This window comes from Hydrogenophaga sp. L76 (genome assembly GCF_057654755.1).
The window spans coordinates 1434254-1660552 of the sequence record NZ_CM172807.1 but is presented as its reverse complement, the minus strand read 5'-3'; the positions used below and the strand labels follow the sequence as shown (position 1 = coordinate 1660552).

The following is a 226299-nucleotide window of genomic DNA, read 5'->3' as shown; positions in this document are numbered from 1 at the left end:
CTGCCCTGGCGATGATGGTCACCCTGGTGTACGGGCGCGCTTATGCCGGTGCGCGCGACATGCTGCGCGGTGGCGAGATGTTCACGCTGGCGCTGTTTGCGCTGCTGGGCATGTTCGTCATGATTTCCGGCCACAACTTCCTGGTCATCTACCTCGGCCTGGAACTGCTCACGCTCTCCAGCTACGCCCTGGTGGCGCTGCGCCGCGATGATGCACAGGCGATCGAAGCCGCCATGAAGTATTTCGTGCTCGGCGCGCTGGCCAGCGGTTTCCTGCTCTACGGCATGTCCATGGTCTACGGGGCCACCGGTTCTCTCGACCTGGCCGAAGTGCTCAAGGCCATCGCCGGTGGAGAAGCCACGCTCAAGGGCTCGGCCCAGGTGCTGGTGCTCGGTCTGGTGTTCGTGGTGGCCGGTCTCGCGTTCAAGCTGGGTGTCGTGCCGTTCCACATGTGGGTGCCCGACGTGTACCACGGCGCTCCGACGGCCATCACGCTGATGATCGGTGGCGCGCCCAAGCTGGCGGCGTTTGCCATCGTGATCCGTCTGCTGGTCGAGGGCCTGCTGCCGCTGGCGGTGGACTGGCAACAGATGCTGGCGGTGTTGTCGGTGGTTTCGCTGCTGGTCGGCAACCTCGCCGCCATCGCACAGACCAACCTCAAGCGCATGCTGGCGTTTTCCACCATCTCGCAGATGGGCTTCATGCTGCTGGGCCTGCTCGCGGGTGTGGTCGCGGGTGACAACGGCAACATGGCCAACGCCTACAGCTCGTCGATGTTCTACGTCATCACCTATGTGCTGACCACGCTGGGCACCTTCGGTGTGATCCTGCTGCTCTCGCGCAATGGCTTCGAATCGGAAAACATCAGCGACCTGGCCGGCCTGAACCAGCGCAGCCCGCTGTACGCCGGTGTCATGGCGGTGTGCATGTTCTCATTGGCCGGCGTGCCGCCGCTGGTGGGCTTCTATGCCAAGCTCTCGGTGCTGCAGGCCTTGCTCGCCTCGTCCCATCCGCTCTACATCGGCCTGGCCGTGTTTGCGGTGATGATGTCGCTGGTGGGTGCCTTCTACTACCTGCGCCTGGTCAAGGTGATGTACTTTGACGCACCGACACAGACCGCTGACATCGAGGCCGGGGCAGACGCCCGTTCGGTGCTTTCTCTTAACGGCGCGCTGGTGCTGGTCCTGGGCATCGTGCCCGGTGGCCTCATGACCCTGTGTGCCCAGGCCATTACCGCCTTGCTGGCCTGAACCGCCTGATGCGGGTGGCGGGTCGTTGAACCGGCCGCCCCCCATCGGGTCCAATTGCACCTTATGACCCATTCAATGTCTGTCTGGCTGGTTTTGCTGGCCGCCCTGGTGGGTGCCAACCTGCCGTTTCTCAACAACCGCTGGCTGGCTGTCATTCCGCGCAAACAGCCCAAGACCCTGGGGATGCGCGTCGGAGAGCTGGTGGTGTGTTACCTGCTGGTCGGGGCGCTGGGGCTGGCACTTGAGCAGTCGGCCGGGCAGATCTACCCGCAGGGCTGGGAGTTCTACGCCACGACGGCGGCGCTGTTCCTCACGCTGGCCTTTCCAGGTTTTGTGTACCGCTATCTGTTCCACCGTCGAGGCTGACGGTGGCCCATCTGCCGGCTCAGATGCCCACCGCTGATGGCCATTTGCGCGAGACGCCGGTCTCTCGTACCGAGCTGCTCAAAGGGCATTTCCTGCACGTGGTGCGCGACACCGTTCGGCTGCCCAGCGGCGGTGAGGCCACGCGGGAATATGTATTGCACCCCGGGGCCGTCATGGTCATTGGTCTGCTCGACGATGGCCGGGTGGTGCTGGAGCGCCAGTTCCGGCATCCGATGCAGGCCGTGGTGATCGAATTCCCGGCGGGCAAGCTCGATGCGGGTGAGGGCAGCCTGACTTGCGCGCAACGCGAACTGCGCGAGGAAACCGGCTACAGCGCCCGTGAATGGGCCTTTGCCGGCCGGCTGGCGCCGACCATCGCCTATTCGGACGAGATCATCGACATCTGGTTTGCGCGCGGGCTCTCCCTGGGCGAGCGCCGTCTGGATGAAGGCGAGTTTCTGGATGTGTTCACGGCCACGCCCACCGAGTTGCAGGCCTGGTGCCGCAGTGGCGAGGTGTTCGACTCCAAGACCCTGGTCGGCATGCTCTGGTTGCAGAACGTCCAGCGCGGTGAATGGGTGCTTGACTGGTCGGGTCGCGTGCCCGCGGGCATTGCCAGATAATCCACTGCATGAAGGTCCTCAACCTGCAATGCGCCCACCAGCACGAATTTGAAGGCTGGTTCGGTTCCGAAGACGACTTCACCAGCCAGCTCGGGCGTGGCCTGGTGAGCTGTCCGCTGTGCGGCGATACGCAGATCCAGAAAATGCTCTCGGCCCCGCGCCTGAACCTGCGCACGGGGCGCGAAGACAAGGCGCCCGCTGCACCGACAGAAGCCGGCGGCGGTGTGGAACTGGGCCTTCCGGCGTCTGGCTCGGCACTGCATGCCCAGCTGCTCAAGGCCATGCGGCAGGTGCTGGCCCATACCGAAGACGTGGGTGAGCGTTTTGCCGATCAGGCCCGGGCCATGCACCACGGCGAGATGGACCAGCGCAACATCCGCGGCCGCACCAGCCCCGAGGTGGCCCTGGAGTTGATCGAAGAAGGCATCGAGGTGATGCCACTCCCGTCGCTGCCCGCGCTCAAGGAAACCCTGCAGTAGTTGGCTCCCCCTGCGCAGCCTGCGGCGTGCCTTGCAGGCCGCAGTCGGCGCGGGGGTGATTACGGATACAGACCGCGCAGGTCGCGCGCGTGCAGGATGCGCTTGCAGGCGACGATGAAGGTCGCGGTGCGCAGGCTGACTTTGTTCTCTTCGGCCACCTGCCACACGGCGGCAAACGCACCTTTCATGATTTTCACCAGCCGCTCGTTGATTTCGTCCTCGCTCCAGAAGAAGCTGGAGAAGTCCTGCACCCACTCGAAGTAGCTCACCGTCACGCCGCCGGCGTTGGCGATCACGTCGGGCACCACGAGCACACCGCGGTCGTGCAGGATGTCATCGGCCTGCGGCGTGGTCGGACCGTTGGCGCCTTCGATGACCATCTTCGCCTGGATGCGACCGGCGTTGGCTTCGGTGATCTGTTGTTCCAGCGCGGCCGGAATCAGGATGTCACAGGGCACATCCCAGAAGGCGTCGTTGCTGATGATTTCGGCCTGCGGGAAGCCCGCCACCGAGCCCACGCGCGACACATGCGCCAGCAGCGAGGGCACGTCCAGGCCCGCTTCGCGGTAGATGGTGCCGCCGTGGTCCTGCACCGCCACCACCTTCGCACCCGCTTCCGAAAACAGCTTGCCGGCCACGCCACCGACGTTGCCGAAACCCTGCACCGCCACGCGCGCGGTGCTGATGTCCATGCCCGTGTGTTTGGCCGCTTCAGCACCCACGGTGAACACGCCGCGGCCGGTCGCTTCGCGGCGGCCGAGTGATCCGCCGAGATCCACCGGCTTGCCGGTGACCACACCGGTGGCGGTGGAGCCTTCGTTCATGGAGTACGTGTCCATCATCCAGGCCATCACCTGCTCGTTGGTGTTCACGTCGGGCGCGGGGATGTCCTTGGTCGGGCCGATGATGATGCCGATCTCGCTGGTGTAGCGGCGTGTGATGCGCTCCAGCTCACCGATCGACAGTTGGCGCGGATCGACGCGGATGCCGCCTTTGGCACCGCCGTAGGGCACGTTCACCGCGGCGTTCTTGATCGACATCCAGGCCGACAGCGCCATCACTTCGGACAGCGTCACGTTCTGGTGGAAGCGCACGCCGCCCTTGCCCGGCCCACGGCTGGTGTTGTGTTGCACGCGGTAGCCCTCGAAGTGGGCGATGGTGCCGTCGTCCAGGTGGATCGGCACGTCCACGATCAGCGAGCGCTTGGGCCGCTTGAGGGTGTCCACCCAGCGGGCCAGGTTGCCCAGGTAGGGTGCCACGCGGTCCACCTGCTGCAGGTAGATGCCCCAGGGGCCGAGGTTGGTGGGGTCGAGGTAGGAAGGCAGGGCGCTGGTGAAGGCGGCCGGGCTGTTGGCCGCGGCGCCTGTGGAATGCGGTGCTTGTGACATGCTGAAAGTCTCCTGTTGGTTGGCGTTGTCCTTTGTGGAGTCAACGGTTCGCCAGCTTACGGAGAGCACAAGCCCCTGTCCAACGCCAGGTTGGCTGGTGGTTATGCGTTAAACGCATAACAGGACTGATGGCATCGATTCGATCCCACGGGGTGCTCTGACGGTTACCGTCAGGCGTTGAATTGAAGCGCCGCCAAGCCCGCGTACACGCCGCCGTGCGCCACCAGCTCCGTGTGAGTGCCTTGCTCCACCAGGTGCCCGTGGTCCAGCACCACGATGTGGTCGGCCTGCTGCACGGTGGCCAGGCGGTGGGCGATGACCAGCGTGGTGCGGTCTTTCATGGCCGATTCCAGCGCGGCCTGCACCATGCGCTCGCTCTGCGCGTCCAGCGCGCTGGTGGCTTCGTCCAGCAACAGGAGTGGCGGGTTTTTCAGCATGGCGCGCGCGATGGCGATGCGCTGGCGCTGTCCGCCGGAGAGGCGCACACCGCGTTCGCCCAGAAAGGTGTGGTAGCCCTCGGGCAGCTGGGTGATGAACTCGTCGGCAAAAGCGGCCTGGGCCGCAGCGCGCACCGCGTCATCGCTGGCGCCGGGCTTGCCGTAGCGGATGTTTTCCATGGCACTGGACGAGAAGATCACCGGGTCCTGCGGCACGATGCCGATGCGGCTGCGCAACTCGTGCAGGCTCAGCTGGTGGATCGGCACGCCGTCCAGTGCGATCGAGCCCGAAGCCGGGTCGTAGTAGCGCAGCAGCAGACCAAACACCGTGCTCTTGCCCGCACCGCTCGGCCCGACCAGCGCCACCGTCTGGCCGGGTTTCACCGTCAGGCTGAAACCGGAGAGAGCGGCTTGCGCGGGTCGGGAAGGGTAGTGGAAGGTGATGTCTTCAAACCGAAGCGCACTGCCACCCTGCGGGGTGACCGCGGCCACCGGAACGGCGGGCGACTGCACCGGTGACTCCAGCTTCAGCAACTCCATGAGTCGCTCGCTCGCGCCGGCGGCGCGCAGCAGGTCGCCGTAGACCTCGCCCAGCACCGCCACCGCACCGGCGAGGATGATGATGTAAACGACCGTCTGCCCCAGGTGGCCGGCCGTGATCTCGCCGGCAATGACGGCCTGCGTGCCCTGGTACAGGCCCCACAGCAGCAGGGCCGCCGTGCTGATGATGATGAACGCCACCAGCCCGGCGCGCGCCCGGCTGCGCTTGACCGCGGTGCCAAAGGCCTGTTCGGTCGAGTCCGAGAAGCGTTGCGCCTCGCGGTCTTCGGCGGTGTAGCTCTGCACGATGGGGATCGCGTTCAGCACCTCGGCGGCGATCGCGCTGGAGTCGGCCACGCGGTCCTGGCTGGCGCGCGACAGTTTGCGCACGCGCCGGCCGAACCACATGCTCGGCAGCACCACCAGCACGATGATCAGCGACACCTGCAGCATCACATACGGGTTGGTCCAGACCAGCATCACCACCGCGCCCACGCCCATGAAGGCGTTGCGCAGGCCCATGGAGAGTGACGAGCCCACCACGGTCTGCACCAGCGTGGTGTCGGTTGTCAGGCGGCTCAGCACCTCGCCGGTCTGCGTGGTTTCAAAAAACTGCGGACTCTGGCGCAGCACGTGGCTGTACACCGCGTTGCGCAGGTCGGCGGTGATGCGTTCGCCCAGCCAGCTCACCAGGTAGAAGCGGGCCGCCGAAAACAGGCCCAGCGCCACCGCCACGCCAAAGAGTTGCAGGAAATGGCCGCGCAGCGCCACCGCCTGCGCACCGCGGTCGCCCGACACCAGACCACCATCAATGAGGTGGCGCAGTGCCACCGGGAACAGCAGCGTCGCCGCTGCGGCCCCGATCAGGAACAGGACCGCCAGCCCGATCTGCAACCGGTACGGCCGCATGAACGGCCGCAGGCCGCCGAGCGCGGTGGGGGTGGTGGATCTGGGGCGTTCGGTGGGGGAGGGGGCACTCATGACGATGAGTGTGCCGGGTTTTCAACGGGGGCGTTGGTGCATCGGCATGCGTCCGCCGCACGGCCGGAGAGCGGTGTTCAGTGCAGGGGGGGCTGCTGACTCACGACGCGCGAGTGCACCTGCTCCAGGTCGGAGATCAGCACGTCCACCTGCGCCATGAAGGCTGCTCGGCTGGCAGGCGGGCTCTGGGTGATCAGTTCGGTGGATCGTTCGGCCAGCGCCTGCTCCCCGGCCTGACGGGCCCAGCGCCGCACTTCACAATAGGCCAGCAAAGCCAGGCGGCTCAGGTCGCCACTGCGGCGAGCGTGTTGCAGGTCGCCAAGCAGATCCTCAAGACTGTGCTGGATGGGCGCGGTGGAAGCGTTCATGTTGCACTGCAGCATATCCCTGTTTGTGCAAGCTTGCTGGTCCATTCGTCGGTTGATGGGTATTCAGCACCCGCGGTCGGGCCTGCGGGGCCGTTGGCGGCGGGATGCTCCGGCGTGCCCGGACCCGGGTTGGCCCTCTGGCCGGCTTCAGGATGCCGGTCGCGAATTCCCCTGAATCCGCTTTTCGATCTCACCCACGTCGAGTGCCGTGAAATCGATGTCCTGAGCCAACTCGACCCGTCGGTCCACGGTGCTGCTGAGCGCTGCCTTCAGTTCGCCCAGCAGCGGACTGGAGACGCACAGCCACAGCCTGTCGAACTGGCCCGTCGACAGACCTTCGTCGAAGCGGGCGGCCGCCGTGCTGGTGTCGCTGCGCTCATGCCCCGGCCGATCACGCGCCAGTTTGCTGCGCTGGAGCCGGCCTTCCGGGTGGTGGATGGTTTCCAGCACCTCCAGCGGTTCGCTGCGCGAGTTTCTGACAAAGATGCGGGCGATGGAGCTGTTGGCAACCAGAATCCATTGTTTCGTCATGTCGGCTCCAAGGGCACCACGCCAGGCGGCTTGTTGCCCCCGGCGTTGAGCAGGCTCAATGCCGGCTCCCCAGACGCGGCTTCAACACCCGTTTCACAAGCGTTGACCGCAACCGCGTTGATCACCCGGCAGGCTGGGCGCTTTGCCCGGCTCGGCCTTCGGCGTGTGCATCGCAAATTCCCGGTCCATGCCGTTGCGGATGATCGCTGCCAGTCCACCCACCTGCTCCGCGCAGGCTTCGATCACATCGTCCAGTGAAACGATGCCACTCAGGCGACGCTCACCATCGGTCACCAGAAGGCGGCGCACGCCACTGTCCTGCATGGTGGCAACCGCCTGGTCCAGGCTGGCGTTCTCGGCAATCAGCGTGAGGTCCACGTGGGCCAGATCGCCCACTTCCACATCCAGCTCCAGCGGCATGCGGGCCAGTGCGTCAACGACCAGATCGCGGTCGGTCACGATGCCGCACACCTGCTCGCCTCTGGCATCGGTGCAGGTGACGACCAGCATTCCCACATGGTGATCGCGCATCATGCGCGCAGCCTCCATGAGCGAGCACTGCGCGTCGATGGTGACAATGTCTCGGTTGCAGATGGTGCTGACTTGCATGGGGCCCTCCTTGGTGAGCCGTTTCGAGCGGAGTGATCAAGTGTTTCATCGTGCTCCTTTAGGCGGTTGTGAAATTGCGTTCAATCAACGGATGGCGCTGGCAGGGTCAGCTGTCTGAGCGGTGTGTTGTCGGCAACATCGGGAACGCTGCGTATCAGGGGCGGTTGCGGTGTTCACGAAGGGTTTCGGCTTCAATGGTGGCGGCCAAGTCGCGCAGCTGTTCTGCCATCAGCGGGAGCAGGTCTTCGGCCTTCAACAGATCCAGGCGATGGCAAAGCGCGCCGTAGCGGAAACTGCCTTGCGCCATGACCCCGTAGAGATCCATCTCCGGCCAGCTGTGTGCCGATGGCGCGGTGCGGCCGTGACTGGCCTCCGCGCACAGAGGCCTCGCCCAAGGTGCCGATTCAGTCTGACAGCGCGGTCATGGCCTGGTGCCCGTGGCATCAAGCCGCGAGACCGCGGGAGGGTGCGTGCCTGCGCTGAGTGGGCGTGCGGTCGGCCGGTGTGCGGGTGCGCACAAGCATCGGTGCATCCATTTGCCGCCGGGTGCTGCGTGCAAAGGCGCCGAGCCGGTCCATGTCCAGGATTTCGACCTCGCGGGCGCTCACCTGGATCAGATCCAGCGCCGAGAGGGCGGTGAAGCTGCGACTGACGGTCTCGTGCGCCACGCCAAGCAGGCTGGATAGCTCGCGCCGACCCATCCGCAGGAGAAAACGGTGGGGCGACTGGCCACAGTCCGCCATGCGTCTGGAATGCTGAATCAGAAAGCGTGCCAGCCGCACCTCGGACGCGACCGCCGCCATGATGTCCACCAGTTCACGGCTGCGCGCCAGGGTGATGCTTCCGGAGCGCTGCAGCATCAGACCAAAGGCCGGGAGCGCTTCACACAGGCGCGGTATGTCGCACCTCGGGATCACATAGACGGCGGACTCCTCCAGGGCGGTAATGGCCACCGGGTAAGACGTCATGCAAAGCGCGTCAAATCCCAGTACCTCGCTGCGCAGGGCAAAGGCCAGCACCTGCTCGTAGCCGTCCTCGTCAGTCCGGAAGACCTTGAAGGTGCCTGCGCACACAAAGAAGATGGCATTGGCCGGTGCACCTTCGTGCACCAGGCGCTCGCCGGCGTGCACCTTGCGGAGGGTCAATGGTGTGCGTGCAGCAGTGCCCGAAGGATCGACGGGAACGCCTGACATCTGCAACAAATCGGCGAAGGTGGCCCCCACAGGCTTGGTGGGTATCGGACCACGCGACGTTCGCTGGGTGGCGATCTGGATCGGGTCCGTACGGCTCATCGGGAGACTCCTGAAGGGGACTTTTTGGTGCGCTCAGCAAACCTTCAGCATGCTGCAAGTCGCACATCCCGGCTATCAGACTCGGTATTCAGATAAACCCGGAAACAGAGCCACTGGTCGGTGGTTTTTGGCTGATACGGGGTAGGAGTATTCTGGCGAGCTACCACCGGGCGGCGCTGTCCTGGCGCCAGGGCCGTTGCTGCAACATGCCCATGACCCCCCGCAAATGGCGACGAAAGGGCAGCGAGATGAGCAACACCCTGTGCGCCATGGTGCTGGATCAGCCCGGTGCCCGCCTGCGAACGCAAACACGTTCTGAGCGGCCGCGTGCTTCAGGCCCTGAGCTGTTCGATCACCTCGTCATCCTCCACCTGGGGAAAGTGAAGGTAGAACTGGCCGACGGCCTGGAAGTCTTCGGGGGCGTGCAGGCAGACCACCTCGTCGGCCAGGGAACGGACCTTCTCCAGCGCTTCGGGCGACGACACGGGCACGGCGCAGACCAGCCGCTTCGGCTGGCGCTGCCGCACGCTGTGCAGCGCGGCGATCATGGTCGCGCCGGTGGCCAGGCCATCGTCCACCACGATCACCACCCGACCGGCCGGGTCGATGGGGGTGCGCAGCGGCGAGTACATCGCGCGGCGCGCATCGAGTGCCCGGAGCTGCTGGCGCTTTTCTTCGGCGATGTAGTCCGGATCGGCGCCGACCTCGGCCGCATACGGCGCGAGGGTGCTCCAGCCGCTCTCGTCGATGGCGCCGATGGCCAGCTCGGGCTGGAATGGCGCGTGCAGCTTGCGCACCAGCACCACGTCGAAGTCGCCCTGGAGCAGACCGGCCAGGGTCTTGCCCATGGGCGCGGCGCCACGGGGAATGGCGAGCACCAGCGGCTTCTGGCTCCGGTAGGCGTCCAGGCGGGTCGCCAGCTGGCGGGCGGCGTCTTCGCGGTCGTGGAACATGGCGGTTCCTTTCAATCGGCCCGGCCTGCGGGCGCCGGCTGCAGCAACGGGATGCTGAAGTCGGGGTGGCAGGCTGGCGCTGTGGTGGAGACCGGTTCGGGTAGCTTGGGGTGCGTTCGTGGGCGTTTCCGCGGCGCTGGCCTGGCGGCCATCGTTGGATCTGCGCAGTGCATCAGGTTCCCTTCAGGTGTCTTGCCGGCAAGGACAGTCATCGTTCAGCATGAGACAAACCGCCCATCCTGGCTATCGGACTCGGCATTCAGGTGAACCCCGAAACCGATGCATGGGCCGGGGAATTCTTCCGATACCGGGTAGGCGTATTCTGGAACAATGGCCTGGGGCCTGCCTTGGGTTCTGGCCTCCCGTGACTTTGATCATCCCGTTTGCAGTTCGGCGGGCCCGAAAAGGCGAGGCCCCACTATGATGAAAAGATCCGAAGGAGGCGCAGGCATGTACAACCCCCGTTCGTCAGCAGATCCCATGGAGATGGATGCGGTTGTCCAGTCCGGTGCGATCCATGCGGCACTGGAAGGCATCGTCACCATCGACGAGGCGATGCACATCGTGATGATCAACCCGGCCGCGCAGCGCATGTTTGGCCGGCCGGCCGCGCAGTTGCTGGGGCAAGACCTGTCGGTCCTGATTCCGGGTGCCTTGCGCGAACGGCACACGGCGCATGTGCAGGAATTCATGGCCTCTGGGGTCGTCGAACGTCCGATGAGCGAGCGGGGACAACTGATGGGCTTGCGCGCGGACGGCTCCGAGTTCCCGCTGGAGGCCGCGATCTGCCAGGTGGAAGCCTCCAGCAAGCTGGGCGGCCACAGCTACTTCACGGCGATGCTGCGCGATCTGAGCAACGAGCACAAACTCGCGGCCCAGGTCGACCAGCTCAATCGCCGGATGCGCACGCTGTTTGACTTGCTGCCCGTGGCGATCTGGATCACCGAAGGCGAGTCGGTGGTCTATGCCAACAGCGCCTGTGCCCGGCTGTTCGGCGTGGCGCAGCGCGAAAGCCTGACCGGGCAGTCGATCTATACGCTGCTGCACCCCGCGACCCACGAGCGGGTGCGCGAAATGGTGGCCCATGCGCTGGCCTCGGCGGAAGAGGTGCTGCCCATGCACGGGAAGATCGCCCGCCGCGATGGCTCGTCCCGGGATGTCGAGATGGTGGTTGCGGCGCTGCCGGACCACTCGCGCACCCTGGTTCAGATGGTGCTCTCCGACATCACGAAGCAGTCGCAGGAACGGCGGGCGCTGCTGGAGTCGCGGCGAACCCTGCGGAACCTCGCGGCGAGCCTGGTGGACACGCGCGAAGAGGACCAGCGGCGTATTGCCCGCGAGCTGCACGACGAGCTCGGTCAGCGGCTCACGGCCCTGAAGCTGGAGTTGTCGGCGCTGGAGGGCATCGAAACGCCAGGCATCCCTTCGGCGCGAACCCAATTCATGATCCAGATGGTTGACGACACGATGGCCGCCACGCGCCGGATTTCCCTGGGTCTGCGCCCGTTGATGCTGGACGACCTGGGCCTGAACGCGGCCATCGAATGGCTGGCCCAGGAATATGAACGACGGTCAGGGTTGCAGGTGGCGCTGCGCTGCGACCAGCTGCCGGACCTGATGTCGCAGAAGGTCCTGACGGCGCTCTACCGCATCGTGCAGGAGGCCTTGACCAACATCGTGCGCCACGCAAAGGCCACCCGCGTGGCGATTTCCATGGTCCACGCGGACTCGCTCATCGAGCTGCGCATCGAAGACAACGGCACCGGGTTTCCCGACCCGTCGCTGCGGGTGCCGGGAAAATCATTTGGCCTGATCGGCATCCGCGAGCGCGTGCTCATGCTGGGCGGAGACCTGAGCCTGGGCAACCTGCCGGGTGGCGGCGCGAGCATGGTCGTGAGGTTGCCCATGTCCGGTCAGGATGCCACCGGGTACCCGCTGGAGAGCGCGGCGAGCCTGTCCCAGCTGGTTGCTGGCGCCACCCCCTCTGACACCAGGACCTGAGCCATGCCATCCCAACGCCAGACCCCGGGCGGGCTCGCCGACAAACTGGCCCACGAACTGCATGTCCACCAGATCGAGCTGGCATCGCAGAACGATGAGTTGCGGCGCACACAGACCGACCTGTCTGTCGCGCGTGACCGTTACCGGGACCTGTTCGACTTCGCGCCGGTGGGTTATTTCACGCTCGACCGGGGTGGTGTCATCCTGGAGTGCAACCTGGCCGGCGCAACGTTGCTGGGAGAGCGCCGCGCCGCGTTGGAGGGCTGCAGTTTCTCGCGCTTTGTGTCGCCCGCCGACGGCGATCGCTGGCACCTGTTCACCCGGAAGGTGCTGGGTGCTGAGGGGCCGCACCGCATTGAGCTGGCGCTGCAGAGAGCGGACAGTCCAGATGCTTGGCATGGCCAGATCGACTGCCAGCAGATGGCCCTGCCGGGCCAGGAGTCGACGCTTTGGGTCATGCTGACCGACGTCACCGCGCGGGTCCTCGCCGACTTTGACCAACGTGTCGCGGCCCTGGACACGGAAGCGCGCGAGCTGGAGCGGCAGCGGGTGGCGCTGGCGCTGCACGAAGACCTGGGGCAGCGGCTGAGCGCGCTGAAGATGGAGCTGGCGAGCCTGTCGCACAGCGAAGACATCGCCGCCTGCCGCGAACGGATCGGTGCCCTGATGGCATCGCTCGACGATGCGATGTCCACCGTGCGCCGCATCACGCAGGACCTCCGGCCGCCCATGCTCAACGATCTGGGGCTGGCTGCTGCCATTGAATGGCTCGCGCACGACACCGCCCGCCGCGTGGAGCTGTCTTTCACGCTGTCGCTGGACACTGTGGCTCCGGACATGGGCGAGCAGACCCGGCTGGCGCTCTACCGCTTCGTCCAGCAGGCCATTGCCCTGCTGGTGTTCGACGCAGGCAGCACCGAACTTCACATCGGAACCCACTGTGCGCCTGGCCGTTTTGTGCTGGTGCTGCGTTCCCGGTGGCCATGCCAGGCGACGTCCAGCACCCCGTCGCTGGACCCGGATGCCGCCCGCATCCTGGAGCACCGGGCACGGATCCTGGGAGGTCGCCTGATGATCAACCTGCCGCGCGACCCTCAGGGGTGGATCCATCTGGAACTGGTCATGCCCCTGGCGGAGCGGCCAGGCACCGGTGCACTGCTCGGAGATTGCCGATGAACGAACCTTCGATGAAGACCTTGCTCAGCCTGCTGCTGGTCGATGACCACACCGTGGTGCGCGAAGGGCTCAAGCGGCTGATCGACCCGCAAGCCAACCAGTGGAGCATCACCGAGGCCGGCACCGGCTTTCAGGCGATCGAATATCTGCGCCGCCAGCCCTTCGACCTGGCCATCGTCGATCTGTCCATGCCCGGCATGAGCGGGCTGGATCTGACGCGCCGCATCAAGAGCGAGTTCCCATCGGTGGCGGTGCTGGTGCTCACGATGCACAGCGAGGAGCAATACGCCATCCGCGCACTGCAGGCCGGCGCCAATGGCTATGTGACCAAAGACAGCGCGGCCACCGAGCTGGTGGCCGCCGTGCGCAAGGTGGTGTCGGGCGGCGTGTTCCTCTCGGCACAGCTGGCCGAGCGGGTGGTGCTGCAGCTCAATGGCCAGAGCCAGGTACCCGACCTCCAGATGCTCACCAACCGGGAACTCGACATCCTGCAGCGCATCGTCAGCGGCCAGCGCCCGGTGGACATTGCCGATGCGCTGCACCTGTCGATCAAGACCGTGAGCACGCACAAGAAGCGCATCCAGGAAAAGCTCAAGCTGGACAGCACGGCTGCCCTGATCCGCTTTGGTCTGGAACACCGGCTGGGCAACGAACTCATCGACCCCTCTGTCGACGACAATTGAGACCCCGGGCGCCGGCTTGGGGCATTCGATGGCTTTGAGAGGTGCGATGACAACCCACAATAAACCGACCGCGAGCCCATCCGGCGACACAGATCCGGGGGCAGCTCGCGATGCCAGCGGGCCCGTCCACCCCGCCTTCAGCGCCTTTCCCGTGGTGGCGATCGGCGCTTCCGCTGGCGGGCTGGAGGCTTTCGAGCAGTTCTTCCGCGCCATGCCTCCCGACAGTGGCATGGGTTTTGTGCTGGTGCAGCACCTGGACCCCACGCACACCAGCATCCTGTCGGAAATTCTCCAGCGCAGCACGTCCATGCCGGTGGTCGAGGCGAGCCACCAGTTGCCGATCGAACGCAACCACGTGTATGTGATCCCGCCCAACCGCGACATGGTCGTTGAGCGCGGCGCGCTGAGCCTGAGCGTGTCGTCGCGCCAACGCGGCGGGCAGATGCCGATTGACCGCTTCTTCCGTTCGCTGGCCGAGGACCAGGGCGAGTCCGCGGTGGGCATCGTGTTGTCCGGCACCGGCACCGACGGCACCCTGGGAATGCGGGCGATCCACGGCGCCGGCGGCCTGTGCCTGGTGCAGGACCCGGCCAGCGCCAAATACGACGGCATGCCCGCCAGCGCCATCCAGGCGGGTTTCGCCACCCAGGTGCTGGCGGTGCAGGACATGCCCAAGGCACTGGACGCCGACGCGCGGTTGCGCCGCCTCATCTTGCAGAACCAGAGCGCCGCTGCCGCCGACAAGCGCCTGACGCGTGTGCTGATGCGTCTGCGCACGGCCACTGGCCACGATTTTTCCCAGTACAAGAGAAGCACGCTGGGGCGCCGCATCGCACGGCGCATGGCCCAGCATGGGCTGGTGGACATCCCGGACTACGAGCGCTACCTCGCCGAGCACCCGGACGAGGTCCAGGCCCTGTTTCAAGAGATGCTGATCAACGTCACCAGCTTCTTCCGCGATCCCGAGATCTTCGGGTATTTGAAAGCCAACGTGCTGCCAGGCCTGCTGGCGGACCGGGCAATGGGCGACCCACTGCGCATCTGGGTGGCCGGCTGCGCCACCGGCGAAGAGGCCTATTCCCTGGCGATACTGCTGCGCGAACTGGCGGACGAGCAGCACCTGGACCTGCCGGTGCAGATCTACAGCACCGACATCGATGCCGAGGCCATCGCCATCGGCCGCGCCGGCCTCTACCCGCCCAACATTGCCGAGGATGTGTCGCCCGAGCGCTTGCGCCGGTTCTTCCTGAAGGAAGACAAGGGCTACCGCGTGCGCAAGGAGATCCGCGAGATGGTGGTGTTTGCGCTGCAAAGCGTGATCAAGGACCCGCCGTTCACCCGGCTCGATGTGCTCTCGTGCCGCAACCTGCTGATCTACCTGGAGCCCGATCTGCAGGACCGGCTGATGCCGATATTTCACTACGCGCTCAAGCCCGGTGGCGTGTTGTGCCTGTCGCCGTCGGAGAGCATCGGCAGCCACCAGGACCTGTTTGAAACGGTCGAGCGCAAGTTCAACATCTACCGCGCCAAGACCACCCTGGCCTCGCGCCGGACCCTGCTCAACAGCCGCATCGCCTGGACCCCCGAGGGCATCCCGTCAGAGCCGGGCGCGGCTGGCCCGCGCCTGCTGCGCGAAACTTCGGTGACCGAGCTGGCGCGGCGCGCGCTGCTGCAGGCTTTCGCGCCGGCTTCGGTGCTCACCGAGCTCAACGGCGACATCCTCTACGTGCACGGCGAAACGGGCAAATACCTGCGCCTGGCGCCGGGCCAGCCGTCGAACAACATCCTCGACATGGCGCGCGAAGGCCTGGCGCTGGAGCTTCGCGAGGCCATGCACCAGGCGCAGGCCGAAGGCCGGCCGACGGTGGACCGCGAGATCGCCGTGCACAGCCCCGACGAGACCCAGCCGGTGGGTCTGAGCGTGCGCGTGCTGAACGGGCCTGGCCCTGGCCACAAGCTGCTGCTGGTGAGCTTTCGCGAAATTCAGAGGCCGGTGGCCCGCCGCGGCGTGCGCAAAAGCAAATCGGGCCTCTCAGCCGAAGCCTTGCGCATTGAGGAACTCGAACGCGAGTCGATGCTGAGCAAGCAGAGCATGGGCGCGATGGTCGAGGAGCAGCAGGCGTCCAATGAGGAACTGCAGAGCACCAACGAAGAGCTGCAATCCACCAACGAAGAGCTGCAGTCCACCAACGAAGAGCTGGAAACCTCCAAGGAAGAACTGCAGTCGGTCAACGAGGAACTGGTCACGGTCAACTCCGAGCTGCACAGCAAGGTGGAGCAGCTGACCAGCATGCAGGACGACATGAAGAACCTGCTGGACAACATCAGTGTCGGCGCCATCTTCCTGGACCGCGAGCTGCTGATCCGCCGCTTCACGCACGACGCCACCAGCGTGTACCGCCTGGTGGCCACCGACCTGGGCCGCCCGCTGGCCGACATCCGCAGCGAACTCAAGGACGTGGACCTGCTGGCGGACGCGCGCACCGTGCTGGACACCTTGACGCCCATTGAGCGCGAGGTGCAGGCGGGTCGCGTCTGGTACCTAGCGCGCATCCAGCCCTACCGCACCATGGACAACGTGATCGACGGCGTGGTGATCACCTTCAACGACGTGACCGAGCGGGTGCAGGCCATCGCCGCGCGCCGCGCCCGCGATCTGGCGGAAGCCATCGTGGACACGGTGCGCGAACCGCTGGTGGTGCTGGACCAGCAGCTGCAGATCGTGACCGCCAACCGCGCCTACTGGAGTCGCTTCGGTGGTGATCCGGCGGGCGATGTGGGCCACAGCCTCTACCAAACCGGCGCCGGGCAGTGGGATTTCGACACCATGCACCAGTGGCTCGATGCGATGGGGTCACCCGAGCGCACGATCAAGACCCTCGAACTGGTGCATGACTTCCCTGCGCTGGGACAACAGAACCTGAAGATTTCCCTGCGTCGGGTGAGCGAAAAGGGCGGCCACACCGATCTGGTGCTGCTGAGCATCCAGGTGCTCTGACCTCTGGGTTCAGCCGACTCGGATGTTCTCGAACTGCCCGGGGTCGTCCAGGTCCAGATCCTCGGCAAACAGGGTGTCGCGGCAAGGGATGGCTTCGCCGTTCAGGAACTGGCCGGCGCGCGCAGGTGTGCCAGGAACCAGTCGGCCGCGAGCGCGGCCACACTCTCCAGCGCGCCGGGCTCTTCGAACAGGTGGGAGGCCCCCGGCACCACTTCCAGCCGTTTGGCGCAGCGCAGCTGGCGCAGCGCCCGGTGGTTGAGCTCCAGCACGTCCACGTCGTCGCCGCCCACGATCAACAGCGTTGGCGCCTGCACCAGAGGCAGGTGCCCCTGGGCGAGATCGGGGCGCCCGCCGCGGGAGACCACCGCGGCGATGTCCTGGGGCCGATCCGCCGCGGCCACCAGCGCGGCTGCCGCACCTGTGCTGGCGCCGAAAAGGCACACCGGCAAGCCCGAGATGTCTGCGCGTTGCCTGGCCCACCGCAAGGCAACTTGCACTCGCTGGCCCAGCAGCGCGATGTCGAACACCTTGCGCCGGTCGTGCGCTTCGTCCGGCGTCAGCAGGTCGAACAGCAGGGTGGCCAGGCCCTGCCGTTGCAGCGCGCGGGCCACCCAGCGGTTGCGCTCGCTCAGGCGGCTGCTGCCGCTGCCGTGCGCGAACAGCACCAGTGCTCGGGCCTGGGGCGGCACCGCCAGATCGCCCTGCAGCGCCAGGCGGGTGCCCGAGTCGTGGTCCAGCGAGGTGCCGTGCAGGTGCGCCAGCACGCGCCGCGCGCGCAGCAACGCCACACCGCCACCGGGAACGATGCCTTCCTCGGTGGCCGCGCGGGTGGCGTACAGCGCGTCCTGTTTGGCACTCATGCGAAAGTCGTTTTGTGAATCCAGCGGGTGGCGTGCTGTGACAGCAATGTGCACATTGTTTCGCCGCGTGGCGGCCCGGGATTGAGCGCACTCAACGGCGCTGCAGTTCGCGGCCGGATCCGTCTGGCGAGGGGGCCGGTTGCAGCGAATGGGGGTGGCGCTTGAAGTCGCGCCCGGTTGGTCCCGCATGCACCGTTCAGTGGCTGACCTGCTCAATGCCGGTGCCGGAATCCGCACCGCCGTTCGCCTGCTGCACCTGGGCCTCGGCCGTCAGCCAGTCATCGAGTTCGTGCCCGGGCTCACAGCCGCGTGCTTCGAAGCACGCATAGGCGGCCTCGCGTATGGCCTGCTCACGATCCAACGACCCCTGCGCCAGAGGCGCCTCGGATCCTTCGTTCAGTTCCGGCGAAGGGGTCGTGTTCGTGGACTTCGCTGCGCGTGCAGTGGTCCTGGTGGTTGCCGGTTGTCGTGCCATCTCGTGTCTCCTGTGAAGGGGGTTGATGAACGCACAGGCATTGCCACGCAATGACTGCACCGGGCAAACATAAGACGCTGTCAATGCCGGTCCATTGCGTTGACTCAATGCACGGGCCCCTGCGGGGCGCTCGGGCGATGAGCGGCGGCAGTGGTTCTCCACGCTGTCCACCGACCGGCCAACCTCCTGCGCTGGGGTCTTCTTGCTGGCAGGGTGCGGGTCGGCTTCGGGGCTGGGTGGATCACACTCAATGCCATGAAGGTCCCTCGCGCCCAATTCCGCAATTTCCTGCGCCCCTGGGTGTCCCGTGGTGGCGAGACGGCACCGGACATCAAGGTCGAGCGGGTCGAAAGCAACGGTGACCACAAGCTCAAAGCGGCAACACGGTTATGCCAGCCGCAGCCTCTGGCTGGATCAGCCGGTGGACCAGGCCAAGTCCCAGGCCAGGCACGAAAACGGTGTGCTCGAACTGACCTTGCCCAAGAAGGCCACCTCCACCACCAAGCGCCTCACCGTTTCTTCAGAACCGGGGCCGGAAGCGGGTGCGACCAACCGCCGGCCCGTATTCGGGATGCCTGAACTTCGGGTGTCGGCAACCTAGCGACGGGTGGGCTGATCAAAGTGCGCAGTGCGTCTGCATCGGGTGTTTCCTGCTGCAGCAGCACACGGGCGCAACGTTCCAGCACCTCACGCCGGTCCTGCAGCAGGTGGGTGGCCTGCTCAAAGGCCTGCATCCCGGTGCTTCGCACCGCTTCATCGATGCGCTGCCGGGTCTCGGGTCCTGGCTGCCAGCCGTTCTGCGCCCGGCCGGGAACGTCCAGAAACGCCGGGCGCTGGGGTTCGCGGGCCACGTGGCCCAGCGTCTCGACCATGCCGTAGCGCGTGGCCATGTCGTTCGCGATCTGAACCGGCTCTGCGCTGCGCCACGACGGACCTTCATCACATCCACGGCTGTCAGGGTCTCCGCGGCGCCGCCGCGGCATTTGAGCGCCTTCCTGTAAGGTTCTGTTCTTCCCCCCGACTCATCCCTACCCAACCCGAGGACACCGAGATGAAGAAGGAACGCAGAACCTTGTTGAAGCAACTGGGCGCCGTGCTGGCCGCGGTCGGCTTGCCGGCCGCAACCCCGCACGCCGCCGAACCCCCATTTCCGTTGAAGAAAACCGCCCCCGAGTGGAAGGCGATCGTGTCGCCAGCGGCCTACGACGTGCTGTTCGAACACGGCACCGAACGCGCCGGCAGCAGCCCGCTCAACGCCGAGAAGCGTCCGGGTCGTTATGTCTGCGCCGCCTGCAACCTGCCGCTGTTCGACGCCGCCCACAAGTACGAGAGCGGCACCGGCTGGCCGAGCTTCTGGCAACCGCTGCCCGGCGCGCTCGGCACCTCCACCGACTTCAAGCTGATCTACCCGCGCACCGAATACCACTGCAGCCGCTGCGGCGGACACCAGGGCCATGTCTTCAACGACGGCCCCAAACCCACTGGCAAACGCTACTGCAACAACGGCGTGGCGCTGGCTTTTGTGCCCCAGGGCGCCGCGCTGCCGGCGCTGCGCAGCTGAACCTTCCGGAGAACCCCATCATGAACATAACTATCCGTGCGCTGGCCCTTGCGGCCTGGCTGGGCGCCCTGGCCGCGACGGCCCAGGCGGCCACCGCCACGGCGGTCTTCGCCGGCGGCTGCTTCTGGTGCATCGAGGCGGACTTCGAGAAACTCGCCGGCGTGACCGGGGTGGAGTCGGGCTACACCGCGGGGAAGACCGCCAACCCGACCTACGAGCAGGTGAGCAATGGTCACACGGGCCACACCGAGGCGGTGCGCGTCATCTACGACCCGGCGAAGGTGAGCTACGCCGAGCTGGTCGAGTATTTCTGGCGTCACATCGACCCCACCGTGAAAGACCGCCAGTTCTGCGACATCGGCAGCCAGTACCGCAGCGGCATCTACTGGGGCAACCCGGCCGAGCGCCAGGTGGTGGAAGCCAGCCGTGACGCCCTGCTCAAGAGCGGCCGGTTCAAGGCCATCCACACCGAGCTCGCGCCCGCCAGCACCTTCTACCTGGCCGAGGACTACCACCAAGACTATTACAAGAAGAACGCAGTGCGCTACAACTACTACCGCTACAGCTGCGGGCGTGACGCGCGCGTGAAGTCGCTCTGGCAGTAGCCCCGTCTGGGGGCCTCCCGAACGCCCGGAGTGGCCCGGACCCGGTGGTAGCATTCCTGCTACTTTTCACTACAAGGGGCGGGGAATGAGGGATTCGGACAATTTCGCCGAAACGGTGATGATGGACGCCCAGCCACCGGCGCCGGCGCACCGGCCGCAGACGCTGGACATCCGTTTCACCGGCTCGGGCAGCGAATACTTCCGGATCTGGATCGTCAACCTGCTGCTGACCCTCGTCACGCTCACGCTCTACCTGCCCTTCGCCCGCGCGCGGCGCATGGCCTATTTCCAGAACAACACGCTCGTCGGTGGCGACCCGCTGGGTTTCCATGCCGATCCCTGGAAGATGTTCCGCGGCTACCTGCTGGTGCTCGTGCTCGGCCTGGGCTACTGGGCGGTGTCGAACTTCATGCCGACGTTTTCCTGGGTTGCGCTGGTGGTGTTCATGGGGCTGTGGCCGCTGCTGTGGCGGTCTTCACTGCAGTTCCGCCTGCGCAACACCAGCTGGCGCGGTGTGCGCCTGAGTTTCGTGGGCGACATCCCATCGGCCTACCTGAGCATGCTGCCGATGTTCCTGCCCGCGCTGGCCTTTGTCGTGCTCCTGCCCGAACCCGTCGAGGGCGAGGCGGTCGCAGAAGAGAGCGCGCGCTACGCCGCTGCCGTGGTGGGGGCCGTGGTGCTGGTGTTTGTGTTGTTGCTGCCCTGGCTCTGGGCACGCATCAAGCGCTACCAGCACGGGGGCTACACCTTCGCCCAGGAGCGGACCGAGCTCACCGTCGGCGTGGGCCGGTTCTACGGCCTGTTCTTCAAGATCCTGGGCGTGGCGCTGGTGGTGATGCTGGTGGTGGGCAGCGTCATGGGTGCGGCCTTCGGGGTGATGATGCTCATGGGCATGACCAACTGGGCCGAGCTGGGCAGAGGGGGCGGGGCGGTCGCCGGCCTGCTGGCCGCGGTGGTTTTTGGCGTCATCGTGTTGATGGCCTATGTGCTGATGCCGCTGACCGTGGGCTCGTACACGACCTCGCGCCTGCAAAACCTGCTCTGGTCCCACACCCGCAGCCCGAAGATCCAGTTCCGGAGCGACCTGCGCCTGGGCCCGCTGTTTCGCGTCGGCCTGGTCAACTGGCTGCTGATCGCGCTCACCCTCGGCCTCTACTGGCCGTTTGCCAAGGTGCGCCTGGCGCGCGTCAAGCTCGAAGCGATGGCGCTGGTGGTGCAGGGTGATGTGGACGAATGGGTGGCCGATGCGCAGCCGGCGGGCAGGGGTGTGCTGGGCGATGCGGCGGGCGACTTCTTCGGCGTCGACATGGGGCTGTGATGGAGGCGGGCGCATCCGGGGTGATCCGGACCCAGTGGTTTGACGGGCGCAGCCCGCGTGGGCGCTCGGTGACCCTGCGGGTGCAGGGCGACGAGCTGCTGCTGCGCACGCACGATGGCCTCGTCGAACACCACTACCCGCTGAGCGGCGTGCGCTGGCCCGAGCGCCGCAGCCACGGCCAGCGCCAGACCGGGCTGCCCGATGGTGGCCTGATCCAGCACGCCAGCGCCGCCGAGTGGGATGCCTGGTTTCAGGCCAGCGGTCTGCGCGAGGGCGCCGTGGTGGGCTGGATGCAGAGCTGGCGCGCCACCTTCGCCGCCATGGCCGGCACGGTGGTGTTTCTCGCCGCGGCCTGGGTCTGGGGCGTGCCCTGGCTCAGCACCACGCTGGCCCGACTGGTGCCGCAGTCGCTGGAGAACCAGATCGGCGAGCAGAGCCTGGCGCAGCTCGACCGCCTGTTCCTCGAACCCAGCCAACTGCCGGCCGCGCGGCAGGAAGCGCTGCGCCAGCGCTTTGCCCGGGTGGTTGAAACCGCCCATCCCGAGGGCGATGCACCGGCCTGGCAACTCGCCTTTCACCAGAGCGGGGTCCTGGGCGCCAACGCCTTTGCCCTGCCCGGTGGCAGCATCGTCCTGACCGACGAGCTGGTGGAATTGCTGGACGACCAGCCCGATGCGCTCGTGGGCGTGCTCGCGCACGAGCTGGGCCACGTGCAGCACCGCCACGGGCTGGACCTGATGGTGCGCGCCAGCCTGGTCAGCGCACTGGTGGGTGTGGTGCTGGGCGACGCCAGCGGCTTCCTCGCCACCGTGCCCGCCACCCTGGCCACGCAGTCGTATTCGCGCGATGCCGAGCGCGAAGCCGACGCCCACGCGGCGCAGATGCTGCACGCGAGCGGCATTCATCCGGCGGTGATGGCGATCTTCTTCGAGCGCATGCTGATGGAGGCCAATGGCCCGGACAAGGTTTCGGGCCAGCCGGTGGATGCGCGCGATGACGAGACCGGAGCGGGCGTGTCACTGCCCATCGCCATCTCCAGCCATCCGGACCATGCCGAGCGCATCCGCTTCTTCCGCGAGTGGCAGGCGCCCGGCCCGCGTTGAGATTTTCCCCCCGGGCCGCAGCGCCTGTTGCGGTGACCGCACAGCGGGTGTGTGTCGTCGGGCGTATGCTGAGCTCAACTTGTTTTCTGCACCCCATGGACGCCTTGACCCAGCCCTCTGCCGAACCCGTTTTCACCGCCCGTGGCCTGACCAAGGTCTACGGCGAAGGCGACACGGCCGTCCATGCCTTGCGCGGTGTGGACCTGAACATCGTGCGTGGTGAGTTCGTGGTGCTGCTGGGCGCCTCGGGCAGCGGCAAGTCCACCCTGCTCAACATCCTGGGCGGGCTGGACACGGCCACCGCCGGCTCGGCGCGCTGGACGCACGCGGGCGAAACGCACGAACTCATCGGCGCGGGCGACGCCGAACTCACGCGCTACCGGCGCGAACACGTGGGCTTCGTGTTCCAGTTCTACAACCTGATCCCCAGCCTGACCGCGCGCGAAAACGTGGCGCTGGTGACCGACCTGGCCGAAGACCCCATGAAGCCCGAGGACGCACTCGCGCTGGTGGGCCTGGGCGGGCGCCTGGACCACTTCGTGTCGCAGCTCTCGGGCGGTGAGCAGCAGCGCGTGGCGATTGCGCGCGCCATCGCCAAGAATCCCGAAGTGCTGCTGTGCGATGAGCCGACCGGCGCGCTCGATTGCGCCACCGGCGTGATGGTGCTGCAGGCGATCGAACACGTGAACCGCGAACTCGGCACCACCACCGTCGTCATCACGCACAACGCGCCGATCGCCGAGATGGCCGACCGCGTGCTGCGCCTGGCCGACGGCCGCATCGTCGAGACCCGCGTCAACCCGCACAAGGTGCCGGCGTCCACGCTGAGCTGGTGAGCAGCGCATGAAGGCGATCCACATCAAGCTCTGGCGCGACCTGAAGCGCCTGCGCGCGCAGGTGGCCACCATCGCCATGGTGGTGGCCATCGGTGTGGCCGGGTTTGTGGGCATGTTCTCGGTGCACCAGTCGCTGCAGGGTTCGCGAGATGACTTCTACCGCGACAACCGGCTGGCCGATGTGTTTGCCAACGTGAAGCGCGCGCCGGTGCATCTGCGCGAGCGCCTCGCCGCGCTGCCCGGTGTCGCCGAGGTCAAGCTCGACGTGCTGTTCGACGCGCAGATCGACCTGCCGGGCGTGCTGCCGCCGGTCACCGGGCGCTTCATCGGCCTGGACCTGGCGCGCGCCCACGCCGGCCGCCAGGGCATCAACACACTCACGCTCAAGCGCGGGCGCTGGCCCGAGCGCGAGGGCGCGCTGGAAGCGCTGGTGAGCGACCGCTTTGCCGCCGCGCGCGGGCTGAACCCTGGCGACACGGTGCACGCGATCCTGAACGGCAAGCGCGAGCGCGTGCACCTGGTGGGCACCGCCGCGTCGCCCGAGTACGTGTTCGCCTCGCAGGGCGGCGCGCCCGACGACCAGTCCTTCGGTATCTGGTGGATCGACGGCGCACGCATGACCCAGGCCTTCGACATGCAGGGCGCGTTCAACCAGGTGTCGCTGCGGCTCGACGCGGGCCAGGCCACGGCGCCGGTGCTGGCGCAGGTGGACCGCTTGCTGGAGCCCTACGGCGCTTTCGGCGCGGTCGGGCGCGACAAGCAGCTCTCGGCCAAGATCGTGGGCGATGAGCTGGACCAGCTCCAGGTCATGGGCACGGTGCTGCCCGCCATCTTCCTGGCGGTGGCGATGTTCATCCTCAACGTGGTGCTGAGCCGCCAGGTGGCCACGCAGCGCAGCCAGATCGCGGCGCTCAAGGCGCTGGGCTACAGCGACGGCGCCATCGCGTGGCACTACATCCAGCTCGCGCTGGCCATCGCCGGACTCGGCGTGGCGGTGGGGCTGGGCCTGAGCCAGCTCATTGGCCGCGGCATGCTCGGGCTGTACGACGAGGTGTTCCGCTTCAACGGACTCACCTACGAGACCAGTGCCTGGCTGGTGGTGGTGTCGGCGCTGCTCGCCGCGGCCGCTGCGGCGGCGGGCACCTGGAACGCGATCCGCGCCGTGGTGCGGCTCAAGCCCGCGCAGGCCATGCAGCCGCCCGCGCCGCCGGCCTACCAGCCCACGCTGGTGGAGCGGCTGGGGCTGCGCCGTTTTGTCAGCACCGGCGCGATGATGGTGATCCGCAATTTCGAACGCCGCCCGATGCGCGCGGCCTTCACCGTGACCGGGATCGCACTTGCGGTGGCGTTGCAGATTTCCGGTGCCTTCTGGATCGACGCGATCGCGCACATCGTCGACGTGCAGTTCCGCCAGGTGCAGCAGGGCGATGTGCTGGTCAACTTCCACCGCCCGGTGCCCGTGAGCGTGGTGCAGGACCTCAAGCGCCTGCCCGGCGTGATCGACGCCGAGCCCTACCGCACCGAGCCGGTCCGCGTGCGCCTGCGCGGGCGCAGCGAAGACACGGCGCTTACCGGCTACCGCAGCGACGCGCAGCTGATGCGCGTGGTGGATGAAACGCGCGGCGCGGTGGCCATGCCGGCGCACGGCGTGGTGCTGTCCTCGCTGCTGGCGCGCGCGCTCGATGCACGCGTGGGCGACCGCATCGAGCTGGAGTTCCGGCTCTGGAACCAGCAGCGGGTCGAGGTGCCGGTGGTGGACATCGTGCACACCATGTTCGGCCAGCTGCTCTACATGAACCTGGACGCGATGAACGCGCTGGCGCGCGACGGCAACGGCGTGGCCGACGCGGCGCTGCAGGTCGATCCGATGGCGATGGACGCGTTCTGGGGCGCGGTGAAGGCCGCGCCGGTGATCAGCTCGGTGTTCGACAAGGCCGGTACCATGGCCGCCTTCAACAAGACCACCTCGCGCAACATGGGCGTGTTCAGCGGCATCCTCACGCTGTTTGCGGTCGCCATGGCCGTGGGCATCATCTACAACGCGGCGCGCATCGCGCTCTCCGAGCGCGCCTGGGAGCTCGCCAGCCTGCGCGTGCTGGGCATGACGCGGGCCGAGGTCTCGGTGCTGCTGCTGGCCGAGCTCGGCGCCGAGCTGCTGGTGGCCCTGCCCATCGGGGCGCTCACCGGCTGGGGGCTGGCCTCGCTGATGATGCGGCTGATGGCGTCGGACAGCATCGATTTCCCGGTGGTGATCGAGCCGTCCACCTACGCTTCGGCCGCGCTGATCGTGCTGGCGGCGGGCATTGTCAGCGCGCTGCTGGTGCGCCGGCAGATCGACCGGCTGGACCTGGTTTCTGTCTTGAAGGTACGCGAATGAATCAACAAAAGAGTCCCTGGAAAACCCCCCGGCGCTGGGCCATCGTCGGACTGGCCTTGGTGGCCGCCGCCGCGCTGCTCTACGCGGTCTACCGGCCCCGGCCGATCACCGTGGAGGTGGCCACGGTGACCACCGGCAGCTTCGAACAGGTGATCGAGGAGGACGGCCAGTTGCGCCTGAAAAACCGCTACGTGATCACCGCGCCCACCCTGGCCCAGTTGCAGCGGCCCACGCTCAAGGTGGGCGATCCGGTGCGCGCGGGCGACGTGGTGGCCCGGCTCGCGCCCACAGCGCCCCAGTTGATTGACGCACGCACGCGCACCGTGCTGCAGCAGCGCGTGGGCAGTGCCGACGCAGCGCGCCGCGCGGCCGCGGCGCAGGTGCAGCGGGCGCAGACCGCGCTCGCGCAGGCCTCGCTGGAAGCGGGCCGGGCCGAACAGCTGGCCCAGCAGGGCTTCATCGCCCCCTCGGCCCGTGACCAGGCCGATCTGGCCCGGCGTTCGGCGCAGCAGGCCCTGGCCGCGGCCCAGGCCGAGCAGGCCATGGCCAGCTTCGCGGTGGCCGAAGCCCGCGCCGCGCTCAGCCAGGCCGATCCCGCTGCGGGCGAACGGCCCACCGGCCTGTGGGAGATCAGGAGCCCGGTGAACGGCCAGGTGCTCAAGCTGCACCTGGACAGCGCAGCCCCTGTCACCGCAGGCCTGCCGCTGCTGGAGATCGGCGACATTGCGTCCATGGAAGCGGTGATCGATGTGCTCTCGGGCGAGGTGCGGCAGGTGTTGCCCGGTGCGCCGGTGCAACTCTCCACCGGCAGCGGCGCACCCCCGCTGCCCGGCACGGTCACGCGGGTCGAGCCGGTGGCCTTCACCAAGGTCTCGGCCCTCGGCATCGAAGAGCAGCGCGTGAACGTGGTCGTGGGGCTGGCGGCGCTGCCCACGGACGCCGCGCGCCTGGGCGACGGTTTCCGCGTGGACGCGCGCATCACCGTGTCGTCGCAGGCCGATGCCGTGCTCGTGCCCAGCGCGGCGCTGGTGCGCGATGGCGAGCATTGGCGCGTGTACGTTGTCGAAGCCGGCAAGGCGCGCGCGCGCGCGGTGGTGTTCAACGACCGCAACGCCGACATGGCCTGGATCAAGGACGGTCTGCGCGAGGGCGAGACCGTGCTGCTCTATCCGGGCAGCATCGTCACCGACGGACAGCCGGTGAAGGAGCGGTAACCCCCGCAGCCCCCAGGGGGCGGCACTGGCCGTCCGGCAAGCCGGCCCGGCGGGGTGCCCTGGGCTGGGTCCGTTCGCGCATTGGCAGGTGGCCAGCGGACGTCCGTTCAGCTCACCAGAGCAAGGGTGCGGCAGCGCACAGACGTGCCGCGGGCCCGGCTTTACCGTGTCAGCAATGGCACTGGACATGAACCCGGTCTGCCATGCGGTGCAGCCTCCGGTTGCGCAGCCCGTTCAACCTCTGCACAGAAAGTACCCCATGATCACCAAACAACGCTTCTCCGTTCTTCTTCTGGCTGCTGCGGCCTTCACCACCATGGTGGGTTGCGCTGCGACCGGCAAACAAGAGAGCACTGGCCAGTATGTCGACGACACCGTCATCACCACCCGCGTGAAGGCCGCCATCTTCAAGGAAGAAACCCTGAAGTCGGCCGAGATCAACGTCGAGACCTTCAAGGGCGCCGTCCAGCTCAGCGGCTTTGTGAATTCCCAGGCCGATATCAACCGCGCCGTTCAGGTCACGCAGGGCGTGCCCGGCGTCAAGTCGATCAAGAACGACATGCGCATGAAGAAATGACCGGCGGGCTTCGGCCCGGCATTGCCTCTCCAATCTGATGAGGTCACCCCCATGAACACACACATTCCTTTTGAATCCCGCTGGCTGACGCTGGCCGCTTCGCTGACCCTGGTCGCGGGCCTGAGTGCCTGCGCCGGCATGTCGCGCCAGGATCAGAACACCGCCATCGGAGCGGGCGTCGGTGCCGTGGGCGGCGCCGTGCTCACCGACGGCAGCGCGCTGGGCACCCTGGGTGGCGCTGCCATCGGCGGTGTCATCGGCAACCAGATCGAAACCGACGACGACCGCTATCGCCGTGACCGCCGCTACCGCAGATGAATGGCCTGTTGCCCTTCACTTCAACCCACCGAAAGAAATCCATGAGCAATCCCATCAGCACTTTGGGCGATGACGCCTCTTCCCTGGCCAGCTCGGTCGCCAACTCCACCGAGCACGCCATACGGAACACCCAGCGCGCGGCCCAGCAGGGCATCAACCAGCTCGCCAGCAACCTGGACGGCGCGCGCAGCCAGACCAGCAACGCGCTCCATCATCTGGTGAGCGACACCGAAGCGCTGGCGCACCGCGGCATGGACGCCGTGCGCGACGGCGCCGGCCAACTGCGCGAAAAATCGCTGCATGTGAAAGACGCCACCACCAGCTACATCCAGCATGAGCCGGTCAAGTCGATGCTGATGGCCGCTGCCGTGGGCGCAGCGCTCATGGGCCTGGTGGCCCTGTTCAGCCGCCATCACAGCGGTCACAACGGTCGTTGAACCCGGAGCGCTTGCCATGATCCACCCCGTGTTCCGCCTGGCGGCTTCGCAGCCCCTGTTGCTCGCGGAGCACGCGGCGGCTTATGCGAGCCTGCTCGGTGAAGAGCTGGTGATCGGCAGCGCGCGCCTGAAGCGGCGCCTGGCGTTCCAGCTGGCGGGCGCTGCCTGCCTGGTGGTGGCCACCATCCTGCTGGGCGTGGCCCTGCTCCTGTGGGCTTCGCTGCCCTCGGCCGGCTGGCGTTTCCCCTGGCTGTTTGTGCTCACGCCGGTGTTGCCGGCGGTGCTCGGCCTGTGGGCGCTGTGGCAGGCGCAGGACCGTGAGGCTGTCGAACCGTTTGCCAGCCTCCGCCTTCAACTGGCCGAGGACGCTGCCCTGTTGCGCAACCCGGGCACCCCATGAACGACACCCCTGTACCTTTGCCACCGGCCTCCCCACCCACAGCGGCCGGGCACGCACACACCAGCTCGGCCAGCGCCCGGCTGGAAAGCAACCGCCAGCGCTTGTCCGGCTGGCTGGAACAGGATCGCCGTGCCCATGCCTCGTATGGCTGGGTGGCGGCCGCGGCGCTGCCCGTGCTCAAAAGCCTGGGCACGCACCCCGTGGCTTCGCTGGCGCTCGGCGCGCTGGCCCAGGGCTGGATGCGGGATTCACCCGCCACGCTCCCCGGCCCGCCGCTGAAAACCCACGCGCTGGGTGCGGCACTGGCCGTGGTGCGCCGCCATCCCAAGACCAGCCTGGCGGTCGTGGTCATCGCTGGCGCTGCCCTGCTGTGGAGCGGTCGACGCCGCAGCAGCCCTTCCTGATCCCGACCCCAACCCGAACCCAAGGAACCACCATGCTTTACACCATCGCCGTCGTCCTGCTCATCCTCTGGTTGCTGGGCCTCGTCACCGCCACCACGATGGGCGGTTTCATCCACGTCCTGCTGGTTATCGCCGTCGTCATGGTGCTGCTGCGCGTGATCAGCGGGCGCAGTCCGCTCTGAATCGGCATCATCCGGTGTGCTGGCTGCGTGTGTCAGCGCACAGACGCCGCCCGCGAAGGCGGCTAGGGCGTGTTAACACTAATTGCGACGGAAGTCACCGGATGTGAAACTGCAGGCATGGAGATCACACCCGAGCAATTCAAACGCATCGAACACTGCTTGCCCGTGCAGCGCGGCAACGTCAGCCTGAGCAATCTGCAGGTGGTCAACGCCATGTTGTATGTTGCCGAACACGGCTGCAAGTGGCGCGGACTGCCCAAGCGGTTCGGTAACTGGCACACGATCTACACGCGCATGCGGCGCTGGACCAAGGCGGGTGTGCTGGACAAAATGTTCGAGGAGCTGCAGCGCGAGCAGCTGGTGCGCGTGAAGATCGAGGCGGTTTCGCTGGACTCCACGAGCATCAAGGTGCACCCCGATGGAACAGGTGCTCTAAAAAAACGGCCCACAGGCCATTGGCAAGTCCCGAGGCGGATGGAACACCAAGATTCATATGGTTGCCGCGGATGCTCGAACGGCCGTGACGTTCTGCCTGTCGCCTGGACAGGCCCACGATGCGCCCGAGGGCAGACGCCTGCTGCAAAGCCTGGGGCCTGCGAGCCGTCCAATTCACTTGCTCATGGATCGCGCCTATGAAGGCAACGAGACTCGCCAGCTTGCCCTTGATCTGGGATTTATCCCGGTCGTGCCTCCGCTGAGGACCCGGATCGAGCCTTGGGAATACGACCGGGCGATGTACAAGCGCCGCAACGAGGTCGAGAGACTGTTTCGGCGCTTGAAGGGTTACCGTCGCATCTTCTCGCGGTTCGAAAAGCTCGATTCGATGTTCCTGGGCTTTCTCAGCTTCGTTCTGGTGGCCGACGGCCTTCGTGGTTTGTGTTAACAGGCCCTAGTGTTTGCCCATGTCGCCACGGGCGGCACCCACCCGAGATCCTGATGTCCGAGACCCTTCCACGCCCCGGCGTCCCTGAAATTCCGGGCAAGCCGGGTGAACCCACCGAGTCCAGCCGGCGCAGCGCCCTGCTCAAGGCCGGTGCGCTGCAGAACGCCATCCTGAACAGCGCCAATTTCTCGATCATCGCGACCGATGAAAAAGGCATCATCCAGCTCTTCAACGTGGGTGCCGAGCGCATGCTGGGCTACCGCGCCGACGAGGTGGTCAACCGCGTGCGCCCGAGCGACATGCACGACCCGCACGAGGTGCATGCGCGCGCCACGGCCTTGAGCCTGGAGCTCGACACACCGATTGCGCCGGGCTTCGAAGCCCTGGCCTTCAAGGCCTCGCGCGGCATCGAAGACATCTACGAGCTCACCTACATCTGCAAGGACGGCAGCTGGTTCCCGGCCATCGTGTCGATCACCGCGCTGCGCGACGACTACGGCGACATCATCGGCTACCTGCTGATCGGCACCGACAACTCGGTGCGCAAGCGGGTGGAGCAGCAGCTCAACGAGGCTGTGGACGCGGCCGAAAAAGCCAACCAGGCCAAGACCGATTTCATCTCCAGCATGAGCCACGAGCTGCGCACGCCGCTCAACGCCATCCTGGGCTTTGCGCAGCTGGTCGAAACGGGTACGCCTGCGCCCACGCCGACGCAGCAGCGCAGCATCGGGCAGATCCTGAAGGCCGGCTGGTACCTGCTGGAGCTGATCAACGAGATCCTCGACCTCGCGCTGATCGAGTCCGGCAAGCTCACGCTCTCGGGTGAGCCGGTCTCGCTCACCGAGGTGCTCGCCGAGTGCCGCGCCATGGTCGAGCAGCAGGCGCAGCAGCGCGGCATCGGCATGGTGTTTGCGCGGCTGGAGTCGCCGCGCTACGTGAAGGCCGACCGAACCCGGCTCAAGCAGGTGCTGATCAACCTGCTGTTCAACGCCATCAAATACAACCAGCCCGGCGGCCATGTGACGGTGGCCTGCACGCTGAGCCCGCCCGATGCGGTCCGCATCAGCGTGCGCGACACCGGTCCTGGCTTGGTACCCGCCCAGCTGGCCCAGCTGTTCCAGCCCTTCAACCGGCTGGGTCAGGAGTCCGGCACCGAAGAGGGCACCGGCATCGGTCTGGTGGTGACGCAGCGGCTGGTGCACCTGATGGGTGGCCAGATCGGTGTCGACAGCACGCCCGGCGTGGGCAGCGTGTTCTGGGTCGAGATGGCTCTGACCGCGGCGCCGCAGCAGGCCGAGCTGGACGCGCTGCCCATTGGCCCACCGCGTCCCGAAGCGGCGCCAGGGACGCCACAACACACCGTGCTGTATGTGGAAGACAACCCGGCCAACCTGGAGCTGGTCGAACAGATCATCGAGCGCCGCGAGGGCATGCGCCTGCTGGGCGCGGCCGATGCCAGTCTGGGCATCGAGTTCGCCCGCGTGTACCAGCCCGAGGTGATCCTGATGGACATCAACCTGCCCGGCATCAGCGGCATCGAAGCACTGAAGATCCTGCGCGCCGACCCGGCCACCGCCCACATTCCGGTGATCGCGCTGAGCGCCAACGCCGTGCTGCGCGACATCCAGAAAGGGCTGGAGGCGGGTTTCTTCAACTACCTCACCAAACCCCTCAAGGTCGCCCAGCTCATGGATGCGGTCGATGCGGCCCTGCACGTTGCTGTAACCACCAGCGGCCCCGCCGCGCACCAGGATTCCGCATGAACCTCACCCCGCAAGAGCGGCTCAATGCCCGCATCCTGATCGTGGACGACCAGCCGGCCAACGTGAGCCTGCTCGAGGAAATGCTGCAGGGAGCCGGCTACAGCCGGGTGTCCAGCACCATGGAGCCCGAACAGGTCTGCGCGATGCACCGCAACGCGCCGTTCGACCTGATCCTGCTCGACCTGCAGATGCCGGGCATGGACGGCTTCCAGGTGATGGAAGGGCTCAAGGCCAGCACCGCCGAAGACGACTACCTGCCGGTGCTGGTGATCACCGCCCAGCCAGGCCACAAGCTGCGCGCGCTGCAGGCCGGCGCGAAGGACTTTGTCAGCAAACCGTTTGACCTGGTCGAGGTCAAGGCGCGCATCCACAACCTGATCGAGGTGCGCCTGCTGTACCGGCAACTGTCACGGCACAACCACTTCCTGGAACAGCTGGTGCAGGAGCGCACCGCTGAGCTGCGCGAGAGCGAGGCGCGCTACCGTGCCCTGACCGAGCTGGCCACCGACTGGTACTGGGAGCAGGACGGCGAGGGCCGTTTTACCAAGGTCTCGGGGCCGGTGCTGGAGATGCTGGGTCTGCAGGTGGATGCCCTGAACGCCGAGAACAGCGGGGACCTCATCGACAGTGGATGGAACCCGGTTGAACGCGAGGCGCTGCGAGCCCGCATCGCGGCGCGCAGCCCGTTCCTCGACATGGTGCTGAGCCGTGTGATGCCCGGCGGTGTGGTCCGGCAGTACCGCGTGAGTGGCACGCCGATGTTCGACGCCAGTTGCACGCTGATCGGCTACCGCGGGTTTGGCGTCGAGATCCTGGGGTCAACCAAGTAAATCCGCACCGGCTTTTCATGGTGCCGGAGCACGATCCGGACGCCTGAAGCAGCCCCCAACCCAGCGCACCGCCGGGCCGGCTTGCCGGACGGCCAGTGCGCCTTGCAGGTCGGCCGCAGCCTCGCCAGAGGCGAGGCTTCTTCGGGCTGTCCAAGCCTGCGCAGGCAGGCTCGGAGCCGCGGCCCTCAGCCCCCCAGGGGGGGTAGCGCGAAGCGCTGCAGGGGGGACCCTTTACTCGCGCGGCTCGCCGTCGCGGTTCACAGTGATACTGCGGCCGGGAGGAGAGAGCATCTGGGCGCGGTGCGTGTTGCCGCGGAAGCGGTAGGTCACGTCATAGTAGGCGGGCTCGCTGCTGACGTTGTTGTTGGTGCAGCGTTGCACGTCCTGCGTGCTCACCGGGTTGCCGTAGCGGTCGCGACCGACCTGGGACCCGATCGCCGCACCGGCCACCACACCACCCGCCGTGGCGATGTCGCGACCACTGCCGCCACCGATCTGGTGACCGATCACGCCGCCGATGACGGCGCCCACGAGCGCACCACCGACATTCGGTGCCTGACGCTGCTGCACCTGTTCGCGTTCGATCCAGCAACGCTGCTGGGACTGCCCCATCACGGCGCGGACCGACAGCACCTCGGCCTCAAACAGGGGCTCGTTCTGGCGGCGGCGGAAGTCGCGTCGTTCCTCGCGGCGCTCTTCACGGGTCATCTCGCGCTGGCTCGGGTAGGGCTGAACCTGCACCGGGGCCTGGGTCATCGGCTGCTGTTCGTAAACCGGGTAGGGCACGGCGCAGCCGGCCAGGCCCAGTGTGGCGACGGCGGCCAGCGAAAAGGCTGTCTGCCGGAGGGAGAAACGGTGTGAAGGGTGTGTCATGGGGAGTCCTTTGTGTGAAGGGAAGCGTCGCGGATCGCCATTCACGGTAATCCCCGAAAAGCGCCCGGTCTGTGCGCTGACGAACACCCGGATGACCGTGCAAAGGATCGATCTGTTCGGCTCCGTACAGACCGGCGAGCCGCCTGCGCTTACAAAGGTTGACCCGGAAGCCGCAGCAAGGCTTCCCCTCACCCGCTCACGGAGAAGACCATGTCCAAGATTCCTTCCATGTCCCCCAGCTGGGATACCTCTTCGTTTGGCCACCCGGCGGACATTTCGTTGCGGGAGCGCTCGGCGCTGGGCGATCACCTGGCCCATTGCGGCGCCCAGCGTGGGCCCTTGCAGACCTTGCGCAACGGCGCCGACGAACTCCAGGGCCTGCTGGCCGGGCGCGTGATCACGTCGGCGGTGGTGCTCACCCTGCTGTTCGGCGGCTCCTGGCTCATGCTGTAAGTGGCCGCAGCGAGCCTGCAAGCGCAATGGGCCTGGGTACCGCAGAAAATCGAGCGCATGCTGGACGCCGCCCGCGGCGTCGCGCTCGAACCGATCCGCTCGGAGCTTTTTGGTGTTGCACGTTTTGAACAACACGGTCGCAGCCTGGGCGTGTCGCACCGGGCCGGGCGTGCGGGCTTTGGCCAGGCCACGTTCTACCCGCGCCTGCAGAGCAACATCCGCAGCCTGCGGGCGGCCTACCAGTACATCGCGGTCGAGGCCCACGATGGCCACGACATCAGCCCCGCGGCCGAATGGCTGTTTGACAACTTCCACCTGATCGAAAGCCAGCTGCGGGAAATCCGCGAAGGTCTGCCGGCGCGTTATTACCGTTCGCTGCCGGTGCTGCAGGAGCCGCCGCTGGTGGGGTTGCCGCGCATCTACGGCGTGGCCTGGGCCTATGTCGCGCACACCGACAGCGCCTTTGACGAAAGCCTGCTGGTCCACTTTCTCGACGCCTACCAGGACGCGCGTGAACTCAGCCAGGGCGAACTGTGGGCATTGCCCACCACGCTGCGCGTGGTGCTGGTGGAAAACCTGCGCCGCCTGGCCGACCGCATCGCCAGCCACAAGGCCGCGCACGACTTCGCCAGCCTGTGTGCCAGCCGCATCGAAGAACTGTCGCTGGACGCGGTCACGTCGATGCACGGGCTCATGGAGCAGCGCGGGGTGGGCGATGTCTTCCTGTCGCACCTGGCGCAAAGCCTGGTGGGACACACCACCGCTGGCGACTCGCCCGTGGCGCAGGTGCGCCGGTGGTTGCTGGACGTGGTGCCCGACCTGGCCGTGCTGCAGGCCCAGCACCACGCGGCCCAGGCCGCCGATCACCTGAGCGTGGGCAACGCCGTGACCGCGCTGCGCCTGATTGGCGCGGCCGACTGGCCCGGCATCGTGGCGCGCACCAGCCGCGTGGTCCGCGTGATGCTGCGTTCGCCGGTGTTCGAAGCCGAAGACGACGCCACGCGCGACACCACGCTGCACGGCATCGAGCGCCTGTCCACCCAGAGCGGGCAGGGTGAGGCCGCCGTGGCCCAGGTGCTGCTGGTGCTGATGGACGGCGCCAGCGGCCCCGCCGCGCTGGCCGGCCACTGGCTGCGCGGCGAAGGCCGCGCCACGCTGGAGCAGGCGCTCGGCCTGAAACACCGCGTGGCGGGTCTGTGGCGCTCGTTCGCCGGGTTCTCGCGCACGCCCGCTTACCTCGGCGCCATGCTGGCCGGCACGCTGCTGCTGGTGGCGGTGCTGCTGCACCGGCCCGACTGGCTGGCCGCGGGCTGGCCGGTCCAGCTCGGCAGCGTGCTGGTGGGTCTGGTGATGCTGCTGCCCGCGTCCGAAGCCGTGGTGGCGGTGGTCAACCGCCTGATCGGCGAGTCGGTGAAACCCGCGCACCTGCCGCGCCTGCTGCTGGCCGACGGCATTCCGCCGCAGGCGCGGGTGATGGTGGTGGTGCCGGCCCTGCTGAACCACCCGGCCGGTATCGCGCAGACGGTGCACCGGCTGCACCTGCACCACCTCGCCAACCCCGAAGCCCACGCCCAGTTCGCCCTGCTCAGCGACTGGTCCGATGCCGACACCGAACACCGACCCGAAGACCAGGCCCTGTTGTCCCACGCCCAGAGCCTCCTGACGGCGCTCAACGCGCGCTACCCGGTGGCGCCGGGCAGCCCGCCGCGTTTCCTGCTGCTGCACCGCGAGCGCAGCCCGAGCACCACGCAGGGCCAGTGGCTGGGCTGGGAGCGCAAGCGCGGCAAGCTGGAGCAGCTCGTCGCCGCGCTGGCCACCGGCACAGCGGGACCGTTTCTGGAACTGGGTCCGCTCTCGCGCATGGCGCCGCACACGCGCTACGTCTTCACGCTCGACAGCGACACCCAGCTGCCACCCGGGCGCCTGCGCAACCTGGTGGGCGTGGCCGAACATCCGGACAACCAGCCCCGGCTGGACGAGACCGGGCGGCGCGTGCTGCAGGGCTACGGCATCCTGCAGCCGCGCGTGGTGCCGCCGCTGGCGGGGGAGGGCAGGCGCACCGCCTGGCAGTGGCTGTTCGACGGCCAGGCCGGCATCGACCCCTACAGCGCCATGAGCTCGGACGTGTACCAGGACCTGTTTGCCGAAGGCAGCTTCACCGGCAAGGGCCTGCTGCACGTGGCCACGCTGCACGCCGTGCTGGGCGAGCGCCTGCCGACCGACCAGGTGCTCAGCCACGACCTGCTCGAAGGCGCCCTGGTGCGCTGCGCCGTGGTGACCGACGTGACCCTGATCGAGCCCGACCCCGACCACGCGGACGCCGCCGCCTCGCGCGGGCACCGCTGGACCCGCGGCGACTGGCAACTGCTGCCCTTCCTGCTGCGGCCCCGGTTGTGGCCACTGGGCGCCATCAACCGCTGGAAACTCCTGGACAACCTGCGCCGCTCGCTGGTGGCACCGGCCTGCCTGCTGCTCATCGGCCTGGCCATGGCGGGCCTGGGCCTGTCGCTGCCCGCGGCGCTGGCGCTCACGCTGGCCGCTTACGCCGCCGGTCCGCTCATGGGCGCGCTGGCGGGCTGTGTGCCGCGCCGCTGGCAGTTGCTGGGCCAGCGCTACCTGGCCGCCGCGTCGCTGGACCTGCTGCGCGCGCTGGGCGGCGGACTCTGGCACCTGGCGCTGCTGCCACAGCAGGCGCTGCTCGCGCTCGATGCCGTGCTGCGCACCCTGCACCGGCTGCTGGTGAGCCGGCGCCATCTGCTCGAATGGACCACCGCCGAGGCGGCCCAGGCCGGGCTGGGCACCGGCCTGCCGGCCACGCTGTGGCGGCACCGCGCCGAGCCGCTGGTCGCGTTCGCCCTGGCGGGCGGCCTGTGGCTGCTCACGCCGGCCCCCGGCGCACTGGCGCTCGCCGTGCTCGGGCTGTGGGCGCTGGCGCCGCTGCTGGTGTGGCTGGGCAACACCCCCTGGCAGCGCCGCCGTGCTGCGCTGGTGGCGGCCGACCGCGAACTGCTTGAAGGTGTGGCGCGCGACACCTGGCGACTCTTCGAGCGCTGCGTCGATGCCGACAACCATTACCTGCCGCCCGACAACCTGCAGACCACGCCCTACGAGATGGTGGCGCACCGCACCTCGCCCACCAACATCGGCCTGTATCTGCTGAGCACCGCCTGCGCGCGCCAGTTCGGCTGGATCGGCACGCAGGACCTGCTGACGCGGCTGGAAGCCACGCTCGCCACCCTGCAGCAGATGGAGCGCCACCGCGGCCATTTCCTGAACTGGTACGACACCCGGACACTGCAGCCGCTGCTGCCGCGTTACGTGTCCACGGTGGACAGCGGCAACCTCTGTGCGCACCTGCTCGCCGTGGCCCAGGCCTGCACCGAGCTGGCCCGCGATCCACACGCCGCGCTGGCCGGTGCCGACGCGCTGCGCCGGTCCCGCCAGCGGTTGCAGCCGCGCCTGGACCTGCTGCAGACCCTGCTGCACCGGCCCCTGCCGCAGACCGCCATTGGCCGGCTGCTGGAGACCGCCGCACCCGAACCCTGCGAGCCCGTGGCCTGCGCCGCCTTTCACACCCTGCTGCAGGAGGCCCGCCGCGAACTGGGTGGCCTGACCCAGGCGCGCCACCCGGCCATCGTCAGCCATGTCACCACACCGCAGGACGAACTGGTCTGGATGCTGGGCGACCACCTCGCCACGCTGCACTCCACCTGCCAGGACGCTGCCGTTGTGGGCGCGGGCAGTTGCGGGCGCGCCACGGGGCGCCTGCTGGACCTCGCCGCTGCGCTGGAGGCGCTGGCCTGGGCACCGGACTTCCGCTTTCTCTACAACCCCAAACGCCACCTGCTGCACATCGGTTACCGCCTTGAAGAGCAGCAGCTCGACACCAGCTTCTACGACCTGCTGGCTTCCGAGTCGCGCAGCACCAGCCTGCTCGCCATCGCCAAGGGCGACCTGCCGGTGCGCCACTGGGCGGCGCTGGGCCGGCCGTTTTTCGCCAGCGGAAGGCGCGCCGTGCTGCGTTCCTGGTCGGGCTCGATGTTCGAGTACCTGATGCCCTCGCTGGTGGCCGCCGAGCCGCGCGGCAGTGCCCTGCGCGAAGCCGGGCGCTCGGCCCTGCAGGAGCAGATGGCCTTCGTGCACGGCACGGCCATGCCCTGGGGCATCTCCGAAAGCGCCTACGCCGGTCAGGACCACACCCTGGCCTACCAGTACGCGCCCCAGGGCGTGCCGCGCCTGGCCCTGCGCCGCACGCCGTTGGACGAACGCGTGATCGCGCCCTACGCCACCGTGCTCGCGACCCAGGTGGACCCGGGGCTGGCCTGCGACAACCTGCGGCGCCTCGGCGCGCTGTCGGCGCGCGGGCGCTACGGTTTCTTCGAGGCGCTGGACTACACCCCCGCGCGGCAGACCCACGGCGGGCGCTGCACCGTGGTCCACACCTTCATGGCGCACCACCAGGGCATGAGCCTGGTGGCGCTGGCCAACGTGCTGCGCGGTGGCGTGGCGCAGCGCTGGGGCATGGCGCATCCGCGCATGGAGGCGGTGGCTTCGCTGCTGCACGAGCGCGCGCCGCGCGAACTGCCCACCTTGCAGGCGCCGCTGCGACTGCCGCTGCAGGCCTGGCAACGCCGCGCGCCGGACCACATCCGCACGCTCACCCCCGGCGCGCAGGCGCTGGAGCCCACACACCTGCTGGGCAACGGGCGCTACAGCGTCACGCTGCGCGCCAACGGCGCCGGCTGGAGCCGCTGGGGCCAGACCGGCATCACGCGCTGGCGCGACGACGCGCTGCGTGATGCCTGCGGCAGCTTCGTCTACCTGCGCCTGGATCAGTCCGACCCACCGGTGTCGGTCACCCGCCACCCCGCGCCCGACCCCCACGCCACCTACAGCTGCCGCTTCCACACCGACCGCGTGTGTTTCGATGCGGTCTGGCACGAACTGCGGATCAACACCACGGTCTGGGTCAGCCCGGAAGACGATGTCGAGCTGCGCAAGGTGGTGCTGTTCAACCTGAGCGATCAGCCCATCGAGCTGGAGCTGATCTCGGCCTTCGATGTGACCCTGGCCAGCCACGCCGCCGACGAGGCGCATCCGGCGTTCTCCAACCTGTTCGTCAAGACCGACTGGCTGCCCGAGCAGCAGGCGCTGCGCTGCGTGCGCGCGCCGCGCCTGCAGACCGAAAAATCGATGCAGGCGGCACATTTTGTCGCCGACACCGAGGGCGAGGTGCTGGGGCTGCGCTGCCAGACCGACCGCCTGCGCTGGCTCGGCCGCCACCACACGCCGGCCCAGCCGCTGGCGCAGATGGACCCGGTGCCGCTGGAGCCCTGCGCGCTGGCCACCGGCCTGGACCCGGTGGCCGCGCTCGGCGTGCGCCTGCTGATCGCGCCGGGCGGGCAGGCCACGGTCACCTTCGCCACCGCCGCCAGCGACGATGCGGACACGCTGCGCGCCGTGATCGACAAGTACCGCCAGCCCAGCTATGTGGCGCGTTCCTCGGTGATGTCGGCCACGCTGGCCGGCATTTCGGCGGTGCCGCACCGCCCGCGCACCGACTACCTGCCCGCGCTGCACGCCCTGACCACCGCCCTGGTGCTGACGCTGCCCAGGCCGGACATGCCGCCGGCCGGTCCCACGAACCCATCATCGCACCGCAGCGACCGGCGCCTGCTCTGGCCGCTGGCGATCTCCGGCGACCGCCCGCTGCTTCTGGTGCACGCCGGGGCGTCACAGGGCCTGGGTCTGCTGCGCGTGCTGGCGCTGGTGTTGCGCGAGTGGTTGCGCGCCGGCGTGGCCTGCGATGTGGTGGTGCTCAGCCACGAGGCGCACTCGTACCACATGCCGCTGCAGCGCGAGCTCACCCTGCTGATCGAGCAGCACGCGGCCGACCTGCAGGCCCACCCCGGGCCCGCCGTGACCGGCCTGCACCTGTTGCGGGCCGACGAGCTGACGCCCGGACAGGTCACCACGCTGCGACAGCTGGCGCGCGTGCAGCTGCAGGCGGACGGCCAGGCCCTGCTGCACCAGGTGCGCGGCTGGTGCGACCGCCACGAAACGCCGGTGGCGGGGCAGTGGGGCAGCGCGCGGGCGCTGTCCGACCCGGTGCCGCTGCGCCTGGGCGAGACCGCGGCCGCGCCGGCCGAAGGTGTGTTTTCGGACGACAGCGGCGCGTTCGCCTTTGAGGCGGGCGCTGCGCAGACGCCGCAGCGGCCCTGGTGCAACGTGCTGGCCAACCCCGGCTTCGGTGCGCTGGTGTCCGAGAGCGGCGGCGGCAACACCTGGGCGGGCAACAGCCGCCTGAACCAGCTCACCGCCTGGGCCAACGACCCCGTGGGCGATCCGCCGCCCGAATGTTTCCTGCTGCAGGACCGCCGCACGCGCGAGGTCTGGAGCCTGACCCCGTCGGCCTGGGCCGCCCAGGGCATCAGCTACCAGGTGGTGCATGGCCAGGGCGTTACCACCATCAGCCACCGGCACGGCTCGCTGGCCGTGTCGGTGAGCTGGTGCGTCGATGCCGACACCGCGGTCAAGCAGGTGCGCATCCGGCTGGTGAACCACGGCAGCGGCAAGGCCCACCTGCGCATCACCGGCCTGGTGGAGTGGATGATGGGCGAGAAGCGCAGCGACCGCGCCAGCCTGCTGTGCCAGCCGGATTTCGAGAGCCCGCCCGGCGCCGGCCTGATCGGGCTGCTCTGCACCCAGACCGAGGCCGCGGGTGGTTTTGGCGAGGGCACCGCCTTCTTCTGCGAGTCGCAAGAGGGCGTGCACGACCCCGAAGGCCTGGACTGGACCTGCGACCGCCGCGCCTTCTTTGACCGGCAGGGCCAGCTGGTGCTGCCGAAGCGCCTGGGGCAGCGCAGCGGTCACGGGCTGGACCCGTGTGCCGCGATCTCCCGGCCGGTCACGCTGCGCCCCCGCGCGGCGCTCGACCAGGTCTTCCTGCTCGGCTACGCGCCCAGCCCGGAGGCGGCGCGTGCGCTCATGCGCCAGGCCACTGCCAGCAACGCCCGAGAGCGCGAACGCCGCACCCTGGCGCGCTGGGACACGCTGCTGGGCAGCACCCAGGTGAAGACGCCCGACCCGCTCTTTGACACGCTCGTCAACCGCTGGCTGCTCTACCAGACTGTGTCCTCGCGCCTGTGGGCCAAGGCCGGTTTCTACCAAGCCGGCGGCGCCACCGGCTACCGCGACCAGCTGCAGGACGCGATGGCGCTGGTGGGGGCCGACCCGGCGATCCTGCGCGCGCAGATCGTGCTCTGTGCCTCGCGCCAGTTCGAGGCCGGCGACGTGCAGCACTGGTGGCACGCACCGGGGGGCGCTGGCGTGCGCACGCATTTCTCCGACGATCTGCTGTGGCTGCCCTACGCCACCACGCACTACCTGAACGCGACCGGCGACAAGGCCCTGCTGGAAGAGCCTGTGCACTTTCTCGATGGCCCGCCGGTGCCCGAGGGCGCGGAAGACCGCTATGACACGCCCGGCATCAGCAACGAGGCCGCCAGCGTCTACGAACACGGCGCGCGTGCCATCGACCGCAGCCTGCCGGTGGGCGCCCACGGCCTGCCGCTGATGGGCACCGGCGACTGGAACGACGGCATGAACCGCGTCGGCAGCGAAGGGCGCGGCGAGTCGGTCTGGCTGGCGTGGTTCCTCTGTGTCATCGTGAGCGACTGGCTGCCGCTGGCGCGGGCTCGCGGCGAACGCGACCGGGCGCGCGCCTGGGAAGCCGCGCTGACCGGCTGGCGCGTTGCGCTGGGCAGCGAAGCCTGGGACGGCGCCTGGTTCAAGCGCGCCTTCTTTGACGACGGCAGCGCGCTGGGTTCGGCCACGCAGGCCGAGGCCCGCATCGACCTGATCGCGCAGGCCTGGAGCGTGCTGTCGGACCAGACCTCGCCCGAGCGCCAGCGCCTGGCGATGGACGCGGTGGAGGCCCATCTGGTGGACCCGGTGCATGGCCTGATCCGCCTGCTCGACCCGCCACTGCAACACGCCAGCCCCAGCGCCGGTTACATCCAGGCTTACCCGCCCGGGGTGCGCGAAAACGGCGGGCAGTACGCCCATGCCGGCGTCTGGGCCCTGATGGCCGCGGCGAAGCTGGCGCTGCGGGAGCCGGGCAACATCTACGCCCGCAACACACCCTACCGCTACTTCACCTACCTGAGCCCGGCGCACCGCGCGGCGCACCCGCAGTGGGGCGCGTCTTATGGCGTGGAGCCCTATGTGATGGCGGCCGATGTCTACAGCGCGCCGCCCTTTGAAGGCCGCGGCGGCTGGAGCTGGTACACCGGCGCCGCGGGCTGGCTGCACCGCGCCGCGCTGGGCTCCATCCTGGGTCTGCAGATGGGCGCCGAAGACCTGTGCTTCACCCCTTGCCTGCCCACGCACTGGCCCCGCGCCGAGTTGACACTGGTGCGCAACGGGCACAGCATGCGTTTCGTGCTGGTGCGTGGCGAACCGCTGGCGGCACTGTCCGCCTGCGCCGACCCCCATGCCCAGTTGCTGCGCGTGGGTGAGTCCCTGCGCTGGACCGATCTGCCGCAAAACAGCTGTTTTGTCGTGCCGCTGCTGCCCGCCGCCTGACCGGCGAGCCGGGTCATCGGGTCCTGTCCGTGACAGGACCGGCTTTTGTGCGTCAGCAAACGGACACAGCCCCTTTCAGGGTGTACGCTATCGCACACACCCAGTTGCCGGGTTGACGTTCCGCGCAAGCTTTCACAACGGCCCGTACCGCGGCCGAAAGAGCATCCACAAGAGGGAGATGAACGATGGATATTGAGCCGGACCAGTCCGCCAACCAACTGCTGGCTTCGTTGCCCGCATCCGAATGGCAGCGCATGGGTCCGCTGCTGGAGGCGGTGGAATTGCCGCTGGGGCAGGTGCTCTACGAGTCCGGCAGCAAGATGAGCCACGTCTACTTCCCGATCAACGCCATCGTCTCGCTGCTGTACGTGATGGAAGATGGCGCCTCGGCCGAGATTGCCGTGGTGGGCAAAGAGGGTCTGGTGGGCATCGCGCTCTTCATGGGTGGCGAGACCACTCCGAGCCGCGCCGTGGTGCAGAGCGCCGGCAAAGGCTACCGCCTGCGCGCGGCCGACATCAAGACCGAGTTCAACCGCTCCGGGCCGGTGCTGCACCTGCTGCTGCGCTACACCCAGGCGCTCATCACCCAGATGGCGCAGACGGCGGTGTGCAACCGCCACCATTCGCTGGACCAGCAGCTCTGCCGCTGGCTGCTGTTGAGCCTGGACCGCCTGGACGGCAACGAGCTGGTGATGACGCAGGAACTCATCGCCAACATGCTCGGCGTGCGGCGTGAAGGCGTCACCGAGGCCGCGCTCAATCTGCAGAAGATGGGCCTCATCCGCTACGCGCGGGGTCACATCACCGTGATGGACCGCGACGGGCTGGAAGGTCGCGTCTGCGAGTGTTATGCCGTGGTCAAGAAAGAGTACGACCGGCTGCTGCCCCTGCGCCTCGCGGACTGAGCAGGGCGCTCGATCTGGGTGCGGTATCGCACAGACGCCGCCGGGTACCTGCCGTTACAAAGCCAGACGGATGGGCGCGTTTTGCGCGGATCCTGCACCAGGGCACCTGCCATGATCGAACTCGCGAACAAAGCCAAGCCTCCGGCGCCGAAGCCTCTTACGCTGGAGCCGCAGCAAGACGCCACGACCAGCGAAGGCGCACCCCCAGTGGGGGCGAAGCGTCCATCGCAACCGCCAGCGCCGGTGCGACCCACCTGGAGCCTGCCGCAGGCCGCCCCGGGCACGCCTGTGACACGGTACCGCTGAAACGCAGCAGCCGGAGAGCGCACCGATGCAACACAAAGCTCGCTTGCGCACGCGCGATGCACTGGAACAGTTGCGGCTGGATCACGAGGTGATCCGCAAGCTGCTGCGCGAGTACGACAGCGTGCGTCTGGTCGAGGGCTGCGGCCCCGAGCAGAAAGCCGAGATCGTGGACCGGCTGTGCGAGGCGCTGAGCCTGAACGCGCAGATCGAGGAAGAAGTCTTTTACCCGGGGGTGCGCCCGGTGCTGGACTGCGACGCCCGCGCCCAGGCGGTCTTGTGGGACCGCACGGCGCTGCGCGGCCTGATCGCGCGGCTCGACGAAATGGACCCCGCCGATCCCGGCTACGACGCCATGGTCAACGACATCGGCGACTGTGTGCTGCCGCGCATGGACGAGGTGCGGGCGATCCTGTTTGTGGCGGTGCGCGGGGTGGGGGTGGACACCGCCTTGCTGGGCGAACAGATGGCCCGCTGGCGCCGTGCGCAGCAACAGGATGTCACCCTGGTGGGCTTGCCGCCACCGCGGAAGTTGCCGGTGTCCGGCTGGCCGGCGGACTGCCATCTGACGCTGGCCTGAACCCCACGCAAAAAGCCCGCCAGCCGTGTTGCCACGGTGGCGGGCTTTTGTTCGCCTGGAACAGGGCTCAGCGGGTGCCGGTGACTTCCACCTCGACGCGGCGATCGGGCTGCAGGCAGCTGATCAGCGCGCTGCGCGCCTGGCTGTCCGGACAATCACCCGCCGCGGTCACGGGCTGGGTTTCGCTCTTGCCGACGGCGCTGATGCGGGTCGGGTCGATGTTGCCGTTGGTCACGAGGTAGTTCTTGACGGATTCGGCGCGCTCTTCGGACAGCGCCTGGTTGTAGGCCGTGGAACCCAGGCGGTCGGTGTGGCCTTCGACGCGGATCGACTGGTAGCTGGTGCCACTCAGCTGGTTGCTGAACTTGTCGAGTTCGGCCCGGCCTTCAGGGCGCACGGTGGACTTGTCAAAGCCGAACAGCGTGTCGGCGGAGAAGCTCACGCGCTGGGGCACGGGCGCCATCACCACCGGTGCGGGCATCGGTGCCACGGCGACGGGCGCCGGCATCGGGGCGGGTGTCACATAGACCGGCGCCGCGGCCACGCGCTCGGGCGCACGGCCGAAGGGGAACACCAGGCTGACCGAGGCCACGTCCACGTTGGCACGGCGGCCGACGGCGTCCTTGATGCGGTAGCGCTCCACATCGCCGCGGATCCAGAACGCGGGCGTCATTTCGTATTGCACGCCCAGGCCGACCTTGTAGTTCGAATCGTTGTGCTTGCTGCTCGACGGGATGCCGGCACCGGCGCCGGTGCCGCTGAAGCGGTCCTTGGACCAGGCGTGCTGCGCGCCCACACGGGCCAGCGCGGAGAAGCGTTCGGTCAGCGGCAGGGTGCCGACCAGATCGAAGTTGAGGCCCTGGACCCGGGTCTCGCCGGACAGCGTGCCCGAGGGCGCGGTGGAGGCGCTGAAGCGGTTCTTGCCCAGATCGAAGAAGCCCGCTTCGAGGGCGATGTTGCGGTTGATCTGGTAGCCACCGAAGATCTTGAAGGCATTGCCTGTGTTGTCGGTGGCGACACCGGTGGTGTTGACGCCGGGCAGCAGCACACCGGTGGTGTGTGCGGGGTCCATCTCGGTGCGGGACTGGCCGACCGAGCCGCCGCCGTAGAAGTGGCTGGTGCTCTGCGCGTACGCAGAAGACGCCAGGAAGGTGGCCATGCCGGCGACGCCGAGCAGGTGGATAACAGTCAGTTTTTTCATGGGTTCTTTCTTGCGCCAGAGACGCATTGCGCGGATTGCACCCCCTGTTTTTAGGGGACTGCACGAACAGCGTCGGTACGCTGACGAACATGTGCAGGTCCGCCACACCGCCGGTTCTTTTCCCCTTGTGTGCGCTGCCAGACAGTCAACAGCCCCATGGGCTCGCACACTGTTTTTCAATGCGCCGAGGACACACCGCGCCTTTCATGACACCGCCTTTCCCGGGTGGTGCTGAGCCACCAGGAACACCCCAAGCCCATGGCCCACGCCGACAACCTCCTGCTCCAGCAACTGCCGAAAGCCGACCGACGGCATCTGCTGGACCAGTGCGAACCTTTTGACCTGCTGCTGTCGGCCGAACTCAGCGTGCGCGGCGAGCCCTTGAGCCACGCGCACTTTCCGATCTCGGGCTTCATCTCGCTGGTGATCGATGTGGACGACTACCCGGCGCTTGAAGTGGGCATGGTCGGGCGTGAGTCCATGCTCGGTTCGGAGCTGGTGCTGGGGCTGGCGAAGACGCCCTGGCGGGCCCTGGTGCAGGGGGAGGGCAAGAGCTGGCGCATCGGCGCCGAGGCCTTGCGCGCGGAGATCGCGAGCAGCCAGCCGCTGCAGGAGGTGATGCAGTCCAGCCTGATGGTGCGGCTGCACCAGCAGACCCTGGCCTCGGCCTGCGAGCGTTTTCACGAGATCGGGCCGCGCCTGGCGCGCTGGCTGCTGATGAGCCAGGACCGCGCGCAGTCCGACAACTTTCACGTCACACAGGAGTTCATGGCGCTGATGCTGGGTGTGCGGCGCGTCGGGGTGACGGAGGCGGCCGGGTCGTTCCAGCAGAGTGGTTTCATCGCCTACCACCGCGGCGAGCTGCAGGTGCTCAACCGGGCAGGGCTGGAGGCCGAGGCCTGCAGCTGCTACGCCGCCGACAAACAGTTCCATGTGGAGCTGACGGGACGAAAGCCGTGAACCACGGCACCGGGCTGCTGCCCGGGCCGGTGGTCTGCCGCAGGCGGGCAGCGTGTCGAGCGGGTTATTTCAACCAGCTGTCGTCAGCCCGGTCTTCCCAGTCCTTGAGCTGCTTTTCGGCTTCGTCCTTGGCGATGCCGTAACGCTCCTGGATCTTGCCAGCCAGCTGGTCGCGATGACCGGCCACGACCTGCAGGTCGTCGTCGGTCAGCTTGCCCCATTGCTGCTGGGCCTTGCCGGTGAGTTGTTTCCAGTTGCCTTGAATGGTGTCCCAGTTCATGCGGTGTCCTCCGTTTGCGGGTGAACAGGAACGTCCACCACAGCTCCCTTTTTAGGTCGGACAGGGGTCAGCGTCTGTGCGCTGGCGAACGGTTCTGGATACGCCAGCGCAGAGCCTCGCAGACCGGGGCAGGGGCTCACAACACCAGCCGCTGCGCGTAGCCCGTCATTTCCAGATAACCGCGGCCGACGTGGTTGCCGTTGCTGTCGAACAGGTCGGACAGGCCTTCCCAGTAGACCGTGCCGGTGCTGGCGCGGCTGTCGAGTTCCTGTGGGTCGATGACGGCCTTGACGGTGTAGAAGTCCGCCGGGGTGCGGATCATCCATTCGACGGGATAGCGCGCACGGGTGCGCGGGCTGGTCCAGTAGCGCTGGGCCACCCATTCCACCTCGCCGGGCCGGAAGCGGTAGATGTCGGTGGGGCTTTGCGCGCTGCCCGCTGCGCGGAACGAGCCGCCGGCCCAGACCATGCTGCCGTCTTTGCGGCGCAGCTGGAAGGCGGTGACGCAGTGGCCGTCGAACAGGTTCATGCCGATCCAGTCCCAGCCCACGGCCTCAGGGTGCAGCAGGGCCTCGCTCCACTCGTGGTCGAGCCACGCCTTGCCCCGTGCGAGCGCGAAAGCCTGGCCCTTGAACGCCAGCGTGCCGCGCACATCCAGCTGGGGATGGCTGACGTAAAAGCTGGACTGCGCCGGGTCGGGCCCCTTGCGCGAAAAGCCCCGCTCGCCCTGCAGCAGGATGGCCTGGGTGGGCGCCGCGTCGATCTCGATGCGCAGGTCTTCGCTGTGCACACGGGTGGTGTAGCCGCCGTCGGGCCGGCGCCGGATGAACCAGTCGCCCAGCGCCACGTGGGTGTCGGCTTCCAGCGCGTACACGCCGCGCCCGGTGGCGGCGGGCGGCTCGCCGTTCCAGCGCGCGATGCGGTCGCTGTGCCAGAGCTGCTGGCCCTGCACATCGGTGATGGCGGCGTGGGCAAACACGAGCTGCCTGGCCGCCAGCCGGCTCTTGAGGGTCTGCGTGCCATCGACGCGGCTGCGGAAGAACGTGACCTGGAAACCGAAGGCCCGGCCCTGCGCATCCTGCGCGTGGCCGGTGAGGTACCACCACTCGGTGCGGGCGTCGTTGTGCGTGCCGTGGTCGCGCGGAAACACCAGCTCGCGCGGCATGAGCACGCCAGGCGACTCGGTGGCCTGCGCCTGCACGCGGGGCAGGGCGAGGCTGGCGGCGGTGCCGAGCAGCAGCGAGCGGCGTTGCGGGTTGGGTACGGGTTTCACCAGTCTTCCTTTACGGCCTGCACGGCATCGCGGCTGGCGGCGGCGCGCCCGGCCAGCCAGGCGGTGGCGGTGCCGGCGATCACCACGGCCACACACAGCGCCAGCAGCCGCGCCCAGGGCAGCACGAGGTCCATGGTCCAGTGAAAGCTCTGCGGGTTGACCACGTGCACCAGCACCAGGCTCACGCCCAGGCCGAGCGCCAGCCCGGCGAGCGCGCCGAGCACCGTCCAGGCCAGGCCTTCGAGCGCGACCACACCGAGGATCTGCCGCCGCGTCAGGCCCAGGTGCGCCAGCAGGCCAAACTCCTTGCGCCGCGCCAGCACCTGCGCGCTGAAGCTGGCCGCCACGCCGAACAGGCCGATGGCTATGGCCACCGCCTGCAGCCAGTAGGTGACGGCGAAACTGCGGTCAAAAATGCGCAGCGAGGTGGCGCGGATCTGCCCGGCCGACGCAAACTCGATCAGGCCCGCGGCGCCCTGTCGCCCGGCCAGCGCGCGGATGGATTCGCGCACCGCATCTTCGTCGGCGCCGGGCGCGAGGTGCAGGGCCAGGTCGTTCACGCGGGCGTCGCCGGAGAGGCGCACGTAGTCGGCGCGGTCCATCACCACGCTGCCGTGCTGGCGCGCGTAGTCGCGCCAGACACCGGCGACGAAGAAACGCGTGTTGCCGCCCGCCGGAAACGCCTGCGCCAAGGCCGGCAACCAGCCGCCGGGCACCGCGCCGTGCAGGTCCAGCATGGCCTCGCTCACGTACACCGCCACCACACGCTCGCCCGCCGCGGCCGGCGGCAGCGGCAGCGGCAGGCCCACCAGCGGCAGCGTCTGGCCGGCGGGTGCGTCGCCGCCCAGGGCCAGCGGTCGCGCGAGCAGGGTCACGGCGGGCAGGGTGGGCTTGAGCTGCAGCGAGGTGGCGCGCAGCGGGTCCACGCGCGCCACGCCCGGCAGGGCGGTCACGGCCATCACGAAGTCGGGCGGCAGGCTGTTGCCGTCGCCCAGACCGCTGCTACCGGAGCGCACATAGAGCTGCGCCGGCAACACGCCGTCGAGCCACTGCGTGACCGAGTCGCGAAAGCTTGCCACCATCACCGTGAGCGCGACCGAGAGCGCCAGGCTGGCGACCACACCGCTGGTGGCCACGGCGGCGGTCTCGCGCAGGCGGCGCGAGCGCTCGACCGCGAGCAGCGGCAGGGCGTGGCGCGCCACCAGCGGCGCCAGGAAGTGCAGCAGCGCCCCCACGGCCAGCGGCAGCGCGGCGATGCCCCCGACCAGCAGCAGCCCGACCGAAACATAGGCCGCCAGCGGGATGCCACCCACCGGCGGCGCCCAGGCCAGCGCGGCGGCCAGCAGCATGAGCGCCAGCGCCCAGCCGTGGTGCCGGGTTGCACTGCGCCCGCTACCCAACCCCTTGAGCGCCAGCGCCGGCGCCATGGCGGCCGTGGCGCGCGCCGGCCACCAGCCGCCCGCCAGCGCAGCGGCCACGCCCAGCGCACCGTACAGCAGCGCGGCCGCGGCGCTCCATTGCAGCGGCGGCGCGGCGCCCGAAAAATAACCACCGCCCAGATCGCCACCGAGCACGCGCAGCGCGAGCGCGGCCAGCGCCGTGCCCAGTGCGATGCCGAGCGCGCTGCCGACAAGACCCAGCAGCGCCGACTCGGCCAGCACCAGACGCAGCCGCTCCGGCGCCGACAGGCCGAGCACGCCCAGCAGCGCGAACTGCTGCTGGCGCCGCGCCACCGACAACGAGAGCATGGAGAACACCAGAAAGGCACCGGTGAACAGCGCCACCAGCGCCAGCACGGTGAGGTTCACGCGGTAGGCGCGCGACAGGTTGCTGGCGCGTTCACCCACCTGGTCGGGGCGCTGCGCGACCACGCTGGGCGGCAGGTCCAGCGCGGCGAGCACCGCATCCGGCCGGGCGCCCGGGGTCAGGCGCAGGTCGATGCGGCTGAGCGTGCCCACGCGGTCCGTCAGCGCCTGCGCGGCGGCGACGTCCATCACCAGCAGCGCCGCACCCGGGGCGTTCACCGTGCCGGCCACACGCACGCTCTGCAGGCGCAGGCCGGTCTGCACCTGCAGCCGGTCGGATGCTGCGCCTTCCCGGTCCAGCGCTTCGCGGGCAGCCGGGTTGAGGAACACCGCGTCGGGGGCAAAGATGTCCAGCCGCCGGGCCGCACCGCCGTCGTCCTGGCGCGCCAGCACCGGCATGAGCGCGGGCGAAATCCGGGCCACCACCAGCGCGTCCACACCGATGATCTTCACCGGCAGCTTGCGGTCGCCGGGCAGCAGCACGGCGGTGGGCCACTCCAGCACCGGGCTGGCCAGCGCCACATCGGGGTGCGCCGCCACACGCTCCAGCAGCGCGTCGTCCAGCGCGCCCTGGCGCGCACGCAGCTCCAGGTCGGGCTGGCCATTGACAGCGCTCACCGCGCTGGAGAACTCGGCCAGCGCCGAGGCGTTGATCAGCTGCACCGCAAACGCCAGCGCCACACCCAGCATCACCGCCACCACGGCCGAGGCGGTGCGCCACGGATGGTGGCGCAGTTCTTGCAACGAAAAAGTTGTCAGCAGCGCACGCATGGTTTGAGCTTAAGCCCATCCGTGCGACGGGCAGACCCGCAGGGGCAAGCGCAGACTGCCAAGGTGCGCCAACGCACCGAAGCCTGCGCGCCGTGCGCGTAAGATTCTTTTCCCTGTCAACAGGAGAGTTCACCGTTCAGCCAGCGCACAGCGGCGCTGCCCGTGCTGCACCAGCAGCTCAACCCTTTTTTACGGTGACCCCCATGGTTCGCATCCACCTCGCCATCGACCTCAACTACACGGTCAACCCGCCCTCGGCGGACTTCATTTTCAATATCCAGGCGGCGCTCTCGCCGCAGCAGATCGTGGTCTGGGAAGAGCTGCAGGTCAGCCAGCCGGTGCCGCTGGTCATGCACACCGACGCCGCCACACGCAACCGCACCCTGCGCCTGACCGCCGGCGTGGGCCCGCTGCGGGTGCGCTACCGCGCCACGCTGGACATCCGGCACCACGAAGCGGCGCCCGAAACCGTGTTCGAAACCCCGGTGGCCCAGTTGCCCACCGACGCGCTGCTCTACATCTACCCCAGCCGCTACTGCCAGTCGGACTGCGTGACCGCGCTCGCCAACTCGCTGTTCGGGCAGATGCCGCACGGTTATGGCCGCGTGAAGGCGATCCAGGAGTGGGTGCAGAGCCAGGTCACGTTCCAGTCCAACACCAGCAACTCCATGACCTCGGCGCTGGACACCCTGAACGATCACAAGGGCGTCTGCCGCGATTTTGCCCACCTGATGATCACGATGTGCCGCGCGCTCAACATCCCGGCGCGTTTCACCACCGCGATCGACTTCGGCGCCGACCCGGCCCTGGGACCGACCGACTTCCACGCCTACGTCGAGGTCTACCTCGGCCACCGCTGGTACCTGTTCGATCCGTCCGGCACCGCCATTCCCATGGGCTTCGTGCGCATCGGCACCGGCCGCGATGCCGCCGATGCCTCGTTCGCCACCATCTTTGGCGGCGTGCAGGCGCAGGCGCCGGTCATCGACATTTCGGCCCAGGTGAACCCGCAGAACGGCTGGCAGATGCCGGTGCACCGCACCGAGGCGCTGTCCACCGACAGCGGCTGGCACACCGGCTTCTGACCGTTCCCGGGGGCTGGCGGGCCGGCGAAGCCGATCCGCCCGTCCGCCGGCGCCAGGCCCGGGCCGCGCCTGTGGCCTAATAAGGGGTTTTCAACTTCTCTCTCTGGAACCGACATGGGCAACAAAATCGTCACCGAAGCCGACCGCAAAGCCACCCCCCGCCCCACTCCCGTCCCCGGCATGACGCTGGTCAGCCCGGGCCGTGGTCAGCGCGTGAGCCTGGAGCGTGGCGTGGCCACCCGCTCGAAGAAGAACCCGGGCAAGCGCTCCGGCAAGGGCGGCTGATCGCCTGTCCTGCCGGCCTTCGGGCCGGCGCCTGAAAAAGGTCCGTTGCGGACCTTTTTTGTTTTCCGGAAGTGCTTTCGGGCTCCGTGCTCTCAGCGCCGGAACGTGAGGAAGCGGCCCTTGTACGCCTCGCCGCCCTCCAGTGTCTTGTCGGCCGTGCGCATGGTCAGGCGGTAGCCCAGCGCCGCCATCTCGCGGCAGAAGGCGCTGCGGTTGCTGCGGTCCGGGTCCACGATGATGATCTCGGCGTGCAGGGTCGCGTGCTGGTCGATGAAGCGCGCGAGCTGGGCGGGCTGCTGGCGTTCGTAGAGCAAGTCGCTGCCGATGATGAGGTCGAAGCGGCCCAGGCCGCTGGCGCCGCTGGCGTCGTCCAGCGCCCAGTTGCCGGGCTTGCAGGGCAGTGGGCCCAGACCGTTGGCGAGCAGGTTTTCCCGCAGGAAGGTCTCGGTCAGCGGATGCCAGTCGGTCACGGTCACATTGCCGGCCCGGCGGTGGATCACCAGGCTGGCCAGCGCCAGGCCGGCGCCGATTTCCAGGATGCGTTTGCCTTCGATGGGGTGGCTGTGCATGGCCAGCGCGAGCACGCGCGCCGAGGGCCAGACCTGGCCAAACAGCGGCCAGCCCGAGGCGCCCATGCCTGCGTCTTCGGCGCTGCCAAACGGGTCAGCGTATTGCTGGTTGTCGAGCAGGGAGCGGACGTCGTAGTCCAGTCCACCGATGTTGACGGTCTGTTGACGGACCTCGTAGCCGGGCATGTGCGGTTCTTTTCATGGTGCGTGTGCGGTGTGAAACGGTTCTGGTCGAACGGGCACAGCGCTTCCATGGGGACCATGGGCAGGGGCATGCGGGGCCGAGGAGGCAATCTCGCGGATGGCCGCGCAGAGGCTGCGGGCGCGGACCACGGTAACACAGGGGCACGTGGCGGGCTGAGGTGGGGTCTACAATCCGCAGCTTCACCGGGGGTGCCGGGCCCGCAATCACGCGGGCAGCGGCTGAGAAATACCCCTCTCACCTGATCTGGATCGTGCCAGCGTAGGGAGCGTGAGCAGCCGGCCGCCGATGCATGCGAGCCGCCCTGTCAGACGTTCCCCATGGCGTTTTTTTCGACAAGGCGGCTCCACATGCAACGGCGGTTTTTTTCTGCGGCACTGGTTTCGGTTTCCCTCGCGGCCCTGGGCGCAGCGCCCGCGGCCTGGGCACAGGCGGTGCCGCTGCGCGTGCTGACCCACGGTTCGTTCGACCTGCCCAAGGAGCTGCTGGCGCAGTTCGAGAAAAACGCGGGCGTCAAGCTGCAGATCGTCAAGGCGGGTGACGCTGGCGAGATGGTCAACAAGCTCATTCTCACCAAGGCCAAGCCCATCGCCGACGTGGTCTACGGCATCGACAACACCTTGCTGCCGCGCGCCACGGCCGCGAAGGTCCTCGACGCCTACACCGGCCCCGCCGCGCAACGCGCCTCGGCCGCTGCCATGGCCGAGGGCGCCGACAAGACCGGTGTGGTCTCGGGCGTGGTCCCGGTGGACTACGGCTTCGTGAACCTCAACGTCGACAAGGCCTGGTTCGCCAGCAAGGGCCTGGCGCTGCCGACTTTGCTGGAAGACCTCACCAAGCCCGCCTACGCCAAGCTGCTGGTGGTGCAGAACCCGGCCACCTCCAGCCCCGGCCAGGCCTTCGTGTTCGCCACCATCGCCGGCCTGGGCGAAGAGGCGGCGTTCCAGTGGTGGGCGAAGATGCGCGCCAACGGCGTGAAGGTGGTCAAGGGCTGGACCGAGGCCTACTACACCGAGTTCACGCGCAACGGCGGCACGCGGCCCATCGTGGTCAGTTACGCCAGCAGCCCGGCGGCCGAGGTGTTCTACGCCAAGGAAAAGCTGAGCGAGTCGCCCACCGCCAACCTGTTCCTTCAGGGCGGCGTGTTCCGCCAGGTCGAGGGTGTGGCGCTGGTCAAGGGCGGCAACCCGGCCGCGCGCGATGCCGCCGCCAGGTTCATCGAGTTCCTGCGCTCGGCCCCGGCCCAGCAGGCGCTGCAGACCACGATGTGGATGTTCCCGGCCGAAGCGGGCGCCGCGCAAGTGGACGTGTTGAAACAGCACGCCAGCGAGCCGGCGGCGTTTGACAACCCCAGCGCCGCAGAGGCCTCTGCCAAAGGCAAGGCCTGGCTGCAGCGCTGGACCAAGACCGTCCTCAAATAAACCCCATGCCGCGCCTGCCAGCCCGCTGGCTGCTGCCCGCGTTGCCGCTGGCCTTTCTGGCGCTGCTGCTGGTGGCGCCGGTCGTCCGGCTGCTGGCCGAGGGGCTGGGCGCAGGGGCGTGGTCGGGTGGCGAACCGCTGCGCTGGCTCGATGTCTGGCAGGACGACTTCCTGCGCTGGCGCGTGTTGTGGTCCCTGGCCCAGGCGGCGATCACCTGCGCACTGGCCCTGGTGCTGGGCCTGCCCGTGGCCTGGGTGCTGGCTCGGCTGGAGTTCCCGGGCCGTTCGCTGGTGCTGCGCCTGCTGATGCTGCCCTTCGTGGTGCCCACGCTGGTGGCCGCGCTCGGCGTGCTGGCGCTCTGGGGTCCGCGTGGCCTGCTCGGCGCGCCGCTGGCGGGGGCCGGCATCGAGCTGGTGGACACGCCCTGGCTGCTGCTCTACGGCAACCTGTTCTTCAACCTCTGTGTGGTGGTGCGTGCGGGTGTGGACGCGCTGGAACAGGTGAGCGCGCCGCGCGTGGCTGCCGCGCGCACGCTGGGCGCCACGCCCTGGCGCGCCTTCTGGCGTGTGGAGTGGCCGGCGATCGCGCCCTGGCTCGCGTCGGCACTGTGCCTGGTGTTCCTTTACTGCTTCGCCGGCTTCGGCCTCGCGCTGATCCTGGGCGGGCAGCGCTACGCCACGGTGGAGGTCGAGATCTACACCCTGGTGGCGCACGAGCTGGAACTGGGCCAAGCGGGTGTGCTCGCGGTCTGGATGCTGCTGCTGACCGGCGCCGTGGCGCTGGCCTACGCCTGGTTGGAGAAGCGCCTCGCGGCGCCGGGCCGCGTGTCGCCGGTGCTGCGCCAGCGTCCCCGCAGCGGGGCGCAGTGGTCGGCGGTGGGCGCCGCGTTGATGGTGTTGTTCGTCGTGTGCGCGGCGCCGCTGCTGGCCATCGTGTGGCGCGCGGCGCAGGCGCTGTGGACCGGGCAGGGCGCGGCCGTGCTGTTCGAAGCCGACACGCGCGTGGCCCTCTGGAACACGCTGCGCTTCACCGCCATGGCGCTGACCCTGACCACCGCGCTCGGCCTCACGCACGCCCTCGCGGTGCGCGCGCTGGACGTGGCGAGCCTGCAGCGCAACGCCAGCGAAGCGCGCGGTGTGCTCGCGCTGGCCTGGCGCGCCGCAGCCTTTCTGCCCTTCGTGGTCTCGCCCGTCACGGTGGCGTTCGGCCTGCTGCTGCTCTACCCGGACTGGACCGCGAGCCTGGCCCTGCTGGTGGCGGCCTACGCGCTGCTGGCCTATCCCTTCGTGGCCAAGTCGCTCACCGCCGCACTCGACAGCCTGCCAGCGAGCTACGCGCAGGCAGCGGCCACGCTGGGCGCCCGGCCATGGCGCGTGTTGTGGCGGGTCACGCTGCCGCTGGTGGCGCCCGCGTTGCGCCGCGGCATGGCCTTTGCCGCCGCCACCGCGCTGGGCGAGTTCGCCGTCACGCTGTTTCTCTCGCGCCCCGAATGGACCACGCTCACGACGCTGATCTACCAGCATCTGGGCCGCCCCGGCGCCGCCAACCTCGACGCGGCGCTGGTGCTCGCTTGCGTGCTGATGGGGCTGGCGCTGGCGGCGTTCACGCTGATCGAAGGCCCTGCGCAGAAGGACAATGACGCCCATGCTTGAACTGCGCGACATCAGCAAACAATGGGACCACCGCCCGCTGCTTGACGGCGTGAGCCTGAGCGTGGCCGCGGGCGAAACCGTGGCCCTGCTCGGTGCTTCGGGCAGCGGCAAGAGCACCCTGCTCAAGATCGTGGCCGGGCTGGACGCGCCGGAGGCGGGCAGCGTGTGGTTCGACGGCGAAGACATCACCACGCTGCCGCCCGAGCAGCGCGGCTTCGCGCTCATGTTCCAGGACTTCGCGCTGTTCCCGCACCTCAACCTGCAGGACAACGTGGCCTTCGGTCTGGTGGAGCAGGGCGTGCGCCGCAGCGAGGCGCGGGAGCGGGCGCGCATCGTGCTCGCACGCTTCGGCCTCGCCGGTCAGGCGCTGGGCAAGGTCTGGACGCTCTCGGGCGGCGAGCAGCAGCGTGTGGCGCTGGCGCGTGCGCTCATCACGCAGCCGCGCGCCCTGCTGCTGGACGAACCCTTCAGCGCGCTCGACGCCACCCTGCGCGAGCAGTTGCGCACCGAGTTCCGCGAGCGCATCACCGAAGCCGGCATGACCGCCATCCTCGTCACCCACGACGAACAGGAAGCCCGCGCCATGGCACAGCGTGCGTGGGCGCTGCAGGGCGGGAAGCTGGTCTCGCTCTGGTGACTATTCTTGCCCCCTCTCCCACTCGCGGGAAAGGGGGGGTGAGGGCGGGCCGTGGCCACTGGCACAATGAATCCGCAGGCACCCGCGGGTGCATCCCACTCAAACAACCAACGGGAGTTCACATGGGCTGGTTTTCGAAATCCACCGACGGTTTTTTCCTCAGCACCACCAACCCGCCGGGCATCGAGCTGAAGCAGTACCTGGGCGTGGTCAACGGCGAAGCCATCATTGGCGCCAACATCTTCCGAGACATGTTCTCTTCGGTGCGCGACGTCGTGGGCGGACGCGCCGGTGGCTACGAGCGCGCGCTCGCCGGTGCACGCGACGCGGCGATGGACGAACTGATCGATGCCGCGAAACAGATGGGCGCCAACGGCGTGATCGGCATCGACTTCGACTACGAAGTCATGGGCGAGACCAACGGCATGATGATGGTCGCGGTCAGCGGCACGGCGGTCAAGCTGGGCTGAGGACCACCGCATGACCATGGACGCCTACGTCCTCATCGGCAACGCCAACACCCGCAAGACCTCGGTGGTGCGCAGCCTCACGGGTTGTTTCAACCGCAGCGTGCGCGACATCCAGCTGCAGGGCAACAAGCGCCCGCAGCGTTTCTACGCCCGCGTTGGCACCCTGCAGAACACCCGCACCTCGATCGAAGACTTCCTCCAGGAAGTGAGCCGTTCGCGCTGCGAAGCGGTGTTGTTCTGCCTCTCGCCCACGGCCTACAGGACGGACCTGGAAACCTTTCCGGATGCCCAGGCCTATGTGGCCGCGCTGCGCGAACGTGGGTGGCACATCAAGGGCGTGGCGGTGCTCGGACAGGACGGTGGTGGCGTGCGCGCGCCCAACCTGCGGCAGTACGTGCAGGCGCCCACCGCGCCGGTCAATGTGACGGCGCGCGATGTGAGGGCGCAGTTTGGGTGGCTGTGACGGGGCGCTGACCCATGCCCTGGTCGTGACTCACCCCCCGCGCAAGGCTCGCAACAGCTTCAGCCCGCCGCGCCCGTTCACTTCCTGCCCCAGCCGCGCCTGCTCGGCGCGGATCGCCACGCGGCTGCGTTCGCCCAGCATGCCATCCACTTCGCCGATGTCGTGCCCGCGCAGGATCAGCAGGCCTTGCAGCTCACGGCGTTCGGCGCGCGAGATGCCCGGGTCGTCGGTGGGCCAGGGGGTGGTGAAGGGGCCGGCGCCGCGCAGGCGGTCGCTGAGGTGGGCGATGGCCAGGCCATAGCTTTCGGCGGCGTTGTAGCTGTAGACCGCATCGAAGTTCTTGAACACGAGGAAGGCCGGGCCTTGTGCGCCCGCGGGCGTCATCAGGCCGGCTGAGCCAAGACCTGCCGGCAGCGGAGAACCGTCCACGCGGCGCACACCGCGCGCGGCCCACTCGCTGATCGGCCGCTTGCTGCGGCGGCCTTCCTGCGTGGTGTTGAAGCCGCTCGGCAGCCTCACTTCGAAACCCCAGGGCTGGCCGGTCTGCCAGCCGGCCTTGGCCAGGAAGTTCGCGGTGGAGGCGAGCGCGTCGGCCGTGCTGTCCATCAGGTCGCGGCGGCCGTCGCCGTCGAAGTCGACGGCGAGGCGCTCGAAGGTGGTGGGCATGAACTGCGTGTGGCCGAAGGCGCCGGCCCAGGAGCCCACCAGCCGCTCGGGCGCGATGTGGCCACCTTGCAGGATGCGCAGCGCGGCATAGAACTCGCCGCGGAAGAAGGTCTGGCGCCGGCCGTTGCACGACAGCGTGCCCAGCGCCTGCACCAGCGGGTATTTGCCGAAGGTCTGGCCGAAGTTGCTCTCCACCCCCCAGACCGCCACCACGGTGGCCGGGTCGACGCCGTAGCGTTGCTGTACGCGCGCCAGCGTCTCGGCGTGCGCCGTGAGCATGGAGCGCCCTTCGGCCACACGTTCCTCGTCGACCAGGCCGCTGAGGTAGTCCCAGATCGGCATGCGGAACTCGGGCTGGTAGTCCAGTTTTTCGATCACGCTCATGTCGGGCTGCAGGTCCTGGGTGAAGCGGCGGTAGGTCGATTCGGAGACCCCGGCGGCGCGGGCAGCGCCCTGCAGGCTGTCGATGCAGCGGGTGAATTCGGGCGGCGCGGTCTGGGCGAACGCGGGCAGGGAGAACGTCAATGTGGCCAGTGCGGCCCGTCGCAGGAGGTGTTTCATTTCTTCATGCCGCCCATGTCGAACCGTGTTCCGGCACCATGGCCTGCCAGCGCAACTCGGTCTCGATGCGGTGGCGCAGCGCGTCGGAGGCGCCCATGTCGCCGTGCGTCACGAACACGCGGCGTGGAGGTGCGGGTATGGCGCGCAGCCAGTCCATGAGCTGGCTGGCGTCGGCGTGGGCCGAAGCCGATTGCATCTGCACCACCTCGGCGCGCACGGGGACGTCCTGGCCGTGGATGCGCAGCTTGGTCGCGCCGTCCGACAGGCTGGCGCCGCGCGTGCCGGGAGCCTGGTAGCCGGTCAGCACGACCATGTTGCGGTGGTGGCCGAGGTACTGCACCAGGTGGTGCAGCACGCGCCCGCCCGTGGCCATGCCGGCCGCGGCCAGCACGATCTTGGGGCCGTGTTGCATCGCAATGGCCTTGGACTCATCGGCGCTGCGCGTCATCTTGGCCACGTGCTCCATGTCGCGGCATTGCGCGGCGTTCAACCGGTGTTCGCCGATGTGGCGGTCGTACAGGTCGGTGGTGTGGATGGCCATGGGGCTGTCCAGGTACACCGGCAGGCTGTGCGGCAGAACGCCGTTGGCCTTGAGCAGCACGATGGCGTGCAGGATCTCCTGCGCGCGGCCCACGGCAAACACCGGCACCACGGCCGTGCCGCCGCGCGCGGCCACGCGCGCCAGCGCCGGGCCGAGTTCGGCGAGCACATCTTCCTCCGGGTGCTCGCGATCGCCGTAGGTGGACTCGACCACCACCACGTCCGCCGCGGGCGGCTTGTCGGGCGGGTTCATGAGCGAATCGTCGGGCCGGCCCAGGTCGCCCGAGAACAGGATGCGCTTGCCACCCACTTCCAGCAGCAGGCTGGCCGCGCCGAGGATGTGGCCCGCGCTGGTGAAGCTCGCCTTCCAGCCGTGCAGCGGTTCAAAGACCTGGTGCATGGGCACGGTGCGGATCAGTTTCAGACTGTCCAGAGCATCGCTTTCGGTGTAGAGCGGCAGCGCGGGCGCGTGTTTGCTGAAACCTTTGCGGTTGGCGAAATTGGCGTCTTCTTCCTGGATGTGGCCGCTGTCGGGCAGCAGGATCTGCGCGAGGTCGCGCGTGGCGGGTGTGGCCCAGACCTTGCCGCGAAAACCCTCCTTGGCCAGCAGCGGCAGGTACCCGCTGTGGTCCAGGTGCGCGTGCGTCAGGATCACGGCGCCGATGTGGTTGGGCATCACCGGTAGCGGGTCGCGGTTGCGCAGGCGCAGCTGTTTATAGCCCTGGAACAGGCCGCAGTCCACGAGCACGCTCTGACCGTTGAATTCAACGAGGTACTTGGAGCCGGTGACGGTGCCGGCCGCGCCGAGGAATCGGATGTGTACATTCATGCGAACCATCTTACCCCTCGGGTGCGGGGAACCCCTGCATGCGCAGGGCACCAACAGGGCTTTGGCATTCCGGGTCGCACCGCTCAGAATGCGGGATCACGTGGCCCGATTCCGCTGAATCGGCGCACCTCGAAACACCCCACACCGGAGCCCGATTCATGCCCATTCAGGCGGTTGTTTTTGATGCCTACGGCACCCTGTTCGACGTGTATTCGATCGGCGCACTGGCCGAGCGCCTGTACCCCGGCCAGGGTGCGGCGATCTCGACCCTGTGGCGCGACAAGCAGATCGAATACACGCGCCTGATTTCGCTGTCGGACCCCGACGGCGAAAACGGCAGCCGCCACTACCGGCCGTTCTGGGACCTGACCCGCCAGGCCTTGCGCTACGCCCTGCAGCGGCTGGGCCTGCCGCTGTCGGACGCGCACGAAGATGCGCTGATGGCGCAGTACGCACAGCTCACCGCCTTTCCGGAAAACCACGGTGTCCTGCAGACCCTGCGCGAGCGCGGCATGACGACCGCGATCCTCTCCAACGGCAACCCCGAGATGCTGGCCTCGGCCGTGCAGAGCGCGGGCATGACCGATCTGCTGGACCATGTGATCTCGGTTGACGGCGTGCGCCAGTTCAAGACCATGCCGGTGGCGTATGCCGAGGTGGCCCGCCACATCGCGGCGGAGAAGGCGGATGTGCTGTTCGTCTCCAGCAACGCGTGGGACGTGCTCGGCGCCACCTGGTTCGGCTTCACCACCCTGTGGATCAACCGCCAGGGCCTGCCTTTCGAGACCATCGGACGGCGGCCCGACCACACCGGCGCTGACCTGACGGCGGTGCTGGACGTGCTGGGCCCCGCGCCTTGAGGTTTTGACCCGGCGGCCAACGGTCAGCCCAGGCTGGCGTCCAGCATCAGCATGAAGATGAAGCCCGCCATCAACGTGATGGAGGCCATGCCTTCGAAGCCGTTGCGGTGCGTCTCGGGAATGATCTCGTGGCTCACGACGAAGATCATCGCGCCCGCGGCCACCGCGAGACCGATGGGGTAGAAGGCCGGCAGGCTGCCGAGCAGGGCCAGGCCCGTGATCGCGCCGAAGGGCTCGGCCAGGCCCGAGAGCGCGGCCACCGCCCACGACCTGCCCGCGCTCTGGCCCAGCGTGCGCAAGGCCATCGCCACGATCAGGCCTTCGGGCATGTTCTGCAGGCCGATCGCCAAGGCCACCGAGGCGCCCGCGTTCACCGGATCGCCGCCGTCCACGCCGAGCGCCGTGCCTGCGTAGGCCGCGCCCACCGCCAGGCCCTCGGGCACGTTGTGGATCAGGATGGCCAGCACCATGAGCCAGGCGCGCTGGGTGGCGCCCGGGTCGCGGCCGTCGGCCGTGGTCCATTGCGCGGCGTGGCCGGTGGCGGCCGGGGGCAACACCGCGTGTTCGTGCGGCAGGGCGCGGTCGATGCCGATCATCAGCAACATGCCCAGCGATAGGCCGATGGCGGTGAGCCCGGCGGCGCCGGTGCGCGCCGAGCCGGTGGCGGCGAGCAGGGCCTGCCCCGCATCGATGGACGGCAGGAGCAGGGCAAAGATGGCGGCGGCCAGCATCACACCCGCGACGAACGACATGAGTGCCGACTCCTGGCGTTTGCTCACGCGTTGCACCAGGAACACCGGCAAGGCGCCCACCGCGGTGGCCAGCGCAGCGAGCAGCGACGCCTGCACGCCCGCCGTCATGGCGCTGCTGGCGCCGGTGGCGTCCCACCAGACGCGGGTGGGTGCCCAGAAGGTGCTGCCTGCCGCCAGCCCGGCCATCAGCAGCAGGCCGGCAGACAGAGCGAACAGGGCGTTGCGCAGCGCATGCGGTGGCACCGGCAGCTCCAGGCGCTGCATCTGGAACCACACGGGCTGGATCTGGCGGATGAGGGCGGTCATGGCGGGCTCCTGGGGTCGGACAATCGGGGTTGATGGATAGTTTGACAAAAACTATCAAAGAGAGCCATTCGATTGTCTTGATGGAGGCCATAGCCGCCGCGTGGTGAGCGGGCATGAGCGAAAGACTCTCAGCCTTTCACGCCATGGTCACCGCGACGAAGGCCAGCATGAAGATCAGCAAGGCCGCCATGCCGGGCAGGATGAGCGGCATGTAGTGGATGACTCCCTCAAGGATGTCTTCCGCCTGCTCTTCGGCGTACGCGCGCAACTCCGGGTCTGAATATTCCAGCGGGTGGTTGGACATCGCCTGGTCTGGGGGTGGGTGGATGTGTTGCATGGCAATCTCCTTGAAAAGGTTCACCGGCCATGCGGCTGTCGCTGCCTGTTTGAGCCAACGGCGATGTCGCAATCGCAGCCTGATCCGAGCGCGGGCCCGCGTCAACCGCGTCGGCGTTGTGGCCTTTTTCTTTTCAGATGGCGCAGCGGTCCAGCCAGCCCCAGCCAGATCCAGCCGCTGGCCAGCGCGGGGGCCTTGTGTATCAGACCCGTTGCGCGCTCAGGCAGAATATCCAGCGCGGCTGCGCGTTTGCATCCGCATTGATGCTGGGCCGCACGATGAACATGGATGACGCTATCTCCGAAGAGGAACTGGCCGCCCTCGAAGTGACGCTGCCCACCGCGCTGGAGCTTTGCCGGCTGGGACTGGCCTCGATGATCGACATTCGTCAGACCTTCGAGATCGAGATGAAAGGCGCCATCCCGGACAGCGTGCACATCCCGTTGTTCGAGGTCAAGCGCATGCTCGGCCACACCTTGACCGAGGACGAGCAGGACATCCTGGACGCGGGCAAGCCGAAGGACATGGATGCCATGTCGTTCTTTTCAATGATCAATCAGTTGCACCACGCGCGCGATCACTTGCTGCTGTGTGTCTGCAACAGCGGGCGGAGAAGCCTCGCCGCCGCATCGCTGCTTCGCTCACTGGGCTATCCGAAGGCCTTGTCGGTGGCCGGTGGCTTCCAGGCTTGGAAAAAGCTGAATGATGTGGCGCTGAAAACGGCACCGCCATCCTCTGCAAGCTGAGTGGCGAAGCCGCCGGGATACGCCCCTCAAAATCCCACCGCCTGCCCGTCGCGCCGCGGGTCGCTCGCCGCCACGTAGCCTTCGCTCGCCGGGTCGCCAAGGCGCCAGATGAACTGCCCCGCGCCGAAGTCCTGGTAGGGGTCGTCGATCAGGCGCGTCTGGTGGCCCAGGTCTTTCAGGCCCTGCACCGTGGCCGGGTCCATGGCGGATTCGACGTTGATGTGCAGTCCGGCGTCGAAGCGCCAGCGCGGCGCATCGCACGCTGACTGGAGGCTCTGGCCGTGGTCGAGCAAACGCACGAGCGTCTGCACGTGGCCCTGCGGCTGCATGTTGGCGCCCATGACGCCGTAGCTCATCACCGGTTGCCCGTCTTTCGTGAGGAAGGCCGGCACGATGGTGTGGAAGGGACGCTTGCCCGGTGCCACCAGGTTGGCCGTGTTGCGACCCGGGCTGGCCTGCAGGTTGAAGCCGTGACCGCGGTTCTGCAGGCTGATGCCATACAACGGCTCCACCGCGCCGGAGCCGAAGCCCATGTAATTGCTCTGGATGAAACTGACCATCATGCCGCGCTCGTCGGCGGCGCTCAGGTACACCGTGCCGCCCTGGGCGGGGTTGCCGGCGCCGAAGTCCTGCGCGCGCTGCGGGTCGATCAGCCTGGCGCGTTCGCGCAGGTAGGCGGGGTCGAGCATCTGTTCGCTGCTCACGGCCATCGCGCCGGGCTCGGCCACGTAGCGGTAGACGTCGGCGAAGGCGAGCTTCATGGCATCGATCTGCAGGTGTTGCGCGGCCACGCTGTCGACCCTCGTCGCCGCGAGGTCGAAGTTCGAGAGGATGCCCAGCGCGATCAGCGCGGCGATGCCCTGGCCGTTGGGCGGGATCTCGTGCAGCGTGTGGCCGCGGTAGTCCTGGCCGATGGGCGCGACCCACTCGGGGTGGAAGGCCGCCAGGTCGGCCTCGGTGAGCGCGCCGCCGTGCTGTGCCGAAAAGCGCGCCAGCGCCTGCGCGATGGGGCCGCGGTAGAAGGCCTCGCCTCTGGATTCGGCGATGGCGCGCAGGCCGCGCGCGGCGGCCGGGAAGCGGAACAGTTCGCCCACCTGGGGCGCGCGGCCCCAGGGCAAAAAGTGCTCGGCAAAGCCGGGCTGGCCCTGCAGCTCGGGCGTGGCCGCGGCCCATTTCTGCCGCACCACCACCGGCACCGCATAGCCTCGCTCGGCCAGTTCGATCGCCGGTTGCATCAGGTCGGCGAACGGCAGTTTTCCGAAGCGTTCGCTCAGGGCCGCCCAGCCGGCCACGGCGCCGGGCACGGTGACCGAATCGATCCCGCGCTTCGGGGGCGTGAGTGCGTCGCTGCCGTGCTTGCGGTGGAAGTAGCCCGGCGTCCAGGCCGTCGGCGCGGTGCCGGAGGCGTTGAGGCCGTGCAGTTGCTGCCCGTCCCAGAGGATGCAGAACGCGTCCGACCCCAGCCCGTTGCTCACCGGCTCGGTGATGGTGAGCGCGGCCGCCGCGGCGATGGCCGCGTCCACCGCGTTGCCGCCTTGCAGCAGCATGCGCAACCCGGCCTGCGCGGCCAACGGGTGCGAGGTGCTGACGATGTTGCGCGCGAACAGCGGCAGGCGGGTGCTGGGGTAGCCGTGGGTGTTCTGCAGGTTCATGGGCTTGGGTCGATGCGGGGCAGCTCCCACGCGCGGGTGCCACCGAAGTGTGGAAGCGGTGCGCCGGCCCAATGGACGCTGGCGCAGGGTTCTTGGCGCGGAGCGTTCAAGCGTTGACCCTGGGGTGTGTTTCAGGCGTAGTCGTATTCGCCGCCTTTTTCCAGCGCGCGCTGGTAAGCGGGGCGGGCATGGATCTTCTTGAGCCAAGCCATGGTGGCCGGCCGCGAGGAGCCCAGGCCGGCCCGTGACACGGCCGCCTCAAGGGGGAAGCTCATCATGATGTCGGCCGCGCTGATGGCTTTGCCCGCAAACCAGGGCCGCGAGGCCAGTTCCTGTTCGATGTAGTCCAGGTGCACGTCCACCATGGGCTGGATGCGCTTGAGCGCGATCTTGCCCATCAGCGGCACCTTGCCCATGGCCAGCATCAGCAGCAGCATGGGCATGACCGAACCTTCGGCGTAGTGCAGGAACTGGCGGTAGCGGCGCAGGCCTTCACCGCTGTCGCCGGGGCCGAGGCGGGCGGTCTTCTCGACCAGGTACTCGCAGATCGCGCCGGTTTCCACCAGCTTGATCCGACCGTCTTCCAGCACCGGCGACTTGCCCAGCGGGTGCACCTGCCTGAGCTCGGGTGGTGCGAGCATGGTGCGAGGGTCGCGCTGGTAGGCGCGGATTTCGTAGGGCAGTTCCAGCTCTTCGAGCATCCAGAGCAGGCGCTGCGAGCGGGAATTGTTCAGGTGGTGGACGATGAGGCTCATGGCGGGGCGTTGACGATGGGGAACACACATTGTGGAGCTATCGCTCAGCCCCCGCTGCGCAGCAGCATGGCCGGGTTCAGCCGCATCTGCCGCAGCAGGTAGCGCGCGCCCAGACCGAGGCTGACAACGCTCACGCCCAGCGCCGTGAGCGCGCCGGCCCAGTAGAGGCCGGCCGGGTCCAGGTCCAGGCGCCAGCGCAGCAGGCCGGTGGCGAGTGCGCTGCCGGCGAGCAGGGCGAAGGCGGCGGTGACCGCGGCGAGCACCGCGTATTCCCACACCAGCACGCGCCGCAGGCTGGAGAGCCGCGCGCCCAGCGCGTGCATCACCGTGGCGTCGAACACTTGGCGGCTGCGGCTGGCCGCGACCACGCTGGCGAGCACCAGCAGGCTGGCCGCCAGGCAGACCCCGGCCACCACCGCCAGCCCGGTGCTGGCGCGGCCCATGAGCGCGCGGGTTTCGCGCAGCATGGACTCGGTGCGCACGCTGACGATGTTGGGCGCCGCCGCGGCCAGCCGGTCCTGGGCGGCCAGGGCTTCGCCGGCCGGCAGCCAGGCCGCGCCCACATGGCGCGTGATGAAGGGGTCGAGCACGCCGTCGCTGAAGATGGCTTCGAGCCACAGGCGCGACTGCATGCGCCGCTGGCTGTAGATGGCGGCGACCGTGGCCTCCACCGGTGTGCCCATGATGTCGAAACGCAGCCGGTCGCCGACCTTCAGGCCCAGCTGGTCGGCCTCGCGGTCTTCCATCGCCACCAGCGGTTCGCCGGTGTGGCCCTCGGGCCACCAGGCACCGCGCTGGACCACGACGTCGTCGATGTTGCCGCTGCGGTTGCTGAGCTTCTGTTCGTCGCGCGCTTCGCGCATCCGTTCGCCGTCGCCGCTCTCGCGCAGCGCCTCACCGTTCACCGCCGCCAGCCGGCCCAGCACCAGCGGCGCGGTCAGCACGCGCTGCAGACCGGGCGCGGCCTGCAGCGTCGCGCGCAGGGTGTCGATCTGTTCGGTCTGCACGTCGTAGAACACCAGCGCCGGCGCGTTCGCCGGCACGGTGTCGTTCACGGTGCGCAGCAGCGTGGCCACCACCAGGGTGCAGGCCACCAGCAGGGTGAGCGCCGAGCCGAGCGAGAGCAAGGCGGCGCGCAGCGGCGAGGCCGGTTGCTGCAGGCCGGCCAGCGCGAGCTGCAGTTCCAGCGGCAGCCGACCGGCCTGCAGCCGCGCGGCCCAGCGCTTGAGCCCGCGCGTGATGGCTTCCAGCAGCACCAGCAGCACCGCCGTGGCGAGCACGAAGGCGAGCCCGAAGCGCGGATCGGGCAGGGTGAGCACCAGCGCCGCCACCAGCAGCAGCGCCACGCCCGCGGTGAGCCACCAGGTGCGGCGCGGCGTCTGCAGCGTGATGCCGCTCACGCCGCGGAACAGCGCCGCCGGCGTGACCGACAGCGCCCGCCCCAGCGCCGGCAGCGCAAAGGCCACCGCCGTCAGCACACCAAAGCCCAGCGCCACCAGCGAGGGCATCCACAGCCCGGCCAGCAGCACCGACATCGGCAGGCGATCGGCCGTGGCGTAGGCGCCGGCCAGCGCCAGCGCGTTGCCCAGCAACACACCCGCGCCACTGGCCAGCAGCGCCAGCATCACGATCTGCAGCAGCACCATCGCCGCCAGCCGGCCGTCGCGCAGGCCCAGCGCGCGCAGCGTGGCCAGCGATGTGAGCTTGCCCTGCAGGTAGGCCTGCACGCTGTTGAACACGCCCAGGCCGCCGATGAACAGTGCCGAGAACCCGATCAGCAGCAGGCCCGAGCCGATCTGCCCCAGCACCTCGGCCATGCGCGCGCTGCGCTCGTCGAAGGTCTGCACCTCGGCGTCCAGCGCCGGGAAGGCGGCCATGAAACGGTCGCGCCACAACGCCGGAGGCTCGTCGCTGCGCACGCGGTAGTGGTATTCGACGCGGCTGAGCGGCTGCACCAGGCCGGTGGCCAACAGCGCGCCGTCGGCCACCAGCACCGGGGCGCCGCCCCAGTCGGCGCGCAGGCTGCGGTCGGGCTGGCGCGTGATGAGGGCGCGCACTTCGAGGTTGAGGTCGCCGATGTGAATGCGGTCGCCGGGCGCCAGGCCCAGGCGCTGCGCCAGCGCGCCGTCGATCGCAGCGCCCCAGTCGGGGCCGCGCAGCGCATCCGCCAGCGTGCCGGCGGGTGAGAGCGTCACCGTGCCGTAGAGCGGGTAAGCGCTGTCGGTGCTCTGCAGTTCGATCAGTTGCGAGCGGCCGTCGGCGGTGCGCAGCATGGTGCGCAGTTCCACCAGCCGCGAGACCGTGGCACCCTGCTGCATCCAGGCCAGCGCGTCGGCGGGCAGCGGTTGCGTGTGTTCCACTTCCACGTCGCCGCCGAAGAGCAGGCGCGCGTCGTTGCGCAGCGCGTCGGCCACCTGGCGGTAGAGCCCGCCGCCCGCGGCCACCAGCGACACGCCAAGCACCAGGCAGGCGACAAAGATCCACAGGCTGCGTCCGCTGGCGCGCAGGTCGCGCCAGGCGAGTTCAAGCAGGAAGCGCATGGACATCGCGGGCCTCCCCGGTGGCCGGTGCCGGCGTTTCGTGCAGCTTCCCGTCGTGCAGGCGCAGCACGCGGTCGCAGCGGGCGGCGAACTCCAGGTCGTGCGTGACGAGCACCAGCGTCGTGCCGAGGTCGTGGTTCAGTTCGAACAGCAGCTCGCGCACCGACTCGGCGGTCTGGTCGTCCAGGTTGCCGGTGGGTTCGTCGGCCAGCAGCAGGCGCGGGCGGTGCACCAGTGCGCGCGCAATCGCCACGCGTTGTTGCTCGCCGCCGGAGAGCTGGCTCGGGTAGTGCGTCAGCCGGTCGGCCAGGCCCACGCGGGCGAGCATGGCGCGGGCCGCGTCGCGCGCATCGCGCCGCCCGGCCATCTGCAGCGGCAGGGCCACGTTGTCGAGCGCGCTCAGGCTGGCGAGCAGGTGAAAACTCTGGAACACGATGCCGATGCGGTCGCGCCGCAGATCGGCCAGGCCGTCGGCGTCCAGCGTGGCGAGGTCCACCCCGTCGATCACCACCCGCCCGCCGCTCGGCCGCTCCAGCCCGGAGAAGAGCAACAGCAGCGAGGTCTTGCCCGAACCCGAAGGCCCGGCGATCGCCACCCGCGTGCCGGCCTCGATGCGGAGATTGACCCCGCGCAGCACGTCGACCCGCGTGTGCGCCAGGGGGTAGGACATGCTGAGGTCGTGGGTTTCGATGAGGGGGGGCGGTGTGGGCATGGGCGGTGTGAGCGTGGGGTGCGGGTTAGGTTCCCAGGCTCAGTCTCGCAGCCGCCCGGGTGAGAGCATCGCCGCGGTCAAGCCACAGGCGCTGATGTGCGCCGGCAGTGGCCACCCGCGCGCCAGCGCCGCGCAGGCCTCGCCCATCGCCGCACTGGTCTGGATGCCGTAGCCGCCTTGCGCCGCACACCAGAAGAAGCCGGGCGCGCTCGCATCGAAGCCACCCACCAGCTCGCCATCGGCCACGAAGGAGCGCAGGCCGGCCCAGGTGTGCGTGGGGCGCGGCGTGAGCGTGGTCCAGGTCTCGATGGCATGCAGGCCGAGCGCGATGTCCAGCTCTTCGGGCTGCACGTCCTGCGGCACGGTCGGGTCGGCGTTGACGGGCGAGGCGAGCAGGGCGCCCGCGTCGGGCTTCATGTAGAAGCTCTCGTCGGCGGCGAGCAGCAGCGGCCAGTGCGCCGTGTCCACGCCGGCCGGGGGCGCGAAGGTGAAGGCCGTGCGGCGTTTGGGCACCAGGCCGATGGGCGCCACACCGGCCAGACCGGCGATGGCGTCGCACCACGCGCCGGCGGCGTTGATCAGCACCGGCGCTGTGTATTCGGCACCGGCTGCGGTGCGCACGCGCCAGAGATCGCCTGTTCGATCAATGAACACCACTTCCGCATCCGTTACCAGCTCGCCACCCGCGCGCTGGAAGCCGCGCAGGTAACCCTGGTGGATGGCGTGCACGTCCATGTCGAAGCTGTCGGGCTCGTAGATCGCCGCGCTCACCTTCCCGGGCCGCAGCGCCGGCACCATGGTCAGCGCTTCGTCGGCGCCCAGCCAGCGGCCCCGGGGGCTGATGGCCTTGAGCACGTCCCAGGCTTCTTGCAGATGGGGCAGCTCGGCCTCGCCGGCCACCGTGAGCAGACCGCGCGGCGTGAGCAGCGGCGCGCTGGCAAAGCCATCGGGCGGGTGCTGGAAGAAAGGTTCGCTCGCCCGGGAGAGCGCACGCACCTGGGGCGGCCCGTAGCTGGCGATGAACTGTGCCGCCGAACGCCCGGTGCTGTGGTAGCCCGGCTGGCTCTCGCGTTCCAGCATGGCGCAGCGGCCGTGCGGTGCGAGGAAGTGGCCGGTGGAGGCGCCCGCGATGCCGGCGCCGAGGATGATGAAGTCGTGCGTTGGGGTGCTCATGCCCGGCATGTTACGGCGCGCCGGATTGGCCTGGTGCTGGTGTGGACCCACTGCGCAGGCGGTCGGGCGAAGTGCTTGGGGTGTTCGTTGTCATGGGCGGGTGGGTGGTCTGGATGAACCACCGAGAGGACCCTGCCGAGCAGCGCCCGTCGTTGGCTACACTGGCCTCTCCGGCGCCGGGAGAAACCGCTCCAGGTCACCTTGAATCCTGCAACGCCTTCGTCAACCACCACCGGCATGCACGATCCGTTCAACCTCCAGCGTTTCATCGACGCCCAGTCCGGCGTCCATGAAGCCGCGCTCGCCGAGCTGAACCAGGGTCGCAAGCAGACCCACTGGATCTGGTTCGTGCTGCCCCAGCTCCGCGGTCTGGGGAACAGCCACCACGCCCAGTTCTACGGCATCAGCGGCAAGGCCGAAGCGGCGGCCTATCTGGCCCATCCGATGCTGGGCCCACGGCTGATCGAATGCATCCGCGCGATCAGCCACCACGTTGGGCAGAGCGCCGAGTCCATCCTCGGCCCCATTGACGCTCTCAAGTTACGCAGCTGCCTGACGCTGTTCGAGGCGGTCTCACCGGAAACACCCGAGTTCTCCGCCGCGTTGCGGCAGTTCTTCAGTGGTACCCGCTGCCCGAAGACGCTGGGGTTGCTGGCTGATGGGTAGAAGGAGTCGGTGAGCAGGTCCGCGGGTTGATCGGATGAAAACAAAAAAAAGGGGCGACGGTCACCCGTCGCCCCTTTGTTTTTCTGAACCGCTCAGCCGAAATCAGGCGAAGAAGCTCTTCGCCTTTTCAAACCAGCCCTTGTCGTTCGGGCTGTGCTTGTGGCCGCCCTTCTTGAACGACTCGTCGAGTTCCTTGAGCAGCTTGCGCTGGTGCTCGGTCAGCTTGACCGGCGTCTCGACCGCCACGTGGCAGTACAGGTCGCCGGGGTAGCTGCTGCGCACGCCCTTGACGCCCTTGCCGCGCAGGCGGAAGGTCTTGCCGCTCTGTGTGCCTTCGGGCAGGTCGATGGTGGCTTTGCCTTGCAGCGTGGGCACGTCGATCTCGCCGCCGAGGGAGGCGGTGGTCATGGGGACGGGCACCTGGCAGTGCAGGTCGTCGCCCTCGCGCTCGAAGATGTCGTGCTTGCGCAGGCGGATCTCGATGTAGAGGTCACCCGACGGGCCGCCGTTCTGGCCCGGCTCGCCGTTGCCGCTGCTGCGGATGCGCTGGCCGTCGTCGATGCCGGCGGGGATCTTGATCTCCAGCGTCTTCTGCTTCTTGATCTTGCCCTGGCCGTGGCAGCTGGTGCAGGGCTCGGGAATGATCTTGCCGCTGCCGTGGCAGTGCGGGCAGGTCTGCTGCACGCTGAAGAAGCCCTGGCGCATCTGCACGACACCCTGGCCGTGGCAGGTGGTGCAGGTCTTGACGCTGGTGCCGGGCTTGGCGCCGGTGCCCTTGCAGCTTTCGCAGTCGTCCCACGAAGGTATCTTGATCTGGGCCTCCTTGCCGGTGGCGGCCTCTTCGAGGCTGATTTCCATGGCGTAGGACAGGTCCGAACCGCGGTAGACCTGGCGGCCGTTGCGCTGGCCGCGGGCACCGCCAAAAATGTCACCAAAGATGTCGCCGAACGCGCCCGAGAAGCCGTCGAAGCCCTCGGCGCCCGGGCCGCCGCGCATGTTGGGGTCCACGCCGGCGTGGCCGTGCTGGTCGTAGGCCGCCTTCTTTTGCGGGTCCGACAGCATTTCGTAGGCCTCTTTGGCCTCCTTGAACCGTTCTTCGGCGGCCTTGGCCGCATCACCCTGGTTGCGGTCCGGGTGGTGCTTCATCGCCAGCTTGCGATACGCCTTCTTGATTTCGTCGTCCGAGGCGTTCTTGGGCACGCCCAGCACTTCGTAAAAATCGCGTTTAGCCATGGTCTTTTGCAGATCTGTTTGAACACAAACGCCGCGTCGGGTTGCCCGGACGCGGCGGCGGCTTGAAAGCCATCGAAATGGCGATCAGCCCTTCTTCACTTCTTTCACTTCGGCGTCAACGATGTCGTCGTCGGCCGCGGCCTTGCTGGCGCTCTCCTGGCTGGCGCCTTCGCTGGCGCCCGCTGCGGCGGCCTCAGCCTGCGATGCGGCGTAGACCTTTTCGCCCAGCTTCTGGCTGGCGCTCATGAGCGTTTCGGTCTTGGACTCGATGGCTTCCTTGTCTTCGCCCTTGAGCGCCTCTTCCACGTCCTTGATCGCGGCTTCGATGGCGTCTTTTTCGCCGCTGTCGAGCTTGTCACCGTGTTCGCCCAGCGACTTCTTCACGCTGTGCACCATGGCTTCGCCCTGGTTGCGGGCCTGCACGAGTTCGACCTTTTTCTTGTCGTCGGCGGCGTTGAGCTCGGCGTCTTTCACCATCTGCTGGATCTCGGCTTCGGACAGGCCCGAGTTCGCCTTGATGGTGATCTTGTTTTCCTTGCCGGTGCCCTTGTCCTTGGCGCCCACGTGCAGGATGCCGTTGGCGTCGATGTCGAACGACACTTCGATCTGCGGCATGCCGCGCGGCGAGGCCGGAATGCCTTCGAGGTTGAACTCGCCCAGCGCCTTGTTGCCGGAAGCGATCTCGCGCTCGCCCTGGTACACCTTGATGGTCACGGCCGGCTGGTTGTCTTCGGCGGTGGAGAACACCTGGCTGAACTTGGTCGGGATCGTGGTGTTCTTCTGGATCATCTTGGTCATGACACCGCCCATGGTCTCGATGCCCAGGGAGAGCGGGGTCACGTCCAGCAGCAGCACGTCCTTGCGGTCACCCGAGAGCACCTGGCCCTGGATGGCAGCACCCACGGCCACGGCTTCGTCGGGGTTCACGTCCTTGCGCGGCTCCTTGCCGAAAAACTCTTTCACCTTTTCCTGCACCTTGGGCATGCGGGTCATGCCGCCGACCAGGATCACGTCGTGGATGTCACCCACGCTGATGCCGGCGTCCTTGATCGCCATGCGGCAAGGGGCGATGGTGCGCTCGACCAGCTCTTCCACCAGGGCTTCGAGCTTGGCGCGCGTGAGCTTGATGTTGAGGTGCTTCGGGCCCGATGCGTCGGCCGTGATGTAGGGCAGGTTCAGGTCGGTCGCGGCCGAGCTGGACAGTTCGATCTTGGCTTTTTCAGCGGCTTCCTTCAGGCGCTGCAGGGCCAGCACGTCTTTGGTCAGGTCAACGCCCTGTTCTTTCTTGAACTCGGTGACGATGTAATCGATGATGCGCTGGTCGAAGTCTTCGCCGCCCAGGAAGGTGTCGCCGTTGGTGGACAGCACTTCGAACTGCTTCTCGCCATCGACGTCGGCGATTTCGATGATGGACACGTCGAAGGTGCCGCCACCCAGGTCGTACACAGCGATCTTGCGGTCGCCCTTTTCCTGCTTGTCCAGGCCGAAGGCCAGGGCCGCAGCGGTGGGCTCGTTGATGATGCGCTTGACGTCGAGGCCGGCGATGCGACCGGCGTCCTTGGTGGCCTGGCGCTGGGCGTCGTTGAAGTAGGCCGGCACCGTGATCACGGCTTCGGTCACGGGCTCACCCAGGTAGTCCTCGGCGGTCTTCTTCATCTTGCGCAGGATGTCGGCGCTGACCTGCTGGGCCGAGATCTGCTTGCCGCGCACTTCCACCCAGGCGTCGCCGTTGTCGGCGGCCACGATGGAGTAGGGCATGAGGTCGATGTCCTTCTGGACTTCTTTCTCGGTGAACTTGCGGCCGATCAGGCGCTTGATCGCGTAGAGCGTGTTCTTGGGGTTGGTCACGGCCTGGCGCTTGGCGGACGCGCCGACCAGCACCTCACCGTCTTCCTGGTAGGCCACGATCGACGGCGTGGTGCGCGCACCTTCCGAGTTCTCGATCACCTTGGTGGTGTTGCCTTCCATGATGGACACGCACGAGTTGGTGGTGCCCAGGTCGATGCCGATGATTTTTCCCATTTGTGTGCTCCGGTTCTAAAAAGTGAATGTTGAAAAGGGTGTGGATGCGGCGTGCATCCCTTGTGGAAGATGTGTGGATAACTCAGCCGTTTTTCAAGGGCAGGGCCGCACAAATGCCGTTATTTGGGTGCGGCCACGGTGACCAGGGCCGGGCGCAGCACGCGGTCGGCGATCAGGTAGCCCTTTTGGAGCACGGCGACCACGGTGTTGGCCTCCTGCTCGGCGGGCACCATGCTGATGGCCTGGTGCTGGTGCGGGTCGAACTTGCTGCCGCCGGCGGGCGCGATCTGCACCACCTTGTGCCGCTCCAGCGCGCTCTGGAGCTGTTTGAGCGTGGCTTCTGAGCCTTCGCGCAGCTGTTCGCGGGTGGCTTCCTGGATGGCCAGGCCGGCTTCCAGGCTGTCGGCCACGGCCAGCAGGCTCTCGGCAAAACTTTCCACCGCGAACTTGCGGGCCTTGCTGATGTCGTCCTCGGCCCGGCGGCGCGCGTTTTCGGCCTCGGCCTTGGCGCGCAGGAACTGGTCGGCCAGGTCAGCGTTCTTGGCCTTGAGTTCGGTGACTTCGTTGGTCAGGGCGGCCAGCGCATCGGCTTCGGCCACGGCCGCCGCGGCGAGGGCTTCTTCCGCGTTGAGGGGGGAGGTGTGCTCGGGGGCGGTGGCGGGGTTCGGTGGTTGGATCATGTCGATGAAGAATGGTCGTGAAATCGATGGCAAAGCTGGCCGTGCGCGGTAATTCGGGGCGGTCTGGCCGGATTCAAGGGGGCTGGCGGCAAAAGGGCCCGATGCGGGTGAGAATCGACGTTTTTTCACGGAGACAAGCCCATGAAACTTTTTCGCCACGGCCCGCAGGGCACGGAACAACCCGGTCTGATCGATGCCAGCGGTGCGCTGCGCGACCTCTCGGGCGTGGTGCCGGACATCGGCCCGGCCACCCTGGGGCGTGATTCTATGTCCCGGCTCGCCGCACTGGACCCGGCGTCGCTGCCCCTGCTGCCCGCCGACACCCGCCTGGGTGCCTGCGTGGGCGCCGTGGGCAACGTGGTGTGCATCGGCCTGAACTACGCCGACCACGCCGCCGAATCCGGCCTGAAGGTGCCCGGTCAGCCCATCGTGTTCAACAAGCACAACGGCGCCATCAGCGGCCCGAACGACAGTGTGTGGCTCGCGCCCGGCTCGCAGAAGCTGGACTGGGAGGTGGAGCTGGGCATCGTGATCGGCGAGCGCGCCTTCCATGTGAGCGAAGCGGATGCGCTGAACCATGTGGCCGGGTTCTGTCTGGTGAACGACGTGTCGGAACGGGCCTACCAGACCGAATACGAGGGCCAGTGGACCAAGGGCAAGAGCTACCCGACCCACTGCCCCATCGGTCCCTGGCTGGTGACACCCGACGAACTGGGTGACGAGCAGGATGTGGACCTGTGGCTGGACGTGAACGGCGTGCGCCGCCAGACCGGCAATACGCGCACCATGATCTTCGGCGTGAAGACCATCGTGAGCTACCTGAGCCGCTTCATGGCGCTGATGCCCGGTGACGTGATCCCGACCGGCACGCCGCCCGGGGTGGGCATGGGCCAGAAGCCGCCGGTTTACCTGAAGGCGGGTGACGTGATCACGCTGGGCGGGCGCGGGCTGGGCGAGCAGCGCCAGGTGGTCAGGGACGCCCCCTGAGCCGCTGACGCGACTTCCCCCCGAGGGGGACCACACCAGTGGCCCGGCAAAGCCGGTTCCCCGGTGTGTGCTGGAAGGGTGCCCCTTCTCCGGCTGAAGGTTCAGGCTGCGTGTGCCGCCGCACGCGCCTGCTGGTGCGACCACTTGCTGGCGAACTGCTGCACGTCGTTCATGCGGCGGGCGAGATCGGCGCCCTGGCTGGTGAGCCGGTAGCCGTCGCCACCGTGGTCCACCAGATGGGCGGCGCGCAGTTCTTTCAGGCGGGTGTTGAGGGTGTTGGGGGTGACGCCGCCCACGCTGTCCTGCAGCAGGCGGAAGGTCTGGGGGTGGCCATCGCTCAGTGCCCAGATCACACGCATGGCATAGCGGGATTCCAGCAGATCAAAGAGCTGGATCACGGCGGTATGGTGGTCTTTGGCGCCCATGTTGTGTCTCCTGGTGCAGCCCTCTGTGTCGGGGCTTGAGAAACACTATACGGCGCCTGCTAGCAGTTTGCTAGCTGTGTGCACTGCAGCAATGTGGCGCAATGTCCAACGCTCCGGATATACCCGGATTGCGCGTGTGGGGACTACCGCTGATACACCTTGCGCAGCAGGGCGTTGAGTGTGTCCAGCTCGGCGGGGGTCAGGGTATCGGAGACGTCGTGTTCCAGCCGGGTGGCGGTGAGCTGTGCCTGCTTTTGCAGTTGCTTGCCTTCGGCTGAGAGATGCAGCCCCTGCGCGCGGCGGTCGGACGGGTGGGGCTTGCGTTCGATCAGGCCGCGCTTGTCGAGGTTTTTGATCATGCCCACCAGGTTGGGCGGCAGGATGTCGAGTTCCGCACACAGCTGGCGTGAGGTCACGCCCGGGTTGTGGGCGATGAGCGTGAGCACCGAAAAGTCCACCGGGCGCAGGCCAAAGGGCGCCATGCGCCGCAGGAACACGGTGATCACCGCCAGCGCGGCGCGCCGGGCGTTGTAGCCGAGCAGGGTTTCCAGGTAGCTGGTGTCCAGACCCGAGGAGGCCTCGGGCCCACCGGCGGACGGGCTCGCCGGAGCGGTCCCGGCGGTTTTGCGGGGCGCCCGGGGACGGCGCAGGGTGTTGGCAACGGATGGTTCAGGCATGGCACACAAGCATAGCGCGGGTGGCCGGCGCCCCTTTGACGGGGGTCATGCTCCGTCCAGGCTGGCGTCGAGCATCGCCAGGCGCATGTCGAATTCGGGCCAGACCCAGCGCCAGAAGCCAGTCTGCGCGGCTTGCCAGCGCGACGCCTCGGCCCCGGCGGTGACACCGATGCGGGCCCAGGCCCAGGCCATGAGCAGCATGGCGACGGCGCGCAGGAAGTCGTCGGCCAGCCAGTGGGCGAGGTCGGCGGGGGTGTCCTGGGCGGTGGCGCGCGGCAGCAGGCGCTCCCGCAGGAAGGCGCTGAAACGGTCCAGCTGTGCCCGCACACGCTGGCCCTGGTCGTCGTCGCCCAGATCGTCCGACAGCTCGGCCAGCAGTTGCAGCAAGCCCGCGCCGCCGTCGGGCAGGGTCTTGCGCAGCAGCAGGTCGATCGCCTGGATCTCGTTCGTGCCTTCGTAGATCATGGCCACGCGTGCGTCGCGCACCACCTGCTCGATGCCCCATTCGCGCACGTAACCGTGGCCGCCGAACACCTGCAGGCAGGCGCTCGCGCCGTGAAAGGCCTGGTCGGTCCAGGCGGACTTGAGCACCGGCGTGACCAGGCTGCACCAGCGGCTGGCGCTTTCGCGCCGGGCGGCGTCTTCGTGGTGTTTCAGGATGTCCAGCTCCAGCGCGGTGCGGTAGGCGATCACGCGTCCGGCATCGATCCAGGCCCGCTGGGCGTCGAGGATGCGGCGCATGGCCGGGTGCTGCTCGATCAAATCAGCTTCGCCCGCTTTCGCGCTGCCGCCGGGTGCGCGCATCTGGCGGCGTTCCTTCGAATAGGCGTCGGCCTTCTGCCAGGCGGCGTCGAGCAGGCCGATGCCCTGCAGACCCACGTGCAGGCGGGCGGCGTTCATCATCACGAACATCGCGTTCAGGCCCTTGCCGGGCTCGCCCACGATCCAGCCCGGGGCTTCGTCGAAGCGCATCACGCAGGTGGGGCTGCCGTGCAGGCCCATCTTTTCTTCGATGCGTTCGCACACGACCGCGCTTCTGGACCCGTCCTCGTGGAACTTCGGCACCAGGAACAGCGACAGGCCTTTCGGGCCGGGTGGGCTGTCGGGCAGGCGCGCGAGCACCAGGTGCACGATGTTGTCGGTGAGGTCGTGCTCGCCGCCGGAGATGAAGATCTTGGTGCCCGAGAGCGCGTAGCGGCCGTCGGGCAGCGGCACGGCCTTCGTGCGCGCCAGGCCGAGATCGGAGCCGGCGTGGGGTTCGGTCAGGCACATGGTGGCCAGCCATTCGCCGGTGGCCACTTTCTCCAGGTACTTCGTCTTGAGTTCGTCCGAGGCGTGGTGCTTGATGCACTCGTAGGCGCCGTGCAGCAGGCCGGGCGCCATGGTCCAGCCGTGGTTGGCCGCGCTGAGCATTTCGTAGAGCATGGCCTCCAGCGCGGCCGGCAGACCCTGGCCGCCGTCTTCCACCGCGCAGGCCAGCGAAGGCCAGCCGGCCTGCCAGAAGGCCTGGTAGGCGTCGCGAAAGCCCGGCGGCATGGTGACCGCGCCGGCCTTCCACCGGGCGCCGATCTCGTCGCCGTCGCGATTCAGCGGGGCCACCACTTCGCCGACGAACTTGCCGGCTTCCTCCTCCACCTGGCGCAGCAGGTCGGGGTCGGCGTGTTCAGCCAGTGCGGGCAGCGCGGCCAGGGTCTGCGGCGCGCGCAGCACGTCGAGCAGGATGAAGTGGTGGTCGGCCAGGCGGGGCTGGTAGGCGTTCATGGCGGGGCGGTTCCGGTCGGGCGTGAGTGAAAAAGAGCGGGAGGGTCAGGCGGCCTGGCGCGCGGTGCCCAGGTAGGTTTCGATCACGCGCGGGTCGCTGGCCAGTTCGCTGGCCGGGCCCTGCGCACTGAGCTCGCCCATCTCCAGCACGTAGCCGTGGTCGGCCACCTGCAGGGCGGCGCGCGCGTTCTGCTCCACCAGCACGATGGTCACGCCGGTCTGGCGCAGCGTCTCGATGATGGTGAAGATCTCGCGCACGATCAGCGGCGCCAGTCCCAGGCTGGGCTCGTCGAGCATGAGCAGGTCGGGGCGCGACATGAGCGCGCGGCCCACGGCCAGCATCTGGCGTTCGCCGCCCGAGAGCGTGCCGGCCAGCTGGATGCGGCGTTCCTGCAGGCGCGGGAACAGGCTGTACACGTCGTCGAGCCGGTTGCGCCATTGCGCGTTGCCCAGCCGCATCTGGCGAAAGCCGCCGAGCAGCAGGTTGTCTTCCACCGGCATGGTGCCGAAGAGCTCGCGCTTCTCGGGCACCAGCGACATGCCGTTCATCACACGCTCTTCCAGCGTGAGCGCGCCGATGTCCTGGCCACGGAATTCGATCAGGCCCTTGCCGGGCAGGATGCCCATGAGGGTGTTGAGCAGGGTGGACTTGCCCGCGCCGTTGGGGCCGATCACGGTGATGACGCTGCCCGGCTCGGCCTGGATGTCGATGCCGTGCAGCACCTCGGCGCGGCCGTAGCCGGCGCGCAGGCCCTTGACTTGAAGAATGGGGTTGCTCATTTCAATGCTCCGTGCCGAGATAGGCCGCGCGGACTTTCGGGTCTTGCTGGATCTGCGCGGGCGGACCCTGTGTGAGCAGGGTGCCGAACTCCATCACCACCAGGTGGTCGCAGATCTGCATCACCAGGTCCATGTCGTGCTCCACCAGCAGGATGCTCATGCCTTCGCCCTTCAGCTGGCGCAGCACACCGGCCAGGGCCTGCTTCTCCTGGTGGCGCAGACCGGCCGCGGGCTCGTCGAGCAGCAGCAGGGTCGGGTCGGCGCAGAGGGCGCGCGCGATCTCCATCAGGCGCTGCGGGCCCATGGCGAGGTTGCCGGCCTGCTCGTGCAGGTACTCGCCCATGCCGATGCGTTCGAGCTGGCGCTGCGCTTCCCGGAACAGCTGCTTTTCTTCCGCGCGGTTGGCGCGCAGCATGGCCGGCAGCACGCCTTTGCGCCCGCGGGTGTGCGCGCCCAGCGCCACGTTTTCCAGCACCGTCATGTCGGGGATCATCTTGACGTGCTGGAAGGTGCGTGCCATGCCCAGGCGCGCGATCTCGCGCGAGGGCTTGCCACTGATGTTGCCGCCCTGGAACACCACCTCGCCGCGCGTGGCTGGCAGCACGCCGGTGATGAGGTTGAAGGTGGTGGACTTGCCCGCGCCGTTGGGACCGATCAGGCCCACGATCTGGCCGGCCCGGATCTGGAAGCTGATGTCGTTGACCGCCACCAGACCCCCGAACTGCATGCGCGCCTTCTTCACGTCGAGCACCAGCTCGCCGGCCGTGGGCTTGGCGCGTTCGGGCAGGGCGGCGGCGTCCTGCCAGTCCACCGCGCGCGGCTTCTGTGGCACGCGCTTGCCCACCATGGACCACAGGCCATCGGGCAGGTACTTCAGCACCACCACCAGGGCGATGCCGAACACGATCACCTCGTAGCTGCCGCTGGTGCCGATCAGCTTGGGCAGCAGCACCTGCAACTGGTCTTCGAGCACACGGATCAGGCCGGCGCCGACGATCGCGCCCCACACATGGCCCACGCCACCGACCACCGCCATGAACAGGTACTCGATGCCCATCTTCAGGCCGAAGGCCGAGGGGTTGACCGTGCGCTGGAAGTGCGCGAGCAGCCAGCCCGCCACCGAAGCAAACAGCGCGGCCAGCACGAAGATCGTGACCTTGTAGCGGAAGGTGCTGATGCCCATGGCCTCGGCCATCTGCGAGCCGCCCTTGAGCGAGCGGATGGCGCGGCCCGCGCGCGAGTCCAGCAGGTGGAGCAGGGCCGCGGCGAACGCCAGCAGCAGGGCCCAGGTGAGCACGAAAAAGGCACGGCCCTGGCCAATGTCGAAGCCCGCGATGGACAGGCTCTGGATACCCAGCAACCCGTCGTACTTGCCCAGCGCGTCCAGGTTGCCCATGAGGTAGTAGAGCGAGAGGCCCCAGGCAATGGTGGCCAGGGGCAGGTAGTGGCCCGACATGCGCAGCGTGATCAGCCCCACCAGCAGCGCGCTGGCGGCCGTCAGGCTCATGCCGATGAACAGCGTGAGCCAGGGCGAGATGCCGAGGTTGAGCGTGAGCCAGGCTGTGGTGTAGGCCCCGATGCCGACGAACGCCGCCTGGCCGAACGAGGTGAGCCCACCCACGCCGGTGAGCAGCACCAGGCCCATCACCGTCATGCTGTACATGCCGATGTAGTTGAGCTGCGTGATCCAGAAGTCCGGCAGGGGCAGGACCGCGATCAGAGGAACGGCCGCCGCGAGGATCAGCAGGCCCATGTTTTGAATGTTCTTCATGATCTCAGTGGTCTTCGTCCGAGTGGCCGCTGCGCAGGGAGCGCACCAGCAGTACGGGAAGGATCAGCGTGAACACGATCACTTCCTTGAAGGCGCTGGCCCAGAACGATCCGAACGCCTCGATCACGCCCACGAAGAGCGCCGCGACCAGCGCGCCGGGGTAGCTGGAGAGGCCCGCGGCCACCGCGGCCACGAAGCCCTTGAGGCCGATGAGGAAACCCGAGTCGTAGAACACCGTGGTGGTCGGGCCGATCAGCAGGCCCGAGAGCGCGCCGATGAAGGCCGCCATGGTGAAGGTGAGCTGGCCCGAGGCGTGCGAGGAAATGCCCATGAGGCGTGCACCGGTGCGGTTGACCGCGGTGGCGCGCAGCGCCTTGCCGCGCAGCGAGCGTTCGAAGTACAGCCACAGCAACACGATCAGGGCGATCGTGGCCAGCGCGGTGATGATGGCCTGGCCCGACAGCATGACCGGCCCGATGTTCAGGCGCAGGTCCCAGAAGCTGGGGTTGCGAAAGCCCTCGGCGCCAAAGAACAACAGGCCCAGGCCGGTCATGGCGAAGTGCACGCCCACCGACACGATCAGCAGCACCAGCGGGGTGGCGCTTTCCAGCGACTGGTAGGCCACACGGTAGACCAGCGGGCCATAGACGGTGACGATGGCCACGCTCAGCGCGGCCTGCACGGCCAGCGGAAACTGCTGCGGCGCGGCCCAGATGGCGATGCCCGAGACCACCAGCGGCACGATGAGCATGCGGCCCGCTGCCTTGAACGCCGTGAGCGCGTTGCGGTGGTGCTGCCAGCGGCTGGAAAGCTCCATGAGCGCGGCCACGCCGGCGAGCAGGATCAGCAGCCACACGGTGCCCGGCACCTGGCCGGTCTGGAAGATGGCCAGGGTGAGCGCGCCATAGGCCACGAACTCGCCCTGGGGAATGAAGATGACGCGGGTGACGGTGAACACCAGCACGGTGGCGAGCCCGAGCAGGGCGTACACCGCACCGTTGGTCAAACCGTCCAGCAGAAGAATGCTGGCAATGGAGAAATCCATAAAAGCCCTTAGCGAAAAAAGAAGCGCTCTTGAGACCAGGGACACCGAGGGTCCGGCTACGCCGGCCCCAGGTGTCGCCCCCCTCCCGCCATCAGGCGAGAGAGGGGGGAGCGCCGAAGGCGCGCGGGGGGTGCCCTCCCATACCTGCAGGCCCGAGATGCCGTCCCTCCTCCAAGCGCCGAAGGCGCGCCAGAGAGGGGGGAAGCCGCGTCAGCGGCGCAGGGGGGTGATCCGAATCATTCGACTTTGAACTTGCCGTTCACCACCTTGAGCATCACGCCGGTTTCAAGCGTGTAACCCCAGTGGTCGGTGGGCGTCCAGTTCATCACGCCGTGCGAAAAGATCGTGCGGCCCATGTTTTCCATGCTGTCGCGGATGGCGGCGCGAAACTCGGGCGTGCCCGGTTTGGCCTTCTTGAGTGCCATCGGGATCACTTTCTCCAGTGTGATCTGTGCGTCGTAGGCGTGGCCTGCGAACTGGTTGCGCAGGCCCGCGCCCACGGCCTTTTCATACTTCTGCACGAAATCCACGGCGACCGCCTTGGACGGGTGGCTGTCGGGCAACTGCTCGGCAATCACGGCCGGGCCGGAGACCACGAAAGCACCTTCCACGGCCTTGCCCCCCACGCGCATCAGGTCTTGCGTGGCCGCGGCGTGGGTCTGATAGATCTTGCCCTTGAAACCACGGTCCACCATGGCCATGTGGGGCATGGCTGCGCCGCTGCCCGAAGCCACGATCAGCACCGCGTCGGGGTTGGCGGCGTTGATCTTGAGGGCTTGCGGGGTCACGCTGGTGTCGGTGCGGGCGAAGCGCTCGGTGGCCACCAGCTTGATGCCGGCTTTCTCCAGCAGCGGTGCGGTTTCCTTGAGCCACTGTTCGCCGTAGGCGTCGGTGTAGCCCAGGAAGCCCAGGGTCTTCACGCCCTGCTTCTTCATGTGCTCGACCACCGCATGGCCCATCACGGTGTTGGACTGCGGCAGGCGGAACACCCACTTGTCCTTGCCAGGTGGCAGGCCCACGGGCGAGCCGGTCAGCTGCACGGTGCCGGCTTCGGTGGCGATGTCGCTCATGGCCGCGGCCACGGCGGTGATGCACGAACCGATGATCATGTCCACCTTGTCTTCGGTGACGAAGCGGCGCGCGTTGGCCGCGCCCTTGCCCGGGTCGGTGGCGTCGTCCAGGACGATCAGGTTGATCTTTTCACCCGCGATGGTCTTGGGGAACAGCTTGAACTGGTTCTGCATCGGGATGCCCAGGCCGGAGCCCGGTCCGGTGAGCGCCAGGCTCACACCGATGTTGATGTCTGCTTGCGCCGCGCCGGTGGCGAGCAGGGCGACGGCGGTCGCAATCAGGGTCTTGATGTTTGTCATGGCTTGTCTCCAGGGGGTTGAGGAACGGGGGGACGGGAAAACGGGATACGGTGGGTGCCGGGCTCAGGAGCAGAGCGCCCGGATGTCGGCGGGAACGGGAATGGCCTTGATGCGGCTCGGGTCGTCGGGGTGCCTGATGCAGAAGGCACGGGTTTCGGTACCCTCGCACAATACCTCGTCGCCGCGCATCACGACATGTTTGTGGACCAGCACTTTGTCGCGCCATTCGGTGACGCTGGTGTGGATCTGCAGGCGCTCGCCGTAGGTGGCGGGACGCATGAACCTGGTGTTGATCTCCAGCAGCGGGGTGCCGATGATGCCGGTCGTCTTGACCAGTTCGCGCCACGGCGGCACGCCGCACTTCACGAAAAAGTTCAGCGACGAGGCGTCCATCCACTTCGAGAAGTTGGGAAAGAACACGATGCCGGCGGGATCGCAGTCGCCGAACATCACGTCGACTTCGTACACAACGGTTTTTGACATAGGAGTTTCTGGAAAGTGGGGCTTGAACCGAGGGCGCCGCGGAACCGGCTTTGCCGGGCCGCCAGCGCCGCCCCCTGGGGGGTGACGCCGCGCAGCGGCGGCGCGGGGGGGACTTACCTTGGGGCCATCCTCAGCGCGCCGTCGAGGCGGATCGTTTCGCCGTTCAGGTGGCCGTTCGTCACGATGTGGGTGGCGAGTTGCGCGAACTCTTCGGGCCTGCCCAGGCGCTGCGGGAACGGAATGCTCGCGGCCAGCGATTGCTGCACCGGCTCGGGCAGGGTCTTCATCAGGGGCGTGAGGAACAGGCCGGGGGCGATGGTGCAGACGCGGATGCCGTGCTGCGCCAGGTCGCGTGCCATCGGCAGCGTCATGCCGGCCACGCCGGCCTTGGAGGCGCTGTAGGCCTGCTGGCCCACCTGGCCGTCGAACGCGGCGACGCTGGCGGTGAACACCATCACGCCGCGCTCGCCGTCTTCCATCGGGTCCAGCTTGGCGCAGGCCGCCGCGAACAGGCGCGCGGCGTTGTAGGTGCCGATCAGGTTGACGTTGATGACGCGCGCGAAGTCTTCCAGCGGGGCGGCGTTGCCGTCCTTGCCGACCACGCGCTTGGCGCTGCCGATGCCGGCGATCTGCATCAGGATGCGCGCCGGGCCGTGGGCAGCTGCGGCGCTTTCGATGGCGGCCTGCATGCTCTCCGGGTTGCTCACGTCGCACGGGCAGGCCACGCCGCCGATCTCGGCCGCGACGCGTTGTGCGTTCTCCAGATTCAGATCGAGCACCGCGACCCTGGCGCCCAGGCGGGCGAGTTCGCGGGCGGTGGCTTCACCGAGGCCGGAGCCTCCGCCGGTGACGAGGGCGGCTTGTCCTTGAATGTTCATTTCAGTTTCCTTCCAGGTTCTCAATGAGGAGGGCAATGCCCTGGCCACCGCCCACACAGGCGCTGGAGATGCCGTACTTCTTGCCGCTGCGCTGCAGTTCGCGCGCCAGCGTGAGCGTCAGGCGCACGCCGGTGGCGGCCAGCGGATGGCCGAGTGCGATGGCGCCGCCGTTGACGTTCAGCTTGGTGAGGTCCAGGCCGAGTTCACGGCCCACAGCCAGCGTCTGCGCACCCTGGGCTTCGTTGATCTCGAAGCGGGCGATGTCGTCGAGCTTCAGGCCGGTGCGCTCCAGCAGCAGGCGGATGGCCGGCGCCGGGCCGATGCCCATGATCTCGGGCGGCACGCCCACGGCCGCCGCGGCGACCACGCGCGCCAGCGGCGTTTTGCCCTGGGCCTTGGCGTAGGCACCCGAAGCGACCACACAGGCGGCCGCCGCGTCCACCAGGGCCGCGCTGTTGCCACCGGTCTGCACGCCACCCTCGTACACAGGTTTGAGTTTGGCCAGCACCTCGGGCGGTGAGATGCGCGGGTGGGTGTCGGTCGCCACTTCGGTGACTTTGCCCTGCAGCCGGATGCCGCGCGGCTTGTAGCCGTCGAGCTCGAACTTCTCGCTGATCACCGCCACGATTTCACCGGCCAGGAAGCCGCTTTCCTGCGCGGCCACCGCCTTGGCGAACGAGGACGAAGCGAAGGCATCGACCTCTTCGCGCGTGATGCCGTATTTCTTCGCCAGGTTCTCGGCGGTCTGGATCATGTTGATGCCGGCCGCCGGGTCTTTCAGCGCTTCCCACATGTAGTCCTTGAAGCCCACCGGTGCACCCAGCTTGAAGCCGGTGCGGTGGTCAAACGCCGCGATGGGGTTGCGCGTCATGCTCTCGGTGCCCACCACCAGCGCGGCCTCGCAGGCACCGCCCTGGATGTGTTCGCCCGCCTGGCGGAACAGCTCGAAGCCGGTGCCGCAGATGCGCTGCGCCATGATCGCCGGCACCTCCACCGGCACGCCGGCGTAGAGGCCGATGTGGCGCGGCAGGAAGAACTGGTCAAAGTCGCCGGGCGCCATGTTGCCGGTGACCACCGAGCCGATGTGATCGCCCGGCACGCCCGCTCGCGCCAGCGCTTCGCGGGCGGCCTTGATGCCCAGGTCGGTGGGCGAGATGTGGCCGAGCGCGCCACAGTAGTCGACCATCGGCGTGCGCACGCCGTCGAGGATGAACACGTCGGCAAACGCGTTGAAGAAGCCTTTTTGTGCCATGGTGGGTGTCTCCTCAGACTTGAGGTTTGATGATGTAGCGCAAGCCGTCAGAGTGCAGTTTGGCCACGGTGTCGGCGCGGTGCGTCAGCACGGCGCGCTGGTTGATCGATCCCTTGTCGGTGACTTCGCCGCGGTCGATGGTGGGCGGGTCGGCCAGCAGGCACATGCGGGCGATGCGGTTGGCGCTGCCGGTGGCGGTCTTGGCCAGTTCGTTCACGATCGACTGGAACTGCGCCAGCACGGCGGGGTGGTCGAGCACGTCGTGCATCGAGGCATCGGCGGGCAGGTCGCTCAGGTTGCGCACGGCCGTGGTGGGGAACACCATGGCTCCGACTTCCTTGAGGTTGATGCCGGTGAGCACCACGTCCTGGATGTAGGGTGCGCCAGCCGCGATGATCTTGCCGCGCAGCGGGCCGACGCTCACGAAGGTGCCGGTGGCGAGCTTGAAGTCCTCGGCGATGCGGCCGTCGAACTTCAGGCCCATGTGCACGTCGGTTTCGTCGATCCACTTCACCGCGTCGCCGGTCTTGAAGAAACCTTCTTCGTCGAAGGCCTCGGCCGTCTCCTCGGGCTGGCGCCAGTAGCCTGGCGTGATGTTGGGGCCGCGGTAACGCACCTCGGTCTTGCCCTGCATGTCCACCAGCTTGAGCTCCAGGCCGGGCGTGGGCAAGCCAAGGTCGCCGGCCTTCACGTTGGGGTTGGTCACGAAGATGCCAAAGGGGCCGGACTCGGTCATGCCCAGGCCCGTGGTCATGACGATGCGTTCGCCGATCTCGCGCTCCTGGCTTTCGAACAGGCTGTCCCAGATCGGCTGCGCCAGCGCCGCACCTGCGTAGAAGAACATGTTCACCTTGGACAGCAGCGTCTTGCGCAACAGGTCGTCGGTCTTCATCGCGTTGGCGATGGCCTCGAAGCCGGTCGGCACGTTGAAGTACACCGTGGGCGCGATCTCGCGCAGGTTGCGCAGGGTCTCGTTCATCAGCGCGGGCGTCGGCTTGCCGTCGTCGATGTACAGCGTGCCGCCGTGGTAGATCACCATGCCGAAGTTGTGGTTGCCGCCGAAGGTGTGGTTCCAGGGCAGCCAGTCCACCAGCACCAGCGGCTTCTCGGCCAGCACGGGCATGGACTGTGTCATCTGCTGCTGGTTGGCGCACCACAGGCGCTGCGTGTTGATCACGGCCTTGGGCATCTTGGTCGAGCCCGAGGTGAAGAGGAACTTGGCGATGGTGTCCGGTCCGGTGGCGGCCATGGCGGCGTCCACCGCGGGCGTGGGCTCGGTGGCCAGCAGCGCGGCGAACGAGGTGGTGTCGCGGCCCGGCACGGTGCCTTTGGTGGTGACCAGTTCCACGGCGTCACCCAGCGTGGCGAGCATGGCGCGGCTGTAGCGCAGCGCGTCGCTGGCAAACACCAGACCCGGCGTCAGCGTCTTCACCACGTGGTGCAGCTTGTCGAAGTCCTGGCTGATCAGCGAGTAGGCCGGCGAGGTCGGGCAGTAAGCCACGCCGGCGTACAGGCAGCCCAGCGCCAGCAGCGCGTGTTCCAGATCGTTTTCGCTCAGGATCAGCACCGGTCGCTCGGAGCTCAGGCCGCGGTTCAGCAGGCCCTGGCCGATGCGACGCGCCGCGTCCAGCGCCTGCGCGAACGTGATGTGTTGCCAGTCGCCGGTGCTGCCGTCGGTGTTCTTCACGCGGCGCGCAAACAGGGTCTGGTCCGGGCGTTCTTTCGCCCAGTGCACCAGCCGGTCGGTCAGGCGATCGGGGATGGGCAACAACGCCTGGTCAGCGGCCAGGTAGTGCACACCGGTGTCACCGTCGCGCAGGGTGGCGCGGGTGACGCCGAATTTCAGGGGGCGGTATTTCGCTGCGGTCATGTCTTGTCTCCAGGAAATCTTTGTACGTCTTCGAGGCCTGGCTGTCGCACGAGAGGCTGCGTTGCCGAGGTCGGCGCGGAACCGGCTTTGCCGGGCCTTTGCTGGCGCCCCTTGAGGGGGTGACGCCGCAGGCGGCGCAGGGGTGGTCTGTTCCCCGCGCAGGGGGTTATCCCTTCGTCACCTTCGCTGCTTTCCCTTCGAGGAAAGCGCGCACACGTTCTTTGGCTTCGGGCGCACTCTGGGCAATGGACGCCATCAGCGCCTCGGTGAACAGGCCGTGGTCGGCAGGCTGTTCGGCAATGCGGGGCAGGGCGTGCATGAGCGCGTAGTTGGTCATGGGCGCGTTGGTGGCGATGCGGGTGGCCAGCTCGATGGCTTTGTCCAGCGCGGTGCCGGTGGGCACGAGGTACTGCGCCAGGCCGATGCGCTCGCCGTCGGCGGCGTTGTAGACGCGGCCGGTGAGCATCATGTCGGTCATGCGCGCCGCGCCGATCAGCTTGGGGACACGCACCGCGCCACCACCGCCCACGAAGATGCCGCGTGTGCCTTCGGGCAAGGCGTAGAAGGTGGTTTCGTCGGCCACGCGGATGTGGCAGGCGCTGGCCAGTTCCAGGCCACCGCCGACCACCGCGCCGTGCAGCGCGGCGATCACGGGCACGCTGCCTTTTTCGACGCAGTCGAGCGCGGCGTGCCACATGCGCGAGTGCATCACGCCTTCGCCCGCATCGCGTTCGCTCAGTTCCGACAGGTCCAGGCCGGCGCAGAAGTGTTCACCGCTGCCGTCGATGACCGCGGCACGCACGCTCCTGGGCAGGTTCTGGAACAGATCGCGGATCGCGAGGATCAGACCGTCGTTCAGTGCGTTGCGCTTGGCCGCGCGGTTGAGCGTGACAACGGCGACTTCGGACTGTTCGCCACGCAGGTTCAGGGTCAGATCGGGGTGGGTGATGGCGTTCATGATGAAGGAGGTTTAACCTGCTTGTTGAGTGGTGTGATTATTGTTATAACCAATAACTAAATCAAGAAAAACCCGTCGGTTTCACCCCCGTGTTTACCCTTAGGAAAGAACCACCATGGACCACCACAACCTCATCGCCATCGACATCCACACCCACGCCGAAGTGAGCTGTCGCAACCCTTTTGACAACTACGGCGAGGAGTACGACCGCGCGGCGGACAAGTACTTCGGCAGCAACCGCCGGCCGACCATCGCCGAGACGGTGGCGTATTACCGCGAGAAGAAAATCGGTCTGGTGATGTTCACGGTGGACAGCGAGAGCCAACTGGGCCGCCGCCGCATTCCGAACGAAGAAATCGCCCAGGCCGCTCGCGAGAACAGCGACATGATGGTGGCCTTCGCCAGCATCGATCCACACAAGGGCAAGATGGGCGCACGCGAGGCCGAGCGCCTGATCAAGGAAGAGGGCATCAAGGGCTTCAAGTTCCACCCCACGGTGCAGGGCTACCACCCCTACGACAAGATGGCCTGGCCGATCTACGAGGTGATCAACGCCCACAAGCTGCCCGCGATCTTCCACACCGGCCACAGCGGCATCGGTTCGGGCATGCGCTGCGGCGGCGGCCTGCGGCTGGAGTACAGCAATCCCATGCACCTGGACGACGTGGCGATCGACTTCCCCGACATGCAGATCGTCATGGCGCACCCCAGCTTCCCCTGGCAGGACGAGGCGCTGTCGGTCGCCACGCACAAGCCCAACGTGTGGATCGACCTCTCGGGCTGGAGCCCGAAGTACTTCCCCAAGCAGCTGGTGCAGTACGCCAACACGCTGCTGAAAGACCGCATCCTGTTCGGCAGCGACTACCCGCTGATCACCCCCGAGCGCTGGATGAAGGATTTTGAAGTCGCCGGCTTCAAGCCCGAGGTGATGCCCGGCATCCTGAAAGGCAACGCCGTGCGCCTGCTGGGACTGGCCTGAACCGGCCCCGAACCCCGGTGTGCGTCACCCTGGCTAGGGAAAACACCCATGCAATCCGGTGTGTTTATGGTTATAAATAATAACCAACAGGGATCGGTCGACTGAAACGCACGCCGCCGCTCCCTGTTTGGGTCCCACCACCGGAGAAACGCATGACTGCATGGAAATTCAAGATCGCCACGTTGGCGCTGGCCGCCTCGACCAGCCTGTCCGCTTTCGCGCAGGAAGTGACCCTGCGCCTGCACCAGTTCCTGCCGCCGCAGGGCACGGTGCCGGCCAAGGCGCTGGCCCCCTGGGCGAAGAAGATCGAGGCCGATTCGAACGGTCGCATCAAGATCCAGATGTTCAGCTCGATGCAGCTGGGCGGCACCCCACCGCAGCTGTACGACCAGGCGCGTGACGGCGTGGTCGACATCGTCTGGACGCTGCCGGGCTACACGCCGGGCCGCTTCCCCAAGTCGGAGGTGTTCGAGCTGCCGTTCATCGCGGGACTGTCGGCCGAGAAGACCTCTCGTGCGCTGTGGGAGTACGTGCAGAAGAACGCCCTGGATGAGTACAAGGATGTCCACGTGCTGGCTGTGCACACCCACGGCCCCGGCCTGTTTCACACCAAGCAGCCGGTGGTTGGCCTGGAAAGCCTGCGCGGCATGAAGATCCGGGGAGGCACCCGTGTGGTCAACGACATGCTGGTCAAGCTGGGCGCCACGCCGGTGGGCATGCCGGTGCCGGCCGTGACCGAAGCCTTGTCCAAAGGTGTGCTGGACGGCACCACGATCCCCTGGGAAGTGGCGCCAGCCCTGAAAGTGCATGAACTGGTCAAGCACCACACCACCTTTGCCGGTGACCGGGCTCTGTACGTGACGACCTTTGTGGTCGCCATGAACAAGGGCGCCTACAACAAGCTGCCGGCCGATCTGAAGAAGGTCATCGACGACAACTCGGGTCTCGAATTCAGCGCCATGATCGCCCGCACCCAGGATGTGGGTGACAACGTGGGTCGCGACCTGGCTGTGAAGGCCGGCAACAAGATCACCGAACTCGATGCGGCCGAAGTGCAGCGCTGGAAGCGCACCGCTGGCGTGGTCGAAAGCGATTGGGTCAACGACATGAAGGCCAAAAACATCGACGGCGCCAAGCTGGCTTCCGAAGCGCGTGCACTGATCGCGAAACACGCGAAATAAGCACCGGTTCGGGATGCAGAAAAGGCCGGGCTGTCCAGACCCGGCCTTTTCATGTCATGCCGATCTGACATTGAACCAGTTGGTACATGCCAACCCGGAATAACTGAAAGAAGCGATCCGATCTGGTCAACCACCCCGATCTGGTTCAAAGTTCCAAGGCTTGCCATACGATGGCTGTGCCATGACGCGGCCGCCTGCGCCGCTGATCAGCGGACCGTTTTTTTCATCCTCCGGAGAACCCCATGAGTTTCATGAAACGCCGTACCACCCTGGCCGCGCTCGGCGCTGCCCTGACCACCCTGATGGCTGGCAGCGCGCTGGCCCAGCAGACCGTGACACTGCGCCTGCATCAGTTCCTGCCGCCCCAGGCACCCATCCCTTCGAAAGCACTGGTGCCCTGGGCCAAGAAGGTCGAGGCCGAGTCGGGTGGCCGCATCAAGGTGCAGCTGTTCCATGCCATGGCCATGGGCGGCACGCCGCCGCAGCTGTTTGACCAGGCACGCGACGGCGTGGCCGACATCACCTGGACCGTGCTGGGTTACACCCCGGGCCGTTTCAACAAATCCGAGGTTTTCGAGCTGCCCTTCATGGGCGGTGTGTCCGAACAGTCCTCGCGCGCCTTCCAGGAATACGTTGAAAAGTTCGCGGCCGACGAATTCCGCAGTGTCAAGCTGCTGGCGGTGCACACCCATGGCCCCGGCCTGTTCCACACCAAGCAGCCGGTGACGGGGCTGGAGAGCCTGCGCGGCATGAAGATCCGTGGTGGCTCGCGCATCATCAACAACATGTTGGGCAAGCTCGGCGCCACGCCGGTGGGCATGCCGGTGCCGGCGGTGACCGAGGCCCTGTCAAAGGGTGTGATCGACGGCACGACCATCCCCTGGGAGGTGACGCCTTCGCTCAAGATCACCGAGCTGGTGAAGAACCACACCACGTTCGCGGGCAAGGAAGGCCTGTTCACCCAGACCTTTGCCTTCACCATGAACCGTGCCGCCTACGACAAGCTGCCGGCCGATCTGAAGCAGGTGATCGACAACAACTCGGGCGTCGAAACCGCGGCCATGTTCGGCCGCGTGATGGACGAGGCCGACAAGGTGGGCCGCGACATCGCCGTCAAGGCCGGCAACAACATCGTGGCACTCGACGCGGCCGAGACCCAGCGCTGGCGCCGCACGGCGGGGGCCGTGGAAGCCGACTGGGTCAAGGAGATGAAGGGCAAGAACATCGACGGCGCCAAGCTGGCGTCGGAGGCCCGTGCGTTGATTGCCAAGCACTCGAAGTAAGTGTCTGGTGTGGCCGCCCTTGGGGGCCCCGTCTTCTGACGGGGTCTGCCGGAGGCATTTTCTGCCGGGGCCGGTGGTCGAAAAAATTTCGATAAGGTTAATCGATTCAACAATAAGAAATTTTCGGCTATAGTCCGCCGCTGCGCGAAGGGCGGCGACGGAAGAAAAACCATGGGAGACAATTGGCGATCGCCAAATCCCGAAACAAGGACCAGAAATGATTGACTGGATTTACCGGCTTGCCCGGTGGACCGCCCTGTTTGGCGGCATCATGCTCGTGGCACTGACCCTCATGGTCGTGGCCAGCGTCGCCGGACGTGCGCTGATCGGCATCGGGCTCGGGCCCGTGCCGGGCGACTTTGAGCTGGTGGAAGTGGGTGTCGGCATCGCCATTTTCTTCTTCATGCCCTGGTGCTACCTGCGCGGTGGCCACGCCACGGTGGACCTGCTCTACATGCACACGCCGAGGTGGGCGCAGAAGGCCGTGGACACCGGCAGCGACGTGCTGATGACCCTGGTCTGGCTGGTGCTGACCTGGAAGCTCTGGGAGGGCATGCTGGAGAAGCGGGAGTACCAGGAGACGACCTTCATCCTGCAGATGCCGGTGTGGTGGGCCTATGCCCTGTGCCTGGTGGGTGCCGTGATCGGCTGCGTCTGTTATGTCACCAAAACCCTGACCCGTTTTGGCCTGGGGTCCGAGCCCAAGGGCTGGACCGTTGAATCCAACGCGGGGCACTGAACATGTCAACTGTCGAACTCGCGCTCTGGTCGTTCCCGCTCCTGCTGCTGATGATCTTCATCCGCGTGCCCATCGGTCTGTCCATGCTGGTGTGTGGACTGGGTGGTGCCTGGATGGTCTACGGATCCGTGGATCCCATCCTCAACCAGCTCAAGCAGGTGACTTACAGCACCTTCTCGAACTACAACCTGTCGGTCATTCCGCTGTTCCTGCTCATGGGGCAGTTCGCTGCGCTGGGCGGCCTGTCGCAGGCGCTGTTCAAGGCGGCCGAGGCCTGGATCGGTCACCGCAAGGGCGGTGTGGCCATGGCCGCAGTGGGGGCCTGCGCCGGCTTCGGCGCCATCTGCGGCTCCTCGCTGGCGACCGCCGCGACGATGGGTCAGGTAGCCTTGCCCGAACTCAAACGCGCGGGTTACGCCGGTGGCATCTCCACCGCCTGCCTGGCCGCGGGCGGCACGCTGGGCATCCTGATCCCGCCGTCGGTGGTGCTGGTGATCTACGCCATCCTGACCGAGCAGAACATCGCCAAGCTGTTCCTGGCCGCGTTCGTGCCCGGCATCCTGGCGGCCGTGGGCTACATGATCGTGATCGCGATCTATGCGCGCCTCAAACCGCATGAAGTGGGCTCCATGGCGCCCATGCCCATGAAGGACCGCTGGATCGCCACCGTCAAGGTCTGGCCGGTGATGGTGATCTTCATCGCCGTGGTCGGCGGTATCTACACCGGCCTGTTCACGCCCACCGAGGGTGCGGCCATCGGCGCGTTCGGCACCGGCCTCTCGGCCTGGTTCAGCGGTGGCCTCAACCGCAAGACCTTGCTGGGTGCGGTGCTGGGCACGGCCATCGCCACCGGCATGATCTTCATGATCGTGCTGGGCGCCGGCCTGTACAACACTTTCCTGGCCCTGTCGCAGTTGCCGCAGGAAGCCGCGAGCATGGTGTCGGGCTGGGGCGTGAGTCCCACCCTGGTGCTGATCGCTATTTTGTTGCTGTATGTGGTGCTGGGCTGCTTCATGGACTCGCTGTCCATGATCCTGCTGACGATCCCCGTGTTCTTCCCCATCGTGACCGCGCTCGACTTCGGCCTGCCGCCCGAGGAGTTCGCCATCTGGTTCGGCATCCTGGTGCTGATCGTGGTGGAGGTGGGGCTGATCACGCCACCGGTGGGCATGAACCTGTTCGTCATCAACTCGATGGCGCGCGACACCCCGATCACGCAAACCTACCGCGCCATCATGCCCTTCGTCACCAGCGACTTCATCCGCACCGCGATCCTGGTGGCCTTCCCTGGCATCACGCTGTTTGTGCTGCGTCTGTGAAGGCCGGTTATTGAAAGCCTGCATAGCTGAAAGGGCCTGCAAGCAATTGCAGGCCCTTTTTCTGGGCGCACCATTGGGGCGGCTTTGGCGAGCGACACCCCGGAACAGGAGACCTGCATGAACCTCAAGACTTTGTTTTCACGGCGCACCGTGGTGGTTTCCGCCATCGCCCTGGGTGCTTTTGGCCTGGCCACACCCGCGATGGCACAGGCCTTTCCCAGCAAGCCGCTGCGCATCGTGGTGCCGTTCGCCGCCGGGGGTGCCGGTGACCTCACGGCCCGCATCGTGGGCGCAGCGTTGAGCCAGTCGCTGGGCCAGCCGGTCACCATTGAAAACCGCCCCGGCGCCGGTGGTGTGGTGGCCGCCAGAACGGTGGCGCGTGCCGAGTCCGACGGCCACACCCTGTTCCTCATGTCCAACGGCACCGCCGTGACCGCCAGCCTGTACAAGAGCCTGCCCTACGACACGCTCAAGGACTTCACACCCGTCTCCACGCTCGGTACTTTTGATCTGGTGGTGCTGGTGCCGGCCGACTCGCCTCACAAGACCCTGGGCGATCTGGTTGCGTTCGCCAAGGCCAACCCCAACCAGCTCAACATCGGCAGCATCAACATCGGCAGCACGCAGAACCTGGCGGCCGAGCTGTTCAAGTCCAGCGCCGACATGGACGCCCAGATCGTGCCTTTCAACGGCACGCCGAACCTGGTTGGTGCCTTGCGTGGCCAGCAGGTGGATGCCGCCGTCGAGATCCTCGGTCCGGCGCTGACGCAGATCCAGGCCGGCGCCTTCCGCGCCCTGGCGGTCACCGGCCAGAAGCGTTCCACTGTGCTGCCCGAGGTGCCGACCGCCGTCGAGCAGGGCGTGAAGGGTTTTGTGGCCTCGTCCTGGAACGCGTTGGCCGTGCCCTCGAAGACACCGCGTGACGTGGTCGCGCGCCTGAACAAGGACATCAACGCCGCACTCGCGAAACCCGACGTCCGAAAAAAGCTGGCCGACCTGAACATCGACCCCGATGGCAGCACGCCCGAGCAGGCGGCTGAACTGCTGGCCACCGACATCAAACGCTGGGGCGCGGTGATCGAGCGCGCAAACATCCCGAAACAATGAGAGAGGATTGATCATGGACATCCTGCCTGTGGATCCGCTGCGTATTGGTCTGATCGGCTTTGGAGAGGTGGGCCGCATCTTCGGCGCCGGCCTCAACGCTGCCGCAGCCTGGGATCTCAAGTTTGCCGATCCTGCACAGCGCGACGAGGCGCTGGCCCATGCCGTTGCGCAGGACATGGAGGCCTGCGACGGTGTGGCGAGCCTGTGTGCCCGGTCCACACTGTTGATCTCGGCCGTGACCGCGTCGAACACGCTGGCCGTGGCGCAGGCCGCAGCCGCCCACATCCGGCCCGGCAGTTTTTTCCTCGATCTCAACTCCGCCTCGCCCGGCACCAAGCAGCGGGCAGCCGCGCTGATCGAGGCTGCGGGTGGGTTCTACGTCGAAGCCGGCGTCATGACCTCGGTGCCGCCCTACGGTATCCGCGTGCCCATGTTGCTGGGGGGGCCGCACGCGGCGCGCCTGCAGCCGGTGCTGGCCGCGCTGGGCATGGACGCCAAGGTGGCCAGTGAAAAACTGGGCATCGCATCGGCCACCAAGATGTGCCGCAGCGTGATGATCAAGGGCCTGGAGGCGCTGGTGATCGAGAGCTACACCACGGCGCGGCACCACGGCGTCGAAGACGCCATGATCGCCACGCTGCAGGAGACCTTTCCTTCGATCGACTGGCAGAAGCAGGGCAGCTATTTCTTCAGCCGCGTGGCGCAGCACGGCAAGCGCCGCGCCGAAGAGATGCGAGAGGTGGCCAACACCGTGCGCGAGGCCGGCTTCGAGCCCTTCATGGCCGCGGCCATCGCCGAGAAACACGACTGGATGGCCGCGCAGTCGCGCGCCGGGCACTTCGCCGACCTGGGCCAGAACCCACCGTGGCAGGCCTTTGCCGACCGCCTGCTGGCGGCGCGTCCCGCCGCCAACGACGCATAAGGCCGCTTTCACACATGCTCGACATCCTGGCCATCACCGGCCCGATCTACCTCTGCATCGCGGCCGGTTACGCCAGCGTGCGCTGGAACCTGTTCACCAAGGCCGACATGCGCGTGTTTGGCAAGTTCGTGATCCAGATCGCTCTGCCCGCGCTGCTGTTCAACGCGCTGGCTTCACGCCCGCTCGGCGAGGTGGTGCACACGGGGTACCTGCTGGCGTTCACCGCCGGGTCGCTGGCGCTGATCGGGGGCGCGCTGTGGTTCGCGCGCAGTGTGCAACGCAAGAGCCTGACCGAGAGCGCCTATGTGGCCATGGGCATGACCTGTTCCAACAGCGGCTATGTGGGCTACCCCGTGATGCTGCTGCTGTTCGGGCCCCTGGGCGGTGTGATCCTGGCGCTCAACCTGATCGTGGAAAACCTCATCAAGCTGCCGCTGCTGTTCACGCTGGCCGACGCGGGCGCGCACGAAGGCGAGCGGCCTTCGCTGCTGCAGGCGCTGAAACAGACCGGCGAGCGCCTGGTGCGCAACCCGATGATCGTGGCCATCTTTGCCGGCTTCGTGGTGGCCCTGCTGGGCTGGCAGCTGCCCGCGGTGATCACGCGCACCGTGACCCTGTTTTCCGCCGCGAGCAGCGGCATGGCGCTGTTCATCATCGGCGGCACGCTGGTGGGCTTGCAGGTCAAGGGCATGCGCCGCCAGGTGTCGCTGATCGCGGTGGGCAAGCTGCTGCTGCACCCGCTGGCGGTGTTCGCCGCCGTCTCGCTGTTGCCGCTGCTGGGGCTGCCCGCCGTTGACGGCGATCTGCGCACCGCGGCCGTGCTCTCGGCCGCCATGCCCATGCTGGGCATCTATTCCATCCTCGCTCAGCGCCACGGCTTTGAGGGCTTCACGGCGGCGGCGCTGCTGGCGACCACGGCGGCATCGTTTTTCACCCTCAGCGCGATCCTCTGGTTGATGCGCCACAGCGCCGGCTGGCTAGCTTGATGCGTTGATGGCGTCCAGCGTCTGGCGGATCAGGGCCAGTGTGGTCTGTTGCGTGAGCGTGGCGGGGCGCAACGAGCTGGTGGCCAGGCACAGGCGGGTGCGCAGCGGTGGCTGGATGGAGCGCGTGCGGTAGGCCGACGGTCGGATCGAGCTGGCCACCGCGTTGCGTGAAAGCAGGGCGGCGCCCGCGCCGTCGGCCACGAGGTCCAGGATGGCCGAAACCCCGTCGATCTCCAGCGCCACCCGTGGCCTGCAGCCGATGTTGGCCATCTCGGTTTCCACATGCATGCGCAACGCGTTGGGCCGGCTCGGGATCACCAGCGGCAGTTGTGCCACCTCGGCCAGTGGAACGGGCGGGGGCGGCGGATCTTCGGCCAGTCCGGCCGGGCGCAGCTGCACCAGCAGCAACTCTTCGTCCTGCAGTGGCGAGATGTCGATGTCCGGCGCGGGCTGGGCGTTGTAGAGCACGGCGATGTCCAGCCGGCCGGTGATCAGCCATTCCTGCATGGTGGCCGACAGGCCTTCGCTGACGGACAGGCTGGCCTCCGGCAACTGGGTGCGAAAAGCGCGCGTGAGCGGCACGGTGAGCACGCGCGCCAGGCTGGGCGGCAGACCGATCGCGACCCGCCCGGCGAGCGCACCGCGCACCCGGCCGAGCTCCTCGCGAGCCCGCTCCACCTGGTGCAGGATGCCGCGGCCGTGCTCCAGCAACAGCTTGCCGGCTTCGGTGGGTGTGGCGCCGCGGCCGTTGCGCACCAGCAGGTTCTGGCGCAGCTCCACCTCGAGCAGCCGCACCTGGCGCGACAGCGCGGGCTGGGCCACGTCCAGCGCGAGCGAGGCCTTGGTGAAACTGCCCAGCTCGGCGACGCGCACAAAGTATTCGAGTTGTTTGAGGTCCATGGCCTGCGATTTTGGGGAATAGCTCCATCATAGGTATAGTTTTTTGTTCTAGCTGTTAGCGCGCCGGGGGACTGGTTTGACGGTGTGGTGAAGTTCACAATCCGCCATCGACAGCCCCTGTTCGGCAAGGGCCGCAACCGCACCAGGAGATCTTCCGCATGAGCCAGCAAAAACCCCTCATCATCGACTGCCACGGCCACTACACCACGGCCCCCAAGGCGCTGGAGAACTGGCGCAACGCGCAGATCGCCGGCATCAAGGACCCGGCTTCGATGCCGAAAGTGAGTGACCTGAAGATCAGCGACGACGAACTGATCGAGACCATCGAGGCCAACCAGCTGCGCCTGATGAAAGAGCGGGGCTCCGACCTCACCATCTTCTCGCCACGCGCCAGTTTCATGGCGCACCACATCGGCGATTTCAACATCAGCGCCACCTGGGCCGCGATCTGCAACGAACTCTGCTACCGCGTGAGCCAGTTGTTTCCGGACCACTTCATTCCCGCCGCCATGCTGCCGCAGAGCCCGGGCGTGGACCCTGCGACCTGCATCCCCGAGCTGGAGAAGTGCGTCAAGGAATACGGCAACGTCGGCATCAACCTCAACCCCGATCCGTCGGGCGGCCACTGGACCAGCCCGCCGCTGACCGACAAGGCCTGGTACCCCATCTACGAAAAGATGGTCGAGCACGACATCCCCGCGATGATCCACGTCAGCACCAGCTGCAACGCCTGCTTCCACACCACCGGTGCGCACTACATCAACGCCGACACCACGGCCTTCATGCAGCTGATCCAGGGCGACTTGTTCAAGGACTTCCCCACGCTCAAGTTCGTCATCCCGCACGGCGGCGGCGCGGCGCCTTACCACTGGGGCCGATACCGGGGTCTGGCGCAGGAACTGAAGAAGCCATTGCTCAAGGACCACCTGCTGAACAACGTGTTCTTCGACACCTGCGTCTACCACCAGCCCGGCATCGATCTGCTGACCAAGGTGATCCCGGTGGACAACATCCTGTTTGCCTCGGAAATGATTGGCGCCGTGCGCGGCATCGACCCCGAGACCGGTTATTACTACGACGACACCAAGCGCTACATCGAAGCCTCGACCATTGTCATGGGCGACGACCGCTACAAGGTCTACGAAGGCAATGCGCGGCGCGTGTTCCCGCGCCTGGACGCGGCTTTGAAACAGAAAGGAATCTGACCATGTATCAACTCGGCGTCGTTTACCGCAACATCACCCGTGCCGACCGCGCTGCGGCCGACGGCCTGGCCGCGCTCGGCTCGGCCACCGTGCACGAAGCCATGGGCCGCGTCGGCCTGCTCAAGCCCTACATGCGCCCGATCCAGACCGGCGTGCAGGTCTCGGGCACGGCGATCACCGTGCTGCTGCAGCCCGGTGACAACTGGATGATGCACGTGGCCGCCGAGCAGATCCAGCCTGGCGACATCGTGGTCGCGGCCGTCACGGCGGAATGCAGCGACGGTTATTTCGGTGACCTGCTGGCGACCAGTTTCCAGGCGCGCGGCGCCCGCGGCCTGATCATCGACGCCGGCGTGCGCGACGTGAAGACGCTCAAGGAAATGAACTTCCCGGTATGGTCCAAGGCCATCTCTTCCAAGGGCACCATCAAGGCCACGCTGGGTTCGGTGAACATCCCCATCGTCTGCGCCGGCATGCTGGTGACGCCCGGTGACGTGATCGTGGCCGACGACGACGGCGTGGTCTGCGTGCCGGCGGCGCGTGCGGCGGAAACGCTGGCTGCGGCGATCAAGCGCGAGAGCTTCGAAGGCGAGAAGCGCGACAAGCTGGCCTCGGGTGTGCTGGGGCTGGACATGTACAAGATGCGCGAGCCGCTGGCCGCTGCCGGTCTGAAATATATCGATTGAGGAAGTCCCCATGAGCAAACCGACTTCGGGTGACTTCACCAAAACCGCTGGCTGGATGGACTGGTACACAGGTCCGTCCAGGCCGAAATTCCAGCTGCCAGCCGGCGCGGTGGACGCGCACTGCCACGTGTTCGGCCCGGGCGCCGAGTTCCCCTACGCGCCCGAGCGCAAGTACACACCCTGCGACGCCAGCAAGCACGAGCTGTACGCGCTGCGCGACCACCTGGGCTTTGCCCGCAACGTGGTGGTGCAGGCCACCTGCCACGGCGCCGACAACCGCGCCATGGTGGACGCACTGGTGAACAGCGGCGGCAAGGCGCGTGGCGTCGCCACGGTCAAGCGCAGCGTGAGCGATGCCGAGATCCAGGCCATGCACGACGCCGGTGTGCGCGGCGTGCGCTTCAACTTCGTCAAACGTCTGGTGGACTTCACGCCCAAGGACGAGCTGCTGGAGATCGCCGGCCGCATCGCGAAGTGGGGCTGGCATGTGGTGATTTACTTCGAGGCGGTGGACCTGCCCGAGCTGTGGGACTTCTTCACCGCGCTGCCCACCACCGTGGTGGTGGACCACATGGGTCGGCCCGATGTGTCGCTGCCGGTCGATGGCCCGCAGTTCGAGCTGTTCGAGAAGTTCATGCGCGAGCACCCCAACGTGTGGAGCAAGGTGAGCTGCCCGGAGCGCCTGTCCGTCACCGGCCCCAAGGCCCTGAACGGCGAGCAGAATGCTTACCAGGACGTGATCCCTTTTGCCAGGCGCATCGTCGAGCAGTTCCCCGACCGCGTGCTCTGGGGCACCGACTGGCCGCACCCGAACCTGAAGGACCACATGCCCGACGACGGCCTGCTGGTGGACTTCATCCCGCACATCGCGCCGAACGCCGAGCTGCAGAAGAAGCTGCTGGTGGACAACCCGATGCGCCTCTATTGGCCCGAGGAGGTTTGAACATGGCACTCGACAAGCCCTACAAAGACGTGCCCGGCACGATCATCTTCGACGCCGAGCAGTCTCGCAAAGGCTTCTGGCTCAACCAGTTCTGCATGTCGCTCATGAAAGCCGAGAACCGCGAGAAGTTCAAGGCCGACGAGCGCGCCTACCTCGATCAGTGGGCCATGACCGAAGAGCAGAAGCAGGCCGTGCTGGCGCGCGACCTCAACTGGTGCATGCGCACCGGCGGCAACATCTACTTCCTGGCCAAGATCGGCGCCACCGACGGCAAGAGCTTTCAGCAGATGGCGGGCTCCATGACCGGGATGACCGAGGCCGAATACCGCGACATGATGATCAAGGGCGGCCGCAGCGCCGAAGGCAACCGCTACGTCGGCGAAGACGGCGACGCGCAGGCACATCGCCAGCCCCAGGGCGCCGCAGGAAAGAAGGTCTGAACATGGCAAAAATCACCGCATCCGTTTTCACCTCGCACGTGCCCGCCATCGGCGCGGCCCTGGACTTGGGCAAGACCCAGGAGGACTACTGGAAGCCCGTGTTCGCGGGCTACGACTTCTCCAAACAATGGATGAAGGACAACAAGCCCGACGTCATCTTCCTCGTCTTCAACGACCACGCCACGGCCTTCAGCCTGGAGATGATCCCCACGTTTGCCATCGGCACCGCGGCCGAGTTCCAGCCGGCCGACGAAGGCTGGGGCCCGCGCCCGGTGCCCAAGGTCATCGGCCACCCGGACCTGGCCTCGCACATCGCGCAGAGCGTGATCCAGCAGGACTTCGACCTCACCATCGTCAACAAGATGGACGTGGACCACGGCCTCACCGTGCCGCTGTCGCTGATGTGCGGCGAGCTGGACCCGAAGAAGGACGCCTGGCCCTGCCCGGTGATCCCGTTCGCAGTCAACGTGGTGCAGTACCCGGTGCCCTCGGGCAAGCGCTGCTTCATGCTCGGCCAGGCCATCCGCAAGGCGGTGGAAAGTTACGACGAAGATTTGAACGTGCACATCTGGGGCACGGGCGGCATGAGCCACCAGCTGCAGGGCGCACGCGCCGGCCTGATCAACCGCGAGTGGGACAACGCCTGGCTCGACCAGATGATCGCCGACCCGGTGGGCTGCGCCAACACGCCGCACATCGACTACGTGCGCGAAGCCGGCAGCGAAGGCATTGAACTCGTGATGTGGCTGATCGCCCGCGGCGCCATGTCCGACATCGTCGATGGCAAGGTGCAGGGGCCTGCCCCAACCGTGAAACACCGCTTCTACCATGTGCCCGCATCCAACACGGCCGTGGGCCACCTCATCCTGGAGAACAACTGACATGACCATCAAAGTAGCCCTCGCCGGCGCCGGCGCCTTCGGTATCAAACACCTGGACGGCATCCAGAACATCGACGGCGTTGAAGTGGTTTCGCTGATCAGCCGCGACCTCGGAAAAACCCAGGAAGTCGCCGACAAGTACGGTATCGGTCACGTCACCACCGACCTCGCCGACAGCCTGGCGATGAAGGAAGTGGACGCCGTCATCCTCTGCACTCCGACGCAGATGCACGCAGAGCAGACGCTGGCCTGCCTGAAGGCCGGCAAACACGTGCAGGTGGAGATTCCCCTGGCCGACAACCTGAAGGGCGCCGAAGAAGTCGTGGCGCTGCAGAAGCAGACCGGCCTGGTGGCGATGTGCGGCCACACCCGCCGCTTCAACCCCAGCCACCAGTACGTGAACCAGGAAATCACGGCGGGCCGGTTCAACATCCAGCAGATGGATGTGCAGACCTACTTCTTCCGCCGCACCAACACCAACGCGCTGGGCCAGGCCCGCAGCTGGACCGACCACCTGCTGTGGCACCACGCCGCCCACACCGTGGACCTGTTCGCCTACCAGTGCGGCAGCCCTATCGTGATGGCCAACGCCATCCAGGGCCCGATCCACCCGGTGCTGGGCATCGCCATGGACATGAGCATCCAGCTCAAAGCCGCCAACGGCGCCATCTGCACGCTGAGCCTCTCGTTCAACAACGACGGCCCGCTCGGAACCTTCTTCCGCTACATCGGCGACACCGCGACCTACATCGCGCGCTACGACGACCTGTTCACCGGCAAGGAAGAAAAGATCGACGTGAGCCAGGTGGCGGTGTCCATGAACGGCATCGAGCTGCAGGACCGCGAGTTCTTCGCTGCGATCCAGGAAGGCCGCGAGCCGAACTCCAGCGTGGCGCAGGTGTTCAACTGCTACCAGGTGCTGCACAACCTGGAACAGCAACTCAACGCGAACTGAAGTGCCTTCCTCCCTCTCCCTCCGGGGGAGGGAGGGGGTGAGGGCTCTGTGCGCCCCAAGCACAATGGGGTCAGACCACTCTCCGCACAGCGTTGAACGGTCTGGCCTTTTTTTCTTGATGCGAGGAACCCAGCATGCAACAACGCCAACTCGGCCCCTTCAAAGTCTCAGCCATCGGCCTGGGCTGCATGAACATCTGCCACGCCTACGGCGCCCCCGTTTCCGAGCAGCAGGCCGAGCGTGTGCTGCTCGGCGCGCTGGACGCGGGCGTGACCCACTTCGACACCGCGGCGCTCTACGGCTTTGGCGCCAGCGAGACGCTGGTGGGCAAGGTGTTGTCAAAGCACCGCGCGAAATTCACGCTTGCCAGCAAATGCGGCATGCAGGGCGTGCCCAATGCCGATGGCGTGAAGGTGCGCGTGATCGACGGACGGCCCGAGACCATCAAGGCCACCTGCGAAGCGGCACTCAAGCGCCTGCAGACCGACGTGATCGACCTCTATTACCTGCACCGCTGGGACAAGCAGGTGCCCATCGAAGAGAGCGTGGGCGCGCTGGGTGACCTGGTGCGCGCCGGAAAGATCCGAAGCATCGGCCTCTCCGAGGTTTCGGCCCCCACCTTGCGCAAGGCCCACGCCGAACACCCCGTCGCCGCGCTGCAGACCGAGTACTCGCTGTGGACGCGAAACCCCGAGATCGCCGTGCTGCAGGCCTGCCGCGAACTGGGCGTCAGCTTTGTGGCCTTCAGCCCGGTGGCGCGTGGCTTCCTGTGCGGCGAGCTGGACGTGAAGGCCTTCGATGCGAAAGACATCCGGCGCACGATGCCGCGCTTCCTGCCCGACAACTACGCTGCCAATGTGGCCCTGCTGCCGGCTTACAACCAGATCGCCGCCGAGGTGGGGTGCACCCCGGCGCAGCTCGCCATCGCCTGGCTGCTGCACCAGGGCGATGACATCCTGCCCATCCCCGGCACCACCAGCGTGGAGCACCTGCAGGACGACCTGGGTGCGGTGAACGTCAAGCTCGACGCTTCCGTGATGGCGCGGCTCGGCGACCACATCAACCAGCACACCGTGAAGGGCGATCGCTACAACGCGCAGGGCAACAGCGAGGTGGACACCGAGGTGTTCTGAGGCGCGGTGGTGCAGCGGGGAAACCCCGGTCGCCACGGTGTAAGCTGGGCACGGACACAACAACCAGAGCAACGGGATAGGGAGCGCCATGCAGCACATCAAGCGGTTTTTCTGGGCCTATCTGCTGGTTCTGGCGGGTCTCTGGTGGTTCACCGATCAGACCGTCTGGGCCGAGCTTCCCCACTTTTTTGCCTGGCGCAGCGTCCTGATGCAGGGCAGCGGCGTGCTGGCCATCGGGGTGATGAGTGCGGCGATGGTGCTGGCCGTGCGGCCCGTGGTGTTCGAGCCCTGGCTGGGTGGGCTGGACAAGATGTACCGGCTGCACAAGTGGCTGGGCATCTCGGGCCTGGTGCTGTCCATCGGCCACTGGCTGTTGTCCGAGGCGGCCAAATGGATGGTCGGCCTGGGCTGGCTGACCCGCCCCGAGCGCGGACCCCGTCCGACCCTGGTGGATGAACCGGTCCGACAGTTTTTCATGAACCAGCGCGGACTGGCCGAGGGCCTGGGTGAGTGGGCGTTTTATGCGGCCGTGGCGCTGATGGCGCTGGCACTGATCAAACGCTTCCCGTACCGGTATTTCTTTCGCACCCACCGCCTGCTCGCCGTGGCCTATCTGGTGCTGGTTTGGCACTCGGTGGTGCTGCTGCAGTTCGACTACTGGAGCGGCGTGCTGGGGCCGGTGATGGCGCTGCTGATGGCTGCGGGCAGCGTTGCTGCCGTGATGGTGCTGTTCGGCCGCGTGGCCGTTCATCGGCAACTGGTGGGTGAGGTGACGGCCGTGCGGCTTCACCCCGCGCTGAATGTCATCGAGGTCAATATCGGGTTCCAGGGCCGCTGGGCAGGCCACGAGGCGGGCCAGTTCGCCTTTGTGACCTTGCACGAAAAGGAGGGCGCGCATCCCTACACCATCACGTCCGCGTGGGCCGACGATGGCCGCCTGACCTTCATCATCAAGGCCCTGGGCGACTAGGGCCTGTTAACACAAACTTCGAAGGCCATCGACCACCAGCACAAAGCTAAGAAACCCCAGGAACATCGCATCGAGTTTCTCGAAGCGGCTGAAGATGCGCCTGTAGCCCTTGAGTCGGCGGAACAGGCGTTCAACTTCATTGCGGCGCTTGTACATCTCACGGTCGTACTCCCATGGTTCGATTCGCGTCCTCAGCGGCGGCACTACCGGGATGAATCCCAGGTCAAGCGCCAACTGTCGCGTCTCGTTTCCTTCGTAGGCTCGGTCCATGAGCAGATGTACCGGCCGACTCGCTGCGCCCAGGCTCTGAAGCAACCGCCGACCTTCGGGTGCGTCATGCGCCTGGCCCGGTGAGAGGCTGAACGTTACGGCCGTTCGAGCATCCGCGGCAACCATATGAATCTTGGTGTTCCATCCGCCTCGGGACTTGCCGATGGACTGAGGTCCGTTTTTTTTAGAGCGCCTGTGCCGTCGGGATGCACCTTAATGCTGGTGGAGTCCAGGGACACCGCTTCAATCTTGATGCGCACGATCTGCTCGCGCTGCAGCGCATCAAACATCTTGTCCAGCACACCGGCCTTGGTCCAGCGACGCATGCGCGTGTAGATGGTGTGCCAGTTGCCAAACCGCTTGGGAAGTCCGCGCCACTTGCAACCGTGCTCGGCCACATACAGCATGGCGTTGATGACCTCCAAATTGCTCATGCTGACGTTGCCGCGCTGCAAGGGCAGGCAGTGTTCAATGCGCGCGAATTGCTCTTTTGTGATCTCCATGGCCGATAGTTTCGCAGCCGAGATGTCCAAAAGCAATTAGTGTTAACACGCCCTACACCAGCACCCTGGCCGAAACGGTCAAGGTCGGGGACGTGGTCAAGGTGGAGGGGCCCTACGGGCGCTTCAATTTCGCGGGCCAGCAGCCGCGCCAGATCTGGGTGGGCGCGGGCATTGGCATCACGCCCTTCATCGGGCGCATGAAGGCCCTGGCCCAGGCGCCCGATGGCAAGACCATCGACCTGTTCCACACCACCGCCGTCTACGATGACCATGCCATCGGTCTGATCGAGGCGGACGCGAAAGCCGCGGGTGTCCGCCTGCACGTGTCGTGGGACGAACGCGACGGCTGGCTGACCGCGGCACGCATCGCGGAGCAGGTTCCCGAATGGCGCGATGCGGACTTCTGGTTCTGCGGACCGGCCGCGTTCGGGCGCACGCTGAAGAAGGATTTCGTGGCCCTGGGGCTGGACGAGACACGCTTCCACCAGGAACTGTTCGAGATGCGGTGACGCAAGCCGGCAGGGATCTCCCCCCAACGCCGATACAAAACGAAAAGAACCGAAACCGCGCTGACACCCTGGGATGGCCTGGCCCCGGCACCATGACGGACATGTTCAACAAGGTTCTGAAAGGACCCCCGTCATGAAAACCTGGATCAAACGCACCCTCATCGGGCTGACTACCGCCACCGTGGTGCTGGGCGGCCTCACCGCCTGCGGCTCGCGCGGTGACCACGCCCGTGGCTGGAGCGAAGAGCGCGTCACCGAAATGCGCGGCAAGGCGATCGAGCGCATCAGCAGCAAGCTCGAACTCAACGTCGAACAGAAGCAGAAGCTCGGTGTTCTGGCCGATCAGATGATCGCCTCGCGCAAGGCCTTCCGGGGTGAAGGGGCCGATCCGCGCGCCGACTTCAAGGCCCTGGTCGCAGGCGAGAAGTTTGACCGTGCCAAGGCGCAGAGCCTGCTCGACCAGAAAACCGCCGCCGTGCAAGGCAACGCGCCCAAGGTGCTGACCGCACTGGCCGACTTCTACGACAGCCTCAACCCGGAGCAGCAACGCCAGGTGCGCGAAAAGCTGGACAAGCGCGGCCACGGCCGGTGGGGCCGGGGCTGATCGGGCGAGCGAAGCACACGTTCTGAATGCACAGACCATGTCGCCCGCCTTCGAACCCATCCACCACCTGGCTCAGCAGAGCCGGGCCCATGCCCCGGCTCTGCTGGCCGGGGCCGACGATCCGCACGCCGAGCTGCTGGCCATGGTCTGGGGCCCGCGTTTCGACCGCCAGCACGCGCTTGATCTCTGGGCCCGGCTCTCGCAGCAACAACCCGCCGAGGCCTTGCCGCTGCTGCCCGCGCTGATCTCGGCGGCCGACCGCTTCGACACCCTGGGTGTTCCGGTGCAGCACCGGCTGCGCCGCCTGATCGTGCGACACCGTGCCCTGTCAGAATGAGTTCATGCACCGCATCCTGCTCATCGACGACGACGAACAGCTCGGCCCTCCGCTGGCGACGTACTTCCAGCGTTTCGAGCTGCAACTCACCCACGCTTTTCGACCCAGTGATGGACTGGCCCGTTTGCGCGCAGGGAGCTTCGACGCCGCCATCCTCGACGTGATGTTGCCCGAGATGGACGGCTTCGAACTCTGCCGCACCATCCGCAAGGAGAGCGACATCCCCATCGTCATGCTCACCGCGCGCGGCGAGGTGATGGACCGCGTGGTCGGCCTGGAAATCGGCGCCGACGACTACCTGCCCAAACCCTTCGAGCCGCGTGAACTCGTGGCGCGCCTGCAGACCGTGCTGCGCCGCCGCCGGGCCAGCCTGGCGCCGCTGCACACCGCGCCGGACCCCACCAACGGTGAACTCCGCTTCGAGGGCCTCACGCTCGACCCCGCGCGCCGCAGCGTCGTGCGCGAAGGGCAAGACATCGAACTCACCGGCACCGAATTCGAACTGCTGCTGTTGCTCGCGCGGGAACCGGGCAAGGTGTTCAGCCGCGACGACATCCTCAACCAGCTGCGCGGCCACGAGGCCGAGCTGTACACCCGCGCGGTGGACATCGTGGTCAGCCGCCTGCGCAAGAAGCTGGAGCCGCTGGACTGCATCAAGACCCTGCGCAACGCCGGCTACTCGCTCGCGCTGCGCCGCGTTCAGCCATGAGCGCCGCGCGGCCGCTCCGAAGGCGCTCAGCCCCGCAGTGCGCAGCACGGAGGGTCGTCCAGTGAGCGCCACCACGCCCCCGGCCCATCGCTCATCGTGGAAGCGCGCCAAGCACCGGCTGGCGCATTCCATCAAGCTGCGCATGGTGCTGGTCTTCCTGCTGCTGGCCGCAGCGATGACCTTTGTCTTCATCACCGGTGCGCAGAAGGCTTTTTCCATTGGCTGGCGCGAAGCCGCGCGCCCGCTGCTCATGGACTATGTGGACCACCTGGTGGCCGACATCACCGTGGGTGGCGGTGCACCGGACCTGGAGCGCGCCCGCGCCATCACCGGGCGCCTGCCGCTGACCGTGCGCATCGCCGGCCCACAGGTGAACTGGGCCTCCCACCCCGATCAGGGCCCGCCCGACTGGCTGCGCGACAACCCCGACGACCCGGACCGGCGCGACCGCGAAGACGGGGGTGGCGGCAAGGACTGGCAGCGCATCCTGAAGCGCAGCACCGCCGACGGCCACAGCATCGAGTTCGGCATCAACGGCGAGGCTTTCGAGCGCCGCCCGCGCATGGTGGGCTACGCGCTCACCTCGCTGCTGGTGCTCACGCTGCTGGCGTTTCTCTACGTGCGCCGTCTGCTGCGCCCGCTGGACGCGATCCAGGCTGGCGCGCGGCGCTTTGGCGCCGGTGATTTCAGCCAGCCCATTCCCGAGCGCTGCCTGCACGGCCCCGACGAACTGGGTGAACTCGCAGCCACCATCAACACCATGGGCCAGGACATCCAGCAGATGCTCGATGCCAAGCGCGCGCTGCTGCTTGCCATCAGCCACGAACTGCGCAGCCCGCTCACCCGCGCGCGGCTCAACACCGAACTGCTGCCCGAAACGGCCGAGGTCAACCCGCAGCGCGAAGCCCTGTTGCGCGACCTGCAGGAAATGGCCCGCCTCATCACCGACCTGCTGGAGAGCGAGCGCCTGGCCACGAAGCACGCCGCGCTGCAGCGCGAACCGGTGGCGCTCGAAGCGCTGGCGCGCGAGGTCATCGGCGAGCTGCAGGCCCGCCACCCCGAGGCCGCACGCACCGCACTGCACGCCGGGCCCGACCTGCCGACCTTGCAGCTCGATCCGGCGCGCATGCGCCTGCTGCTGCGCAACCTGCTCGACAACGCCCTGCGCCACAGCGCGGGGGCGCCGCTGCCTCCCGAACTGCACCTGAGCACCGAAGGGCAGGGCATCCGGATCGAGGTGCGCGACCACGGTCCGGGTGTGCCCGAAGAGCAGATCCCCCACCTGGCCGAACCCTTTTTCCGCCCGGACACCGCCCGCACCCGCGCGCAAGGTGGCGTGGGCCTGGGGCTGTATCTGTGCAAGCTGGTGGCGCAGGCGCACGGCGGCACGTTTGAGGTGCGCAATGCGCGGCCCGGGCTGGCTGTGCGGGTGGTGCTGCCGCCGCGCTGACGGCTGGAAGCCCTACTTCTGCGCCACCCGGGTGTCTTCGCTGCCCGGGTGGCGGCTGAGCCCCACGAAGAACGCGAGCATGCGATCCCGGCTGTCGTCGGCGGCCTGGGGGTTCCGGCCCACCAGCTTGCCCAGGTAGCGCTGGGGCACGATGTCCAGATCAAAGGAATGGGCCGCTTCGGGGTAGACGATCAGCTGCAGGTCGGCACCGGTGGAGCGAACGCCTTTGCATTCGCTGGCGGGCACCCAGTCGTCCTGACCACCACCAAACACCAGCAGCGGTGTTTTCAGTTGCACCGAGCGGCGCTCGAAAGCGCCGCACCAGGGGTAGAAAGCCACCACTCCGCGAAAACCATCGGTGGCACCGGCCTGGCCATGCGGACCATCGCCCTTGGCCACCTTGATCGCCACGCTGCCGCCGTTGCTCTGGCCCATGAGGAACACGCTGCCACGGTCGACAAAGGGTTGGGCCTGCAGGTAACGCAGCGCATCGTGGGCGTCGTAGGTGCGGTAGTCGCGGGCATCCGCCAGCCGGTCGAAGCTCTCGCACACCTTGCCTCCACCCTGGTTGCGGGGACCGAAGCTGTCAAGGTTGAGCACCACGAACCCCTTGCTCACCAGGTGCTCGGCGTAGCGGTTCATGGTGTAGCGAACCGGCGGTTGCCAGCCACCGCAGCCATGCATCAGCACCACCGCCGGAAAGGGGCCATCGCCTTCGGGCCGCGAGAGCTCGGCACGCAGGCTGACCTTGTCTGCACTGTGACCCAGTGTGGCCTCGAATGTCACCCGTTCGCTGGCGTGGACCGAGTGGGACAGCAGCACGCCGAGGATCAGCTGGCCCAGCCACAGTGGCAACTTGCGTGGCGGGGCGTGTTCAGCGAGACTGCTTTCTTGTTTCAACTCGTTCGACCCTCTGGCGTTGTGTGACCGGTTGGCCGCCATCGGGCGATCCATGACCCGGATTTTCGGATACCCCCGTCAGCACGCGCAAGGTGCAACCGGCCAGAAGGCGCTCATTCCAGCGCGAACGGTGTGCCCGGTTCGTCGGCCGCCGGCCGCGGCGAAATTAGAGGTTGGAGCCAACAGAACATTGCGCCTGCTCAATGATTGCGGAGGAAGTATTTGCTAACATAAATTACAAATAAAAAGGCGCTCTGGAAGCTGGAAAAGGCGAGGTATTTCGTACTCAGGGGTGAGCGTGTACGCGCTTTGAGCTTTTACAAGAAGGTGCTTTCATGAATAAAAAAAACGGGCCGGCGACGGATGCCGCGGACCCCGGTTCAACCCTGTCAAAGGGCTCACGGCGGTTGCAGTTCTTCGGCGAAGAATTCGTGCTCGACACGGTGTCGGGCCTGTTCTACCGGCTCACACCGGCGGCCCATCTCGTGCTGCAGGCGCATGAACAGGGTGTGCAGAGTCAACAGTTTCCCGGGCTTCTGCGGCAGCACTACGGCATTGACCCTGCGAGCGCAGCGCGCGATGTCGAGTTGCTGCTCAACCAGATGGTCTCACTGGGGTTGCTGGACCCGCAGCCTGAGCGGCTCCAGAAGGGCAGGGCATGAGCGCAGCGCCGGCCCGTTCCCAAGCAAGCTCGCACCGCAGCCCGCAGGGTGAAGGTACGCCAATGAGCCCGCTGAGCGAAGGTAAGCCCATGAGTGCAACCCAGCGCAGCGTGGCGGTCACCGGCATGCACCGTGGTGAGAACCCCCAGCCAGGGGCCTCCGTGGTGGCCAGTTTGCGCCGCCAGTTTCCCGGATTGCGCACGGTCGGTCTTTCCTACGATCCGCTGGAGAGCAGCCTGTACGGGCAGGGCGACGATCACCCCGATGCGGCCTATCTGATCCCCTTTCCCGGGGCGGGCGCGCGGGCCTTGCTCGACCGGCTGGACATGATCCGCCAGCGCGAAGACATCGGCTACATCATTCCCTGTCTCGACTCCGAGATCGAAAACTACCTGCAGATCGAAGAGCCGCTGAAGGAGCGTGGCATCCGCTGCATCCTGCCCACCCGGCGGTCGTTCGAGGACCGGCACAAGGCGTCGCTCTACGATTTCTGTCTGCGCCACGACATCCCGAGTCCGGTCACGCTCATCGCCCACGATGCGCTGGCGGTGGAGCGTTGTGCGGCCGAGGTCGGTTACCCGGTCTATGTGAAGGGTCGGCTCTACCACGCCGAGCTGGTTCACTCGCGTGAGGGGCTGGTGGCCGGGTACGACGAGATCGTGCAGACCTGGGGCTGGCCCGTGATGGTGCAGGAAACCCTCAGTGGCGAGGAGTACGACGTGACGGGCGTGGGCGATGGCGAGGGCGGCATCGTGCAGAGCTGTTCCATCCGCAAGCTGCTGCGCACCTCTCACGGCAAGGGGTTCGCCGGCATCGTCGTGCAGGACCCGGACATGGATGCACTGTCCGAAAAAATCATCCGCGCGCTGCGCTGGAACGGCCCCTTCGAACTCGAGTTCATCAAGGTGCCGGGCCGCCCGCACGCGCTGATGGAGATCAACCCGCGCTTTCCGGCCTGGATCGATTTTCCCTCGCAGATCGGGTGCAACCTGCCCGCGCTGCTGTTCGAGCGGCTGCTCGGGCACCCCGTCAAGCCACCACCGGCCTGCCGGCCGGGCCAGATGTTCGTGCGCCACAGCGTGGATCTTGCGGGGGATTTCGCCGACTTTGCGGCCATGGCCAGCAGCGGCGAACGCATCTTCCGGCCCCTTCAGAAAACAGAGCAAGTCACCCCATGAGCAACGACTACCTTCCGCCTTCCATCAGCGCCGAGCTGGGCCGCCATGCGCTGGATGCCGCCGCTGATCGCAATATCTACGCGCGTGGCACGCGTGCGCCCACCCTGTTCGAGATCGATGGCATTCCTGTGGCGGCGCTGGTGCAGCAGTTCGGCTCGCCGTTGTTCGTGTTCTCCGAGCACGACCTGCGTGAAAAGGCGCGCCACTTTCGCGCGGCCTTCACCAGCCGCTACGAAAACACCCGTTTTGCCTGGTCGTACAAGACGAACTACCTCTCGGCCATCTGCCAGGTGTTCCACGATGAAGGCTGGATGGCCGAGGTGGTTTCGGACTTCGAATACCAGAAGGCCCGCAAGCTCGGCAAGACGGGCAAGGACATCGTCTTCAACGGGCCGTTCAAGCCGCGTCCGATCCTGGAACAGGCCATTCGTGAGGGGGCCCTGATCCAGATCGACAACTGGGACGAACTCGGCCTCATCGAAGAGCTGACCCGGGATCTCGATGAACCGCTGGAGGTGGGCATGCGCGTCTGGCTCGATGCCGGTATCCGCCCGATCTGGTCGAAGTTCGGGTTCGCGTTGGAAAACGGCGAAGCGGCGCGCGCAGCCCATCGCATCCAGGCGAACCCGAAGCTCTCATTGCACACGCTGCACACGCACATTGGCACCTTCATCCTCGATCCCAATGCCTACCGCGTGGCCGTCACCAAGCTCCAGGCCCTGCGCGAGCAACTCCATGCCGAAGAAAAGCACTGGGTGCCCTGCGTCAACCTGGGTGGGGGCTTTCCCTCGCGCAGCCTGTTGCACGGCATGACCGGGCCTGCCGAACTGGTGATACCGCCCATCGATGCTTATGCCGAAGCCATCACCGAGGTGCTCAACCGCCTGCCCCCCGAGCAGCGGCCGCAGTTGCGCTTCGAGAGCGGGCGCCACCTGGTGGATGAAGCTGGCTACCTGCTCACCTCCGTGGTGGCCATCAAGGGCCTCCGGCACCCCATGACCGAGCCGGCCGGTCTGCGCGACTACAAGGAACAACTGCTCGTGGGCGAGACCGCTCGCACCAGCTACGTCATGGACGCCGGCATCAACCTGCTCTACACCGCTGCCTGGTACCAGATGGATGTGCTGCCCTCGCGCACCATCGAAGCGCCGCCAGCGCCGTCGCGTCTGTACGGCCCGCTGTGCATGGCGATCGATGTGCTGCGCTACAGCATTGATCTGCCGCCGTTGAAGGTGGGCGACATCCTCACCCTGCACCCGGTGGGTGCCTACAACGTGCCGCAGGCCATGCAGTTCATCGACTACCGCCCGGCGGTGGTGCTCATCGGCATGGATGGCAAGCCCGAACTCATCCGTGCACACGAGGTGCTGCACGATGTGGACGGCCCCGAGCGCATGCCCGCTCACCTGGTTCATCCGTGACCAAAGTGCAATCAACCCCGGTTGCCGGACGCCCCGACGGCCCCGAAGCTGCCGCGTATCTGGGCACCACGTTTGGGACCCGGGTTGTCTCCGTGCGGGATCTGGCCGAGGCTTTCGGGCAGTCGCTGGGCAGCGTCTTTTTCATCGGGCAGCCCTGGTTGGGCTTGCTGCTCTGGGGCGCGCTGCTGAGCCGACCGGTGCTGGCGCTGTTTGCGTTGTGCGGGCTGCTGTCGGGTGTGCTGGTCCAGGGGGTCCTGCGGGTCCTGGATGAGCCTGGCCTGGGCGGAGGCATCAAGGCCAATGCGCTATTGACGGCGGTGGTCACCGGCTGGATGAACGGTCCCATGGGCATGCCCTGGGCGCAGCAACTGCTGCTGGCCGTCGCCGCCGCGATCGCCGCAGCGCTGGTGACCGCGGCCCTCATGCGGGTGCTGGCCCGCAGCATCCTGCCCGTGCTGCTCTGGGGCTACTGCCTGGTTGCGGCGATGTTGTTCAGTGTCTGCCCGGATTGCACCGTGCGCGCCGCCTACACCATGCCCGTCTGGCCAATGCCGACCGACGCCATGGGCTGGCTGGGCAGCTTCCTGCGTTCCATGGCGTCGCTCATGTACTCGCCGCATGCCGTGGCCGGTGTGCTGGTGTGCATCGCCGTGGTGCTGTGGTCGCGCGCCATGTTCCTGGCCGGGTTGGCGGGCTGGCTGGGGGGCGTGCTGCTGTCAATGGGGTTCCAGCGGATGGGGCTGAGCTTTGTCTGGCTGCCGCTGTCGTACAACTATTTCATTGCCGGCATGGCGCTGGGCGCGGTGATTTTCCTGCCGGGGCGGCTGAGCCTGCCGGTGGCCGCCGTGGCCGGTGCGCTCACCGCGTTCTTCGGGCTGGTGCTGCAATACGCGCTGGGCTGGTCGGCCACCAGCTACCTGCCGGTGTCCTCGGCGCTGGTCATCTGGGTCGGCATGGGCGCGCTCACGCTCGCGGGCGATCGGGCGATCGTGGTGCGCAACGCCACGCCGGGCGAGCCGCCCGAGCAGCGCTGGTGGTTGGACGCCTACTGGCGCGCGCGCTACGGCCGCATGGTGCCGCTGTTTGCCGTGCCCGTGACCGGCGAGCTGCAGATTGCCCAGGGCTTTGACGGGCGCATCAGCCACACCGGCATCTACCGCCATGCGCTGGACTTCCAGCGTTCCCCCGCGGCCGAGGCTGTTGGCGGTTCGATCTGGGGGGCCGCTGTCACGGCGCCGGCACCCGGCATGATCGAGCGGGCTCGCGACGGCGTGGCAGACAACCCGCTGGGCGTCTGCAACTACGCTGAGAAGTGGGGCAACCATGTGGTGATCCGCCTCGACGCAGGCGGCTGGGCCATGCTTGCGCACCTGCAGCAGGGCACGGTGGCGGTAGCGCCGGGCGCCCGGGTCGAGACCGGCAGTTACCTCGGCCGCGTCGGCAATTCCGGTCGCTCACCGGTGCCGCACCTGCACCTGCAGTTGCAGAGCTCTCCCGAACCGGGTGCGGCCACACTCCCGTTCCGGCTCGCCAACTATTTCACTGCCGAGAAGTCCACCGCCGTCTTTGCGCGCTGGCACGCTTCGGCCGTTCCCCTTGAAGGCGAAGTTCTGGCGCAGGCACAGGCCAATCCGGTGGTCTACAACACCCTGGTCGGCATGGCGCCGGGCACCGCGGTGTGGACCAGCGAGGTGCAAGGCGACATACCGCGCGCATTCAACCCCGGCCAGGCCCACGTGCAGCAGCTCCAGGTACGCATCGACAGCCTGGGCGAGCAGGTGCTGGACGCCGGCAAACAGGGGCGCCTGGTGCTGGCGCTCGATCCCGATGCGTTGCGCGTCGTGGCGCTGGAAGACACGAGCGCACCGTTGCTGCGCTTGCTGGCGATGGGGGCCATTTCCATGCCGTATGCGGCGCGCGTGGGCACCCGCTGGATTGATGTCGCACCGGTGGTGCCCGGTGGTGGCTGGTGGCGGCCCTGGTCGCTGCTGCTGGCGCCTTACCGGCTTCATCCGTTTCCCGTCGTCCACTGCAGCTGCACTGCCATCGCAGAGCCTGGTCTGAACGGTCCGACGCTGGAGTGGGTGAGCACGTTGCAGACGTTCGGTGCGTCCGGGCCGCACAAGCTCACGTGCCAGTTTTCGCCCCTGCGGGGGCCTGTGAAGCTTCAGGCCGAATTTGCCGCCGGGGTTCTCACGTTCCGCTTGTTGTCCTTTGAGCCTGCGCCCCCCGGTTGAGGGTGTAGGCGGGGCGGGGAATTTCTGCTTTTTGTGTCAACCCTGATGGAGAAGATGATGATGAAACTGGGAAAAAAAACCGCATTGACGCTGGCCGCTCTGACCATGCCCCTGGTGCTCACGGGCTGCGCCAACGTGCTGCGTGTGGCACCCCACGCCGAACTCAAGGTCTTTGATCCGGTGTGGACCACCGCGTACATCACGCGCAACCACGGGTACCTGATCTACGACACCCTGTTTGCGATGGACGAAAACTTCGAGCCGAAGCCGCAGATGGTGGACACGTGGACCGTGTCGCCCGACGGCAAGACCTGGACCTTCACACTGCGAGGGGGTCTGAAGTGGCACGACGGCACCGACGTGACCGCCGAGGACTGTGTGGCCTCGTTGCAGCGCTGGAGCAAGCGCGACGGCGCGGGGCAGCAGCTGTTCCGCGACGTCGAAAGCCTCACCGCCCAGGACGCCCGCAGCTTCACGTTGAAACTGCGCGAGCCCAACGGCCAGGTGCTGCAGACCCTGGCAAAGGTGTCGGCCAATGTGCCGTTCATGATGCCCAAGAAGGTGGCTGAAACCGACCCCTTCACGCCGATCAAAAGCAAGATCGGGTCGGGCCCCTACCGCTACAGCTGGGCGCAGTCGACGCCCTTCGTCAAGACGGTCTACCTCAAGAACAAGCACTACGTGCCGCGTGCGGAACCGCTGTCGATGGCGGCGGGCGGCAAGGCGGGCCAGGCAGACCGCATCGAGTGGATCTACCACGACACGCAGGAAGACATGGCCCGTTCGCTGATCCGGGGCGATGTGGACTACATCGAGTCGCCCTCGGCCCGGGTGTTGCCCATGTTCGAAGGCAAGAAGAAGATCGTGGTGAACACCACCGATCCGCTGGGCAACATCGCCATGGCGCGCTTCAACATGCTGCAGCCCCCGTTTGACAACGTGGCCGTGCGCCGGGCAGCCCTCATGGTGATGCAGCAGGAGGACTACATGCGCGCGGCGCTGGGGGACCCCAGATACTGGCGCACCTGCTATTCGATCTTCCCCTGCGGCACCCCTTTGTCCAACGACGCGGGCAGTGCCACGATGAAGGCCCCGGGCCTGGACGCGGCCCGCAAGGCCTTGCAGGACGCCAAGTACGACGGCACGCCGGTGGTGATCCTCAACCCGGTGGACAGCCCGGTGATCTCGGCCCTCACGCAGGTCACGGCCGACAAGCTGCGTGCCATCGGCATGACGGTGCAGGTACAGGACATGCCGTGGGCCGAACTCACCCAGCGCCGCGTGAACCGAGGACCTGTGAGCGACGGTGGCTGGAGCATGTTCCACACCTGGTGGCTCGCCGGTGACCTGCTCGATCCCTCGGCCATCGCCTATTCCGGTGATCCCGAGACCGGCTGGTTCGGCTGGCTCAAGGACGCCGAGCTCGAAGCCCAGCGTGCCGCCTTCAGCCGGGCCATGACGCCCGCCGACCGCAAGGCCGCGGCCGAGAAAGTGCAGCAGCGCATCGTCGACAACGCGGCCGTGGGCATCCTCGGGCAGTTCTTCGAGCCCGTGGCCTACAGCAGCAAGATCAGCGGCATCACCTCGCCCATCCAGTTCTACTGGCAGATGTGGACCGAGTCGCCTTTCATGCGCTCGCCCAAGCAGCCCGCCCGCTGAAGAGGACCGGGCGGCGCCAACCGCCCGCAAGCGGGTCACGGTGCCCCTGCCGTGGCCTGCACGCCAGGTCATGCGTTTTTGCTGCGTGCCATGGCCGGCGGGTCGGGGGTGTGCGATGCTGTTGACATGAACACTGCTGTCCTCCCCGGCTTCGCCACCGCGCCCACGCGCTTCCTGTTTTTCACCGGCAAGGGGGGCGTGGGCAAGACCTCGCTCTCCACCGCCACCGCCATCGCGCTGGCCGACGCGGGCCAGCGTGTGCTGCTGGTCAGCACCGACGCGGCGTCGAACCTCGACGAAATGCTCGGCGTGCCGCTGTCCAACCGGCCGGTGCCCGTGCCCGGTGTGCCGGGCCTGCAGATGCTCAACATCGACCCCGACACCGCCGCCGAGGCCTACCGGCAGCGCGTGCTCGCGCAGCTCGAAGCCGGCGCCAGCGACGACGAGCGCCAGACCGTGCGCGAACAGCTCTCGGGCGCCTGCACCACCGAGATCGCCGCCTTCGACGAATTCGCCGCGTTGCTGGCGGGCGAGGGCATCGACGGCGGCTACGACCACGTGGTCTTCGACACCGCGCCCACCGGCCACACCTTGCGCCTCTTGAGCCTGCCCAAGGCCTGGACCGGCTTCCTCGCCGGCAACGACCGCGGCGCCTCCTGCCTGGGCCCGCACTCCGGCCTGAAGATGCAGGAAGCCCGCTTCAACGCCGCGCTGCAGGCGCTGAGCGACCCCGCGCTCACCACCGTGGTGCTCGTCACCCGGCCCGACCCGCGCCCCATGCAGGAAGCCGCGCGCACCGCCGAAGAACTGAGCCAGCTCGGCCTGGCCAACCAGCGCCTCGCCGTCAACGGCGTGTTCCACGCCATCAGCGCCAGCGACCCGATCGCCAACGCCATCGAAGCCCTCGGCCACCAGGCTTTGCGCGAGATGCCCGACGCGCTCGCCCGCCTGCCGCGCGACGAGGTGCCGCTGCGCGCCTTCGACACCGTGGGCCTGCCCGCGTTGCGTGCGCTGCTGCAAGGCGGCGACGTGACCGCCCCGGCGCCTGCGTCGGCAAAGCCCGCGCTGCCCGCCGAACCGCTCAGCCGCATGGTCGACGAACTCGCCGCGGTGGGCCACGGCCTCATCATGGTCATGGGCAAAGGCGGCGTGGGCAAGACCACCATCGCCGCCGCACTCGCCGTCGGCCTGGTGCAGCGCGGCCACAGCGTGCACCTCACCACCACCGACCCGGCCGCCCACGTGGCCGATGCGCTGAACGGCAGCCTGGAAGGTCTCAAGGTCGGCCGCATCGACCCCAAGGCCGAGACCGCCGCCTACATCGCCAAGATCATGGCCACGCGCGGCAAGGACCTGGACGAACCCGGCAAAGCCCTGCTGCTCGAAGACCTGCAATCGCCCTGCACCGAAGAAGTGGCCGTGTTCCACGCCTTCAGCCGCGTGGTCAACGAAGCGCGCAGCGCCTTCGTGGTGCTCGACACCGCGCCCACCGGCCACAGCCTGCTGCTCATGGACGCCACCGGCGCCTACCACCGGCAGATGGTGCAGCAGTACGAAGGCAAGACCGAAGGCAAGGGCCTGCACATCATCACGCCGCTCATGCGCCTGCAAGACGGCAGCATGACGCGCGTGATCATCGTCACCCTGCCCGAAGTCACCCCGGTCAGCCAGGCCGCTGCGCTGCAAGACGACCTGCGCCGCGCGAAGATCGAACCCTGGGCCTGGGTCATCAACAAAAGCATCGCCGCCACCGGCACGACCGATCCGCTGTTGCAGGCGCGGCTGGCGGGCGAAATACGGCAGACGGAGCGGATTGCGGGCGGACTGGCGAAACGCACGTTTGTGCTGCCTTGGTTGCCGGAGCCACCGGTGGGTGTAGGAGCGCTAGGGGCACTGGTCACGCAGGGCGCTCGCCTAGAATGACCCGATGAACCACGATCTGGATACATTGACCCAACAATTGCGAGACTTTGCCAAAGCGCGGGATTGGGGGCAGTTTCATTCGCCGAAGAACCTGGCCTCAGCGTTGACGGTCGAGGCAGCGGAGTTGTTGGAGCATTTCCAATGGATGACTGAGGATCAGAGTCGCCACCTGTCGGAAGTAAAAAGGGGTGAAATATCCGCTGAGGTTGCAGACGTTTTTTTGTACATCTTGCAACTGTGTGACGGCTTGGGCATTGATCTGGTTGAGGCAGCTAGGACCAAGATCGCATCAAACGCAGCAAAGTATCCAGTTGAGCTGGCACGTGGTAACAGCAAAAAATACTCGGAGTTTTAGGCCAGTCCGCCGCAAGCTTGGCAAGCGGTTCCCGTGACTCATCAGGGATTCATGTGATTGTTTATCAGGCAACGAAATCCAGGTTCTTGGAACAGGTCCACAGCACAGATATTGAGGAGATCGTCCGCGAAGCATTCATCAAGAAGCTAGGGCACAAGGTCGGCGCTGCGGAAGTCAGATCTTGGCAAGCTTCTCTGCGATCCATGGCCATTGTGCTCACGGATGACGATATTCCTGCGGATGCGGGCGTGGCCATTGAATACAACATTCCGCAGACAGGCAAGCGTGTGGATTTCATCCTGACTGGTTTGGATCAGGACAGGGCCCCTAAGGTCATCATCGTTGAACTTAAGCAGTGGGAAAAATCGCAGCGAACCGATAAGGACGGGATCGTGTCGACCTATGTTGGAGGTTCGAACAGGGAAGTCAGTCACCCGTCGTATCAGGCATGGTCTTACGCTGCGCTTCTCGAAGGTTTCAATGAGACCGTGTACTCAGGTAGCGTGGCTTTGCACCCCTGCGTATACCTTCACAACTACATCCCTGACAACGTCATTGCGCACGATTTTTATCACCCATACATAGAGCGGGCACCGGTCTTCCTGAAGGGACCTTCTGAGCGTACCAAGCTACGTGACTTCATCAAGCGCCATGTCAAGCACGGTGACAACGTCAATCTTTTGTACAAGATTGAAAACGGTCGTATTCGACCTTCAAAAATGTTAGCTGACAGCTTGCTTGGGATGCTCAGGGGACAAGCAGAGTTTGTTTTGCTTGACGACCAGAAGGTGGTGTATGAGAGCGCGATGGCGCAGGCTCGACAGGCCATCGCGAGTGACAAGAGGGTCCTTGTCGTTGAGGGCGGTCCAGGTACCGGGAAGTCCGTTTTGGCCATCAATTTGTTGGCAGCCTTGACCAAGGCCGGTCAAAACTGTCGCTATGTTTCGAAGAATGCTGCGCCGCGTGCGGTCTACGAAAGCAAATTGACCGGACATTTCCGTAAGACTCACATTTCCAATCTCTTTTCAGGTTCCGGTGCTTTCCTTGAAGCAGAGGAAAACGCTTTCGATACCTTGATCGTGGACGAGGCACACCGTCTCAATGAGAAGTCCGGACTATATGAGAATCGGGGTGAGAATCAGATCAAGGAAATCATCAATGCTACCAAGTGTGCAATATTTTTCGTGGACGAAGATCAGCGTGTCACCTTCAAGGACATAGGAGGCAAACAAGCCATTGAGCAGTGGTCAATAAAAGCGGGAGCGAAAGTTTCCAAAATGGAAATTGCCTCCCAGTTTCGATGCAATGGATCGGACGGGTATCTGGCTTGGCTCGACCATACGCTTGGAGTGCGCGTCACGGCCAACCCCTTGCTGGAGGCCAACTCCTTCGATTTCCAAGTCTTTGATTCCCCAGTTGAATTGCATGCTCGGATTGCTGAAAAAAACAAGACAAACAACAAGGCTAGGGTGGTGGCAGGCTACTGCTGGAATTGGGCTAGCAAGAAGGACCCATCCGCGTTTGACGTGATGATACCACAGCATGGCTTCAACAAACGTTGGAATCTGACCAAGGACGGAAGCCTGTGGATCGTAGCTCCAGAGTCGGTAGAAGAAATCGGTTGCATCCACACCTGCCAAGGGCTTGAGGTTGACTATATCGGCGTGATTGTTGGCGATGACTTTGTGGTCCGGGACGGACAAGTACGTTGCCAGCCCGAGAAACGATCGACTTCGGATAGATCGATCCGGGGTTGGAGGAGGATGATGAAGGAGGACGCTCAGAAGACCCGGAAGCATCTGGACTTGATCATCAAAAATACCTACCGGACTTTGATGACACGTGGAATGAAAGGCTGTTACGTCTACTGCACGGACCGGGAGACGACCGAATACTTTCGGTCTCGCATCTCTGCCGAAGCACACACTTCAGCAGTCGTACTTCAGCAATCGGTTCCCGCAGCCGACTCTAGATACTCGACCAATGTGCTGCCATTCAAACGACTGGAGCCCGGGCTGGTCAATCAGTACAAGAACGCAGTACCACTGGTGGATCTAAAACTGGCAGCAGGCATGTTCAGCGAAATGCAGTCATTTGACTCCCATGAGACTGCATGGGTAGAGTTGCCGAATATCTTCAGACCACAGCCGGGCTTGTTTGTAGCTCAAGTCGTTGGTGAATCCATGAATCGACGCATTCCAAATGGTGCTTGGTGTCTGTTTCGATTGAATCCACAAGGCAGTAGAGTGGGAAAAGTGGTGGTGGCACAGCACCGATCCATTGAAGATCCTGATCTGAGTGGCGCTTATACAGTCAAGGTGTATTCAAGCGAGAAGCGAGCGAGTGACGAGGGTGGGTGGACACATACGCGCGTGTCCTTAAGGCCGGATAGCGATGACCCCAGCTATCAAATCTTGGAAATTGATGAGAATACAAACGGCGAAGTAAGGATCGTTGCTGAGCTCATCGCCATCCTCTAAAAACAAGCCGATCAATATTCAAGGCATTCCCGAACAGTGAATGCAGCGCAGAACCTGTGTCCCGGCCTTGACCAAATTCATGTACTGCGGTTGTTCCAGTTTGCAAATGACCGATGCCAACCGGGCTGCGCCCGTGCCGATATACATTGAGCAAATGAAAACCCTCCCCCTCCGCCTCACCCCCGGCCAGGACTTGCGCGAAGCGCTCGAAGCCGCCGTGCGCGCACAAGGCTGCAAAGCTGCGTTCGTGCTCTCGGGCATCGGCAGTCTGGTGGATGCGCGCATCCGCTTCGCCGGGGCGGACGAGCCGCTGTGCATCTGCGGGGACTCGGAAATCCTGAGCCTGTCGGGCACGGTGGGTGTGGGGGCCGCGGGCGATGCCGGGCGAGGGCATTCGCATTTGTACATGGCCGTGGCGGCCGCCACGGGCGAGGTGTTCGGCGGCCACGTGGCGCCGGGTTGCCGGGTGCGAACCACGGTCGAAGTGTTGCTGGCCCTGCTGCCCGAATGGGCGTTCACGCGCGAGCCGGATGTCGCCACCGGCTACGCGGAGCTGGTGGTGAAGGCGCGCGAGGGTTGATCCTCGCGCGTTGGATCACTTCACCAGCAGACTCGCCAGATCAAATCCCACATCGCCCGCCTGCTCGCGCGTGGGTGAGACGCCGGCGTCGAGCAGCTTGCGCACCAGCAGGTGGTCTTTGCTGGCGTTGACACTGTCGGCGGCGATGAGTTGGTCGCCCTTGAAGTGGTAGACGGTGAACGTGCCGCCGGCCATGTCGCCGCGCACGGCCCAGCCGTCGGCGCCCATGGAGAGGCCGGCCATTTGCAGCTTCTTGTCGTACTGGTCGCTCCAGAACCAGGGCGTGGCGGTGAAGGGGCGCTCTTGCCCGAGCAGCGCGGCGGCGGCGCTCTTGCCCTGTTCGGTGGCGTTCTGCACCGGTAATCCCCCCGAAAAACCAAAGTTCCCAGAAGTAGAATTTTCCAAGAAGGAAGTTCTACGTGAAGAAGTCGAGATTTACCGACAGCCAGATCATGGCTGCCTTGAAGCGAGTTGAGGCCGGTCTGGCGGTGCCAGAGATCTGCCGGGAGGTGGGGATCAGTACCGCTACTTTTTACAAGTGGCGTGCCAAGTTCGGCGGTATGGACACCTCCATGATGGCCCGCATGAAGGAGCTTGAAGACGAGAACCGGCGCCTCAGGAAGATGTATCTGGAGGAGAAGCTCAAGGCTGAAATCGCCAACGAGTACCTCGCAAAAAAGTAACACGGCCATCTCGTCGGCGCGAGATGGCCAAGGAAGTCGTGCAGCAGCGTGCCGTCGCCATACGAGTCGCCTGTGCGGTGTTCTCGATCAGTGAATCCTGCTACCGCTACGAGTGCAAACAAAACGCCGAGAACGAGGAGATTGCCAACTGGCTGATGCGCCTGACGGACAACCACCGCAACTGGGGATTCGGCCTGTGCTACCTGTACCTGCGCAACGTGAAGAATTTTGGCTGGAACCACAAACGGGTCTACCGCATTTACCGCGAGCTGGAGCTCAACCTGCGCATCAAGCCACGCAAGCGGCTGATGCGGGAGAAGCCGCAACCATTGGCCGTGCCGCAGGCTATCAATCAGGTCTGGTCCATGGACTTCATGCACGACAGGCTGGAGGACGGCAGGAATCTGCGCTTGTTCAACGTGATCGACGACTTCAACCGTGAGGCGCTTGGCATTGAGGTGGACTTCTCGCTGCCCAGTGAGCGGGTGATCCGGGCGCTGAAGCAGATCATTGCCTGGCGAGGCAAGCCGCTGGTGATTCGTTGCGACAACGGGCCGGAGAACATCAGCGGCACCATTCAGAACTGGGCCAGTGAATGGGGCATCCAGATCGAATACATCCAGCCTGGTAAGCCGCAGCAAAACGCCTACGTTGAGCGGTTCAACCGGACGGTGCGATACGAATGGTTATCCCAGTATCACTGGTCAAGCCTTGAAGAGGTTCAGGACTTCGCCACGCAATGGATGTGGTCCTACAATCACGACCGCCCGAACATGGCCCTGGGCGGATTCACCCCAAAGCAGCATCTGGCCATGGCTGCATAACCGTTCTACTTCTGCGGACTGTGGAAATTGGGGGGATTACCCACCGATTCGAGCCGCAGCAGGTTGCCGTCGGCCAGACGGCGCGCGGTGCAGTCGCCGGCGGCCACGATGAGCGGGTCGCTGGTGCGGCCGCAGGCGTCGACCACGATGCCGCGGTCGCAGGCGAGCCCGGCGGCCTGGGCCAGCTGGTCGTTGGCGCTGACGCCGATGCCGACCACCACGAGGCCTGCGGGCATGACGCTGCCGTCGGCCAGCTTCACCCCGCTGACCGCGCCGTCGGCGCCGGTCTCGAGGGCTGCGACCTGCGCGCCCAGCAGCAGCTGCACGCCGTGGCCGCGGTGCAGCTCGGCGTACCAGTCGCTCAGCACCGGTGCGAGCACGCGGCCGAGCAGGCGCGGCGCGGCTTCGAGCACGGTGACTTCCAGTCCCTTCTTGCGCGCGGTGGCCGCCACTTCGAGGCCGATGAAACCGCCGCCGATGACAACCACCGGGCGCTGCTGCGTAATGCACGCGGCCAGGCGGTCGGCGATGGCGCTGGCGTCGTCGCGTGTGCGCAGGGGCAGCAAACCGGGCGCGTCGCCGCCGGGCAGGGGCAGGGCGCGCGGCGTGCTGCCGGTGGCGAGCACGAGGCCGGTGTAGGGCAGGGCGCTGCCGTCGCCGAGGATCACGGTCTGGTCGCTGCGGTCGATGGCCTTGACGGTGACGCCGGTGCGCAGCGCGATGTTCTTGCGCGCCAGCATCTCGGGCGCGCGCATCACCAACTGGGCCGCTTCGATCTCGCCGGCCATCCAGGCTTTGGAGAGCGGCGGGCGGTGGTAGGGTCCGTGGGGTTCGTCGCCCAGCAGGGTGATGGGGCCTTCGAAGCCACCGGTGCGCAGGGCTTCGGCGGTCATCACGCCGGCCTGGCCCGCGCCGATGATGACGATGCCGGCCGCGCTGGTTTCGGCGCTCATTCCTGGCACTCCGGCAGGTGCACCACGGCGCCTTCCAGCGCGGGGCCGGCCTTGATCTGGCAGGCCAGGCGGCTGTTGGGGCGGCGCTCGGCCACCACGTTCTCCAGCATGTCCAGCTCGCCCTGCGAAGGCGCGGGCAGCACGCCGGCCAGCAGCTCGTCCACGTAGCAATGGCAGGTGGCGCAGGCGCAGGAGCCACCGCATTCGCCGACGATGCCGTCCACGCCGTTGGCGGTCGCGCCCTGCATCAGGCTCCAGCCGTCGGCGAGGTTGAGGGTGGTGGTCTGGCCGCTGGCCTCGATGAAGGTGATGTTTGCCATGGTGTCTCCAGAATGTAAAAAGCGCTGCCCGGTTGCAGGCAGCGCGATGGTAGTGGCAACGCCTTAAGCGGCTCTGAGTTCGAGCACCAGCGGGCTGCGGAAGGTGCTGGAGGGCATCCACGGCAACTGGTCGGCCACGCGGCTGTAGTCGGGCACCACCTTGTGGAACTCGTCGAAGGCGATCTTCACCGCCAGGCGCGCGATGGCCGTGCCCAAGCAGGCGTGCACGCCGCCGCCAAAGCCGAGGTGGCCACGCGGCTTGCGGGTGATGTCGTACACGTCGGGGTTGGGGTACTGGCGTTCGTCGCGGTTGCCGCTGCCGTAGGCCAGGCAGACGAAGTCGCCTTCCTTCATGGTCTGGCCGTGGATGTTCACGTCTTTCATCAGGCGTCGGCGGAAGCGTTGGGCCGAGGTGTTGAAGCGCAGGCTTTCTTCGATCGCGTCGGGCAGCAGCTCGGGGTTGGCCACCACGGCTTTGCGGGCTTCGTCGTAGGTGGCGAGGTTGTAGGCGAACATCATCATGAAGCCGCCGAGCGATTCGACGCCGGCCATGATCAGCGTGGTGGTGGTCAGCAACACCTCGCGGTCGTCCAGCCGGTCGCCGTCGATCTCGGCCAGCGCGAAGTTGCTGATCAGGTCGTTGCGCGGTTCGGCGCGGCGCATCGCGATCACCTTGCTGGCGTACTCCTGCATCCAGTTGTAGGCGGCGATGTGCTCCGGGCCCTTGGCGCGGGTGCGGGCGTCGCTCTGCACCATCAACACAGCGTTGTCGCGCACGATCTGTTCGTCCACGATGGCCTCGTCGCCCATGGGCAGGCCAAGCGCTGCCATCAGCACCTTGACGGTGAACTGCGACGAAACTTCCTTGAAGTCGAACTGCTTCGTGCCTTTCAACTGGCCGAACACCTGCTTCGCCACATCGCGGATGGGCTCTTCCAGCGCGAGCAGGTTGCGCTTCATGAACGCGTGCTGGATCAGGCCGCGCAGGCGGTCGTGCTTGGGTGGGTCGGAGCTGCCGAGCGTGGCGCCGGCGCGGCCGGGCAGCTCGGTCATGAGGTTGCCGCTGGCGCTGGAGTAGGTCTGCCAGTCCTGGCCGGCGGAGACGATGTCGGCGTAGCGCGAGAGGATCCACATCTGGGCTTCTTCGCTCCAGAAGCAGGGCGCCTCGTCGCGCAGTTGCTTGTAATAAGGGAAGGGGTCGGCGTCAACGGCCGGCGAATAAGGGTCGAAATGGAAGCTCATGGCGCTGTCTCCTGTGGGTGGAATCCGGTACGGACTGTAGGCCTCCCGGCTCGTATTGGCACTGCACTTAGCAGGGATAATTCTTGTACTTTTGAATCAAGGTGTTCCGCCATGCCTCAAACGAACGACACCCCGCCACGCACCCGGCCCTCGCGCGGCCAGCCCGTGGCCATCCCGCGTTTTGCGCTCTACGGCGAGGCCGCGGCGCCCGGCCAGGACATGCTGCACATCGAGTCGGTGGCGTCGCGCAGCCGGCTCTACCACTGGGAGATCGAGCCCCATGTGCACCAGGGCCTGTACCAGATCCTCTGGCTGCAAGGAGGTTCGGCCGAGGTGGTGCTGGATGAATGGCGCGCCTCGGTGGCCGGGCCGGCCGCCATCGTGGTGCCGCCGGGGGTGGTGCACGGCTTCGTTTTTGCACCCGAAACCGATGGCTGCGTGCTCACGCTCAGCGCGCGTTTTCTGGTGGAGGGTGAGTTCCAGGCCGTGGGGGAGGCGTTCCAGGCACTTTTCTCGGCGCCGGGGGTCTTGCATTTTTCGCCCGACGATGGCGAGGTCCAGCGCCTGAGCGTGCAGCTCGGGGAGCTGGCTGCCGAGTTCGCCTTGCCCGGCTCGGCCGACGCGCCGGTGGTGCAGTGGCTGGCGCGGGCCGTGGTCTGGCGCCTGGCCCGCGCGAGCGAGCAGGGCCAGCGCGAGGGCGGCGAGCGCGCCCACCAGCACCAGGCGCTGTTCACGCGCTTCCTGCTGCTGGTGGAGCAGCATTTTCTGGAGCACTGGCCGCTGGAGCGCTACGCCTCGCGCCTGGGGCTGTCCACACAGCGGCTCAACCGCCTGGCGCGCGCGGGCAGCGGGCGCAGCGCGCTGGAGCTGGTGCACGAGCGCCTCACGCGCGAGGCCTGCCGGCGGCTGGTGTACATCGCCGCGCCCGCGGCCAGCCTGGCGCTGGAACTGGGCTTTGAGGACCCGGCCTACTTTTCCCGTTTTTTCAAGCGCCGCACCGGTCTGAGCCCACAGCGCTGGCGCGAGGCGCAGCGCCCGCCAGTGACGTGATCAGCGCGCATTGTTTTGTGACCTGGCCGCCGCGCCTGGCGCCAGCGCGTCGAGCCGTTCGCGCAGCCAGCGGTGGGCGGCGTCGTCCTGGTGTCGCCGGTGCCAGATCATGTACATCGGCAGCGTGGGGCAGGGCGTCGGCACTTCTGCCCGGGCGAATTCGCGCATGAAACTGTCGTGCAGCAGGGCCGGCGCCGTGGCCAGCAGCGGGCTGCCGCGCAGGAACGCGGGCAGGCCGCCGAAGCCCGGCACCATGACGACAAAACGCCGGTGGATACCCTGCGCGGCGAGCGTGCGGTCCAGGTAGATCGTGCGTTTCGGTTCGTAGACCACGGTGACGTGATCGGCGGCGAGGTATTCGGCCAGCGTGGCCGGCGCCTCGCGCACCGTCGCATCAAAGTAGACGCAGTAGCGGTCTTCAAAGATGCGTTTCTGCACGATGTCGCTGCCTTCGGGTGGGCGCGGACTGATGGCGATGTCGCACACGCCGTCGCGCAGCATCTCCAGGCTGGGGATGTCCGACGGGATGATGCGCAGCACCACGCCGGGCGCCTGTTCGCGCAGCACCTGCGCCAGTGCGGGCAGCAGCACGTCGCGCTGGAAGTCGTTGGCGGCGATGGTGACCGTGCTCTGCCAGCGCGCGGGGTCGAACGCGCCCGTGTGGGCAAAGCCCTGCAACTGGCGCAGCAGTTCACGCGCCTGCACGGCCAGATCGCCTGCACGCGCGGTGGCCACGATGCCGCGCCCGCTCTTCACGAACAGCGCGTCGCCGGTGATGCTGCGCAGCTTGTCGAGCTGGTGGCTGACGGCCGACTGCGTGACCCCCAGCGACTGCGCTGCGCGGGTGACGCTACCGGCCTCCACCACCGTCACCAGCAGTTGCAGCAGGCGGGCATCCAGGTCCGACCAATCGAATTTGCTCATCGGTCATATGATCATTCATCGGTTTATCTTTGGCAATGGGTTGGGAATACTGGCGGCTTGACCCAAGTCAATCCACCCCACGCAGGAGACGAATGTGAGCAAAACGATTCCCGGCACCACACCGTTTGACGGCAGTGCGGCACAGAAGGGCTATGCCCTGAACAAGATGTGCTTCTCGTTCAATGACAAGGCCAACCGCGACGCCTTCGTGGCCGATCCCGAGGCTTTCATGCAGCAGTACGGCCTGAACGAGGAACAGGCCGGGGCCATCCGCTCCAAGCAGGTGCTGGCCCTGATCGCGGCCGGCGGCAACGCCTACTACCTGGCCAAGTTCGCCGGCATCTTCGGCCTGGACATGCAGGACATCGGCGCGCAGCAGACCGGCATGAGCAAGGACGAGTTCAAGGCCAAGCTCGTCGCGGCCAACGAGCAGTGTTGAACACAGGAGAACAGACATGGCACAACTCATCGGTGGCCTGGCCACATCGCACATCCCCGCCATCGGCGGCGCCATCCACAAGGGCCTGCAGAACGAGCCCTACTGGAAACCTTTCTTCGACGGCTTCCCGCCGATTCACGACTGGCTGGGCAAGGTCAAGCCCGATGTGGTGGTGGTGTTCTACAACGACCACGGCCTGAACTTTTTCCTCGACAAGATGCCGACCTTCGCGGTGGGCGCCGCTGCCACCTACAGCAACGCCGACGAAGGCTGGGGCATTCCCACGAGCAAACCCGTGGCAGGTTGCCCGGAGCTGTCGTGGCACATCATCAACCAGCTGATCGCGAAAGAGTTCGACATCGTGACCTGCCAGGAGATGCTGGTGGACCACGCCTGCACGCTGCCGCTCAAGCTGTTCTGGCCCGAGCACGAGGTGGCGCCGGTGCAGATCGTGCCGATCGACATCAACACGGTGCAGTTCCCGTTGCCGACGGCCAAGCGGGTCTACAAGCTGGGCAAGGCGGTGGGTGAGGCGATCCAGAGCTGGGACAGCGACAAGCGCGTGGCGGTGATGGCCACGGGCGGTCTGTCGCACCAGCTGGACGGTGAGCGCGCGGGCTTCATCAACAAGAAGTTCGACCTGCAGTTCCTGGACAGCATGGAAACGAACCCCGAGTGGGCAACGCAGTTCAGCGATCTGGAGTTGGTGGAGAAGGCGGGCACGCAGGGCGTGGAGCTGCTGATGTGGCTGGCGATGCGCGCGGCGCTGACGGCCGGTGGTTCGGGTGTGCGCAAGGTGCACAGCAATTACCACATCCCGATTTCGAACACCGCTACCGGGGTGTTGGCGCTGGAGACGGTTTGAAGTTGTTCTTGTCGTGATTCGAGGGAGGGAGCCTTTGGCTCCCTTTTTTTCGTGCCTGCATGGTTGGTGGGTTCGAAACAGCCGGGCGCTCTGCGCCGCTCATGTCCCCCGGCGGCGTTCCGCCGCCTCCTCCTTTACTTCGCTATGCAGAACACCCGACTGCTTCGAACCAGACACGTTGCTGGCTCGCCACCGCAGGCGCGCCCACACGGCATCAGTGCATGGAGCGTCGGGTGCTTGACGCAGCGAAGTAAAGGAGGAGGAACGGGCGCAGCCCGTTCCGGGGGACATGAGCGGAGTTAAGTACCCGGCGCTCCATGCACCCGCCAACCAGGCAGGCAAAAAAAAAGGGAGCCAAAGGCTCCCTCTACAGGCAAGTCAGAAAGACCGCCGATTACATCGAATCGATGAAGCTGCGCAGCTTGTCCGAGCGGCTCGGGTGCTTGAGCTTGCGCACCGCCTTGGACTCGATCTGACGGATGCGCTCGCGCGTCACGTCGAACTGCTTGCCCACTTCTTCCAGCGTGTGGTCGGTCGACATCTCGATGCCGAAACGCATGCGCAACACCTTGGCTTCGCGCGGTGTCAGGCTGTCGAGGATTTCCTTGACCACGTCGCGCAGACCGGCCTGCATCGCAGCCTCGATCGGCGCGGTGTTCGCCTGGTCTTCGATGAAATCGCCCAGGTGCGAATCGTCGTCGTCACCGATGGGTGTTTCCATCGAGATCGGCTCTTTCGCGATCTTCATGATCTTGCGGATCTTGTCTTCCGGCATCTCCATCTTCTCGGCCAGGATGGACGCATCGGGTTCAAAACCGTGCTCCTGCAAATGCTGGCGGCTGATGCGGTTCATCTTGTTGATCGTCTCGATCATGTGCACCGGGATGCGGATCGTGCGCGCCTGGTCGGCGATCGAGCGCGTGATCGCCTGGCGGATCCACCAGGTGGCATACGTCGAGAACTTGTAGCCGCGGCGGTATTCGAATTTGTCCACCGCCTTCATCAGGCCGATGTTGCCTTCCTGGATCAGGTCCAGGAATTGCAGGCCACGGTTGGTGTACTTCTTCGCGATCGAGATCACGAGACGCAGGTTGGCCTCGATCATTTCCTTCTTCGCGTCGCGCGAGGTCGATTCGCCCGAGTTCATCCGCTTGTGGATGTCTTTCAGGTGCGCCAGCGGCACGACCACGCTGCTCTGGATGTTCATCAAACCGGTCTGCAGTTCCTGCACCGGCGGGATGTTGCGCTGCATGATCACGCTCCAGGGCTTGCCGGCAGCGGCCTGCTTTTCAACCCACTTCAGGTTCAGCAGGTTGGCCGGGAAGTCGGCGATGAATTTGTCCTGCGGCATGCCGCACTTGTCCACGATGATGCGGCGCAGTTCGCGCTCTTTCTTGCGCACTTCATCGACCTGGTTGCGCATCGTGCTGCACAGCTTTTCGATCGCCTTGGCGGTGAAGCGGATCGACATCAGCGTCTCGGTGATGGCGAGCTGCGTCTTCAGGTAGGTCGGCGTGCCGTAACCTTCCTTGTCGTAGGTCTTGTGCAGTTTCTCGAACTGGCCGCGCAGGGTGTCGAAGCGGGTCAGCGCTTCGCGCTTGAGTTCTTCGAGCTTGCGGGTGAGGGCCTTGGAGCCGCCCTTGCCGTCGTCGTCATCGGCTTCATCGTAGTCGTCGAAGTCCTCTTCGGCCACGTAATCGTCGGCCGCATCGGCGTCGGCAAAACCGTCGACCACGGTGGAGATCACGACCTTGCCTTCGCGGATGTCCTCGGCCATGGCCAGGATGTCGGCGATGGTGGCGGGCGATTCGGAAATCGCGGCCATCATGTCGTTCAGGCCACCCTCGATGCGCTTGGCGATTTCAATTTCGCCTTCGCGCGTCAGCAGCTCGACCGTGCCCATTTCACGCATGTACATGCGCACCGGGTCGGTGGTGCGGCCGAACTCGCTGTCCACCGTGGACAGGGCGGCTTCGGCTTCTTCTTCGGCTTCTTCTTCGGTCGCGGCGGTGGGGCCGGTGTTGTTCAGCAGCAGGGTTTCGGCGTCGGGCGTCTGTTCGTAGACGGCCACACCCATGTCGTTGAGCAGCGAGACCACGACTTCCAGCGTCTCGGCCTCGACCAGCTTGTCGGGCAGGTGGTCGTTGATTTCGCCGTGCGTCAGATAGCCGCGGGTCTTGCCCAGCTTGATCAGGGTCTTCAGGCGCTCGCGGCGGTTCTTGGCTTCTTCTTCGGACAGGACGGTTTCATCCAGACCGAATTCCTTCATCAGCGCGCGCTCCTTGGCCTTGCTGATCTTCATGCGCAGCGGCTTGACCTTCTCGACCGGCTGAGCGGTGGCGTCGACCACTTCGGTCTCGGCTTCGACTTCACCGGTCAGGTCGTCTTCGATGTCGCTCAGGTCGGCGTCATCCAGATCGGCGCCTTCTTTGGCCCCCGCCTTGGGCTTGCGGCCCCGCTTGGCAGCGGGTTTGCCGGCCGGAGCGGCTTTGGCCGGTCGGCCCGCCTTTTTCTTCGACTCGGCGCTCGCGTCGACAACGTCGAGCTCGTCGTCGGCGGTCTTGCGGGCGGGGGGTTTGGCAGCGGGTTTTACAGGCATCTTGGCGGTCACTGAGGGTTTCTTGGGCGCTTCGGGAGCGGCTGGGCCGGCTTTGGCCTTGGTGGCTGTTTTTGTGCTGGACTGGACAGGCGTACTGGACTTCTTCGCAGGCATGAGGACCTCAAAAAAAATGGCAGAGACAGGACCGGCAGAACTCACAAAAATCGCCAAAAGGTCGCCGCAGGCGGTCACTCCGGTGGTTTTTGTCGGGCACTACGCCCACCTTTCGCCGGAAAGGGCGGGCCTGCAAGCTGTGTGGGCGAACATTTGGTGTGCAGCCCTTGCGGGTTTCCGTCAGGACCGTGGGGTCGCTGTGGTGGCCAGGAAAAGGTTCCGAGTCGCCCCTGTGCTGGGGTCAGGCCTGTGCCGGAGGTGCTGCTGTCGCGCTTGCGGTGCAAAACCCTAGATTATACCGGTGGGCCGCTTTTCAAGGCCTTGATGCGCTCGTTGACCCTTTTGTAGTCTTCATACGCCGTGGCATCGCCCTGCTGTACCCGGGCCGCCAGCAGGCCTGCCAAGGCCTCCAGTGCGTCACCGCGCAGGCGGTCCATCACGTCGGCCAACTCGGCCAGCTCCAGCGCCGAGTCGGCGCCCATGGTGGCCTGCTCCACCTGGCCGCAGGCAAAAGCTTCGTGTTCACCACCCCGCAGGGCCTCGCGCAGGGCCGCCCAGGGCTGGGGACCGTGTTCGTGCAACTGCGCTTCGAGCCAGGCGAACACCGGCCCATGGGGCGCCGGCAGGTGCGCGAGCATGGCGTGGTCGTCCGCGGACAGCGTGTCCCAGGCCTGGGCATTGGCCAGCAGCAGGCCCACGGCCCGGTCGGCCCGGCTGCCGCCCGCGCGGCGCTGGCCGAGCATGCGCGGCGGCGGGGGCGGACCTTTGCGCCACTTGCCATAGCCCTTGTTGCCGTAGGTGCCTTTGCCGTAGCCGCTGCTCGCGCCGCCGCCGTAAGTGCCTCCGCCTGATGGGCTGAATGACTGGGTGTAGCCGCCTCCCGTGTGGTCCCCGTGGTCCTGGGTGTGGCTGCCACCGTCATAGGCGTGCGCTGGGGACGCCAAGGACTCGTGGTTCGACGGGCGCTGGGCGCGCGCGCCGCCACCGGTCTGTTGCCAGAGCTGCAGCAGGTCGGCACTGCCGATGCCGATGCTGTTGGCCAGCTCGGTGATCAGCTGGCGCTTGAGTGCGCCGTCGGGCAGGGCGCTCCACAGCGGGCGCGCCTGACTCGCCATGCGGGCGCGGCCTTCGGCGCTGGTCAGGTCGCAGTCGGCGCTCGCGGCGTCGATGAGGAAGCGCGAGAGCGGTACGGCGTCCTTCACGCATTGTGCAAACGCTTCTTCGCCGTTAGCGCGGATGAAGCTGTCCGGGTCGTGCTCGGCGGGCAGGAAGAGGAACTTGACGCTGCGCGTGTCGGTGGCCAGAGGCAGGGCGGCATCCAGCGCCTTGCGGGCCGCGCGCCGGCCGGCGCCGTCGCCATCGAAGCTGAAGACCACGCTGTCGGTGAAGCGGAAGAGTTTCTGCACGTGGTCCGGCGTGCAGGCCGTGCCGAGCGTGGCGACGGCGTTGGCAAAGCCGAGCTGGGCCAGAGCCACCACGTCCATGTAGCCCTCGGTGACCAGCGCGTAGCCTGCCACGCGGATGGCGGTGCGCGCCTCGAACAGGCCGTAGAGCTCGCGGCCCTTGCTGAACACCGGCGTCTCGGGCGAGTTCAGGTACTTGGGTTCGCCCTTGTCGAGCACGCGCCCGCCAAAGCCGATGAATTCGCCCTTGACGTTGCGGATCGGGAACATGATGCGGTCGCGGAAGCGGTCGTAGCGCTTGGCTTCGCCGTCCTGGCCTAATTCATCCTCGTGCACGATCACCATGCCGGACTCGACCAGCAGCGCATCCGTGTAGTCCGGGAACACGCTGGCCAGGCTGCGCCAGCCTTCGGGCGCGTAGCCCAGGCCGAAGGTCCTGGCGATCTCGCCCGAGAGACCGCGGCCTTTGAGGTAATCCACGGCGCGCGGCGAGGCCTTGAGCTGCTTCATGTAGGCGTGTGCGGCCTTCTCCAGCACATCGTTGAGCGTCACCTGCTTCTGGCGCTGCAACGCTGCGCGCTCGCGGTCTTGCGGTGAGGCGTCGTCCTCGGGTACCTGCAGACCCGCCTGCTGGGCCAGGTCTTTCACCGCCTCGATGAAGCTCATGCCGGCGTGTTCCATCAGGAAGCCGATGGCGTTGCCGTTGGCGCCGCAGCCGAAGCAGTGGTAGAACTGCTTGGTCGGGCTGACGCTGAACGACGGCGATTTTTCGCCGTGGAACGGACACAGCCCCATCAGGTTGGCTCCGCCTTTTTTCAGCTGGACGTAGCGGCCCACCACGTCGACCACGTCGACACGGTTGAGCAGTTCCTGGATGAAGGTTTGCGGTATGGCCACCTGGCTATTCTCCCCCACGCGACAAGAACGACAGGAGACACCACATGACCAGTATCTACGACCAGGACCTGCCCCGCAACGAGGCCAACTACGCTCCCATCTCGCCGCTGTCGTTCATCGAGCGCACCGCCGAGGTCTACCCGGACCGGCTGGCCATCGTGCACGGTGCGCTGCGCCAGACCTGGGGTCAGACCTATGCCCGCTGCCGCCAGTTGGCCAGCGCCCTGCAGCGCGCCGGCATCGGCAAGAACGACACGGTGGCGGCGATGCTGCCCAACACCCCGCCGATGGTGGAGGCGCACTTTGGCGTGCCCATGGCCGGTGCGGTGCTCAACGCGCTCAACACCCGGCTTGACCCGGAAGCGATTGCTTTCATGCTGGACCACGGCGAGGCCAAGGTCGTGATCGTGGACCCGGAGTTTGCGGGCACCCTGCGCAAGGCGCTGGCGCTGCGGCAGCACAAATCGCCCTTGCTGGTGGTCAACGTGGAAGATGCCCTCTTCACCGGTGAGACGCAGCCCGTGGGCAGCACCACCTATGAAAGCTTCCTGGATGGCGGCGACCCGGCTTTTGCCTGGAGCCTGCCCGCCGACGAGTGGGACGCCATCGCGCTCAACTACACCAGCGGCACCACCGGCAACCCCAAGGGCGTGGTCTACCACCACCGCGGCGCCGCCATGAACGCGATCAGCAATGTGCTGGAGTGGGACATGCCCAAGCACGCCGTCTACCTCTGGACGCTGCCCATGTTCCACTGCAACGGCTGGTGTTTCCCTTGGACGCTGGCGGCGCGCGCGGGTGTCAACGTGTGCCTGCGCCGGGTGGACCCGCAGGCCATCTTCGACGCCATGCGCGAGCACGGCGTGACGCACTATTGCGGCGCACCCATCGTGCACGGCCTGCTGGTCAACGCGCCCGCGGCGATGAAAGTTGGCTTGCCGGCCGGCGTGAAGGCCATGGTGGCGGGCGCAGCGCCACCGGCTTCGATGATCGAAGGCATGGAGCAGATGGGTTTTGACCTGACCCATGTGTACGGGCTGACCGAGGTCTACGGCCCGGCCACGGTCTGCGCCAAACACGCTGCCTGGGACGATCTGGACATCGGTGAACGCGCCCGGCTCAACGCGCGCCAGGGTGTGCGATACCACCTGCAGCGCGACGTGCGCGTGCTGAACCCGGAAACCATGAAACCCGTGCCGCAGGACGGCGAGACCATGGGCGAGATCATGTTCAAGGGCAACATCACCATGAAGGGTTATCTGAAGAACCCGACGACGACGCAGGAGGCCTTTGCCGGCGGCTGGTTTCACAGCGGTGACCTGGCGGTGCAGTACCCCGACGGCTATTTCAAGATCAAGGACCGCAGCAAGGACATCATCATTTCGGGTGGCGAGAACATCTCGTCGATCGAGGTGGAAGATGTGCTCTACCGCCACCCCGACGTGCTGGCTGCCGCGGTCGTTGCGCGGCCCGATCCGAAGTGGGGCGAGACGCCGTGTGCCTTCGTGGAACTCAAGTTCGGTGTGCACACCACGCCCGAAGAGATCGTGACCCACTGCAAGAAACACCTGGCGGGGTTCAAGGTGCCACGGTTCGTGGTGTTCGGTGAACTGCCGAAAACCAGCACGGGAAAAATTCAGAAGTTCGAGCTGCGCAAGCGCGCCGGCTCTGCCGAAGCCATCGACGTCTAGTCGCCTGCGACGATGCCCTCGCGCCGCGGGTCGGCGCCACCCAGCCACACCACCTGACCGTTTTTCATGCCGCGCTGGATCGCCTGCAGACCGCTGGGCATGGGTGTTTCGCTCACCGTGTGGCCGCGTTGCTGCAGGGACTGCACGGTGGCGGGAGGGAAGCGGCCGGTTTCGAGCATCAAGGGGCCGCCCAGCGTGCCGAAGTTGGGCAGGTCGATCGCGGCCTGCGGGCTCAGGCCCCACTGCAGTGCGCCCAGCAGGGTCTTGGCCGTGAAGTGGATGATGAGCGCGCCACCCGGGCTGCCGGTGCTCATGAGCAACTGACCGCTGTCGCGGTCGAACACCAGCGTGGGCGACATGGACGAACGCGGCCGCTTGCCGGGCTCGACGCGGTTGGCCACTGGCCGGCCCTGCGCGTCGGCGGGCGCGAAGCTGAAATCGGTCAGCTCGTTGTTGAGCAGAAAACCCCCAGGGCGCGAGGGGTCGGTGCTCACCATCAGCCTGGCGCCGAAGCCGGCTTCGATGGTGGAGGTCATGGCCAGCGCGTTGCCAAACCGGTCGACGATGCTGATGTGGCTGGTGCCGTACTCGGCTTGTTCCGGCATGGGCGCCCAGGCGCTGGCGCTGCCGCCGGGCTGGCCCGGGGCAGCTTGCGGCGCGCGGGCGGGCGTGATCAGGCGGGCTCGTTCGTCGAGGTAGCGGGCGTCGAGCAGGCTCCCCCAGCGTCCGGCCGGTGGTGCCACGAAATCGGGGTCGGCCAGGTACAACGCGCGGTCGGCGAACGCCAGGCGGGACGCCTCGGCGTAGGTGTGCAGCCAGTCGGGGCCGGGCAGGCCACCCGACAGCGCCGCATCGGCTTGCGGCGTGCGCGCGAGCAGGCCGAGGATCTGTCCGATGGCGATGGCCCCCGAACTCGGCGGCGGGAAGCCGCAGATGCGCAGCGCGCGTTGTGCGGCCTTGTGGTCGAAGCACTGGGCTTCCCGCTCCTTGGGCCGGTACGCCTTGAGGTCGTCCAGGCTGAGCCGACCGGGGTTGCCCGGGTGCTGCTGCACTTTTGCGACCAGCGCCCGTGCCACCGGGCCTTCGTGCAGAGCCAACGGTCCGACGGCGGCGATGTCGCGCAGCACCTGAGCCAGCTCGGGATTGCGCAGCACATGGCCCACCGGGTGCGGCTGGCCATCGCGCTGGTAGAAGTAGGCCGCGGCCACTGGATCCTGCTTCAGCGCGCTTTCAGCCTGCAGCAGCGTGTGCAGCCGCGGGCTGACCGGGAAACCCTGATCGGCCAGCCGGATGGCGGGATCGAACAACCGGGCCCAGGGCAGCCGGCCGTGCTGCTTGTGGGCCAGCGCCAGCATGGCCACGGTACCGGGCACCCCTACCGAACGGCCGCCGACCACGGCCTGCATGAAGGGCAGGGGTTGGCCATCGTCCGCGAGAAACAGCTCTTCCGTGGCTGCGGCCGGCGCCGTCTCGCGCCCGTCAAAGGCCTGGACACGTTGACCATCGTGGTGCAGCAGGAAGGCGCCACCGCCGATGCCGCTGGACTGCGGCTCCACCAGGGTCAACACCATCTGCACGGCGATGGCCGCGTCCACGGCACTGCCACCGGCGCGCAGGATGTGCACGCCGGCTTCGGTGGCCAGGGGGTTGGCGGCCGCCACGGCGTGCTGGTGCAGCGTCCAGCCCGGCTTGGGCGCCGTGCCCGACGCGCCTTCGGGCTGTACCGCCGGGCTGGTGGGCGCAGACACCGCGGCGCTGTCGTGAGCGGTGGGCACGGCGCAGGCCGCCAGCAACAGGCTCAGTGTGATCAGCATCGCCGGCAAGGGGCATGTGACCGTTCGAAGAAGGCCTTTTGTGCGTTCTGTCATGCTGGGGGGGGTTTAGGGGGCGCGCTGGTGCGCAGCTTGCCGAAGATCAGGCAACAATAAGAATGATCGTGCTATTTTGAGTCCTGAAGTGCCATCCACTCCAGCAGTCTGCCAAGAAATCCCTATGACACATACCCAGGTTGTTCCATCCGCCGCTCCCGAAACGCTGGGCATGCCCTCGCGTCAGGCGGCGCACAACCTGGCCCAGTTGATCCTGGCGCAGGAGGAGCAACACCGCCAGCCCATTGTCAGCCTGCGCGACGCCTTGCTGCGGCTGCGCCTCCTCGACGAGCCCCGGCTGAACGAGCTGGCGATGGAAAGCCCGGACCTGCTGCGTTCGCGCTCCTCTGAACTGGTGCAGCGCCTGCTGTTGACCGAGGATGAACTGCACCGGGCGCTGGCTTGTGTGGCCGGCTTGCTGGAAATCGAGGTGCTGGGATTCGACATCGAGCGCGATGCGTTCGGCATCCTGCCTTTGCACGCAGCGCATACCTTTCATGTGGTGCCGCTGGGCATGGCCAACGAGCACTTTTATGTGGCTTCCTGCGCGCCGACCAACGAAGAGCTGCAGCATCAGCTTTGCACGCAGACCGGTCACACCGTGCGCCTGGTGTGGGCCAGCAGCGAAGCGATCGAGCGGCGGCTGGCGCTCCAGGACCGCATCGAACGCGCCGGGCATGCCCACAGCGCCCTCGCCGACGACGTTCGGCGCCAGATGTTGCCGCCCCATGAGCTTGCACAGCACAACGACCAGGCGGTGCTGGAGGATCTGGTCATGCAGGCGATGGTGGAGGTGGGCACAGCCGGTGAAGCCGAGCAACTGGTCTCGGCCGCGGATTCGGCCGGCATCGTGCGGCTGGTCAACCAGATGATCGCCGAGGCCCAGGGCACAGGTGTGTCCGACATCCACATCGAAAGCAACCCGGGCGAGGCGCTGACGGTCATCCGCTTCCGGCGCGACGGCGATCTGGAGCCTTATTTGCGGCTGCCGGCCAAGCTGCGGGCGCCGCTGGTTTCGCGCATCAAGATCATGGCGCGGCTCGACATCGCCGAACGCCGCCGACCGCAGGACGGCAAAATCGATTTCTCTGAGTTCGGCGGCAAGGCCCTCGAGCTGCGCGTGGCGATCATGCCCACCCACGACGGTCTGGAAGACGTGGTGCTGCGCTTGCTGGAATCGGCCAAGCCGCTGCCTTTGTCCAGGTTGGGCTTGCAGCCCCGTGATCGGGATCTCATTGCCGGTTTTTCAGAGCGCACCTTTGGTCTGGTGCTGGCCGCCGGCCCCACCGGTTCGGGCAAGACCACCACACTGCATTCCATGCTGGCCGAGGTGAACACCGCCGAGCGCAAGATATGGACCGCAGAGGACCCGATCGAGATCACCCAGCCCGGCCTGCGCCAGGTGCAGATGAACAGCAAGATCGGCCTGACTTTCGCCAGCGCCATGCGTGGTTTCCTGCGCGCCGACCCGGACATCATCATGATCGGCGAGATCCGCGATGCCGAGACCGCCAAGATCGCGATCGAGGCCTCCCTGACCGGCCATCTGGTGCTCTCCACCCTGCACACCAACAATGCCAGCGAGAGCGTGGTGCGCCTGCTCGACCTCGGCATGGACCCGATGAACTTCGCCGACTCGTTGCTGGGCATCGTTGCCCAGCGCCTGGTGCGAGCCCTGTGCACCCACTGTGCCCACGACCGTCCGGTCACCGATGAAGAGTGGGACGCGCTGCGGCAGGAATACATGGAGGGCAGCAACCTGAGCCGCCAGGAGGCCCAGGCTCGCCTGCTCAAGGCCGCGGGCGTGGAAGCCTCCTCCGACCTCCACACCCGCATCAACACCCGGCACGCAGTCGGTTGCGATCATTGTGGCGGCAAGGGCTACAAGGGGCGGCTGGGCGTCTACGAGATCCTGCAGAACAGCCGCGCCATCAAGCTGCTGATCCAGAACCGCGCCCGGCCATCGGAGATTTTTGACACCGCCGTGAGCGAAGGCATGCGCAGCCTGCGCCACGATGCGATCGAGAAGGTGGTGCAGGGCCTGATCGACCTGAAGCAGGCCCGCACGGCCTACCGCTGAGCACAAAAAAGCCCGGCGCCCAGGCCGGGCGGGTGCGAGCAGATCGCTTCAGCGCGGCGCCAGGCGGATCGCGCCGTCCAGACGGATCACCTCGCCGTTGAGCATGTCGTTTTCGAAGATGTGTTTCGCCAGCTTGGCGTAGTCCTGCGGCGTACCCAGGCGGCTGGGGAACGGCACACTGGCGGCCAGCGCGTCCTGCACTTCCTGCGGCATGCCGAACAGCATGGGCGTGCCGAAGATGCCAGGGGCGATCGTCATGTTGCGGATGCCGTTGCGCGCGAGGTCGCGCGCAATGGGCAGCGTCATGCCGACCACGCCGCCCTTGGAGGCGGCGTAGGCGGCTTGGCCGATCTGGCCGTCGTAGGCCGCGACTGAGGCGGTCGAGATCATCACGCCGCGTTCGCCCGTGGCCTCGGGTTCGTTCTTGCACATGGCTTCCGAGGCGAGGCGGATCATGTTGAAGCTGCCGACCAGGTTGACCATGATGGTCTTGGTGTACACGGCCAGCGAGTGCGCGCCGTTCTTGCCCACGGTCTTTTCGGCCGGCGCGATGCCGGCGCAGTTGACCAGGCCCATGAGCTTGCCCAGGGACAGGGCCTTGGCCACCACAGCCTGGCCGTCGGCTTCGCTGCTCACGTCGCATTTCACAAACGCGCCGCCGATGTCCTTGGCGACCGCTTCGCCTTTTTCAGCCTGCATGTCGGCGATCACGACGGTGCCGCCGTTGGCCGCCAGCATGCGCGCCGTGCCTTCGCCCAGACCGGATGCGCCGCCGGTGACGATGAATACCTTGCCTTGAATGTCCATGGGTGTGCTCCTCGGGTGGTGAATTGACGTTGACGTAAACGTCAATTATGGCTCAGCCGGTGGCGCTCGAAATGTCACCGGATTGGCGTCGTGCTTTCACGAGCCTGTCACACAAGGGCCGTAGCCTGCCATCACCATTGACCCCCGCACGGAGCCCCCATGTTTGACAGCCACGACGAGCTGCTGACCCGCATTCACTACGATCTCATGGACGGCTACGACGAAGAGCTGGAGATGGAGATCGAAGACCGCCACGTGGACGCGCTCGGCGGTGAGCTGGACCCCGAGGCGCTGCTGCAGCAGAAGGAAAGCCGGCGCACGTATTTCCGCGAACTGTTCCGCCTGCAGGCCGAGCTGGTGAAGCTGCAGGACTGGGTGCACGCCACCGGGCACAAGGTGGTGATCGTGTTCGAAGGGCGCGACGCGGCCGGCAAGGGCGGCGTGATCAAGCGCATCACGCAGCGCCTGAACCCGCGCGTGTGCCGGGTGGTGGCGCTGCCCGCACCCAGCGACCGCGAGCGCACGCAGTGGTATTTCCAGCGTTATGTGCCGCACCTGCCGGCGGCCGGCGAGATCGTGCTGTTCGACCGCAGCTGGTACAACCGCGCCGGTGTGGAAAAGGTGATGGGCTTTTGCACCGACGAGCAGTACGAAGCTTTCTTCCGCGACGTGCCCGAGTTCGAGAAGATGATCGCGCGCTCCGGCGTCCAGCTGATCAAGTACTGGTTCTCGGTGTCCGATGCCGAACAGGAGCTGCGCTTCCTTGGCCGCATCCACGACCCGCTCAAACAATGGAAGCTCAGCCCGATGGACCTGGAGAGCCGCCGCCGCTGGGAGCTCTACACCAAGGCCAAGGAAGTGATGCTTGAACGCACCCACATCCCCGAATCGCCATGGTGGGTGGTGCCGGCCGATGACAAGAAAAAGGCGCGCCTGAACTGCATCCACCACCTGCTGTCACAGATGCCGTACCACGAGATTCAGCGCCCCGGCATCGAACTGCCCGAACGCATGCGCCACGAAGACTACCGCCGCCACCAGGTGCCCGGCGAGATCTACGTGCCGCAGGTTTATTAACACTCCCGCCGCGCCTGCGGCGCGGGGGGGTTACTTGTAGCCCACGCGGTCCAGCATCTGCTGCACCTTGGTCATGTTCTTCGCGACCACGCCCAGCGGAATCTGCTCGGCCTTGAAGTTGTCGCCACCCATGGCCTTGATGGCGGGGTTGTTCACCTTCAGACCCTTGACGGCCGGGAACTCGTTGTTGCCGTTGGCGAAGTAGTCCTGCGCAAAGGGGCTGGCCAGGAACTCCATGAAGGCCACGGCGTTGTCGCGGTTCTTGGCGTGCTTGGCAACGGCTGCGCCGGCGATGTTGACGTGCGCGCCGCTGGTGCCCTGGTTGGGGAAGACCACGCGCACTTTTTCCATCACCGAACGGTCCTCGGGCTTGCTGGACTTGATCATGCGGGCCAGGTAGTAGGTGTTGGTCAGTGCCACACCGCATTCGCCCGAGGCCACGGCCTTGATCTGGTCGGTGTCACCGCCTTTGGGTGCGCGCGCCATGTTGGCGACCACGCCCTTGAGCCATTCTTCGCCCTTGGCATCGCCCAGGCGTTCGACCACGGTGGCGAACAGCGAGAGGTTGTAGGGGTGTGAGCCCGAGCGGGTGCAGACCAGGCCCTTGAGCTTGGGGTCGGCCAGTTGTTCGTAGGTGGCCACGTCGGCGGCCTTGACGCGCAGCGGGTCGTAGATGATCACGCGGGCGCGGGTGGAGAAACCGGTCCAGGTCACGCCATCGGGGCCAGCGTCGGCGCGCAGGTTGGCGGGAATGGCGGCGTCCAGTTTGGCCGACTTGATGGGCTGGAACAGGCCCTGGCTGTCAGCGCTGGCCATGCGGGCCGCGTCCACCAGCAGGATCACGTCGGCGGGCGATGCGGCACCTTCGGCGCGCAGACGCGCCACGATGCCAGCGTCGTCCGCGTCGACGCGGTTGATCTTGATGCCCGTGGTCCTGGTGAAGGTGTCGTACATCGCCTCGTCGGTCTGGTAGTGGCGGGCGGAGTACAGGTTGAGCACCTTGTCCTGGGCCTGGGCGCCCAAGGCTGCGGAGGCCGCGGCAAGGACAATGCTGAGCTTGATGGTGTTGCGCATGTGGGGGACTTTCTCTGGAGCCAATAACCCCGCATTCGTCTGGAGATTACCAGCGCTGCGGGCACGATTCATCCAAGCCAGATGATAACACAAACACGAATGGTTCTCAATAAAAGCAGTTGATCTGGGTCAACATGCGGTGGTTCGGCGAACCAGCCGGCAGCGCTGGACTGGCTGACACCCGAAGGGCTCCATGTGACGCGCAAAAAAAAAGCCCCCGCTTTGCAGCGAGGGCTTAAGGGGTCCGATGAAATCGAATTTCGAAAAGGACCCGAGGAGACAACCAGAAAAAACGGATTTGGTGAACCAGCGCCGCCTTCTCAAGGTTGGCGCCAGTTTCCAGTGATTTCGGTGTGAGTGCTTTGACAGAAGTCAAAAGCCCCATCAAAGGCATGAAACCTTTGCAATTCAGCGCTTCTTGGCAGCGGCCTTGGTGGCGCTGACAGCTTGCGTGGTCACGGTGTTGAAGTTGGCTTCGGCCATTTCGGTGGCTTGCTTGACAGCCTTCTGAACCGATTCCATGGCGTTGTTGGCGGCGGACACGGCGCTCTTCATCACGGCCACGGCGGTTTCGGAACCGGCAGGGGCGTTCTTGGAAGCGTTGTCCACGACGGACATGAACTTCTTCTGTGCGTCAGCAGCCTGGGCTTCAGCAGCCTTGCCGAATTCGGCGCCGGTGCCCGAAGCGATGTCGTACAGGTGACGGCTGTAGGCCACGGTCTTCTCGGCCAGGGGTTGCATGAGGCTGGCTTGCAGCGTCAGCAGTTCCTGGGCGTCCTTGACGGACAGCAGCGCTTGCGTGCTGTTGGCAGACTCGCTCAGGGCAGCCTTGGTGGCCTGAACGTTCAGTTCAACCAGCTTTTCCACGCCTTCGAAGGCTTTCTGGGTCAGGCCGAAAAGGGTTTCGATGTTGGCTTTTTGTGCGGCGACGATTTGTTCAGCGGTCAGCATGTGGGGTTCTCCGAAAGAGGAAGTAAATAGGGGGGTAGTGGCCTAGTTGAGAGCTGCTCCCGAACTCCGCGCTGTCTCGACGCTGTTCTTTTCGTTCGCTTTGCTGCACTGCAACATGGCTCGAATTATAGGGAAAACTCGAGCCGTTGCAAGCGGTTTTTGTTGCATTGCAGCAATCTAGAAGGGTCTTACCAAAACACGGACCCACGCGCTGGTTTCAAGCGACGAACACAATGGCCGCACCTCTCCAACGCCGATCCCCCCGTGCACGCTTTCTACGCCGATCACTTCATCCTGCCCCTGCCCAGCGGCCACCGCTTTCCCATGGCCAAGTACGGGCGCCTTCGCGAGCGCCTCACGGCCGAGCTGCCGCAGGTGCGCCTGGGTCAGGCGCTGCCGGCCAGCGATGGTGAACTGGCGTTGGTCCATCTGCCGGCGTTCATCCGGGCCATCCAGAGCGGCACGCTGGACGCCGCGGCGCAACGCGAGATCGGTTTCCCCTGGAGCCCTGCCATGGCCGAACGCGCGCGGCGCTCGGTGGGTGCCACCATCCAGGCCTGCCGCCACGCCATGGCGGGCGAGGGGCTGGCGGCCAATCTCGCGGGGGGCACACACCACGCCTATGCCCACAAGGGCAGCGGCTTCTGCGTCTTCAACGACGCTGCGGTGGCAGCCCGCCTGATGCAGGCCGAACATGCGCGCCGCCACCGCTCCACGGGTCCGCTGCGGGTGGCCATCATCGACCTGGACGTGCACCAGGGCAACGGCACGGCCAGCATCTTCGCTCGCGACGACTCGGTGTTCACGCTCTCGCTGCACGGTGCCCGGAATTTCCCGTTCCGCAAGGAGCCGAGCGATCTCGACGTGGAACTGCCCGACGGCTGCGGCGACACCGAATATCTGGAAGCGCTGGAGCGCGCACTGGAAGAGCTGGAGCAGCGCTTCGATCCCGGGCTGGTGATCTACCTGGCCGGCGCCGATCCGCACGAGGGTGACCGGCTGGGGCGTCTCAAGCTCACATTCGACGGGCTGGAGGCGCGCGACCGCCGCGTGATGGACTGGGCCTGGCAGCGCCGACTGCCGCTGGCCTTCACCATGGCGGGTGGCTATGGCACCGACATGGAAGCCACGGTGCAGATCCAGGTGAACACCTACCGCACCGCGCTCGACTACCACCGCCGCTGGCAAGGGATGGCATCTGCCCGGTCGGCTGACTGTTCTGCGACAGGCCCTGCAACACCCCGCTGGCACAATCCCGCGCCATGAGCACGCCAGTCACCCGTCCCCAGGCCCGCCCGCGCAGCCACTACCGCGTCTTCCGCACCATCGGCACGCGCTGGATGGACAACGACGTCTATGGCCATGTGAACAACGTGGTGTTTTACAGCTGGTTCGACACCGCGGTCAACGGCTGGCTGATCGAGCAGGGCGCGCTGGACATCCACGCCGGTGAGGTCATCGGTCTGGTGATCGAGACGCAGTGCAACTACTTCGCGCCGCTGGCTTTTCCGCAGACCGTGCACGCCGGCCTGCGCGTCGCGCACCTGGGCAGTTCCAGCGTGCGTTACGAGGTCGGCCTGTTTGCCGAAGACGGCGAGATGGCCGCGGCCTGTGGGCACTTCGTGCATGTGTATGTGGACCGCGCCACGCGCCGGCCTGTGCCCTTGCCGGCGGCGCTCAAGACGGTGCTTGAGACGATCCTGTGACGGCGGCAGCGCACTGACGGGGTTCTTGCCATAATTGACGTTGACGTAAACGTCAATACAACACGGAGACCCCCGCATGAGCTTCAACCCCCCATCGACCGGCGCCCTGACCCCGATCGACGCCCACAGTGTCGACGCCGCCATCACCAGCCGCATGTCGGCCCGGGCCTTCCTGCCCACACCGGTGCCGCGTGAGACCATCGAGCACCTGCTGCAGCTGGCCAGCCGCGCGCCCTCGGGTACCAACACCCAGCCCTGGAAGGTGTACGTGCTGCAGGGCGCGAGCCGCGATGCGCTGGTCGAAAAATGCTGCGCCACACACGACGCCCTGCGCGCCGACCCGTCGCTGGCCGCCGAGTACCGCGAGGAATACGACTACTACCCGGAAAAATGGGTCAGCCCCTACATCGACCGCCGGCGCGAAAACGGCTGGGGGCTCTACGGCCTGCTCGGCATCACCAAGGGCGACAAGGACAAGATGCACGCCCAGCACCAGCGCAACTTCAGGTTTTTTGACGCGCCTGTGGGCCTGATGTTCACGCTCGACCGTGTCATGGGCCGCGGCTCGCTGGTGGACTACGGCATGTTCATGCAGAACCTCATGGTCGCCGCGCGCGGCCACGGCCTGCACACCTGCCCGCAGGCGGCCTGGAACGGCTTTGCGAAGATCATACTGCCGCACATCGGAGCGGGCGAGAACGAGATGCTGGTCTGCGGCATGTCGCTGGGTTATGCCGACCCGACCGACAAGGTCAATACATTCATCACACCGCGCGAACCGGTTGCAAGTTTCACCCACTGGCTGGAGTAACACTCCCTCCGCGCCGCTTCGCGTCACCCCCCAGGGGTTATCACCAGCCGTCTGGCAAAGCCAGCCCGGCGGTGATCTGAGTTGGCACTGCCTCTGGCGCAGGATTTTTGAGACTCATTCCGGATCGGGCACGTAGCCCGGGCGCGCGCCGGGGAAGGCACGGGGGTTGTATTCACGTGGCGGGCGCTGGTACGCCGGGATGATGCCCATGGCCACCAGGTTCGCGCGGCTGTTGTAGCGGATGCGCACGATCTCTTCGGGCCGAGTGCTGCGCCGCTCGAATTCGGTTTCGCCCACCCGGTCGCGTTCGCGGTCCCCATGACCGGTGCCCAGTTGCGGGCCGGCGGCTGAAGGCCCGTCGCTGCGGTGGGACTTGCCCTGGAAGGACTCTTCGCCCTGCGGCACCGGCGCGCTGCGTCCGTAGATCTCCGCCTGCGGTTCCGGTGCCCGGTAGCCCGGGCGCTCACGGAACACCGCCACGCCGATCACACCGACATCGTCCGGACGACCGGTGCGTGCAGCGTAGGAGCGTGACAGGCGGGTGAACTCGAAGGCAGCGATCTCGCGGCGGCTCTTGCGCCAGCCGCTCACGTCGTAGCGTTGCCCCGGCGCCAGCACGTAGCCGGCCTGGTCAAAGGCGGCGGTCTCGCCGGTGATGACGTTCACGCCATCCACCGACACCACGCTGAGCAGGCGTCTGCGTGTGCGGTTGTACAGCTCCACGGCGTAGCGCACACCGGGTTCGACCGCGATCCAGAGTTCGCCTTGGTGGCGGTAGAACGGCAGGATTTCACCGTTGTCGCGGTTGATGATGCGCACGTCGACCAGCTGGCTCTGGGCCATGGCCGGAAGCGCCGTCAGCAGGGCCGTACCGGCAATGGCACCGAGGGCCATGCGGCGGGTGAGGGTGGTGTTGTTGGGGTTCATGGAGGCACTCCTGAGGCCTGGGGTGGATGGGAGCCTTCAGTACAAACGGTGCGCGTTAACGCTTGCCATCGCGATTGAAAAGCGGGTGTAAATCCGTGTTGCCAAAGGTGCAACGGACCCACGTCGGTGCGGTGCGCACAAGGACTGGAATAATCGCCACTTCCATTATTCATCCCTTCCAAGGACATTCCATGATCACCACCCCCAGCGGCCTGCAATACGAAGACACCGTGGTCGGCAGTGGCGAAGTCGCCCAGGCCGGTCGCCCGGTGCAGGTGCACTACACCGGCTGGCTCTTCAACGACGGCGTGCAGGGCGCCAAGTTCGACTCCAGCAAGGACCGCGGCCAGCCCTTCGAATTCCCGCTCGGTGCCGGCCACGTCATCAAGGGCTGGGACGAAGGCGTGCAGGGCATGGCCGTGGGCGGCACGCGCCGCCTGGTCATCCCGGCAGCACTGGGCTACGGCGCGCGCGGCGCCGGCGGCGTGATTCCGCCGAACGCCACGTTGCTGTTCGAGGTGGATCTGCTGGCGGTCTGAAGAGAACGCCATGAACCAACGCCCTGCCATCCTGATCGCCCGCGCCGTGTTTCCCGAGGTGGTGGCGCGCCTGCGTGAGTACTTCGAAGTTGAAACCAACGACGAAGACGCGCCGTTCACGCCCACGCAACTGATCGAACGGCTGCAGGGCAAGGTGGGTGTGCTCACCACCGGCAGCGAGCGCATTGACGCGGCGCTGCTGGCGGCCTGCCCGCAGCTCAGGGTGGTCTGCAACATCGCGGTGGGTTACAACAACTTCGACGTGCCGGCCCTGACGGCGGCCGGGGTGCTCGCCACCAACACGCCCGACGTGCTGACCGAGACCACGGCCGACTTCGGCTTTGCCCTGCTCATGACCACGGCGCGGCGCATCACCGAGAGCGAGCATTTCCTGCGCGCCGGCCAGTGGAACCGCTGGGCGCTGGACATGTTCGCTGGCGCCGAGGTGCACGGCAGCACGCTGGGCATCCTGGGCATGGGCCGCATCGGTCAGGCCATTGCACGGCGCGGCGCCAACGGCTTTGGCATGAACGTGATCTACCACAACCGCTCCCGGCTCGACGCCGACAGCGAGGCCGCCTGCCGGGCGCGCTACGTCAGCAAGACCGAGCTGCTGCAGCAGGCCGACCACCTGGTGCTGGTGTTGCCCTACAGTGCCGAATCGCACCACGCCATCGGCGCGGCTGAACTTGCGCAGATGAAGACCACGGCCACGCTGGTCAACATCGCGCGCGGCGGCATCGTGGACGACGCGGCGCTGGCCGTGGCGCTGCGCGAGAAGCGCATCGCGGCCGCGGGACTGGACGTGTTCGAAGGTGAACCCAGCGTGCACCCCGGCCTGCTCGACGTGCCCAACGTGGTGCTCACGCCTCACATCGCCAGCGCCACGCTCAAGACGCGCCGCGCCATGGCCGATCTGGCCGCCGACAACCTGATCGCCTACCTGGCCCGCGGCGAAACACTCACCCCGCTCAACGCCGGTTTGCCGAACCCGCGCTGAAAACCGCGAGGGTCTAACGCAGCAGTGGCAGCACCGCAGTCTGCCTGGTCTGCGTGGCGTGGTCGGTGGCGCTCAGACCCTCCTTGTCGCGCAGCGCAGGCTCGGCGCCCGCATCCAGCAACAAGCGGATCAATGCCGCATCGCCGCGCTGCGCCGCGAGCATGAGGGCCGTGCGTCCAGTTGCATCGCGGGTGTTGACATCGGTGCCCGTGGCGAGCAGGCGGCGCACGGCATCAGGATCCCCCTGCGCGGTGGCCGCGTGCAGGGGCGGCAGGGCGGCCGCTGATCGAGCGCGGTCGGCCGCAGGCGCTTCCCGGCGCAGTGTCGCTGCGTTGCGGGCCGGTTCCCGGGCTGCGGGTGCCGCGGCTGGCTCGGTGTTGGACGAGTCCGGGATCGCCTGGGTCAGGGCGTCGGGTGCCGCCCGCTCGGCGGACGGTGCCGCGGCTGGCGCTGACGGTGCACCGGCCATCGAAGCGCCTGCAGAGTCGGCTGCCATGGGTGCTGGCGCCGGGCCGGCAGCGGGCGCCGCCGGTCGCGGCGGTGCCGGTGGCCGGGCCTTGGCGGGTGCCGGCGTGGCTGCTGCCGGGGCTTCCCGGTTGGCGTCGGGAACGGGCGGTGGCGCGGGCACGGTTTTCAGCGATGGGGCTGTGCCCTCCTCGCGGCTGTCCGTCGGGCCTGCAGCCGGTACACCCGCGGGCCGGCTGTCTGTCGCAGCGGCGGGCGCTGGCCGTACGGCAGCCGGCGCTGGAGGTCCGCCGAACGCGGCGTCGCGCTCTTCGGGCGTTCCGCGGTCGAACTGCAGCATCAGCAGGCCCACGAGGCCGAGCACGGCCAGGCTGCCGAGGGCGCGCAGGGTCCATGAGGTGTCGTTGCTGGCGGGTGCACGGCCTTTGGCCAAGGCCCCGTCTTTCTGTGCGGTGGCCACGCTGCGCGCATGGGCCAGCACGGTCTCGCGCAGCGCGGGGCCCGGTCGTGCGTTGTCCAGCGCATTGGCTTCGTGGTAGCGGCGCAGCAGCCGGTCTTCGCCGCCGTCGTCGGGTCCGCTGGGCGGTGGGGAAAAACGGTTCATGCGTGCGCCTCCAGGGTTTCGCGCAGGCGGGCGCGGGCGTAGCGCAGGCGGCTCTTGGCCGTTTCGGTGCTCACGCCGGTGGTCTGGGCGATCTCCGCCAGGCTCAGGCCACCTTCGGCCTGCAGCAGAAAGGCTTCGCGCTGCGCGGCGGGCAGCGCAGCGAGCGCGTCCAGCAGCGCCTGCGCCTGCTCGCGCGAGGTCAGCCGGCGCTCGGGGCCGAAGCCGGATTCGGCCGCCAGCGTGTCGGCCAGGCTGGCACCGTCTTCGGTGGCCGCATCGAGGCTGGCGTGGTTTTTGTGGGTGCGCCAATGGTCCACCAGCCGGTGGTGGGCGAGCGTGAACAGCCAGGTGCGCCAGCGGGCGCGGACTTCGTAGGCCGGCGCCTGCCGCGCGAGGCTGAACCACACGTCCTGCACCAGATCGTCGGCCAGGGACCGGTCGTTCACGCTGCGCATCACGAAGCGCCACACCGGCAGGGCGTGGCGGTCGTAGAGGATTTCGAAGGCGCGCGCGTCCCCCGCGGCAAAGGCCATCATGAGTTGCTCGTCAGAGGGCGCATTCACCGCGGACATGCGGTGGATTATGGCGAGCGGGCGGGCAGCGTGCGGCTCACCATGCGCCTCGCTCTCATGAAGGGTCGGGCACGTAGCCGGGGTGCGGTGCACCGGGAAACGGGTTGGGCCGTGGGGGCATGGGCGTGGTCGGCAGGATGCCCATGGCGATCAGGTTTTCGCGGCTGTCGTAGCGGATGCGGATCAGTTCGTCGGGCCGCTCGCTGCGGCGCTCGAAGCTGGTGTGGCCCACCCACGAACCTTCGCGTTCGCCGTGGCCGGTGCCCAGGCGGGGTGTCGGGCTGGCCGGGGCCATGCGGCGCGAAGCCGGTGCCGCTTCACGGGCCATCGCGCTGGCACTGCTGTGATTGGCGCTGCCCGCTGAAGCTGCAGGGGCTCCGACCGCCTCGGCGCGGCTTTTGAAGTTCGTTGCCGATTCGGCGTCGGACAGTCGTTCGCGTGAGGGGTATGACTGGCTGTAGGGCTCGGGCAGGGGTGGCGGTGCGAGGACTGGCGGAGGCGGCGTCTTTTCGCGGAACACGGCCACGCCGATCACGCCCACCTGCGCCGGGCGGCCGGTGCGCGCGGCGTAGGACGCGGGGGCCGCGGTGAAGTGGAAGGCGGCGACCTCGGCGTCGCTCTTGCGCCAGCCGGTGATCTCGTAGCGCTGCCCGGGGCTCAGCACGTAGCCGGTCTGGCTCCAGGCGGCGGTTTCGCCCGAGACGACATTGACGCCGTCCACCGACACGACACCGAGCACGCGGCCGTGCGTGGTGTTGCGCAGGGCCACGGCGTAGCGCGCGCCGGGCCGCCCGGCCACCCAGTGTTCGCCGCGGTGCTGGTAGACCGGCAGGGTTTCACCGCTGTCGCGGTCGATGACCTGGATGTCGCTCAACCGCCCCAGGGCGTGGGCGGGCAGGGCGCTGAAGAGGGTGAGGGCCGCGAGCGCGGGCAGGACCAGACGGTGCAGGGTCGGCAGATGGGGGTTCATGCAAGCTCCGGAAAAGGTGGATGGAGCTCACTGAAACGCGGCCGGGTGTCCGATGGGGTTATAGCGCCGCGGCTTTTTGTGCAACAGGCTGTAAACCGGTGGGTCGGCAGCCGTCGCAGGCGCTCAGCGCCTGGGCCACGCCGAGGCGGGTCTGCTCGGTCAGGTAGTCGAGAAACACCCGCGTGCGCTGTGGCATGAACTTGCGGCTGGGCAGGGCCGCGTAGAGGGTGAAACGGCCGGTGATCCAGGGGTTGAGCACGCGCACCAGGGCGCCGCTGGCCAGGTGCGGGGCGGCGATCTCCACGGTGGCGCCGGTGATGCCCGCACCGTCGAGGGCCGCGCGCTGCAGGGTGTCGGAGTGGTTGGCCCAGAGCACGGGCGTCACATCCAGCTCGACCTGCTCGTTGTCGTCGTCGGCGCGAAACAGGCGCCAGTAGCGGCTGCGCAGGCCTTCGGGCTTGATGCGCAGGCAGTCGTGCTGCTGCAGGTCGGCCGGTGTCAGGGGCACACCGCGCCGTGCCAGGTAGGCCGGTGAAGCGACCAGGATGGCCTCGGTGCTGATCACCTTGCGCGCGATCACGTCGCCGTCAAAGCTGTCGCTGGCGCCAAGCAGAGTGATATCGAAGTCTTCGATCGGCGGTTCGCGGTGTGACTCGACCTCAATGTCGAGCCGGATGTCCGGGTAAGCCTGGCGGAAGCCCGTGATCAGCGGCGCGAGCACGTGGGTGGCGAGCACCGGTGGCGCCAGGATGCGCAGCACGCCCGAGAGCGCCTGGGTGTGCGAGCTGACCACGGCGTGCGCCTCGTCCAGGTCCTGCAGGATGTGGCGCACCCGCTGCAGATACTGCTCACCGGCTTCGGTGAGCGACTGGCGCCGGGTCGTCCGGTGCAGCAGGCGCGTGCCCAGGTGGTCTTCGAGATCGGCGACCAGGCGGGTCACCACCGCAGGCGACATGTCCAGTGCCCGGGCCGCGGCGGCGAAGCTGCCCTCGTCGATCACGCGCAGGAAAACACGCATCGAAGTCAGTCGGTCCATGAGGTGGGGCTCCAGAGATTCAATGGCTTCATTGTTGCTGAAAACGAAATAGATTGACGTTGATATGGCGATTTTTCTTTGGAAACAGAAACTTTAAAGTTCACCCATCGCAGCGAAACAATCCCTTGAACCGCTACGAAGCCCGACCGACCTGACCGGTGTTTCTGAACTTTCAACGGCAACGAAACCAACCGAAAAACAGCGAAACCTCGCTGAGAAGACACCCCAGGGCCAGCCCGGCACGATCCATCCGTCATCCACTTTTTCACTCCCCCGAAAGGAAACGCACCATGAAATTCGCAAACCGCTCCACCGTTCTCTCCTCCGTCGCCCTCGCCATCGCTGCACTGAGCGCTGGCCAGGCCCTGGCTGCCGATCCGGCCGAAGCCAAGACCCGCGACCAGGTCCGTGCCGACTTCCTGAACGCCCAGCGCAACGGCGACCTGCTGGCCGACGGCGAGTCGGGTCTGACCCAGCGCCAGGTCAACCCGCAGGCCTATCCCGCGGTCGTCGCGCAGACCAGGACCCGCGCTCAGGTGCAGGCCGAGTTGCTGGCGGCTCAGCGCAGCGGTGATGTCGTGGCGAACAGCGAATCGGGCCAGACGGCGGCCGAAATGGCGCCCCAGAACTACCTGGACCGCGCCGTGGCCGCGGCGAAGACCCGTGATCAGGTCAAGACCGAACTGAGCGAAGCCCAGGCCCGTGGCGACGTGGTCGTCAACTCGGAGTCCGGCCAGACCGCCAAGGACCTGAACCCCGGCCGTTACGCCCACACCGCCGTGGCGCAGGGCAAGACGCGAGAGCAGGTGCGTGCCGAACTGCGCGAAGCGCAGCGCAACGGCGACGTGATGGCCAACTCGGAGAGTGGCCAGACGCTCAAGGAACTGAACCCCGGCCGTTACCCTGCCTCGTCGATGAACTGATCCCCGTCGGATCCCGCGGTGGCGGCCTGGTGACCCTCAAGTCGCCAGGCCGCTTTTTTTGTGTGCGATGGCCATCTGGTACAACCCGGAGCCAACCAACGGCGCAACCCAGGAGACCCATGAGCACGTTCAACAAAGTGGTGTTGTTCACCGGCACCGATGGCCGCGCGCGATTCCGCGAAGAATCCGTGGCCTTGAGCGAGGGCACGCCCGCGGCCCGCCTGTCGCCGCTGATGCCCTCGGACGGTTTTCAACTGCGCGAGAGCCCGGTGGGCTTTCGCAGCCCGTTCCACTGCACCGGCGCACCGCAGTGGCTGTTCGTGCTGCGCGGGCAGATGGAGATCGGTCTGCAGGACGGCAGCTCGCGCACCTTCGGCCCGGGCGATCATTTCTATTCGGCCGACACCCTGCCCGAAGGCGCGACCTTCGACCCCGCGGTGCACGGACACTGGAGCCGCCAGGTGGGCGATCAACCGCTGGTGACGCTGTTCGTGCGCGGTTGATCCGTCGCGCCGCCGGGCCACCCGGGCGACAACCCTGAACGCGGCGGGGTGGCGCTTGCGCAGCCCGCGCTCCTGCCGGAAACTGGCGGGCCGTTCATCGCCATGGTCACGGTCGAATTTGCCCCCACTCTGCGCCGCCATGTGGACTGCGCGCCCCAGCTCGTCGCACCCGGCGCACTGCGCGAAGTGCTGGAAGCCGCGCTGCTCGCCGCGCCCGAGCTGGCGCACTACGTGTTCGACGACCAGCGCGCGGTGCGCAAACACGTGGCGGTGTTCGTCAACCGCCAGATGGTGCAGGACCGCAGCGTTTTGAACCAGCCGCTGGCCGCGGGCGACCGGGTGCTGGTGGTGCAGGCCCTGAGCGGCGGTTGAACCCCTCCAACCATGCCAGGAGATCGAGATGCAGACGCTGTTGCTCGCCACCCGCAAGGGCCTGTTCGTGTTGCACGGTGAGGGCACGGACTGGACCATCGCCGCCCACCACTTTCCTGGCGAGCCGGTCACCACCGTGCTCGCCGATGCGCGCGACGGCGCCTGGACCGCGGCGTTGCGCCTGGGCCATTTCGGCGTCAAGCTGCACCGCAGCGCCGACCGCGGCCAGACCTGGCGGGAGATCGCCGCCCCCGCCTTTCCGCAGAAGCCCACCGAAGGGCCCTGGGCCGATGACACCACCCCCTGGAGCGTGGACCTGATCTGGGCACTCGCGGCCGGCGGACCCGACCAGCCCGGCACCCTGTGGGCGGGCTGCATCCCGGCCGGGCTGTTCCGCTCCCATGACGCCGGCGCCAGCTGGTCGCTCAACACCCCGCTGTGGGAGCAGCCGGGGCGTCGCGACTGGATGGGCGGCGGTTACGACCACGCGGGCATCCACTCCGTCCTGGTCGACCCGCGCGATGCGCGCCATGTGACGGTGGCCGTGTCCTGCGGCGGTGTCTGGCAGACACACGATGGCGGGGAGCGCTGGACCCTCACCGCCAGCGGCATGAAGGCCGACTACCTGCCGCCCGACAACGCCGAAGACGGCAACGCGCAGGACCCGCACTGCATGGTGCAGTGCGCGGCCAACCCGGATGTGCTGTGGGTGCAGCACCACTGTGGCATCTACCGTTCGGTCGATGGCGGTCATCAGTGGGGCGGCATCGCGCCGCCCGCGCCCTCGGGCTTTGGCTTCGCGGTGGCCTGCGACCCGCGCAACCCGCAGCGCGCCTGGTTCGTGCCGGCGCAGGCCGATGCCTGCCGCATCCCGGTGGACGGGCGCATGGTGGTGAACCGCACCGACGACGGCGGTGCCAGCTTCCAGACCTTCTCCAGCGGCCTGCCTCAGAGCCACGCCTACCACCTGGTCTACCGCCACGGCCTGGACGTGAGCGCCGACGGCCAGACACTGGCGATGGCTTCGACCACGGGTGGTCTGTGGATCAGCGCCGACGCTGGCGAGCATTGGACGGCCGTGTCGAACGACCTGCCGCCGGTGGCGATGCTGCGGTTTGTGTGAGTCTTGGGTTCACTTCGGTCGCAGCACCTCACGGCTGCGGCAGGCGCTGTCCGGCGGGGGCTCATACCGGGCCGGTCGGCACTTCGCACCGACTCCGCTGCGCCCACCAGCCTGGAGCCGGCGCGGCCAACTCGCTGCGTTCGCTACGCTCTCTACGCTCAGACAGTGGCCGCGAGTCAGACAACGATGCGCGCACTTGCGCGCCCGGCCCCAGGCTGCTGGTCACAGCCGCCCCAGAAATCGCCCCCACCGGACAGCGCCTGCCGCAGCAAGAGATGAACTGGTTCTCCACCGGTAGAGCGCCAACGCCTCTGTTTGCCAAGGTGTGTGCGGCTTGCCAGCACACGCCTTGGCCCGCGAGGTGCAACGAAAGAAAAGTAACCAGGTCCTCAGCCCAACTCGGGCAGTTTCAAGCGCAGCAGCGCGCGCACAAAACCGTGGTCGCTGCGGCTGCGGTCGCGCCCTTCGAACAGGTGGTCGTTGAACACCTCGACGCGCCGCACATCGCCGATCGATGAGCGGCTGGTGGCCACGAACTCCTCGCTCACCAGCACCTGGTCCAGCACCTCGGGGTAGCCCTGGTGGATGTGGGAGAAGGCCACGTCGCGGCGCAGCGCGGCTTCGCCCATCACGTCCCAGGCGCTGAAGAGTGCGTTGTCGCGCGCACCCTTGTCGTAGGCCACCTGCGAAGTGGCGGCGATGAGCTGGGTGGTGACGCTGTGCGGCCCGTCGTTCAGGTCGCCCATCACGATCAGCGGCAGGCGGGTGCGGTGCAGCAGTTCCACCACTTTCAGGCGCAGCGCCAGCGCCTCGCCTGCGCGCATGACCAGCGAGCGCAGAGAGCCCACGGCCTGCACCAAGGGGTCGTCCGGGTCTTCCAGCGGGTGGCCTTCGGCGTCCTGCAGGTACTTGGGCCGTTTGGATTTCAGGTGCGCCGTGATCACGCCCACGTCCTGGCCGTGCTTCAAACGAAGGATGGCCAGTAGCGGCGGGCGTTCGAAGCGGGCGTGTGGCCCGATGCCCGGCACGTCCACCACCGCAGCGGCGGGAAAGTCGGTCAGCGATGTGACCGATTCGACCTTGAGCCGCGTCACGATGCCCACGCGCGGTGTGCCCTGCGCGCCCTGTTGCCCGGGGCCGTTTTCCGCACCGGGCACGCTCACGAAACTGTATTGCAAGCCACTGCGCGCCACGGCAGCGCGCAGCGCGAGCTCGTCCCACACTTCCTGCACGGCGAGCACGTCGGCGTTGAGTGCCTTGAAGCGCTCGCCGAGCCAGGCCACCTTGCGGTCGAACTCGTGCTGGCTGTAGGGGTTCTGACCGTCGTAGAAATGCCGCCCGGGTTGCGCCAGGTTGAGCACGTTGGCCGTGGCCACCATGAGGGTGGCAAAACGCGAGGGGACGGGCGGGACAGGGGCTTGCATGGGTGCACTGTAACCAGAGTGCACGCCTGCGTGCTCAGGCGCTGGCGAAGGCTTCGCGCCAGGGCGTGACCCGCCCCGAGTGCGCCGCGTCGTAGCCGGGCAGGGCGTCGACCGTGCGCTTGAAGTCGGGGTTGGCCAGCGTGCGCATCACCGCCTGCATGGCGGGGTGGTCCAGGGTGGCCGCGCGGCAGACCAGCACGTAGCGCTCGTTGACCATGGGGATGAAGTCGAGCTGGAAATAGCGCGCGGGCCGTTCCAGCCCGAAGCCGGCGTCGGCCAGGCCGCTGGCCACATACGCGGCCACCGAGGCGTGCGTGGCTTCGCTCTGCTCGAAGCCCTGGATGGGCCGGTCGGCCAGGCCTTGTTCGCGCAGCAGGCCTTCGAGCAGGAAGCGCGTGCCCGAGTCCGCCGGCCGGTTGATGAACTTCACGTCGGCGCGGGTCAGGTCCTGCAGGTCGTAGATCTTGCGCGGGTTGCCCGGCGCGACCATCAGGCCCTGGCGCCGCGTCGCGATGTCGATCACCCGCAGGTCTTCGCCGTCGAGCCACTGCGCGTAGTGCGCCAGCGCGCGCGGCTGCTGCGTGCCGATGGGGATGTGGATGCCGCAGGCGTCGCAGGCGCCGTCGCGCAGGGCCGCGGCCGCGGCGGTGCTGGTGGCGTAGCGGCGCTCGATCGGCACGCCCTCGGCCATCAGCGACTCCATCAGTTTTTCGATGGAGAAACCGTAGCTGGCGTGGATGCGGAAGGCCTGCCCGCCGGTGGGCGACACGCGGTGAATTTCGGTGGCCAGCTCGGAGGCGATGGAGTCGAGGATGGGCTGCAGGCGCGCCAGGATGCGGTGATCGGCCCAGACCAGCTTTTCGGCCAGTGGTGACAGGGTGGAGCCCTTGCCGCGTTCCATGTGCAGCAGCGTGGTGTTGAAATGGGCTTCGCCCGCGCGCACCAGGTCCCAGCCGTGGCGGTACGACAGACCCAGCCGCTGGCAGGCCGCGAGCAGGCTGCCTTCCTGGTGCACCGCGCTCAGCAGCTCGATCAGGCGCGGCGACAAGGCCACGCCGTCGGCGCCCTGGATGGTCCAGACCGGTTTGATGGTGATTTTTTTCATCGTGGGCAACTTTATGCGGCGCGGCTCATATGGCTGTGGCGATGCCGCTCATATTGCCAAGTGCCTCCGCGCAGGTGACCATTGTCCATGCGTCCCGGGCACCGGGCGCGAACCACCACCAGCCCATGATTGCCACCAGTCCATTGCCAACCACCACCGCGGTTCCCTTGGCCACACCCGACGCCCTGCGTGCCCAGCTCCGGCGCCGCGGCCAGCTCAAGGGCCGCCAGCCCGATGACGCTTCGCGCGCCGAGGTGCGCGCCCTGATCGGCACCGGTCCGCACCGGCGCGACCTTCTGATCGAACACCTGCACACGCTCAACGACGCGCACCGCGGCCTGTGGGAGCGCCACCTGGTGGTCCTGGCGGACGAGATGCGCCTGTCCATGGCCGAGGTGTTCGAGGTCGCGAGCTTCTACCACCACTTCGAGGTGCTGCGCGAGGGCGACACGCCGGCCGTGCTCACCGTGCGCGTGTGCGACGGGCTGAGCTGCGCCATGGCGGGTGCGCAGGCGCTGCTGGCGAAATTGCCCGCGATCCTGGGCCAGGATGTGCGCGTGATCCCCGCGCCCTGCGTGGGCCGCTGCGAGCAGGCGCCGGTGGCGGTGGTGGGGCAGTCGCCTGTGTTGCGGGCCGATGTGGCCTCTGTGCAGAGCGCGTGTGCAGCGGGTTTGACGACGCACCCGGCTGCGCGTGACGACGGCGCCTTCGACCCGGCGGCGGTGGCGCCCTGCGTGATCACGGCCGGCCCGCAGGACGTGGCACCCGCGTATGTGGGTTACGCGGCCTACAGCGCGCAAGGTGGCTACGCGCTGGCGAAGGCGGTGCAGGCTGACGCGCGCATCACCGAGACGGTGCTCAAGGCCATGGAAGACTCGGGCCTGCGCGGTCTGGGTGGCGCCGGTTTCCCGGCCGGGCGCAAGTGGCGCATCGTGCGCGAGCAACCCGCACCGCGCCTGATGGCCGTGAACATCGACGAAGGCGAACCCGGCACCTTCAAGGACCGCACCTTCCTGGAGCGCGATCCGCACCGTTTCCTGGAAGGGCTGCTGGTGGCGGCGCAGGTGGTGGGCACAGCGGCCGTTTACATCTACCTGCGCGACGAGTACCACGGCGCGCGCGCCATCCTGGCCGCCGAGCTGGCGCGGCTTCAGGCCGAGCCGCCGTTTCCGCTGCCGCACATCGAGCTGCGGCGCGGCGCGGGCGCCTACATCTGCGGCGAAGAGTCCGCCATGATCGAAAGCATCGAGGGCAAACGCGGCGAACCGCGCCTGCGCCCTCCCTACATCGCGCAGGTCGGTCTGTTCGGCCGGCCCACGCTGGAACACAACTTCGAAACGCTGTACTGGGTGCGTGACATCGTGCAGCGCGGCCCGGCCTGGTTCAGCGGTTTTGGGCGCAACGGTCGCACGGGCCTGCGCTCGTTCAGCGTGAGCGGTCGCGTGCGACAACCCGGCGTCAAGCTCGCGCCGGCGGGCATCACGCTGCGCGAACTGGTGGACGAATACTGCGGCGGCATGGCCGAGGGGCACACGCTCTACGCCTACCTGCCCGGCGGCGCGTCGGGCGGTATCCTGCCGGCTTCGCTGGCCGACGAGCCGCTGGACTTTGACACCCTGCAACCCCACGGCAGCTTCATCGGCTCGGCCGCGGTGGTGGTGCTCAGCGAGGCCGACAGCGCGCGCGATGCCGCGCTCAACGCCATGCGCTTCTTTGCGCACGAGAGCTGTGGCCAGTGCACGCCCTGCCGCGTCGGCACCGAGAAGGCCGCGACCTTGATGGCGCAGCCGGGCGACTGGGATGCGCTCACGCTGGAAGACCTGGCCGTGGTGATGACCGATGCGTCGATCTGCGGCCTGGGGCAGGCCGCGCCGAATCCGATGCGTTGTGTGTTGAAGTATTTCCCGCACGAAGTGCAAGCATCTGGCTCGAGGGCTTCGACATGAGCACACCCACCATTTCCTTCAAGCTCGACGGCGTCGAGCTGCAGGCCCAGGCGGGCGAGACCGTGCTCAAGGCCGCGCAGCGCCACGGCGTGCACATCCCGCACCTGTGTTTTTCCGACGGCCTGCGCGCCGACGGTAACTGCCGCGCCTGCGTGGTCGAAGTGGCGGGCGAGCGCACGCTTGCGCCATCGTGCTGCCGCACGGTTACGCACGGCATGGAGGTGAAGGCCAAAAGCGAGCGCGCCCTGAAGAGCCAGAAGCTGGTGCTGGAATTGCTGCTGGCCGACCGGCCCGACGCGGGCCACAAGTGGGCCGACGAGCGAGGCGAGCAGCCCCACGGTGAGCTGAGCCACTGGGCGAGTCAGCTGGGCGTGACGGCGCGATCCGAGCTGAAAGCGCTGCGCGCGCCCGCGCCGGCGCCCGACCTGAGCCACCCCGCCATGGCGGTGAACCTGGACGCCTGCATCCAGTGCACGCGCTGCGTGCGCGCCTGCCGCGAGACGCAGATGAACGACGTGATCGGCGTGGCGTACCGCGGTGGCCACGCGCAGATCGTGTTCGATCTGGGCGACGCCATGGGCGAGAGCAGCTGCGTGGCCTGCGGCGAATGTGTGCAGGCCTGCCCCACCGGAGCGCTCATGCCGAAGACGCTGCTGGGCGATCAGCGCGTGGACAAAAGTGTGGATTCGGTGTGCCCGTATTGCGGCGTCGGCTGCCTGCTGACCTACAAGGTCAAGGACAACAAAATTGTGGCCGTGGAAGGCCGAGACGGCCCGGCGAATCAGGGGCGCCTGTGCGTCAAGGGCCGTTTCGGTTTTGACTACGCGCACCACGCGCAGCGCCTGACGAAGCCGCTGATCCGCAAGGCCGGTGTGCCCAAGGATCCGAACTCCACGGCCCAGCCCGGTGACTGGCGCGCCGTGTTTCGCGAAGCCACCTGGGACGAAGCGCTGGAGGCGGCGGCTGGTGGCCTGAAGCACCTGCGCGACACGCACGGCAAAAAGGCGCTGGCGGGCTTTGGCTCGGCCAAGGGCAGCAACGAAGAGGCTTACCTGTTCCAGAAGCTGGTGCGCACCGGTTTTGGCAGCAACAACGTGGACCACTGCACGCGCCTGTGCCACGCGTCCAGCGTGGCCGCGCTGCTCGAAGGTGTGGGCTCGGGCGCGGTGAGCAACCCCGTGAACGATGTGGAACACGCCGCGTTCGTGCTGGTGATCGGCTCCAACCCCACCAGCAACCACCCGGTGGCCGCCACCTGGATGAAAAACGCCGCCGCGCGCGGCACGCAGATCGTGCTGGCCGACCCGCGACGCACCGACCTGCACCGCCACGCTTGGCGCAGCCTGCAGTTCAAGGCCGACACCGACGTGGCCCTGCTCAACGCCATGCTGCACGTGGTGATTGAAGAAGGCCTGACCGACGCACACTTCATCGCCCGCCGCGTGGACAACTTCGAGGCCCTCCGTGCGCAGGTGCAGCACACGACGCCGGAAGCCATGTCGCCGATCTGCGGCATCGCGCCCGAGACCATCCGCGAGGTGGCGCGGGCCTACGCCACCAGCCCGGCGTCGATGATCCTCTGGGGCATGGGCGTGAGCCAGCACACGCATGGCACCGACAACGTGCGCTGCCTGATCGCACTGGCCAGCATCACCGGCCAGATCGGCCGGCCCGGCACCGGTCTGCATCCGCTGCGTGGCCAGAACAACGTGCAGGGCGCGAGCGACGCGGGCCTGATCCCGATGATGTACCCCAACTACCAGCGCGTGAACACGCCCGAGGTGCATGACTGGTTCGAAGCGTTCTGGAACACCGAGCTGGACGACCAGCCCGGCCTGACCGTGGTCGAAATCCTGCACAAGGCCCAGGCGCCCGCGAGCGATCCGCAGAAGATCTGGGGCATGTACGTGATGGGCGAGAACCCCGCCATGAGCGACCCGGATTTGAACCACGCACGCGAAGGGCTGGCCAGCCTGCAGCACCTGGTGGTGCAGGACCTGTTCATGACCGAAACCGCCTGGCTGGCCGACGTGGTGTTGCCCGCCAGCGCCTGGCCCGAAAAGACCGGCACGGTGACCAACACCGACCGCATGGTGCAGATGGGCCGGCGCGCGCTGGATTTGCCGGGAGAAGCCAAACCTGACTTGTGGATCATTCAACAACTGGCCCAGCGCATGGGCTTGGCGTGGAACTACGAAGGTGAAGAGGCCGGCGTGGCCGCGGTCTTTGAGGAAATGCGCCAGGCCATGCACGGCGTGATCGCGGGTGTGAGCTGGGAGCGCCTGGAGCGCGAAGACAGCGTGACCTACCCCTGCCTGAGCGCGGAAGACCCGGGCCAGCCCATCGTTTTCACCGAACATTTCGCCACGCCCGACGGCCGTGTGCAACTGGTGCCGGCAGCGTTCAAGCCCGCCGCCGAACTGCCCGATGCCGACTACCCCTTTGTGCTCATCACCGGCCGCCAGCTGGAACACTGGCACACCGGCAGCATGACGCGGCGCAGCCAGGTGCTGGACGCCGTGGAGCCCCATCCCACCGTGAGCCTGAGCGGCACCGAGCTGGCGCGCCTGGGTGTACCGGCCGGTGGCGTGGTGACCGTGCGCTCCCGCCGGGGCACGGTGACGCTGCATGCGCGCCGCGACGACGGCATGCCGCCCGGCACGGTATTCATCCCCTTCGCCTACGCCGAAGCGGCGGCCAACCTGCTGACCAACCCTGCGCTCGACCCGTTCGGGAAAATTCCGGAGTTCAAGTACTGCGCGGTCGCGGTGAGCGCGGGGGGCGATCTGCACGCGGGTGTGGATTACGGCGGTGGCGAAGCAGCGCCTGCGCTGACCGTCTGAGCGACCTGAATCTCCAAAACAAAACAGCGGACCGAAGTCCGCTGTGATGGGGGCCCTGAACGCGAGGTTCAGGGCGGGGGTAGAAGCTCGCTATCAGCGGATGCGACCGAAGCTGGTGCGCAGCGGATCGGCCGGGCCACCACCGCGCGGGCCATCGCCACGGCCCGGGCCGCCGCGGCCACCGCGGTTGCCATTGCTGTTGCCGCCACCGTTGCCGCGACCGCGTCCACCGATCGAGTCGATGCTGGTGCGCAGCGGATCGGGCTGACCACCCGGCGCCGCGGCGCGTGCGCGCGGCTCGCGGATGCGCAGGCTGCCCAGGTGGGCGTTCGGACCGGGCTGGCGCTCGCTGCCATCACCACGGTCTTCGCGCGGGCCACGGTCCTCACGGGGTCCACGGTCGGCGCGCTCGGCATTGCGCGGTGCGTTGCCACCGCTGCGCGGCGGGCCGTTGCGGGGACCATTGGCCGGGCCGTTGCGGCCTGGGCCGGCATTGCGGCGGCCGTCGGCGCGTTGACCGTCGCGGGCACCTTCGCCACGCGGCTGGCCTTCACCTTGTGCGGCAGGGCGCTGGCGCTGGCCACCGCCATTGCCGCGGGCGCCTTGCGGTGCGTCGGTTGCTTTTTTCTCACGCACGCGCTGCAGCATTTCGGTGCGCGCGGCCTTGGCGGCAGCGGCCATCACGTCGCGGCTCGGGGGCTTGCCGGCGCCGCCCCAGATGGTCTGGCGGCCCATGGCGATGGGCTCCGCCTTCTCACCCGGCTCGGGCATGAATTCGGGGAAGATCTGCACCGGAATCTGCTGCTTGGTGAAGCGCTCGATGTCCATCATGAAGCCCTCTTCGTCCAGGCTCACGAGGTTGATGGCTTCACCGCTCTTGCCCGCGCGGCCGGTGCGGCCGATGCGGTGCACGTAGTCTTCGCTGACGTTCGGAATCTCGTAGTTCACCACGTGCGGCAGCTCGTCGATGTCGATGCCGCGCGCCGCGATGTCGGTCGCCACCAGGGCGCGGATGTCGCCGCTCTTGAAGCCGGCCAGCGCCTGGGTGCGGGCACCCTGGCTCTTGTTGCCGTGCAGCGCCATGGCCTGGATGCCGTTTTTGGTCAGGAACTCGGCCACGTTGTTGGCGCCGAATTTGGTGCGGGTGAACACCAGCACCTGGCTCCAGTTGTGCTCGTTGATGATGTGGACCAGCAGTTGCTTCTTCTTGCCGCGGCCCACCGGGTGGATCACCTGGGTGATGCGCTGAACCGTGGTGTTGCGCGGGGTCACCTGGATGCTCAGCGGGTCCTTGAGCAGGTTGTTGGCCAGGTCGCGGATTTCGTCGCTGAAGGTGGCCGAGAACAGCAGGCTCTGCTTTTCTTTCGGCACCAGGGCCAGGATCTTCTTCACGTCGTGGATGAAGCCCATGTCGAGCATGCGGTCGGCTTCGTCCAGCACCAGCATCTGCACACCGGAGAGGTCCAGGAAACCCTGTTGCTGCAGGTCGAGCAGGCGGCCGGGCGTGGCCACGAGGATGTCCACGCCACGCTTCATGGCGTTGATCTGCGGGTTCATGCCGACGCCGCCGAACACGACGGTGGAGGTCAGCGAGGTGTGTTTGCCATAGACGCGCACGGACTCTTCGACCTGGGCGGCCAGCTCACGGGTGGGCGTGAGCACCAGGGCGCGGATGGCCACGCCGCCGAATTTGCTCTTGGCACGTTCGCCGACGCTCAGGCGGTGCAGCATGGGCAGGGTGAAGGCGGCGGTCTTGCCGGTGCCGGTCTGGGCACCGCCGAGCAGATCGCGCCCGGCCAGCACGGCGGGGATCGCCTCGGCCTGGATGGGGGTGGGGGTTTCGTAACCGTGCTCGCGCACAGCTTGGACAATGGCCGGGGCCAGGTTCAGTTCTTCGAAGTTCATTAGAGGTGAGGCGCCCGTCCAGGGCGCTGGGGGCATCGGCCACTCCGGTTGCCGTCCTCTGAGTGAGAGGGCTGCGACCGGTCAGTCTGGGGCTGATGGATTCACAAGGTGGGTGGCGGCCAGTGGCTGGTGCACACCCCCAGCATTGTGCTGGTGCCGGGCCTACTGAAGTGCCCAACAGCGTGTATTGTCGCATGGAGTCGGCCACGGCGTGCGGCGGGCTGCTCTGGCGTTGACCACACTGGGTCGGCCGATGCCTTGCGCGACGGCCCAAGACGTGCCCGGGCCGGCGCCGGGGCATGATGCCGCTTGATCGTTTCATGCACCGGGGCAGCAGATTGACCACCACCACCTTCGGCTTCAGCGCGACCCAGGACCGCATCTGGATGCGTGTGCACGAGCAGGACGCCATGGTCTGGCTCACGCGTCGCATGGTCGCCAACATCGTGGGGCCGGTGCTCAAGGCCTTCGAGGCGGCCACGCCGGGCGAGCAGGGTGGGGCGACGGCGGCAACCCGGGCCGCCATCGAGCACGATCTGTCACTGAACGAGGTCGCGCCCGGCCAGCGCCCGGCGCAGATCCGCTCGGGTCGTGTGTTGCCCGGCGAGCAGAGCGGTGCCCAGGAGCGCCTCTGCACCCGGATCACCACGCGCACAGACAGCCAGTCGGTCGTGATGACGTTTGACACCGAAACGGGCCCGCTGGTCCTGCGTTTGAGCCGCAAAGGCATGCACCTGTGGTTTCAGGGGCTGGTGATGGTGCTCGGGCAGGCCCGCTGGGATTTGCCCGAACGCCTGCCCGAATGGCTGGGTGCGGGTGTATTGCCCGCATCGCTGCAGGAACTGGTCAACAGGCCCTTGCCCGACGATCTGGATGAAAGTTGACGGGCCGGCGATAATCGAAGACTTTTCTCAGACCGTCTCCAGCGACAGGACAGCAATGGCTCAATACGTCTTTTCCATGAACAAGGTCGGCAAAATCGTGCCGCCCAAGCGCCAGATTCTCAAGGACATCTCGCTGTCCTTCTTTCCCGGCGCGAAGATCGGCGTGCTCGGCACCAACGGCTCGGGCAAATCGACGCTGCTGAAGATCATGGCCGGCATCGACAAGGAAATCGAGGGCGAAGCCATCCCCATGCCGGGCATCCGCATCGGCTACCTGCCCCAGGAACCCAAACTCGACCCCGAGCAGACCGTGCGCGAAGCGGTCGAGGCCAGCATGAGCGGCGTGCGCGCGGCGCAGAAGCGCCTCGAAGAGGTGTACGCGGCCTACGCCGAAGAAGATGCCGACTTCGACGCCCTGGCGGCCGAACAGGCCCAGCTCGAAGCCATCATCTCCACCGCCGGCACCGACAGCGAACACCAACTGGAGATCGCCGCCGACGCGCTGCGCCTGCCGCCCTGGGAAGCCAGGATCGGCCTGCTCTCCGGCGGTGAAAAACGCCGAGTGGCCCTGTGCTGCATGCTGCTGTCCAAGCCCGACATGCTGCTGCTCGACGAACCCACCAACCACCTGGACGCCGAGTCGGTCGAGTGGCTGGAGCAGTTCCTCAAGCGCTTCCCGGGCACCGTGGTCGCCATCACCCACGATCGCTACTTCCTGGACAACGCGGCCGAGTGGATTCTCGAACTCGACCGCGGCCACGGCATTCCCTACAAGGGCAACTATTCCACCTGGCTGGAGCAGAAAGAAGCCCGCCTGGAGCAGGAGCAGCGCACCGAAGACGCGCGCACCAAGGCCATGAAGAAGGAACTGGAGTGGGTGCGCCAGAACCCCAAGGGCCGCCAGGCCAAGAGCAAGGCGCGCCTGGCGCGCTTTGAAGAGCTGAGCGATGTGGACTACCAGAAGCGCAACGAAACCAACGAGATCTTCATTCCCGTGGCCGAACGCCTGGGCAACGAAGTGTTCGAGTTCAAGAACGTTTCCAAGAGCTTTGGCGACCGCCTGCTGATCGACAACCTGAGCTTCCAGATCCCCGCCGGCGCCATCGTCGGCATCATCGGCCCCAACGGCGCGGGCAAGTCCACGCTGTTCAAGCTGATCTCGGGCAAGGAGCAGCCCGACAGCGGCGAGGTCAAGATCGGCCAGACCGTGAAGATGGCCGTGGTGGACCAGAGCCGCGACGACCTGTCGAACGAAAAGACCGTGTGGGAAGACATCTCGGGCGGCCTGGACATGATCACCGTGGGCAAGTTCCAGATGCCCAGCCGCGCGTATTGCGGGCGTTTCAACTTCTCCGGCGGCGACCAGCAGAAACGCGTCGGCAGCCTGTCGGGTGGTGAACGCGGTCGTCTGCACCTGGCCAAGACCCTGGCCGAAGGCGGCAACGTGCTGCTGCTGGACGAACCCTCGAACGACCTGGACGTGGAAACCCTGCGTGCACTCGAAGACGCGCTGCTGGAATTCGCCGGCTGCGCACTGGTCATCAGCCACGATCGCTGGTTCCTTGACCGCATTGCGACCCACATCCTGGCCGCCGAAGGCGACAGCCAGTGGGTGTTCTTCAACGGCAACTACCAGGAGTACGAAGCCGACAAGAAGAAGCGTCTGGGCGAAGAGGGTGCGCGGCCGCACCGCTTCCGCTTCAAAGCCTTGAAGTAAGACGCCTCCCGCGCCGCGCCTTGCGGCGCGTCACCCCCCACTGGGGGGCAACGCCTGCGGGCCGGGAAACCCGGACCCGCGGCATTCTGAGTCAACTTCCCTTCTCTCGATTGGCGTTTTCTTTCATGACCGACGAACAAGTTCTTGCCGACACCCGCCACTGGATCGAGAAGGCGGTGATCGGGCTCAACCTGTGTCCGTTTGCGCGTTCGGTCTATGTGAAGAACCAGGTGCGCATCGTGGTGAGCCACGCGCGGCATCTCGACGCTTTCCTCGACGAGCTGGACCACGAGCTGGATCTGCTGGTGAACACGCCGGCCGAAGAGATCGACACCACCTTGCTGGTGCACCCCACGCTGTTCCCGGACTTTGTTGTCTTCAACGATTTCATGAACGTGGTGGACGATGTGGTGCTCGAGCACGAGCTCGAAGGCATCGTGCAGGTGGCGAGCTTCCACCCCCAGTTCCAGTTCGAGGGCGTCCCGCCCGATGACATCAGCAACGCGACCAACCGCGCGCCTTACCCCACGCTGCACCTGTTGCGCGAGGAGAGCGTGGAGCGGGCGGTGGCTTCTGACGCTGGCGACGCGGAGGCGATCGTCGAGCGCAACATCGCCACCCTGCGTGAGCTGGGTGCGGCCGGCCTGCAGGCGTTGCTCTCAAAACCCTGAACTGACCGGCTTTTTTGCTCCTTTCGGACCTGAATGGCGAAGGGTTTGCTCATAATCCAGGCACGTGAATGCCTTCTTGTCCGGCGACCCCTTTTCCACTGCCATGAGCGCTCGAACTGATTCCCCTTTTGATACCTGTCTGGTCGAGGCGCTTGTCCTGACGCGTGGGTGGGTGCCACGCTGGTTGGGCAAACTGCTGGAGACGCTGCACCAGCGTGAGACCTCGGCCTCAAACCTGAATGAAAAACAGGTTTTTTCCCAGGCGCGTACGGTGCTGGCCAGCCATCGAGATCTGCTGGCCGGTCGCTTCATTGCCGAGATATCCCAGGTGGTGCAGGACTCCTCGGCGACCCAAAAGAATGCCGCGACGGCGCGCAACCTCAAATCGCTGAGCTTTGATGATCTGGAGCTCATGGACCACCAGCAGGTGCAGGAGACCGTGGAGCGCGCGCGCGTGCAGCAGGTCATCAAGATGGCCGCCGAGGAGGAACTGGTCGCCTTCAATGCCCGCCTGTGTCGTGCCCAGGGGCATGAGGTGGTGCGAAACGAAACCAACCCGCTGCGGCCCGAGGCGGTGGTGGGTGCGCTCATGAAAGCACTGTCGGGGCTGCACGTTGACGAGGCGGTTCGCGCGCTTTGGTTGCATGTCGGCGCGGTGTCCCTGGGCAACGAGCTGCAGCAGTTTTACCGATCCCTGACGATGTTGCTCGACGGCATGGGGGTGCAGCCCGCAGGCTACGTGGTGGTGCAGGCCGCCAAGGCTCGACCTGCCGCGTCGGTGGCGCCGTCGGCGGCTCGACCGGACAGCGTGTCGGCGACTGCGATGCTCGGCAACGATGCGCTGCTCACGCTGGACCACCTGCACCAGTTGCTGGTGGGCAACCTGGAGCACAGCGATGGAGCGGCATCCGACCAGGGCGTGTCGGGGTCGGGCAACGCCATGGTGCGCACGCTCGCGGCCGAGGTGGTCACGCTGATGCTGCGGCGCATTGTTGAAGACCAGCGCTTGCTGCAACCGGTACGCGACATGGTGCAGCGCATCAAGCCCGCCCTGCTGCAGCTGGCCCGCAGCGATCCGCGTTTTTTTGCCGACCGGCACAATCCCGCCCGCCATCTGCTGGATGCCATCACCACGCAGAGTCTGGCTTTCACCAGCGAGCAGGATCCCGGATTTGTCGCCTATGCACAGAGGGTGCATGAAATTGTGATGGCCCTGCAGGCGCCAACCCAGAGCCTGCCGGAGCTGATGCCCGTGCTGCTGCAGCGCTTCACCGAGGCGGACGCCGCCATCGCCAGCACCCAGGCGCCCAAGCGTGGTCTGGCGATGAAGACGCTGCTGCGGGTGGAGCAGCGCCGTTTGCTGGCCGAGCGGGTGGCCACCGAGGTCCAGGCGCGCAACGATTTTGCCCGCGCCCCCGGCGTGGTGCGGCGTTTCCTGACGGGGCCCTGGGCACAGGTGGTGGCGCAGGCGCGCCTGGACACGGTCGCACACGGCGAAGCCTTGCCGGCGGACGCCGCGGCCCACCGCTACATGAGCGTGTTGCCCGATCTGTTGTGGTCCAGCCAGCTCGCGCAGACCAGCCTCAACCGCCCGCGTCTGATCAAGATCATTCCCGGCCTGTTGCGTACCCTGCACGAAGGACTGGACGCGATCGACTATCCGCGCCCGCAGGCCGAGAGTTTTTTCCAGACCCTGATGGGCCTGTATGAGGCGGCCTACAAGACCGAACGCAGCGGGTCAGATTCCCCGCAGGACAACCCGCCAAGCCGGCAGGACCCGGACGAGTATGAGCCGTGGATGCAACCGAACGAAGCGCGCGATACCGGCTTCATGGAGGACCTGGCAATTGAAACCCATCCGGCATTCATGGACACCCAGCCCATGGCCCGGCTGGACGACCTGGATGACGACGAGACCACCGATCCGCCGGCCGCAACGCTCACCGTGGGGTGCTGGGTGGACCTGATGCAGCAGGACCAGTGGCTGCGTTGTCAGCTGAGCTGGGCCAGTCCGCACGGCACCATGTTCCTGTTCACCACGGCCGATGGGCGCTCGATATCACTCACCCAGCACGGACTGGAACGGCTGCAGGCGCTGGGCCGTCTGCGGGTGGTGGCCGACCATGGGGTGGTTGACGAAGCGCTGGATGCGGTCGTGCGCCAGGCTTTGCGCAACTCCGGCAGAGGCTAGGTAACGGGCCCCCGCGCTCTGCCGCTGCGCGGGTCGCTGCCCCCCGAGGGGATGATCCGGCCTGGGGCGGCCCGGCGCCGGATCCATGGCCCCCGCGCTCTGCCGCTGCGCGGGTCGCTGCCCCCCGAGGGGGATGATCCGGCCTGGGGCGGCCCGGCGCCGGATCCATGGCCCCCGCGCTCCGCCGCTGCGCGGGTCGCTGCTCAGGCGCGCTGAAGCAGTTTCTGCCGCACCAGCGCGATGTTGTTGCGCAGGGCGTACAGCTCGTCGGTGTAGGACAGCGGCACCACCACCTGTTCCACCTTCTCCTCCAGCGCGTCGAGCTGTTCGAGCAGTTCCGACAGCGGCAGCGGGCCATCGTTGTCCTGGCTGCGCTGTTCGATGCTGCGCAGCTGGGCGTACCAGCGGAACACGCGCGAGCGGATGCGGAACGCGTAGAGCGGTGGCACGACGCGCGACAGCGGCAGGGCCAGCGCCAGGATCAGGCCCATGGCGAGCCACATGCGTTCGACCAGGTTGGCCAGCCAGAAAGGCAGGTAGCGTTGCAGAAACGGGGGTCCGTTCTTGATGGCGCGTACCGCTTCGGGTGAGAGCGGCACCTCGCTGTGCTCCAGGCTGGGGTATTCGCGCGCCCGGCTGAACCAGCCGCCGCCGCCGTGCAGGTCGGTCGCGGTCTGGGCGAAGAGCTGCAGGATCGCCGGATGTGTCTTGGCGCCGGCCAGCAGGCTGGTGGTGGACGCCACCAGACGCACGTCCTGCGCCGGCACGTTCTTTGACAGGTCCACCACACCCTGCGGCATGACCACCGGCGTGAGGTAGGCAAAGCGGCGTGAATAGGCCTCACTCTGCGCAAAGTCGAGCAGGTGCACACCCGGCGACTGCAGCAGCATCTGCACCATCAGCGACTCGGGGGCCGAGGCGAACACCAGGGCATCGAGATCTCCGTCCAGAAAGGCCACAGTGGCAGGGGTCTGTTCGAGTTCGCTCAGCTGCATTTTCTGGCGGTCGAGGCGGTTGACGTCGAGCAGTGTGGCAAACAACCGGGGCACACCGCTGCCGGGGGTGCCCACGTTGACACGACCACCCTGCAGCTCGCTCAGGTTGGTGATGGTGGGCTTCTGCATCAGGCGCTGCGCGGCGTCTTCGCGGTAGAAGAGCCACAGTGGCTCGACGAAGAGGCTGCCCAGCGAGACGATGGATTCCTCCTCGTCGTAGCCGAAGTCCGCGCTGCCACCCTGCACAAAACCGATGTCGGCCTGGCCCGAGCGCAGGAGTTCCAGGTTGGCCGAAGAGCCCTCCGTGGGCAGCAGCTCGACGGTGATGCCATAACGCGCCAAGGCCGTGGCATAACGTTTGCCGAACTCGTCGTAGGCGCTTTGCGCCGGGCCTGTGGCCAGCACCACGCGCTTCGGCGGATTGGGGTCGAGCCACCAGTAAGTGAAGGCCAGCAGCGCCAGCGTGAGCAGCGCGAACGGGCCGATGGAGACCGCCAGATCGCGCAGCGACAGCAGGGTGTAGCGGATGTTTTGGGACATTGCGCTACCTTAGCACGCAGCTGCTGCACGCCGGTGGCGGTCACCGGTGGCCGTGGCCGGACTGGTCGCTCAGACGCAAGATCTGCTCACGGCCGGATCAGGGGTTTCTGTCGGGTTTGCTCGTATTCAAGTTTCAAAAACCAGAGAACGGCTTTGTTGATGGCCTCTCACGGGGTTCGGGCGGTGTCGCGTTGGAGTTCGATCACCGTGTAACTGCCGGACAGCTTGTCGGCACGGAAGCGGATCTTGTCGCCGGGCTTGAGCTGATCGAGCAGGGCGGGGTCCTGCACCTGGAACACCATGGTCATCGGTGGCATGTCGAGGTTGGGAATGTCGCCGTGCTTGAGGGTGACCTTGCCGGCGCGCAGGTCCACCTTGCGCACCTCGGCCTCGACCAGGGGTGGGCTGGCCGCGGTGGACGCGGCCGGAGGTGCGGGGGCCGGCGCGGCGGTCTGGCTGTGTGCGATGGCCGTGCTGCCGATCAGGACGATGGCGGCCAGGCCGGTGACGAGACCTGGCCGGCGGTGTTTGGCGTTTTGGGACATGGGGTTCTCCGGTGTGTGGGGTGCATCAGCTGCGGAAGTACGACTGGTAGACGCGGGCGCTGCCGTCGGGCAGCACCAGCACCACGTCGTAGGGGTCCTGACGGCCACCGTATTCGGGGCCGTCCATGCCCGGGCTGCCGACCGGCATGCCCGGCACCGAGATGCCGATGGCCTTGGGTTTCTCGGCCAGCAGGCGGCGGATTTCACGCGCATTCACATGGCCCTCGACCACGTAGCCCGCGATCAGCGCCGTGTGGCACGAGCCGTATTTCTCGGGCAGGCCCAGGCGTTTGCGCACTGCGGTGTTGCCGGTCTCGAAGACCTGCACCTGGAAGTCGTCGCGCTGCAGGTAGCTGATCCAGTCCTTGCAGCAGCCGCAGTTCGGGTCTTTCCAGACCTGCAGCACGGGCAGCGCCTGGGCCGATGGCTGGGCAGCCCAGGCGGGCAGGGTGGCGGCGGCCAGCAGGGCCGGGGCGGTGAGGAGAAAGGAACGTCGTTGCATGGTTTGCTCCAGAAAAAAGGGATGGATCAGGCCTGGGGCTTGACGCGGATGGTGCCGCGCATGCCCGCGTCGAAGTGGCCAGGGAGGAGGCAGGCGAACTCGAAGTCGCCCGCGCGGTTGAAGGTCCAGGTGATGTCGCTGCGTTTCCCGGCCGGCACGTGGGCCATGTAGGGCTCGTCGTGCTCCATGCCGGGGTGCTTCTTCATCATTTCGGCGTGCGCCTGCAGTTCTTCGGGCGTGCCGATCACGATCTCGTGCAGCAACTGGCCGCTGTTGACCGCGCGCAGGCGCAGGGTCTCGCCTTCGCGCACGTCGAGGTGGCTGGGCGTGAAGCGCATGTTGTCGGTCATGCGGATCTGAATGGTGCGGTTCGCTTCCTTCGGATCGGCGGCGATGCCCCAGGGCTTCTGTTCTTTCACGACCGGCGCCGCAGCAGCGCCGCCCGGGTGGTTTTCTCCGTGGGCGCCGGCCGGGCGGTGACCCAGCCAGGCGGCCAGCGGCGCCAGGGCCAGCAGTTGCTGAAAACGGCGACGGGTGGGTGGGGCGTGTGTCATGGGGGTGGAGTCCTTGGCTGTGTACATGGAAGTCAATGGGCGTGGCCGCCGCTGCCCTGGGGCTTGCGGACGGTGGCGCTGGGTGCGGGCGGGTTGGGCGCAACGCTGGCGGCCGGCTTCGCGGGGCTGGCCACGGGCGTGGCGACTTCGCGCGACTGCGTGCCGGGCGGCAGGGTGTACCAGCCCGGGTCGCTGTAGTCACCGGCCTTCTGGTCGGCGCGCACCTTGAGCGTGGTGAACATGCCGCCCATTTCGATCGGACCGTAGGGGCCGGTGCCGGTCATCATGGGGAAGGTGTTGTGCGGCAGCTCCATCTGCATCTCGCCCATGTCGGCCATGCCGCGTTCGCCCATGACCATGTAGTCGGGCACCGCTTTCTGCAGCTTGCCGACCAGGCCGCTGTGGTCCACGCCGATCATGGTCGGCACGCCGTGGCCCATGGCGCCCATGGTGTGGTGGCTCTTGTGGCAGTGCATGGCCCAGTCGCCGGGTTCGTCGGCGATGAACTCGATCTGCCGCATCTGCCCCACGGCCACATCGGTGGTCACCTCGGGCCAGCGCGCGGTCTTCGGGACCGGGCCGCCGTCGGTGCCCGTCACCTCGAACTCGATACCGTGGATGTGGATCGGGTGGTTGGTCATGGTCAGGTTGCCCACGCGCACGCGCACCCGCTCGCCCAGGCGCGCCACCAGCGGACTGATGCCCGGGAAGACGCGGCTGTTGAAGGTCCAGATGTTCTGCTCCAGCATGGTGTTGACTTGCGGCGTCAGGCTGCCGGGCTCGACGTCGTAGGCGCTGAGCAGGAAGCAGTAGTCGCGCGCCACGTCGTCGATCAGCGGGTGCCGCGCCTTGGGGTGCGTGACCCAGAAGCCCATCATGCCCATGGCCATCTGCACCATCTCGTCGGCGTGCGGGTGGTACATGAAGGTGCCGGGTCGCCTGGCTTCGAATTCGTAGACGAAGGTCTTGCCCACCGGGATCTGCGGCTGGTTCAGGCCGCCCACACCGTCCATGCCGTTGGGCAGGCGCTGGCCGTGCCAGTGGATGGTGGTGTGTTCGGGCAGCCGGTTGGTGACGAAGAGGCGGACCTTGTCACCCTCCACGACCTCGATGGTCGGGCCCGGGCTCTGGCCGTTGTAGCCCCACATGTTGACCAGGAAGCCGGGCGCCACTTCGCGCACCACGGGTTCGGCCACCAGGTGGAACTCTTTCACGCCGTCTTTCATGCGCCAGGGCAGGGTCCAGCCGTTGAGCGTGACCACCGGGTTGTACGGCCGACCCGCGCCGGTGACGCCGGGCGGCGTCCAGGGCGCTGCCGTGTCGGGCGAGTTCTGCTGCACGGCTTCGGGCAGGGCCGCGAGCGCCACGCGGCTCACGCTGGCGGCGGCCACGGCCGTGGCGGCGCCGGCAAAGAAGTGCCTTCGGTTGAGCGGGCTTGTCATGTTCAGTGTCCTCCCGCGGCGGCACGGTTGTTGTTGTCGCTGGCCGATGGCGCACCGGCGGCCACATAGTCGGCACCCGCCAGCAGGGCGTCCCAGTCGGCCTGGGCGAGCCAGAAATCGCGCCGGGCCTGCACCGCGTCGTGCAGCGCTGCCAGACGCTCGCGTGCGCTGGCCAGCAGGTTCCCAGCTGCTTTGCAGCATGCCGTTGTAGCGCAGCAGGGTTTCCTGCTGCTGCGCGGTCTGCAGGCTGAGCACCACGTCCTGCGCGTGGTGGGCGCTGGCGTGCTGCGTCTGCAGCTGCGACCAGGCCTCGCGCGCCATCGAGCGGCGTTCGGTGGCGGCCAGCAGCAGGGCGGACTCGGCCTGCACGGCGGCTTCGAGTGTGTGGTCGCGCGCCAGCCGCAGATCGCCCAGTTGGGGCGCGGTCCAGGTCGGTGCGTCCTGCAGGGCCGCGGCGGTGGCCTGGTCCCAGGCGGCCCGGCGTTCGGCGCTCACGGCCTCCAGCGCGCGCTGTGTGCGCAGGCGCTGCTGCGCGAGCGCCGGCAAGCTGCGGATCGCGGCGGATTCGACGTCCGCGGGCAGCAAACCCGTTCCGGGGCTGGGCTGCGCGGGTGGCTCGGGCAGCTCGTCCGGCAGACGCGCCAGCAACTGCGCCACCGCGGTGGCGTCCCAGATGCCGAGCAGGCGGGCCAGCCGCTCGACCGCAGCGGTCTGCGCCTGTGCCGAGCGGCGCCAGTCCTGCCGGGCCTGGGCCTCGACGAGCTGTTCGCGCTGCAGGCGGGCCTGGCTCCAGTTGCCGGCCTGCGCCATGCGGCGGCCCAGTTCGGCGCCGGTGGCGGCGGCCTCCAGCGACTCACCCATCAGACGCAGGCTCTGGCGCGCCGTGACCGCTTCGGCCCAGGCGCGGTGCAGCTCGCGCACGTGTTCCGCGTAGGCGCGCTGCACGCGGTTGCGCTCCAGCTCGTTCAGGGTGGGGTGGGCAAAGAGGCCGGGCCGCAGGCGCAGCGAATCGCGCAGTGCGGTGGGAAAGTCCAGCGGGCTGGCCGTGGCAGGTGCCGGGGCCGGTGTGGCGCTGGCGTTCCGGGCTTCCCAGCGCAACAGGTCGATGTGGCCCCGCGGGAAAGCGGCCACGCGCTGGTTGACCTGCTGCCAGATGGCGCGCGCTCGCTCGATGTCGGTGGGCCATTCGGGCGCGGGACCGGCGTCCGGGACGGGTGCAGGGGTTGCGGCAACGGGTGCCGAAGGTGTCTGGGGGTCGGCCGCGACGAGGGCGGACGGACGGGACGGCTGCGCCAGGGCGGGCCCTGCCACCGCCAGCGCCAAGGCCAGGGCCGCGAAAGGGGTTCGGGTGGCCGGGGTTGGCCGGGGCGGCAGAGGCTGCCGGAAAACGCGCATGAAGATCTCCTGAAAACCCGGAACTGCGCCAGCCAACACGCCCAGATAGGGCAGCGGCGGACGCACCTGTGGCGTGGGTCTTCAGGAAATGGGTGGCTTGACGCCTTGCCGCGGCTCGGAGCTGGCAAAACGCTCGAGGCGGGCGGTGTGATGGATGTGGGTGACGGGCTGGGTGCCCAGGCCGGGCAGCGAGGCCGCCAGCGCCGGGCCGTTGCAGACATCGCACAGGCTGTGCTGGTGGGCGCCGTCGTCCGTGGTGCTGGCGCCGGCCAACGGCACCAAGGCCTCCTGGCTATCTGCCGCCAGGGCTGGCGCCGCATGGTCCGGGCAACCGGCGTGTGACGCGGTGGCGGCGGGGCCGCCCGGCATGGAAAACGCCATGGCCTCGCCGACCCAGCCGCGCACAGGCAGCAGGGCGATCATGAGGGCGATGAGGAAATGGCGCATGGAGGGTCATGATACGGGCAGGCGGGGGGAAGTTCCCGCCAAAAACCCTGCCGGGCCCCGGCCCGCCCGGTGGCCGGCCGCTCAGTGGGCGTGACCGTGCGCCTGCAGGCCACCCAGTTCGCCGCGTGCCTGCCGCACCACCGTGACACCCGCCGTGAGGGCGAGCGCGGCCATCACGCCGGCCACGAACAGGTCGGGCCAGGCCGAGCCGGTGCCGAACACACCGAGCGCGGCGAGCATGACCGCCAGGTTGGACAACGCGTCGTTGCGCGAGCACAGCCAGACGCTGCGCATGTTGGCGTCGCCGGTGCGAAAGGCGTACAGCAGCACGGCCACGCCGGCGTTGGCCAGCAGCGCGATGAAGCCGACCACGCCCATGGTGAGCGGCTCGGGCACGCTGCCGGCGTGCAGCATCCAGCCCGCGCGGGCCAGCACGAAGACGCCGTAGGCGAACATGGTCACGCCCTTGACGAGTGCGGCGCGGCTGCGCCAGACCAGCGCCATGCTGAGCACGGCCAGCGAGAGCGCGTAGTTGGCGGCGTCGCCCGCGAAGTCCACCGCATCGGCCAGCAGCGAGACCGAGTTGGCCTGCAGCCCGGCAATGAGTTCGACGAAGAACATGCTGGCGTTGACGGCCAGAGCGATCCACAGCGCCTTGCGCCAGCGCGGGTCGATGGTCTGGGCAGAGCTGGTGGCGTCGGTGGAGCAACTGGAATGGCAGGAGGTGCAGGCCATGAAAGGGGCTTTCGGTGTGGGAGGGAGAGGCGGCGTGTCATGATTGGAAACCTTGAAGCCACTTGAAGGTCAAGCATGACGGCAGCACCTTTGTCCACGACGCCACAGCACCGCATCGGCGAGGCCGCCCGGCGGTCTGGCGTGAGCGCGGCCAACATCCGCTACTACGAGCGCGAGGGCCTGCTGCAGCCGCAGGCGCGGGGCGACAATCATTACCGCCTCTACAGCGAATCGGACATCCACCGGCTGCGTTTCGTGCGCCAGTGCCGGGCGATGGACATGTCGCTCGGCGAGGTGCGCACCCTGCTCGGGCTCGACCTCAACAACAAGGCCGACTGCGCCACCGCCAGCGCGGCGCTGGACGAACACCTGGGCCATGTGCGCCAGCGCCTGACCGAGCTGCGCGCGCTGGAGAAAGACCTGCTTGCGCTGCGCAAGCGCTGCGACGGCTCGGACGACCACTGCCACATCATCGAAGCCCTGCACCAGCGGGCAGATGCGGCGCTGCCCGAGCCCGCGGTGGCTGGGCCACGGCGCCACGTCTGAGCGGCGCGAGCCGCTGGCGGTGAGGTGTGCAATTTGTCACGGTTGAAAAAAATCGGCAGGCGTCAAAAATAGAGGTCCATTGAACTACCTTAGACTCGCGCGCTTTGTTGTGGGTGGTTCAAAAGAATGAAAAGTGAATACGAGGGAGGTCTGCGTCGCAGGGCGCAGGACTGTTTGATCTGCGCCTTGCTGGCGGCCACGCCCAGTGCCTTTGCCCAGCAGGCCTTGCCGGATCCGAGTGTGGAGTTGCGGCGTCAGCAAGACAACGAGGCCGCCCGGCGCGCGCTGGCCATGCCCACCGACCGGCTGGCCCCGAAGGACCTGCGAGCCGAAGAGGGTGAGCGATTGCCGGAAGGCGAGTCGCCCTGCTTCGACATCAAGGATCTGCGCCTGGTTGGCCCCGATGCCGCCGGGTTCACCTGGGCGCTGAGTGAGTTGGCCGGACCACAGGGAGACGACCCACCCCAGGGCCGTTGCCTCGGCGTGCAAGGCATCAACCTGGTCCAGAAGCGCCTGCAAAACGCCATCATGGCCCGGGGCTACGTCACCACGCGGGTGGTCGTGGAGAACCAGAACATCGCCAGTGGGGTGCTCAGCTTTCACCCCATCGGCGGGCGCCTCGCCCAGGTCGTGGTGCCTGCGTCTGCACGCGAGCACATCCATGCAGCCACGGCGCTGCCCGCGGATCCAGGCGACCTGCTCAACCTGCGCGATGTGGAGCAGGCCCTGGAGAACCTGCAACGGGTGCCCACGGTCCAGGCGGATCTGCAGATCGCACCGGGCCAGGAGGCGGGTCTGAGCGACCTGCAACTGAACTGGACGCAGGACCGGCGCTGGCGCCTGGGTGTGTCGCTCGACGATGCCGGCAGCGACAGCACCGGCCAGTTCCAGGGCACCACCACCGCATCGGCCGACAACCTCCTGGGCCTGAGCGACCTGGCCTACGTCAGCTTCACCCGGGGTTTGGGGGGCGGCGAAGGCCCCTCGCCCAAGGGCAGCCAGGCCCTGGCGGCGCACTACTCGGTGCCCTGGGGTTACTGGCTCTACAGCCTCAACTTCAGCCGCCATCACTACCACCAGACGGTGGTGGGCGCTTTCGACAACTACCGCTACTCGGGCGAGAGCGACCACATCGAACTCAACGTCGACCGCGTGCTCTGGCGCAACAACCGGCATGTGACGACCGCCCATGCCAGCCTGCAACGCCGGACATCGAACAACTTCATCGACGATACCGAGGTGCTCGTGCAGCGGCGGGCCGTTGCGTCGCTGGTCTGGGGACTGTCGCACCGGATGTACTGGGGTCCTGCCATCCTCGCGGGCGATTTCACGTTCAAACAAGGCCTCAGCGGGCTGGGCAGCCTGCCGGCCCCGGAAGAGGCCTTTGACGAGGGCACCAGCCGCTACAGCCTGACGACCGCCAGCCTGAATGCGCAGGTGCCGTGGAAGGCACAAGGCGACGCCTGGCGCTACAGCGCCACCGTGCGCCTGCAAAAACACCACACCCGGTTGACGCCGCAGGATCGCTTCAGCATCGGCGGGCGCTACACCGTTCGCGGCTTCGACAACGAGGCCTCGCTGGTGGCCGAAAGCGGTGTGGTCTGGCGCAACGAACTGAACTGGTCACCAAGCTGGGCGCTCGGGCAGTCGCCCTACCTGGGCTGGGACATGGGACGGGTTTCCGGCCCCTCCGCGGTCAATCTGCCGGGCACCACCCTGGTCGGTGCCGTCCTGGGCGTCAGAGGCCTGCTGGGCGGATTCCAGTACGACTGCTTCTGGGGCAAGCCCATCAGCAAGCCGGCCGAACTCAAGGCTTCGTCCAGCACCTGGGGTTTCATGCTGCACCGCGGCTTCTGACCCGCCGGCGCCAGCCACCGGCAAGGACCGGCCAACAACGATATCGATGGAGGGAGTGAGCAAATGAACAAACATGGTGGACGTTGGGTATTCAGCAAGATCCGGGGTTGCCTGATGGTGGTGGCCGAAGCGGCCAAAGGGCAGGGCAAGGGTGGCGGCGCACGCGGCGAGCGCAGCCGCGCACCGGTGGGCGGCGCCTCGGGCACCGTGCGCCTGGTCAACACCCTGGCCTTGTCGGCCATGCTCACCCAGAGCCTGCTGCAACCCCTGCAGGCGGTGGCGCAGATCCGCGCCGACAACACCGCCCCCGGCGCGCAGCGCCCCACCGTGTTGAGCACCGGCAACGGCTTGCCCCAGGTCAACATCACCACGCCCAGCGCCGCCGGTGTCTCGCGCAACCGGCTCTCGCAGATGGACGTGGACAGCCGCGGCGCCGTGGTCAACAACAGCCGCACCCACACACCCACACAGATCGGTGGCTGGGTCCAGGGCAACCCCTGGCTGTCCACCGGCGAGGCGCGCGTGATCCTGCTGGAAGTCAACAGCCAGAACCCCAGCCACATCAACGGCTTCATCGAGATCGCCGGCCAGCGTTCGGAGATCATCGTCGCCAACCCCGCCGGCCTGAACGTCAACGGCAGCGGCTTCATCAACGCCAGCCGCGCCACGCTCACCACCGGCGAAGTCAACCTCCATGACGCGGGGGTCAGCGGCTACACCGTGCGGGGCGGCACGATCACCATCGGCAGCCAGGGCTTTGATGCCAGCCTGACCGACTACACCGGCATCCTGGCGCGCGCCGTCGCCGTCAACGGCCCGGTGCGCGCCAACCAGCTCAACATCGTCACCGGCGCCAACCAGATCGAGGCCGACGGCCCGGGCGCTGCGCCCACCGCCGGCAGCGGCCCGGCGCCCAGCTTCGCGCTGGACGTCTCGCAACTCGGCGGCATGTACGCCGGCAAGATCACGCTGCTGGCTACCGAAGCGGGTGTGGGCGTGCGCAACGCAGGCGGCGTGCAGGCCGGCAGTGGCGGACTGAGCCTCTCCGCCAACGGCGACCTCATCAACCAGGGCAGCCTCGCTTCGCAAGGCAGCGCCAGCCTGAACAGCAGCGGCCGTTTCGACAACAGCGGCAGCCTGAGCGCGGCTGCTGCGCTGAACGTGCAAAGCACGGGCTCGGTCACCAACAGCGGCCAGCTCCGCAGCGGCGGGGCGCTGACCCTGCAAACCGCTGCCGACCTGGTCAACAGCGGACAGATCGGCGCGGGGACCGAAGCGACCCTTGTCGCCGGCGGACGGCTGGACAACACCGGCAGTATGAGCGCGGGCACCCACCTCAGCCTGCAGGGCACCCAACTGTCCAACGCCGGCAGCCTGAACGCCGGCCAGCAGCTGAGCCTGAGCTCGGCGGGGCGTTTCGACAACGCGGGCGAGATTGCGGTGCAAGGCTCGGTTCAACTGGCGGCTCCGCAAGGCATGGCCAACACCGGCAGCATCCAGAGCCAGAAAGACATCACACTGAGCACAGGCGCCGATGTGGTCAACAGCGGCAGCGTGGTGGCCGACGGCGCACTCGCCGTTCAGGCCGGCACCACCGTCACGAACTCCGGCAGCCTCATGGGTGACCAGGGCGTGAGCATCCAGACCCCGCAGGCCATCGAGAACCGGGGTTACATCCTCAGCGGCGCGCAGACCACGCTGAGCGCCACCGAGTCCATTCACAACCACGGCCTCATCGTCGGCGACGGCAGCATGCGGCTGGAAAGCGGCCAGCGCATCCACAACCACAGCGATGCCCAGATCTACGCGGGCGGCGACCTGCAGGCCCAGACCGGCCAGGCCATGCTCAACGAAGGCCGCATCGGGGCCCATGGCGACATCCGGCTCGAAACCCGGGCGGCCGATGGCCGCATTGACAGCACCACCGGCTCGGTGCTCAGTGCCGGCATGGACCCCGCTGGCGCCGTGCCGCTGGGCCAAGGCAGCCTGAGCCTGCACGGCGGCAGCGCGGGCGCCATCGACCTCAAGGGCCTGACGCTGGCCGGCCAGCGCATCCAGGCCCAGGCCGGCAGCCTCAACCTGGACGGCCAGGACCTGTTGACACAGCGCATGGACCTGCAGGCCAGCCAGGGTGACCTGCTCGCGCAAGGCAGCTCGCTGCAGGCCGTGCAGCAGCTGCGGCTGGACGCAGCCGGTGCGCTGCGCACCGACAACGCCACCCTGGGTGCCACCCAGATCGACGTCACCGCCAGCGAATGGAACCTCCAGGGCAGTCAGTTGCAGCAGGTGGGCACCGCCGACCAGGACGCGCGCATCCAGGTGGGCCAGCGCATCGACGCCAGCGGCGCCACCCTGGCCATCAACGCCGGCTCGCTCACGCTCTCCAGCCAGGAACTGCAGCTGGACCACACCACGCTGACCCACAGCGGCACCGGCGCGCTCGTGCTGCAAAGCCAGGGCCCGCAGACCGTGGTGGCCGACGACGCATTGCTGATCACCGGCGGCTCGCTGCAGCTCGACGCCGCCGCGTTGCAAGCCAGCCGCAGCCTGATCAGCGCGCAGACCGACGCCCAGCTGAACGTGCAGGGCGCCATGACCGCCACCGAAGCCACCATCCTGGCCAACGGTGCGCTCGACCTGCGCGCGGGCAGCCTCAGCGCGGACAGGGCTGACCTCGTCGGCGTCGACGGCGGCGCCACCCTCAATATCGCCGGTGTCGCCAGCCTGCGCGAAGGCAGTGTGCAGTCGCGCGCGAACATCGGCATCAGCGCCCAGTCGCTCGACAGCACCCAGGGCCTGATCAGCGGGCAGGACATCAGCATCGACACCCAAGGTGGTGCGCTGGGCAACGCCGACGGAGCCATCCTCGCCGCGCGCCACCTGAACATCGCCAGCGGCGCCATCGACAACCAGCGCGGTGTGCTGCAAGGCGGCGGCAATGCCAGCATCGCCGCCAGCGGCGCGGTCAACAACCAGGGCGGCCAGATCCTCGCTGGCGGCACGCTCACCCTCACCAGCAGCGACACCGTCGACAGCCGCTCCGCCAGCGGCGTGCGCGCCACCATCGCTGCGACCACCGGCCTGAGCATCACCAGTCAGGGGCTGATCAACCAGGGCAGCGACATCAAGAGCGCGGCAGCCCTTCAGATCGATGCCGGCGCTGGCGCCGTCGACAACAGCCAGGGCGGTCTCATCGCCGCCAGTGGCGCGCTCAACCTGCGCGGCGGCGCCCTGAACAACAGCCAGACAGCGGGCGCCAGCCAGGGCATCCAGGCCCAGAGCGTGGACCTGAACGTGCACAGCCTGGACAACCGCAACGGCGCACTGCTCGCGCAGAACCAGCTGGCCGTCAGCGCCAGCGGCACGCTGGACAACGCGGGCGGCCTGTTGTCGAGCACGGGCACGCTCTCCATCACCGACCCACAAGCCGAGGCCAACCCGGCCGCCAAAACCCTGGCCGTCACCAACGGCGCGGGCGGCGTCATCGCCGCCAACGGCGCCACCGAAATCGACGCCCGCAGCCTGGACAACAGCGGCGTCATCGCCAACGCGGGCGACGGCAGCGATGGCAGCGGTGCGCTGCGCATCGCGCTGTCGGGTGCGCTGGTCAACCGTGCGGGCGGCTTCGTGCAGGCCGCCGACAGCCTGAGCGCGACCGCGGCCAGCGCCAGCAACGCCGGCACGCTTGAGGCCGCGAACGAACTGCACCTGGCCGCCGGCAGCATCCACAACCAGGCGACTGGCGCCGTGCGCGCCGGCCTGATCGACCTGCAGGCCGGCAGCCTCAGCAACCAGGGCCTGGTCAACGGCAGTTTCACCCTCATCCAGGCCGGCACCGCCACCAACTCCAGCGGTGGCCGCATCTACGGCGACCAGTTCTCGATCGCAGCCAACCAGTTGAACAACCAGGGCGGCGCGGGAACCAACCCCGTCATCGCCAGCCGTGGCGACCTCGATCTGGGCGTGGGCACGTTCAACAACAGCGAAGGCGCCCTGCTGTTGAGCCTGGGCGACACCCGCGTGGGCGGCAGCCTGGACGCCAACGCCCGGGCCACCGGCAGCGCCGGCGCCTTCATCAACAGCAGCGCAGAAGTCGAGGTCTTCGGCAACCTCACGGTCAACGCCGCCAGCGTGCAGAACGTCGATGCGCACGGAAGGAGCTACGAGAGGAGCACCACCGAACACATCAAGGAATACCTGCTGCTCGACGAGGATCACGCTCAGTACATGCAGCCCCTGAGCGAGGCCACGGGCGAGATGGACTGGCGCCTGGAGTACGACGAGCAGTACATGGCCCACTACCTCTTCGACGACGGCAGCCCCCATGTCGGGGGCAACCTGTGGCGCATCGACGAATACGACCGCACCATCACCGAAAGCGGCAGCTCCGGCCGCGACCCCGCGCGCATCAGCGTGGGCGGCAACATGACGGTCAACGCCGGCAGCACCGTCAACGACAAGAGCAGCATCCTCATCGGCGGCAACTTCCTGCTCACGGGCGGCAGCCTGCAAAACATCGACGGCTACCGCTCGCGCACGGTCACCGAAGACAACGGCACATCCCAGATCTCTTACACGGAGCGGGGTTGGTACGACTGGTCGCGGCACTGGCGCCGTTTCTTCAGCGACGCAGGCGAACGCCTGTCCACCCAGCAGACCGAGTACGAAGCCATCTCCGCCGAACTGGACTACCACACCAACCCCAACCACGGCAGCGCGCGCCCGCAGGCCGCACAGGCCGTCTCCGTGGCCAGCCTCGCCAACGCGCCCACGGCCACCACGGCCACTGGCCTGAGCGGCACCCCCAACAACCAGCTCGGGCGGCCCGGCCCGGGCGTGGTCGTGCGCACCCTGCCTGCGGGCCTGGGCAGCGGTGGCCACGTCACGGGCTCCGGCGCCACAGCAGCATCGTCCGTCAACGCCCCACCCATCGGCCTGCCGTCCAACGCCCTGTTCCAGGTTCGCATCGGTGCGCCGGCGGGCTACCTGGTCGAGACCGACCCCGAGTTCACCCTGCAGCGCCGCTGGCTGGGCAGCGACTACATGCTCACCCAGCTGGGCCACGACCCCGCCACCCAGACCCAGCGCCTGGGCGACGGCTTCTACGAACAGAAGCTCGTGCGCGAGCAGGTCGCCCAGCTCACCGGGCGGCGCTACCTCGGCACCTTCACCAACGACGAAGCGCAGTACCGCGCGCTGCTCGAAGCGGGCGTGGCCTTTGCGAAGACCTACCAGCTCAAGCCCGGCATCGCGCTCACCGGCGCGCAGATGGCCCTCCTGACCAGCGACATCGTCTGGCTGGTCGAGCGCACCGTGCAACTGCCCAATGGCCGCAGCCAGCGCGTGCTCGTGCCCCAGCTCTACGCCCTGGTCGACCGCAAAACCGGCACCCTGCAACCCGGCCTGATCTCGGCCAAGGGCGCGACCATCAACCTCTCGGGCGGCCTGTTCAACAGCGGCACGCTGGCCGCACGAGAAAACCTCGCCATCAACGCCGGCAGCATCACCAACGTGCTCGGCCAGATGCAGGGCAACAACGTCGACCTGCGCGCCCGCGGCGGCATCACCAGCATCCTGGGCGACATCGCCGCGCGCCAGAACCTCAACATGAAGGCCGGGGGCGACATGGTCTTCGTCGGCGGCGGCATCAAAGCCGGGGGCAACGCCCGGCTCAGCGCCGGCGGCGACCTGCAACTGCTGGCCTACGACACCGGCCGCCAGGTGCGCGCCCAGTCCCCGCGCGATGAGAACGGCAACCCGGTGGGCAAAGGCCCAGTCTGGTCCTTTGAGAACAGCACCTACAACCAGACCGGTGTGGACATCCAGGTCGGCGGCAGCCTCAGCGCCAGCGCGGGCAAGAACCTCGTGGCGCAGGGCGTGAACGCGAACGTGGGCGGCAGCACCAGCCTCAGGGCGGGAAAAGACATGCAGCTGACCACCGCGCTCAGGGGCCACGTCAACACCTTCGAGTTCTACAACAAGTACAAAAGCGCCGGCGACCTGCTCAAGATCAGCCAGCGCATCAACAGCCGCGACATCGATCTCAAGAACAGCGGCAACAACTGGAGCAGCGGGGGCGCGGTGAACCTGCAGGCCGGAGGCAACATCGCCCTGGTGGGCGCGCAGATCAACAGCCAGGGCTACAGCGCCAGCGCCGGCGGCAGCTACCAGGAGCGCGCCGCCTACGACGTGAAAGAAAACGTCCACATCGAGACGACCAAGCGCACCGGATTGGGCGTGTACCTGGACGACGCCACCAACAACACCCTGGCGGTAGCGACCCTGGGCGAGCAGGGCGGCAAGACCGAGAAGGACCGCACCGAAACCCACATCGACAGCACCCGCACGGCCATCGTCACCGACATCAACGCTGGGGCAGGGGCGATCAACCGCAACGCCGGTGGTGACGTGCTCATCGAAGGCTCGGTGATCCGGGGCGGGCAAGTGAACCCGCTCACCGCCGGTGGAACCGTCACGGCCGTGGCGGCCGTGGACACACGCCACGTGGAAGACAGCACCTTCACCAGCACCATCCGCTGGCAGAGCACGAAAAGCAAGGGCAGCATTGAGCAGACGCTGCACATGCCCGAGATCCACGGCCTGCCTGCCAACATGAGCGCCTACCAGGGGGCGGGTGGGGTGAGTGTTCAGTTGCCGGCCGGATCTGGCGTGCGCACGGCCATCGAAATGCTGTCCAAGGAGCCGGGCAAGGGCTACCTCAAGGAATTGGGCAACCGCAGCGACATCGACTGGCAGCGGGTGGAGGAGCTGAACAAGAGCCTGGACTTCAGCAAGTCCGGCCTGACGCAGGAAGCCACCATCGTGGTGATCATCGTCGTCTCGATCCTGACCTATGGCTATGCCAGCACTTGGGGGACGGCAGCGGCCAGCACGGTCAGCGGCACCGGTGCAGCGGCGTCAACGGGCGTCGCGACCGTTGGTGCGGGCGCTGCGGCCTCCGGCGTGGGCACCACCATGCTGGCCTCTGCCTTTACCGCCGGCCTCACCTCGCTGGCCAGCACCGCAGCAGTTAGCCTGATCAACAACAAGGGTGATCTGGGCGCCACCTTGGGGGAGCTGGGCAGCGAAGACAACGCCAAGGGATTGCTGCTGACCATGGCCACGGCCGGGCTGAGCAACGGCATCCTCAGCCAGGTGGGGCTCAGCGGTGTGGACGCCAACAGCACGGTGGGTCAGTTGTTCGCCAAGAACGCGATCCAGGGCATCACCAGCGCGGTGCTCGAGAGCGCCGTGATGGGCACGAATCTGGAGGACGCGCTCAAGAACAACCTCAAAGGCGCGCTGATCAACACCGTGGCGGCCCAGGGGGCGGACGAGATTGGTGACGCCAAGCTTGATGCCACCAGCAAGGCGCTGGCGCACGCGCTGCTGGGCTGCGCGATGGGCACGGCCACGGCCGGCAACAGCAGTGGCTGTGCACCCGGGGCCACGGGTGCGGTGATCGGGGAGATCGTGGCGGGGCTGTATGCCGATGCCAGCGGCTACGACCAACTCAAGATCGACGCCAACAAACCCGGCGCCAGCGCAGAACTCCAGCAGCAACTGGCCGTGGTGACGAACACCATGACGGAGCTGGCCAAGCTGACCGGTGCGGGCGGTGCGCTCTTGATCGGCGGTGACGCCTCAACCATGCAGACCGCCATGGGCACGGCGCAAAACGCGGCGGTGAACAATCGGGCTTTGCATGCGAGCGAACGCGCCTTGGCCCAAGAACTGGCAAGTCGCAGCAACGGGCACTACACGGCGGCGCAGATCGAGGAGCAGATGCGACTGATGGGCAACATGGCGTTCAATGAAGTGCCCAACCAGTCGGCTGTCGCGACGAATGCCGAGGCCATTGCAACCCTCAATGATCAGGACCCGGGCATGCCCCAGGCCACGGACGGCAAGACGGCGGTTGAGATCCCCGGTCAAGCCAACACTGCCTTGCAGCAGTTCATCATCAGCAACACCACCGAAGCCGCCAGCTACATTCCTGGTGTCTCTCCTTACGTCGCGAGCAATTTTTCGCTCAACAAGCCCGCGACCACCAACACCCCAGCACCAATGGCCACTGCCGCCTGCGCAAACGGTGATTTCAGTTGTATCTCCGGAGTCGGCGTGCAGCAGAATGCGCCGCTGAGCCAACAGGCCAGGGACGCAATTGCTGCAACTGCTGCGGCTGCAAGTCGGCAGGCGGGGGTGGTTGCTGCCGGTGCCACTGCCGCTGCTGCGGCAGGTTCGCCCCAGGTCAAACCGATTGCGGGAGCGGTAGCGGTGGGTGCAACGGCGATTGGATTGGGGGCTGATGCTGTGGAGCAGCTGATGCACCCGGATATCAAACGGGTGTTTCGAGATCAATTGCTTCTAGGCGTACCTGCGGACGTGCTGACCCAGAGGTATCCTCTTTTTGCGCCAATTATCAATGAGATTAAGGAGGCCCTTCAATGAAGATGATTCAATTCCTTATTGAGAGGGGGCACCTGACAAGGCGAGGTGCTGACATCCTGGGGGTTGTAGGAGTCACAGTTATTTGGGGGGCTGCATATTTTTTTGAAGAATGGTCGGGATTTTGGTTTTGGGCATTGGCGCTTCTGGGCGGAGCACTTGGCTATGTTGGAGCGTACGGGGGGCTGGCCAAGAAATTTGGTCTTTCTGCCCCTTTCACCAGTGACCCTCTAGGCTGGCGCGCAGCCAAAAAAAGCTACCAAGACGACAAGCCACCTCAGGTGAAAGATGATGACCCAAACGGTTGATAACAGACCGATGGCTCATTCATGACTCACGCCGCAGCCAGCTTCGGCGCAAGTTTGAGCGAAGCTAGGGTGTGAACGAAGGGAAGTCAAGAGAATGAACTTTTTTGTCGGATTTTAATGTTGTTTATCTTTCGTTAGAGCTTTTGCAGACCAGATGGTTAGAGGTGATAGGCCTCTCGAAAGAGATAGGCATTGCGACTATGGAAGGGTTCAGTGATTGGGCGAGCACACTGGGAAAGTCCGCACCCTTCCCCAGCGTTCCACTCGGCTGGCGTACTGCCAAAAAAGCTACAAAGATGCGAAACCTGAAGAAGACCACGCCGTCAAATGTATTTGATTCTTTTATCTGGTTAATCACGCCGACAGGATGATCGCATTCCCTGAAATTTAGACGAACTGCCGACTGGCATCTTGATTCAATTTTTTTGACATGTTGCTGTGCACAGTATCACCTGTCTTCTGGAGAAGACCAGGTCGGGTTTAAGTCTGAGGTGCTATACCTGTCAGCAAGCAAAAAATTCACCGAAAAAAATTATCAACCCTATAAAGAAAACCATGAATCTCAAATCTAATTTCGTGACACGCCGTTGGTTTGGCGCCGCCATGCTGAGTGTGAGTGTCGCCGCCCTGAGCGCCTGCGGCGGTGGCAGCGACAAAGACGCCCCCACCTCTGATAGCCACCTGTATCGCTCGCTTCAGCTTCTGCGGGTCGGAATGACCTTGGGTGACGCGGAGAACATCATTGGCCGAGCACCAGATCAGTGGTCAAAAAGAAGCGTGGTGTGGTCCGAAGGGAATGAACGCCTCCTTTTTTCGACGGTTACTGGGCAGGCCAATGAACGCATTTCGTTCCTCCAATGGGCTTGGGGTGTTGGAAAATCAGCCATATATACGTTTCAAGGTGCGGAAGGATCGATGCCTGAGCTAACAGCGGTTAAAGATTAAGCCATTTGTCATTTTTCAGCATCTTCTCAGTCGGGGGCTGAAATTGGTTTAATGCCCCAGCGCGATGGATACGCCTGAACAAGCTTGTCTTCCCAAGAACAATCATCTAGAAAATATTCAACTCAAGGAGGAATCCCCATGAATATCAAACCCGCAAACATTTTTTTGCTGAGCGCGGCCGCACTGACCCTGAGCGCCGCCCTCACTGCGTGCGGTGGCGGCAGTGACAGCGGCGATTCTGCCGCCGGCACCATCTCCAAGACCTGTGCCCGAGATGGCAATGACGTTTCGGTCACCCAAGACGGTTGTCTCACGGAGTTTGGCAAGAACACCCAAACCGTCGCCTGCTCAGGCAGCAATACCCTGCATGTCTTGACCGGCACCGGATGGACCCATGACGCGCTGGTTCAAAGCGGTAGCAAGACCACCTCTGGGAATGCGAAATTCGGCTTCAATGAAGTCGTGTTGCGCTGCATCTGATCGTTTGAACCGTTTTGTTTGAATTTCACCCATTAATACTTAAAGATGAAAACATTTTACTTGAGATTGACCTCTGTCTGCGTCGCAAGTCTGGTTCTGCTGATCGGCTGTGGAGGTGGAAGCTCTGGCTCCGAAGACGAATCCGTGTTGGGTAAATATGTCGGCACTTGGATCGACAAATGCACCGTGATCAGTCCTGGGGGCGGTAGTGACGGTCCGATTTCCGAACATCAGATATTTACCATTACCCAGCTGGATGACACGCGCTTGTCTGCCGCATTTCAAGGCCCCCGCTATTCCAGCGTAGATTGCAGCGGAACAGCCATTCCATCGGGAGAATCGACATCCATACTCACCTACGTTGGCTCGAAGTCTGTTCCCCAAGGCACAGCCGACATGTTTCAGGTTGCGAAATCCGGGAGCGCGCCTCGCAACAATATTTCGATGATCAAGGATGGCCAGTTCTATCCGGTTGGAGACCCCGACCAAATGGCTGCAGATGGCTTTCCAAGCAACGTGGTTTTGGAGTACGTGTTTCGCAAACGCTGACCGCCATCAGTAGTTGTCCCTGTTCTGCAGTGAATGTTGAGGGTAGTAGGTATTATCAAATTGAAATCAATGTAATGAAATACTTCTTAAAAAAGCCGTCTGATAGTTTCGCAAAAACCATTTTGATTTTAACCATTTTGCTGTTTGGTTTGTCTGCCTGTGGAGGTGGTGACAGTAACGATGAGTCCCATAGCGTAGATCCATACGGGGTTTACCAAAAAATCAAGTATGGCATGGGTCATGAGGCCGTAAGAGATATGATTGGTGAGGAGTTTAATGGTCGAAAATTCGAAGGAAGTGGTTGGGTAAGCTATTCCTGGGTGTTTGCAAAAGGGAAAGAAGCTGAAAGCACATTGCAAATCAATGTAAGAAAGGAAGGGGTGACTAGTAAAAAAATAGACGGTTCTCGAGGTAATTACTCATTTTACTGGATATAGAACAGCGTATCAAAACCTGAAGCGTGGCGCCTGTAGTTAACTAAATACTTCATTGAATGGTTTTGGTGTTTAATTAATCTGTGTTCGTTTTTGATTGTTCGGCCTTGTGTTGCGTTTTGGCAAGGCTCAGAGACGAAATCCAATATCAAATCAACAATATCTAATATTAAATCATGAACGCCTCTATCATGCGTTATTTTAAGACCACTTTTCTGGTGATGATGGCCGTTGCCCTGACGGCCTGCATGTCCACAAAATCTTTTCTGGACCCCTCGTTCCCAAAAATCTCCTATGAAGAACTGCAAAAGCCATTGCAGCCAAAGAAGCTCAAGGTAACGGCGGAATTTCAGCGAAATGGAAAGCATCTGGAAAAGGTGGACCAATCTATCTCTGACAGTACCGAGCGGATCTTGCGTGCATCGGGTCTTGCCATTCCGGGCAGCGATGGCGCAGATGGCACGATTCACGTGGTTCTCAACAACATCGCCGATATTGGTGGCGCTGTTGGCAAGGGCTTGGGAACAGGCTTGACCTTTGGTCTGGCAGGGTCCTTGGTCACCGATGCCTACGAAATGCAGGTGACGATCAAAGTGGGTGGGAAAACTTTCACGCGAACGGCCGTGAAACATGCCCTGCATTCAGCAATTGGTCGGGCAGCGACCCCGGAAGGAATCGAAACCATGCCGCTTCAAACCGCTTTTGAACGCCTGTTTGAACAGATGCTGCTCCGTGTGCTCAAGGAGTATCGGTCCAGCCCGGAGTTTTCGAGTCTGGATGTGAACCGATCCATCGGATGAGAAGCGCATGAACATCAAATACCTGAATCACATGACCAAGACACAACGCACGACCTGTTTTTCCTTGCTGGCCCTGACGGTCCTTTTAAGCGCCTGCGGCGGCGGAGACAGCGACAATGACGCCGCCGCGAAGGGCACGGACCCGGCCGACAAATACGTCGGGTCGTGGGTGCGTGGTTGCCAGGACCTGACGCTCAGCGGCAAAGCCATGTCGACGGGCCAGACGGTCACCTTCACCAAGACCGGTGCGAACACGGTGGACTACTCGGCCGAGTCCAGAGACTACACAACGAACAATTGCACGGGTTCTTATGTTGTGGAATCGCAGGGCAGGGGCTATTCCATCATCGACGGCACCATGCTCGACAGCGCCGGGCGCACGGTCGACAAACTGACCACGGAGGACCTGGTTGATCCATTGGTCAAGGGGCGCTACAAGAGCATGGCCTGGGTGGATGGCAATCGCCTGTACACCCCGCCGATCAACAGCCCGAAGAACGCCGAGGGCTATCCGACCACGCTCAACATGAGCCGCTTCGCGACGAAGCAATAACCGACGGGGCGCACTGCCCCGCCGTTCATAGTCCAAGGTTCCGGGGCCGCGCGCGTCAATGCCCCAGGATCTTGGACAAAAAGTCCTTGCTGCGGTCGGTCTGCGGGTTGTTGAAGAACTCTTCCGGGGTGTTCTGCTCCACCACCTGGCCCTGGTCCATGAAGATCACGCGGTCGGCCACGGCCTTGGCAAAACCCATCTCGTGCGTCACGCACAACATGGTCATGCCCTGGTCGGCCAGGCCGATCATCACGTCCAGCACTTCCTTGATCATTTCCGGGTCGAGCGCCGAAGTGGGCTCGTCGAACAGCATGATCTTGGGCGTGAGGCACAGCGCGCGCGCAATGGCCACGCGCTGCTGCTGGCCGCCGGAGAGCTGCAGAGGGTATTTGTTGGCGTGTTCGGCGATGCGCACGCGCTCCAGCTGCACCATGGCCTTTTCGATCGCCACGTTGCGCGGCAGCTTGGCCACCCAGGTGGGCGAAAGGATCAGGTTCTCCAGCACGGTGAGGTGCGGGAACAGGTTGAACTGCTGGAACACCATGCCGACTTCGCGGCGCACCTTGTCGATGCCTTTGAGGTCGTCACCGATCAGGGTGCCGTCCACCGTGAGCTTGCCTTCCTGGTATTCCTCCAGCGCGTTGATGCAGCGGATCAGCGTCGATTTGCCGGAGCCCGAGGGGCCGCAGATCACGACTTTTTCGCCCTTGGCGAAACTGAGGTTGACGTCGCGCAGCACGTGGTAGCCATTGCTGGCGTACCACTTGTTGACGTTGTCGAACTGGATGATGGGTGCTTCTGATTGGCTCATGAGAGGCTTTCTGATTTTGGGATGTTCTGTGTTCAGCGGACTTTGCTGACGGCGGTGCGTTTTTCGACCCAGAGTGAGTAGCGCGACATGGCAAAACAGAACACGAAATAGATCAGCGTGATGAAGAAATAGGCTTCGAGCTTGAAGGGGCGCCAGTCGGCGTCGGCGTTGAGCGCCAGGGCCAGCGCGCCGGTGAGCTCGTAGAGCGAGACGATGGTGACCAGCGAGGTGTCCTTGAACATGCCGATGAAGGTGTTCATGAGCGAAGGCACCACCATGGACAGCGCCTGCGGCAGCACGATCTTGCGCTGCGTCTGCCAGTAGCTCAGGCCCAGCGTGGCCGCGGCCTCGGTCTGGCCCTTGGGCAGGGCCTGCAGGCCACCGCGCACCACCTCGGCCATGTAGGCGGCCGAGAACAGCGTGATGCCCACCACGACGCGGATCAGCACGTCGATGCTCACGCCATCGGGCATGAACAGGGGCAGCATGAACGAGGCCATGAACAGCACCGTGATCAGCGGCACGCCGCGGATCAGCTCCACGTAGAGCGTGCACAGCGTCTTGATGGCCGGCATGTTGGAGCGCCGCCCCAGCGCCACGAAGATCGAGAGCGGGAAGGCCATCGTCATCGACACCACGGTCAGCATCACGGTGAGCGGCAGACCACCCCATTGGTCCGTGTCCACGGGGGTCAGGCCGAGCACGCCACCTTTCATGAGGATGAAATAGACCACCAGCATCGCCGCCCAGATCAGGGGCAAGGCCTTGTTCCAGAAACGGGGCATGCAGCTGATGCCGACCACGGCGAGCATCAGCGCGGTGGCGATCACCGGGCGCCAGTGTTCGGTGTCGGGGTAGCGGCCCATGACGATCAGGCGGCCTTTTTCGGTCACCACGCCCCAGCAGGCGCCGATGCCGCGCACGCTGTTGCAGGCTTCGAGGTTGGCGCCGAAGACGGCGTTGGTCACGGTCCAGCCCATGGCGCCGTACAGCGCCCACAAGCCAATGCCCAGGACCACCAGGGTCTTGATGCTGTTGCTCAGACTGGAAAACAGGTTGATCTTGAGCCAGGCGACGACGCCCGTGCTCAGGCCCGGCATCGGGCGTGCGTCGACGGGTTGGTAAATCTGTTGCATGGTCAGCGCTCCTGGATGGCTGCGCTGGCGTTGAACCAGTTCATCAGCGCCGAGGTGATGAGGGACAGCGTGAGGTAGACCAGCATCACGATCGAGAGGGCTTCGATGGCGCGGCCGGTCTGGTTCAGCGTGGTGTTGGCGATGGAGACCAGATCGGGGTAGCCGATGGCCACCGCGAGCGAGGAGTTCTTGGTCAGGTTCAGGTACTGGCTGGTCAGCGGCGGGATGATCACGCGCAGCGCCTGCGGCAGAACGACCAGGCGCATGGCCTGGCGCTTGCCCAGGCCCAGCGAGGCGGCGGCTTCGTGCTGCCCCAGCGAGACCGACGCGATGCCCGAGCGCACGATCTCGGCGATGAACGACGCGGTGTAGAGCACCAGACCCAGCAGCAGGGCGAGGAACTCGGGGCTGAATGCGGCGCCTTCCTCGATCTGGAAATTGCCCTTCTCCGGCAGGCTCCAGCCGGTGGGTGCACCACCCGCCAGCCAGCCCAGCACCGCCAGGCCGACGATCAGTGCCAGCGACACCAGCACCACCGGTTTCTGCTGACCCGTCAGGTCAAAGTGTTTGCTGGCCTTGCGGGCATACAGCCAGGAGCCCACCGCGCCCAGCAGCAGTCCGATGAGCGCGAGCGTCTGCCCCAGTTTCCAGATCGGCCAGGGGAAGGAGAAACCGCCCTTGCTCAGGTAGAAGTGGCCGACTTGCCAGGCTTCTTCGAAGCTGGGCAGGATTTCGGTGAAGACGATGTACCAGATCAGCAACTGCAGGTAGATCGGCACGTTGCGGAAGAACTCGACATAGCCGTAGCAGATCTTGCGCAGCAGCAGGTTGGGCGAAAAACGCCCCACGCCGATCAGCGTGCCGAGGATCGTGGCCAGCACGATGCCGATCAGGGCGACCTTGAGCGTGTTGAGCATGCCGATGGAGAAGGCCGTCCAGTACGTGCTCATCACGTCGTACGGGATCATGGTTTCGCTGACGTCGAAACCGAAGGGCTGGCCCATGAAGTCGTAACCGCTCTGGATGCCGCGCTCGCGCATGTTGCGCAGCGTGTTGCGCACGAGCAGCCAGATGAGGGTGGCCACCGAGGCGATGGCCACCACCTGGTAGATGACGCTGCGGCCTTCGCGGCTGTTCCACGAAATCGAGCGTCTTTTTTTGGCGGGTAGCGGCCGCGCTTCAATCATGGACTGATTGGACATGGAGTCGTTTCCCAGGAAGGAAAGGGCTAAAAAAATGGCACAAGTGCCCTACGAAACGGAGTTCATAGAACACTTGTGCCTTCGAGGGCCAAGTGCCGGGGGAGCTGGATCAGCGCAGCGGGGCTGCGTACATGAAGCCGCCTGCGCTCCAGAGGTTGTTCTTGCCGCGCGGCAGGTTGATGGCGGTCTTGGGGCCGACGTTGCGCTCGAAGCTCTCACCGTAGTTGCCCACGGCCTTGATCGAGCGGGCCAGCCATTCCTTGTCCAGACCGAGGTGCTTGCCGAGGTCTTCGGTGGAACCCAGCATGCGGCCCACTTGCGGATCGGTGCTCTTCTTCATCTCGTCCACATTGGCCTGGGTGATGCCGTACTCCTCGGCTTCGATCAGGCCGTTGAGCACCCATTTGGTGACAGCGAAGAAGTCGTCATCGCCGCGGCGGATCATCGGGCCCAGCGGCTCTTTGGAGATCAGGTCGGGCAGGATCACGTGGTCGGCCGGCACCTTGGCTTCTTTGGCCCGGATCGAGGCCAGGCCCGAGGCGTCGGTGGTGTAGGCCTGGCAGCGGCCGGCGAAGTAGGCGCCGGTGGAGGCTTCCAGCTTCTCGAACACCACGGCCTTGAGGTTGAGCTTGTTGGCGCGCGAGAAGTCGGTCAGGTTCTTCTCGGTCGTGGTGCCGGACTGCACGCAGACCGTGGCGCCCTTGAGCTGCTTGGCGCTGGTGATCTTGCCTTTGTTGACCAGGAAGCCCTGGCCGTCGTAGTAGTTCACGCCGACGAAGTGCAGGCCCAGCGAGGCATCGCGCGAGAGGGTGTTGGTGGTGTTGCGTGAGAGGATGTCCACCTCACCGGACTGCAGCGCGGTGAAACGTTGCTGGGCCGTCAGCGGCACCCACTTGACTTTGGCGGGATCACCCAGCAGGGCGGCGGCCACGGCCTTGCAGTAGTCCACGTCCAGACCCGTCCAGTTGCCGTTGCTGTCGGCGGCGGAGAAGCCCGCCAGGCCGACGTTGACACCGCAGACCAGCTGGCCGCGCGCCTTGATGGCGTCCACCGTCTTGCCAGCGTGAGCGGGCAGGCTCATCAGGGCAGCCGCTGCGCCCATTCCCACCACGGTCAATTTCAGGGCATTCAATTTCATCGGTAACTCCGTTCTGGTCTAAATGTTGATGACTCGGGCAATGTGCACCACAAGGAGGCATACCTGGCCCGCAGAAGGACTGTATTACCGCTGCAGGAGCCATGGCATCGGGGTTTACGTGGGAAAACTATGCGTAAAAGGTATCACGGTATCGCCTCCGTCCCACGCCAAAACCCGTGCTTTGGTACCAGCACGTTCCGTGCCACCCACATCGTGTCCCGGCGGTCCCAGGCGCGACATGGCTGCTTGTCTTTTTGCAGCGCGGCCCCGTATGCTCGCACTGGAAAAAAAAGCACCAGGAGACAAACCGATGAGCCCTGCAGACGCCACGCCGATGGTCGAGCAAGTTCAGCCGCGCCCCCACCACCGCTTCTGGCCGAAGCGCCTGCCGCACCGCATCAGCCCGCCGGTGACCTCGCTCTGGCACAACCTGGTGGTGAGCGCGCAGCGTTACCCGGACAAGCCGGCGCTGGTGTTCTTCGATCAGCAGCTCAGCTACCGCGAACTGCTGGCGCAGGCCGAGCGGCTGGCGGGCCACCTGCACGCGCAGGGCGTGCGCGCCGGTGACCGGGTGGTGCTGCTGATGCAGAACTGTCCGCAGTGGATCGTGGCGCACTGCGCCATCCTGCGCGCCAACGCGGTGGTGGTGCCGGTGAACCCGATGAACCGGGCCGAGGAGCTCAAGCACTACATCACCGACCCCGACGTGAAAGTCGCGGTCTGCGCGGCCGACCTCGCGGGCGATCTGCTCCAGGCCAATGCCGACCTGCCCGAGGCGCAGCGCCTGTCGCACCTGGTCGTGGCGCACTACCACGACGCCATCGGACCGCAGGCCGACATCCCGCCCGCGTGGGCCGACTGGCTGGCGAAGCGCCACCCCTTGCCGGAGCTGCCGGGCGGCAGCGCGACCGACTGGGCCGATGCCCTGGCCAGCACACACACCGCGCCAGCACACGACCGCCAGCCAACAGACCTGTGCGTGCTGCCCTACACCAGCGGCACCACCGGCTTGCCCAAGGGCTGCATGCACACCCACGCCAGCATCATGCACAACGCCGTGGCCTGCAGCCTGTGGACCGGCGGCACGCCCGAAAACGTGTCGCTGGTGGTGGTGCCCATGTTCCACATCACCGGCATGGTGGTTGGCATGCACTCAGGGCTGTACACCGGGGCCACACTGGTCATCATGCCGCGCTGGGACCGCGAACTTGCCGGGCGCCAGATCTCGGCCTGGCGCGTCACGCACTGGAGCAACATTCCCACCATGGTGATCGACCTGCTGGCCAGCCCGCGCTTCGACCAGTACGACCTCTCCAGCCTGGTCTTCATCGGCGGCGGCGGCGCGGCGATGCCGCAGGCGGTGGCGCAACGGCTGTTCGACCAGTTCGGCCTGCGCTACGCCGAGGGCTATGGCCTCACCGAGACCGCCGCGCCCTCGCACAACAACCCGCCCGATGCGCCCAAGCAGCAGTGCCTGGGCATCCCGTTCCTGAGCACCGATGCGCGCGTGGTGGACCCAGAGACACTGCAGGAAATGCCGGTGGGCGAGGCGGGCGAAATCATCATCCGCGGGCCGTCGGTGTTCGCCGGTTACTGGAAGCGTCCCGACGCCACCGAGGCGGCCTTCATCGATTTCAACGGCGAAAAATACTTCCGTTCCGGCGACCTCGGCAAGGTGGACGAAGACGGTTATTTCTTCATCACCGACCGCTTGAAGCGCATGATCAACGCCAGCGGCTTCAAGGTCTGGCCGGCCGAGGTGGAGGCGCTGATGTTCCGCCACCCGGCAATCGCCGAGGCTTGCGTGATCAGCACCAAAGACGACTACCGCGGCGAAAGCGTGAAAGCCGTGGTGGTGCTGCGCGACAGCGCGCGCGGCCAGACCAGCGAACAGGACATCCTGGACTGGTGCCGCGAGAACATGGCGGTCTACAAATGCCCGCGCGTGGTGCAGTTCGTCGAGGCGCTGCCCAAGAGCGGCAGCGGCAAGGTGATGTGGCGGTTGCTGCAGGAGCAGGAACCCGCGGCCTGAAAGGCTTGTGGCACCTGGGGGCACGCGCCTCCCGGCACAATCGTCTGAATGACCAACACCCTCTCCCCGCTGCGCCGGCTCTGGCAGCCGCGAATGCCCCTTTTCTGGCAGGTGATCGTGCTCAATCTGATGTCTTCTGCCATGACATCGGCTTTGATGGTGATCCAGCCCACCGGCGCGATGCGGGGTCTGCTGACCCTGTTCGCCTTGCTCAACACCCTGGCCGGCTGGTGGCTGCTGGCCCGGCTCTGGCGCGAAACCGCACCCGCTTCCCAAGGAGACTCTCATGTTCAAAGCCCTGCTGATCAACAAGACCGATGACGCCGGCTACCGCTGCGCGCTCACCGAGCTCGACGAGGCGCAACTGCCCGTCAGCGGCGACGTGACGGTGCGGGTGGACTGGTCCACCCTCAATTACAAGGACGGCCTGGCCATCACGGGCAAGTCACCCGTGGTGCGCAGCTTTCCCCTGGTGCCGGGCATCGATTTCGCGGGTACCGTGACGGCCAGCGAGCACCCGCGCTGGAAGGCCGGCGACCGCGTCATCCTCAACGGCTTTGGCGTTGGTGAATCGCACTGGGGCGGGCTGGCGCAGATGGCGCGGGTCAAAGGCGACTGGCTGGTGGCGTTGCCAGGAGGGCTGAGCACGCGAGAAGCCATGGCCATCGGCACCGCGGGCTACACCGCCATGTTGTGCGTGATGGCGCTGCAGCGGCACTGGGCCGAGGCGGGCGTGAAACCCGGCAGCGGCGAGGTGCTCGTGACCGGCGCCAACGGCGGTGTGGGCAGCATCGCCATCGCGCTGCTCGCGGGCCTGGGCCACACGGTGGTGGCGTCCACCGGCCGGCTGGGCGAGGCGGATTTTCTCAAGTCCCTCGGTGCTGCCGAGGTCATCGACCGCAGCACGCTGGGCGCCGCGGGCAAGCCGCTGCAGAAGGAACGCTGGATCGGCGTGGTCGATTCGGTGGGCAGCCACACGCTGGCGAACGCCTGTGCCAGCACGCGCTACGGCGGCGCGGTGGCGGCCTGCGGTCTGGCGCAGGGCATGGACCTGCCGGCGTCGGTGGCGCCGTTCATCCTGCGCGGCGTGACGCTCTACGGCATCGACAGCGTGATGGCGCCGCTGGCCCGGCGCGAGGCCGCGTGGGCACAACTGGCCACCGGCCTGGACCGCAGCAAGCTCGCGTCGATCACGCGCGAAATCGGTCTGGAGGCAGCGATTGGCGCGGCCAGCGAGATCCTGGCGGGCCAGGTGCGCGGGCGCCTGGTGGTGAACGTCAACGCCTGAGAGGCTGAGATCAGGCGCTGCCTTCGGTCTGCATCGGCACGATGTTGCGGTAGGCGTGCCATGTGGCGTGCCCGATCACCGGGCCGATGACCAGCAGGCCGAGGAACACCGGCAACATGGCCAGGCCGATCAGCAGCGTGATGATTGCGCCCCAGATCAGCATCACGCCCGGGTTCTGCAGGCAGGCGCGGATGCTGGTGAGGCCGGCCGAGACGGCGTCGGTCTTGCGGTCCATGATCATCGGGATCGAGATCACGCTGGTGACGAAGATCAGGCCGGCGAAGAACCCGCCGACGATGGTGTAGGTGATCAGGAAGCCGATGTTCTCGGGGTTGACCAGCTGCGGCAGCAGCTTCTCGGTCGACGGCATGGTGTTGAAGGTGACGGCAAACACCACCAGAGAAGCCCGGCCCCAGAGCAGTTCGAGGATCAGCAGCACGCCGGCAAAGATGCCCATCGTGCCCTTGGTGGGCTGCCAGGCCTGCAGGGACGCACGCAGCGAAGGCCGGTGGTCGTGGGTCTGCATGGCCTTGCTGGCGTCGTAAAGACCCAGGCAGAGAAACGGCCCCATCAGCAGGAAGCCCGCACTCAGCGCCAGCACATAGGCGGGGGCATTCTGGAACACCGCCAGCAGCGCGTGGCCCATGGCGAAGAAACACAGACCGTAGAACAGGCCGATGCGCGGGCAGCGCTGGAAGTCCTGCCAGCCCAGCTGGAGCCAGCGAATCGGGTCGGACGGGCGCAGGGTGGCGAGCTGGAGCGAGAACACCGAAGGCCCGCGCTCAGCGTCTCTGGGGCGCTGATCACCGTCCGGGGTTTCGCGCGTCAGGTTCTCGCCCTCGACAGCGCTTGCTTGAATGGCTTCGGCCATGATTGTCTCCTTTATTGGAAACAATATAAACAAGGCCGAATATTGTGCTTACATGGTTTACCCCATCCCCGTTGGGGTTGTTCGGGGCCTTGTCTCCTTTGCCTCGCCCGGGTCGCTCCAGAGGGGCCTGCTACAGGTGCGCATGGACCGTCGGGTTGCCCCCGCTTGCGCGCCTGGACGCACCACCGCCAGCAGGTTCGCGGCGCATGTGCAGCGCCAGGGCCGCGTCCAGTGACTGGGTGTGTTTGGCAAACCAGACCGCCAACTCACCGGCCATTTCACGGACCGCATCCATCTGACCGGCGCGCGCCAGCGCCAAGCCTTCCCGCAGCACATGGAGCACCACCCGGTGCTGGATGATGTGGTTCTCGGCGGCGGAAAACCGGGTTTTTCGCATCCACTCGTCTTCCCGGGCGAAATGTTCCGCGGTGTGATCCACGACAGCGGCCCAGGCCAGTGGCAGGGTGGCGTCGGGTGCGTTTTGTGCCAGCGCCAGCAGGTCCACAAATTCGCGGTGTACGGCGTCCATGGGCTCGTAGTCCAGCTGCAGGGCATCGGACCATTCAACAGTGTTCATAAAACAACCTCCTTGGCTTCGTGCTCAGCTTGACAGCCCGCCCAAGGCCACGTTTTGATCCAGCGCAGAAACTCTTCAGGGTGCCACTGCGGGTGAACCCGGGTGCGGCCGCGGGCACAGCCGGCAGTTACACTGCCCCGCCATGACCACCAGTGCTTTCTTGCCACCTTGTGTGCCCCTTGACGGGGTGGATGCCGCCCTGCGTTTGCACGGTTTTGCGTTGATCTCTGCCGCGGATGTGCGGCAATGGCTGCCGGCCGACGTGGCCGAACTCGATGCGCTGCACGCCGGCTGGGATCACCTGCCGCCCGATGCCTACCTGAAAGACGGTGGGCGCTACCGAAGCCGCCGCCACAGCTGCTTCGTGGTCGATGGCCAGGCGGTGCATCAGGCGCCGCACCGCGCCCACTGGCAGCCGCTGGAATACAACGCCCTGCACGGCGGCATGCAGCGCTGGTTCGAGCCCATGCAGCCCGAGCAGGTCGCGCTGCCGGTGTGGAACCGCCTGCTGGCGCGGGTGGGCGAGGCAGTCTCGGCCTTGCGCGGCAGCCAGCCCTGGTTTGTCGAGGCGCACCCCTTCCGCATCGACACCACCGACGGCATCGGCCGCCCCACGCCCGAAGGCGCGCACCGCGACGGCGTCGATCTGGTGGCGGTGTTCATGCTCGGGCGCCACCGCATCAAGGGCGGCGAGAGTCGCGTGTTCGAGGCCGACGGCCCCAGCGGCCAGCGCTTCACACTGACCGAGCCCTGGTCGCTGCTGCTGCTGGACGATGCGCGTGTGATCCATGAAACCACGCCGATCCAGCCGCTGGTGGGTGGCGAGCTGGGCTGGCGAGACACGCTGGTGCTGACCTACCGTTCGGGCGGCTTTCAGGGCGATTGATACCGCGCTGCGTCAGGCCCCCACACGCTGCTTGCGCCGCCACGCCGCGGGCGGCTGTCCCACGCTGCGTTTGAACGCGCGGGAGAACGACGCTTCCGAGTCGTAACCCACCTCCTGCGCGATCGTTGCGACCTTGCTGTCGCTGTTGCGCAGCAGGCCGGCGCCCAGCTGCATGCGCCAGCTGGTGAGGTATTGCATCGGTGGCTGGCCGGCGAGTTCGACGAATCGTTCGTGCAGGGCCGAACGCGACAGCCCGGCCTCGCGCCCCAGTTCGTCGATCGTCCAGGGATGGGCCGGCTTCTCGTGCATGAGGTGGATCGCACGCCCCACATGGCGATCACGCAGCGCGGCGAACCAGCCCGAGGCGTCGCTGGGCAAGGACTCCAGGTGGCGCCGGGCCGCGTCGACAAAGACCATTTCGCCGACCCGTTCGAGCACGGCGGCGCTGCCGGCGCGGCTCTCGCGCGACTCCGACACCGCCTGGTCCAGCAACTGCGCCACCCACGACCCCAGGCCGCCGGACGCCAGATGCAGCAGGCGGGGCAGGGACGAGATCAGGGGGTTGAAGGGCAGCAGGTCGCAGGCGATGAAGCCGCAGACGACCACCGATGTCGCCTCCTCGGCAGGGATCGCGGCGCCCGGGCGCAACACGCCGCGGTGGTAGGCCACCGCGATGGGTTTGGGGTCGTTGCGGGTGGTGAAGCGCCAGTCGCTGTGGTCTTCCTGCGCATGCATGCCGGGTGCGCTGGAAATGACGTGTCCGTCGCCGCGCGGAAACATCACGATGTCGCCCTGTGCCAGTCGCACCGGCGGCTCGCCGTCGGTGGCGGCCCAGCCGTTGCCCCGGGCGAGCAGGTGGTAGGCCAGCACGTGCTCGGCACCCGGAATCAGGGCGCGCGCCAGATCGGGTGAGGCGGGGGTTTCCGCTGCCCATTCGTCGCCAAAGCTCACGTAATAAAAGACCGAACCGCGCAGGCGCACGCTGCGCAGCACGTCGGACAAGGGGTCGTGGTTCATGGCGGGAACCTCCACGTCTGGCGTCGCGATCAAGCGCGGCGGATTCCCGGCCAGGGCCGCGGGTGGCCAGACGCAATCACGGACGAACAGACAAGTCTGAAGGACGTCCGGGAAAGCGTCAATGCCCCACTGCCCGAAGAATGGGCCCGTCGCCGCAAGCCCGCGCCGACCCCCACCAACTTCCTCAGGAGACCACCCCATGAACACCGTTCTTGAAAAACCCGCCCCCGACTACGCCGCCATCAAGCAGCGCCAGCAAGCCACCTGGGCCAGTGGCGACTACGCTGTCATCGGCACCACCTTGCAGATCGTCGGCGAAACGCTCGCCGAAGCGGTCGACGTGCGCGCTGGCGAGCGCGTGCTCGACGTGGCCGCCGGCAACGGCAACGCCTCGCTGGCCGCCGCGCGGCGCCACGCCAGCGTCACCTCGACCGACTACGTGCAGGCGCTGCTGGCCAAAGGCCACGACCGTGCGCGCGCCGAGGGCCTGGCGATCCAGTTCCAGCACGCCGACGCCGAGGCCCTGCCGTTCGCCGACGCCAGCTTCGATGCCGTGCTCTCCACCTTTGGCGTGATGTTCACGCCCGAGCACCAGCGCTCCGCCAGCGAGATGCTGCGCGTGTTGCGCAGCGGCGGCCGCATCGGCCTGGCGAACTGGACCCCGGGCGGGTTCATCGGCCGCCTGTTCAGGCTCATCGGCGCCCACGTGCCGCCACCGGCCGGGGTGGCTTCGCCGCTGCTCTGGGGCACCGAATCGCACATCGTCGAGCTGTTCGGCTCACACGCGGCGCAGATCCGTTGCGAGCACCGCCACTTCAACTTCCGCTACCACTCGGCGGCGCACTGGGTGCAGGTGTTCCGCGAACTCTACGGCCCCACGCACAAGGCCTTTGCCGCGCTCGATGCCCAGGGTGCGCAGTCGCTCGAACGCGCGATCACCGCGTTGCTGGACGAGCTGAACGTGGCGGGTCCGCAGTCGCTGGTCGTGCCCAGCGAATACCTCGAAGTCGTCATCACCAAACAATGAACCTGGCCATTGGAGATCCGCATGAACACCCCCCTTTCACGCCACGCGCTGCTGGCTTCACTGGTCGCGACGGCAGCGCTGCAGGCGAACGCCGACACCGTCACCGACTGGAACCTGCGGGCCAACTCGCTGGTGGCCGGGTCGCCGCTCGGCACGCCGCCGGCGATCCGCGTCATGGCTATCGTGCAGACCGCGGTGCACCAGGCGCTCGATGGTCTGCCGCCGCGGCTGGCCACCGCGAAGCCGGCCATTGACGCCGCGGTGGCGGTGGCGAACCAGGCCACCTTGACGCAGTTGCTGCCGGACCAGCGGACGAAGATCGATGCCGCCGTCCAGGCGGCGCTGGCGGGCATTGCCGACGGTCCCGCCAAGGCCGCCGGCATGGCCACCGGCGAACGTGCCGCAGCGGTCGTGCTGGCCGCTCGCGCCGGCGACGGCGCGGGCGGCGCCGAAAGTTACCGGCCGCACGCCACCGCGGGCGTCTATGTGCCGACCGCCTTGCCGGCCGTACCGCAATGGGCGCAGCGCAAGCCCTGGCTGATGGCGGGCGCGACGCAGTTCCGTCCCGGTCCGCCGCCGTCCCTGGGCAGCGAGCAGTGGGCACGCGACTACAACGAGGTGAAGTCGCTGGGCGAGCGCTCGGGTGGTCGGCGCAGCGCCGAGCAGACCGAGGCCGCACGCTTCTGGACCTATTCGATGCCGGCGATCTACCACGGCGTCGTGCGCTCGGCCGCCGAACAACCCGGACGCGATCCGGCCCGCAATGCCCGTCTGTTTGCCGCGGTGGCGCAGGCCATGGACGACGCCATCATCGGTGTCATCGACGCCAAGTACCACCACCACTTCTGGCGCCCCGTCACCGCGATCCGCAATGGCGACCTCGACGGCCACGCGGCAACCGAACGCGCGGCCGGCTGGGCGCCGCTTGTCGATACACCGATGCACCCCGAGTACCCGAGCGCGCACAGCAGCCTGGCCAGCGCGGTGGGCGCGGTGATCGACGCCGAGTTTGGTTCCCGCGCCTTGCCGGTGCTGGGCACCTCCAGCCCGAGCGCCAAGGGTGCGGTGCGGCAATGGAAGAGCACCGAGGACTTCGTTCACGAGGTCTCCGAGGCCCGCATCCACGGCGGCCTGCACTACCGCTTCTCCACCGATGCCGGCGAGGCCCTGGGCCGCCAGGTCGGCCAGCTGGCGGTCGAGCAGCTGCTGCGGGAGGCACCGTGATGAACCGGCTGCCCGTACACCACTTTTTGCACGAAGGGAGCTGACATGCACCACCACACCATCGAGACCGACTACCTCGTCGTGGGCGCGGGCGCCATGGCGATGGCCTTTGTCGACACCCTGATCGATCAATCCGACGCCACCGTGCTGATGGTGGACCCGCACCCGCTGCCCGGCGGCCACTGGAACGATGCCTACCCGTTCGTTCGGCTGCACCAGCCTTCGGTCTGGTACGGCGTTGCTTCGACCCGGCTGGACGAGGCGGAGCCGGACCCGTCCGGCTTTGATCGCGGGGCCACCGGCGCCGAGGTGCTGGCCTATTTCGAACGCCTGATGCGCGAGCGCCTCCTGCCCACCGGTCGGGTGCGCTGGTTCCCGAGCCATCAATACCGCCAGGGTGACGATGGCTCGCACCGCATTGTGTGCCTGGCCACCGGGGCGGAGCAGGTGGTGAAGGTGCGCCGCAAGCGGGTCGACGCCACCCACGCCCGCACCGAGGTGCCGTCGGTGCGCCGGCCCGCCTACGGGCTGGCCGACGGCGTGGACTGCATCGCGCCCGGCCAGTTGCCGCAGCTTCAGCGGACCTATGCGCACTACACGGTGGTCGGATCGGGCAAGACCGGCATGGACGCCTGTCTCTGGCTGCTGGACAGCGGGGTACCGGCGTCGCGCATCCGCTGGATCATGCCCCGCGACGCCTGGGTGCAGGACCGCGCCAACTTGCTGCCGGGGCTGGAGCACTTCGAGCTGAGCATGCGCCGCACCATCGACCAGTTCGAGGCGATCGCCGAAGCCGCCTCGCTGCCCGACCTGTGGGTGCGCCTGGAGCAGCGTGGGGTGCTGATGCGCCTGGATCCGGCGGTGGAGCCGACGACCTTCCGTTGCGCCATCGCCTCGCGCGAAGAGATGACCCAGTTGCGGCGCATCCACGACGTGGTGCGGCTCGGCCGGCTGCGCTCGGTCGAGCGCTCGCACCTGGTGCTGGAGCAGGGTGTGATCGGCGCCCACGCGGACACGCTCTACATCGATTGCAGCGCCGCGGCCCTGCACCCAGCCCCATCGGTGCCGGTGTTCGATGGCGACCGGATCAACCTGCTGATGGTCAGCTGGTGCCGGCCGCTGTTCAGCGCGGCCCTGATCGCCCAGGTTGAAAACACGGTGAGCGATGAAGCCGAGCAGAACGCCTTGTGCGAACCGGTGCCGGTGCCCGAGCGGCCGTCCGACTGGCTGGTCCAGTGGGCCGTGACCCTGAAAAACGCCCAGCGCTGGCGGCAACAGCCGCAGGTTGACGCCTGGCTGAAAAACAGCCGACTCAACACCGTCGGCGTGCTGCTGGACGGTGCCGGTCCCGTCGACCCCGCCCAGCTGGACCTGTTGCGGTTGAGCGGGGCCAAGGCCCAGGCGGCGGTGCCAAACCTGCGCAGGCTGATGGCCAGTTTGCAGTCGCCTGGTGCGGACACGGAGGCCAGAGGCGGGCGGTCAGCGCGCCCGGACCCCGTCGTCCCGTGACCCCGCAGGCAGTCCGGCGGGCCGGCTGCGCCGGCTCCGCGGCTCAGCGCACGGAGCGGTCGGCCCAGTGGTGGGCCTGGCGTGCGGTGGGCGTCACACCACCGGCGCGCTGTTCGGCGTAGGCACGGATGTGGGCCGGCAGGCGGGCAAGCAGCCAGCGCAAGGCCAGGGGCACGATGACCAGGTCGTCCAGCACGCCGATCACGGGCAGCATGTCGGGGATCAGGTCGATCGGCGAGACAAGGTAGAGCACCAGCGCGGCCGTGCCGGCCTTGAGCCAGCCCGGCGATTCGGGATGGCCCAGCGCATACCAGAGCCGTTTCGCGTCACCGCGCACAGCGAGCCAGATCACCGAGAGTCGTTTCCACATCGAAGCTTCTCCTTGCGTTGTCCGAGGGTTTCTGACACCGGAAATCTCCCGAAGTTCTCTGCGAGCCAAGAGCAGAAGCCAAAGAGGAAGCGGTGGCGCGTGAACCCAGCACACGCCGTGGAACCGGCTTCGCCGGGCCACAGGGCGTGGTCCCCCCTCCGGGGGGAAGCCGCGCAGCGGCGCAGGGGGGCCTCACCTTCTGATTGCGTTGGGGAAATACAGGGCCGTCAGGCTGCGGCTGTGCACCGGCGAAAAATCGTCGGCCACGGCGCTGGCGCCGCTGCCGTAGCGGCGCCACTCGCGCACCCAGTACAGGTGGTCGCAGACCTCCAGCAGGCCGATGGTCTCGCGGTCGCCGATCAGGATGCCGTGCGCGCGCAGGGCCAGCCGCTCCTTGGCCTCGCGCAGCTGCTGCAGCGTGGCGGGCGTGACGCCGAACTCGCCGTCGCTCACCACCAGCAGGTCGGCCTCGTGCCAGCCGGTGGTCTGCACGAGGGCGATGGCGCGCTCGATCGGCGTCTGCACGTCGGTGCCGCCGTCGAAGCTCTGGCCCATCAGGTCGAGCAGGTGTTCCAGCCCGGCGGCGTCGAGCGTCAGGTCGCGCTCCAGCAGTTCGCTCGGGCCGCCAAAGGCCAGCAGCCGGCAGCGGCGCTGGCCGGCGTGGGCGCTGCGCAGCGCCTGCAGCACGCAGGCCTTGGCCACGCTTTCCGGCGCGCCGCGCATGGAGCCCGAGGTGTCGAGGCAGATGATCAGCGGGCCGCGCCCGGCGTGGGTGGGCGCCTGCCGGTGCGGCCGTTGTTCGGGCAAGGGCAGCGGCCGACGTGAAGTTTCGCGGGCGCGGTCGTCGTAGGTCAGCAGCTGGGCTTCGGCGAAGCGCGCGCGCCAGAGCCGGTGCAGCACCGGGTGGGTCAGGTTCAGGCTCTCGCTGCCGGCCATGCGCGCGAGGTTGCGCGAGCGGCGCACGCCGTCCACCGCGGTGGGCTCGGGGCGTCGTTCTTCTTCGTCGGCCTGGCGTTGCGCGGCCTGCGCATCGGGCGCCGGATCGGGCCGGGCGGTGCGCGCCGGCGGGCGTTGCCGGTGTGTGTCGCGGCGGCCCACGCCGTCGATGAAACTGGCCAGCGCCGGCAGGCGCTGCAGCAGCTGGCCGATGCGCCGCGCTTCCTGCCACTCGCGCCGGTTGAGCTGGCCGGCGAGGTCGTCCCAGCGCAGGTGCGCCAGATCACCCAGCGACTGCAGCAGCGCCAGCACCTCGTCCCAGCCCTGACGCTGCACGTCCCAGCTGTCGCGGAAGCTGGCCTGCATGCGCGCCACCGCCTGCGCGCGCGGTTCATCGGCCGGGCGGTCGATCAGGCTGTCCAGGTGCCACAGCAGGCTCTGCAGCACCTGCCGCGTGAGCGGTGCGCTCTGGCGCGTGAGGGTGAGCAGGTCCAGCTCGGCCAGCAGCGGGCGCAGCGCCTGCGTGGCGGCGGCGTCGCCGAAATCGTGCGCCGGGTCGGGCAGGACGCCGTCCATGAGCGCACGCACCCAGTGGGCCAGTTCGGGCAGGCGGCGCGTGGCCGGGCCGCTGCTGCACACCACGGCCCAGCGCCAGAGTTCGCGCGGCAGGGCGTTCAGGTGGTGGTAGGGCCGGTCGGGAAAGTTCTGCCCTTCGACAGGCTCAGGGAGAACGGTGGCTGGGGGCACGGTGTCGACCGGCCCGCCCGCCCGGGCCGAGCCTGTCGACGCCTTCATGGGGATTCCCAGTGCACCGGTGCCGGTGCGTTGGCGGTGGCCTCTGCGTCCACCGGCAGGTCTGCAAAACCGTTGCGCGTGGACTGGTGTTGCGCGCACAGGCCCGCCAGCTGACCACAACGCTCGGCGTGCGCGGCTTCGATCTGCAGCAGCCAGCTCGGGGGCAGCCAGTCGTGCGACCGGGCTTTGGCCAGCACCGCGTGCGCCACCGCCAGCCATTCATCATGCAGCGCCAGCAGCCGTTCCAGCAGTTCGTCGCATTGCGCCACGCGGGCGGCGATGTGCACGGGGCTGTAGTGGCGCTGGGCGCGCGCGCTGGTGAAACGCACCATCTCGCTTTCTTCGCCCGGGCGGGTGATGGCGCGCGCCAGCGCCAGCTTGCCCGCGCTGTCGTCCTGCGCGTCGGGCGGCGCGCGGCGCTCGGTGTCGAGCTGCGACTCGAAGGCCTGCACCGCGCGCTCCAGCCCGTCGATGGGCAGCGGCGCGGTCTGGGCGACCCGGTGCAGGAACAGCGTGGTCCAGCCCGGCACCTGGGCCGGGTCGGCGGCCAGCGCATAGGGCAGCAGCCAGAGGTCCCAGGGGCTGACCTCGCCGGCCCCGCGGCTGGCGGCCTGCAGCTGCAGCAGGGCCACGAGCTGGCGCCAGCGGCGGTCCGACACGGTCTGTGCGGTCTGGCTCGCGTGCTGCCGGGCCTGCAGCAGCAGCGCCAGCGCGGCTTCACCCAGGGCGACTTGCGGCGCGCGCTCGCGCAGGGCCTGCACCATGGCCGGGTCGATCAACGCCTCGGCCGGGGTGTCGCCTGCGGCTGTCGCGTCGGCCAGCAGCAGGGCGGTGAAATGCGCGTCGTCCACCGGCTGCACCGGCACGCGCAGCAGGAAGCGGTCGTAAAACGCGAGCAGGCTGTCGTCCTGCGGCTGTTCGTTGCTGGCGCCCACCAGGCACACCAGCGGCACCGGCAGGCGCTGGCTGCCGTTGTCGAACTGGCGCTCGTGCAGCAGGCCGAGCAGGGTGTTGAGGATGGCGGAGTTGGCCTTGAACACCTCGTCGAGAAACGCCACTTCGGCGCTCGGCAGGTAGCCCTCGGTCAGGCGCTCGTAGCGGTCGTCTTCCAGCGCGCGCAGCGAGAGCGGGCCGAACAGCTCTTCGGGCACGGTGAAGCGGGTGAGCAGGCGCTCGAAATAGTGCGCGCCGGGCAGCAGGCGCTGCAGACGGCGCGCGAGTTCGCTCTTGGCCGTGCCGGGCGGGCCGAGCAGCAGCACGTGCTCGCCCGCGAGCGCCGCCAGCAGCAGCGCGCGGGCCGCCACGTCGCGCTGCAGCAGGCCCTTCTCAAGTTCCGCGATGGCCGCTGACCATCGCATGGATCACACCCTCTCGAAGATGGCGGCGATGCCCTGGCCGCCGCCGATGCACATGGTCACCAGCGCGTAGCGACCGTTGATGCGCTGAAGTTCGTACAAGGCCTTCACGGTGATCAGCGCGCCGGTGGCACCGATGGGGTGGCCGAGCGAAATGCCCGAACCATTGGGGTTGACCTTGGCCGGGTCGAGGCCGAGTTCCTTGCTCACGGCGCAGGCCTGGGCGGCAAAAGCCTCGTTGGCTTCGATCACGTCCATGTCGTTGACGGTGAGGCCGGCTTTCTGCAGCGCCAGGCGCGAGGCCGACACCGGGCCGATGCCCATGATCTTGGGGTCCACGCCGGTGTGGGCGTAGGCCACCAGGCGCGCCAGCGGCTTGGCGCCACGGGCTTTGGCCGCACCGGCTTCCATCAGCACCACGGCCGCGGCGGCGTCGTTGATGCCCGAGGCGTTGCCGGCGGTCACGGTGCCGTTTTCCTTCACGAACACGGGCTTGAGCTTGGCCATGTCTTCGAGCTTGCAGTTGGGGCGGAAGTGCTCGTCGGTGGCGTAGGCCACTTCGCCTTTCTTGCTCTTGAGCATGACCGGAACGATCTGGTCCTTGAAGTAGCCGGCCTCGGTGGCGCGCTGTGCGCGGTTGTGGCTCTCGACGGCCAGCGCGTCCTGCATCTCGCGCGTGATGCCGAACTGGGCAGCCACGTTTTCGGCGGTCACGCCCATGTGGATGGTGTGGAAGGGGTCGTGCAGCGCGCCGACGACCATGTCGACCATCTTGGTGTCGCCCATGCGTGCGCCCCAGCGGGCCGAGAGGCTGGCGTAGGGGCCACGGCTCATGTTCTCGGCGCCGCCACCGATGGCGATGTCGCAGTCGCCGAGCATGATCGCCTGGCTGGCCGAAATGATGGCCTGCAGGCCGGAGCCGCACAGGCGGTTGACGTTGAACGCGGGCGTGCCTTCGGCGCAGCCGCCGTTGACCGCGGCGACGCGGGAGAGGTACATGTCCTTGGGTTCGGTGTTGACCACGTGGCCGAACACCACATGGCCGACGTCCTTGCCGTCCACGCCGGCACGCGCCAGCGTTTCCTTGACGACCAGTGCCGCCAGCTCGGTGGGCGGCGTGTCCTTGAGGCTGCCGCCATAGGTACCAATGGCGGTGCGGGCAGCGCTGACAACAACAACTTCTCGGCTCATGTTCATCTCCTGTGTGTGGTGGGGTGTGATGGGTGGTGACCTGCCCCGGGAGGGTGGTGATCACCGGATCAACACCACATGGTATGCGCGGCAGGCTTACACCGGGCTTGTCGGCTGTCAACTCGGGCGCACCAGCCCGTCGCGAGCGTTCAGAACACCTGGCGCGCCAGCACGGGCAGCCGGTCGCCGGCAGCGGGCCGGGTGACGAAGACTTCGCCCATGGACAGAAACGCTCCCGTGAGTGCCGAGATGTTGACCTGGTGCGTCACCAGCATGAGGTTCTTCGGTGCCGCCAGCCCGCGCACCGCATGCAACACCTCACGGGTCTGCGCCGGACCGGTGGCGTCGTTGAAAAAGGAATTGATCGGCGCCCAGACCGTGTGGCGGCCGAAGGCGAGTTCGGCGGTTTCGGTGCAGCGGCACCAGGCGCTGGAGCGCACTTCGTCGATTGGCACGCTTTCGCGGGTGAACGCCGCGCCGACCCGGCGCGCCTGCTCGCGGCCGGCTTCGCTCAGCTTGCGCTGGGTGCTGCACTGGTCGAGCCGGAAGCCCGGTGGGTCGCCGATCCCGGGTTCGGTCAACGCATGGCGCATCAGCACGACGCAGCCGCCGCGGCGCAGCAGGGCCCAGAAGTCGCCGCTGCCCTGCGCCATGGCCAGCATCGGCACGCCGGATACGGCACCCAGTGTGAACAGCGAGCGGTTGAACTGGCGGCGAGAAAGCTGGGTCATGGTGGTCTCCCGCAGGGCGGCCGCTGGCGGATTCAGTCCCGCACGTCGGCCACCGGTTGATCTCCGAAGTCGGGCCGCTGGAGCCAGGCCAGGACCTGGCGGGCGGCGTCCGGTGGACTTGAGAGCTGGCCCTGGCGCTGGAGTTCCACGAAACGCTGCAGGTCGGGGAAGGCGGCCGGGTCACCGGCGCGCAGCTGCACCTGCATGTCGGTGTCGATCACACCAGGCGCGAGCGAGACCAGCCTGGCGCCGTGTTCTCGCTGCGCCTCATCGAGCGCGCTGCAGCGGGTGAAGTGGTCCAGCCCTGCCTTGGCGGCGCAATACGGCGCCTGCGCGGCCATGGGCCGGCGGCCCAGGCCGGACGAGATGTTGAGCACCTTGCGCGGACCGCGCCAGCCGCCATCGACCCAGGCGACGGTGGCGCGCAGGAAGGCCGCGGTGAGCTGCATGGGGGCTTCGAGCCCGACGCGCAGCGCATTGGCCAGTTGATCGGGTGGGCAGGCGTCCAGCGGCCCGATGGGCGGGATGACGCCGGCGTTGTTGATCAGCGTGGCGCTGGCCAGGCTGGGCGCGTCGAGCTGAGCCAGCCAGTTCTGCAGGCGCTCGGCCGCGGCCAGGGTGTCGGCCAGGTCGATGCGCCATTGCAGCAGCGTGGCGCCGCGCTGGCTCGCGAGTTCGGTGAGTTCGGCGCTGGACTGGCGCGACAGGCACAGCAGCACCCGACCCGGTGCGACGAGTTGTCGGGCCATGGCCAGGCCCATGCCGCGCGAGGCGCCGGTGAGGATGAAGAGGTCGTGCATGGCAAAGGGCCTCAGAAAGGACAGGTTGATTCGAAACGCATCTGTGCGCCGGTGACCGGGTGCGGGATGCTCAGGGCCATCGCGTGCAGCAGCATGCGGTCCACCGCCCCGGTGGGCGCCGCGTAGAGCGGATCGCCGACGATGGGGTGGTCAATGGCCTGCAGGTGCACGCGCAGCTGGTGCGAGCGCCCGGTGACGGGTTCGAGGTCGAGCCGCGTGGTGCCCGGCAGGGGTGCCGGCTCGGTGGCGAGGCGCCAGTGTGTCACGCTGGGTTTGCCGTGTGGATGGTTCACGGCGCTGCGCGGGCGGTTGAGCCAGTCCAGCAGCAGCGGCAGGTCGATGGTGTTCCAGCCGTTGTCCGGCTGGGGGTTGGCCAGCAGGCCGTTGACCACCGCCACGTAGCGCTTGTGCACACGGCGTTGCTCGAACGCCAGGCCGAGGGCGCGCTGGGCTTCGATGCCCCGGCCCATGACCACAAGGCCGGAGGTGGCCATGTCCAGCCGGTGCACCACCAGCGCGTCGGGGTAGGCGGCCTGGGCGCGCGCGCTCAGGCAGTCCTGCTTGTCTTCACCGCGCCCGGGCACCGCCAGCAGCCCGGCGGGTTTGTCCAGCACCAGCAGGGCTGCGTCGGCGTACAGCACACGCAACCCGGCCGGGACCGCCGCCAGCGTGGCTTGCGGGCCGGGTGGCTGCGCGGTGGCGGTGTCGCTCACGGTGCGGGGCCAAGCGCCTGGCGCAGTTCGTCGGCGTCGATGCTGCGCGCGCCGCCCGGCACCAGGCGCAGGAAACGGAAATCGCCCAGCGCCGTCATGGGCTCGGCCTCGGGAAAGCGCGCCAGGTAGGCCTCGCGCGCGGCCCCGTGCGCCGCGCTGCCGGGCTCGCAGGGCAGGGCGTTCACGTCCAGCGTCACGCGGGGCAGCGCATGCACCGGCTCGCCCGCGACTTCGGCCTGGCAGACCATCAGCGATGCGCGCGGCAGGCGCTCCAGGTTGCGGGTGTGCGCGGCCAGGCCGCTGACGTGGATCACCAGTTCGCCGGCCAGCGGCAACACGGCAAAAGGCACCATGGAGACGAAAGGTGCGCCGGTTTCGTCGAGCGTGCCGAGCGCGGCGATGCGCTGCGAGGCGAGCAGTTCGCGCAGCGCGGCGGTGAGGCGGGGTTCGTGGGCCATGCCTGGTTCAGCGCACTTCGATGTCGGCGCGCCGGTTGCGCGGTTCGTCCACTTCGTCGTCGGTGGGCACCAGGGGTTCGCGTTCACCGCGGCCCACGGCCTCGATCCGTTCGGCGTTGAAGCCCCGCTCGATCAGCAGCGCGCGCACCGCCTGGGCACGTTCCAGCGAGAGCGCGTCGTTGGCTTCGAGCGTGCCCTGGCGGTCGGTGTGGCCGGTCACGATGATTTCGCCACCCGCACGGGACTGCGCGTTGCGGATCACGGCCTCCAGGCGGCTGAGAGAGTCCGCTGTCAGCGTCGAGCTGCCGGGATCGAACTCGAGTGTGTAGCGTTCGGGTGCCAGGGGCTGCAGCGCCAGCAGCCGGGGGTGCCGTTTGCGCACCGCTTCGGCGGTGGTCACGTCCAGGCTCAGATCGCCGCTGCGACCGACCTTGGCCACCTGATAGGGCTGATCGATGCGCTGTGTACCTTGGCTGGTGGTCACTTCAACGGCGCTGGCTTTGCCGCTGGACTGGGGCAGCAGGGTGACACGGGTGGCGGGCGCGCAAGCCGTCAGCAAGACGATCCCGGTCAGGGCAAGGCCAGCAAGGCGTTGTCGGATGCGCGTCGGTTGGGTCATTGCGCCGTCTGTGCTTCCACGATGAAGTCGGTGCCACGCACGCCGACCACCGAGGTCGGCGTGTTGATCCTGAACAGCTCCGGGTTGATCCGGGCCAGCAGTCCGGTGACCACGCGCACGGAACCCTGGAGCAGGTCGAGCACGAAGTTGCCCTGCTGGGTGGTCGAATCGAACTGGAACTGGCTCAGGTCCATCGTGGTGTCGGGTCCCATGGTCAGGACCGTGCCGTCCTTGAGGATGATGGTGGCCGCGCCGTTCTTTCCGGTGCTCAGGCGTTGATGGACGTTCACGCCTTCTCCTGGCGTGGGCGTGCGTTGTTCGCCCGCGCGGCCCATGCGCGTGTCGCCTTCGATCTGCTTGAACGCGCCGATGCGGGCCGTGTCTGCGGCGGTGGGCGCCGAGGGCTGCAAGGGCTGCGTGGGCACTGCGGGCGCGACCGCCTGTGCGAAACAGAGCGACGTCGCGGCCAGCAGGCTGGTCACCAGTGGCAGGGCGAGAAAGGGCGACATGAACAACTCCGGATGGCGAAAAATACCCGATGAACGATGGTAATGGACGCGCGTCTGCGGCCGCAAGTCGGTCCCGATAGAATCAAATGCCGCTCGCACAGATGGCCCACAGATGGCCTTGTCGCACCGATTCAACCGGTCCGCTGCCCACCCCGTACCCATGACCCTTTTGCTCGCGCCCATGGAAGGCCTGCTCGACGCGACGCTGCGCGATGTGCTGACGCGCACGGGCGGTATCGACCGCTGCGTGAGCGAATTCATCCGCGTGACCAGCACGCTGCTGCCCGAGCGCGCCTTCGTGCGCGTGGTGCCCGAGCTGCTCCATGGCGGGCGCACGCGATCGGGGGTGCCGGTGCGGCCGCAGTTGCTGGGTTCCGATCCGGCCTGCCTGGCCGAGAACGCCGCCCGGCTTGCCGGGCTGAGCCCGTTCGGGGTGGACCTGAATTTCGGCTGCCCGGCCAAGACGGTGAACCAGAGCCGCGGCGGCGCGGTGTTGCTGGACGAACCCGAACTGATCGGCCGCATCGTGTCCGCGGTGCGGCGCGCGGTGCCCGCCCATGTGCCGGTGTCGGCCAAGATGCGCCTGGGTTTCAACGACGACCACCGTGCCGAAGACTGCGCGCTGGCGATCGCCGAAGCCGGAGCGAACGAGCTGGTGATCCATGCCCGCACCAAGGCCCATGGCTACCGGCCACCCGCCTATTGGGAACGCATCGCGCAGGTGCGCGCATCGTTGCCAGTGGGGCCGATGCAGGTGATCGCCAACGGCGAGATCTGGACGGTCGAGCAGGCACTTCGCTGCCGCGAAGTGAGCGGCTGTGATGCGCTCATGATCGGTCGTGGCATGGTGAGCGACCCCGGTCTCGCGCTGGCCATCAAGGGGCAGGGTGGCGTGCCCTGGAGCGAGGTGGCGCCGCTGCTGGCGGTGTTCTGGCAGCAGGTGAGCGGCCGTGTCGAGCGCCGCCACCGCGCCGGGCGCCTGAAGCAGTGGCTTAACCACCTGCGCAAGCGCTATCCCGAGGCCCAGACCGCGTTCGACGAGCTGCGCTGCTGCAACGATCCGCCGCAGATCGATGCCTGGTTGCAGGCCAACACGGCGCTGCCGCCAGCGGTGGTCACGCCGGTCGCGCCCGCTGCGCGCCGCTTCTTACCCGAATACCCCATGGCCGTGCCGCCAGCGGAATTGGCCCAGCCGTGTTAAGTTCCGGCCCCGGACCCGAAAACCACCCCCTGTATGATTTCACTGGAACAACGGCTGCAAGACTTGGGCGCCGAGCGCCTGCGTGGCATGCGCCGCGGTCTTGAAAAAGAGAGCCTGCGCGCCCAGCCCGACGGCAAGCTGGCCCTCACGCCACACCCGGTGGCGCTGGGCAGCGCGCTCACGCACCCGCACATCACCACCGACTACAGCGAGTCGCAGCTGGAGCTGATCACGGGGGTGCACGACAGCGTAGAAAGCTGCCTGACCGAGCTGACCGAGGTGCACCAGTACACCGTGCGCAGCCTCAAGGCGGCCGGGGACGAAATGCTCTGGGCTTCCAGCATGCCCTGTGGCCTGCCGACCGACGAGACCATTCCGCTGGGGCGTTATGGGTCGTCCAACGTCGGGCGCGCCAAGAGCGTGTACCGCATGGGCCTGGGCCACCGCTACGGCCGGCGCATGCAGACGATCAGCGGCATCCACTACAACTGGTCGCTGCCGGGCGTCGACAACGACGGCTATTTCGCGCTCATCCGCAACTTCCGCCGGCACGCCTTTTTGCTGCTCGCGCTGTTCGGCGCCTCGCCCGCCCTGTGTTCCAGCTTTGTAGAAGGCCGCCAGCACGAACTGCTGCCGCTGGGCAGCAGCGGCAGCCTGCACATGCCCTACGGCACCTCGCTGCGCATGGGTCGTCTGGGCTACCAGAGCGAGGCGCAGGCCACGCTGGACGTGAGCTACAACGGGCTCGAAGGGTATGCCGCCTCGCTGCACGACGCACTCACGCGCCCCTGGCCGGCCTACGAGGCGGTGGGCATCCGCAACCCGGGTGGCGACTACAACCAGCTTGCCACCACGCTGCTGCAGATCGAAAACGAGTTCTACGGCACGATCCGGCCCAAGCGCGTGATCTACCCCGGCGAACGCCCGCTGCACGCGCTGCGCGAACGCGGCGTGGAATACGTCGAGGTGCGGCTGATGGACCTCGACCCGTTCGAGCCCATCGGCATCGGCGCGCCCACGTTGCGCTTTCTCGACGTGTTCCTGATGCACTGCCTGCTCAGCGACAGCCCGCCCGACACACCGGACGAAATCCACGAGCTCAAGTACAACCAGCACCTCACCGCTGCGCGCGGACGCGAGCCTGGCCTCTGTCTGTGGCGCAAGGGGGAAAGCGTGGGCCTGCAACAGTGGGGCATCGAACTGATCGATCAGCTGGTGCCCATTGCTGCGACCCTGGACGCGACCCACGGTGGCAGTGACCACCGCGATGCCGTGGCGCAGGCCCGAGCCTCGCTGCTCGCACCCGAGACGCTGCCATCGGCCCGCGTGCTCGCCGCCATCCGGCAGGAACACAGCGATTCTTTCGTCGGTTTTGTGCGCGAGCAGTCGCAGCAGACCCATGCCCACCTGCTGGGACTGCCCTGGAGCGCCAAACAGCAGGCACGGTTTGAAGCCATGGCCACCCTTTCGTTCGAGGCCCAGCGCGCCATCGAAGCCGCGGACACCATGCCGTTCGAGGTGTACCGGCAGGAATACACATCTCCCGCGCGCCTGGGGCGGCATCCCGAGTGGTCCGCGATCGCACCCGCCTGAGCCGACGCACACGCGCTGGGCGGGCGTTGTTGCGCCTGCCCCTGGAAATCCACAACCGGGTCAGGCGTATTCCGCGAACGCCACGTGGGCGATAAGCTCCGGGCTTTCCCTGCCAGGAGGCAGCCATGGCACGTCTGACCACCGCGGACTTTGATCAGGAACTGCTGATCCTGTTTGATGCGTATGTGCACGGTGATATCGATCGTCGCGGCTTTCTGGACCGTGCCGCGAAGTTCGCCGTCGGCGGCGTGACGGCAGCGGGCCTGCTGGCCGCGCTCAGCCCCGACTTCGCCGTCGCGCAGGTGGTGCCACAGGGCGATCCGCGCATCAGCACGCAGCGGGTGGACGTTGCCTCTCCCTCGGGCTCCGGCACGGTGAAGGCCTATGTGGCCCAACCCGCCGGCGTCAGGCGCCGGGACCGCTCAGCACCAGATCCTCCAGCGGGAAAGCAGCGCAGGGCAACACGCAGCCGGACGCCTTTTCTTCCGGCAGCAGGCCCGGCCATTCGATCGCGTAGCGCACCCGGCCCCGCACCAGACGGCCGATGCAGGCGCGGCAACTGCCGTTGCGACACGAGGCCGGCCACACCACGCCCGCGCGCAGGAGGGTCTGCAGCAGCGAGGCGTCAGCCGCAGCGGCGAGGGTTTCGCCGGTGTCGGCCAGGTGCAACTGGAAGGTCTGGGATGCGGGTGGAGCGTTCATGTGTACAAATCTCAGCGCAAGGCCCTCTGAACGGCGGGTACGGGACTTGTGCAGACACTGCCTTCTGAACAGGCAATCTGAAGAACTCCATTGTGAAACAAGCACTTAGCTTGCCCGTACAAGGCTTGTCCTGACTTATGCACAAGCTTGTCCAAGATTTTGATGGACAAGTGGATAACCACCGTTGTCCGGGTGCCTGTTTGATGGGCAGATTGAAGAAGCGCCTAGGGCCACAAGCACTTGCGCACCCCGTACACGGTTGACCCTGGGTTATGCACAAACTTATCCAGTGTTTCGCTGGACAACATCCAAGGTGAGTGCGACAGCGACAGGCTCAGGCTTCGCCGCCGAAGCGCAGGATCAGGTTGTCGATGTACTTCTCGACCAGTTTTTCAAACTCGCCTTCGACGATGGGCGCCACCACCATCTTCATCAGGCCCGGCAGCGGCACCTCGATCTCGCCCTGGATGGCCAGCGTCACGCCGGTGGACTTCTTGTTGTCCACGATCTTCCAGTGGCCGCCCACCAGCGCATTGCCCACGCCCTTGACGGGCGTCCACTTCACCGTGCCCTTCGCCTTGTCACTGACGTATTTGCTGGCGTAGATGGTCTGGATGTTGACCTGCGCCGTGCCCACTTTTTCCATCTCCCATTTGTAGACGCCGTCGCCCAGGTCGGTGAGCTGTTCGACTTTGGGAAAATGGCTGACCGAGGTCGGCACGTCCGAGAGCAGGTCGAACACCTCGGCGGCCTTGGCCTTGACGTCGAATTCGTAACCCAGATCGATCTTGACGGTGATGCTCATGTGTCTCCTCTTGGGGTGTGGGGAATGAAAAATCATTGTGGCACGGCACCCCGCCGGACCGATAGGGAAGACACCCCAGCGCACAATCCCGGTCTGACTGAAAGAACAAACAATGAGCATCCAGTGGTTCCCCGGGCACATGCACCTCACGCGCAAGGCGATCGGCGAGCGTGTGAAAGAAATCGACGTTGTGATCGAGATGCTGGACGCGCGCCTGCCCGGCAGCAGCGCCAACCCGCTCATGGCCGAGCTCACCAGCGGCCGGCCCACGCTCAAGGTGCTGAACAAGCAGGACATGGCCGACCCGGTGCGCACCGCGCTCTGGCTCGCGCACTACAACACACAGCCCGACACGCAGGCCATTGCGCTGGACGCGAGCAACACCGCCCCGGCGCGCGCCATCATCGATGCCTGCTACGCACTCGCGCCCCGGCGCGGTGGCATGGTCAAACCCATGCGCGTGCTCATCTGCGGCATCCCCAACGTGGGCAAGTCCACGCTGATCAACACGCTCAAGGGCAAGCGCGCCGCCAAGACCGGTGACGAGGCGGGCGTCACGCGCACCGAATCGCGCATCGCGCTGGCCGACGACTTCTACCTCTACGACACGCCCGGCATGCTCTGGCCGCGCATCGTGGTGCCCGAGAGCGGATTCAACCTCGCCGCCAGCGGCGCGGTGGGCAAGAACGCCTACGACGAACAGGAGGTGGCCTACGAACTGATGGCCCTGCTCAAGGCCGATTACCCGGCGCTGCTCGAAGCCCGCTACAAGCTCGGCCGAGCGCCCGAAGCCTACGCCCAGGCACACGAAGAAGAACTGATCGAAGCCATCGGCCGCCAGCGCGGCGCGCTCGCTGGGGGTGGCAAGGTCAACATGCAGAAGGCGGCCGAACTGGTGATCGCGGACTTCCGCGGTCAGCACATCGGCCGCATCACGCTGGAAACGCCTGAACAGTTCGGGCGCTGGATGAAGGCCGGCCTGAAATCCGACGCTGATCGCGCCGAGCGCAAGAAGGCACTGCGCGAGCAGGGCCTCATCAGCCCTGAGCGCAAAGCCAAAGCGCCCAAAACAGCCAAGCCCGCCAAACCGCGTTGATTCCGCTGAGCCCATTCCCAGGAGACCCCGCATGTCCACCGTTGCGCCCCTTGACAACCCCGAAGCCGATCCCCGCGTGAAAGCCGTGTTCGACGACATCCGCACCACGCGCCAGACGGATTTCATCAACAACATGTGGCGCTACCTGGCGTTTGATTCGGCGCTGCTGGAGCAGACCTGGGCCGAGGTCAAGCGGATCATGGCCACGCCGTCAACGCTCGATCCGCTGACCAAGGAGCTGGTCTACATCACGGCGTCCATCATCAACGGCTGCAGCTACTGCGTGCATTCGCACACGGCGGCCGCCACGGCCAAGGGCATGACGCGCGAGCAGCACGCCGAGCTGCTGTCCATCGTCGCCCTGGCGGCCAAGACCAACCAGCTCGCCACCGCGCTGCAGGTGCCGGTGGACCCGGTGTTCGAGAGAGGCTGAAGCCGGCCCGGACCGCTGATCAGTCGGTGTCCATCAGTTCGGCGATTTCCTCTGGCGGCGCCACCGTGACGGCCACGTCCAGCTTGTGCCGCGCACCGCCCTGGAGCACGCCGCGCATGGGCGAAACATCGGAGAAGTCGCGGCCGGTGGCCAGGGTCACGTAGTCCTCACCCGGGCTGCCCCAGCCGCAGCGGTTGTTGGTGGGGTCGAAGTCGAACCAGGCGCCCTCGGGTGCGGTGTTTTCGGTTGCGCCTGCTGGCGGGGCTTCCGGGTCCGCATCCGGGTCGGCTTCGTTGGGCAGCGGCACGTAGATCGACGCCCAGGCGTGGGAGGCGTCGACGCCGATCAGACGCGGCTTGCCGGCGGGTGGCCGGGTGAGCAGGTAGCCGCTCACATAACGCGCGGGCAGGCCCAGGCTGCGCAGGCAACCGATCATGATGTGGGCAAAGTCCTGGCACACGCCTTTGCCCTGTTCCAGTGCCTGCAGCGCGGGGGTGTTGACCTCGGTGCTGTCCGTTTCGTAGGTCAGTTCGGTGTGGATGCGCTCCATCAGCGCGCGGGTGGCTTCCAGCACGGGCAGACCCGCGGTGAAAGCGGGGCGCGCAAAGGCGGCGAAGGCATCGTCACGCGGTACGTAGGGGGACGCAAACAGGAATTCGCTGGCCGGGTCGTAAGGCGCGTGGGCGCGGTAGCGGAAATGCCGGCGCACGTCTTCCCAGTGCAGTTGCCGCCAGGCAGCGTTGTCGGGCAGTGGTTGCGGGGCCTCGGTCTGCACCAGACTGTCGGCTTCCACGGTGAGGGTCTCGTGGGGCGCCTGCAGGGAGAAGAAGGTGCGCAGGTTGCCGAACACGTCGACGGTCTGGCTGCGCGCGGCCGGTTCGGGGGTGATGCGCAGGATGTGCTCGATCAGTTGCTGGGTGGGCGTGTCTCTGGGCGAAAGGTGCACCATGTGCTGCGCCATGTCGATGCTGCCCCGGTAGCGGTAGCGGGTGCGGTGGAGGATTCTCAGGAGCATGCTCAGACCCCCAGGGTTTGGTTCTTGCGGTCGGCGTGGCTGAAATGCAGGCGCGTGATTTCTTCGGAAAGCTCGACCGCGGCGGCTTCACAGTCGTCGAGCAGGGTCTCCAGATCGCCCCAGTGGCGCTCACCCTCGGGGTTGCGCTGCCAGTTGCTGAGGTCGGCGAGCACCCAGGTGTCGGGGTCGGGCAGGCCCATGGCCAGTTCGGCGTCTTGTGGTGTGGCGCTTTGCGAGAGCTTGGCCAGGCGCGAGCGCAGGGTCTGCACGACCCAGGCGAGCGAGCGCGGGTTGTCGCGGTCCATCACCACGAGGTCGATCAGCGCGACCATGTCGCGGCGCTGCTGGTACTGGGCGTGGAAGGTGATGGTGCTGTCGAACAGCGCCACCACGGCCTCGAAGCCCGCCTGGTCGTGCAGGCAGCCGTGTTCCAGGCTGAGCGCGAGCGCCCGCGACAGGGTGATCAGGCGTTCGATGTGGCGGCCGATCGACAGCAGGCGCCAGCCGTTGTCGCGCACCATGCGGTCGGTCTGCGCTCCGGTGATGGCGGCCAGCAGTTCGCTGGCGTTCTGCAGCGCGGCCAGGGCCTCGGTGGTGGCGTATTCGGCGTCGGCCGCCATGCTGGCGCAGTCGCGGGCAAAGCCGGCTTCGGTGCGTTCGATCAGGTTCCAGTGTTCCTGCGACAGGCGCTCGCGCACTTGCGCAGCCGAGGCCTTGAGCGCGCGCAGGTTGAAGCCCACGCTGTACGACTGTTCGGCCAGCGGTGTGCCGGGCACCGGCGAGAGGCTGGCCATGAGGCTGCGGGCAAACACGCGCGTCGACTGCTCGGCGGCGGGCACGCCGGGCAGCACCAGCGAGTTTTCGTGGGCAGTGGCCGAGAGCCAGGCCATGAGCGGGCGCGAGCTGGGTTCTTCGCCACCCACGTGGTTGAGCACGATCTGCGCGAGCCGGATGCTGTTCTCGGCGCGTTCGGTGTAGCGGCCGAGCCAGAACAGGTTTTCGGCTGCGCGGCTGGTGACCGGGCGGGTCTGGTGCGCCAGCGCCATGGTGCTGGGGGCCGACTGCAGCAGGCTGGTGTGGTCTACCTCGCCCTTGGTGAGCACCCAGCAGTCGGCGCTGCTGCCGCCACGCTGCATGGCGGCGATGAGCTGACCGCGCGGCGCGAGGCGCACCAGGCCACCTGGCAGCATGCGCCAGGACTGCGGACCATCGGCGAGCGCAAACACCCGCAGCATGGCCGATCGCGGGAGCAGGCGCTCGCCGGTCCAGGTGGGGGTCTGCGACAGCGGCAGCCAGGACTGCACGGTGTAGTCGTCGGGGTGGCGCACCATGCGGCCGGCCCATTCGTCGAGCTGGCGCTTGTTGAGGCTCTGGCCCATGGCGGTATCGAGGCCCGAACTGGGGTAGGTGGGCTTGATCACGCTGCCCTTGAGCAGCGGCAGCACTTCGCGCAGCGCCGCGTCTTCGCCGCACCACCAGGTGGCCAGTGAAGGCAGGGCCAGCTCTTCACCCAGCAGATGGCGGCTGATGGCGGGCAGGAAACCCAGCAGCGCGCTCGATTCGAGCGGGGCCGAGCCGGGCGCGTTGGCCAGCAGCAGGTTGCCCGCACGCAGCACCTGCAGCAGGCCGGGCACACCCAGGCGCGAATCGGAGCGCAGCTCCAGCGGGTCGAGCCACTCGTCGTCGAGCCGCTTGATCAGCGCGTGCACCGGCTCCAGTCCGCTGAGCGTCTTGAGGTACAGGCGCTGGTCGCGCACGGTGAGGTCACTGCCCTCCACCAGCGTGAGGCCGAGGTAACGCGCCAGGTAGGCGTGTTCGAAATAGGTTTCGTTGTACGGGCCGGGCGTGAGCAGGGCGATGCGGGCGTTTTCGCCCTCGGGCGCCATGGACTTGATGCCGTCCATGAGCGCGCGGTAGGCGGCGGCCAGGCGCTGCACCTTCAGGCCGGCAAAGACCTTGGGGAACTGGCGCGCGATGGCGATGCGGTTTTCCAGCAAATAGCCCAGGCCCGAAGGCGCCTGCGTGCGCTGGCCCACCACCCACCACCGGCCGTCGGGGCCGTGGGCCAGGTCGAAGGCGACGATGTGCAGCCAGGTGCCGCCCGCGGGCTGCACCCCCTGCATGGCGCGCAGGTAGCCGGGGTGGCCCTGCACCAGCGCGGCCGGCAGCAGGGCGCGCTTGAGCAGCTCGCGTTCGCCGTAGAGGTCGGCCATCATGGCGTTGAGCAGGCGGGTGCGCTGCAGCACGCCGGTCTCGATGCAGGCCCAGTCCTCGGGGCCGATCAACATGGGGAACAGGTCGAGCGCCCAGGGGCGTTCCTGGCCCGACGCGTCGGCGTAGACGTTGTAGGTGACGCCGTTGTCGCGGATCTGGCGCTGCAGGTTGTCGTTGCGGCGGTTCAGGTCGGCCAGGCCATCGGTCCCGACGTGGTCAAAGAAACTCGACCAGGTGGGGTTGAGCGCTTCGGCGCTTTCTGCGCCGGGGGCGGGCGCGCCACGCAACTCGTCCCGGTGTCCGGTGTCGGCGGGCACCGAAAGCGACAAAGCCCAGTCACCGGGGGAATCCGGGCTGAGCTCGTCGAAGAGGGAATCGGAGGCATCTGTATTCACGGGGTCCGAGTATGCCTTCGCTTCTCTCGCAGGGCCTTGGGGCGAAACCCGATCCGGAGGAGGCCTCGTGTCGTCCTTCACGTCAATGGCGCAAATCCAGCGTGAACGGGAACTCGCGGCTCGGCGTGGCGGGTGCCACGTCCATCTTGCCGGCCGTGTGGCCCATCTGGAAAAAGCGCGACATGCGGCGGC

At 66.9% G+C, this 226299-nt stretch carries 205 protein-coding genes, 1 pseudogene and 1 riboswitch (2 of these 207 only partly in view); of the genes and pseudogenes, 114 read left to right on the top strand and 92 right to left on the bottom strand.

What is annotated here, in order from left to right:
* The 4 genes from nuoN to AC23D4_RS07835 form a co-directional block, all read left to right on the top strand.
* On the top strand, positions 1 to 1250 hold the 3' portion of the coding sequence (gene nuoN / locus AC23D4_RS07850; protein ID WP_472889602.1) for an NADH-quinone oxidoreductase subunit NuoN. Its footprint begins 247 nt before the window's first position; 1250 of the gene's 1497 nt are visible here — the last part of the coding sequence; its start codon lies beyond the left edge, outside the window; it ends in the stop codon at positions 1248 to 1250.
* A 63-nt stretch (positions 1251 to 1313) separates the two neighbouring features.
* A complete protein-coding gene (locus AC23D4_RS07845; protein WP_472889603.1) occupies positions 1314 to 1616 on the top strand; it encodes a DUF2818 family protein in 303 nt (100 codons plus the stop codon).
* A gap of 23 nt (positions 1617 to 1639) precedes the next feature.
* Complete coding sequence (locus AC23D4_RS07840; RefSeq protein WP_472889604.1) at positions 1640 to 2239, top strand: NUDIX domain-containing protein; 600 nt, start codon at positions 1640 to 1642, stop codon at positions 2237 to 2239.
* 8 nt (positions 2240 to 2247) lie between these two features.
* Positions 2248 to 2718 (top strand): DUF1178 family protein, encoded by a 471-nt coding sequence (locus AC23D4_RS07835; RefSeq protein WP_472889605.1) that lies wholly within the window; start codon positions 2248 to 2250, stop codon positions 2716 to 2718.
* 59 nt (positions 2719 to 2777) lie between these two features.
* Here AC23D4_RS07835 and AC23D4_RS07830 read toward each other — a convergent pair whose 3' ends face one another.
* The 8 genes from AC23D4_RS07830 to AC23D4_RS07795 form a co-directional block, all read right to left on the bottom strand.
* Positions 2778 to 4106 carry a Glu/Leu/Phe/Val family dehydrogenase gene (locus tag AC23D4_RS07830; protein WP_472889606.1) on the bottom strand — a complete coding sequence of 443 codons (1329 nt, stop codon included), beginning with the start codon at positions 4104 to 4106 and terminating at the stop codon, positions 2778 to 2780.
* 170 nt (positions 4107 to 4276) lie between these two features.
* Positions 4277 to 6064, bottom strand: a complete 1788-nt coding sequence (locus AC23D4_RS07825) for an ABC transporter transmembrane domain-containing protein (protein ID WP_472889607.1) — start codon at positions 6062 to 6064, stop codon at positions 4277 to 4279.
* 77 nt (positions 6065 to 6141) lie between these two features.
* The gene (locus AC23D4_RS07820; protein WP_472889608.1) at positions 6142 to 6432 is read right to left on the bottom strand and encodes a hypothetical protein; all 291 of its coding nucleotides are present in this window, start codon (positions 6430 to 6432) and stop codon (positions 6142 to 6144) included.
* Positions 6433 to 6579: 147 nt separating this feature from the next.
* A complete protein-coding gene (locus AC23D4_RS07815) occupies positions 6580 to 6963 on the bottom strand; it encodes a host attachment protein (protein ID WP_472889609.1) in 384 nt (127 codons plus the stop codon).
* Positions 6964 to 7056: 93 nt separating this feature from the next.
* Positions 7057 to 7572 (bottom strand): CBS domain-containing protein, encoded by a 516-nt coding sequence (locus AC23D4_RS07810; RefSeq protein ID WP_472889610.1) that lies wholly within the window; start codon positions 7570 to 7572, stop codon positions 7057 to 7059.
* 154 nt (positions 7573 to 7726) lie between these two features.
* Positions 7727 to 7897, bottom strand: a complete 171-nt coding sequence (locus AC23D4_RS07805; RefSeq protein WP_472889611.1) for a hypothetical protein — start codon at positions 7895 to 7897, stop codon at positions 7727 to 7729.
* A 118-nt stretch (positions 7898 to 8015) separates the two neighbouring features.
* Positions 8016 to 8864, bottom strand: coding sequence for a Crp/Fnr family transcriptional regulator (locus tag AC23D4_RS07800; RefSeq protein WP_472889612.1), 849 nt, complete (start codon positions 8862 to 8864; stop codon positions 8016 to 8018).
* Positions 8865 to 9196: 332 nt separating this feature from the next.
* Positions 9197 to 9817 (bottom strand): phosphoribosyltransferase, encoded by a 621-nt coding sequence (locus tag AC23D4_RS07795; protein WP_472889613.1) that lies wholly within the window; start codon positions 9815 to 9817, stop codon positions 9197 to 9199.
* Positions 9818 to 10267: 450 nt separating this feature from the next.
* Between AC23D4_RS07795 and AC23D4_RS07790 the strand changes: the two genes are divergently transcribed.
* Genes AC23D4_RS07790 through AC23D4_RS07775 form a run of 4 tightly spaced genes read left to right on the top strand, consistent with a single transcriptional unit; the run spans position 10268 to position 16675 of the window.
* Positions 10268 to 11818 carry a PAS domain-containing sensor histidine kinase gene (locus AC23D4_RS07790; RefSeq protein WP_472889614.1) on the top strand — a complete coding sequence of 517 codons (1551 nt, stop codon included), beginning with the start codon at positions 10268 to 10270 and terminating at the stop codon, positions 11816 to 11818.
* A 3-nt stretch (positions 11819 to 11821) separates the two neighbouring features.
* Positions 11822 to 12994: a PAS domain-containing sensor histidine kinase gene (locus AC23D4_RS07785; protein WP_472889615.1), complete on the top strand. Its 1173-nt coding sequence runs from the start codon at positions 11822 to 11824 to the stop codon at positions 12992 to 12994.
* A complete protein-coding gene (locus AC23D4_RS07780) occupies positions 12991 to 13677 on the top strand; it encodes a response regulator (protein WP_472889616.1) in 687 nt (228 codons plus the stop codon). The genes AC23D4_RS07785 and AC23D4_RS07780 overlap by 4 nt, the downstream gene beginning before the upstream one ends.
* Before the next feature lie 46 nt (positions 13678 to 13723).
* Positions 13724 to 16675, top strand: coding sequence for a chemotaxis protein CheB (locus AC23D4_RS07775; protein ID WP_472889617.1), 2952 nt, complete (start codon positions 13724 to 13726; stop codon positions 16673 to 16675).
* 101 nt (positions 16676 to 16776) lie between these two features.
* On the opposite strand, the gene AC23D4_RS07770 is transcribed toward AC23D4_RS07775, so the two are convergent.
* The 3 genes from AC23D4_RS07770 to AC23D4_RS07760 all read right to left on the bottom strand — a co-directional run bounded on the left by AC23D4_RS07770 (position 16777) and on the right by AC23D4_RS07760 (position 18900).
* A complete protein-coding gene (locus AC23D4_RS07770; protein WP_472889618.1) occupies positions 16777 to 17535 on the bottom strand; it encodes a dienelactone hydrolase family protein in 759 nt (252 codons plus the stop codon).
* A gap of 196 nt (positions 17536 to 17731) precedes the next feature.
* Positions 17732 to 18010 (bottom strand): DUF2934 domain-containing protein, encoded by a 279-nt coding sequence (locus tag AC23D4_RS07765; protein WP_472889619.1) that lies wholly within the window; start codon positions 18008 to 18010, stop codon positions 17732 to 17734.
* Positions 18011 to 18519: 509 nt separating this feature from the next.
* A complete protein-coding gene (locus AC23D4_RS07760; protein WP_487623718.1) occupies positions 18520 to 18900 on the bottom strand; it encodes a hypothetical protein in 381 nt (126 codons plus the stop codon).
* A 161-nt stretch (positions 18901 to 19061) separates the two neighbouring features.
* Here AC23D4_RS07760 and msrB point away from each other — a divergent pair, with 161 nt between their 5' ends.
* From msrB to AC23D4_RS07680, 16 genes are all read left to right on the top strand, one after another.
* Entirely contained in the window at positions 19062 to 19571 is a 510-nt protein-coding gene (gene msrB / locus AC23D4_RS07755; RefSeq protein ID WP_290969526.1) for a peptide-methionine (R)-S-oxide reductase MsrB, read from the top strand.
* 20 nt (positions 19572 to 19591) lie between these two features.
* Entirely contained in the window at positions 19592 to 20176 is a 585-nt protein-coding gene (gene msrA / locus AC23D4_RS07750; RefSeq protein WP_472889621.1) for a peptide-methionine (S)-S-oxide reductase MsrA, read from the top strand.
* Positions 20177 to 20261: 85 nt separating this feature from the next.
* Positions 20262 to 21494, top strand: a complete 1233-nt coding sequence (locus AC23D4_RS07745) for a YjgN family protein (RefSeq protein ID WP_472889622.1) — start codon at positions 20262 to 20264, stop codon at positions 21492 to 21494.
* Positions 21494 to 22597: a M48 family metallopeptidase gene (locus tag AC23D4_RS07740; protein ID WP_472889623.1), complete on the top strand. Its 1104-nt coding sequence runs from the start codon at positions 21494 to 21496 to the stop codon at positions 22595 to 22597. The genes AC23D4_RS07745 and AC23D4_RS07740 overlap by 1 nt, the downstream gene beginning before the upstream one ends.
* 95 nt (positions 22598 to 22692) lie before the next feature.
* Complete coding sequence (locus AC23D4_RS07735; protein ID WP_472889624.1) at positions 22693 to 23433, top strand: ABC transporter ATP-binding protein; 741 nt, start codon at positions 22693 to 22695, stop codon at positions 23431 to 23433.
* A 7-nt stretch (positions 23434 to 23440) separates the two neighbouring features.
* Positions 23441 to 25810: an ABC transporter permease gene (locus AC23D4_RS07730; protein WP_472889625.1), complete on the top strand. Its 2370-nt coding sequence runs from the start codon at positions 23441 to 23443 to the stop codon at positions 25808 to 25810.
* Complete coding sequence (locus tag AC23D4_RS07725; protein WP_472889626.1) at positions 25807 to 27024, top strand: efflux RND transporter periplasmic adaptor subunit; 1218 nt, start codon at positions 25807 to 25809, stop codon at positions 27022 to 27024. The genes AC23D4_RS07730 and AC23D4_RS07725 overlap by 4 nt, the downstream gene beginning before the upstream one ends.
* A gap of 259 nt (positions 27025 to 27283) precedes the next feature.
* Positions 27284 to 27601 (top strand): BON domain-containing protein, encoded by a 318-nt coding sequence (locus tag AC23D4_RS07720; RefSeq protein WP_472889627.1) that lies wholly within the window; start codon positions 27284 to 27286, stop codon positions 27599 to 27601.
* A 51-nt stretch (positions 27602 to 27652) separates the two neighbouring features.
* Positions 27653 to 27919: a YMGG-like glycine zipper-containing protein gene (locus AC23D4_RS07715; RefSeq protein ID WP_472889628.1), complete on the top strand. Its 267-nt coding sequence runs from the start codon at positions 27653 to 27655 to the stop codon at positions 27917 to 27919.
* 41 nt (positions 27920 to 27960) lie between these two features.
* Positions 27961 to 28356 carry a hypothetical protein gene (locus AC23D4_RS07710; protein ID WP_472889629.1) on the top strand — a complete coding sequence of 132 codons (396 nt, stop codon included), beginning with the start codon at positions 27961 to 27963 and terminating at the stop codon, positions 28354 to 28356.
* Between the two features lie 16 nt (positions 28357 to 28372).
* Positions 28373 to 28756, top strand: a complete 384-nt coding sequence (locus AC23D4_RS07705) for a hypothetical protein (RefSeq protein ID WP_472889630.1) — start codon at positions 28373 to 28375, stop codon at positions 28754 to 28756.
* Positions 28753 to 29160, top strand: a complete 408-nt coding sequence (locus AC23D4_RS07700) for a PRA1 family protein (protein ID WP_472889631.1) — start codon at positions 28753 to 28755, stop codon at positions 29158 to 29160. Before AC23D4_RS07705 ends, AC23D4_RS07700 begins: the two co-directional genes overlap by 4 nt.
* Before the next feature lie 32 nt (positions 29161 to 29192).
* Positions 29193 to 29342, top strand: coding sequence for a lmo0937 family membrane protein (locus tag AC23D4_RS07695; RefSeq protein WP_472889632.1), 150 nt, complete (start codon positions 29193 to 29195; stop codon positions 29340 to 29342).
* Between the two features lie 117 nt (positions 29343 to 29459).
* A protein-coding gene (locus AC23D4_RS07690; RefSeq protein ID WP_487623622.1) for an IS5 family transposase occupies positions 29460 to 30225 on the top strand; the annotation gives its coding sequence in 2 pieces (ribosomal slippage) (positions 29460 to 29779 and positions 29778 to 30225; 768 coding nt in all).
* Positions 30226 to 30278: 53 nt separating this feature from the next.
* Positions 30279 to 31988 carry a PAS domain-containing hybrid sensor histidine kinase/response regulator gene (locus AC23D4_RS07685; protein ID WP_472889635.1) on the top strand — a complete coding sequence of 570 codons (1710 nt, stop codon included), beginning with the start codon at positions 30279 to 30281 and terminating at the stop codon, positions 31986 to 31988.
* Positions 31985 to 32818, top strand: a complete 834-nt coding sequence (locus AC23D4_RS07680) for a response regulator (protein ID WP_472889636.1) — start codon at positions 31985 to 31987, stop codon at positions 32816 to 32818. The genes AC23D4_RS07685 and AC23D4_RS07680 overlap by 4 nt, the downstream gene beginning before the upstream one ends.
* Before the next feature lie 231 nt (positions 32819 to 33049).
* On the opposite strand, the gene AC23D4_RS07675 is transcribed toward AC23D4_RS07680, so the two are convergent.
* Positions 33050 to 33691, bottom strand: a complete 642-nt coding sequence (locus AC23D4_RS07675; protein ID WP_472889637.1) for a glycine zipper 2TM domain-containing protein — start codon at positions 33689 to 33691, stop codon at positions 33050 to 33052.
* A 210-nt stretch (positions 33692 to 33901) separates the two neighbouring features.
* Here AC23D4_RS07675 and AC23D4_RS07670 point away from each other — a divergent pair, with 210 nt between their 5' ends.
* From AC23D4_RS07670 to AC23D4_RS07655, 4 genes are all read left to right on the top strand, one after another.
* Positions 33902 to 34144: a hypothetical protein gene (locus tag AC23D4_RS07670; protein ID WP_472889638.1), complete on the top strand. Its 243-nt coding sequence runs from the start codon at positions 33902 to 33904 to the stop codon at positions 34142 to 34144.
* Between the two features lie 57 nt (positions 34145 to 34201).
* Positions 34202 to 42730: a GH36-type glycosyl hydrolase domain-containing protein gene (locus AC23D4_RS07665; protein ID WP_472889639.1), complete on the top strand. Its 8529-nt coding sequence runs from the start codon at positions 34202 to 34204 to the stop codon at positions 42728 to 42730.
* A gap of 185 nt (positions 42731 to 42915) precedes the next feature.
* Positions 42916 to 43635 carry a Crp/Fnr family transcriptional regulator gene (locus AC23D4_RS07660; RefSeq protein WP_472889640.1) on the top strand — a complete coding sequence of 240 codons (720 nt, stop codon included), beginning with the start codon at positions 42916 to 42918 and terminating at the stop codon, positions 43633 to 43635.
* 331 nt (positions 43636 to 43966) lie between these two features.
* A complete protein-coding gene (locus tag AC23D4_RS07655) occupies positions 43967 to 44518 on the top strand; it encodes a hemerythrin domain-containing protein (RefSeq protein ID WP_472889641.1) in 552 nt (183 codons plus the stop codon).
* 67 nt (positions 44519 to 44585) lie between these two features.
* Here AC23D4_RS07655 and AC23D4_RS07650 read toward each other — a convergent pair whose 3' ends face one another.
* Positions 44586 to 45719, bottom strand: a complete 1134-nt coding sequence (locus AC23D4_RS07650) for an OmpA family protein (RefSeq protein WP_472889642.1) — start codon at positions 45717 to 45719, stop codon at positions 44586 to 44588.
* Positions 45720 to 45977: 258 nt separating this feature from the next.
* Here AC23D4_RS07650 and AC23D4_RS07645 point away from each other — a divergent pair, with 258 nt between their 5' ends.
* Positions 45978 to 46679 (top strand): Crp/Fnr family transcriptional regulator, encoded by a 702-nt coding sequence (locus AC23D4_RS07645; RefSeq protein ID WP_472889643.1) that lies wholly within the window; start codon positions 45978 to 45980, stop codon positions 46677 to 46679.
* A 64-nt stretch (positions 46680 to 46743) separates the two neighbouring features.
* Here AC23D4_RS07645 and AC23D4_RS07640 read toward each other — a convergent pair whose 3' ends face one another.
* The 3 genes from AC23D4_RS07640 to AC23D4_RS07630 all read right to left on the bottom strand — a co-directional run bounded on the left by AC23D4_RS07640 (position 46744) and on the right by AC23D4_RS07630 (position 50808).
* Positions 46744 to 46959, bottom strand: a complete 216-nt coding sequence (locus AC23D4_RS07640; RefSeq protein WP_177136489.1) for a CsbD family protein — start codon at positions 46957 to 46959, stop codon at positions 46744 to 46746.
* A gap of 136 nt (positions 46960 to 47095) precedes the next feature.
* Positions 47096 to 48232, bottom strand: coding sequence for a lipocalin-like domain-containing protein (locus AC23D4_RS07635; protein WP_472889644.1), 1137 nt, complete (start codon positions 48230 to 48232; stop codon positions 47096 to 47098).
* A complete protein-coding gene (locus AC23D4_RS07630) occupies positions 48229 to 50808 on the bottom strand; it encodes an ABC transporter permease (protein ID WP_472889645.1) in 2580 nt (859 codons plus the stop codon). Before AC23D4_RS07630 ends, AC23D4_RS07635 begins: the two co-directional genes overlap by 4 nt.
* A gap of 203 nt (positions 50809 to 51011) precedes the next feature.
* On the opposite strand from AC23D4_RS07630, the gene AC23D4_RS07625 reads away from it, so the two are divergent.
* The gene (locus AC23D4_RS07625; protein WP_472889646.1) at positions 51012 to 51893 is read left to right on the top strand and encodes a transglutaminase-like domain-containing protein; all 882 of its coding nucleotides are present in this window, start codon (positions 51012 to 51014) and stop codon (positions 51891 to 51893) included.
* A gap of 114 nt (positions 51894 to 52007) precedes the next feature.
* Positions 52008 to 52178 (top strand): hypothetical protein, encoded by a 171-nt coding sequence (locus tag AC23D4_RS07620; protein WP_472889647.1) that lies wholly within the window; start codon positions 52008 to 52010, stop codon positions 52176 to 52178.
* A gap of 92 nt (positions 52179 to 52270) precedes the next feature.
* Here the strand turns inward: AC23D4_RS07620 and AC23D4_RS07615 are convergent, their stop codons facing one another.
* Complete coding sequence (locus tag AC23D4_RS07615; RefSeq protein WP_472889648.1) at positions 52271 to 52933, bottom strand: class I SAM-dependent methyltransferase; 663 nt, start codon at positions 52931 to 52933, stop codon at positions 52271 to 52273.
* Between the two features lie 193 nt (positions 52934 to 53126).
* Positions 53127 to 53235, top strand: a riboswitch (TPP riboswitch).
* A gap of 64 nt (positions 53236 to 53299) precedes the next feature.
* On the opposite strand from AC23D4_RS07615, the gene AC23D4_RS07610 reads away from it, so the two are divergent.
* From AC23D4_RS07610 to AC23D4_RS07590, 5 genes are all read left to right on the top strand, one after another.
* Positions 53300 to 54370, top strand: a complete 1071-nt coding sequence (locus tag AC23D4_RS07610; protein ID WP_472889649.1) for a thiamine ABC transporter substrate-binding protein — start codon at positions 53300 to 53302, stop codon at positions 54368 to 54370.
* Positions 54371 to 54375: 5 nt separating this feature from the next.
* Entirely contained in the window at positions 54376 to 56022 is a 1647-nt protein-coding gene (locus AC23D4_RS07605) for an ABC transporter permease (protein ID WP_472889650.1), read from the top strand.
* Positions 56015 to 56659, top strand: a complete 645-nt coding sequence (locus AC23D4_RS07600; protein ID WP_472889651.1) for an ABC transporter ATP-binding protein — start codon at positions 56015 to 56017, stop codon at positions 56657 to 56659. The genes AC23D4_RS07605 and AC23D4_RS07600 overlap by 8 nt, the downstream gene beginning before the upstream one ends.
* A gap of 122 nt (positions 56660 to 56781) precedes the next feature.
* A complete protein-coding gene (locus AC23D4_RS07595; protein ID WP_472889652.1) occupies positions 56782 to 57129 on the top strand; it encodes a heavy metal-binding domain-containing protein in 348 nt (115 codons plus the stop codon).
* A 10-nt stretch (positions 57130 to 57139) separates the two neighbouring features.
* Positions 57140 to 57592, top strand: a complete 453-nt coding sequence (locus AC23D4_RS07590; RefSeq protein WP_472889653.1) for a hypothetical protein — start codon at positions 57140 to 57142, stop codon at positions 57590 to 57592.
* A 30-nt stretch (positions 57593 to 57622) separates the two neighbouring features.
* Here the strand turns inward: AC23D4_RS07590 and AC23D4_RS07585 are convergent, their stop codons facing one another.
* Together AC23D4_RS07585 and AC23D4_RS07580 are read right to left on the bottom strand one after the other, a co-directional pair.
* Positions 57623 to 58819, bottom strand: coding sequence for a lytic murein transglycosylase (locus AC23D4_RS07585; RefSeq protein WP_472889654.1), 1197 nt, complete (start codon positions 58817 to 58819; stop codon positions 57623 to 57625).
* 4 nt (positions 58820 to 58823) lie between these two features.
* Positions 58824 to 60188 carry an MBL fold metallo-hydrolase gene (locus AC23D4_RS07580; protein ID WP_472889655.1) on the bottom strand — a complete coding sequence of 455 codons (1365 nt, stop codon included), beginning with the start codon at positions 60186 to 60188 and terminating at the stop codon, positions 58824 to 58826.
* A gap of 158 nt (positions 60189 to 60346) precedes the next feature.
* Here AC23D4_RS07580 and AC23D4_RS07575 point away from each other — a divergent pair, with 158 nt between their 5' ends.
* Positions 60347 to 61048 (top strand): haloacid dehalogenase type II, encoded by a 702-nt coding sequence (locus tag AC23D4_RS07575; RefSeq protein WP_472889656.1) that lies wholly within the window; start codon positions 60347 to 60349, stop codon positions 61046 to 61048.
* A gap of 23 nt (positions 61049 to 61071) precedes the next feature.
* On the opposite strand, the gene AC23D4_RS07570 is transcribed toward AC23D4_RS07575, so the two are convergent.
* Positions 61072 to 62106, bottom strand: a complete 1035-nt coding sequence (locus tag AC23D4_RS07570) for a ZIP family metal transporter (protein ID WP_472889657.1) — start codon at positions 62104 to 62106, stop codon at positions 61072 to 61074.
* Between the two features lie 136 nt (positions 62107 to 62242).
* A complete protein-coding gene (locus AC23D4_RS07565; RefSeq protein WP_226462773.1) occupies positions 62243 to 62443 on the bottom strand; it encodes a hypothetical protein in 201 nt (66 codons plus the stop codon).
* Positions 62444 to 62640: 197 nt separating this feature from the next.
* Between AC23D4_RS07565 and AC23D4_RS07560 the strand changes: the two genes are divergently transcribed.
* The gene (locus tag AC23D4_RS07560) at positions 62641 to 63189 is read left to right on the top strand and encodes a rhodanese-like domain-containing protein (RefSeq protein WP_472889658.1); all 549 of its coding nucleotides are present in this window, start codon (positions 62641 to 62643) and stop codon (positions 63187 to 63189) included.
* Positions 63190 to 63215: 26 nt separating this feature from the next.
* Here the strand turns inward: AC23D4_RS07560 and AC23D4_RS07555 are convergent, their stop codons facing one another.
* The 5 genes from AC23D4_RS07555 to AC23D4_RS07535 all read right to left on the bottom strand — a co-directional run bounded on the left by AC23D4_RS07555 (position 63216) and on the right by AC23D4_RS07535 (position 70021).
* Positions 63216 to 64841 carry a gamma-glutamyltransferase family protein gene (locus AC23D4_RS07555; protein WP_472889659.1) on the bottom strand — a complete coding sequence of 542 codons (1626 nt, stop codon included), beginning with the start codon at positions 64839 to 64841 and terminating at the stop codon, positions 63216 to 63218.
* A 131-nt stretch (positions 64842 to 64972) separates the two neighbouring features.
* Positions 64973 to 65596: a glutathione S-transferase family protein gene (locus AC23D4_RS07550; protein ID WP_472889660.1), complete on the bottom strand. Its 624-nt coding sequence runs from the start codon at positions 65594 to 65596 to the stop codon at positions 64973 to 64975.
* A gap of 44 nt (positions 65597 to 65640) precedes the next feature.
* Positions 65641 to 68142 carry an ABC transporter permease gene (locus tag AC23D4_RS07545; RefSeq protein ID WP_472889661.1) on the bottom strand — a complete coding sequence of 834 codons (2502 nt, stop codon included), beginning with the start codon at positions 68140 to 68142 and terminating at the stop codon, positions 65641 to 65643.
* The gene (locus tag AC23D4_RS07540) at positions 68120 to 68806 is read right to left on the bottom strand and encodes an ABC transporter ATP-binding protein (protein ID WP_487623717.1); all 687 of its coding nucleotides are present in this window, start codon (positions 68804 to 68806) and stop codon (positions 68120 to 68122) included. Before AC23D4_RS07540 ends, AC23D4_RS07545 begins: the two co-directional genes overlap by 23 nt.
* Positions 68807 to 68887: 81 nt before the next feature.
* Complete coding sequence (locus tag AC23D4_RS07535; protein ID WP_472889663.1) at positions 68888 to 70021, bottom strand: NAD(P)/FAD-dependent oxidoreductase; 1134 nt, start codon at positions 70019 to 70021, stop codon at positions 68888 to 68890.
* A 201-nt stretch (positions 70022 to 70222) separates the two neighbouring features.
* On the opposite strand from AC23D4_RS07535, the gene AC23D4_RS07530 reads away from it, so the two are divergent.
* Positions 70223 to 70687, top strand: coding sequence for a DUF1810 domain-containing protein (locus tag AC23D4_RS07530; RefSeq protein ID WP_487623716.1), 465 nt, complete (start codon positions 70223 to 70225; stop codon positions 70685 to 70687).
* A gap of 102 nt (positions 70688 to 70789) precedes the next feature.
* Here AC23D4_RS07530 and dnaJ read toward each other — a convergent pair whose 3' ends face one another.
* The 3 genes from dnaJ to grpE form a co-directional block, all read right to left on the bottom strand.
* On the bottom strand, positions 70790 to 71920 hold the full coding sequence (gene dnaJ, locus AC23D4_RS07525; protein WP_472889665.1) for a molecular chaperone DnaJ: 1131 nt from the start codon (positions 71918 to 71920) through the stop codon (positions 70790 to 70792).
* A gap of 84 nt (positions 71921 to 72004) precedes the next feature.
* Entirely contained in the window at positions 72005 to 73942 is a 1938-nt protein-coding gene (dnaK, locus tag AC23D4_RS07520; protein WP_472889666.1) for a molecular chaperone DnaK, read from the bottom strand.
* Between the two features lie 119 nt (positions 73943 to 74061).
* Positions 74062 to 74622, bottom strand: coding sequence for a nucleotide exchange factor GrpE (gene grpE, locus AC23D4_RS07515; protein WP_472889667.1), 561 nt, complete (start codon positions 74620 to 74622; stop codon positions 74062 to 74064).
* Positions 74623 to 74763: 141 nt separating this feature from the next.
* Here grpE and AC23D4_RS07510 point away from each other — a divergent pair, with 141 nt between their 5' ends.
* Positions 74764 to 75609: a fumarylacetoacetate hydrolase family protein gene (locus AC23D4_RS07510; RefSeq protein WP_472889668.1), complete on the top strand. Its 846-nt coding sequence runs from the start codon at positions 74764 to 74766 to the stop codon at positions 75607 to 75609.
* A gap of 101 nt (positions 75610 to 75710) precedes the next feature.
* On the opposite strand, the gene AC23D4_RS07505 is transcribed toward AC23D4_RS07510, so the two are convergent.
* The 12 genes from AC23D4_RS07505 to AC23D4_RS07450 form a co-directional block, all read right to left on the bottom strand.
* A complete protein-coding gene (locus AC23D4_RS07505; RefSeq protein ID WP_472889669.1) occupies positions 75711 to 76034 on the bottom strand; it encodes a winged helix-turn-helix transcriptional regulator in 324 nt (107 codons plus the stop codon).
* Positions 76035 to 76177: 143 nt separating this feature from the next.
* Positions 76178 to 76711, bottom strand: coding sequence for a MarR family winged helix-turn-helix transcriptional regulator (locus tag AC23D4_RS07500; RefSeq protein ID WP_472889670.1), 534 nt, complete (start codon positions 76709 to 76711; stop codon positions 76178 to 76180).
* A 45-nt stretch (positions 76712 to 76756) separates the two neighbouring features.
* Positions 76757 to 78472, bottom strand: a complete 1716-nt coding sequence (locus tag AC23D4_RS07495; protein WP_472889671.1) for an acyl-CoA dehydrogenase family protein — start codon at positions 78470 to 78472, stop codon at positions 76757 to 76759.
* A 45-nt stretch (positions 78473 to 78517) separates the two neighbouring features.
* On the bottom strand, positions 78518 to 79252 hold the full coding sequence (locus AC23D4_RS07490) for an ABC transporter ATP-binding protein (protein ID WP_472889672.1): 735 nt from the start codon (positions 79250 to 79252) through the stop codon (positions 78518 to 78520).
* A gap of 1 nt (position 79253) precedes the next feature.
* A complete protein-coding gene (locus AC23D4_RS07485) occupies positions 79254 to 81023 on the bottom strand; it encodes a branched-chain amino acid ABC transporter ATP-binding protein/permease (protein WP_472889673.1) in 1770 nt (589 codons plus the stop codon).
* A 4-nt stretch (positions 81024 to 81027) separates the two neighbouring features.
* Positions 81028 to 82068, bottom strand: coding sequence for a branched-chain amino acid ABC transporter permease (locus tag AC23D4_RS07480; protein ID WP_472889674.1), 1041 nt, complete (start codon positions 82066 to 82068; stop codon positions 81028 to 81030).
* Positions 82069 to 82304: 236 nt separating this feature from the next.
* Positions 82305 to 83438 (bottom strand): ABC transporter substrate-binding protein, encoded by a 1134-nt coding sequence (locus AC23D4_RS07475; RefSeq protein WP_472889675.1) that lies wholly within the window; start codon positions 83436 to 83438, stop codon positions 82305 to 82307.
* A 63-nt stretch (positions 83439 to 83501) separates the two neighbouring features.
* Positions 83502 to 83921: an acyl-CoA thioesterase gene (locus tag AC23D4_RS07470; RefSeq protein ID WP_472889676.1), complete on the bottom strand. Its 420-nt coding sequence runs from the start codon at positions 83919 to 83921 to the stop codon at positions 83502 to 83504.
* Between the two features lie 113 nt (positions 83922 to 84034).
* Positions 84035 to 84799, bottom strand: coding sequence for an SDR family NAD(P)-dependent oxidoreductase (locus tag AC23D4_RS07465; protein WP_472889677.1), 765 nt, complete (start codon positions 84797 to 84799; stop codon positions 84035 to 84037).
* Position 84800: 1 nt separating this feature from the next.
* Positions 84801 to 86051: a thiolase family protein gene (locus AC23D4_RS07460; protein WP_472889678.1), complete on the bottom strand. Its 1251-nt coding sequence runs from the start codon at positions 86049 to 86051 to the stop codon at positions 84801 to 84803.
* 13 nt (positions 86052 to 86064) lie between these two features.
* A complete protein-coding gene (locus AC23D4_RS07455) occupies positions 86065 to 87921 on the bottom strand; it encodes a feruloyl-CoA synthase (RefSeq protein WP_472889679.1) in 1857 nt (618 codons plus the stop codon).
* Positions 87922 to 88087: 166 nt separating this feature from the next.
* Complete coding sequence (locus AC23D4_RS07450) at positions 88088 to 88870, bottom strand: crotonase/enoyl-CoA hydratase family protein (RefSeq protein WP_472889697.1); 783 nt, start codon at positions 88868 to 88870, stop codon at positions 88088 to 88090.
* 124 nt (positions 88871 to 88994) lie between these two features.
* Here AC23D4_RS07450 and AC23D4_RS07445 point away from each other — a divergent pair, with 124 nt between their 5' ends.
* The 8 genes from AC23D4_RS07445 to AC23D4_RS07410 all read left to right on the top strand — a co-directional run bounded on the left by AC23D4_RS07445 (position 88995) and on the right by AC23D4_RS07410 (position 97395).
* A complete protein-coding gene (locus AC23D4_RS07445; protein ID WP_472889680.1) occupies positions 88995 to 89858 on the top strand; it encodes an amidohydrolase family protein in 864 nt (287 codons plus the stop codon).
* Between the two features lie 152 nt (positions 89859 to 90010).
* Positions 90011 to 91039 (top strand): TRAP transporter substrate-binding protein, encoded by a 1029-nt coding sequence (locus AC23D4_RS07440; RefSeq protein WP_472889681.1) that lies wholly within the window; start codon positions 90011 to 90013, stop codon positions 91037 to 91039.
* A 242-nt stretch (positions 91040 to 91281) separates the two neighbouring features.
* Positions 91282 to 92322 (top strand): TRAP transporter substrate-binding protein, encoded by a 1041-nt coding sequence (locus tag AC23D4_RS07435; protein WP_472889682.1) that lies wholly within the window; start codon positions 91282 to 91284, stop codon positions 92320 to 92322.
* Positions 92323 to 92539: 217 nt separating this feature from the next.
* A complete protein-coding gene (locus tag AC23D4_RS07430) occupies positions 92540 to 93061 on the top strand; it encodes a TRAP transporter small permease (protein ID WP_472889683.1) in 522 nt (173 codons plus the stop codon).
* Between the two features lie 2 nt (positions 93062 to 93063).
* Entirely contained in the window at positions 93064 to 94380 is a 1317-nt protein-coding gene (locus AC23D4_RS07425; RefSeq protein ID WP_472889684.1) for a TRAP transporter large permease, read from the top strand.
* A 117-nt stretch (positions 94381 to 94497) separates the two neighbouring features.
* A complete protein-coding gene (locus AC23D4_RS07420) occupies positions 94498 to 95487 on the top strand; it encodes a Bug family tripartite tricarboxylate transporter substrate binding protein (protein ID WP_472889685.1) in 990 nt (329 codons plus the stop codon).
* 13 nt (positions 95488 to 95500) lie between these two features.
* Positions 95501 to 96409 carry a DUF1932 domain-containing protein gene (locus AC23D4_RS07415; RefSeq protein WP_472889686.1) on the top strand — a complete coding sequence of 303 codons (909 nt, stop codon included), beginning with the start codon at positions 95501 to 95503 and terminating at the stop codon, positions 96407 to 96409.
* A gap of 14 nt (positions 96410 to 96423) precedes the next feature.
* A complete protein-coding gene (locus tag AC23D4_RS07410) occupies positions 96424 to 97395 on the top strand; it encodes an AEC family transporter (protein WP_472889687.1) in 972 nt (323 codons plus the stop codon).
* Here the strand turns inward: AC23D4_RS07410 and AC23D4_RS07405 are convergent.
* Positions 97387 to 98295 carry a LysR substrate-binding domain-containing protein gene (locus AC23D4_RS07405; RefSeq protein ID WP_472889688.1) on the bottom strand — a complete coding sequence of 303 codons (909 nt, stop codon included), beginning with the start codon at positions 98293 to 98295 and terminating at the stop codon, positions 97387 to 97389. The genes AC23D4_RS07410 and AC23D4_RS07405 overlap by 9 nt on opposite strands.
* Positions 98296 to 98453: 158 nt before the next feature.
* On the opposite strand from AC23D4_RS07405, the gene AC23D4_RS07400 reads away from it, so the two are divergent.
* The 8 genes from AC23D4_RS07400 (at position 98454) to AC23D4_RS07365 (ending at position 105508) form a co-directional block, all read left to right on the top strand.
* Positions 98454 to 99500, top strand: a complete 1047-nt coding sequence (locus AC23D4_RS07400; RefSeq protein WP_472889689.1) for an amidohydrolase family protein — start codon at positions 98454 to 98456, stop codon at positions 99498 to 99500.
* 2 nt (positions 99501 to 99502) lie between these two features.
* Positions 99503 to 100186: a 4-carboxy-4-hydroxy-2-oxoadipate aldolase/oxaloacetate decarboxylase gene (gene ligK, locus AC23D4_RS07395; RefSeq protein ID WP_472889690.1), complete on the top strand. Its 684-nt coding sequence runs from the start codon at positions 99503 to 99505 to the stop codon at positions 100184 to 100186.
* Between the two features lie 10 nt (positions 100187 to 100196).
* Positions 100197 to 101129 (top strand): amidohydrolase family protein, encoded by a 933-nt coding sequence (locus AC23D4_RS07390; RefSeq protein WP_472889691.1) that lies wholly within the window; start codon positions 100197 to 100199, stop codon positions 101127 to 101129.
* 2 nt (positions 101130 to 101131) lie between these two features.
* Complete coding sequence (ligA, locus tag AC23D4_RS07385; protein ID WP_472889692.1) at positions 101132 to 101569, top strand: protocatechuate 4,5-dioxygenase subunit alpha; 438 nt, start codon at positions 101132 to 101134, stop codon at positions 101567 to 101569.
* Between the two features lie 2 nt (positions 101570 to 101571).
* Positions 101572 to 102450, top strand: a complete 879-nt coding sequence (locus AC23D4_RS07380) for a class III extradiol dioxygenase subunit beta (RefSeq protein WP_472889693.1) — start codon at positions 101572 to 101574, stop codon at positions 102448 to 102450.
* Between the two features lies 1 nt (position 102451).
* Positions 102452 to 103405, top strand: a complete 954-nt coding sequence (locus AC23D4_RS07375) for a Gfo/Idh/MocA family oxidoreductase (protein WP_472889694.1) — start codon at positions 102452 to 102454, stop codon at positions 103403 to 103405.
* A gap of 134 nt (positions 103406 to 103539) precedes the next feature.
* Positions 103540 to 104538, top strand: a complete 999-nt coding sequence (locus AC23D4_RS07370) for an aldo/keto reductase (protein ID WP_472889695.1) — start codon at positions 103540 to 103542, stop codon at positions 104536 to 104538.
* An 88-nt stretch (positions 104539 to 104626) separates the two neighbouring features.
* The gene (locus AC23D4_RS07365) at positions 104627 to 105508 is read left to right on the top strand and encodes a ferredoxin reductase family protein (RefSeq protein ID WP_472889696.1); all 882 of its coding nucleotides are present in this window, start codon (positions 104627 to 104629) and stop codon (positions 105506 to 105508) included.
* A gap of 6 nt (positions 105509 to 105514) precedes the next feature.
* Here the strand turns inward: AC23D4_RS07365 and AC23D4_RS07360 are convergent.
* Positions 105515 to 106281 (bottom strand): IS5 family transposase gene (locus tag AC23D4_RS07360; protein ID WP_487623619.1). Its coding sequence is split into 2 segments (ribosomal slippage): positions 105515 to 105966 and positions 105966 to 106281, totalling 768 coding nucleotides; the frame shifts between segments, so codons are not numbered across the junction.
* Positions 106282 to 106373: 92 nt separating this feature from the next.
* Here AC23D4_RS07360 and AC23D4_RS07355 point away from each other — a divergent pair.
* The 5 genes from AC23D4_RS07355 (at position 106374) to AC23D4_RS07335 (ending at position 109890) form a co-directional block, all read left to right on the top strand.
* A complete protein-coding gene (locus AC23D4_RS07355; RefSeq protein WP_472890459.1) occupies positions 106374 to 106790 on the top strand; it encodes a ferredoxin reductase domain-containing protein in 417 nt (138 codons plus the stop codon).
* 133 nt (positions 106791 to 106923) lie between these two features.
* Positions 106924 to 107394, top strand: a complete 471-nt coding sequence (locus tag AC23D4_RS07350; RefSeq protein ID WP_472890458.1) for a Spy/CpxP family protein refolding chaperone — start codon at positions 106924 to 106926, stop codon at positions 107392 to 107394.
* 37 nt (positions 107395 to 107431) lie between these two features.
* Positions 107432 to 107731, top strand: a complete 300-nt coding sequence (locus tag AC23D4_RS07345) for a hypothetical protein (protein ID WP_472890457.1) — start codon at positions 107432 to 107434, stop codon at positions 107729 to 107731.
* Between the two features lie 4 nt (positions 107732 to 107735).
* Positions 107736 to 108440 carry a response regulator transcription factor gene (locus AC23D4_RS07340; protein WP_472890456.1) on the top strand — a complete coding sequence of 235 codons (705 nt, stop codon included), beginning with the start codon at positions 107736 to 107738 and terminating at the stop codon, positions 108438 to 108440.
* 61 nt (positions 108441 to 108501) lie between these two features.
* Positions 108502 to 109890, top strand: coding sequence for a HAMP domain-containing sensor histidine kinase (locus AC23D4_RS07335; RefSeq protein WP_472890455.1), 1389 nt, complete (start codon positions 108502 to 108504; stop codon positions 109888 to 109890).
* A gap of 12 nt (positions 109891 to 109902) precedes the next feature.
* On the opposite strand, the gene AC23D4_RS07330 is transcribed toward AC23D4_RS07335, so the two are convergent.
* Entirely contained in the window at positions 109903 to 110844 is a 942-nt protein-coding gene (locus tag AC23D4_RS07330; RefSeq protein WP_472890454.1) for a dienelactone hydrolase family protein, read from the bottom strand.
* Positions 110845 to 111125: 281 nt separating this feature from the next.
* On the opposite strand from AC23D4_RS07330, the gene AC23D4_RS07325 reads away from it, so the two are divergent.
* The 9 genes from AC23D4_RS07325 to AC23D4_RS07285 all read left to right on the top strand — a co-directional run bounded on the left by AC23D4_RS07325 (position 111126) and on the right by AC23D4_RS07285 (position 123285).
* Complete coding sequence (locus AC23D4_RS07325; RefSeq protein WP_472890453.1) at positions 111126 to 111452, top strand: PqqD family protein; 327 nt, start codon at positions 111126 to 111128, stop codon at positions 111450 to 111452.
* An 89-nt stretch (positions 111453 to 111541) separates the two neighbouring features.
* Positions 111542 to 112630: an ATP-grasp domain-containing protein gene (locus AC23D4_RS07320; RefSeq protein ID WP_472890452.1), complete on the top strand. Its 1089-nt coding sequence runs from the start codon at positions 111542 to 111544 to the stop codon at positions 112628 to 112630.
* Positions 112627 to 114051, top strand: a complete 1425-nt coding sequence (locus AC23D4_RS07315) for a type III PLP-dependent enzyme domain-containing protein (protein ID WP_472890451.1) — start codon at positions 112627 to 112629, stop codon at positions 114049 to 114051. The genes AC23D4_RS07320 and AC23D4_RS07315 overlap by 4 nt, the downstream gene beginning before the upstream one ends.
* On the top strand, positions 114048 to 116288 hold the full coding sequence (locus AC23D4_RS07310; protein ID WP_472890450.1) for an urea transporter: 2241 nt from the start codon (positions 114048 to 114050) through the stop codon (positions 116286 to 116288). The genes AC23D4_RS07315 and AC23D4_RS07310 overlap by 4 nt, the downstream gene beginning before the upstream one ends.
* Before the next feature lie 60 nt (positions 116289 to 116348).
* Positions 116349 to 117947: an ABC transporter substrate-binding protein gene (locus tag AC23D4_RS07305; protein ID WP_472890449.1), complete on the top strand. Its 1599-nt coding sequence runs from the start codon at positions 116349 to 116351 to the stop codon at positions 117945 to 117947.
* 126 nt (positions 117948 to 118073) lie between these two features.
* Complete coding sequence (gene arsA, locus AC23D4_RS07300; protein WP_472890448.1) at positions 118074 to 119870, top strand: arsenical pump-driving ATPase; 1797 nt, start codon at positions 118074 to 118076, stop codon at positions 119868 to 119870.
* Between the two features lie 4 nt (positions 119871 to 119874).
* Entirely contained in the window at positions 119875 to 120225 is a 351-nt protein-coding gene (locus AC23D4_RS07295) for a nucleotide pyrophosphohydrolase (RefSeq protein WP_472890447.1), read from the top strand.
* An 86-nt stretch (positions 120226 to 120311) separates the two neighbouring features.
* Positions 120312 to 122705, top strand: coding sequence for a DNA/RNA helicase domain-containing protein (locus AC23D4_RS07290; protein WP_472890446.1), 2394 nt, complete (start codon positions 120312 to 120314; stop codon positions 122703 to 122705).
* Positions 122706 to 122859: 154 nt separating this feature from the next.
* The gene (locus AC23D4_RS07285; RefSeq protein ID WP_472890445.1) at positions 122860 to 123285 is read left to right on the top strand and encodes a PPC domain-containing DNA-binding protein; all 426 of its coding nucleotides are present in this window, start codon (positions 122860 to 122862) and stop codon (positions 123283 to 123285) included.
* A 15-nt stretch (positions 123286 to 123300) separates the two neighbouring features.
* Here the strand turns inward: AC23D4_RS07285 and AC23D4_RS07280 are convergent, their stop codons facing one another.
* Positions 123301 to 123642 carry an oxidoreductase C-terminal domain-containing protein gene (locus AC23D4_RS07280; RefSeq protein ID WP_472890444.1) on the bottom strand — a complete coding sequence of 114 codons (342 nt, stop codon included), beginning with the start codon at positions 123640 to 123642 and terminating at the stop codon, positions 123301 to 123303.
* 62 nt (positions 123643 to 123704) lie between these two features.
* Here AC23D4_RS07280 and AC23D4_RS07275 point away from each other — a divergent pair.
* Positions 123705 to 124792 (top strand): IS3 family transposase gene (locus tag AC23D4_RS07275; protein WP_472887725.1). Its coding sequence is split into 2 segments (ribosomal slippage): positions 123705 to 123957 and positions 123957 to 124792, totalling 1089 coding nucleotides; the frame shifts between segments, so codons are not numbered across the junction.
* 5 nt (positions 124793 to 124797) lie between these two features.
* On the opposite strand, the gene AC23D4_RS07270 is transcribed toward AC23D4_RS07275, so the two are convergent.
* The 3 genes from AC23D4_RS07270 to AC23D4_RS07260 all read right to left on the bottom strand — a co-directional run bounded on the left by AC23D4_RS07270 (position 124798) and on the right by AC23D4_RS07260 (position 127307).
* Positions 124798 to 125745, bottom strand: a complete 948-nt coding sequence (locus tag AC23D4_RS07270) for an NAD(P)/FAD-dependent oxidoreductase (protein WP_472888013.1) — start codon at positions 125743 to 125745, stop codon at positions 124798 to 124800.
* Positions 125742 to 126065, bottom strand: coding sequence for a 2Fe-2S iron-sulfur cluster-binding protein (locus tag AC23D4_RS07265; protein WP_472888014.1), 324 nt, complete (start codon positions 126063 to 126065; stop codon positions 125742 to 125744). The genes AC23D4_RS07270 and AC23D4_RS07265 overlap by 4 nt, the downstream gene beginning before the upstream one ends.
* A gap of 63 nt (positions 126066 to 126128) precedes the next feature.
* Positions 126129 to 127307 (bottom strand): cytochrome P450, encoded by a 1179-nt coding sequence (locus AC23D4_RS07260; RefSeq protein ID WP_472888015.1) that lies wholly within the window; start codon positions 127305 to 127307, stop codon positions 126129 to 126131.
* Positions 127308 to 127418: 111 nt separating this feature from the next.
* On the opposite strand from AC23D4_RS07260, the gene AC23D4_RS07255 reads away from it, so the two are divergent.
* Positions 127419 to 128357: a helix-turn-helix domain-containing protein gene (locus AC23D4_RS07255; protein WP_472888016.1), complete on the top strand. Its 939-nt coding sequence runs from the start codon at positions 127419 to 127421 to the stop codon at positions 128355 to 128357.
* On the opposite strand, the gene AC23D4_RS07250 is transcribed toward AC23D4_RS07255, so the two are convergent.
* Positions 128358 to 129281 carry a LysR family transcriptional regulator gene (locus AC23D4_RS07250; protein WP_472888017.1) on the bottom strand — a complete coding sequence of 308 codons (924 nt, stop codon included), beginning with the start codon at positions 129279 to 129281 and terminating at the stop codon, positions 128358 to 128360.
* 94 nt (positions 129282 to 129375) lie between these two features.
* Between AC23D4_RS07250 and AC23D4_RS07245 the strand changes: the two genes are divergently transcribed.
* Both AC23D4_RS07245 and AC23D4_RS07240 read left to right on the top strand, forming a co-directional pair.
* The gene (locus AC23D4_RS07245; RefSeq protein WP_472888018.1) at positions 129376 to 129720 is read left to right on the top strand and encodes a protocatechuate 4,5-dioxygenase subunit alpha; all 345 of its coding nucleotides are present in this window, start codon (positions 129376 to 129378) and stop codon (positions 129718 to 129720) included.
* Between the two features lie 16 nt (positions 129721 to 129736).
* The gene (locus tag AC23D4_RS07240; RefSeq protein ID WP_472888019.1) at positions 129737 to 130585 is read left to right on the top strand and encodes a class III extradiol dioxygenase family protein; all 849 of its coding nucleotides are present in this window, start codon (positions 129737 to 129739) and stop codon (positions 130583 to 130585) included.
* A gap of 394 nt (positions 130586 to 130979) precedes the next feature.
* On the opposite strand, the gene rpoD is transcribed toward AC23D4_RS07240, so the two are convergent.
* Both rpoD and dnaG read right to left on the bottom strand, forming a co-directional pair.
* Positions 130980 to 133298 (bottom strand): RNA polymerase sigma factor RpoD, encoded by a 2319-nt coding sequence (gene rpoD / locus AC23D4_RS07235; protein ID WP_472888020.1) that lies wholly within the window; start codon positions 133296 to 133298, stop codon positions 130980 to 130982.
* A 293-nt stretch (positions 133299 to 133591) separates the two neighbouring features.
* On the bottom strand, positions 133592 to 135598 hold the full coding sequence (gene dnaG / locus AC23D4_RS07230) for a DNA primase (RefSeq protein ID WP_472888021.1): 2007 nt from the start codon (positions 135596 to 135598) through the stop codon (positions 133592 to 133594).
* Positions 135599 to 135642: 44 nt separating this feature from the next.
* On the opposite strand from dnaG, the gene AC23D4_RS07225 reads away from it, so the two are divergent.
* Positions 135643 to 137289: an acyl-CoA synthetase gene (locus tag AC23D4_RS07225; RefSeq protein WP_472888022.1), complete on the top strand. Its 1647-nt coding sequence runs from the start codon at positions 135643 to 135645 to the stop codon at positions 137287 to 137289.
* Here the strand turns inward: AC23D4_RS07225 and AC23D4_RS07220 are convergent.
* Positions 137286 to 139103, bottom strand: coding sequence for a gamma-glutamyltransferase family protein (locus AC23D4_RS07220; protein WP_472888023.1), 1818 nt, complete (start codon positions 139101 to 139103; stop codon positions 137286 to 137288). The genes AC23D4_RS07225 and AC23D4_RS07220 overlap by 4 nt on opposite strands.
* Before the next feature lie 178 nt (positions 139104 to 139281).
* On the opposite strand from AC23D4_RS07220, the gene AC23D4_RS07215 reads away from it, so the two are divergent.
* On the top strand, positions 139282 to 141237 hold the full coding sequence (locus AC23D4_RS07215) for a GspE/PulE family protein (RefSeq protein ID WP_472888024.1): 1956 nt from the start codon (positions 139282 to 139284) through the stop codon (positions 141235 to 141237).
* Between the two features lie 48 nt (positions 141238 to 141285).
* Here AC23D4_RS07215 and AC23D4_RS07210 read toward each other — a convergent pair whose 3' ends face one another.
* Positions 141286 to 142044, bottom strand: coding sequence for a 3-hydroxyacyl-CoA dehydrogenase (locus AC23D4_RS07210; protein WP_226462710.1), 759 nt, complete (start codon positions 142042 to 142044; stop codon positions 141286 to 141288).
* A gap of 159 nt (positions 142045 to 142203) precedes the next feature.
* Between AC23D4_RS07210 and ppk2 the strand changes: the two genes are divergently transcribed.
* Positions 142204 to 143121: a polyphosphate kinase 2 gene (gene ppk2 / locus AC23D4_RS07205; RefSeq protein ID WP_472888025.1), complete on the top strand. Its 918-nt coding sequence runs from the start codon at positions 142204 to 142206 to the stop codon at positions 143119 to 143121.
* Between the two features lie 30 nt (positions 143122 to 143151).
* Here ppk2 and AC23D4_RS07200 read toward each other — a convergent pair whose 3' ends face one another.
* Together AC23D4_RS07200 and AC23D4_RS07195 are read right to left on the bottom strand one after the other, a co-directional pair.
* Entirely contained in the window at positions 143152 to 144195 is a 1044-nt protein-coding gene (locus tag AC23D4_RS07200) for an extracellular solute-binding protein (protein WP_472888026.1), read from the bottom strand.
* 408 nt (positions 144196 to 144603) lie between these two features.
* Positions 144604 to 145146 carry a phasin family protein gene (locus AC23D4_RS07195; protein ID WP_472888027.1) on the bottom strand — a complete coding sequence of 181 codons (543 nt, stop codon included), beginning with the start codon at positions 145144 to 145146 and terminating at the stop codon, positions 144604 to 144606.
* A gap of 264 nt (positions 145147 to 145410) precedes the next feature.
* Between AC23D4_RS07195 and AC23D4_RS07190 the strand changes: the two genes are divergently transcribed.
* From AC23D4_RS07190 to AC23D4_RS07180, 3 genes are all read left to right on the top strand, one after another.
* Positions 145411 to 146412: a histone deacetylase family protein gene (locus AC23D4_RS07190; protein WP_472888028.1), complete on the top strand. Its 1002-nt coding sequence runs from the start codon at positions 145411 to 145413 to the stop codon at positions 146410 to 146412.
* On the top strand, positions 146409 to 146852 hold the full coding sequence (locus AC23D4_RS07185; RefSeq protein ID WP_472888029.1) for an acyl-CoA thioesterase: 444 nt from the start codon (positions 146409 to 146411) through the stop codon (positions 146850 to 146852). Before AC23D4_RS07190 ends, AC23D4_RS07185 begins: the two co-directional genes overlap by 4 nt.
* A 76-nt stretch (positions 146853 to 146928) precedes the next feature.
* Complete coding sequence (locus AC23D4_RS07180) at positions 146929 to 147663, top strand: nitroreductase (RefSeq protein ID WP_472888030.1); 735 nt, start codon at positions 146929 to 146931, stop codon at positions 147661 to 147663.
* A gap of 114 nt (positions 147664 to 147777) precedes the next feature.
* Here AC23D4_RS07180 and AC23D4_RS07175 read toward each other — a convergent pair whose 3' ends face one another.
* Positions 147778 to 148590, bottom strand: coding sequence for a hypothetical protein (locus tag AC23D4_RS07175; RefSeq protein WP_472888031.1), 813 nt, complete (start codon positions 148588 to 148590; stop codon positions 147778 to 147780).
* Between the two features lie 191 nt (positions 148591 to 148781).
* Between AC23D4_RS07175 and AC23D4_RS07170 the strand changes: the two genes are divergently transcribed.
* The gene (locus AC23D4_RS07170) at positions 148782 to 149129 is read left to right on the top strand and encodes an FKBP-type peptidyl-prolyl cis-trans isomerase (protein WP_472888032.1); all 348 of its coding nucleotides are present in this window, start codon (positions 148782 to 148784) and stop codon (positions 149127 to 149129) included.
* A gap of 10 nt (positions 149130 to 149139) precedes the next feature.
* Entirely contained in the window at positions 149140 to 150129 is a 990-nt protein-coding gene (locus tag AC23D4_RS07165; protein WP_472888033.1) for a 2-hydroxyacid dehydrogenase, read from the top strand.
* Positions 150130 to 150142: 13 nt separating this feature from the next.
* On the opposite strand, the gene AC23D4_RS07160 is transcribed toward AC23D4_RS07165, so the two are convergent.
* The 4 genes from AC23D4_RS07160 to AC23D4_RS07145 are packed head-to-tail and all read right to left on the bottom strand — an operon-like array spanning position 150143 to position 153776.
* Entirely contained in the window at positions 150143 to 151198 is a 1056-nt protein-coding gene (locus AC23D4_RS07160) for an ankyrin repeat domain-containing protein (protein ID WP_472888034.1), read from the bottom strand.
* Complete coding sequence (locus tag AC23D4_RS07155; protein WP_472888035.1) at positions 151195 to 151770, bottom strand: sigma-70 family RNA polymerase sigma factor; 576 nt, start codon at positions 151768 to 151770, stop codon at positions 151195 to 151197. Before AC23D4_RS07155 ends, AC23D4_RS07160 begins: the two co-directional genes overlap by 4 nt.
* A gap of 55 nt (positions 151771 to 151825) precedes the next feature.
* Entirely contained in the window at positions 151826 to 152740 is a 915-nt protein-coding gene (locus tag AC23D4_RS07150) for a hypothetical protein (protein WP_472888036.1), read from the bottom strand.
* Positions 152741 to 152798: 58 nt separating this feature from the next.
* On the bottom strand, positions 152799 to 153776 hold the full coding sequence (locus AC23D4_RS07145) for a LysR family transcriptional regulator (protein ID WP_472888037.1): 978 nt from the start codon (positions 153774 to 153776) through the stop codon (positions 152799 to 152801).
* Between the two features lie 290 nt (positions 153777 to 154066).
* Here AC23D4_RS07145 and AC23D4_RS07140 point away from each other — a divergent pair, with 290 nt between their 5' ends.
* From AC23D4_RS07140 to AC23D4_RS07125, 4 genes are all read left to right on the top strand, one after another.
* Positions 154067 to 154699 (top strand): DUF4148 domain-containing protein, encoded by a 633-nt coding sequence (locus AC23D4_RS07140; protein ID WP_472888038.1) that lies wholly within the window; start codon positions 154067 to 154069, stop codon positions 154697 to 154699.
* Positions 154700 to 154818: 119 nt separating this feature from the next.
* Positions 154819 to 155202 carry a cupin domain-containing protein gene (locus AC23D4_RS07135; protein ID WP_472888039.1) on the top strand — a complete coding sequence of 128 codons (384 nt, stop codon included), beginning with the start codon at positions 154819 to 154821 and terminating at the stop codon, positions 155200 to 155202.
* 102 nt (positions 155203 to 155304) lie between these two features.
* Positions 155305 to 155574: a MoaD/ThiS family protein gene (locus AC23D4_RS07130; protein ID WP_472888040.1), complete on the top strand. Its 270-nt coding sequence runs from the start codon at positions 155305 to 155307 to the stop codon at positions 155572 to 155574.
* Positions 155575 to 155602: 28 nt separating this feature from the next.
* Positions 155603 to 156697, top strand: coding sequence for a WD40/YVTN/BNR-like repeat-containing protein (locus AC23D4_RS07125; protein WP_472888041.1), 1095 nt, complete (start codon positions 155603 to 155605; stop codon positions 156695 to 156697).
* Positions 156698 to 157086: 389 nt separating this feature from the next.
* Here AC23D4_RS07125 and AC23D4_RS07120 read toward each other — a convergent pair whose 3' ends face one another.
* Both AC23D4_RS07120 and AC23D4_RS07115 read right to left on the bottom strand, forming a co-directional pair.
* Positions 157087 to 158121, bottom strand: coding sequence for an endonuclease/exonuclease/phosphatase family protein (locus AC23D4_RS07120; protein ID WP_472888042.1), 1035 nt, complete (start codon positions 158119 to 158121; stop codon positions 157087 to 157089).
* Positions 158122 to 158155: 34 nt separating this feature from the next.
* Positions 158156 to 159226, bottom strand: coding sequence for a substrate-binding domain-containing protein (locus tag AC23D4_RS07115; protein ID WP_472888043.1), 1071 nt, complete (start codon positions 159224 to 159226; stop codon positions 158156 to 158158).
* 125 nt (positions 159227 to 159351) lie between these two features.
* Here AC23D4_RS07115 and AC23D4_RS07110 point away from each other — a divergent pair, with 125 nt between their 5' ends.
* A complete protein-coding gene (locus AC23D4_RS07110) occupies positions 159352 to 161172 on the top strand; it encodes an NADH-ubiquinone oxidoreductase-F iron-sulfur binding region domain-containing protein (protein ID WP_472888044.1) in 1821 nt (606 codons plus the stop codon).
* Positions 161169 to 164015, top strand: coding sequence for a formate dehydrogenase subunit alpha (gene fdhF / locus AC23D4_RS07105; protein WP_472888045.1), 2847 nt, complete (start codon positions 161169 to 161171; stop codon positions 164013 to 164015). Before AC23D4_RS07110 ends, fdhF begins: the two co-directional genes overlap by 4 nt.
* 93 nt (positions 164016 to 164108) lie before the next feature.
* On the opposite strand, the gene AC23D4_RS07100 is transcribed toward fdhF, so the two are convergent.
* A complete protein-coding gene (locus AC23D4_RS07100) occupies positions 164109 to 165920 on the bottom strand; it encodes a DEAD/DEAH box helicase (protein WP_472888046.1) in 1812 nt (603 codons plus the stop codon).
* 299 nt (positions 165921 to 166219) lie between these two features.
* Between AC23D4_RS07100 and AC23D4_RS07095 the strand changes: the two genes are divergently transcribed.
* The 4 genes from AC23D4_RS07095 to AC23D4_RS07080 all read left to right on the top strand — a co-directional run bounded on the left by AC23D4_RS07095 (position 166220) and on the right by AC23D4_RS07080 (position 171383).
* Positions 166220 to 166804, top strand: a complete 585-nt coding sequence (locus AC23D4_RS07095; protein ID WP_487623715.1) for a hypothetical protein — start codon at positions 166220 to 166222, stop codon at positions 166802 to 166804.
* Positions 166805 to 166859: 55 nt separating this feature from the next.
* Positions 166860 to 168521: an energy-dependent translational throttle protein EttA gene (ettA, locus tag AC23D4_RS07090; protein WP_472888048.1), complete on the top strand. Its 1662-nt coding sequence runs from the start codon at positions 166860 to 166862 to the stop codon at positions 168519 to 168521.
* 125 nt (positions 168522 to 168646) lie between these two features.
* On the top strand, positions 168647 to 169192 hold the full coding sequence (locus AC23D4_RS07085) for a DUF1415 domain-containing protein (protein WP_472888049.1): 546 nt from the start codon (positions 168647 to 168649) through the stop codon (positions 169190 to 169192).
* 172 nt (positions 169193 to 169364) lie between these two features.
* Positions 169365 to 171383 carry a DUF1631 family protein gene (locus tag AC23D4_RS07080; protein ID WP_487623714.1) on the top strand — a complete coding sequence of 673 codons (2019 nt, stop codon included), beginning with the start codon at positions 169365 to 169367 and terminating at the stop codon, positions 171381 to 171383.
* Between the two features lie 203 nt (positions 171384 to 171586).
* Here the strand turns inward: AC23D4_RS07080 and AC23D4_RS07075 are convergent, their stop codons facing one another.
* The 7 genes from AC23D4_RS07075 to AC23D4_RS07045 all read right to left on the bottom strand — a co-directional run bounded on the left by AC23D4_RS07075 (position 171587) and on the right by AC23D4_RS07045 (position 178538).
* Positions 171587 to 172918, bottom strand: coding sequence for a TAXI family TRAP transporter solute-binding subunit (locus AC23D4_RS07075; protein WP_472888051.1), 1332 nt, complete (start codon positions 172916 to 172918; stop codon positions 171587 to 171589).
* A gap of 167 nt (positions 172919 to 173085) precedes the next feature.
* Positions 173086 to 173463: a copper-binding protein gene (locus AC23D4_RS07070; RefSeq protein ID WP_472888052.1), complete on the bottom strand. Its 378-nt coding sequence runs from the start codon at positions 173461 to 173463 to the stop codon at positions 173086 to 173088.
* Between the two features lie 25 nt (positions 173464 to 173488).
* Complete coding sequence (locus AC23D4_RS07065; RefSeq protein WP_472888053.1) at positions 173489 to 173965, bottom strand: DUF411 domain-containing protein; 477 nt, start codon at positions 173963 to 173965, stop codon at positions 173489 to 173491.
* Positions 173966 to 173991: 26 nt separating this feature from the next.
* Positions 173992 to 174519 carry a cupredoxin domain-containing protein gene (locus tag AC23D4_RS07060; RefSeq protein ID WP_472888054.1) on the bottom strand — a complete coding sequence of 176 codons (528 nt, stop codon included), beginning with the start codon at positions 174517 to 174519 and terminating at the stop codon, positions 173992 to 173994.
* A gap of 32 nt (positions 174520 to 174551) precedes the next feature.
* Complete coding sequence (locus AC23D4_RS07055) at positions 174552 to 175961, bottom strand: multicopper oxidase family protein (RefSeq protein ID WP_472888160.1); 1410 nt, start codon at positions 175959 to 175961, stop codon at positions 174552 to 174554.
* A gap of 1476 nt (positions 175962 to 177437) precedes the next feature.
* On the bottom strand, positions 177438 to 177803 hold the full coding sequence (locus AC23D4_RS07050) for a hypothetical protein (RefSeq protein WP_472888055.1): 366 nt from the start codon (positions 177801 to 177803) through the stop codon (positions 177438 to 177440).
* An 81-nt stretch (positions 177804 to 177884) separates the two neighbouring features.
* Positions 177885 to 178538 (bottom strand): cation efflux transmembrane domain-containing protein, encoded by a 654-nt coding sequence (locus AC23D4_RS07045; RefSeq protein WP_472888056.1) that lies wholly within the window; start codon positions 178536 to 178538, stop codon positions 177885 to 177887.
* Between the two features lie 75 nt (positions 178539 to 178613).
* Between AC23D4_RS07045 and AC23D4_RS07040 the strand changes: the two genes are divergently transcribed.
* The 10 genes from AC23D4_RS07040 (at position 178614) to AC23D4_RS06995 (ending at position 193458) form a co-directional block, all read left to right on the top strand.
* Positions 178614 to 179084 carry a Cd(II)/Pb(II)-responsive transcriptional regulator gene (locus AC23D4_RS07040; RefSeq protein WP_472888057.1) on the top strand — a complete coding sequence of 157 codons (471 nt, stop codon included), beginning with the start codon at positions 178614 to 178616 and terminating at the stop codon, positions 179082 to 179084.
* 126 nt (positions 179085 to 179210) lie between these two features.
* A complete protein-coding gene (locus tag AC23D4_RS07035) occupies positions 179211 to 180941 on the top strand; it encodes a ShlB/FhaC/HecB family hemolysin secretion/activation protein (protein WP_472888058.1) in 1731 nt (576 codons plus the stop codon).
* 63 nt (positions 180942 to 181004) lie between these two features.
* Positions 181005 to 189392 carry a two-partner secretion domain-containing protein gene (locus AC23D4_RS07030; RefSeq protein WP_472888059.1) on the top strand — a complete coding sequence of 2796 codons (8388 nt, stop codon included), beginning with the start codon at positions 181005 to 181007 and terminating at the stop codon, positions 189390 to 189392.
* A complete protein-coding gene (locus AC23D4_RS07025) occupies positions 189389 to 189697 on the top strand; it encodes a hypothetical protein (RefSeq protein WP_472888060.1) in 309 nt (102 codons plus the stop codon). The genes AC23D4_RS07030 and AC23D4_RS07025 overlap by 4 nt, the downstream gene beginning before the upstream one ends.
* Positions 189698 to 190252: 555 nt before the next feature.
* A complete protein-coding gene (locus AC23D4_RS07020) occupies positions 190253 to 190642 on the top strand; it encodes a hypothetical protein (protein ID WP_472888061.1) in 390 nt (129 codons plus the stop codon).
* A 138-nt stretch (positions 190643 to 190780) separates the two neighbouring features.
* Complete coding sequence (locus AC23D4_RS07015; protein WP_472888062.1) at positions 190781 to 191122, top strand: hypothetical protein; 342 nt, start codon at positions 190781 to 190783, stop codon at positions 191120 to 191122.
* Between the two features lie 45 nt (positions 191123 to 191167).
* Positions 191168 to 191671, top strand: a complete 504-nt coding sequence (locus AC23D4_RS07010) for a hypothetical protein (RefSeq protein WP_472888063.1) — start codon at positions 191168 to 191170, stop codon at positions 191669 to 191671.
* A 74-nt stretch (positions 191672 to 191745) separates the two neighbouring features.
* On the top strand, positions 191746 to 192108 hold the full coding sequence (locus tag AC23D4_RS07005; protein WP_472888064.1) for a hypothetical protein: 363 nt from the start codon (positions 191746 to 191748) through the stop codon (positions 192106 to 192108).
* Positions 192109 to 192281: 173 nt separating this feature from the next.
* Positions 192282 to 192905, top strand: a complete 624-nt coding sequence (locus tag AC23D4_RS07000) for a hypothetical protein (protein ID WP_472888065.1) — start codon at positions 192282 to 192284, stop codon at positions 192903 to 192905.
* 7 nt (positions 192906 to 192912) lie between these two features.
* Positions 192913 to 193458, top strand: a complete 546-nt coding sequence (locus tag AC23D4_RS06995; protein WP_472888066.1) for a hypothetical protein — start codon at positions 192913 to 192915, stop codon at positions 193456 to 193458.
* A gap of 55 nt (positions 193459 to 193513) precedes the next feature.
* Here AC23D4_RS06995 and AC23D4_RS06990 read toward each other — a convergent pair whose 3' ends face one another.
* The 4 genes from AC23D4_RS06990 to AC23D4_RS06975 form a co-directional block, all read right to left on the bottom strand.
* The gene (locus AC23D4_RS06990) at positions 193514 to 194269 is read right to left on the bottom strand and encodes an amino acid ABC transporter ATP-binding protein (protein ID WP_472888067.1); all 756 of its coding nucleotides are present in this window, start codon (positions 194267 to 194269) and stop codon (positions 193514 to 193516) included.
* A 32-nt stretch (positions 194270 to 194301) separates the two neighbouring features.
* Positions 194302 to 195405 (bottom strand): amino acid ABC transporter permease, encoded by a 1104-nt coding sequence (locus AC23D4_RS06985; RefSeq protein ID WP_472888068.1) that lies wholly within the window; start codon positions 195403 to 195405, stop codon positions 194302 to 194304.
* 2 nt (positions 195406 to 195407) lie between these two features.
* Entirely contained in the window at positions 195408 to 196607 is a 1200-nt protein-coding gene (locus AC23D4_RS06980; protein ID WP_472888069.1) for an amino acid ABC transporter permease, read from the bottom strand.
* A 109-nt stretch (positions 196608 to 196716) separates the two neighbouring features.
* Positions 196717 to 197745 carry an amino acid ABC transporter substrate-binding protein gene (locus AC23D4_RS06975; protein ID WP_472888070.1) on the bottom strand — a complete coding sequence of 343 codons (1029 nt, stop codon included), beginning with the start codon at positions 197743 to 197745 and terminating at the stop codon, positions 196717 to 196719.
* 310 nt (positions 197746 to 198055) lie between these two features.
* On the opposite strand from AC23D4_RS06975, the gene AC23D4_RS06970 reads away from it, so the two are divergent.
* From AC23D4_RS06970 to acuI, 3 genes are read left to right on the top strand one after another with little or no spacing between them, the layout of a single operon-like run.
* Complete coding sequence (locus AC23D4_RS06970) at positions 198056 to 199777, top strand: long-chain fatty acid--CoA ligase (protein ID WP_472888071.1); 1722 nt, start codon at positions 198056 to 198058, stop codon at positions 199775 to 199777.
* 48 nt (positions 199778 to 199825) lie between these two features.
* Positions 199826 to 200098: a hypothetical protein gene (locus tag AC23D4_RS06965; protein ID WP_472888072.1), complete on the top strand. Its 273-nt coding sequence runs from the start codon at positions 199826 to 199828 to the stop codon at positions 200096 to 200098.
* Positions 200064 to 201065 carry an acrylyl-CoA reductase (NADPH) gene (gene acuI, locus AC23D4_RS06960; protein ID WP_472888073.1) on the top strand — a complete coding sequence of 334 codons (1002 nt, stop codon included), beginning with the start codon at positions 200064 to 200066 and terminating at the stop codon, positions 201063 to 201065. The genes AC23D4_RS06965 and acuI overlap by 35 nt, the downstream gene beginning before the upstream one ends.
* A 10-nt stretch (positions 201066 to 201075) precedes the next feature.
* Here acuI and AC23D4_RS06955 read toward each other — a convergent pair whose 3' ends face one another.
* The gene (locus AC23D4_RS06955) at positions 201076 to 201936 is read right to left on the bottom strand and encodes a DUF2189 domain-containing protein (protein WP_472888074.1); all 861 of its coding nucleotides are present in this window, start codon (positions 201934 to 201936) and stop codon (positions 201076 to 201078) included.
* Between the two features lie 130 nt (positions 201937 to 202066).
* Positions 202067 to 202513 (bottom strand): bacteriohemerythrin, encoded by a 447-nt coding sequence (locus tag AC23D4_RS06950; protein ID WP_472888075.1) that lies wholly within the window; start codon positions 202511 to 202513, stop codon positions 202067 to 202069.
* Between the two features lie 142 nt (positions 202514 to 202655).
* Between AC23D4_RS06950 and AC23D4_RS06945 the strand changes: the two genes are divergently transcribed.
* Complete coding sequence (locus AC23D4_RS06945) at positions 202656 to 203399, top strand: 2OG-Fe dioxygenase family protein (protein WP_472888076.1); 744 nt, start codon at positions 202656 to 202658, stop codon at positions 203397 to 203399.
* 12 nt (positions 203400 to 203411) lie between these two features.
* On the opposite strand, the gene AC23D4_RS06940 is transcribed toward AC23D4_RS06945, so the two are convergent.
* Positions 203412 to 204416 (bottom strand): AraC family transcriptional regulator, encoded by a 1005-nt coding sequence (locus AC23D4_RS06940; protein WP_472888077.1) that lies wholly within the window; start codon positions 204414 to 204416, stop codon positions 203412 to 203414.
* A 199-nt stretch (positions 204417 to 204615) separates the two neighbouring features.
* On the opposite strand from AC23D4_RS06940, the gene AC23D4_RS06935 reads away from it, so the two are divergent.
* From AC23D4_RS06935 to AC23D4_RS06925, 3 genes are read left to right on the top strand one after another with little or no spacing between them, the layout of a single operon-like run.
* The gene (locus AC23D4_RS06935; protein ID WP_472888078.1) at positions 204616 to 205443 is read left to right on the top strand and encodes a class I SAM-dependent methyltransferase; all 828 of its coding nucleotides are present in this window, start codon (positions 204616 to 204618) and stop codon (positions 205441 to 205443) included.
* A 21-nt stretch (positions 205444 to 205464) separates the two neighbouring features.
* Positions 205465 to 206667, top strand: coding sequence for a vanadium-dependent haloperoxidase (locus tag AC23D4_RS06930; protein WP_472888079.1), 1203 nt, complete (start codon positions 205465 to 205467; stop codon positions 206665 to 206667).
* 45 nt (positions 206668 to 206712) lie between these two features.
* A complete protein-coding gene (locus AC23D4_RS06925; RefSeq protein ID WP_472888080.1) occupies positions 206713 to 208176 on the top strand; it encodes a hypothetical protein in 1464 nt (487 codons plus the stop codon).
* A gap of 43 nt (positions 208177 to 208219) precedes the next feature.
* On the opposite strand, the gene AC23D4_RS06920 is transcribed toward AC23D4_RS06925, so the two are convergent.
* From AC23D4_RS06920 to AC23D4_RS06875, 10 genes are all read right to left on the bottom strand, one after another.
* Positions 208220 to 208546 carry a YkvA family protein gene (locus AC23D4_RS06920; RefSeq protein WP_472888081.1) on the bottom strand — a complete coding sequence of 109 codons (327 nt, stop codon included), beginning with the start codon at positions 208544 to 208546 and terminating at the stop codon, positions 208220 to 208222.
* A gap of 192 nt (positions 208547 to 208738) precedes the next feature.
* Entirely contained in the window at positions 208739 to 210277 is a 1539-nt protein-coding gene (locus AC23D4_RS06915; protein WP_472888082.1) for a VWA domain-containing protein, read from the bottom strand.
* A complete protein-coding gene (locus AC23D4_RS06910) occupies positions 210274 to 211635 on the bottom strand; it encodes an AAA family ATPase (RefSeq protein ID WP_472888083.1) in 1362 nt (453 codons plus the stop codon). Before AC23D4_RS06910 ends, AC23D4_RS06915 begins: the two co-directional genes overlap by 4 nt.
* 3 nt (positions 211636 to 211638) lie before the next feature.
* Positions 211639 to 212823, bottom strand: coding sequence for a beta-ketothiolase BktB (gene bktB / locus AC23D4_RS06905; protein WP_472888084.1), 1185 nt, complete (start codon positions 212821 to 212823; stop codon positions 211639 to 211641).
* Positions 212824 to 212972: 149 nt separating this feature from the next.
* On the bottom strand, positions 212973 to 213554 hold the full coding sequence (locus AC23D4_RS06900) for a histidine phosphatase family protein (RefSeq protein ID WP_472888085.1): 582 nt from the start codon (positions 213552 to 213554) through the stop codon (positions 212973 to 212975).
* A 32-nt stretch (positions 213555 to 213586) separates the two neighbouring features.
* Positions 213587 to 214354 carry an SDR family NAD(P)-dependent oxidoreductase gene (locus AC23D4_RS06895; RefSeq protein ID WP_472888086.1) on the bottom strand — a complete coding sequence of 256 codons (768 nt, stop codon included), beginning with the start codon at positions 214352 to 214354 and terminating at the stop codon, positions 213587 to 213589.
* Positions 214355 to 214365: 11 nt separating this feature from the next.
* Positions 214366 to 215067 (bottom strand): RluA family pseudouridine synthase, encoded by a 702-nt coding sequence (locus AC23D4_RS06890; protein WP_472888087.1) that lies wholly within the window; start codon positions 215065 to 215067, stop codon positions 214366 to 214368.
* Positions 215064 to 215525, bottom strand: coding sequence for a HugZ family pyridoxamine 5'-phosphate oxidase (locus AC23D4_RS06885; RefSeq protein ID WP_472888088.1), 462 nt, complete (start codon positions 215523 to 215525; stop codon positions 215064 to 215066). Before AC23D4_RS06885 ends, AC23D4_RS06890 begins: the two co-directional genes overlap by 4 nt.
* Positions 215526 to 215532: 7 nt before the next feature.
* Positions 215533 to 216144 carry an OmpA family protein gene (locus AC23D4_RS06880; RefSeq protein ID WP_472888089.1) on the bottom strand — a complete coding sequence of 204 codons (612 nt, stop codon included), beginning with the start codon at positions 216142 to 216144 and terminating at the stop codon, positions 215533 to 215535.
* Complete coding sequence (locus tag AC23D4_RS06875) at positions 216141 to 216653, bottom strand: FecR family protein (RefSeq protein WP_472888090.1); 513 nt, start codon at positions 216651 to 216653, stop codon at positions 216141 to 216143. Before AC23D4_RS06875 ends, AC23D4_RS06880 begins: the two co-directional genes overlap by 4 nt.
* 160 nt (positions 216654 to 216813) lie before the next feature.
* Here AC23D4_RS06875 and AC23D4_RS06870 point away from each other — a divergent pair, with 160 nt between their 5' ends.
* From AC23D4_RS06870 to AC23D4_RS06860, 3 genes and pseudogenes are all read left to right on the top strand, one after another.
* Positions 216814 to 217854: a tRNA dihydrouridine synthase gene (locus AC23D4_RS06870; RefSeq protein ID WP_472888091.1), complete on the top strand. Its 1041-nt coding sequence runs from the start codon at positions 216814 to 216816 to the stop codon at positions 217852 to 217854.
* Positions 217855 to 217887: 33 nt separating this feature from the next.
* Entirely contained in the window at positions 217888 to 219447 is a 1560-nt protein-coding gene (gene gshA / locus AC23D4_RS06865; RefSeq protein ID WP_472888092.1) for a glutamate--cysteine ligase, read from the top strand.
* Between the two features lie 125 nt (positions 219448 to 219572).
* Positions 219573 to 219629 (top strand): annotated as a pseudogene (locus AC23D4_RS06860) (hypothetical protein); the annotation flags it as partial.
* A 223-nt stretch (positions 219630 to 219852) separates the two neighbouring features.
* Here the strand turns inward: AC23D4_RS06860 and AC23D4_RS06855 are convergent.
* Positions 219853 to 220149 (bottom strand): 2Fe-2S iron-sulfur cluster-binding protein, encoded by a 297-nt coding sequence (locus AC23D4_RS06855; protein WP_472888093.1) that lies wholly within the window; start codon positions 220147 to 220149, stop codon positions 219853 to 219855.
* 334 nt (positions 220150 to 220483) lie between these two features.
* A complete protein-coding gene (locus tag AC23D4_RS06850) occupies positions 220484 to 220954 on the bottom strand; it encodes an SRPBCC family protein (RefSeq protein WP_472888094.1) in 471 nt (156 codons plus the stop codon).
* 112 nt (positions 220955 to 221066) lie between these two features.
* Here AC23D4_RS06850 and ylqF point away from each other — a divergent pair, with 112 nt between their 5' ends.
* A complete protein-coding gene (ylqF, locus tag AC23D4_RS06845; protein WP_472888095.1) occupies positions 221067 to 222050 on the top strand; it encodes a ribosome biogenesis GTPase YlqF in 984 nt (327 codons plus the stop codon).
* A gap of 31 nt (positions 222051 to 222081) precedes the next feature.
* Complete coding sequence (locus AC23D4_RS06840; RefSeq protein ID WP_472888096.1) at positions 222082 to 222483, top strand: carboxymuconolactone decarboxylase family protein; 402 nt, start codon at positions 222082 to 222084, stop codon at positions 222481 to 222483.
* Positions 222484 to 222502: 19 nt separating this feature from the next.
* Here AC23D4_RS06840 and AC23D4_RS06835 read toward each other — a convergent pair whose 3' ends face one another.
* The 3 genes from AC23D4_RS06835 to AC23D4_RS06825 form a co-directional block, all read right to left on the bottom strand.
* Complete coding sequence (locus AC23D4_RS06835; RefSeq protein ID WP_472888097.1) at positions 222503 to 223498, bottom strand: transglutaminase family protein; 996 nt, start codon at positions 223496 to 223498, stop codon at positions 222503 to 222505.
* Between the two features lie 2 nt (positions 223499 to 223500).
* Entirely contained in the window at positions 223501 to 226107 is a 2607-nt protein-coding gene (locus tag AC23D4_RS06830; RefSeq protein WP_472888098.1) for a circularly permuted type 2 ATP-grasp protein, read from the bottom strand.
* Positions 226108 to 226189: 82 nt separating this feature from the next.
* A protein-coding gene (locus AC23D4_RS06825) for a transglutaminase family protein (RefSeq protein WP_472888099.1) crosses the window boundary here: on the bottom strand, positions 226190 to 226299 show its final stretch. It continues 3481 nt past the right edge of the window; only the last 110 of its 3591 coding nucleotides appear in the window; its start codon lies beyond the right edge, outside the window; the stop codon is at positions 226190 to 226192.

Excerpts from the sequence above, each read along its gene's own strand:
- AC23D4_RS07845 (WP_472889603.1), top strand. The coding sequence starts at position 1,314 with ATGACCCATTCAATGTCTGTCTGGCTGGTTTTGCTGGCCGCCCTGGTG.
- AC23D4_RS07840 (WP_472889604.1), top strand. The coding sequence starts at position 1,640 with ATGCCCACCGCTGATGGCCATTTGCGCGAGACGCCGGTCTCTCGTACC.
- AC23D4_RS07835 (WP_472889605.1), top strand. The coding sequence starts at position 2,248 with ATGAAGGTCCTCAACCTGCAATGCGCCCACCAGCACGAATTTGAAGGC.
- AC23D4_RS07830 (WP_472889606.1), bottom strand. The coding sequence starts at position 4,106 with ATGTCACAAGCACCGCATTCCACAGGCGCCGCGGCCAACAGCCCGGCC.
- AC23D4_RS07825 (WP_472889607.1), bottom strand. The coding sequence starts at position 6,064 with ATGAGTGCCCCCTCCCCCACCGAACGCCCCAGATCCACCACCCCCACC.
- AC23D4_RS07820 (WP_472889608.1), bottom strand. The coding sequence starts at position 6,432 with ATGAACGCTTCCACCGCGCCCATCCAGCACAGTCTTGAGGATCTGCTT.
- AC23D4_RS07815 (WP_472889609.1), bottom strand. The coding sequence starts at position 6,963 with ATGACGAAACAATGGATTCTGGTTGCCAACAGCTCCATCGCCCGCATC.
- AC23D4_RS07810 (WP_472889610.1), bottom strand. The coding sequence starts at position 7,572 with ATGCAAGTCAGCACCATCTGCAACCGAGACATTGTCACCATCGACGCG.
- AC23D4_RS07805 (WP_472889611.1), bottom strand. The coding sequence starts at position 7,897 with ATGGATCTCTACGGGGTCATGGCGCAAGGCAGTTTCCGCTACGGCGCG.
- AC23D4_RS07800 (WP_472889612.1), bottom strand. The coding sequence starts at position 8,864 with ATGAGCCGTACGGACCCGATCCAGATCGCCACCCAGCGAACGTCGCGT.
- AC23D4_RS07795 (WP_472889613.1), bottom strand. The coding sequence starts at position 9,817 with ATGTTCCACGACCGCGAAGACGCCGCCCGCCAGCTGGCGACCCGCCTG.
- AC23D4_RS07790 (WP_472889614.1), top strand. The coding sequence starts at position 10,268 with ATGTACAACCCCCGTTCGTCAGCAGATCCCATGGAGATGGATGCGGTT.
- AC23D4_RS07785 (WP_472889615.1), top strand. The coding sequence starts at position 11,822 with ATGCCATCCCAACGCCAGACCCCGGGCGGGCTCGCCGACAAACTGGCC.
- AC23D4_RS07780 (WP_472889616.1), top strand. The coding sequence starts at position 12,991 with ATGAACGAACCTTCGATGAAGACCTTGCTCAGCCTGCTGCTGGTCGAT.
- AC23D4_RS07775 (WP_472889617.1), top strand. The coding sequence starts at position 13,724 with ATGACAACCCACAATAAACCGACCGCGAGCCCATCCGGCGACACAGAT.
- AC23D4_RS07770 (WP_472889618.1), bottom strand. The coding sequence starts at position 17,535 with ATGAGTGCCAAACAGGACGCGCTGTACGCCACCCGCGCGGCCACCGAG.
- AC23D4_RS07765 (WP_472889619.1), bottom strand. The coding sequence starts at position 18,010 with ATGGCACGACAACCGGCAACCACCAGGACCACTGCACGCGCAGCGAAG.
- AC23D4_RS07760 (WP_487623718.1), bottom strand. The coding sequence starts at position 18,900 with ATGGCCACGCGCTACGGCATGGTCGAGACGCTGGGCCACGTGGCCCGC.
- msrB (WP_290969526.1), top strand. The coding sequence starts at position 19,062 with ATGAAGAAGGAACGCAGAACCTTGTTGAAGCAACTGGGCGCCGTGCTG.
- msrA (WP_472889621.1), top strand. The coding sequence starts at position 19,592 with ATGAACATAACTATCCGTGCGCTGGCCCTTGCGGCCTGGCTGGGCGCC.
- AC23D4_RS07745 (WP_472889622.1), top strand. The coding sequence starts at position 20,262 with ATGAGGGATTCGGACAATTTCGCCGAAACGGTGATGATGGACGCCCAG.
- AC23D4_RS07740 (WP_472889623.1), top strand. The coding sequence starts at position 21,494 with ATGGAGGCGGGCGCATCCGGGGTGATCCGGACCCAGTGGTTTGACGGG.
- AC23D4_RS07735 (WP_472889624.1), top strand. The coding sequence starts at position 22,693 with ATGGACGCCTTGACCCAGCCCTCTGCCGAACCCGTTTTCACCGCCCGT.
- AC23D4_RS07730 (WP_472889625.1), top strand. The coding sequence starts at position 23,441 with ATGAAGGCGATCCACATCAAGCTCTGGCGCGACCTGAAGCGCCTGCGC.
- AC23D4_RS07725 (WP_472889626.1), top strand. The coding sequence starts at position 25,807 with ATGAATCAACAAAAGAGTCCCTGGAAAACCCCCCGGCGCTGGGCCATC.
- AC23D4_RS07720 (WP_472889627.1), top strand. The coding sequence starts at position 27,284 with ATGATCACCAAACAACGCTTCTCCGTTCTTCTTCTGGCTGCTGCGGCC.
- AC23D4_RS07715 (WP_472889628.1), top strand. The coding sequence starts at position 27,653 with ATGAACACACACATTCCTTTTGAATCCCGCTGGCTGACGCTGGCCGCT.
- AC23D4_RS07710 (WP_472889629.1), top strand. The coding sequence starts at position 27,961 with ATGAGCAATCCCATCAGCACTTTGGGCGATGACGCCTCTTCCCTGGCC.
- AC23D4_RS07705 (WP_472889630.1), top strand. The coding sequence starts at position 28,373 with ATGATCCACCCCGTGTTCCGCCTGGCGGCTTCGCAGCCCCTGTTGCTC.
- AC23D4_RS07700 (WP_472889631.1), top strand. The coding sequence starts at position 28,753 with ATGAACGACACCCCTGTACCTTTGCCACCGGCCTCCCCACCCACAGCG.
- AC23D4_RS07695 (WP_472889632.1), top strand. The coding sequence starts at position 29,193 with ATGCTTTACACCATCGCCGTCGTCCTGCTCATCCTCTGGTTGCTGGGC.
- AC23D4_RS07685 (WP_472889635.1), top strand. The coding sequence starts at position 30,279 with ATGTCCGAGACCCTTCCACGCCCCGGCGTCCCTGAAATTCCGGGCAAG.
- AC23D4_RS07680 (WP_472889636.1), top strand. The coding sequence starts at position 31,985 with ATGAACCTCACCCCGCAAGAGCGGCTCAATGCCCGCATCCTGATCGTG.
- AC23D4_RS07675 (WP_472889637.1), bottom strand. The coding sequence starts at position 33,691 with ATGACACACCCTTCACACCGTTTCTCCCTCCGGCAGACAGCCTTTTCG.
- AC23D4_RS07670 (WP_472889638.1), top strand. The coding sequence starts at position 33,902 with ATGTCCAAGATTCCTTCCATGTCCCCCAGCTGGGATACCTCTTCGTTT.
- AC23D4_RS07665 (WP_472889639.1), top strand. The coding sequence starts at position 34,202 with ATGCTGGACGCCGCCCGCGGCGTCGCGCTCGAACCGATCCGCTCGGAG.
- AC23D4_RS07660 (WP_472889640.1), top strand. The coding sequence starts at position 42,916 with ATGGATATTGAGCCGGACCAGTCCGCCAACCAACTGCTGGCTTCGTTG.
- AC23D4_RS07655 (WP_472889641.1), top strand. The coding sequence starts at position 43,967 with ATGCAACACAAAGCTCGCTTGCGCACGCGCGATGCACTGGAACAGTTG.
- AC23D4_RS07650 (WP_472889642.1), bottom strand. The coding sequence starts at position 45,719 with ATGAAAAAACTGACTGTTATCCACCTGCTCGGCGTCGCCGGCATGGCC.
- AC23D4_RS07645 (WP_472889643.1), top strand. The coding sequence starts at position 45,978 with ATGGCCCACGCCGACAACCTCCTGCTCCAGCAACTGCCGAAAGCCGAC.
- AC23D4_RS07640 (WP_177136489.1), bottom strand. The coding sequence starts at position 46,959 with ATGAACTGGGACACCATTCAAGGCAACTGGAAACAACTCACCGGCAAG.
- AC23D4_RS07630 (WP_472889645.1), bottom strand. The coding sequence starts at position 50,808 with ATGCGTGCGCTGCTGACAACTTTTTCGTTGCAAGAACTGCGCCACCAT.
- AC23D4_RS07625 (WP_472889646.1), top strand. The coding sequence starts at position 51,012 with ATGGTTCGCATCCACCTCGCCATCGACCTCAACTACACGGTCAACCCG.
- AC23D4_RS07620 (WP_472889647.1), top strand. The coding sequence starts at position 52,008 with ATGGGCAACAAAATCGTCACCGAAGCCGACCGCAAAGCCACCCCCCGC.
- AC23D4_RS07615 (WP_472889648.1), bottom strand. The coding sequence starts at position 52,933 with ATGCCCGGCTACGAGGTCCGTCAACAGACCGTCAACATCGGTGGACTG.
- AC23D4_RS07610 (WP_472889649.1), top strand. The coding sequence starts at position 53,300 with ATGCAACGGCGGTTTTTTTCTGCGGCACTGGTTTCGGTTTCCCTCGCG.
- AC23D4_RS07605 (WP_472889650.1), top strand. The coding sequence starts at position 54,376 with ATGCCGCGCCTGCCAGCCCGCTGGCTGCTGCCCGCGTTGCCGCTGGCC.
- AC23D4_RS07600 (WP_472889651.1), top strand. The coding sequence starts at position 56,015 with ATGCTTGAACTGCGCGACATCAGCAAACAATGGGACCACCGCCCGCTG.
- AC23D4_RS07595 (WP_472889652.1), top strand. The coding sequence starts at position 56,782 with ATGGGCTGGTTTTCGAAATCCACCGACGGTTTTTTCCTCAGCACCACC.
- AC23D4_RS07590 (WP_472889653.1), top strand. The coding sequence starts at position 57,140 with ATGACCATGGACGCCTACGTCCTCATCGGCAACGCCAACACCCGCAAG.
- AC23D4_RS07585 (WP_472889654.1), bottom strand. The coding sequence starts at position 58,819 with ATGAAACACCTCCTGCGACGGGCCGCACTGGCCACATTGACGTTCTCC.
- AC23D4_RS07580 (WP_472889655.1), bottom strand. The coding sequence starts at position 60,188 with ATGAATGTACACATCCGATTCCTCGGCGCGGCCGGCACCGTCACCGGC.
- AC23D4_RS07575 (WP_472889656.1), top strand. The coding sequence starts at position 60,347 with ATGCCCATTCAGGCGGTTGTTTTTGATGCCTACGGCACCCTGTTCGAC.
- AC23D4_RS07570 (WP_472889657.1), bottom strand. The coding sequence starts at position 62,106 with ATGACCGCCCTCATCCGCCAGATCCAGCCCGTGTGGTTCCAGATGCAG.
- AC23D4_RS07565 (WP_226462773.1), bottom strand. The coding sequence starts at position 62,443 with ATGCAACACATCCACCCACCCCCAGACCAGGCGATGTCCAACCACCCG.
- AC23D4_RS07555 (WP_472889659.1), bottom strand. The coding sequence starts at position 64,841 with ATGAACCTGCAGAACACCCACGGCTACCCCAGCACCCGCCTGCCGCTG.
- AC23D4_RS07550 (WP_472889660.1), bottom strand. The coding sequence starts at position 65,596 with ATGAGCCTCATCGTCCACCACCTGAACAATTCCCGCTCGCAGCGCCTG.
- AC23D4_RS07545 (WP_472889661.1), bottom strand. The coding sequence starts at position 68,142 with ATGTCCATGCGCTTCCTGCTTGAACTCGCCTGGCGCGACCTGCGCGCC.
- AC23D4_RS07540 (WP_487623717.1), bottom strand. The coding sequence starts at position 68,806 with ATGTCCTACCCCCTGGCGCACACGCGGGTCGACGTGCTGCGCGGGGTC.
- AC23D4_RS07535 (WP_472889663.1), bottom strand. The coding sequence starts at position 70,021 with ATGAGCACCCCAACGCACGACTTCATCATCCTCGGCGCCGGCATCGCG.
- dnaJ (WP_472889665.1), bottom strand. The coding sequence starts at position 71,920 with ATGGCTAAACGCGATTTTTACGAAGTGCTGGGCGTGCCCAAGAACGCC.
- dnaK (WP_472889666.1), bottom strand. The coding sequence starts at position 73,942 with ATGGGAAAAATCATCGGCATCGACCTGGGCACCACCAACTCGTGCGTG.
- grpE (WP_472889667.1), bottom strand. The coding sequence starts at position 74,622 with ATGATCCAACCACCGAACCCCGCCACCGCCCCCGAGCACACCTCCCCC.
- AC23D4_RS07510 (WP_472889668.1), top strand. The coding sequence starts at position 74,764 with ATGAAACTTTTTCGCCACGGCCCGCAGGGCACGGAACAACCCGGTCTG.
- AC23D4_RS07505 (WP_472889669.1), bottom strand. The coding sequence starts at position 76,034 with ATGGGCGCCAAAGACCACCATACCGCCGTGATCCAGCTCTTTGATCTG.
- AC23D4_RS07500 (WP_472889670.1), bottom strand. The coding sequence starts at position 76,711 with ATGCCTGAACCATCCGTTGCCAACACCCTGCGCCGTCCCCGGGCGCCC.
- AC23D4_RS07495 (WP_472889671.1), bottom strand. The coding sequence starts at position 78,472 with ATGAACGCCTACCAGCCCCGCCTGGCCGACCACCACTTCATCCTGCTC.
- AC23D4_RS07490 (WP_472889672.1), bottom strand. The coding sequence starts at position 79,252 with ATGAGCAACCCCATTCTTCAAGTCAAGGGCCTGCGCGCCGGCTACGGC.
- AC23D4_RS07485 (WP_472889673.1), bottom strand. The coding sequence starts at position 81,023 with ATGAAGAACATTCAAAACATGGGCCTGCTGATCCTCGCGGCGGCCGTT.
- AC23D4_RS07480 (WP_472889674.1), bottom strand. The coding sequence starts at position 82,068 with ATGGATTTCTCCATTGCCAGCATTCTTCTGCTGGACGGTTTGACCAAC.
- AC23D4_RS07475 (WP_472889675.1), bottom strand. The coding sequence starts at position 83,438 with ATGACAAACATCAAGACCCTGATTGCGACCGCCGTCGCCCTGCTCGCC.
- AC23D4_RS07470 (WP_472889676.1), bottom strand. The coding sequence starts at position 83,921 with ATGTCAAAAACCGTTGTGTACGAAGTCGACGTGATGTTCGGCGACTGC.
- AC23D4_RS07465 (WP_472889677.1), bottom strand. The coding sequence starts at position 84,799 with ATGAACATTCAAGGACAAGCCGCCCTCGTCACCGGCGGAGGCTCCGGC.
- AC23D4_RS07460 (WP_472889678.1), bottom strand. The coding sequence starts at position 86,051 with ATGGCACAAAAAGGCTTCTTCAACGCGTTTGCCGACGTGTTCATCCTC.
- AC23D4_RS07455 (WP_472889679.1), bottom strand. The coding sequence starts at position 87,921 with ATGACCGCAGCGAAATACCGCCCCCTGAAATTCGGCGTCACCCGCGCC.
- AC23D4_RS07445 (WP_472889680.1), top strand. The coding sequence starts at position 88,995 with ATGGACCACCACAACCTCATCGCCATCGACATCCACACCCACGCCGAA.
- AC23D4_RS07440 (WP_472889681.1), top strand. The coding sequence starts at position 90,011 with ATGACTGCATGGAAATTCAAGATCGCCACGTTGGCGCTGGCCGCCTCG.
- AC23D4_RS07435 (WP_472889682.1), top strand. The coding sequence starts at position 91,282 with ATGAGTTTCATGAAACGCCGTACCACCCTGGCCGCGCTCGGCGCTGCC.
- AC23D4_RS07430 (WP_472889683.1), top strand. The coding sequence starts at position 92,540 with ATGATTGACTGGATTTACCGGCTTGCCCGGTGGACCGCCCTGTTTGGC.
- AC23D4_RS07425 (WP_472889684.1), top strand. The coding sequence starts at position 93,064 with ATGTCAACTGTCGAACTCGCGCTCTGGTCGTTCCCGCTCCTGCTGCTG.
- AC23D4_RS07420 (WP_472889685.1), top strand. The coding sequence starts at position 94,498 with ATGAACCTCAAGACTTTGTTTTCACGGCGCACCGTGGTGGTTTCCGCC.
- AC23D4_RS07415 (WP_472889686.1), top strand. The coding sequence starts at position 95,501 with ATGGACATCCTGCCTGTGGATCCGCTGCGTATTGGTCTGATCGGCTTT.
- AC23D4_RS07410 (WP_472889687.1), top strand. The coding sequence starts at position 96,424 with ATGCTCGACATCCTGGCCATCACCGGCCCGATCTACCTCTGCATCGCG.
- AC23D4_RS07405 (WP_472889688.1), bottom strand. The coding sequence starts at position 98,295 with ATGGACCTCAAACAACTCGAATACTTTGTGCGCGTCGCCGAGCTGGGC.
- AC23D4_RS07400 (WP_472889689.1), top strand. The coding sequence starts at position 98,454 with ATGAGCCAGCAAAAACCCCTCATCATCGACTGCCACGGCCACTACACC.
- ligK (WP_472889690.1), top strand. The coding sequence starts at position 99,503 with ATGTATCAACTCGGCGTCGTTTACCGCAACATCACCCGTGCCGACCGC.
- AC23D4_RS07390 (WP_472889691.1), top strand. The coding sequence starts at position 100,197 with ATGAGCAAACCGACTTCGGGTGACTTCACCAAAACCGCTGGCTGGATG.
- ligA (WP_472889692.1), top strand. The coding sequence starts at position 101,132 with ATGGCACTCGACAAGCCCTACAAAGACGTGCCCGGCACGATCATCTTC.
- AC23D4_RS07380 (WP_472889693.1), top strand. The coding sequence starts at position 101,572 with ATGGCAAAAATCACCGCATCCGTTTTCACCTCGCACGTGCCCGCCATC.
- AC23D4_RS07375 (WP_472889694.1), top strand. The coding sequence starts at position 102,452 with ATGACCATCAAAGTAGCCCTCGCCGGCGCCGGCGCCTTCGGTATCAAA.
- AC23D4_RS07370 (WP_472889695.1), top strand. The coding sequence starts at position 103,540 with ATGCAACAACGCCAACTCGGCCCCTTCAAAGTCTCAGCCATCGGCCTG.
- AC23D4_RS07365 (WP_472889696.1), top strand. The coding sequence starts at position 104,627 with ATGCAGCACATCAAGCGGTTTTTCTGGGCCTATCTGCTGGTTCTGGCG.
- AC23D4_RS07350 (WP_472890458.1), top strand. The coding sequence starts at position 106,924 with ATGAAAACCTGGATCAAACGCACCCTCATCGGGCTGACTACCGCCACC.
- AC23D4_RS07345 (WP_472890457.1), top strand. The coding sequence starts at position 107,432 with ATGTCGCCCGCCTTCGAACCCATCCACCACCTGGCTCAGCAGAGCCGG.
- AC23D4_RS07340 (WP_472890456.1), top strand. The coding sequence starts at position 107,736 with ATGCACCGCATCCTGCTCATCGACGACGACGAACAGCTCGGCCCTCCG.
- AC23D4_RS07330 (WP_472890454.1), bottom strand. The coding sequence starts at position 110,844 with ATGGATCGCCCGATGGCGGCCAACCGGTCACACAACGCCAGAGGGTCG.
- AC23D4_RS07325 (WP_472890453.1), top strand. The coding sequence starts at position 111,126 with ATGAATAAAAAAAACGGGCCGGCGACGGATGCCGCGGACCCCGGTTCA.
- AC23D4_RS07320 (WP_472890452.1), top strand. The coding sequence starts at position 111,542 with ATGAGTGCAACCCAGCGCAGCGTGGCGGTCACCGGCATGCACCGTGGT.
- AC23D4_RS07315 (WP_472890451.1), top strand. The coding sequence starts at position 112,627 with ATGAGCAACGACTACCTTCCGCCTTCCATCAGCGCCGAGCTGGGCCGC.
- AC23D4_RS07305 (WP_472890449.1), top strand. The coding sequence starts at position 116,349 with ATGAAACTGGGAAAAAAAACCGCATTGACGCTGGCCGCTCTGACCATG.
- arsA (WP_472890448.1), top strand. The coding sequence starts at position 118,074 with ATGAACACTGCTGTCCTCCCCGGCTTCGCCACCGCGCCCACGCGCTTC.
- AC23D4_RS07295 (WP_472890447.1), top strand. The coding sequence starts at position 119,875 with ATGAACCACGATCTGGATACATTGACCCAACAATTGCGAGACTTTGCC.
- AC23D4_RS07285 (WP_472890445.1), top strand. The coding sequence starts at position 122,860 with ATGAAAACCCTCCCCCTCCGCCTCACCCCCGGCCAGGACTTGCGCGAA.
- AC23D4_RS07270 (WP_472888013.1), bottom strand. The coding sequence starts at position 125,745 with ATGAGCGCCGAAACCAGCGCGGCCGGCATCGTCATCATCGGCGCGGGC.
- AC23D4_RS07265 (WP_472888014.1), bottom strand. The coding sequence starts at position 126,065 with ATGGCAAACATCACCTTCATCGAGGCCAGCGGCCAGACCACCACCCTC.
- AC23D4_RS07260 (WP_472888015.1), bottom strand. The coding sequence starts at position 127,307 with ATGAGCTTCCATTTCGACCCTTATTCGCCGGCCGTTGACGCCGACCCC.
- AC23D4_RS07255 (WP_472888016.1), top strand. The coding sequence starts at position 127,419 with ATGCCTCAAACGAACGACACCCCGCCACGCACCCGGCCCTCGCGCGGC.
- AC23D4_RS07250 (WP_472888017.1), bottom strand. The coding sequence starts at position 129,281 with ATGAGCAAATTCGATTGGTCGGACCTGGATGCCCGCCTGCTGCAACTG.
- AC23D4_RS07240 (WP_472888019.1), top strand. The coding sequence starts at position 129,737 with ATGGCACAACTCATCGGTGGCCTGGCCACATCGCACATCCCCGCCATC.
- rpoD (WP_472888020.1), bottom strand. The coding sequence starts at position 133,298 with ATGCCTGCGAAGAAGTCCAGTACGCCTGTCCAGTCCAGCACAAAAACA.
- AC23D4_RS07225 (WP_472888022.1), top strand. The coding sequence starts at position 135,643 with ATGACCAGTATCTACGACCAGGACCTGCCCCGCAACGAGGCCAACTAC.
- AC23D4_RS07220 (WP_472888023.1), bottom strand. The coding sequence starts at position 139,103 with ATGCTGATCACACTGAGCCTGTTGCTGGCGGCCTGCGCCGTGCCCACC.
- AC23D4_RS07215 (WP_472888024.1), top strand. The coding sequence starts at position 139,282 with ATGACACATACCCAGGTTGTTCCATCCGCCGCTCCCGAAACGCTGGGC.
- AC23D4_RS07210 (WP_226462710.1), bottom strand. The coding sequence starts at position 142,044 with ATGGACATTCAAGGCAAGGTATTCATCGTCACCGGCGGCGCATCCGGT.
- ppk2 (WP_472888025.1), top strand. The coding sequence starts at position 142,204 with ATGTTTGACAGCCACGACGAGCTGCTGACCCGCATTCACTACGATCTC.
- AC23D4_RS07200 (WP_472888026.1), bottom strand. The coding sequence starts at position 144,195 with ATGCGCAACACCATCAAGCTCAGCATTGTCCTTGCCGCGGCCTCCGCA.
- AC23D4_RS07195 (WP_472888027.1), bottom strand. The coding sequence starts at position 145,146 with ATGCTGACCGCTGAACAAATCGTCGCCGCACAAAAAGCCAACATCGAA.
- AC23D4_RS07185 (WP_472888029.1), top strand. The coding sequence starts at position 146,409 with ATGAGCACGCCAGTCACCCGTCCCCAGGCCCGCCCGCGCAGCCACTAC.
- AC23D4_RS07180 (WP_472888030.1), top strand. The coding sequence starts at position 146,929 with ATGAGCTTCAACCCCCCATCGACCGGCGCCCTGACCCCGATCGACGCC.
- AC23D4_RS07175 (WP_472888031.1), bottom strand. The coding sequence starts at position 148,590 with ATGAACCCCAACAACACCACCCTCACCCGCCGCATGGCCCTCGGTGCC.
- AC23D4_RS07170 (WP_472888032.1), top strand. The coding sequence starts at position 148,782 with ATGATCACCACCCCCAGCGGCCTGCAATACGAAGACACCGTGGTCGGC.
- AC23D4_RS07165 (WP_472888033.1), top strand. The coding sequence starts at position 149,140 with ATGAACCAACGCCCTGCCATCCTGATCGCCCGCGCCGTGTTTCCCGAG.
- AC23D4_RS07160 (WP_472888034.1), bottom strand. The coding sequence starts at position 151,198 with ATGAACCGTTTTTCCCCACCGCCCAGCGGACCCGACGACGGCGGCGAA.
- AC23D4_RS07155 (WP_472888035.1), bottom strand. The coding sequence starts at position 151,770 with ATGTCCGCGGTGAATGCGCCCTCTGACGAGCAACTCATGATGGCCTTT.
- AC23D4_RS07150 (WP_472888036.1), bottom strand. The coding sequence starts at position 152,740 with ATGAACCCCCATCTGCCGACCCTGCACCGTCTGGTCCTGCCCGCGCTC.
- AC23D4_RS07145 (WP_472888037.1), bottom strand. The coding sequence starts at position 153,776 with ATGGACCGACTGACTTCGATGCGTGTTTTCCTGCGCGTGATCGACGAG.
- AC23D4_RS07140 (WP_472888038.1), top strand. The coding sequence starts at position 154,067 with ATGAAATTCGCAAACCGCTCCACCGTTCTCTCCTCCGTCGCCCTCGCC.
- AC23D4_RS07135 (WP_472888039.1), top strand. The coding sequence starts at position 154,819 with ATGAGCACGTTCAACAAAGTGGTGTTGTTCACCGGCACCGATGGCCGC.
- AC23D4_RS07130 (WP_472888040.1), top strand. The coding sequence starts at position 155,305 with ATGGTCACGGTCGAATTTGCCCCCACTCTGCGCCGCCATGTGGACTGC.
- AC23D4_RS07125 (WP_472888041.1), top strand. The coding sequence starts at position 155,603 with ATGCAGACGCTGTTGCTCGCCACCCGCAAGGGCCTGTTCGTGTTGCAC.
- AC23D4_RS07120 (WP_472888042.1), bottom strand. The coding sequence starts at position 158,121 with ATGCAAGCCCCTGTCCCGCCCGTCCCCTCGCGTTTTGCCACCCTCATG.
- AC23D4_RS07115 (WP_472888043.1), bottom strand. The coding sequence starts at position 159,226 with ATGAAAAAAATCACCATCAAACCGGTCTGGACCATCCAGGGCGCCGAC.
- AC23D4_RS07110 (WP_472888044.1), top strand. The coding sequence starts at position 159,352 with ATGATTGCCACCAGTCCATTGCCAACCACCACCGCGGTTCCCTTGGCC.
- fdhF (WP_472888045.1), top strand. The coding sequence starts at position 161,169 with ATGAGCACACCCACCATTTCCTTCAAGCTCGACGGCGTCGAGCTGCAG.
- AC23D4_RS07100 (WP_472888046.1), bottom strand. The coding sequence starts at position 165,920 with ATGAACTTCGAAGAACTGAACCTGGCCCCGGCCATTGTCCAAGCTGTG.
- AC23D4_RS07095 (WP_487623715.1), top strand. The coding sequence starts at position 166,220 with ATGATGCCGCTTGATCGTTTCATGCACCGGGGCAGCAGATTGACCACC.
- ettA (WP_472888048.1), top strand. The coding sequence starts at position 166,860 with ATGGCTCAATACGTCTTTTCCATGAACAAGGTCGGCAAAATCGTGCCG.
- AC23D4_RS07085 (WP_472888049.1), top strand. The coding sequence starts at position 168,647 with ATGACCGACGAACAAGTTCTTGCCGACACCCGCCACTGGATCGAGAAG.
- AC23D4_RS07075 (WP_472888051.1), bottom strand. The coding sequence starts at position 172,918 with ATGTCCCAAAACATCCGCTACACCCTGCTGTCGCTGCGCGATCTGGCG.
- AC23D4_RS07070 (WP_472888052.1), bottom strand. The coding sequence starts at position 173,463 with ATGTCCCAAAACGCCAAACACCGCCGGCCAGGTCTCGTCACCGGCCTG.
- AC23D4_RS07065 (WP_472888053.1), bottom strand. The coding sequence starts at position 173,965 with ATGCAACGACGTTCCTTTCTCCTCACCGCCCCGGCCCTGCTGGCCGCC.
- AC23D4_RS07060 (WP_472888054.1), bottom strand. The coding sequence starts at position 174,519 with ATGACACACGCCCCACCCACCCGTCGCCGTTTTCAGCAACTGCTGGCC.
- AC23D4_RS07055 (WP_472888160.1), bottom strand. The coding sequence starts at position 175,961 with ATGACAAGCCCGCTCAACCGAAGGCACTTCTTTGCCGGCGCCGCCACG.
- AC23D4_RS07050 (WP_472888055.1), bottom strand. The coding sequence starts at position 177,803 with ATGCGCCATTTCCTCATCGCCCTCATGATCGCCCTGCTGCCTGTGCGC.
- AC23D4_RS07045 (WP_472888056.1), bottom strand. The coding sequence starts at position 178,538 with ATGGCCTGCACCTCCTGCCATTCCAGTTGCTCCACCGACGCCACCAGC.
- AC23D4_RS07040 (WP_472888057.1), top strand. The coding sequence starts at position 178,614 with ATGACGGCAGCACCTTTGTCCACGACGCCACAGCACCGCATCGGCGAG.
- AC23D4_RS07035 (WP_472888058.1), top strand. The coding sequence starts at position 179,211 with ATGAAAAGTGAATACGAGGGAGGTCTGCGTCGCAGGGCGCAGGACTGT.
- AC23D4_RS07030 (WP_472888059.1), top strand. The coding sequence starts at position 181,005 with ATGAACAAACATGGTGGACGTTGGGTATTCAGCAAGATCCGGGGTTGC.
- AC23D4_RS07025 (WP_472888060.1), top strand. The coding sequence starts at position 189,389 with ATGAAGATGATTCAATTCCTTATTGAGAGGGGGCACCTGACAAGGCGA.
- AC23D4_RS07020 (WP_472888061.1), top strand. The coding sequence starts at position 190,253 with ATGAATCTCAAATCTAATTTCGTGACACGCCGTTGGTTTGGCGCCGCC.
- AC23D4_RS07015 (WP_472888062.1), top strand. The coding sequence starts at position 190,781 with ATGAATATCAAACCCGCAAACATTTTTTTGCTGAGCGCGGCCGCACTG.
- AC23D4_RS07010 (WP_472888063.1), top strand. The coding sequence starts at position 191,168 with ATGAAAACATTTTACTTGAGATTGACCTCTGTCTGCGTCGCAAGTCTG.
- AC23D4_RS07005 (WP_472888064.1), top strand. The coding sequence starts at position 191,746 with ATGAAATACTTCTTAAAAAAGCCGTCTGATAGTTTCGCAAAAACCATT.
- AC23D4_RS07000 (WP_472888065.1), top strand. The coding sequence starts at position 192,282 with ATGAACGCCTCTATCATGCGTTATTTTAAGACCACTTTTCTGGTGATG.
- AC23D4_RS06995 (WP_472888066.1), top strand. The coding sequence starts at position 192,913 with ATGAACATCAAATACCTGAATCACATGACCAAGACACAACGCACGACC.
- AC23D4_RS06990 (WP_472888067.1), bottom strand. The coding sequence starts at position 194,269 with ATGAGCCAATCAGAAGCACCCATCATCCAGTTCGACAACGTCAACAAG.
- AC23D4_RS06985 (WP_472888068.1), bottom strand. The coding sequence starts at position 195,405 with ATGCAACAGATTTACCAACCCGTCGACGCACGCCCGATGCCGGGCCTG.
- AC23D4_RS06980 (WP_472888069.1), bottom strand. The coding sequence starts at position 196,607 with ATGTCCAATCAGTCCATGATTGAAGCGCGGCCGCTACCCGCCAAAAAA.
- AC23D4_RS06975 (WP_472888070.1), bottom strand. The coding sequence starts at position 197,745 with ATGAAATTGAATGCCCTGAAATTGACCGTGGTGGGAATGGGCGCAGCG.
- AC23D4_RS06970 (WP_472888071.1), top strand. The coding sequence starts at position 198,056 with ATGAGCCCTGCAGACGCCACGCCGATGGTCGAGCAAGTTCAGCCGCGC.
- AC23D4_RS06965 (WP_472888072.1), top strand. The coding sequence starts at position 199,826 with ATGACCAACACCCTCTCCCCGCTGCGCCGGCTCTGGCAGCCGCGAATG.
- acuI (WP_472888073.1), top strand. The coding sequence starts at position 200,064 with ATGTTCAAAGCCCTGCTGATCAACAAGACCGATGACGCCGGCTACCGC.
- AC23D4_RS06955 (WP_472888074.1), bottom strand. The coding sequence starts at position 201,936 with ATGGCCGAAGCCATTCAAGCAAGCGCTGTCGAGGGCGAGAACCTGACG.
- AC23D4_RS06950 (WP_472888075.1), bottom strand. The coding sequence starts at position 202,513 with ATGAACACTGTTGAATGGTCCGATGCCCTGCAGCTGGACTACGAGCCC.
- AC23D4_RS06945 (WP_472888076.1), top strand. The coding sequence starts at position 202,656 with ATGACCACCAGTGCTTTCTTGCCACCTTGTGTGCCCCTTGACGGGGTG.
- AC23D4_RS06940 (WP_472888077.1), bottom strand. The coding sequence starts at position 204,416 with ATGAACCACGACCCCTTGTCCGACGTGCTGCGCAGCGTGCGCCTGCGC.
- AC23D4_RS06935 (WP_472888078.1), top strand. The coding sequence starts at position 204,616 with ATGAACACCGTTCTTGAAAAACCCGCCCCCGACTACGCCGCCATCAAG.
- AC23D4_RS06930 (WP_472888079.1), top strand. The coding sequence starts at position 205,465 with ATGAACACCCCCCTTTCACGCCACGCGCTGCTGGCTTCACTGGTCGCG.
- AC23D4_RS06925 (WP_472888080.1), top strand. The coding sequence starts at position 206,713 with ATGCACCACCACACCATCGAGACCGACTACCTCGTCGTGGGCGCGGGC.
- AC23D4_RS06920 (WP_472888081.1), bottom strand. The coding sequence starts at position 208,546 with ATGTGGAAACGACTCTCGGTGATCTGGCTCGCTGTGCGCGGTGACGCG.
- AC23D4_RS06915 (WP_472888082.1), bottom strand. The coding sequence starts at position 210,277 with ATGAAGGCGTCGACAGGCTCGGCCCGGGCGGGCGGGCCGGTCGACACC.
- AC23D4_RS06910 (WP_472888083.1), bottom strand. The coding sequence starts at position 211,635 with ATGCGATGGTCAGCGGCCATCGCGGAACTTGAGAAGGGCCTGCTGCAG.
- bktB (WP_472888084.1), bottom strand. The coding sequence starts at position 212,823 with ATGAGCCGAGAAGTTGTTGTTGTCAGCGCTGCCCGCACCGCCATTGGT.
- AC23D4_RS06900 (WP_472888085.1), bottom strand. The coding sequence starts at position 213,554 with ATGACCCAGCTTTCTCGCCGCCAGTTCAACCGCTCGCTGTTCACACTG.
- AC23D4_RS06895 (WP_472888086.1), bottom strand. The coding sequence starts at position 214,354 with ATGCACGACCTCTTCATCCTCACCGGCGCCTCGCGCGGCATGGGCCTG.
- AC23D4_RS06885 (WP_472888088.1), bottom strand. The coding sequence starts at position 215,525 with ATGGCCCACGAACCCCGCCTCACCGCCGCGCTGCGCGAACTGCTCGCC.
- AC23D4_RS06880 (WP_472888089.1), bottom strand. The coding sequence starts at position 216,144 with ATGACCCAACCGACGCGCATCCGACAACGCCTTGCTGGCCTTGCCCTG.
- AC23D4_RS06875 (WP_472888090.1), bottom strand. The coding sequence starts at position 216,653 with ATGTCGCCCTTTCTCGCCCTGCCACTGGTGACCAGCCTGCTGGCCGCG.
- AC23D4_RS06870 (WP_472888091.1), top strand. The coding sequence starts at position 216,814 with ATGACCCTTTTGCTCGCGCCCATGGAAGGCCTGCTCGACGCGACGCTG.
- gshA (WP_472888092.1), top strand. The coding sequence starts at position 217,888 with ATGATTTCACTGGAACAACGGCTGCAAGACTTGGGCGCCGAGCGCCTG.
- AC23D4_RS06855 (WP_472888093.1), bottom strand. The coding sequence starts at position 220,149 with ATGAACGCTCCACCCGCATCCCAGACCTTCCAGTTGCACCTGGCCGAC.
- AC23D4_RS06850 (WP_472888094.1), bottom strand. The coding sequence starts at position 220,954 with ATGAGCATCACCGTCAAGATCGATCTGGGTTACGAATTCGACGTCAAG.
- ylqF (WP_472888095.1), top strand. The coding sequence starts at position 221,067 with ATGAGCATCCAGTGGTTCCCCGGGCACATGCACCTCACGCGCAAGGCG.
- AC23D4_RS06840 (WP_472888096.1), top strand. The coding sequence starts at position 222,082 with ATGTCCACCGTTGCGCCCCTTGACAACCCCGAAGCCGATCCCCGCGTG.
- AC23D4_RS06835 (WP_472888097.1), bottom strand. The coding sequence starts at position 223,498 with ATGCTCCTGAGAATCCTCCACCGCACCCGCTACCGCTACCGGGGCAGC.